This window comes from Pseudomonas sp. R43(2017) (genome assembly GCF_002112345.1).
GTDB classification, from domain to species: Bacteria; Pseudomonadota; Gammaproteobacteria; order Pseudomonadales; family Pseudomonadaceae; genus Aquipseudomonas; species Aquipseudomonas kribbensis.
Window position 1 is genome coordinate 229,009 of sequence record NZ_NEHJ01000001.1, and the last position, 227,397, is coordinate 456,405.

The window sequence follows — 227,397 nt, forward strand, 5'->3', positions numbered from 1 at the left end:
GCGCAGTTTCATCAGACCGTCTGCGTCGAGGCTGTCGATCAGCGTTACATCGACTTTTTCCTCAAGTCGCGCCATCAACGCCGGCGACAGTTTCTTGTACAACACAACCTGCTTTTTCATCGCAGTCATCTCTCTATCAATTCAGGAATGGGCCGGCAGCGGACGCGGTGCGACGCGCTTGGCCGTCACCCGGTCGCTGGCGCCGGGCTTGAGAAAAATCGTCAGCACCACCGAGAGCATCAGCGCGCCGCTCATCAACAGGTACGAAGCACCGGGCGAACCGGTGGAGCTGTTCAGGTAGCCGACCAGATACGAGCCGCCAAAGGAGCCGAGCGCGCCCATGCTGTTGATCAGCGCCATGGCGCCACCGGCAACGTTGGCCGGCAGGATCTCCGGGACGATGGCGAAGAACGGCCCATAAGGCGCGTACATGCAGGCGCCGGCGATCACCAGCAGCGTGTACGACCACCAGAAATGCTCCGCGCCCAAGGCGTAGGAGCCGTAGAACGCCACTGAAGCAATCAGCAGCGGCGGCCAGACGAAGCGTTTGCGTTTTTGCAGTTTGTCCGAGCCCCAGGACACCAGCAGCATGCCGATCACCGCCGCCAGATACGGCAGGGCCGACAGCCAGCCAGCCTCGATCATGTCCATCTGCGCGCCGGCCTTGAGGATCGACGGCAGCCACAGCACGAAGCCGTAGACGCCGATGCTCCAGCAGAAGAATTGCAGCGCCAGGATGATCACCTTCGGCGAACGGAAGGCTTCAGCGTAGTTTTTCACCGCTTTGATCCCGACCTGTTCGGCGGCGAGAGCGCTTTCCAGATCGTGCTTTTCCCGGTCGCTGAGCCACTTGGCCTGGGCCGGACGATCATCGGCGAGCTTCCACCAGATGAATGCCCAGAGCACCGCCGGCAACCCTTCGATGATGAACATCCAGCGCCAACTGAAATGCTGCACCAGATAGCCCGAAACCACCGACATCCACAGCATCGTTACCGGGTTGCCGAGGATCAGGAAGGTGTTGGCCCGGGAGCGTTCGGCACGGGTGAACCAGTGGCAGAGATAGACCAGCATCGCCGGCATCACCGCCGCTTCGACCACGCCGAGCATGAAGCGAATGACGATCAGCCAATAGGCGTTGGAGACCACACCGGTCAACGTGGCGAGCCCGCCCCAGAAAATCAGGCTGACGAAAATCAGCTTCTTCACGCTGTGCTTTTGCGCGTAGATCGCGCCGGGCACCTGGAAGAAAAAGTAACCGAGGAAGAACAGCGCGCCGAGCAGCGAGGACAGGCCCGGAGTGATCATCAGGTCGGCGGCCATTCCGGAGGCAGCAGCGAAGCCGTAATTGGCCCGGTCCAGGTACGCCAGGCTGTAGGTGATGAACACGATCGGCATGATGTACCACCAGCGGCGGGTGGCGAGGGTTGCGGTTTTCATGGTCTTGCTCCTGAGCTTGTTGTTTTTGTCGCAGCAGGGTTCAGATTTGTTAGTGACTATGCGGGCCCATTCGCGAGCAAGCCCGCTCCCACACTGGAATGCGTTCCAAATGTGGGAGCGGGCTTGCTCGCGAAGGCGGCCTCGAATTCAGCGGTGAGTTCGGATCGGGTCGGCAACCCTTCCATGTCGCCACGGCTCTGCACCGCCCGGCTGCCAATCCAGTTGGCACGTCTTACGGCTTCGGGAAAACTCAGGTGCTCCAGCAGGGCGCTGATCATCCCCACCGCAAATCCATCGCCGGCGCCGACCGTATCGACCACGGTTTCAACCGGCACCCCGGCGACAAACCCCTGATCCAGATGCGTGCGGTAATACGCACCCTGCGGCCCGAGTTTGATGGCCACGGCCTCGGCACCCTGATCGAGATAAAACGCAGCGATATCCGCCGGGTCTTCAAACCCGGTCAGCAACCGGCCTTCGCTCAAACCCGGCAGCACCCAGTGGGCGAGGGCGGCGAGGCGGTTGATCTCGGTGATCATCTCCCGTTCGCTGGCCCACAGGCTCGGGCGCAGGTTCGGGTCGAACGACACGCTGCGACCGGCGTTGCGCATGCGGGTCATCAGTTCATGGGACATTTCCCGTGCCGACGCGGACAGCGCCGGAGGAATGCCGGTAGCGTGCAAATGCCGGGCACCGAGCAGCGTCGGGGTGATCGACTGCGGCGACAGATGACTGGCCGCCGAGCCGCGACGGAAGTATTCGACCGTCGGGTCGCTGCCGTCATCGTTGCGGGATTTGAGCTGGAAACCGGTCGGGTGCGCGTTGTCGACTTCGACATGGCTGCAATCCAGACCTTCCCGATGCAGCGTTTCGACCACGAAACGACCCAGCGAATCGGCACCGACCCGGCTCAGCCACGCAACGTTGAAACCCAACCGGGACAAACCGATGGCCACATTGCTGTCCGCCCCGGCAATCCGCCTGTGGAACTGGTCGACGAATGCCAGATCTCCGCTCTGTTCAGCGACAAACATGGCCATGGTTTCGCCGAACGACAGAATATCGATCTCAGACATGAGCAGGCTCCAGGCAGGATTGGCCGAGGCGGGCGAGGGCGGCGACGTGTTCGGTGGTGAGTTGCACCAGGTCATCGCCCTGCAACGGGTATTCGGCGGCGCGCATGACACCTTTGGCCATGTGCCGCAGCAGTTGTTCCCACAGATGCAGGTCAGTGGCGGCAGGCGGTACGGCTACCAGTTTGCCGTCGGCACGACGGGCAACGGCTTTGCAATGCACGTAGCCGACGTGACGCCCCAACAACCGTGCGGCGCTGGTGGCGGACTGGTCTTGCCACTGCCAGTTGCCGATGTCGAAGGTCATCTTGATTGGCAGGTTGTGTTGTTCGACAGCGGCGAAGAAGCGCTGGAACGGTTCGATGCGACCGCCGTGCAGGGTCTGATCGTTCTCCACCAGCAGTTGCACCGGGCTTTGCGCAAGGATTTGCGCCAGCGTCTGCAGATCGTTGTTGTCGGTGAAGAAGCCCAGCGACACTTTCAGCCACTTCGAACCGAACGCTTCGGCGTTTTGCAGCGCGGTGATGAGTTCGGGATTGGGCCGCGACTGGCCGGCCAGCCACAGCTCGGTGGGCGAGGAATAGATGCTTTGCAGGCCTTGAGCTTGCGTGGCGGCGGCGAGTTGCTCTGGGACTTCGTTAGTCAGCAGCTCTTCGCGCCATTCGATGCGATCGGCGCCAGCAGCGGCCAGCACATCGATGAAAGAGCCTTGACCACGACGGCGCACAAGGTCGGCGCCGTAGCTGGACAGGCTGATGGAAACGGCAGGTTTATTCATTGTTATCTACCTCTGAAACCGGTTTCATTTTTGTTCAAAAAAATTTGGGTGGCCCCGTAGGGCCTTATTCCGCCTTACTGCGCGTCGAACCACGCTCGACCAGCACCGGTGCAAAATCCACGTTTCGCGCCGCTTCATCATTCCCACGTAAACGCTTGAGCAAGCATTCAAATGCCTGCGCCCCAATCTCGGCGGTTGGCTGGGCGAGGGCGGTGATCCCGCTGCCTACCAGCGGATACCAATCCAGATCATCCAGCGCGATCAACCCGACATCCTCGAACAACCGGCAGCCAATCTCACGCAACGCCAGGGTGCAGGCCAGTGCCGCCACGCCATTGGCGCAGAACAGGGCCTTCGGGCCGTTTTCAGGTGTGTTCAAAAAGGCTTGAAGATCGTTCGCAAGGCTTGGGCCGGTTTCCAGCACCGCGCCACGCATGTCTTTGCGCTGGCCAATCTGCTGCTGAAAACTGCTGACCCGCTCGATTCGCGAACTGGTGCCGTCATAGGGTTCCGTCACCAGCAGCACATCGCGATAGTCGCGTTGCTGAAGATGTTCCAGCGCCATCTCGATGGCTTGCGGGTTGTTCAACCCGACCATGTCGCTGTCCAGCCCATCGACCTTGCGATCCACCAGCACCAGCGGCATTTCCCGCTTCAGCTCATCCAGTTCATCCCGGTGATGGCCCAGGGTGTTCACGATCAACCCTTCGATGTTGTACGAGCGCAGGAGCGCCAGGTGCTGACGTTCCTGCTCGTCATCGCGGTCGGTGTTGCACACCACCAGGCTGTAGCCGTGGCGCCGGCAAGCGGTTTCCACCCCGTGCATCACGGCAATTGAATAAGGGTTGCGGATGTCGGCCACCAGCATGCCGATCAGGCGCGTGCGGCCGCGCTTCAGGCCTCGGGCCATTTGATTGGGACGGTAGCCCAGTTCGGCAATTGACTGCTCGATGCGCCGGGCAATGGCATCGGAGAGCAGGGCGCGGTCGTCGCCGATGAAGCGCGAGACGCTGGCCTTGGACACGCCCGCGTGTTCGGCGACGTCGAGCATGGTCACGCGGCTGCGCTGGGCGGCGGAGAAGTCGTTCACGGTCTGAAACCTTGTTATTGGATTTGTCAGGTCAGATCGCTGTATCAGGATCTGAAACCGGTTTCAGGAAACACCAGAAGAGAATCGATCGTCAAGTGAATGATCGGGAGAAATTCGTAAGTCGCCGACAAATGGCGTTTCGCAGGGAGCCGCTGACGTCAGCCGAACAACCCGGCGGCGATGTTGATCGAAAACCCGAGGATGGCGGTGTTGAACACAAACCCGATCAACGACTGCGCCAGCACAATCTTGCGTATCTCACGGGTCGCAACGCCCACATCCGCCGTCTGCACCGCCACGCCGATGGTGAACGAGAAGTACAAAAAGTCCCAGTAATTGGGTGTGGTCAGCCCCTCGGCAAATCGCAGCGCCGGCTCCTTGCCGTCCCAGGTATAAAACAGCCGGGCGTAGTGCACGCAGAAGATCACCCCGATCAGCAGCCACGAACCGATAACCGTAAGTGCGGTAAAACCGTAATGCAGGAGCTTGCGGGTGGTTTCCAGGTCCTTGCTGCCAGCCAGCTCGACGGTAATGGTCGCCAGGCTCGCCAGAGCGGCAATGCAGACAACGAACAGCACCAGCCCGGCATTTTCATCCTCGACTTCGGCAATGCGTTTGACGTCCGGCGCTTTGGCGCGGATGGTCAGCCAAAGCATCAGGATCAGGTACGTCCAGACCCCGGCGTTCCAGCCGATGAGGATTTTGCTGATGACAGATTCCGCCGGGGCCAGGAGGCCTGCGGAAAGGCCGAGCAACGCGGCAGCGGAGAGGCGAGGGTGGGTGCGGGCGAGGAAGCGCATGAGAACTCGATGGGCCAGGGTGGTTCAGACACCTTAGCCCAGCGATGGCAGCTGTGACCATAACGCTGGATGTTTGCATATCCCTGTGGGAGCGAGCTTGCTCGCGAATGCGTCTGGTCAGCCAACATCCACTTTGAATGTGTCGACGCTTTCGCGAGCAAGCTCGCTCCCACATTTGGGATCAGTGGGGTTTGGTGAATCGTTGTACGAGCTTGATCACGACAACGAAAAACACCGGCACGAAAATCACCGCCAATGTTGCAGTAATCATCCCGCCAATCACCCCGGTACCAATCGCCTGCTGACTCGCCGAACTCGCGCCCGTGGCAATCGCCAACGGCACCACACCCAGAATGAACGCCAGCGAGGTCATGACAATCGGCCGCAACCGCAGGCGCGCCGCTTGCAGCGTGGCGTCAATCAGATCGTGACCTTCGTCATACAGGCTCTTGGCAAACTCGATGATCAGGATCGCGTTCTTCGCCGATAGGCCGATGATGGTGATCAGGCCAACCTTGAAGAACACATCGTTGGGCATCCCGCGCAAAGTCACCGCCAGCACTGCGCCAAGCACACCGAGCGGCACCACCAGCAGCACGGAAGTCGGAATCGACCAGCTCTCGTACAACGCCGCCAGGCACAGGAACACGATCAGCAACGACAACCCGAGCAGGATCGGCGCCTGACTGCCGGACAAACGTTCCTGCAGCGACAGACCGGTCCATTCCTGACCCATGCCTTTCGGCCCTTGCGCTACCAGCCGTTCGATCTCCGCCATGGCTTCGCCGGTGCTGTGGCCGGGTTTCGGTTCGCCGGAAATCGAGATCGCCGGGTAGCCGTTGTAGCGGGTCAGCTGCGCGGGGCCCTGAGTCCATGTGGCTCGGACAAATGCCGACAGCGGCACCATTTTCCCGGCGTCGTTGCGTACGTGCATTTTCAGCAGGTCATCGACTTGACTGCGACGGTCGCCTTCGGCCTGCACCACCACCCGTTGCATGCGCCCCTGATTGGGGAAGTCGTTGACGTACGAAGAACCGATGGCGGTGGACAGCACGTTGCCGACGTCGGCGAAGGAAATGCCCAGCGCGTTGGCCTGTTTGCGGTCCACCTCCAGCTGCACTTGCGGGGCCTCGGCCAGTGCGCTTTCTCGCACGTTCATCAGGATCGGGCTTTTCTCGGCGGCTTCCAGCAGTTGGGTGCGCGCCTCCATCAGCGCTGCATGGCCGAGGCCGCCGCGATCCTGCAAGCGGAATTCGAAACCGCTGGAAGTACCGAGGCCGTCAACCGGTGGCGGCAATACCGAGAACGCCATCGCATCCTTGATCTCGCTCAGGGCGATGTTGGCGCGATCGGCAATGGAGCTGGCCGAGTCGTCGCTGCCGCGATGCGACCAGTCCTTGAGCGTGGTGAAGGCCAATGCGGCGTTCTGCCCGCTGCCGGAGAAGCTGAAGCCGAGAATTACCACGCTGTCACTGATGCCCGGTTCGCCGCTGTTGTGCGCCTCAAGCTGCTCGGCGACCTGCACGGTACGGTTTTTGGTCGCGCCCGGCGGCAGCTGAATGTCGGTGATGGTGTAACCCTGATCCTCGACCGGCAGGAACGAAGAGGGCAGGCGTGCGAAGCACAGACCCAGACCCACCAGCAGCACAACGTAAATCAGCAGGTAACGCCCAGTGCGTTTCAGCGCGTAGCCCACCCAGCCTTGATAGCGATCGGTCAGTTGCTCGAAGCGGCGGTTGAACCAGCCGAAGAACCCGGTCTTCTCGTGATGCTCGCCCTTGGCGATCGGCTTGAGCAGCGTTGCGCACAGTGCCGGGGTCAAGGTCAGGGCAAGGAACGCCGAGAACAGAATCGAAGTGGCCATCGACAGCGAGAACTGCCGGTAGATGACGCCCACCGAACCCTGCATGAACGCCATCGGAATGAACACCGCCACCAGCACCAGCGTGATGCCGATGATCGCCCCGGTAATCTGCCGCATCGCCTTGCGTGTCGCCTCTTTGGGCGACAGGCCTTCGGTGGCCATGATCCGTTCGACGTTCTCCACCACCACGATGGCGTCGTCCACCAGAATGCCGATGGCCAGCACCATGCCGAACATGGTCAGCACGTTGATCGAGAAGCCCAGCGCGAGCATGGTCGCGAAGGTGCCCATCAGCGCCACCGGCACCACCAGCGTCGGGATCAGTGTGTAGCGGATGTTCTGCAGGAACAGGAACATCACCGCGAACACCAGCAGCATCGCTTCGCCGAGGGTGTAGACCACTTTGGTGATCGAAACCTTCACGAATGGCGAAGTGTCGTAGGGAATCTTGTACTCCACACCGGTCGGGAAGTAACGCGACAGTTCATCCATCTTCGCCCGGATCAGCGTTGCGGTGCTGAGGGCGTTGGCGCCCGGCGACAGTTGCACGCCGACGGCGGTGGAAGGCTTGCCGTTCAGGCGCGTACCGAACTGGTATTCCTGGCTGCCGATCTCGACCCGCGCCACATCCTTGATGCGCACGGTGGAGCCGTCCGGATTGGCCTTAAGCACGATGTCGGCGAACTCTTCCGGCGTCGACAGTTGTCCCTTGACCAGAATCGTCGCGGTGATTTCCTGAGTGCCCGGGTTCGGCAGATCGCCGATGCTTCCCGCCGAGACCTGGGCGTTCTGCGCGACGATGGCGGCGTTGACGTCGGCCGGCGTCAGGTTGAAACCGATCAGCTTCTGCGGGTCGACCCAGATCCGCATCGCCCGCTCGGCGCCATACAACTGGGCCTTGCCGACGCCGTCGATACGCTTGATTTCGTTCATCACGTTGCGCGCCAGGTAGTCGCTGAGCGCTACGTCATCGAGCTTGCCGTCGCTGGAAGTCAGGGTGATCAGCAGCAGGAAACCGGCGGAGACTTTCTCCACCTGCAAACCTTGCTGATTGACCGCTTGCGGCAGGCGCGACTCGACCACTTTCAGGCGGTTTTGCACGTCAACCTGTGCCAGTTCCGGGTTGGTGCCCGGCTGGAACGTCGCCTTGATCGTGGCGCTGCCCAGGCTGCTCTGGGATTCGAAATACAGCAGGTGATCGGCGCCGTTGAGCTCTTCCTCGATCAGGCTGACCACGCTCTCGTCGACGGTCTGCGCCGAGGCGCCCGGGTACACGGCATAGATTTCGATCTGTGGCGGCGCGACGTCGGGGTATTGCGCCACCGGCAATTGCGGGATGGCCAGCGCACCGGCCAACAGGATGAACAACGCGACGACCCAGGCGAACACCGGGCGGTCGATAAAGAACTGCGGCATAGAAGAGCGTCCTGCTTACTGACCAGAGGTCTGGGCAAGTGGAAGAGGGGTGTCGTCGATCTGCACGGTTTCGCCGGGGCGGGCGTGCTGCAGGCCTTCGATGACCACGCGGTCGCCGGCCTTCAGGCCACCGGTGACGATCCAGCGGTCGTTCTGCACCGCGCCCAATTGCACCGGTTGCAGGGCAACGCGCATCTGATCGTCGACGGTCAGTACTTGCGCCACACCGGCGCTGTCGCGTTGCACCGCACGTTGCGGCACGGTCAGGCCATGCTGAATCACGCCTTGTTCCAGACGCACACGAACATAACTGCCGGGCAGCAGATCGAGATCCGGGTTGGGGAATTCGCTGCGCAGAACGATCTGCCCGGTGCCCGGATCGACCGTGATGTCGCTGAACAGCAACTTGCCCGGCAGCGGATAGAGGCTGCCGTCGTCCTGAATCAGCGTGGCCTTGACCTGGTCCTGGCCGACCTGCTGCAACTGGCCGGAGCGGAAAGCGCGGCGCAGTTCATTCAGTTCACGAGTCGACTGGGTGAGGTCGGCGTGGATCGGGTTCAGTTGCTGGATCAGCGCCATGGGCGTGGTTTCGTTCTGGCCGACCAGCGCACCTTCAGTGACCAGAGCACGACCGACACGACCGGAAATCGGCGCAGTGACGGTTGCGTAACCCAGATTCAGTTTCGCCCGTTCTACAGCGGCCTTGTTGGCGGCGACGTCGGCGGCGGTCTGCCGGGCGTTGGCGCGGGCGTTGTCGTAGTCCTGAGCGCTGATGGCTTTATCGTCGATCAACTGGGCATAGCGCTGTTCCTGCAGTTTTGCCTGGAATGCGTTGGCTTCGGCCTTGCGCAGGGCCGCTTCGGCGCTGTCCAGGTCGGCCTTGAACGGCGCCGGGTCAATGCGGAACAGCACGTCGCCCTTTTTCACGTCGCTGCCTTCGCGATAGGTGCGTTGCAGCACCACACCGGCGACCCGGGCGCGGACTTCGGCGATGCGTGGCGCGGCAATGCGTCCGCTCAGTTCGCTGCTGATCGACAGGGGGCGTGCCTCAAGGGTTTCGACCCGCACGGTGGCCGGCGGCGCCTGTTCCTCGGTGCTAGAGGGTTTACCACAGGCACCCAGCGTCAGCGCCAATGCGATCAGGCCGAGCCCGGCCAGCAGATTCTTCGACATGTACAACCCCCAATATTGATCTGCGCATCCTACGGACAGTCGCCGAGGGTAGCGGTGAAGCTTTGTAGGCGCTGTGTGAAATTGTGTAAGGGTTTTGCTCAGGGACGAGTGAGGGCGTATATCCTTTACGCCTTGAATTATTTCGTGACTGTTAAGCCGCTTTCGCGAGCAAGCTCGCTCCCACAGGTTTTGTGAACGACACAAATTCAATGTGGGAGCGAGCTTGCTCGCGAAGAGGTCCTGACAAACACCACTGCAATATCTGGATCATCAATGCCCAACATCCTCCTGGTCGAAGACGACACCGCCCTCGCCGAACTGATCTCCAGCTATCTCGAGCGCAACGGCTATTCCGTCAGCGTGATCGGCCGGGGCGACCATGTGCGAGAACGGGCGCGGCTCAATCCGCCGGACCTGGTGATTCTCGACCTGATGCTGCCGGGCCTCGACGGTTTGCAGGTCTGTCGATTGCTGCGGGCCGACTCGGCAACGCTGCCGATCCTGATGCTCACCGCCCGCGATGACAGCCATGATCAGGTGCTGGGCCTGGAAATGGGCGCCGACGATTACGTCACCAAACCCTGCGAGCCACGGGTCCTGCTGGCGCGGGTGCGCACATTGTTGCGTCGTAGCAGCCTCGGCGAGCCGATGACCGCCAACGACCGCATCCTGATGGGCAATCTGTGCATTGATTTGTCCGAACGCACCGTGACCTGGCGCGAGCAACCGGTGGAGCTGTCCAGCGGCGAGTACAACCTGTTGGTGGTACTGGCCCGTCACGCCGGTGAAGTGCTGAGTCGCGACCAGATCCTGCAACGCCTGCGCGGCATAGAGTTCAACGGCACGGACCGCTCGGTGGACGTGGCGATTTCCAAATTGCGGCGCAAGTTCGACGACCACGCGGGCGAAGCGCGCAAGATCAAGACCGTGTGGGGCAAGGGTTATCTGTTCAGCCGTTCCGAGTGGGAATGCTGAGTCGATGTTCAGAATCCTGTTTCGCCTTTATCTGGTGACGATCGTTTCCTACAGCGCGGCAATCTATCTGGTGCCGGATCTGGTGGTGATGGCGTTCAGGGATCGCTTCGTGACTTACAACCTCGACTATTCCCGGGGCCTGCAATCGCTGATCACCAAGCAGTTTCGCGCGGTGCCGCAGGATCAGTGGCCGGCGGTTGCCGCGTCGATGGACAAGGATTTCCAGCCGCTGCACATCGTCCTCGCCCGCATCGATAACGCTGACTTCACCCCGATCGAACAAGAGCGCCTGCGTCGCGGCGAAAACGTGGTGCGCATCGGTGACTGGGGCTGGCGGACGCTGGCGGTGACGCCACTGAACGACCAGGTGGCCGTGCAGATGGTGGTGCCGCCGGACCCGATGGACGTGAACCTGTTGTACTGGAGCATCAACGTTCTGATCGGTGCGAGTTTGCTGGCGTGCCTGCTGCTCTGGCTGCGGCCGCACTGGCGTGATCTTGAACGCCTGAAGGGCACTGCCGAGCGCTTCGGTAAAGGCCATTTGAGTGAGCGTACGCAAATTGGCTCGAGTTCGAACATTGGCAGTCTGGCCAATGTGTTCGACACCATGGCCGGCGACATTGAAAACCTGCTCAATCAGCAGCGTGATCTGCTCAACGCGGTGTCTCACGAACTGCGCACGCCACTGACCCGACTGGACTTCGGCCTGGCGCTGGCGCTGTCCGATGATTTGCCGCAAACCAGTCGTGAACGCCTGCAAGGACTGGTGGCGCACATTCGCGAACTGGATGAGCTGGTGCTGGAGTTGTTGTCCTACAGCCGCCTGCAAAATCCGGCGCGCTTGCCGGAGCAGGTCGAAGTGTCGCTGGACGAGTTCATCGACAGCATTCTGGGTAGCGTTGACGAAGAGCTGGAGTCCCCGGAAATCGTCATCGATGTGCTGCTGCACAATCAGCTGGAGCGCTTTTCCCTAGATCCACGCCTGACGGCTCGCGCGATTCAGAACCTGCTGCGTAACGCCATGCGTTACTGCGAAAAGCGCATTCAGATCGGTGTCCAGGTGTGTCCGAAGGGCTGTGAAATTTGGGTGGATGATGACGGGATCGGCATTCCGGAGGATGAGCGGGAGCGGATTTTCGAGCCGTTCTATCGACTGGATCGCAGCCGTGACCGGGCCACTGGCGGGTTTGGTCTGGGCCTGGCCATCAGCCGTCGGGCGCTGGAAGCGCAGGGCGGGACGTTGACGGTGGAAAGTTCGCCGTTGGGTGGGGCGCGGTTCAGGCTTTGGTTGCCGACCCCGGCGTGAAGCTGCTCGTTCCCCCGAACGTCGCGGGAACGAGCATCAGTCAGAGCAGTTCAGTGGATTGAATCAGCCCGACTCCGGCCACTTGCATCCGCTCGATCGCCGATGCCAGCGAGCCGTTCATGTCGATCGCCCGGCACGCATCCAGCACCACAAACGTATTGAACCCCGCCGCCCGTGCATCCAGCGCGGAGAACATCACGCAGAAATCCAGCGCCAGGCCGACCATGTACACCGTGTCGATGCCGCGTTCCTTCAAATAACCGGTCAGCCCGGTGGTGGTCGTCCGGTCCGCTTCAAGAAACGCCGAATAGCTGTCGATGTCCGGGTTGCAGCCCTTGCGGATGATCAATTGAGCGTGGGGCAGGTCGAGTCCCGAGTGAAACTCGGCGCCGCGTGAGCCCTGAATGCAGTGATCCGGCCAGAGCGTCTGTTCGCCGTACGGCAGTTGAATCACCTCGTAAGGCTGGCGGCCGGGATGGCTGGAGGCAAACGAAGCGTGGCCCGCCGGATGCCAGTCCTGGGCAATGACCACTTGCTTAAAGTGTTCGGCGAGTCGGTTGATCAGCGGGACGATCAGGTCGCCCTCGGGCACGGCCAGTTGGCCGCCGGGAATGAAATCGTTCTGTACGTCGATGACCAGCAGGGCTGTGCGTGGCGAAATCGGCATAAATCCATCCTTCTTGGAAAATCACCCGAGCAGCATAGTGACAAAGTTATTTAAACGTTCAGCCGGGTCTTAAACATTTTCGCCATCTCTTCCAGCTCGGCGGCCGGATTATGGCCGATCAACATCCAGGCATGCTCGCGTTCGGTCCAGTACACCACGTTCATCCCGTGCCGGCGTTCATGGGCCAGCGGCTGGCTGCCGCTGTTGGAGCGGGTAACGCACAGTGCCAGCGGGCCGTGGGCGGCGTCGAGCCAGGTCATCTGTGCAATCGGCACGCCGTCGTATTCAAGTAGCTGCGCACGTTTGAACTGCGCGCCGGGCAGTTTCAGTTTCGCCGGCGACAGGCTCAGGCCCAGCCGCGCGTCGACCGTGCGCAATTGCGCCAGTTGCGAGGCTTCGTCAGTGGTCAGATGTTCAAGGGTTTGCGGGACGTACAGCGCCATGTAATCGCCCACCAGCTCGCGCCAGCCATGCGATTGCTGCGCTTGCCAGCCGAGGAACAAGCGATCCGCCGCGACACCCGCGAGCACCATGCCCGCTGCCGCCGCGCCGATGAACCAGCGCCGGCTGAATCCGGGCCGTTGCGGGGAGGGCGCGGCATCCAGTCGGGCTTGCAGGCGATCGAGCGGTGCCTGTCGGGCCAGCTCATCGTAGGCGTCGCGATAGGGCAGATTGCTGCGGCTCAGCCACTGCACACGAAGATTGAGCAGCGGATCGTCGGCGATGAGGCTGTCGAGCTGGCTGCGTTGTTCGCGGTCCAATTCATCGTCCAGATACGCCACCAGTTGCTCGTCGGAAGGCGTACTCATTGCCGGTCTCCTGCGGGGGTATTCGGTACCGCATGCAGCGGTGGGTATTCGGCCAGTTTCAGGCGGGCGGTGGCCAGACGACTCATGACCGTGCCGATCGGCACTTGCAGGATCTCGGCGACTTCGCGATAGGACAGTCCTTCGACATAAGCCAGGTACACCGTTTCGCGCTGGGTCTCCGGCAGCGCATCGACGCGGCGGATCACCTGCGCCGCCATGACGTGGGTCTGCGCGGCGTATTCGCCGTCGAAGGTGAGCTGGCTGTCGGCGTCCACCATGCCCTGGCCCTGACGCACCCGGCGGGCGCGCACCTCATTGAGCCAGATCGAATGCAGGATGCTCAGCAACCAGCGGTCCATGCGCGTGCCAGCCACGTACTGGCCCGAACGTTCAAGCGCCCGTACGCAGGTGGCTTGCACCAGATCCTCGGCCACGTGCCGGTTGCGCGACAGCAGCAAACCGTAGCGCCACAAGCGCGCCAGGTGTTGTCCGAGTTCGGCTCTGAAGGCCTGATCGCTGAAAATGTTCGCCTCCGCGTGTCGTGTCAGGTTTTCGATGAATCGTTGATGGCTTCGGCCAGGTCCCGGTATTCCTCGCAGGTCGTGCCGCAAATCTTCTGGATATGCTGCAACTGTTCCTGCGCCAGATCGACGCGACCCTTGATGACATAAGCCTCGCCCAGGTATTCGCGGACTTGCGCGTACTGCGGATCAAGTTTCACCGATTGCAGGTAATAACCGATGCCTTCGTCGGTGCGCCCCAGCTTGCGCGTGGCGTAACCGCGATAGTTGAGGGCCTTGGCGGTGTTCGGCTGTTTCAGGGTGTCGAGCAAGGCCAGGGCTTCTTCATAGCGACCGTCCTTCGCAAGACGATAGGCGTAGTCGGTGCGGTCGGCGTCCGGTACCAGGCTGCTGGTCTGCGTCACGCATTTCTGCGTTTTGCTGTCGTACACTTGGCCTTTCGGGCAGTTGGGTTTCTGCACCGGCTCGTCTTCATCACCGTGGGCCAGGGCCAAAGTGCTGGACAACATTGCGGCCATCAGCAACGGGGCGGCGAACATAACGGAACGGATAGTCATGGGCAAGGCTCCATAGTGGGTCTGTTTCACGTTGAACACCGCAAGGTGAAGTTTTATTCATTGCTTTGTCAGGTGCCATTCAAGGAAAGCGCAAAGTCGCGGGCTATGCTCGTGTCGTCTGTCGTCAATCCGCCGTTCTACCCCGGGAGTTGCGCCATGAAAGATCAGGTTCACCACTCCGCTGCCGCCGGTTACAAGACCGCAGCGGAAACCTACGTCAAAGGCCGGCCGGACTATCCGCCGGCGGTCACCGACTGGCTGACGACAACCCTGGACCTGGATGGCCACAAGACGGTTATCGACCTCGGCGCCGGCACCGGCAAGTTCACCGGGCGATTGGTGGCGACCGGTGCCCAGGTGATTGCCGTGGAGCCGGTGGCGCAGATGCTGGCAAAACTGTCTGCCAACTGGCCCGACGTGTTGGCCGTGAGCGCCATGGCGACCGATTTGCCATTGCCTGATGAGTCGGTGGACGCGGTGGTCTGCGCCCAGGCCTTTCACTGGTTCGCCAGCACCGAAGCGCTGGACGAAATCGCCCGGGTGCTCAAGCCTGGCGGCAAGCTCGGGCTGATCTGGAATCTGCGCGATACCCGGGTCGGCTGGGTGCCCAAGCTCGATGCCATCGTCAACGCCCGCGAAGGCGACACGCCGCGTTACTACACCGGCGCCTGGCGCAAGGTGTTCCCGCATCCGGCGTTCGGGCCGTTGCAGGCCGAGCATTTTCATCATGGTCATACCGGCTCGCCGGAGGATGTGATTTTCAACCGGGTGCGCTCCACCAGTTTCATCGCGGCGCTGCCGGATGCAGAGCGTGCCCGGATCGATGAACAGCTGCGGGCGTTGATCGCATCCGATCCCGAACTGCGGGGCAGGGATGTGATGACCGTGCCCTACGAGACTGCTGCGTTCGTGGCGGTGAAGGGCGAATAGAGTCCTGCATTTGGCCGAACCGCCGTTCTGAGGCCTTGATATAGTTCAGGCCTCATTTTCAGACCGGTAAAGGATTTCTGTCATGACTCAATACACCGCCTTCAGCGTCGAACTGGCCGACAACATCGCCCATGTGCAGATCAACCGTCCGGAAAAGATCAACTCGATGAACGCCGCGTTCTGGAGCGAAATCGTCGAGGTGTTCCAGTGGATCGACGACACCGACGAAGTGCGGGTGGTGGTGCTCAGTGGTGCCGGCAAACACTTTTCCTCGGGCATCGACCTGATGATGCTGGCCGGCGTGGCGAATGAACTGGGCAAGGACGTCGGCCGTAATGCGCGCCTGCTGCGCAAGAAAATCCTGACTCTGCAAGCCTCGTTCAATGCCGTCGACAATTGCCGCAAGCCGGTGCTCGCCGCGATCCAGGGTTATTGCCTGGGCGGTGCCATCGACCTGATCGCGGCCTGCGACATGCGCTACGCCGCCGAAGACGCGCAATTCTCGATTAAAGAAATCGATATCGGCATGGCGGCTGACGTTGGCACTTTGCAACGGTTGCCACGGATCATCGGTGACGGCATGCTGCGTGAGCTGGCTTACACCGGTCGTACCTTTGGTGCCGAGGAGGCCCGCAGCATCGGGTTGGTCAATCGCGTCTACAGCGACAAGGACAGCCTGATCGAAGGCGTGATGGACATTGCCCGGGACATCGCCGGCAAGTCACCGATCGCGGTCACCGGCACCAAGGAAATGATCAGCTACATGCGCGACCACCGGATCGACGATGGTCTGGAGTACGTTGCCACCTGGAACGCCGCCATGTTGCAATCCACCGACTTGCGCGTGGCCATGGCCGCCCATATGAGCAAACAGAAACCCGAATTTCTGGATTGAGAAACCATGACACCTCGCTGGACCACCGCAGTACTGGACACCGATCAACCCGGCGGCTGGGCCGTCGCGCGCAGCCCCGAGGGCTTTCTGTTCGATGACAATGGCGCGCTGTTCCCCCGGGAATGGCTCAAGCGCCAGGACTTGTCGATCCTCGCCGAGCATGGCATCGGCCATCTCGATGGCGAGCCGGTCTACCTGCTGGAACTGCGCAGTACCAGCGAGGTGCCGGGTTGCAACTGGAAAGGCCTGCGGGCGTTCATGCTCGATGGCGATCACACGATCTACAAAGTGCTGGGTTACGCGGCGCAGATCGGGACGTGGGCCCGTGAACACCGGTTCTGCGGCAACTGCGGTCAGCCCATGACCCAAGTGCCACGGGAGCGGGCGATGTATTGCCAGCCGTGCGACCTGCGCAGTTATCCGCGCATTTCACCGAGCATGATCGTGCTGGTGACCCGGGGCGATGAAGTGCTGCTGGCGCGCTCACCGCGTTTCGTCACCGGGGTCTACAGCACGCTGGCCGGGTTTGCCGAGCCTGGGGAGTCGGCCGAGGATTGCCTGATTCGCGAAGTGCGCGAGGAAGTGCAGATCGAAGTGAAGAACATCCAGTACATGGGCAGCCAGTGCTGGCCGTTCCCGCATTCGATGATGCTCGGCTTCCATGCCGAATACGCCGGCGGCGAGATTGTCTGTCAGGAAGACGAGATCGAAGACGCCCAGTGGTTCAACGTGCACGATCTGCCGCCGTTGCCGGCGTCCAAATCGATTGCCCGTTACCTGATCGACGTCTACGTGGCGCGGCGCTTAGGCCACGCTGAACCAGTGTTGCCAGGCTAGACGCACGGTCAACCCCAGCACTACGGTGATGAACACCGGACGAATGAACTTGGCGCCACCGCTGATCGCGGTGCGCGCCCCGAAGAACGCGCCGACCATCACCGACAGGCCCATGCTCAGGCCGATGATCCAGTCCACCTGCCCGGAAAACACGAACACCGACAGCGCCGCAATGTTGCTGACGAAGTTCATGCTGCGCGCCACGCCGCTGGCCTTGACCAGATCGATCGGGTAGAGCAGCAGGCTGCTGACGGTCCAGAACGCGCCAGTGCCCGGGCCGGCCACGCCGTCGTAGAAGCCGAGGCTGAAGCCCTGGGTCGATTGCCACTTCTTCTTGATCGGTGCGTCGCTGTCCAACGGTGCTTTCGGCGTGCCGCCAAACAACAGGTACAGGCCACAGGCGAAGACGATCACCGGCAGCATCTTGTTCAGCCATTCGGCGGGCAGATAGTGGGCGACGATGGCGCCGGTCAACGCGCCGACCAGCGTGCCGATGATCGCGTGCATCCACTGCCGTGGGTGAAACAGCTTGCGCCGGTAGAAGGTGAAACTGGCGGTGGCCGAGCCGAAGGTCGAACTCAATTTGTTGGTGCCCAGCACCAGATGCGGCGGCAGACCGGCGGTGAGCAGCGCAGGTGTAGTCAACAGACCGCCACCGCCGGCGATGGCGTCGATGAATCCGGCAATGAAAGCGACAAGGGCCAGAACGGCCAGGGTAGTGAGGTCAACGCTGAGTTCGAAAGGCATGGAATCGGCTAATTTCGGCAGGGCAGGAACGGGCGGTCATCATAGCCTTAACACCCGTTCATCGCGACTGGGATACTCATCGATCCAATAATGCCTGAATGTCAGTGGCTACATAGTCGAGAACCAGACATTGTCGATGAAATACGGCCCTTTGTTTCCAAAGGGATCGTTGGGAATGGCGAAGTGAACACTTAACCACTCGTAACCAGGCTGGATAGTGCCTTTGAGCGTCAGCGTTCTTGTTTGCGAATCGACATAGCGCACTTCGGGCCATACTTCAAGTTCACCAGTGTTGCGATTGGTCGCCCAAAGGGTGTAGTAGATGTGCGCGTGAAACAAAGGGTTGGAGGTTTTGTCGAGGATTGGAGGGTGAATTCGTCGCTCCTTGGTGTCTTGCAATGGGGCGGCATTGGGAGCCTGGATCTGGAAACTGAAAGCGAACTCTCCCGGATGAATTTGAAAGGTCTCGGTTGCCAGACTCTGACCCTGGTTTCTACCACCGACCAAGCGTGCGGCATAGTTACCGTTGTGGAGTTCGACGGATATAGATGTGTCGTAACCTTGTGGAATCCATTTGCTGAAATCACCGGTACTGAAATCACCATTTGGAACCATGTTTTTCTGGGTCATATCAGTCGCTCACTGTCATGGGTAGAAGAGAGGTCGTTAATTCGGCCAAATCTGGCTGCATGGCAATGATTTGATAGATCCTCGGTGGACGCTACTGTCATTACTGACAGTCCATTAGTACCTTTTGCGATAAAAGCGACTGACTTCTGTTTCTGAGGAAAAGCATCAAGTGGAAGCATCCGTGCTTCCACCGGAAGTAGCGAGGTCCGCAGTTACAGACCCAGCTCGGACAACCCCGGATGATCATCCGGGCGCCGGCCCAGCGGCCAGTGGAACTTGCGTTCGCTTTCCTTGATCGGCATGTCGTTGATGCACGCGTAACGCTGGAACATCAGCCCGTGCTCGTCGAACTCCCAGTTCTCGTTGCCGTAGGAACGGAACCAGTTGCCCGAGTCGTCGTGCCATTCGTAGGCGTAGCGCACGGCGATGCGGGTATCGGAGTAGGCCCAGAGTTCCTTGATCAGGCGGTAATCCAGTTCCTTGGCCCATTTGCGGGTCAGGAAGGCCTTGGCTTCTTCGCGGTTGTTGGCGAATTCGGCGCGGTTGCGCCATTTGGTGTCCAGGGTGTAGGCCAGCGACACCCGCTGCGGGTCGCGGGAGTTCCAGCCATCCTCGGCCAGACGAACTTTTTCAATGGCCGATTCACGGTTGAAGGGTGGCAATGGCGGACGCACTTCGGCTGCAGTAGACATGTTTGTCTCCCGATCAAATTAACGATTTAACAACTTGTCGCTTATTGAGGCTTTACAGGTCCAATAACTTTCGCGCCATGCATTGCGCATTATCGGCGGCACTGTGATCACCCATCACAAGCGCTACGGTAATGGCGCCGTCAATCAGGATCAGTAACTGTCTGGCCAGCAGTTGCGGGTCCTCGGCACCATGTTCGGTACACAGCTCGCACACGTAGTCGAGCAGCTTCTGTTTGTGGTCTTTGGCGACCTGGCGCACCGGATCCTGCGGATCGCCGGTCTCGCCACTGGTATTGATGAAGGCGCAGCCCCGGAAGCCTTCCGAGGCGAACCAGCCCTTGAGCACGGTAAACAGGTTGAGCAGGCGGTCGGCCGGGGTTTCGGCCTGATCGACGGCGCTTCTGTACCAGTGCATCCAGCGTACGTCGCGGCGTTGCAGGGCGGCGACGGTCAGCTCCTCCTTGTTGGCGAAGTAGCGGTAGATACTCTTTCTGGAGACACCGGCGGTTTTCACCAGAAGATCCATACCGGTGGCTGCGATGCCACTTTTGTAGATCAACTTTTCGGTGACATCCAGAATGATGTCGCGGGTCGTGTCGTTGCTGGTGATTTCGTTCATGTGGCGAACAGTAGAACGATCGTTCTCCTTGGTCAAGCGCTGATTTTGAAATGGCTTTCGCGAGCAGGCTCGCTCCCACATTGGAAATGTGATTCACGTGGGGATCAGGCTGCTGGCGATGAAGTTATTACAGACACTCACAAGACCCGAAGGAGTTGATGGTGTAAGCTCTCGGGTTCTTCGGATTCGACCCATTGCGAGCCCTATGCCGTTGCTTTTCAAACGCTCTCTGCTGCCCAAGTTGCGCAGCTTTCCGCTGACCGCCGAGGCCGTGACCATTCTGTCCGGCGCCGCCGAGTTCCGTCGTTGCCTGCTGGAGAAAATCGCCCAGGCGACCCAGCGCATTTACCTCGTCGCGCTCTATCTGCAGAACGACGAAGCCGGTCAGGAAATCCTCGATGCCTTGCATGCCGCCAAGCTCAAGCGCCCGGAGCTTGAGATCGTTGTGGTCGTCGACTGGCTGCGCGCCCAGCGCGGCTTGATCGGTGCCGGCAAGCAGCCGGGCAATGCTGCCTGGTATCAGGAGATGACCCGTACCCACCAGAGCGTGGTGCCGGTCTACGGCGTGCCGGTGCAGACCCGCGAGCTGTTCGGTGTGCTGCACCTGAAGGGCTTCGTGATCGACGATTGCGTGGTCTACAGCGGCGCCAGCCTGAACAACGTCTATCTGCACAAGTTCGACAAGTATCGCTTCGACCGTTATCACGTGCTGCAGAGCCGTGAGCTGGCGGATTCGATGCACCACCTGGTCAAGCACGGCTTGATCGAATCGAAAGCGGTGCATCGCCTCGACCTGCCGCACCTGCCGACCACCCGCAGCCTGCGCAATGACATCGGCGATCTGCGCAGCCGTCTCAAATATGCGGCGTATGACACCAGTGCCGGCAGCACGGCACATACCGGCCTGTCAGTCAGCCCGTTGCTCGGCGTGGGCAAGAACAACCCGCTGAACCGGGTGATTCTGGAGCTGATCGCCAGCGCCCAGAAGCAACTGACCATCTGCACGCCGTACTTCAACCTGCCGCTGGGGGTGATCCGCGAGATCAACCGGGCGCTGGCCCGTGGCGTGAAGATCGACATCGTGGTCGGTGACAAGACGGCCAACGACTTCTACATTCCGCCGACCGAGCCGTTCAAGGTGATCGCCGCGCTGCCGTACCTCTACGAGATCAGCCTGCGCCGTTTCGCCAAGCGGCATCAGCGCAACATCGACAGTGGCCAGTTGAACCTGCATCTGTGGCGTGAGGGCGACAACAGCTATCACCTCAAGGGCATGTGGATCGACCAGCGCTATACGCTGCTGACCGGCAACAACCTCAACCCGCGGGCGTTCCGTCTCGATCTGGAAAACGCGCTGCTGATTGACGACCCGAAAGGCGAGTGGCTGGAGCCGCGTCGTCTTGAGCTGGAAAACATCTTCGAACACACCACGCGGATCGAACGTTTCCAGGATCTGGAAGCCTTGCCGGATTACCCGGCGGGGGTGGCCAAGTTCCTCAAGCGCGTGAGTCGGGTGCGGGTCGAGCGCTTGCTGTACCGGATTCTGTAGCGCACAGAATTTTCACCGTCGCTAAAAATGCCTTCGCGAGCAAGCCCGCTCCCACATTAGGTCTTTATTGAACACAAAATTGTGCTCAGCGACGATCCAGTGTGGGAGCGGGCTTGCTCGCGAAGGCGGTAGAACAGGCGCTACAAGTCTCAGTTCAGACCGAGCTTGCCACGCAAGGTCGACAGGTCTTCAGCCAGGGTATTGACCGGACCCACCAGCGCCTTGCGGTCGTTGTCCTTCACTTTGTCATAGGTCTCGAAACCGCCATCCTTGGTCTTGTACTTGGCCAGGATCTTGTCCACGGTGGCGAAGTTCTTGTCGACTTTGGCCACGAAGGCCTTGTCCTGCTTCTCGATCTGCGGGCGGAACAGGTCGACGATTTTCTTCGCGCCGTCGATGTTGCCCTGGAAGTCATAGAGGTCGGTGTGGCTGTAACGGTCTTCCTCACCGGAGATTTTGGTCGCGGCGACTTCCTCCAGCAGGGCGGCAGCACCACCGACGACTTTCTCGGGCGGGAAGGTCAGGCCGGCAACGCGGGTCTGCAGGTCCTGCACGTCTTTATCCAGTTTGTCGGCCAGATCGTTCAGGCCCTGGGTGCTCTTCTCCGAGAACAGCGAGTATTCGAGGCGGTGGAAACCGGTGAAGTCTTCAGCCTTCACGCCTTTCTCGTGGTCGTCGACGCGGGAGTCGATGGACGCATCGAGGTCACTGAACAGCTCGGCAATCGGTTCGATCGACTCGTAGTAGACGCGGGTCGGTGCATAGAGCTTCTGCGCGGTGGCCAGGTCGCCCTTTTTCACGGCGTCGGTGAATTGCTTGGTGTGGGTGCCCAACTGGTCCAGTTGCTCGGTGACGTAGATCTTGTAGTCCGAAACCGGCCCGACCAGATCCAGCGGTGCAGTCGCCGCGAACGCCGACAGCGGGGTGTTGAGTAGACCAAGGGTCAGCAATAACGCGATGGGCGTCTTTTTCATGGGGCGGCTCCTGTTGAATGCTATGCAGTTGTTTTTGGTTGGGTAGCGTTGAGCAGCGAGCGACCGATGAAGTCCTTGTCGCTCGTAACACCCGGCAGGGTGAAGAAGTAACCGCCGCCGACCGGCTTGAGGTATTCCTCTAGCGGCTCGCCATTGAGGCGGGTCTGAACGGTGATGAAGCCTTTTTCCAGGTCGGCCTGGTAGCAAATGAACAGCAGACCCATGTCGAGCTGGCCGTTCTTGTTCACGCCGTTGGAATAGTTGAACGGCCGACGCAGGATCAAGTTGGCCTGGCTCGCGGCGGTGCGCGGGTTGGCCAGGCGGATGTGCGCGTCGAGCTTGGTCAGCTTGCCTTCCGGGTCCTTGCTGTAGTCCGGGACTTCGGTCTCATGGCTGGCGCCCATCGGCGCGCCGGTGGTTTTCACCCGGCCGATGATGCTTTCCTGCTCCTGCAATGGCGTGCGGTCCCAGCGCTCGACGAAGTTGCGGATAATCCGCACCGCCTGATAACTGCCGTGGGCCGCCCAGGCCGGTTCATCACTGCCCGGTTGCACCCAGACGATGCGATCCATGGCTTTGCCGTCGTTGGAATCCGGGTTGGCCGAACCGTCGCGGAAACCCAGGAAGTTGCGCGCCGATTGCGCCGGCACACCGGGTTTGGCCGGGGCTTGCGGCGGCACACTGCCTTCCTGCTTCCAGCGCACCAGCAGCAGGTCCGGCAGGTTTTTCACGATGTCGCGCAGGGCGTGGATGTTGGTGTCGGCGGTGTTGGAGCAGAACTGCAGGCTCAGGTCGCCGTGGCAGCAATCGGCTTCCAGCGCATCGTTGGGGAAGCCGACCATGCGCACCAGACGTTTGGGCTTGGCGGCGGCGAGGCCGAAACGCTCGTCGAACAGTGACTCACCCACCGACACGGTGATGGTCAGATTGTCCGGGGTGACCACCGGGCCGAGGATGCCGGAATCCGGCGGCGGCAATTTCGGGTCGATCTGCGCCACCGGGCCGCCCTTCATCAGGAACGCGATGCGCTCGTTGAGGGTGCGGAACAGACGTTCGAGGTCTTCACGGTCGCTGGCCAGCACATCGAACGACACCAGCATGCCGGATGCCGGGCGCGGGGTGACGATGCCGGTCTGGTGCACGCCGTGAAAGTCATGATGATCCTGGGTCTTGTCGCTGCTTGGCGCTTCGGTGACTTGTGCAGGCGCAGCGGCCATGGCCGGGCAGCTCAGGGCGGTACCGGCCAGAGCGACGCCGGCGGCGCCCATGCCCATCAGTACGCGACGGCGTTGCAGGTTGAAGTGTTCGGAATCGTTCATCGGTATTCGTCTTCTACTTACAGGCCGGAGAGGCCAAGGGCGGGATCGATGCCGTCGAGAGCGTCGGCCAGGGTCTTGGCCTTGTCGGCGATCTGTTTGCGTTGTTCACCGCTGACGGTGTCGTAACTTGCATAGCCGTCCTTGACCTTGAAGCTGTTCAGGGTGTTGTCGAAGTCAGCCAGCGCGCTGTCGATTTTCGGCAGCAGGTCGGCGGCGGATTTCGTCAGCAGCGGTCTTAGCAGTTCGACGACTTTGTGCGCCGTCTCCAGATTGGCCGCGAAGCCGTTGAGATCGCCGTGGCTGTAGCGTTCTTCTTCGCCGCTGGCGGCGCGCACGTCGGCCAGGGTGTTGAGGTTGCGCACGAGGATCTCCACCAGTTGCTCTGGCGGCAGCGATTGGGCCAACAGCTGTTGTTTCAGCGTGTTGACGTCGCCCAACAGGCGCTCGGCAATGGGTGCCAGACCGTCGAGGTTGCGTTGCTGGAACAGCGCGTACTCGATGCGATGGAAGCCGACGAAGGCCGGATCCTGCTCGCGTTTCTCGAAGTAATCGGCGCGGGCGTTGATGCTGTTGTCCAGCTCGGCCAGGCGTTGTGCGGCCGGGGCCAGACGCTGATACGCCGCGCGGGCCGGCAGATACGCTGCTTGCGCCTGGGCCAGATCACCGCTGTTAATTGCCTGATTCAGCGCCGTGACGGCTCTGATCAGCGCGCTGCCCTGGGTGGCCAGATACACCCGGAACTCCGACAGCGGCCCGACGAAAGCGACCATCGACGGCTTGGCCTTGGCGGCGGCGTCCGAGGCAGCGGTCGGCGTCACATGCAGCACGCCGCGCGGATTGCTCAGCAGGCCGCAGGTGATGGCGTAGTCGCCGGGTTGCAGGTTGGCGTTGATCACCTGGCTCAGGCCCGGTGCGATGTTTTCGCGTTCTTCTATCACCAGCACGCCGTCGAGGATTTCCCATTCCACCGCCCGGTCGGAGCGGTTGACGATGCGGAAACTGGCGCGACCGGCCGGCACGCTCAGCTCGTTCGGTTCGCAACTGCCGGGGTGGATGTTGACCACCACTTCGTCATGGTTGTGCTGACGTTTGGCCGCAGCCATTTTCGAGGCGTAGTAGAACAGGCCGCCGGCGGCGATCATCACGACCACCGAACCGGCCACCGCCCAGCGCAAGGCGCGGGGAGGGGAGGCCTGGGGAGTATTAGGCTTTGACATGGAGGCCCTTATTGACTGGAAGCGGAATTCGAGGGGGCGGTTTTGGGCGCCGGGGCGGGAGCCGGATAGAAGAACATCACCAGCGCCACCACCAGATAGATCAGGTACGCGCCGAGGGTGCTGACGGTCGGCGCATCCTGATAACCGAACATGCCGGCCAGCACCGAGCCCAGCGGGCCGTCCATCGGCAACGTCGCGCTGAAGTCGAAGAGCACGGTTTGCAGGTGATTCCAGACGCCGGCTTCATGCAGTGCCTGCACCGAGTTGGAGAGGATGCCGGCAGCGACCACGAGGATGAACAGCCCGGTCCAGCGGAAGAACGCCGACAGGTTCAGGCGCATGCTGCCGCTGTAGATCAGGAAGCCGACGACGATGGCCAGAATCAGGCCGAGCAGGGCGCCGATCGGCGCGCCCGGGCCTTCGCTCTGCTGGAACACGGCGAGCAGGAAGAACACCGTTTCCAGACCTTCCCGGGCAACGGCGAAAAACACCATGGCGATCAGGGCGATGACCTGATGCTTCGATGCGGTCAGCGCATGGTCGAGGGAGGCTTGCAGCGAATGCTTGATCGAACGCGCCACTTTGCGCATCCAGAACACCATGGAACTGAGAATGCCCACGGCGACGAGGCCGACCACACCTTCGAACAGTTCCTGCTGTTTCTGCGGGAATTCGGCGCTGACCAGCTCCAGGCCACCGCCCACCAACAAGGCCAGCGCAGCGGCGAGAAACACGCCGATCCACACCGCCGGCATCCATTGGCCACGACCGGTTTGTTGCAGGTAGCTGGCGATAATGCCAACGATCAGTGCGGCTTCAATGCCTTCACGCAGCATGATCAGAAAGGGAACGAGCATTCGGCATCCACTGTGTAACGAAATGAGGTTACAAGTTGTAACATAATGAAAGTCATTCTCACATGTCACTCATTGACATTTACCTGAACGGTAGCTGAACAGGCTTGAAGATCAACCATTCTCAAATGCGTCACGGCCATTCCGGATGAAGCGAGCCGTGTCCGGGCTGCTGCGTTAAGATGCCAGCCACTCGAACAACAACAGGATTTGCCTCGATCCATGTCGGAAAAAGACACCATCGCCATTCAACTGGTGCGCGAAGCACTGCAGCAAAGTTGTGCCCCGGGCGTGGCCACGGAAGAAGTCTTGAACAAGGTCGGCATCGATCCGGCGCTGCTGGCCACCGATGACGCCCGCGTCCCGGCCAGCCAGTACGCGCGGTTATGGCGACTGCTGGCGCGGCGGGGTGATGACGAGTTCTTTGGTATGGACCCGCGCAAGCTGAAGTCCGGCAGCCTGGAATTTCTCTGCCGCAGCGCGATGGCCCAGCCGAACCTGGCTGCGGGGCTGAGCGCCGGTCTGAATTTCCTGTCGCTGATGCTTGAACGCATGCCGGCGCAACTGGTGCATCAGCAAAGTCTGGCGGAGATCGTGCTGCTGGAGGACGACCCCGAGCCGCGCCGCGCCTTCACCTATTTCACCTACTGGATGATCGTCCACGGCGTGGCGTGCTGGCTGGCGGGGCGGCGAATTCCGATCCTCGCCATCGAACTGCGCTGCCCGGCACCGGAGTTCTGTGATGACTACCGGGTGATGTTCTCGGAAAACCTGCGCTTCGACCGGCCGCGTACGCGGATGATTTTCGCCGCCGAGGTGCTGGATCTGCCGATCAAGCGCAGCGCCGAGGAGTTGAAACGCTTCCTCGCCCATGCCCCGGCCAACATTCTGGTGAAGTACCGCGATCCGGAAAGCCTCGCCAGCCGGATCAAGCAGGATCTGCGTCAGTTGCCCGCCGAACAGTGGCCGGAGACCGAAGCCCAGGCCCAGCAGTTGTGCATGTCGGCCTCGACCCTGCGCCGGCGTCTGGCGGAAGAAGGGCAGACCTATCAGGGGTTGAAGGACAGCGTGCGCAAGGAGCTGGCGATCGTCTGGCTGGCGGAGCCTTCGATCAGCTTTGTCGACATCGCCACGCGCCTGGGATTTGCCGATGCGAGTTCGTTCTACAAGGCGTTTCGCAAGTGGTCCGGGACCAATCCGGGGCATTACCGAAGCCTGATCCTCAACGAAGCGGTCTGATTCTCGAATCGACGCAAACCTTGGCCAAACCAGTCATCCACTTTGAAGGCTTTGGCCATTGCCGCAACCGGCGTGCGGCGCGAGTATTCCTCTGATGTTTACGGTTCCCCGACCTAATAAAAACACAGAGGGATTCTGGCAATGCGCGATTACTTGTCTGCCACCGAACAGTTCAATTATCAGCACACCGTGGACGCCGCACTCAGCGGCTCGCTCGAGGCGCTCAACGCCTGCGTCGAATGTTGTGACCGTCACGCCTTGCCGGGGCGCATCGCGCTGTTCTGGGAAGGTCGCGACGGCGCCAGTGCGACCTACACCTTCAGCGATCTGCAGGACAAAGCCGCGCGTTTCGCCAATTTCCTGCTCGCCCAGGGCGTGCAGAAGGGCGACAAGGTTGCCGGTCTGTTGCCGCGCAATATCGAATTGCTGATCACCGTGTTCGCCACCTGGCGCATCGGCGCGGTGTATCAACCGCTGTTCACCGCATTCGGCCCCAAAGCCCTCGAACATCGCCTGAACAGCTCCGGTGCCAAAGTCGTGGTAACCGACGCCGTCAACCGGCCGAAACTCAGCGAAGTCGCCGATTGCCCGACACTGGTTACCGTCGGCGGCCCGAAAGGCCAGGGCATCGTCCGTGGCGATTTCAGTTTCTGGGCCGAGCTGCCCAATTATTCCAGCGTCTGCGAACCGGTGATGCTGACCGGTGAAGACCCGTTCCTGCTGATGTTTACCTCGGGCACCACCGGTCCGTCGAAAGCACTGTCGGTGCCGCTCAAGGCAGTCGTGGCGTTCCAGAGCTACACCCGCGATGCCGTGGATCTGCGCCCGGAAGATGCGTTCTGGAACGTTGCCGATCCGGGCTGGGCCTATGGCATTTATTTCGGCGTGACCGGCCCGTTGTCGATGGGCCATCCGATCACGTTCTACGATGGCCCATTCACCCTCGAAAGCACCTGCCGGGTCATCAACAAATACGGGATCACCAACCTCACCGGGTCGCCCACGGCCTATCGCCTGCTGATTGCCGGCGGCGATGAATTCGCCAAATCGATCAAGGGCAAGCTGCGCATCGTCAGCAGTGCCGGCGAGCCGTTGAACCCGGAAGTCATTCGTTGGTTCGCCGACAACCTCGGCGTGGTCATTCACGACCACTATGGCCAGACCGAACTGGGCATGGTCCTGTGCAACCACCACGGCCTCGAACACCCGATCCACCTCGGTGCCGCCGGGTTTGCTTCGCCGGGCCATCGCATCGTGGTGCTCGACGACCAATACAACGAACTCGGCATTGGCCAGCCCGGGATTCTCGCCATCGACCGCACGCAGTCGCCGATGTGCTGGTTCGCCGGTTACGAAGGCGCACCGACCAAGGCCTTCGTCGGCGATTACTACCTGAGCGGCGACACCGTGGAATGGAACCCGGACGGCAGCATCAGCTTTGTCGGCCGCAGTGACGATGTCATCACCACTTCCGGCTACCGGGTCGGCCCGTTCGACGTGGAAAGCGCCCTGATCGAGCACCCGGCGGTGGTCGAAGCGGCGGTGGTCGGCAAGCCCGATCCGGAGCGCACCGAACTGGTCAAAGCCTTTGTCGTGCTCAACCCGCAATACCGCGCGGAACCTGCGCTGGCCGAAGAGTTGCGCCAACACGTGCGCAAGCGTCTGGCCGCGCATTCGTACCCCCGTGAAATCGAATTTGTCAGCGAGTTGCCGAAAACCCCGAGCGGCAAATTGCAGCGCTTTATCTTGCGCAACCAGGAAATCGCCAAGGCTCAAGAGGCCGCGGCGCACAACGTTTCAGCTTGAATCCAAGGAAACAATCATGCAGATCGAGAACAAGGTTTTTATCGTCACCGGCGGCGCGTCCGGGCTGGGTGCCGCCACTGCTGAATTGCTGGTGAGTGCCGGCGCCAAAGTGATGCTGGTGGACATGAACGCCGAAGCCGTTGCCGCTCAGGCCCAGCGCCTCGGCGCGCAAAGCGTGGTAGCCGACATCAGCAACGAAGCCGCCGCCGAAGCCGCTGTACAGGCGACCGTCAAAGCCTTTGGCAGCCTCAACGGGCTGGTGAACTGCGCAGGTATCGTTCGCGGCGAGAAGATCCTCGGCAAGAACGGCCCGCACGCCTTGTCCAGCTTCGCTCAGGTGATCAACGTCAACCTGATCGGCAGCTTCAACATGTTGCGCCTCGCAGCGGCAGCGATCGCCGAAAGCGAGGCCAATGCCGACGGCGAACGTGGCGTGATCATCAACACCGCCTCCGTGGCTGCGTTCGACGGCCAGATCGGTCAGGCCGCGTATTCCGCGTCCAAAGGCGCCATCGCCAGCCTGACCCTGCCTGCCGCCCGTGAACTGGCGCGCTTCGGCATCCGCGTGATGACCATCGCCCCGGGCATTTTCGAAACCCCGATGATGGCCGGCATGACCCCGGAAGTTCGCGATTCGCTGGCCGCCGGCGTGCCGTTCCCGCCGCGTCTGGGCAAGCCTGCCGAGTACGCTGCGCTGGTGCGGCATATCATTGAAAACAGCATGCTCAACGGCGAGGTGATCCGTCTCGACGGTGCCTTGCGCATGGCCGCCAAGTAAGGAGGATTTCCCATGACCATTTCCAACGATCCGATTGTCATCGTCAGCGCCGTCCGCACCCCGATGGGCGGTTTTCAGGGTGAACTGAAAAGCCTGACCGCGCCGCAACTGGGCGCTGCCGCGATCAAAGCAGCGGTTGAACGTGCCGGTGTTGCCCCCGATGCGGTCGATGAAGTGCTGTTCGGCTGCGTGCTGCCTGCCGGACTGGGCCAGGCGCCTGCGCGTCAGGCCGCACTGGGAGCCGGGCTGGATAAGTCCACCCGTTGCACCACCGTCAACAAGATGTGCGGCTCGGGTATGGAAACTACGATTCTGGCCCACGACATGCTGCTGGCCGGCAGCGCCGATGTGGTGATCGCCGGCGGCATGGAAAGCATGTCCAACGCGCCGTACCTGCTGGACCGCGCGCGCGCCGGTTATCGCATGGGCCACGGCCGGGTGCTGGATTCGATGTTCCTCGACGGCCTCGAAGATGCCTACGACAAGGGCCGTCTGATGGGCACCTTCGCCGAAGACTGTGCTGAAACCAACGACTTCAGCCGCGAGGCTCAGGACGCTTTCGCCATCGCCTCGACCACCCGCGCCCAGCAGGCGATCAAGGACGGCAGCTTCAAGGACGAAATCGTTCCGTTGACCGTGACCGTCGGCAAGGAACAAGTGGTGATCAGCAACGACGAGCAACCGCCAAAAGCCAAACTGGACAAGATCGCTTCGCTGAAACCGGCGTTCCGTGAGGGCGGCACCGTGACCGCTGCCAACTCCAGCTCGATCTCCGACGGTGCCGCCGCACTGGTGCTGATGCGTCAGTCGCAAGCGCATAAACAGGGGCTGAAACCGCTGGCGGTGATCCACGGTCACGCCGCGTTTGCCGACACCCCGGGCCTGTTCCCGGTGGCACCGATTGGCGCGATCAAGAAGCTGATGAAGAAAACCGGCTGGTCGCTGGACCAGGTCGATCTGTTTGAAGTCAACGAAGCCTTCGCCGTGGTCGGCATGGCGGCGATGACCCATCTGGAAATCCCCCACGACAAGCTGAACATCCACGGCGGCGCCTGCGCTCTGGGCCACCCGATCGGTGCCTCCGGCGCGCGGATTCTGGTCACCTTGCTCTCGGCCCTGCGCCAGAAAGGCCTGAGACGCGGCGTTGCGGCGATCTGCATCGGTGGCGGCGAAGCCACGGCGATGGCGGTCGAGTGCGTCTGAACCCGAGTTAAGGATTTGCCATGATTCCCAATGACGACCAACAACAAATCCGCGACATGGCCCGGCAGTTTGCCGAGGAACGGCTGAAACCGTTCGCCGCCGAATGGGATCGCGAGCACCGCTTCCCCAAAGAAGCCATCGGCGAAATGGCCGGGCTGGGCTTCTTCGGCATGCTGGTGCCGGAGCAGTGGGGCGGTTGCGACACCGGGTACCTGGCCTATGCCATGGCCCTGGAAGAAATCGCCGCCGGCGACGGCGCCTGCTCAACGATCATGAGCGTGCACAACTCGGTGGGTTGCGTGCCGATCCTCAAGTTCGGTAACGACGATCAGCGTGAACGCTTCCTCAAACCGCTAGCCAGCGGCGAGATGCTCGGTGCCTTCGCGTTGACCGAACCTCAGGCCGGTTCCGACGCCAGCAGCCTGAAAACCCGTGCACGCCTTGAAGGCGATCACTACGTGCTCAATGGCTGCAAACAGTTCATCACCTCCGGGCAGAACGCCGGGATCGTGATCGTGTTTGCGGTCACTGATCCGAGTGCTGGTAAACGCGGGATCACGGCGTTTATCGTGCCGACCGACTCGCCGGGCTACAAAGTCGCCCGGGTCGAAGACAAACTCGGCCAGCACGCCTCGGACACCTGCCAGATTCTGTTCGAAGACGTGAAAGTGCCGGTGGTCAACCGGTTGGGCGAGGAGGGCGAGGGCTACAAGATCGCCCTGGCCAACCTCGAAGGCGGCCGCGTCGGCATCGCTTCGCAATCGGTAGGCATGGCCCGCGCCGCGTTCGAAGCGGCCCGTGATTACGCCCGCGAGCGTGACACTTTCGGCAAGCCAATCATCGAGCATCAGGCCGTGGCGTTCCGCCTGGCGGACATGGCCACCCAGATCGCCGTAGCGCGGCAAATGGTGCATTACGCGGCCGCCCTGCGTGACAGCGGTCAGCCGGCACTGGTCGAGGCGTCGATGGCCAAGCTGTTCGCCTCGGAAATGGCTGAGAAGGTCTGTTCCATGGCCTTGCAAACCCTCGGCGGTTACGGTTACCTCAACGACTTCCCGCTGGAGCGCATCTACCGCGACGTGCGGGTCTGCCAGATCTACGAAGGCACCAGCGACATTCAGCGCATGGTCATTTCGCGCAATCTTTGAGAAGGAATCTGCACATGAGTTACGAAACGATTTTGCTGGAAACCCATGGTCGCGTCGGCGTCATCACCCTGAACCGCCCGCAGGCGCTGAATGCCCTCAACGCGCAACTGGTCAGCGAAGTGAACCGCGCCCTCGATGGCCTGGAAGCCGATGCGAACATCGGCTGCATCGTCATCACCGGCTCGAAGAAAGCCTTCGCTGCCGGCGCCGACATCAAGGAAATGGCCGAGCTGACCTACCCGCAGATCTACATGGACGACCTGTTCAGCGACAGCGACCGCGTGGCGAACCGCCGCAAGCCGATCATCGCGGCGGTCAACGGTTTTGCCCTTGGCGGTGGCTGTGAACTGGCGCTGATGTGCGACTTCATCCTGGCCGGCGACAACGCCAAATTCGGCCAGCCGGAAATCAACCTCGGCGTGCTGCCGGGCATGGGCGGCACCCAGCGCCTGACCCGCGCCGTGGGCAAGGCCAAGGCCATGGAAATGTGCCTGAGCGGGCGTTTGATCGACGCGGTGGAAGCCGAGCGTTGCGGTATCGTTGCGCGGATCGTGCCGAGCGATGAGTTGCTGGATGAAGCGCTGAAAGTCGCGGCGGTGATCGCCAGCAAGTCGTTGCCGATTGCGATGATGGTCAAGGAAAGCGTCAACCGCGCATTTGAAGTCAACCTGACTGAAGGCGTGCGCTTCGAGCGCCGGGTATTCCATGCGGCGTTTGCGACGCAGGATCAGAAAGAAGGGATGGCGGCGTTTGTGGCCAAACGGCCGCCGGAGTTCCAGGGCAAGTAATGGTGTTCGCCCTCACGCATTGCGTGGGGGCGATTCATCAGAGTTGGTAGTTCTTCAGCTCCCGAGCAATCACCATCCGCTGTATCTCGCTGGACCCCTCGTAAATCTGGGTAATCCGCGCATCCCGGTAATACTTCTCCACCGGGTAATCCTCCAGATACCCATACCCGCCATGAATCTGAATCGCTGACGAGCACACCTTCTCAGCCATTTCCGACGCAAACAGCTTGGCCTGCGAAGCCTCCGACAGACAGGGTTTGCCCGCCGTGCGCAACCGCGCTGCATGCAGGATCATCAAGCGCGCCGCGTTGATCTGCATCTGCATGTCTGCCAGCAGGTTGGCGATGCTCTGGTGCTCGACGATGGCCTTGCCGAACTGCACCCGGTCACGGGCGTAACCCAGCGCTGCTTCAAACGCTGCGCGGGCGATGCCCAGTGCTTGCGCGGCAATGCCGATGCGCCCGCCTTCAAGGTTGGAAAGGGCAATGGCAAGGCCTTTGCCGCGCTCACCCAACAGATTCGCTTCGGGAATACGGCAATCGTTCAACGTCACCGCGCAGGTGTCGGAGGCACGGATGCCCATCTTGTGTTCGGTGCGGTCGACGATGAAACCCGGCGTATCGGTCGGCACCAGAAACGCCGAGATACCGCGTTTGCCCAGATCGGGATCGGTGACCGCAAACACGATCGCCAGTTTCGCCCGCTTGCCGTTGCTGACGAACTGCTTGGCGCCGTTGATCACCCATTGTCCGTCGCGCAGTTCGGCGCGGGTGCGCAGGTTGTGTGCTTCGGAGCCGGCCTGGGGTTCGGTCAGGCAGAAGCAGCCGATCACCGCGCCGCTGGCCAGGTCCGCCAGCCAGGTCTGTTTCTGTTCTTCGCTGCCGTAATTGAGCACGGGGCCGCAGCCCACCGAGTTGTGAATACTCATGAAGGCGCCAGTGGCGCCGTCACCGGCGGAAATTTCTTCCACCGCCAGCGCATAGGCCACGTAGTCGACGTAAGTGCCGCCCCATTCTTCCGGCACCACCATGCCCAGCAGGCCGAGTTCGCCCATCTTCGCCACCAGACCGTCATCGATCCAGCCGGCCTTTTCCCAGGCCTGAGCGTGGGGGGCGATTTCGCCACGGGCAAAGTCCCGGGCCATGTCGCGGATCATTACCTGGTCTTCAGTTAATTCGAGATCGTGCATGGCTCAGCTCCCGCTCTCTTCGAAACCGTGGAAGAAACTCGCGACGTGCTCGGCGTGTAGCGCGGCAAGGGTCGGCGGGTTCCAGCGTGGTGATTTGTCTTTGTCGATCAGCAGGGCGCGCACGCCTTCGATCAGGTCGCCGCGTTCGAACCACTGGCGATCCAGATGCAGTTCGAGGGCGAAGCAGTGTTCCAGGCTCAGGTGCCGGCCACGACGCAGCATCTCCAGGGTCACGCCCATGGCCAGCGGCGAGCGGGTTTCCAGCAGGTCGGCGGTGGTGGTTGCCCATTCGTGGCTGTCGGCAATGGTCACGGCGCGCAGTTGCTCGACGATGCTCGGTACGTCTGGCAGTGCGAAGAAATGGTCGATGACAGGGCGCAAGGCCTCCAGCGGCGCATCCGGCAGGGTTTGCACGGCGTGGCGGGCCAGCAGGTTTTGCAGGTCTTTCAGCGGCGTGTCGTGCCACTCCAGATGATCGAGCTGTTCGTCGAGGGTGCCGAGTTTGCTGCTGTCCAGATACCAGTCGGCAAGGCCGCAATACAGCGCATCCGCCGCCCGAATCTGCACGCCGCTGACACCCAGATAAATGCCCAGCTCGCCGGGAATGCGCGGCAGGAAATAACTGCCACCGACATCCGGGAAATACCCGATGGCCACTTCCGGCATCGCCAGACGGCTCTTTTCGGTGACCACCCGCAGATCGGCGCCTTGCACCAGGCCCATGCCGCCACCGAGGACGAAGCCGTCCATCAGCGCCAGCACCGGTTTGCGGTAGTGGTGAATCGTCAGGTCGAGGGCGTATTCCTCGACGAAGAAATCTTCGTGCAGCGTGTCGCCGCTTTTATGACTGTCGTAAAGGGAACGAATGTCGCCACCGGCACAGAAGGCTTTCTCGCCGGCACCGCGCAGTACGACGGCGTGAATATTGGCATCAGCGGCCCAGGCGTCCAGGTGTTGCTGGAGCTGGCGCACCATGTCGAGGGTCAGGGCGTTGAGGCCTGCGGGGCGGTTGAGGGTCAGGTGACCGATGTGATTGCGAACCTCGGCCAGCACTTCGTTTTGCGTGGCATCCATGGACGAAGTCCGCGGGGATGAAGCCTGAGCAGTCATCACTAACTCCCTGCTTTTATTGTCTTTATTCGAGAAGCCCGCGCGCGGGCGTTAGCGGATCGTAACAGTGCAAATTTGCCGTGTACAACGGGGATATGTGCATGGGGTGTCTGCATTTTTGCAGGAGGCATCTGTAGGCGGGAGAAGGGCCCGGACAGCGGGTTCGGGCCTTGAATCATCAATCGATTCGCAGATGTTCTTGCAGGGATCGGGCACACAGCATTAATGCCTGACGGGCTTCATCGTGTTGCGCCGGATAGTTGATGAAGCCGTGTTGCATGTGTTCGTACTCGACGTGTTGCACTTCGACACCCGCCTGTTTTAGTCGCTGAACGTACTCGCGTCCTTCGTCCCGAAGGACATCCTGCCCCGACGTGATAATTAGTGCCGGTGGCAGACCTTTCAGGTTTTTCTGCCGCACTGGCGACACTCGCCAGTCATCGCGAGGAACATGCTGCGGCACATAATGGACGATGTACCACTCAAGCATTTGCGCGCTGAGTCCGCAGCCCTCGGCGAATGCCCGGTGGCTGGGTTTGTCGGTGATGCAATCGAGCAAGGGATACAGCAACAACTGGAACGCGATCGGGATGTTGCCTTCATCCCGGGCCCAATGGCAGATAACGGCGGCAAGTCCGCCGCCGGAACCGCCGCCCGCTACCGCCAGTTGTGAGGCGTCCAGGTCGATGGCTACGCCATGCTCGACCACCCATTGCGTGGCACAGCAACAGTCCTCGATAGCAACAGGGAATACCTGTTCCGGTGGTCGTGCATAGTCGACCGCCACAACGGCGCATCCGGCCCACTCGCACATCAGGCGACAGAACCCGTCGTGGGTATCAAGATCTCCGGTGACCCAGCCGCCTCCGTGGAAAAACATCAATACGGCGTGAGGCCCATCGCCTGGGGGAATGTAGATCCGCAATGGAAGGGGCCGACCGCGATTGTGGATAGACAGGTCGGTGACACGAACCACCATGGCATGGCGCAGCGCCATTCGGGTGTTTTCCACTTTGGCTGATTCTTGCGCAGAGAACGTTGTCATGATTCGATCTCGCAAGCCGTTGCCTCTGTGGTGAGTTCAACCACGTATTCCCGCGCTATCAACTCGGCGCCGCCGATGCACATGAGTGTGGGCGGATGCCCCTCGAAGAACTCTTTGTGAGCCTGGGCGATCTGTGGCCAGAACTTCATGCTGGTGGTGTAGATACGGATGCCGATGATGCTGCGACGGTCCACGCCCAATTGCCGAATCGATCTCTCGATGATGTTCAGGCAATGCAATGTCTGTTTGTAGGCGTCTCCTGGCTCGTAGGGTGAGCCATCGGTATTGAACGCCACCGTTCCGCCCATCAGGATTCGTTCGCCGACACGAATCGCCCGGCAGTAACCGGCCATGGATTCCCAGGGGGCTTCGGAAAAAACTCTTTGGATTTTCATTGTGCCGCTCCTTGACCCAGATCGATGGGCAGTGATTTCAAACCGCGAAACTGCAGGTTGTTGGTGCGCCAGATCGCTGGATTGTCAGCAATCAATTTGAGCTTCGGATAGCGATTGAACAGAGTGCTGAACACGATTTCAGCCTCAAGCCGGAATAGCGCAGTGCCCATGCAAAAATGGCCGCCGATACCGAAGGCCAGATGCTTGTTGTTAGAACGACGGATATCAAACCGGTCAGGTTCGGAAAATTTCGCGGGGTCACGATTGGCGGAGGCGCGCATGAGATACACCAGATCTCCTTTACGCATCGTGACGCCATGGAGCGTCACATCTTCCATGAGCACGCGGTGACTGAAGGAGCCGGCAGAGTCGTAGCGCAGCATTTCTTCGACAGCGGACTTGATCAGACCAGGGTCGTCCCTCAGTGCAGCGACCTGCTCCGGGTGATCAAGCAAGTGCAGCAATCCGATACTCAACTGGTCGGCACTGGTGGTGTAGCCGGCGACCAGGATAAAAACGATTTGCGCCAGAACAGCGTCGACACTTGAGTCGCTCTCGATGCTGGCCTCCAGCACGTGGCTGACAAGATCGTCTTCAGGGTGTTCACGTCGTTTTTCGATCAGGCTTGCGAAATAGGCATACATTTCCTCTACACCCTTGAGCGCCAGTTCGGGTCCGTAGTCCGGATCCAGACTCCCCACAAGGAAAATCAGAATGTCGTCGGTCCAGTTCCTGAGCTTCAGCGCATCCTCACGGGGAATGCCATACAGGTGGGCGAGGATCAGCGCCGGTACACGGTTGAACAGTTTCGCCATCAAATCGGTCTGTAGTTCAAGTTCGGCGATTTCCCTATCGGTGATCTCCTGAATGGTCTGGCGCAAGGATTCGATCACGCGAGGCGTAAAGGCTTTGCCGAGCAAGTGCCGGCTGGCCTTGTGTACGTCACCGTCTTGCGAATACATCCATTCGGAGGCGAGTTTGACGAAAGGTTTCAGTTGTTTGCGTCTGTCGGGCGGCAGTTGGGCGTCTACCAGTTGCTGCATTCGGTCCGATGAGTAGCGTATCGAGTCACCTTGGGCAGCGAGTACATCCTCGTATCGGGTCAGAAACCACGCTTTGAAATGTGCGCACCAGTAGACAGGGTAGTGCTCCCGCAAATAGGCATAAGCCGTATAGGGGTTGCGCACCGTATCGAGATGAGTGAAATCGAGCAGTGCATGTTCCTTCTTCTCGGTTGGATACAACAGTTCTGTCATTCGTTCGATGTAATCAACCTCAGCCAGGGGAGCCGTAACCAGCTCTTTCGCTGGTTTCAACCAATCGGCCAGTGATGTCAGTCGATCCGGGGTAGCGCAATTGGCGTCGACACGGTCGACAGGCAACCCTCCCTCACGTAATGACGATTCAAACACCCCAATCAGATCCTTGAGCAACGATGGCGACATTCGCTGATCGTGTCCGGCTTCATCCAGTACCAGATCCAGCGCTCGCGCATGGACGATTGCAACCGCCTGACGATGGGAAATCTCACCGGGATTGCGGCACTGCTCGACAATGTTTTTTTCGATTCGCTGTGCAATGTTGGACGTTGGGCGAGACGCAAACCGGGGTCGGGTCACCGCATTCATGGCCACCAGAATGGCCATTAAAGAGTTGTCACCGGCAAAGGTGACCGAGATCTCGCCGTCGACCGTGTGTGTGACGATCTGATTGTAATGATGGAAGCCTTGGGAACCGCATAACTCCCGGCACTTGCGCATCACGTCGAGCCCCATCCAGGTGCCCACGCTTTTGGCGACGGCCGCGAGCATGTGCAGCTCCTTGCGCTTGTCCAGTTGATCCCACTGCGCTTCGAACCGTCTCAGGACGGCCTGCTCCATAAGCTGGAGCGCCAATGCCTTTAGTTGTTCTTCGTACAATCGTTGCCGGACCAGCGGTTTGTTCATCAGGCTCTGGCCGGCCGCCGCGGTTTTTCTATGGATGACGAAACGGTGCGCCAGCCAACTGCACAACCCGGCGCTGCCGCGTGCGGCCGCCAACAGTAAAACCCGCTCCTGAATGAAGGTTTCCATGGCGGATGTCGCGCGCTGCTCACGCGGTACATCGCTGGTGAATGTTCCTTCAGCAGTGAAGCGTGAGTGGCGTTGCATCAGTGCATCCAGCGGCAGGCTCATCTGGCTGAAACGAATGCCGGCCACTTGATTGGCGTGGATCCCGCCTTTCGGGTCGCAGGCCATGACATTGACCGCAGCCAGTAAAGGGCCGTTTTCCTCGTCTCGGATGCGAACCCTGAACCAGTGCAACCCCTCATCTTTTTCACCCACAATCAGGCGTGCCAGGACCATGACCACCTGCGCGGCGTGCAAGGCGTTGCCGATCCAGAACTTGCAGGCCGACGGATCGGGGGTATTGAGGATCAGGCAGGCGTTTTGCGGGTCATGAGTCACGGTCGTCTGCAGATTGCTCACATCGCTGCCGCTGCGGATTTCGGTACATCCGAATGAGTACACGGCGCGCAGCTCTATGATTTCCTCACGAAAGCGCCTGACTTGTTGCGCATCGCCATGGGCCACGAGCGCGTTGCAGGCAATCAGATGATCCACAATCGAGGAGTACAGCGCGTAATCGAAAGCGGCCACGATGGCGAGGTTTTCATTGAGCTGTCGAAACTCTTTCCCACGGGGTTGTCCCAGCCACATGTCATTGGTTATGAGCCCGGATCGCATGATGTGCCGCAATCGCCGGATCGTCAGGTCCATGTAGTCGCGCAACGGCAATGTGTGACGCGCACGGGCGTCGAACAGCGGCGTGCCAAGCATTTGCAACAGTGAGTCGGTCATCGTGATTCCCTCGCAGATTCGAATGAAGTTCGAAACCACCAGAGACGGAGGACTGAATGACGTAGCGCACACCTACACGCCCGGATCGGGCGGCGAGCGTGCGCTAAGTATTGAGGGAGGACGATGCTGTCAAAGCACGAAGCCAGCCTTGCCACTCACGATCCGTGAGTTTTCTCCACAGTCAGACATCCGGGTGTCATCGCTACTGGGCATTACGGCGGGCCAGACTTCTTAGTGAAAGCAGACAGCTCTGTGCGGTACAAAGGTGAAATGTAGTCGCTGATGAACGCTTGGCAAGGGTGACCGATAACCTTCGGTCGGAGAGCCTTTTATGTCCGGCCGCTCAAGACTTCACCAATGCTCCGCCGCTTGGCATGCAATTCACTGGCGTGAATCAACTGTTCCAGATCCTCCGGGGTGACGTCGATAAACGCCTCCATATCGGCCAGCGCCAATTTCAGATCCTCGGCCGTGATGGCCTGAGAATCGACCGGCGCCACGGCCGGTGCAGGTTCGGCGGGGCGTTTCGGGTAGCGGATGCGGGTCAGGTTGTTGTAGGCCACAGCGGCCAGCAGCATGCACGCGGCGCTGAGCATCACCGGTTCCAGGGCTTTCCAGTCCATGGCGATGGTCGTCGGATCGGCCAGCACCGTGGTCAATGCCACCGCACCCGCCGGCGGGTGCAGGCAGCGCAGCCAGCACATCAGGATCAGCGCCATGCCCGCCGCGAGGCAAGCGCTGCCGAGGGTGCGGCCGAGCACATGGGCCACCAGCAACGCGATAACGCCCGCACACAGATAACCGCCGATGATCGACCATGGCTGGGCGAGGGCGCCGGAGGATACGGCGAACAGCAACACCGCCGACGCACCCAGCGGGCCGATCAGGTGGTAGGCCACTTCGATGCCGAACACCTGACTGCAGGCCCACACGCTGAACAGCGTGCCGAGTGCCATGCCGATGGCGGCACGGCTCCATTCGGTGGGGCGGGTGTTGATGGCGGCGGGCAACCAGCGAGCGAGCATGAAGAAGCGATCCTTTGAAGAAAACCGAAGGCAAAAAAAAGGACTTGTCCGTCAACCCGGAAAGTCCTTCGAAGCGTTCCAACTATTGGGGGAGGAACGCGCACAGTGTGCCAAGCAATCTCGATGCTGACAAATTCATATAAATGCATCTTCAGTGCATTATTTTTGAACTGTTTTAATTCGGCGGCCACTGACCACGCACAAGTATCCACCCAGCGCCGCCAGTGCACTCAACGCATAGAACATGCTCGGCGCCGGAGTGTGCATCAGCAGGAAACCACATATCACCGGGCTCAAGGCGCCGCCCAGAGCCGCCAGGTTCTGCGCGCCGTAGTAGCTGCCGCGCAGGGCTTCCGGGGCGAGGGTGTCGACGAACAGGAAGTCCGCCGGATAGATGATCATTTCGCCCAGAGTGAAGATGAACATGGCTACGCACCATCCGATGAGACTGTCAGCCATGCTGAAACCGATCAGCCCGCCGATGAATAACGCTGTGCCGCCGGCAATCCAGCGTCGCAGATGTTCACGCTTGAGCAGACGACCGATCTGGTATTGCAGGAGGATGACGGTAATCGCATTGCAGGCGAGCAAGGCGGCCATGGTGTCGAGCGTCTGCTGCTGGGTGTGGGTGACCAACAGATACTGCGACAGGTACAGCGTGAACCGCCCGTGAACCAGTGTGCTGAGCAGGCAGCCCAAAGTGAACAGGACCATCGTGCGGTCGTTCTTGAGGATTCTCAGCGTGTCCAGGAAACTCTGCGGCTGTTTGCCCGACGATTGCGGATCGGCTTCCCGCGAGACACCGAGCAGCAGAAACATGCTGCCGCAGGCAATCGCGCCAGCAACGATAAACGGCGCGGTGGGCTGGATGCCGGCGATCACCACGCCGATCATCGGGCCGATGGCATAGCCGATATTGGTCAGCGTGTAATTCAGCGAAAACGCTTTCACCCGTTGGCCGACGGGCAGGTTCTCACTGAGGATGGCCTTGGAGCCAATCAGAAATAGGGCCGAAGCGGTTTCGCTGATGATCAGCACCAGCGTCACCAGATACAGGTTCTGCGCGAACGTCAGCAGAATCAGGCCAACGCCGCTCGACAGCATGGTCAGGATCAGCAGCCGACGTTTGTCGAGGCGGTCGATGATGTAGCCGCCGTACAGTGACAGCAGCGTGGCGCTGAACACCGCGATGCCCAGCAACAGCCCGACGTCCTGTGGGTCGAGACCCAGTTTGTTGCTCAGGAACAGGGTCAACAGAGGGCTGATCAGGGCGCGGCTGATGACGATGGTCAACGAGGTGATCATCAGCCGGCGAATAAGGCGCGAGTAAGTGGCCACGAAAAGATCAATGTCCTTATTTCAGATTCGGATACGAGCGGCGTAGCCATCCTCACCGCGTGCCGGTTACCGGTCAAGCGTGCGCAAGGAGGTCGTGATATCAGGGAAGCGACAGGCGCATGGCGCAGCGACGTTCACCGGGAAGGCCGTGGGCAATTTCGTCGCGCAAGGCCTCGGCAAGGTGAGTTCGGATATTTTCGTCGTCCAGTACGACAAACCCCATTCGCTGATAAAACGGCGCATTCCACGGCAGGTCGCGAAAAGTAGTCAGCGTGACGGCATCCAGTTGCTGTCGACGCGCCTGTTCGATCGTGGCCAACAGCAACTTGCGACCGATGCCCTGGCCCTGAAAGTGTTGGCTGACGGACAGTTCCTCGACGTGCAACAGGTTGTCGATTTCAACGGCCCTTAAAAAACCGGCAAGTTGTCCGACAGTATTTTCTGCAACCCATACATGTCCCTGCTCGATGGCCTGCAAATGCTGCGCGGCGTCGGGTACATCGCTGTCGGCCAGCCAGGCCAGTGCAGGGTCGAGACGAAATAGTTCAGCGGCCGAACGTTCGATGGTGGGGAGGGTGGCCGCGTCTGCGGGCCGGGCGGGGCGAATGAGAAATGTCATGGGGGAACTGCCGATGGCTGCGATCCTGGGAAGCTCCGCAAGATCGCAGCCTTCAGCGAGGTCTACAAGGGTTTCAGGTACAACAGCACGTAATCGTTCTTGTCGAAGCGACCGCTCAGTACCGGTTGCAGGCTGGCCAGCGGCGTGCCTTGCAGTGACTGCATATCCTTGCTGTCCATGATCAGCCAGGCCGGCCCCTGGAGTGCTTCCAGTTGCTGAACGGTTTCGGTGAACTGCGGTTGCAGGTCCTGCTCGACGTTGACCATGAACTTGATCGCCTTCGCGTCCTTGCCCATGCCGTGCAGTACCAGCGGGGCAGGGTTCTGTTGAACCTGGGCGAACGCCGCCCGACTGAAAGAACGGGTGTCGTAGAGCGCGCGTTCCACCGGCTCGAACACGGCGGCATAGACCGTCCACAGCGCCAGCACCGCGCTCAGGGCCAGCACTTCGGCACGCCAGTGCGGCTTCCACAGTCGCGACAACGCCAGCAGTTGCAGCAGGCCCAGCACGATCAGCACCGGCATGACACCGGTCAACAGCTCCGGGAACTTGCGCCGCGCAACCAGCAGGGCAACGATCAGCAACAGCGGCGTCAGCAGCCACAGGGCCTGAATGATCCCGCGCAACCAGGCGAATACCCGACCGTGAGCCACCTGGAACGGATACGCGGCGATGATCGCGGCCATCGGCAACATCGGCAGCAGGTAACGCGCTTTCTTCGCCTGTGGAATCGACAGACCGACCATGACGATCAACCCGGCCGCCGCGCAATACTGCACCAGGCGCAAGGCCGGTCCGCGCTGATGCGGTTTGCTCAGCCACGCCGCCGCCAGCACCACAATGGCCAGCGGATAGGCCAGCGCGTAGTTGCCCAGCGAACTGGTGAAGTAGTACAGCGAGCCGCTGACACCTTCACTGCCATCCATGCGTCCCATGAACTGCATGCGGATCACGTCTTGCAGGAAAGCCTCGCCACCGCTGAGCTTCGCCAGCCACAACAACAGGCCGACACACACCGCGAGCAGGATCGACGCCAGCACACCGAACACGAACAGCCGTGTCCACTGACGGTTGAGCAGGTAATAGCTGCAGAGCATGCCGGTCGGCACCACTAGCCCGATCGGCCCGCGAATGCCGAAACCCAGCAACAGCAGGACGAAAATCAGCGGCCAGCGTCGGCTGGAGCCGAAATGGTCGTGCGCGTAACCCAGGTAGAACACCGACAGCGCGACGGCGGCCAGCATCAAGTCTTGCGATACCGCGCGGACTTCCGTGATGAAGGTGCTGGTAAGCATCAGCAGCGCAATGCTGATCAATGCCCAACGCTGCGAATGCACCGCCAGCAAGCGGTACATCAACATCACGACCACCCCGCCGGCAATGGCGCTGGGCAACCACGCGGTCAGGGTATTGATCGCGCCGAAAGGCAACGCCAACAGCCAGATGAACAGCGTCGATAACGCCGAATAATCGGCGTACGGCTGGCTGTAGGTGGTCGGGAATACCGTCGGCCCGTGTCGCAGCATCTCCTGGGCAAACAGTACAAAGCGTGAATCAAAGCCAATGGGTGCCTGTCCATAAACCCCGGCGATAAACAACAACAGTGCCAGCAGCCCTGCGATCAGGGACTGCCGGCGGATGGCAGGCAACAACGTAATCAAGCGACGTCCGCGGAGTTAGGCCATTGTTGCAGCGGGATCGGCAACTTGCGCGAGTCCCCACGGCCGATCGGGAAGTACTTGAAGCCATTGCGCGCCAGACGATCGGCGTCGTACAGGTTGCGGCCGTCGAAGATCACCGGATCCTTGAGGCGTTGCTGGATCAGATCGAAATCCGGCGCCTTGAACTGTTGCCATTCGGTGCAGATGATCAGCGCGTCGGAACCGGCAAGCACCGATTCAGGGGTGCCCATCAGCATCAGTTTTTCTTCGTTCGGGTACAGATGCTGGGTTTCCTGCATCGCTTCCGGGTCGAACGCGCGAACGCTGGCGCCGGCGGCGAACAGCGAATCAAGCAGCACGCGGCTTGGCGCATCGCGCATGTCATCGGTGTTCGGCTTGAACGCCAGGCCCCACAGGGCGAAGGTCTTGCCGCGCAGATCACCCTTGTAGAACGCGTTGATGCGGTCGAACAGCTTGTGCTTCTGGCGCTCGTTGATCGCCTCGACCGCTTGCAGCAGGTCGCTGGAGCAATGGGCCTGTTCGGCACTGTGGATCAGCGCGCGCATGTCTTTGGGGAAGCACGAGCCGCCGTAGCCGCAGCCCGGATAGATGAAGTGGTAACCGATGCGCGTGTCGGCGCCGATGCCCTGACGTACAGACTCGATGTCGGCGCCCAGGTGCTCGGCCAGTTCGGCGATCTGGTTGATGAAGCTGATCTTGGTCGCCAGCATGCAGTTGGCGGCGTATTTGGTCAGCTCGGCGCTGCGCAGGTCCATGAACATGATGCGGTCATGGTTGCGGTTGAACGGCGAGTACAGGTCGCGCATCACGTCGCGCACTTCATCGCCTTCGCAGCCGATGACGATGCGGTCCGGACGACGGCAGTCGGAGACCGCCGAACCTTCCTTGAGGAATTCCGGGTTGGAGACGATATCGAACTGCAGCGCGCGACCGGCCTTGTCCAGCGCGGCCTGGATATGGGCGCGCAGGGTGTCGCCGGTGCCGACCGGTACGGTGGATTTTTCCACCAGGATCAGCGGTTGCTCGCGATGACGGGCAACGGCATCACCCACCGACAGCACGTATTTCAGGTCGGCCGAGCCATCCTCGCTGGACGGTGTACCCACGGCAATGAAGGCGACGCGACCGTGAAGCACGGCGGTTTTCTCATCGGAAGTGAAGTGCAGACGACCGGAATCCAGGCCTTCACGGACCAGGCTCGACAGGCCCGGTTCGAAGATGCTGACGTGACCCTGGCTGAGCAGCTCGACCTTCTTCTGATCGATATCCATGCACACGACATCATGGCCGACCTCGGCCAGAACCGCGGCTTGCACCAGGCCGACGTAACCGCTTCCAAATACTGTGATTTTCATGGAGCACTCCTCAAATCGGGCGCTTGTGCCGGACGAGTGTTGATAGTGATGACACCGAGCATGACCAGTGCCACGCCCAGTGATTTGGTGAAACTGAAGGATTCGTTGAACAGCGGCAGACTGGCCGCCAACAGATACACCAGCGCATAGCTGATGCTCAGCAGCGAATAGGCCCGGCCCAGCGGCAGGTCGCGCAGGGCGGCGAGCCAGCAGAGCATCGACAGTGCGTAGGCAAAAATGGCCGTGACAACCACCGCCAGCGCCGACAGATCGACGCTGCCGCTGCTCAGGGCCGACAGCCATTGTTCCGGCTGCGGCAGGCGCGTCATGCTCCAGCGCATGCCCAGCTGGGCGCCGCTGACCAGAAAAACGCTGCCCAGGGCGAAGCCGATTCCGCGTCCCTGACTCATGACTGTTGCCCCAGCAGTGCCACGCCGCCGATCACCAGCGCCACGCCGATCCAGTGCTGGCGATCGATCGGTTCGCGGAACACGAAACGCGCGATCAGGGTGATCAGCACAAAGTTGAGGCTGAGCATCGGGTAAGCGATGCCCACTTCAAGGCGTTGCAACACCAGCAGCCAGACCAGCAGGCCCGAACCCAGTGCGAACAGCGCCAGCCACAGCCACGGCGAGCGCAGTTTGTCGGCCCAGGACGAATCGACCCCGCGCCAGCTCTCCACCGCGTACTTCTGTGCAACCTGACCCAGGCACGTCAGCAGACACGCCGTCAGCAACAGCAACCAACTCATGACGGATCCTTGGGCAGGACAATGATCACCAGGTTGCCTTGCTCGTAGCGGGTGCCGTCCTTGGGCAGCAGGTCGACTTCATGCAGCTCGTCGTCGCCCTTGACCCGCATGACCACGCCGACCGAGCCGGTGCGGCGGGCATCGCGTACCCACTGCTGGACCTCATCGGTGGTAATCCGCTGTTCGGCGCCTTCGGGATAGCTCAGGCCGTACTTCAGCTCGCCCACGGTGTTGTACAACGCCACCTTGGGTTGCTTCAGGCGCCAGGCCAGTGCCGAAGCGGCACCGAGATCGTTGCTCAGCAGGTGCGTGGTGCCGGACAGTTCGTCGAGGTGATGCAGGATGAACTGGTCCGGCGTCTTGTTGGCTACCACGGATTTCGGCAGCGCCGCCGGCAGCACGCCGATCAGCAGCAGACTGCCGAGCGCCGGAGCGGCCCAACACTGCAGCGGCAGAAACGCTTGCGCAAGGTTGGCGATGATCCAGCCGATCAGGGCAATGAACACCAGCACCATGCTGTGTAGCTCATGGTCGTACACCGGTTTTTTCAGTTGCAGGTAAACCAGTGCGATCAGCGTGACGACACCCAGCACCAGGTTCAGCAAACCGTTGATGCTCAAGGCCCGGCCCTGTTCCAGACGCAATCGGTCGGCCAGGGCATGACCCAGCAACAGCGCCAGCGGCAGCAGGCACGGCAGGATGTAGGTCGGCAGTTTGCCGTTGGCGGTACTGAAAAATGCCAGCGGCATCACCAGCCACAGCAGCAGGAAGGCAATGCCCGGTTGGGTACGGGTCTGCCAGGCTTGCTTGAACGCCGGCACCAGCATGCCGACCCAAGGCAGACTGAAGGCAACCAGCAATGGCAGGTAGAACCACCAAGGCGCGTCGTGCTGGGCATCGTCACCGGCAAAGCGGCGGATGTGTTCGTGCCAGAAGAAGAACCGCCAGTAATCCGGTTCCTGACTGTGCACGGCCAGCACCCACGGCAGGCTGACAATGATCGCCACGGCAACTGCCACCGGACCGTAGATCAGCAGCTCACGCCAGCGTTTCTGCCAGAGCATCCAGGGCAGGGCGATCAGCACCGGCAGCAGCCAGGCGAGAAAACCCTTGGTCATGAACCCCATGCCGCAGGCCAGCCCCAGGACCGCCCAGCTGATCACGCGTTGCCGGGTGCTGCGGCTGTCGACGGCAAACCACAGGGCCACGAGGCTCAGGTTGACCCAGAAGGTGAATTGCGGATCGAGGTTGGCATAACCTGCCTGACCGGCAACCACCGTGAAGCTCATGTAGAGGAGGGCGCAGATGAAGCTTTTGCTCGGCTCGTTCCACAGGCGACGGGCAACCAGGAAGCACAACAGCACGCTCAAACCGGTGCTGAGGGCCGAGGCGAAACGCACGCCGAACAGGTTTTGCCCGAACAGTTCCTGACCCAGCGCGATCATCCAGTAACCGGCAATCGGTTTCTCGAAATAACGCAGGCCCATGAAATGCGGGGACACCCAGTTGCCGCTCAGCAGCATGTCCTGGCTGATCTGGGCGTAACGGGTTTCATCGGGAATCCACAGGCCATGGGTGCCGAGTGGCAGCAGGTAGGCGAGCAGAAACAGTCCGATCAGCAGCGGCAGTGCCCAGCGTTTGCTCATGCCCCTTGCACTCCCAGCCAGCCTTCACGGCCTTCGAGGACGCCACGCTGCACACGGCCGACAGGCAATGTGTTGAGAAACTCGGGCAACAGATCGCCCAAAGGCTTGAACTCGATTTCTCGCTGGCGTGCATCGGCCAGCAAACGGCGAAAATCGTCGGCCATCAGAATCCCTTCTACTTCGGCATGAATGGTGTAGTTGTTGAGGTTGTCCGGGCGGAACCGGTCAAGAATGAAGGCGTTGAAGTCCTTCGCCGCCACGGTCGGGCCGACCACTTCGTCGAAGGTCGGCATGTCCACCGGAATCTGCGGCGCACCCACTGAACCATCGGCCAGCAGCGGTCGAAACAGCCGATTCCCGCGGCAATCGCTGTTATAGCGAAAACCGAAGGTTTCTTTGGCTTCGACCACGCGCTCGTCCGCGCGCCATCCGGCGGCGGCCGAGCACTGGATTTTCTCGCCGATGATGTCGCTCAGGGTGTCGACGCCGCGACGGATCTGCTCGATCAGTTGCGCGTCGCTCCAGGTGCCGGCATTGGCCTGCCAGCCGTGGTGATCCCAGGCGTGCAGGCCGACTTCATGGCCGGCGTCCCGGGCCTGACGCATCAGGTGCCCGAGATCGCGACCGATCGGTTTGCCCGGCCAGGCGGTCCCGGCCAGCAGAATGTCCCAGCCGTACAGGCCGGCGGCGTTGGAACGCAGCATTTTCCAGAGGAACTGCGGGCGGATCAGGCGCCACAGATGTCGGCCCATGTTGTCCGGGCCGACACTGAAGAAAAACGTTGCCTTGACCTGCGCTTCGTCGAGGATTTCCAGCAACCGGGGCACCCCTTCACGGGTGCCTCGGTAGGTGTCGACATCGATACGAAGACCTGCCTGCATTAACGCTTGTCCGCGATTTCGAGCATGGCTTCACGCAGGAAGAAGTCCAGGGTGTTGCCGATGGTCTCGCGCATTTCCACGGTCGGCTCCCAGTTCAGCAGGCGCTTGGCGTTGGCGATGCTTGGCTTGCGGTGTTCCACGTCCTGGTAACCGGCACCGTAGAACGCCTTGCTTTCCACGTCACGGAAACCGGCGAACGGAGGGAAGTTGCTACGCAGCGGGTGAGCTTCGAACTGACGCAGCAGTTCTTCGCCCAGCTGACGGATGCTGGCTTCGTTTTCCGGGTTGCCGATGTTGATGATCTGGCCGTTGCAGACATCGTTGTCGTTGTCGATGATGCGGGCCAGCGCCTCGACGCCGTCGGCGATGTCGGTGAAGCAGCGCTTCTGCTCGCCGCCGTCGAACAGACGGATCGGGGTGCCTTCCACCAGGTTCAGGATCAGCTGGGTGATGGCGCGGGAGCTGCCGATACGGGCCGAGTCCAGACGGTCCAGACGCGGGCCCATCCAGTTGAACGGACGGAACAGGGTGAAGTTCAGGCCCTTGGCGCCGTAAGCCCAGATCACGCGGTCCAGCAGTTGCTTGGAAACCGAGTAGATCCAGCGCTGCTTGTTGATCGGGCCGACGATCAGGTTGGAGCTGTCTTCGTCGAAGTTCTTGTCCTGGCACATGCCATAGACTTCGGAGGTCGACGGGAAGATCACGCGCTTGTTGTACTTGACGCAGTAGCGAACCAGTTTCAGGTTCTCTTCGAAGTCCAGTTCGAATACGCGCAGCGGGTTGCGGGTGTATTCGATCGGGGTGGCGATGGCCACCAGCGGCAGGACCACGTCGCACTTCTTGATGTGGTACTCGATCCACTCGGAGTGAATGCTGATGTCGCCTTCGACGAAGTGGAAGCGTGGGTGGTCGCGCAGACGGTCGATGGCGTCGGAACCGATGTCCAGGCCATAGATCTCGTAGCGGTCGTCACGCAGCAGACGCTCGGACAGGTGGTTACCGATGAAGCCGTTGACGCCCAGGATCAGCACGCGGGTGCGACGTGGCGCACGGCCGGATTCGGCGCCGCGCAGCAGCGAGCCGTCTACCAGACCCAGTTCGTTGGCCAGTTGCGGGCCGCTCAGGTACAGGCCGTTGTCGTTGCGCTGACCGGCGTTGATCACCAGCGAGTCTTCACCGCAGGCAATGCGCAGCGGATCGACGCTGATCACCCGGCCAGGGGCCTGGCCTTCGTTGCCCTTGACGACTTCGGCGCTCCACACGATCAGCTTGTGCTCGCCCACGGCGCAGAAAGCACCCGGATACGGACGGGTCACGGCGCGAACCAGGTTGAACAGTTGCTCGGCCGGTTTGGCCCAGACCAGTTTGCCGTCCGCCGGAGTACGACGGCCGAATACGGTGGCCTTGGATTCGTCTTGCGGAGTTTCGGTGATCTTGCCTTGCAGCATGTTCGGCAGGGTGTCGCGCAGCAGGTCGCTGGCGGCAGTGCGCAGTTTGGCGTGCAGGGTCAGACCGGTGTCGCTGCGCTCGATGGCAACGCGTTGCTGGGCAACGATGGCGCCGGCATCGGCGCGCTTGACCATGCGGTGCAGGGTGACGCCGGTTTCGGTTTCGCCGTTGACCAGCACCCAGTTGGCCGGAGCGCGGCCACGGTAGCGTGGCAGCAGCGAGCCGTGCAGGTTGAACGCGCCTTTTTTGGCCAGTGCCAGCAGCGGCTCGCTCAGCAGGTTGCGGTAGTAGAACGAGAAAATGTACTCAGGGTCGAGCTTGGCGATGCGCTCAATCCACAGTGGGTGGTTGGCGTCTTCCGGCGCGTGGACCGGGATGCCTTTGCTGGCGCACAGCTGTGCAACCGAGGCGTAGAAGGCGTTTTCTTTCGGATCGTCGGCGTGAGTGAACACTGCTGCAATGTCGTAGCCGCTGTTAAGCAGGGCTTCAATGCCGGCGCAGCCAATATCGTGGTAAGCGAAGACAACAGTTTTTGCACTCATGAGAGAACCTGATCGGAAGTGGAATTGGAAGTAAGGCCGTCAACGGTGACCGCAGGTGCCGGGGAGGCCGGCTGGCTGCGCAACACCTTTTCAATGAAGAAGCGCGGGCGGGCGCGCACGTCGCTGTACATGCGTCCCAGGTATTCACCCAGCAGACCCATGCCGATGAACTGGCCACCGGTGAACACGAACAGCACCGCAAACAGTACGAACGTGCCGTCACCGGCCCAGACTGCACCGAACGCCAGGCGCAGGACGATCAGCGCAACGGCGAACAGTGCGCCCAGACCTGCCATCGCGAAGCCGACGATGCTCAGCAGACGCAGCGGCGTGGTGGTCATGCAGGTGACCAGATCGAACATCAGGTTGATCAGGCGCATCGGGCTGTATTTCGAGTCGCCGTGCTCACGCTCGGCGTGGGCCACGACGATTTCGGTGGTGTGGCGGGCGAAGCTGTTGGCCAGGATCGGAATGAACGTGCTGCGTTCGCGGCAGGCGAGCATGGCGTCGATGATGGTGCGGCGGTAGGCGCGCAGCATGCAGCCGTAGTCGCTCATGGCCACGCCGGTGGAACGTTGTACGGCGAGGTTGATCAGCTTTGACGGGTAGCGGCGCAGGGCCGAATCCTGACGGTTGCCACGCACGGTGCCGACGACGTCGTAACCCTTTTCGGCTTCGGCCACCAGACGCGGAATTTCTTCCGGCGGGTTCTGCAGGTCAGCGTCGATGGTGATCACCACGTCGCCCTTGCACTGCTCGAAACCGGCCATGATCGCGGCGTGCTGGCCATAGTTGCGGTTGAGGATGACCGCTACGAACGGGCTGTTTTCGCGTCCGGCGGCTTCTTCCAGCATGTTGGCCGACTCGTCGCGGCTGCCGTCGTCGACCAGCACGATTTCGTAGTCATGTTTGAGTTGGGCGCAGGCCGCCTCTGTGCGCCGAAGCAGCTCAGGCAGACTGTCCTGTTCGTTGTAGACCGGGATGACGATCGACACGCATTTAATCGGGTAAGGTCTCACGAGCGTTTGTCCATAAGAGTGGCGATGGCGCCGACAACACGATCCAGATCCTGGTCGGTCATGTCGGGGAACAGCGGAATCGAGCACAGCCGCGCCGAGTTCCATTCGGTGTTGGGCAGGTACAGGTCAGGGTCACGCTGGCGGTACCAGGTGTGCAGGTGGGTGGCGATGAAATGGATGCCGGTACCGATGCCTTGCTCCTGCAAACCCTTCATGAAGGCTTCGCGATCCATACCGCAACGCTGGCTGTCGATGCGCAGGATGAACAGGTGCCAGGCGTGTTGCTGGGCGTATTGCTGCGGCACGGCCAGCGGCTGTACGGGCAGGCCTTCGAGCTTTTGCAGGTACTGACCGGCCAGCTCGGTGCGGCGGGCATTGATGTCGTCCAGACGCTCCAGCTGCACCAGGGCAATGGCGGCGTTGATGTCGGCCAGGTTGTACTTGAAGCCCGGCTCCATGACCTGGGCCTGCGGCTTGCGGCCACCGGTCAGACGGTCGTAGGCATCGACGCCCAGACCGTGGAACTTGAGCATGCGCACGCGGCTGGCCAGGGCTTCGTCGTCGGTGACGAACATCGCGCCTTCGGCGCAAGTCATGTTCTTGATCGCGTGAAACGAGAAGATCGCGGTGCCGTGGGAGCCGACGTGGCGGCCCTTGTAACGGGTGCCGGCGGCGTGGGCAGCGTCTTCGATGACGGCGATGCCGTGCTTGTCCGCCAGTGCGTACAGCGGATCCAGATCGAACGCGGCACCGGCGTAGTGCACCGGAATGATGGCTTTGGTGCGTGGCGTGATGGCAGCTTCGATGCGGGCGGCGTCGGTCATCAGGGTGTCGCGGTCGACATCGACGAACACCGGCGTGGCACCCAGCAGGGAAATCATGTTGGCGGTGGAGACCCAGGTCTGCGACGGCGTGATGACTTCATCGCCGGGACCGATGCCCAGGGCCAGCAGGGTGATGTGCATGCCGCCGGTGGCGGAGGAAAGAGCAACGGCGTGCTTGCAACCCACGTACTGCGCGAACTGTTCTTCAAGTGCCTGGTTTTTCGGCCCGGTGGTGATCCAGCCCGAGCGCAGAACCTGCTCGACGGCCGCAATTTCTTCATCGCCGATACTCGGGCGAGAGAAGGGGAGAAACGCCTGACTCATGGACACCTCATTGCGAAAAAAATGGACAGATCCATCTGTTCATCGGATCCAATCCCAGCGTAGACGCAAAAAACGGGTTTTGCATCAACGAGTTGCTTGGTAAGCATGACGTCGGGGGTTGGTTGACTTTTCAGGCGTTGCCCGGCAGGTTGGGCGGTACCGACTGAGGACCTATCTAGCTAAGGTTATTCCCGATTTTGTGAAAGGAATATGAAAAACCGGTCGGTGAATCGTTTATCTCAAATTCATACAGCCGCTGTTCAGATTTCCGCGGCTTTATCGGAAAAGTCCTACTACAAGACTCTTCCTTACTTCAAGTTCATTGCAGTTGTTAGTTGTTGTGCTGGACTGTTTTTTACCCAAGGCCTTTCGTTTGAGCAGCTTATCCATTACCTCTTCAGAATCTATCGCAAGTAACCCTTTGTCCTTGTATTTGGCGCGTTTGGCACCTTCCAGCCAACTCACCATGCGGTACGTTTTACAAGATGCCGCCGATCGCCTCGGCTTTGAAGACATGAATGTCGAGGACATTCCCTGGCACGCCCTGCAACCCGAGGATGTTGTCGCGTTAGTCGCGGCATTGCGCGCCGATAACTACGCCCCCAACACCTCTTCACTTTATGTAAACGCCATTCGCGGCGTCATGAACGAAGCCTGGCGCATGAGCCTGATCAGCCAGGATCACCTGTTGAAGATGCGCTCGGTCAAGGGGATTGCCGGTACACGGCTGTCTCAGGGGCGCAACCTGAAGCGCACGCTGATCCATGAATTGATGGAAGTCTGCGCGGCCGATCCGCGTCCGCAGGGGCTGCGTGATGCGGCGGTGATTGCATTGTTGTACGGCACCGGCATGCGTAAGTCCGAGTCAGTGGATCTGGATCTGAACCAGGTGGACTTCACTGAACGCAGCCTGTGCGTCACCGCCAAGGGCAACAAGCAACTGATCAAGTACGCACCGGCCTGGGCCTTCGCCAAGCTCAATGCCTGGCTGGAGTTTCGCCGCTCGGAGCTCAAGGAAGGCGAGAGCGACGATACGTTTCTGTTCAACCGCATCCGCCGTGGCAGCCACATCACCCGTGAGCGCATCACCAAACACGCGATCTATTACATCGCCCGCCAGCGCGGGACCCAGGTCGGGGTGAAGATCATGCCCCACGATTTCCGGCGTTCGTTCATCACCCGGGTGATCGAAGAGCATGACCTGTCGATCGCCCAGAAACTCGCGCACCACAGCAATATCCAGACGACCGCCAACTACGACGTGCGCGACGACAATGAACGGCGTCGCGCCGTGGATCGTTTCGATCTGTAGTCGAGTGTTACGACGCGTCGAAGACGTGGGCCGCCCCTAGAATCGACAGTTGTACCGCGCTGCCGGCTGGCGGCGCGTGCATCCCGGTGCTACGCACCAGCAGCGAACGACCGGGCTCTTCATTGGCTGCGGCACGCAACTCGACCGTCAGGGTGCAGGTGTTGCCGCCGAAATCGCGTTCGGTGACCACGGCGTTGCAGCCCTCTGAATCGGCGGGTAGGTCGGACAGCTGCAGCTGTTCCGGGCGCAACATGATCTGCGCGGGACCGGAGAAACCGTTGCTGTTCACCGCGATCCGCCCAAGATCGCAATGGGCCCAACCGGCCTCGATCTGCGCCGGCATGACCACCGCTTCGCCGAGAAAGCGTGCGGTCTGCTCATCGTCCGGATAACGGTAGAGGTCCATCGGGTGCCCTGACTGCACCAGTCGTCCGTCACGCATGACGGCCAACTGATCGGCAAACGACAAGGCTTCGCCCTGGTCGTGGGTGACCAGAATCGTTGTCACGCCGCTCTCTTCGAGCAGGCGCGCGACCATTTTGCGCATGGCACCGCGCAGGCCGGTGTCGAGGGCGGAAAAGGGTTCATCCAGCAGCATCAGGCGCGGTTGCTGGGCCAATGCCCGGGCAAGCGACACCCGTTGCTGCTGACCGCCGGACAATTCATGGGGCCAGCGCGCAGCCATGTTGGCGTTCAGGGCCACGCTATCCATCAATGCCTGGATGCGTTCGGTTCTGGCGCTGCCGGTTTCGCTCAGTCCGAAACCGATGTTGTCGGCCACTGTCATGTGCGGAAACAGCGCGCCATCCTGCGGAACATAGCCAATCTGGCGCTGGTAGGCGGGCACGGCGTGGGTGCTGTCGACCAGCGTCTGGCCGTTGAGCGTCAGGCTGCCGGCATCGGGAAACTCGAAGCCGGCGATCATCCGCAGCAGCGTGGTCTTGCCGGAGCCTGACGGACCGACGATCACGGTGCGACTGCCGGTCGGGACGGACAGGTTGATGGTGTCCAGCGCGGTTTGCGCGCCGAAGGATTTACTGAGGTTGATGATATCGAGAGCGTTCATCGGCCGGCACTGCGCCTGGATTGGTGATAGAGGATGGCCGTGAGCGGCAGCGAAAGCACCACCATCAGCAGCGCGTAAGGTGCTGCGGCGGCGTAGTCGATTTCGCTGGTCATGGCCCAGAAACCGGTGGCCAGGGTGCGCGTGCCGTTGGGCGCGAGCAACAGGGTTGCGGTCAATTCATTGGTGATTGCCAGGAACACCAGCGCTGCACCCGCCGCCGCACCGGGTGCGGCCAGGCGCAGGGTGATCAGCCACAAGGCGCGCAGCGGCGAGCGGCCGAGGCTTTGCGCGATGTTTTCCAGCTCTACCGGCGCCTGGGCGAAACCGGCACGCAGGCTGACCAGTGCCCGTGGCAGGAACATCAGCAGGTACGCCAGCAGCACGGTGATGGTGGTCTGATAGATCGGCCGGGCGAAGTGGATCGTCACGGTGACCAGTGCCAGCGCCACGACAATCCCCGGCAGGGAACTGGTGATGTAGTTGCAGCCTTCCAGCACGCGTTGCAGTTTGCCGGGCGCGCGGATCGACAGCCAGGCAATCGGGATCGCCGCCAGACTGGTCAACACCGCACCGGCGACGCCGAACGACAGGGTCTGGAGCAAGGCAGGCAACAACTCTTCGCCTTGCCAGACTTCAGCGCCGCCAGCAATCAGCCATCTGCCCAACGTCAGCATCGGAACGCCGAGGGCCAGCAGGCAGGTCAGGGTTTGCAGGCACAGGCCCAGAGCTGCGATGCCGGGTTTGAGACGCACGGTCCGCTGCTCCCGCGCGCTGCCGGAACCCACTCGGGCATAACGCGCGTGCCCCCGAGCGGCGGATTCCACGGTCAGCATCGCCAGACAGCACAGCGCCAGAACACTGGCGAGCATGTTGGCGGCCGGGCCGTTAAAGGTGGATTTGAACTGATCGAAAATGGCCGTGGTGAAGGTGTCGAAGCGAATCATCGCGTACAGGCCATATTCGGCCAGCAAATGCAGGCCGACCAACAGTGCACCACCACAGATCGCCAGGCGCAATTGCGGCAGCACCACCCGGAAGAACACGGCCCACGGTTTTAGCCCGAGGGATTCGGCCACGTCTTCAATTGCCGGGTCGAGACGACGCAATGTTGCCGCAATCGGCAAATAAAGGAACGGAAAGTAAGCGATCACAGACACCAGCACACCGGCTGGCAGTCCATTGATCGACGGAACCAGACTGACCCATGCATAGCTGTGCACGAACGCCGGCACCGCCAGCGGCGCAACCGCCAGCACTGACCACAATCGGCGACCAGGCAAATTGGTGCGCTCGGTCAGCCAGGCCAGAGTGATGCCCAGCACAATGCAGATCGGCAGGGTGATCAACACCAGCAGCACGGTGTTGATCAGCAATTCGGCCACCCGAGGGCGGAAGATCAAGGCTTCGATGGTCGCCCAGCCGGTGTACCACGACACGCCGACCACAAACCCGATCGGCAGTAACGACAGCAATGAAACACCGATCGCCAGTACGACCACCCAGGGGCTCCCGCGCCCGTTGAGGGCGCGGGTCCTGCGTGAAAGGTTGGCGGAGGGCGCCGCAGCGATCCCCGCCGGCAGAGTTTCAGGCATCAATTAAAGCAGTCCCGCCTGAGTCATCAGTTCGACGGCTTTCTTGCTGTCGAGCTTCGATGCGTCGACTTTCGGTGCGTCCAGATCCTTCAACGGCACCAGTTTCGGGTTGGAGGCCGAGTCCTTGCCCACGGCGTATTCAAAGGAATTGCCGGTGCGCAGCACTTCCTGGCCTTGCTTGCCGGTGATGTACTGGAGGAATTTCTGTGCTTCTTCCTGGTGTTTGCTGGACTTCAGCACGCCACCACCGGAGATGCTCACGAATGCGCCCGGATCCTGATGCTTGAAGTAGTGCAGGGCGGTGTTCTTGCTGTTTTCGCCGGTCTTGGACTGATCGACGAAAGCGTAATAGTGATAGATCACGCCGCTGTCCACCTGGCCGGCGTTCACCGCTTTGAGCACGGAGCTGTTGCCACGGTAGGCGGTGAAGTTGGCTTTCATGCCCTTGAGCCATTCCAGGGTGGCGGCTTCGCCTTTCTGTTCCAGCACGGCGGCGACGATGGCCTGGAAGTCGGCACCGGCTGGGGATGCAGCCCAGCGACCTTTCCATGCCGGGGTCGCCAGATCCATCAGGGATTTCGGCAGGTCTTTTTCCGGCAGCTTGGCCGGGTTGTAGACAAAGACTGTCGAGCGAGCGGCGATGCCGACCCACTGACCATGGGCCGGACGATAGGCCGAGCCCACTTGTTCAAGAGTGGCCGGAGCTACAGGGGCGAACAGCTTGGCATTGTCCACCAGCACCATGGCCGGGGAGTTTTCCGTCAGGAACACGTCCGCTGGAGAGGCCGCGCCTTCCTGTACGAGCTGGTTGCCCATTTCCGTGTCGTCGCCGTTGCGGATCGTGACCGGAATTCCGGTTTCCTCGGTGAAGCCGGCGACCCAGGCCTTGGTCAGGGTTTCATGCTGGGCGTTGTAGACCACGATGCCGACGGAATCGGCGGCAAACACCTGACCGGCTGCGAGCAGCGCGGTTGCCAGAGTAGCGTGCTTGAGAAAGGACGGAAGGGATGGACTCATGACGGAGCAGCTCCTGTTTTTTAGACGTTATGGGCAAGCATTCGCCGGAAAACTTCAATGCGAATGATTTGCATATGTTGGCTGGCTGGCAATGTAGAGAGGCAAATGAGAAAAAAACGTCAAACAAACCGTTAATACATGTCATTGCCATTCAGGTTAGCAGTCACTGGGCGGGGACGCCGGGCGAACCCGGCGTTGTCTTTCAGGAGCCTTGGGGCAGGTAGGCGACGCTTTGATCCTCGCGGCCATGGAACACTTGTTCGCCGCGCGTCGGGGTGGTCGTGATGACTTGATGGTCTTGGCCGAGCCTGGAGAGCGGCACGGGTTCGCCGGTGCGGTACTGGGCGACGAAGATCGTACGCTTCGGATCCCAGTGCTTGCCGCTGGTGCGTTCCAGCCATTCGAACATCGCGGCAGCATCGCCATCGCGAGGGAAGTCGCGGGTTTCCGGCACGTAGTAGAACGGCTCGCCGCCGGTCTGCAGGTACATCGGGACCTTGTTGTCCACCTCGACCATGACGAAGTGCCATTGGCTCAACGGCGCACGCTGGCTGGCTTGCAGGCGCACGGTCTCACCGAAACGGATCGCGCCGCCACCGCTGTTGGTCCAGGGGTAGAGCACGCCGAGAATCCCCAGCAGCAACACCGTGGTCACGGCAAAACCGATTTTCAGGCCGCGCCCGCCAAACGGGCTGACGGCGTTGCGCGCGGCCATGCGCCGGGTAATCCACCAGGCCCCGAGCAGTTGCGCGAACGGCACCAGTGGCAGCACGTAGTAACTGCGCCGGCTGCCGCTGGCGGTGAAGAACAGCATCAACAACCCGAGGCCCTGAATCAGCCAGCGGGTATCCGGTTCGATGTGTTTCCAGTTCTTCGCCGCGACCCACAGGGCAATGATCCAGCACGGCGCCCAGGGCAGGGTGTAGATCGGCAGGTACAGCAAATAGGTGTAGATCGGGCCGATGTTGTCGAACGGCTGGAAAAACCGCACGACGTTTTCCCGCAACACCAGCCCCAGGCCGCTTTCCCCGTAGTTCGGCGCGCCGTAGAGGTGCGACAGCAGGAACGGCGTCATGTAGAACGCCCCGGCAATCACCAGCGCCGCGAGCAGGCGCAGATTCAGATGACGTTTCCAGCGGCCCTCACTCAGCAGGTGCGGCAGCAATACCAGACCCGGCAGAATGAAACCGATCAGGCCTTTGAACAACGACGTCAGGGACAGCAGGACGCAGAACACCAGATAGCGCGAAAACCGCGTGTCGTCGGGCCCGCGCCAGTACCACCAGACCGCCGCCAGCACACCGCAGACCGTCAGGATGTCAGCGGTGGCGACCCGCGCCCAGAACACGAAATAGAAGGTGGTCGCCAGCATCCACCCGGCGATCAGCCCCGTGCCTTTGCGAAACAACTGCTCGCCCAGCAGATACACCAGCCAGACGCTGAGCCACGCGGACACCACCGAAGACAGGCGCAGCGACCAGTGATCGAGACTCCCGGTCAGCCAGGCGGTCGCGGTGATCAGCCAGTACGACAAAAGCGGCTTGTCGTAATAGGGATCACCCTTGAGGTACGGGTCGAAGTAATCGCCGCTTTGCATCATCTGCAACGCGATGTTCGCCCAGCGGGTTTCCGCGCCCCAGAGTTCGCGGCTACCCAGCCCGAGCAGCAACATCAGGGCGCTGGCGGCCAGCAGGAGCAGCATGGCGCCCCGGTCGTTATTGCGCAAGGTCATGGCTGGCGCTGCGGAAAGATGAAGATCTGCAGATTGCCGCGACGATAATGCTTGCCGTCTACCGGCAGCAATCCGACTTCCTGCTCTTCCTGCGTGCTGTTGACGCGCAAGACCACACCGACCGCGCCTTTCTTCCGCGCTTCGGTCATCCACTGGCCGACGCCGTCCATCGTGACTTTACGTGCTTCCATGGCCGGGTCTTCGAGGCCGTACTTCAGTTCACCGATGGTGTTGAACAGATCCACCTGCGGACGCTTCAGACGCCACGCCAGTGCCGAGGCCGCACCCAGGTCGTTGCTCAGCAGCGACGCGGTTTCACTCAGTTCCTGTTGATGTTCGGCAATGAACTGGTCGGGCATCTTGCTGTTGACGATCTGCCCCGGCATGGCCGCCGGCAACAACGCCACCAGCAGGCCGATACCCAGCGCCGGCATGGCCCACAGCGTCAGCGGACGCAGCACTTGCAAGGCATTGGCGATGATCCAGCCCACCAGCACGATATAGGCCAGCGACAGGCTGAACATCTCGGTATTTTCGTAGATTTCCTTGGTTGCCTGCAGATAAAGCAGTGCCACCAGCGCCGCACTGGCGATGACGGTATTGATCACGCCGTTCAGGCGCAGGACACGGCCACGGTTCTGATCCAGCCAGTTGACCACGGTCTGCCCCATCAGCAGGGCGATCGGCAGCAGGCACGGCATGATGTAGGTCGGTAGCTTGCCGCTGCTCAGGCTGAAAAAGGCCAGTGGCAACAGGAACCACAATGCAAGATAGGCGGTTTTCGGGTCACGCTTTTCGCGCCAGGTGCGCAGGAGCGTCGAAGGCAGCAGAACGGCCCACGGCAGGGTGGAGGCAAACAGCAGCGGCAGGTAGAACCACCAAGGACGGGCGTGCTGCGCAGCATCGCCGGCGGCAAAACGACGGATGTGTTCGTGCCAGAAGAAGAAGCGCCAGAAATCAGGTTCCCGGTAATGGACAGCCAAGACCCACGGCAGGCTGATCAGCACGCAAACCACCACGGCAACCAGCCCGTAACGCACCAGTTCGCCGAAGCGGCGTTGCCAGATCATGTAGGGCAGGGCGATCAGCACCGGCAGCAATAACGCCAGGAACCCTTTGGTCATCAGGCCCATGCCGCACGCGACACCGAGCAGCGCCCATCCGCCCAGACGGGCACGAGGGGTCTGGCTGTCGATGGCAAACCACACCGCGACCATGCTCAGGTTGACCCACAAGGTGAACTGCGGATCGAGGTTGGCGTAGCCGGCCTGGCCGGCAATCAGGCCGAAGCTCATATAAAGAAGGGCGCTGGCGACGCTGATGCGCGGGTTGTTCCACAGCCGGCGGGCCATGAGGTAGGTCAGCCAGACGCTGACGCCGGTACTCAAAGCCGAAGCGATACGTACGCCGAACAGGTTTTCACCGAAGATCGCCTGGCCGATCGCGATCATCCAGTAGCCGGCAATCGGTTTTTCGAAATAGCGGATCCCCATGAAATGCGGCGCGACCCAGTTGCCGCTGAGCAGCATTTCCTGGCTGATCTGGCCGTAGCGGGTTTCATCGGGGATCCACAGGCCGTGGGTCATCAGCGGCAACAGATAAAACACCACGAAAGCCAGAATCAGGCCGGGAATGGCCCAGCGCTCGAAAGTCGTGGTGGGGGAGAAATGACGGGCAGCGTGTCGCAGGGGGTTGTTTTCAGACGTCATGACAAAGCCTTGGTGCCAAACGAAGTTCTTGTGTCGATGGCCTGCCCGGCGCGTTCCTGAGCGGGCGGGTCATCGTGTTGAATGAATGCAGGTGTGCGATCGGGGGACGGGCGTTTCCTGTATCCAGAGAGCTGCCGAACCTCCAGGCCGGAGTTCTCGCACTATAGCCAAGCTTAAAAAAAACCGTTGTCCAGTAAATCGGGGGCAGATACATCTTTCATTACAAATTAATGAAGTCCGTTCCTGACTAGTTGAAAAAAGTTCAACCTTGTCGGTTCGCCCCAACTAAAGCATTAATGACTATTAAGTTGAGACCAGGCATCGGCATTCATGATGCCCAACACTTTAAGTTGGCCTTTGTCATCGATCCGTGCAAACAGGGTACTGCCGTATTCGGCGGCAACCGCGTGAGGAAAACCGGTCTGTTTTTCGAAGTCGCTGATGCATCCGCTGTGGGTGACCAGCACCAGATTGTGCTTGGCAACCTTATGCGCCACCACATCGTTGCGCAGAGAAGAACCGCAGGACTCGAGCCAGATCTGGGCCGTGGCGTCCTGACCAAACATGGCACGCGCGGTCTGCACGGTACGGGTCAACGGGCTGGTGAACACCTGCGCCTGCTGCATGCCCAGACCCACGAAGCCTTTGCCTACAAGCGCTGCAGAGTCGTTGCCGGCCTGGGTGATGCCGTCGGCCGGGCCCAGGCAGAGGTTGTCGGAACGGTCGCAGCGTTCGGCATGACGCACCAGTGCCACGACTTCGCCAGCCTGCCAGGCCTGGGTCCAGTCAGCCCGGGCGGCCTTGCCGGCGTTGCCCAGATCCACGGGCGAGCGGGTCACCCAGACGAAGCCGCTGACCAGTCCGATGGCGACCACTACACCGATGCCGGTCAACAGTTTTCCAAGTCGCAGCGTACGGCGTTGTTTATATGTCGCTGTTAATTGCATCTGTCGCTCCACGGCATGCCCCTTGACGTCGCAGGCGAGATTGGCCGGCGATTTAACCAACTTTTATAGTTGTGTACTTGAATAATGGCTGAACATTACGTTCATGCACGTCGGGGGGCGGTGAAGAACATGTGAAAATTTCGCGAGAGTCGATAAAACCCAACTAATCCGGTGTTTGATAACCAGACTCAAATACCCTTTTTTTACCGGCCAGTCTTAACAAATGTTTATGTTTGCGGTGAAGCTGCGCAGGTTCGGTCAATGTCGCTGTTTTTGACCGTGAAGTCTGAATTCAGCAGTGGAGTCATCGACCCGAATGGATCTCAAGCAAAGCCTGACGAAACGGATCGTCATCGTGTTCGCTTTGATGAGCGCTCTCGTCGCCGGGGTGTTTGCGCTGGGCATTGTCGCCGCTGTGCATGTCGTCGAGCACCGGCTGGCCACCAGCACTTTGAGCGGCGGCCTGCACCGCCTGCTGGCAATGGAAGACATCAATCGCTGGAGCCATCAGCCGGAAAAGAGCGAGTTGTTCTTCTTCGAAGGCGGACCGGGTCCGATGGCGCTCATTCCTTCGCTGGCAGCGCTGGCCCCCGGTTTTCAGGAAATCAGCTTCGATGGCGATGACTTCTTTGCCATGGTCGAAGTGGTCGGTGGACGCAAATATGTGTTGTTGCGCGATCAGGAAAGCCTCGAGCAGCGCGAGCGATTGTTGTTCATCGTGGTCACGGTCGGTTTTGTCCTGAGTGTTCTGCTGGCGCTCGTGCTTGGCCGGTTGCTGGCACGCCGGGTGATGGCGCCGGTGATTCGTCTGGCGCGTCAGGTGCGCCATCGCGATCAGTTGCTGGTGCTGGCACCTCCGCTGCACCCGGACTATGCGGCAGATGAAGTGGGGGAACTGGCGCTGTCGTTCGATCAGACCCTGGGGCGTCTGCGTGAAACCCTGAGCCGCGAAAAACTGTTCACCAGCGACGTCAGCCATGAGCTACGCACGCCGTTGATGGTGCTTTGTGGTTCTTGCGAGTTGTTGCTCGCCAATCCGTCGCTCGATGCCCGTTCAACCGCGCAGGTCAATCGCATCGCCCGGGCCAGCCACGAGATGCGCCAACTGGTCGATACTTTCCTGATGCTGGCTCGCGCCGAGGACGATACCGGCAGCGATATTTGCGTCACGCTCAAGGACGTCGCGGATGCCCAGAGTGAAATCTGGGGCCGACTGATTCGTGAAAAGGGCCTGGAGTTTTTCTACGAGGTGGAGCAGCCGTGCATGGAACGCTTCAACCTGACGTTCCTGCAATCGGTCATGGGCAACCTGTTACGCAATGCCTGGCACTACACCGATCACGGGTTCGTCCGGCTGACCCTGACGGGCAACGGTTTTGTGGTGGAAGACAGCGGCATCGGCATTCCGGAGGAACAGCGTCAGGCAGTGTTTCAGCCGTTCGTGCGCGGCGATGAGGGCCGTGGCGAAGGCCTTGGCCTGGGGTTGTCGCTGGTGCAGCGGATCTGCAAGCGTCAGCACTGGCGGGTGCAATTGAGCAGCGGCCAGTCCAGCGGCAGCCGCTTCAGCGTGGAATTGAAGCCGGCGGCTCAGGACGGCGGGCAGCTGCGCGCATTGCCGGCGGCCTGACGGATCAGTTCGGCGAGGCGTTTGACGTTGTTCTGCTGAGCGTTTACCAGATCGTCGATGCTCGGTCCGGACGGCGTCTGCAGAATCGAGCGGCAGGTGAGCAGCCCGCTATCGCCCGCATCGGCCGGACGCAGGCGCCATTTCACGTCCATCAATCCGTATTGCCCGGGAATCGAATCGAAACGCTGCACATCGATGCGTACCGACGTTTTGCGCGCAACTCCAGCGTTGCTCAACTGATCCACCAGCGCACTGCGCAGCTCGTCACTGAGGCTCGCACCCCACCATTGTGTTTCCAGAATCGCCAGGCCGCTATTGCCTTGGCGGATGACGATTTGCGGGCGGTCGACCTGTGGCGGCACGCTGATGCTTTCAATTGCGATGTCCTGTCCTGATCGGCCAGGCATCGGCTGTGCCGGGGTCAGGGTGTGGAAACTGATCGGGTCGCTGCGACAGGCACCCAGCAGCAGGCATGCGGCGAGCACGGTGAACTTCAGCGGTAAAGCCATGGCAAAGCTCCTGTGCTCAATTGCGCGGCGGTCCTTTGAGATCCAGCGGCGCAGCGTTGTCGGGGCGACCGCGAATCAGCGATTCCGGATGGCGTCCGAGGTAATCCGACAGTTCACGCAGCGAACGCGACATGCGCCCGAGTTCGTCGAGGGTCTGGGTGAGTTTTTCGCGTTGCGGCGAATCTTCGGCCAGCGTCGAATTGGCCGATTGCAGGGTCTTGCTGACGTCCGCCAGGGTGTTTTGCACACTGGGCAGCGTCTTGGCATTGAACTGGGTCAGGCTTTTACGCAGTTCGACGAGGTTGCCGTCGAGATTGCCGGCAATGCGTTCCACCGGCAGTTTGTTGAGCTTGTCGACCATCGCTTCGAGTTTTTCCTGCAACTGTTCGAGGCTGCCGGGAATGGTCGGAATGACGATTGGACGCGCCGTCGGGTCAAACGCCACTTTTTCGGCTTTCGGGAAAAAATCCAAAGCGATGTACAGCTGGCCTGTAAGCAGGTTGCCGCTGCGGGCCTGGGCGCGCAGTCCGTTATCGACGAAGGTGCCGATCAGGCGCACGGCGGCGGCTTCGTCTTCCGGGTTGTGGTTGAGCACCTTGAGCATTTTTTCGTGGGCCCGGCCGAGGCGCTGCGGGTAGATCACGATGCCGACGTTGACCGGGAAGCTGCGTTTCTTCTCGTCGTAATCCAGGTTGATGCTCACCACACGGCCGATTTCCATGCCGAGGAATTCGACTGGCGCATCGACCTTGAGGCCGCGCATGGCCTGATCGAAACGCAGGCTCAGGTACTGCGGTTTGCCGGCGGGCGGGGCGAGGGCGGTCTGCTGGTCGTCGAACAGGTCGAAGGTTTTTTCATCCGCTGCCGCCACATCGTTGGGGCTGTAATCCGGTGCACGGAAGGCAATGCCACCGACCAGCAAGGTCGAGAGCGATTCGGTCTTCACCGCAAAACCATTGGCGCCGACGTTCACGTCTATACCGCTGGCGTTCCAGAACCGGGTGTTCTCGGTGACGAAGGCATCGTTCGGCGCGTGGATGAACACTTCGATATTCACCCCTTTGCCATCGGGATCGAGTGCGTAGGCCACGACCTGACCGACCGGAATCTTGCGGTAATAGACCGGGGAGCCGATGTCCAGCGAGCCCAGATCCGAGGAATGCAGGTTGAAACGTCTGCCCGGTTCGCCATAGGTGATCGGCGGCGGGTTTTCCAGGCCATTGAAGTTTTTGGCGCGTGAATCTGACTGGCCGATGTCGGCCCCGATGTAGTCACCGGAAAGCAGGGTGTCGATGCCCGACACGCCGCCAGCACCGATACGGGGGCGTACCACCCAGAATTTCGAGTCTTCGCGGGTAAAGGTTTCGGCCTGTTTGGCCAGTTTGATCGTGGCGTTGACGCTCTTCTGGTCATCGGCCAGCTCGACGTCCGAGACCTGACCGACCACCACGTTGCGGTATTTGACTTCGGTCTTGTTGGCGGTCAGACCGCTGCCGGTCTTGAAGGTGACGACGATGGTCGGGCCTTCCTGCATCAGGTTGTGCACCACCAGCGAAATGCCCACCAGTACCGCGACGATCGGCACGATCCACACCAGCGAAATGCTGAAGCGCCGGGTCTTGACCGGTGCCTGGCCGGGTGCTCGCGGTTGATCGGCGGCTGACGACTCCATCCATGACCTCCAGAGTGTGTTGGGCACTGAGCGTCAGGAACGCAAAAGCACTTCATCAATATAGAAGTGCTTTGCGATAGAGCAAATCGCCGAGCCTCAGCCCAGCATTTCCCGCAGGCGATACCAGAACATGCCCAGTGCCAGCAGCGGCGAGCGCAACGCCGGGCCGCCGGGGAAGGTCATGTGCGGTACGCCGCTGAACACGTCCATGCCCTGGCTGTGGCCGGCATGAATCGCTTCACCCAACAGTTTGGCGCACCAGTGGGTGACGTTCAGGCCATGGCCGGAGTAACCCTGGGCGTAGAACACGTTCGGGTGCTGCTTGAGCTGCCCGACCTGCGGGAAGCGATTGGCAGTGATGCCGATCTTGCCGCCCCACTGAAACTCGATGCCCACGTCCGCCAGTTGCGGGAACACCTTGAGCATCTTCGGTCGCATGTAGGCGGCGATGTCCGCCGGATCCCGCCCGGAATAGTGGCAGGCACCGCCGAACAGCAAGCGCCGGTCCGCCGAGAGCCGGTAATAGTCGAGGCCGACTTTCTGATCGCAGAGCGCCAGGTTCTGCGGGATCAGTTCGGCGGCGCGTTCCTTGGACAAAGGCTCGGTGGCGATGATGTAGCTGCCTGCCGGCAGGACTTTACCGCTGAGCTGTTGCTCGAGTTCATCCAGATGCGCGTTGCAACCGAGCACCAGACTGCCGGCGCGCACCGTGCCCGAAGCGCAGCGCACTTGCACCGTGGCTCCGTGGACGATTTCCAGCACCGGGCTCTGCTCGAAGATCCGCACCCCGAGCGACGCCGCCAGTCGCGCTTCGCCCTGCACCAGATCGAGCGGGTGCAGATGGCCCGAACCCATGTCGATCAGGCCTCCTTTATAGACACCCGAATTGACGACTTGCCGACGCATGTCTTCAGGGCCGACCAGTCGCGTTGCATGGGCATAACCTGAGGCCGCGAGACTGTCCTGTTCGGCCTTGAACGCCTCGAACTGCGCCGGGGTGTTGGCCAGTTCGCAGAAGCCCCAGCGCAGGTCGCACTCGATGGCGTTGTCTTCGATGCGCCGGCGCACCAGTTCCACCGAGTCGACGCCGGCCTGTTGCAGGTAGCGCACGCCTTCGGCGCCGACATGACGGGCGAAGCCCTCGACTTCATGGCCGATGCCACGGATCAACTGGCCGCCGTTGCGCCCGCTGGCGCCCCAGCCAATGCGCCGGCCTTCAAGCAGCACCACCGAGAGGCCGCGCTGGGCCAGCTCGATGGCGGTGTTGACGCCAGTGAAGCCGCCGCCGATTACGCAGACGTCGGCGATCAGGTCGGCTTCAAGCGCAGGGTATTGCGTGCTCGCCCGGGCCGATGCAGCGTAGTAGGAGCGGGCGTGTTCCTGGGTGTACTGATTCATTTGTTCGACTTCACTTTGCTCCAGGAGCGGGTCATCAGACGCATGATCGACTGGGGCGGGGTGGTGGAAATGTAGAGTTTGTCGAGCACTTCCTGAGGCGGATACACCTCTGGATTGCTGACCAGTGCCACGTCCATGTATTGCTTGGCCGGCGGGTTCGGGTTGGCGTAGCCGACCGAGGCGCTGACCTTGGCGATCACTTGCGGATCAAGCAGGTAATTGATGAAGGCGTGGGCCTCTTTGGTGTTGCCGGCATCAGCGGGAATCGCCAGCAGGTCGAACCACAGGTTGGCGCCTTCTTTGGGAATCGCATAGGCGATGTTCACCCCGTTCTTCGCTTCCTTGGCGCGGTTGGCGGCCTGGAACACGTCACCGGAGTAACCGAAGGCCACGCAGATGTCGCCGTTGGCCAGGTCCGACACGTATTTCGACGAGTGGAAGTAGGTGATGTACGGGCGGATGCTCAGCAGTTTGGCTTCGGCTTTCTTGAAGTCTTCCGGGTTCTCGCTGCGCGGGTCCATGCCCATGTAGTTGAGGACGGCCGGGAACACTTCGTCGGCTGAGTCCATCATCGACACGCCGCACTGGGTGAGTTTCTTCAGGTTCTCCGGCTCGAATAGCACGGCCCAGGAATCGATGTGATCGACGCCCAGCACCTGCTTGACCTTGTCGACGTTGTAGCCGATGCCGTTGGTGCCCCACAGGTACGGCACCGAGTGTTCGTTGCCCGGGTCGTTCTTTTCAAGCAACGCCAGCAGTTTCGGGTCGAGGTTCTTCCAGTTCGGCAGTTGCGAGCGGTCCAGTTTGAGGAACGCACCGGCCTTCACCTGACGGGCCAGGAAGTGGTTGGAGGGAACCACCACGTCGTAACCGGTGCGACCGGCGAGCAGTTTGCCTTCGAGGGTTTCATTGGAGTCGAAGACGTCATAGATCACCTTGATGCCACTGCCGGCCTGAAAGTCGGCGAGGGTGGTCGGGCCGATGTAATCGGTCCAGTTGTAGACGCTGACCTGGGATTCGGCCTGGGCACCTGCACTGCAGGCCAGGGCCAGGGCGGCGGGAATCAGGGATTTCAACAGACGCATATCGACACCTCTTCGAATTATTGGATTTTCAGGTGATGGGTTGCTTCCTTGTGGGAGCGAGCTTGCTCGCGAAAGCGGTGTGTCAGTCGCCGTCTTCGTTAACTGAACTGGCCCATTCGCGAGCAAGCTCGCTCCCACAGGGGGTAGTGAAGGTCTCAGACGCTCAACAGCAGGAACTCACGCTCCCAGGAACTGATCACGCGCTTGAAGTTTTCATGCTCGGCACGCTTCACTGCCACGTAGCCGCGCACGAACTTGCTGCCCAGGTACTCGGCGACGGTGTCGCACTCTTCCATCTGGGTCAGGGCTTCTTCGATGGTGATCGGCAGACGCAGGTTGCGGCGCTCATAGGCGCGGCCTTCGACGGCAGCGCTTGGTTCGATGCCCTCGACCATGCCGATGTAGCCGCACAGCAGGCTCGCGGCAATCGCCAGATACGGGTTGGCATCAGCGCCCGGCAGACGGTTTTCCACGCGCATCGCTTCAGGCCCGGAAGTCGGAACCCGCAGACCCACGGTGCGGTTTTCTTCGCCCCATTCGACGTTGACCGGCGCCGAAGTGTCCGGCAGGAAGCGGCGGAACGAGTTCACGTTCGGTGCGAACATCGGCAGCACCTTCGGGATCAGCTTTTGCAGACCACCGATGTGATGGCGGAACAGGTCGCTCATGCTGCCGTCGGCATTGGCGAAAATTGGTTTGCCGGTGGCGATTTCCACCACACTCTGGTGCAGGTGCATGGCGCTGCCGGGTTCATCGCCAATCGGCTTGGCCATAAAGGTCGCAGTGACGTTGTGCTTGAGCGCGGCTTCACGCAGGGTGCGCTTGAACACGGTGATCTGGTCGGCCAGATCCAGCGCGTCGCCGTGGCGGAAGTTGATTTCCATCTGCGCCGGGCCGTCCTCGTGGATCAGCGTGTCGAGATCCAGACCTTGCAGTTCACACCAGTCGTAGACGTCTTCGAACAGTGGGTCGAATTCGTTGGCGGCATCGATGGAGAACGACTGACGACCGCTTTCGGCACGACCGGAACGGCCCAGCGGCGCCTTCAACGGCAAGTCCGGGTCTTCGCAGCGCTGAGTCAGATAGAACTCCATTTCCGGCGCCACGATCGGCTTCCAGCCCTTGTCGGTGTACAACTGCAGGACTTTCTTCAGCACGTTACGCGGCGACAGTTCGATCGGATTGCCGAACTTGTCGAAGGTGTCGTGGATCACGATGGCCGTCGGTTCGATGGCCCATGGCACCACGTACACCGCATCGCTCACCGGTTTGCAGACCATGTCGATGTCGGCCGGGTCGAGCAGGTCGTAGTAGATGTCGTCGTCGACAAAATCCCCGGTTACCGTTTGCAGCAGCACACTTTCCGGCAGGCGCATGCCTCGCTCATGCAGGAACTTGTTGGTCGGTGCAATTTTGCCGCGGGCGATGCCGGTCAGGTCGCTGACCACGCATTCCACTTCGGTAATCTTGTGATCTTTCAGCCATGTGAACAGCTGATCGAAAGGGGCATTCATAAAGACCTCGTCGTTGGTTTTATTGACGCGGGGGAAGTGCGATTTCATCTTTCGCAGGCTTCCCCTGTGGCGCGTTGACGACTATCTTGGGCGGGCCTTGCCGTTCCATCTATCCACTTTCAGCAGCACCAAAGCGCACCAAAAGAGTGCGCAAGGTCTCCCATGACAACGTGTAATCCGCTACAGGTTCAAGCTTTCAACACCGCCGATGTCGCCGAGCAGATCCGCGCGACACCGGGCTGGGTCCAGCACTACCAGCAGATGTCGCCGGGGCATTTCGCCGGGCGAATCCGCTATCTGGACCTGGAAGGCGTGGAGGTCTACGAAGAACAGATGAACACCCGGGTCGAGCAGAATTTCAGTGCGCCGTCGGGGTCTCTGGCGTTCTGTTTCGATCGCAGTGACAACGCGCTCTATCTGCTGAACGAAGAGAGCCGCAACATCTGGATCACCCCGGAGAACTACCAGGAAATCGCCGTGGTGTTCGGCCCGGAGTTCGTGCGCCGCAACGGTCTGGACGTGGCCCGTCTGGAAGGCCTGTTCATGGCGCCGCTCAACGGCGCGCAGAACGCGCTGTTCAGCCGCTGGTTAAGCTCGACACTCACGAAGTTGTCGCAATCCCTTGATCAGCCAAGCAAAGAAGCACTGACCCAGCAGTTGCTGGAGGACTGTCTGTTCATCCTCGACAACGCCCGGGTGTGTCTGGACAGTGGTGGTTTGCAGCGCCGCACCGAAGAGCGGCAAACCATGAAACGCGTGGGGGAGTGGGCAGCAGATTCGCCGGAAGAAACCCTCAACCTGCTGGAGTTGGCCCAGGTGGCCGGGGTGTCGTTGCGACAATTGCAGCAGACGTTCAAGGCCTATACCGGGATGTCACCGACCCAATGGTTGCGGTTGCGCCGGCTCAACAGTGCCCGCCGGGAACTGCTGAAGGGGGCCGCCTCGGGCACTACGGTGGCCGAAGTGGCGATGAACTGGTCGTTCTGGCATCTGGGGCGGTTTTCCAACAGCTATCGGGCGCTGTTCAATGAGTTACCGAGTGAAACCTTGAAGCGAACAAGTCGCTGAAGAGACAGTTATTGCTCTGAAACAAATTGAAACATTCGCGCATGCGAAGGGTCGATGGAATACACTCACTCAAGTATTTTCCATGAAGACCCCTCGACCCTCCCAGCGTCTGGAAACACTCAGCGAACTCAGAAATCTCAAGATGGCCCGGTCCGCCCATGCGTATGTCCGGGGTAGTACCGTTCAGTTCTACGAATGGCTGCACAGCCAGCCCGGCAGGCGTTTGCCACGGGGGCCGGCGGTGTGGATCTGTGGCGATTGCCACGCAGGGAATCTGGGCCCGACGGGCGATTCGAAGGGCCGGATCGATATCCATATTCGCGATCTCGATCAGACCGTGATCGGCAATCCGGCGCATGACCTCGTGCGGCTGGCATTGTCCCTGGCGACCGCCGCCAGAGGCTCGGATCTGCCAGGTGTGACCACCGCGCGAATGCTCGAAGGCATGATGCGCGGCTATGAAAGCGCTTTCGAAGGCAACATCGATGAAGACCCGCCACGTCCGCCTCAGGTCAAGGCCAGCATGCGCAGCGCCGTGCAGCGCACCTGGAAACACCTGGCTTATGAGCGTATCGAAAACACCAAGCCATCCATTCCCCTTGGGAAGCATTTCTGGTCACTTTCGCGAGCGGAACGCGCCGCGCTGAAAACACTGTGCGCGACTGATGATGTCCATACGCTGGTGACGTCGCTCAAGGGCAGGTCGAAGGACGACAAGGTCCAATTGCTCGACTCCGCCTACTGGGTCAAAGGTTGCAGTTCGTTGGGGTTGAAGCGCTATGCGCTGTTGCTGGGGGTGGGGGCTGGAGATGATCAGGAATACTGCCTGCTCGATATCAAACAAGCCGTTGCCGCTGCTGCGCCCCGAGCGCCCAAAGCCTCCATGCCACGGGACAATGGACGGCGGGTGGTAGAGGGCGCGCGGCACCTCTCACCGGGTCTGGGCAATCGAATGATTGCAACGCGAATGCTGGATGAGGGCTTTTTCATCCGCGAACTTCTGCCTCAAGACATGAAGCTGGAGTTGAATCAGTTGAGCCAGTCCGAAGCGTTGCTTGCCGCCGCTTATCTGGCCAACGTCGTCGGCCTTGCTCATGCGCGGCAAATGGACCTTGCGACGCGAGCGGCCTGGATCCGCGAACTGAAGAGTTGCCACACCAGGACGCTGGATGCGCCGTCGTGGCTTTGGTCAAGTGTCGTGCAGTTGGTGGGACATCATGAGCGCGGCTATCTGGAACACTGTCGTCTGTATGCGTTGCAGCATTGAGGAACTCTCAAACACCATCCCTGAGCAACTTGCCGAACGTTTCCAGCTCGCCTTTTTCAACGTCGGAAACCAGCACGAAACGCATATGGCCAGCCTGCCAGGAAACCACGTTGAAACCACGAATCGTCTGACTCTGCGTCGGTTCATCGGCGTCCGTAGTCGGCAGGATAAACACATTGATGATGTGTTTGGCCCGGCCGTAACTCAGGGCGGCGGTGGTCTGGTGTTGCAGGTAATCCAGCCGGCCGCCGAGCAACGGAAAGCCCTGCGCCGAGTAGTCGACTACGGGAGGCGAGAAGTCGAGTTTTCCGGTGAACCAGGGTTTTACCGTGTGGCGGTCAGAAGACACCACATCGTTCAAGTGAGTGCCCATCAACGAACGCACATGGCTGGAGACGGCTTCGTCCATCAACGGTTGTTCGCTGCCCGGCGTTGCCACGTAAAGCACCATCGCCAGGGCCAGGGCGGCTGCGGAAAACGCAGGGGCGAACCATTTTCTCCAGCGTTCGAACGGGCTCGGCGATGCGGGAGCAACAGCGTCCAACACGCTGGCGACCAGTGATTCCGGGGCCGCGTAATACGGCGCATGGCGTTTTACGCTGATCTTCAGCACCTTCGCCTCCGCATACCGATGCTTGCACGCGGCGCACAGGGCCAGATGCGCAGTCACGTTTGCAGCCATCGCCGGATCAAGTTCCTGATCCAGATAGCCATGCAGTTGCGTCTGGCAAGCCGTACAGTCGAGTTCATTCATCGTCGTGCCACTTCAGTAGTTCGAGCTTGAGCATCGCACGGGCCCGGGCCAGCCTCGACATGACGGTGCCGATGGGAATATCGACCACCAGGGCGATGTCCTTGTAGGGCAAGTCTTCGAGGTCCTTGAGCACAATGACCTCGCGAAAGGCCGGCGGCAAGGCACTCAGTGCCTGCTGGAGCAATGCTGCGTTTTCCGTGTGAATGGCCAACAGTTCCGGGCTCTGGCCGTTGCTCAGTGCGCCGTCGATATCACCCGTTTCGTCATCGATGGCGACCCAGTGGCGCCCGGCCGAGGCCTTGAGCCAGGTGTAGCTTTCGTTGCGCACGATGGTCAGGAACCAGGCTTTGGCGCTGCCATCGGCAAAACGCTGCAGAAACCTGAAGGCGCGCAAGGCGCTTTCCTGCACGACATCCCGTGCAGCGGCGTCGTTGCCCGTGATCCAGCGCGCGAGGTTGTAAGCCGCGTCCAGGTGCGGCGCAATCAGTTCCTCGAATCGATTCATAGTGGCTTCCGCACCGTCACACCCCTATAACTGTGATACGTCGCGTTTTATTCCCTGAAAAGAATTTGTTTTGTGGCGTGGAATAAACGCCCGGACCGCAAAGTTCTCTCTGGTGTCAGCTACATCACTGTAGTCCGCCAGCGAGGACCTACCGATGGACAATCAAACAAAACATCCACTGCGCACCGACGGCTTTCTGAGCAACCCGGACCGGCGAACACTGCTCAAATGCTCGGCGTGGGCCGGGGCCGGGGTCCTCTGGGCCCTGAGCGGCGGCATTCCCAGAGCTTTTGCGATGGATGAGGCGGGTAACGTCACAGATCCGAAAGCGTTGGCCAGCACTTTTCATTTCGTACAGATCAGCGACTCGCACATCGGCTTCAACAAGGAAGCCAATCCGGAGCCGTTGAAAACCCTTCAAGTGGCCATCGACAAGGTCATCGCGCTGCCGAAACGGCCGTCGCTGATCCTGCACACCGGCGACATCACGCACCTTTCCAAGGCCGAAGAATTCGACACCGCGGCGCAAGTGCTCAAAGGCTTGCCGTCCACGGTGCATTACATCCCCGGTGAACACGACACCCTCGACGAGGGCGGCGGCAAGCTCTATCTCGAGCGTTACGGCAAGGGCACCAAAGGCAACGGCTGGTACAGCTTCGATGACCACGGCGTGCATTTCATCGCGCTGGTCAATGTCTTCAACTTTCAGGCCGGACACGAAGCCAACCTCGGCGCCGATCAACTGGCGTGGCTGGCCGATGATCTGCGCGCGGTATCGACCAGTACGCCGATCGTGGTGTTCACCCACATTCCGCTGTGGACGATCTATCAGCCCTGGGGCTGGGGCACCGAGGATGGCGATCAGGCGATTGCGATGCTGCGTAAGTACGGCTCGGTGACGGTGTTGAACGGGCATATCCATCAGGTGATCCAGAAAGTCGAAGGCAACATCACCTTCCATACCGCCCGTGGCACGGCTTATCCGCAACCGGCGCCGGGCGCGGCTCCGTCGCCGGGGCCGATGACGGTGGCGGCCGATCAGTTGCGCAATTATCTGGGGATCACCGAAGTGCGGGCGACACAGGGCGATCATCCATTGGCGCTGATCGATTCGACACTGGTCTAGGGGGAGGGCAGCCCGATGAAAACGCGATTTTTGGCGGTGGTGTGTTTGATGTTGTCGATGCCGACGTGGGCGCAGGAGGTGAAGGTCGACATCAAGGAGTTCATGTTCGGCCCCAAGGACCTGACCGTGGCCGTCGGCACCAAGGTGACGTGGGTCAATGACGACCAGATCCCGCACACGGTGGCCGAAACCCACAAGGTGTTTCGCTCGGGGGCGCTGGACACCAATGACAGTTTCTCCTGGGTGTTCAATACGCCGGGCGAGTTCGAGTATTTCTGCGTGCTGCATCCGCAGATGATCGGCAAAATTGTGGTGACTCAGTAATCAGAGGGCGCGGCTTCAATGAGGCCGCGCCCTTTTTTCTGTTTTCAGAGTTGCACCCGACGCAACCTGCCACTCAATGCAACCACCTTGTTGTCCGGCGTGGGCAAGGGTCGCCCGGTTAACCCCATGCCTTCGCTCACCAGCACCGCATCCTGCACCAGACACAGGTTGGATGGGGTATCCAGGTCCCGGGCGAGTACGGTCACTTCGCCGGTTTGCAGATTGCAGCTCAACAGTCGCCCGCTGAACCGGGTGAATCCGCCATGTAAGGGTTCGCCATTCCAGTCAGGCGGCAACGGTTGTTGCAGACGGCTGCAAAGCTCCAGCACCAACACATTTCCTTGCGGACACAGTGCCAGCCCGGTGGGCAGTTGCAGGCCGCGAATCAGTACTTCGATCCGGCCGGTGTCGGGCCAGACCCGAATCACCTGGCCGGCCTGATCGTCAAAGTCGATGCCTTTGCGGGCCGGGTCGCCTTGCAGCTCCCCGGAGAACAGGCTGATCAGCACCGCGTCTGTCGTCGGTTCGTACACCAGTGTGACGGGGACGGCTTCCTGTCCCATGTCCAGATCGGGCAACTGCACCAGTACCTGTTCATCCTCGCCGCGGCTGAATTCCACCAGCTGGTTGGTATCGGGTTTGACCGCCAGCCAGCTGCGGCGGGTCGGGTGATAACACAGCGCATTCAGATTGCCCCGGCTGTGAAACACCGCCTCCGGCGGGGTGTATTGCAGGTCCAGCAGTTTCGAACCCGCGACATAATCAGTCTGGCTGACCAGACAGCGCCCGTCACCGCAGGCAATGTCCGACAACCCCATGATTTCATCGCGCAACATGCGGGCCTGCATGTTCATCGAGCGAAAACCCTGAGCCAGGGTTTCGCGAGCGAGCCAGGCGCCGGGATGCAGTGGGTCGGGTTGCAATCGGCTGATGCGGCCGCTGAAGGTCTGGTCCGGCAGGCCCGAACCAGCCTCGACCAGCAGCAGGCTGCCATCGGCCTGCAGGCAGACGCCACGCGGGTTCAGCAGGCCTTCGGCGATGAGGGTGCTCGGGCGCAGCGTCTCGCGAGGGCGCGCAGGAATATGAACAGTCATAGGTTTCTCTCCATGGGCTGAGGGGCGCGATTATTGCGGCGGCTGCCACGGCTCGCCCGTGAGATAGGCCCGCAGCAACGCCCGCTGACAGGGCGACATCGACCTCACCACAGGCATGAACAGCGTGGTGCCTTTGTAGGCATCCGAGGTTCGGGCGAGGATCGGGTTCTTCGCGCCCATGATCGCGTCCGGCTGGTTCAGCGGGATGTAGCGGGACATGGCCGGGAAGGCCAGGTAGTGAAAACGCAGGACGTTCGGGTACATCTGCTCCCAGGTGATGGTGGTGCCTCTGGGGATGCCGAAGTCGGTCTCGGCGTATTTGCGGAAGTTGGTGAAATAGGTGCCGCTGTCCTGACCGTTGACGGTGTAGGTCAGGGCGACGAAGCCTGCGAGGGGCGCTGCGGCGGGTTTTACGTTGACGGAGAACGTGACGGATAACTGACCGGGGCTCAGCGTCAGCGCAGGGGGAAAATAAAGGAAGTCGCAGTAACGCTGTTGCGTGTAATACGGCCCCGAGGGCGCGGCAGTGAGATCGATTTCGGTTGTGCTGGTCACCGCAGCCCCCAGATACCGGACCTGCAGCGTAATCGACAGGCCCTGCGGGTAGTCCTCGGTATAGACACTGCGCTGATCGGCATAGATCCGATAGACAGACTCCGTGGCCTGCAACGTAGTCCCGGCGACCGAGCCGGGGGCGCTGATGCCCAGCGGCGAAGATCTGACCGCCGACTGTTGGGCTGTATTGAGCGGCAGATCGACAATGCCGCCATACACGTAATAGTCGAACAGGGGACTGCTGGTCGGATCGAGTGTGCCCAGGGTGGTCTCGCCGGCTGCCACGGTGACAGTGCCGTAATTGCCGTTAGGTCCGATAGGGCTGGTGATGTCATCCCGGACGGCCCTGAACGTCTGTTTCGGAATGATATTGACCATGTCGACGCTCAGCATGGACGGGCTGCTCAGGTCTGCATAGCCGGTGCCGCCCGTGCCCTGATTGACGATCTGACGGCCCGCCTGACAGTCCAGCGGCTCATTGGCGAACGCCGGCGCCAATGTGCCGATGACCCGGCCGATGCTCGGGTTCGGGGTGTCTCTGCCGGCGGCATAATCGGCTTGCAACTGGGGCGTGGTCATCGTCGGGCACATTTCGAACATCACGAAACGCAGAACGATACCGGTGGCGCCCGGCGCCTGGATGATTGATCGCAAACCGGCGCTGTTCTGGTTCCAGCTGACAATACTGCTCAGGGGGAAGGTCAGCTGGAAGGTGCCACTGATACGGCAGGAACCGGGTGCATCCAGCTCCTTCGGCGTTGGCTGCAGCACCCGCTTGCCGAGATCCAGGCTGCTGCAGACTGCATTGTCGTGAATCAGCAACTGGATGTTGCTGCTGCCACCGATTTGCAGGCCACCGACAAATATCTGGGTGGTGGTGGTTGAGGTAGGGTCGAGGTCCACCATCATCGGTCCTGAAACCGGCTTCTGTCCGGTCACCGGGTCCACGGAACCCAGCAGATAGACCGGCTGGCCCACCAGATCCCCGGTGGTACTGACGCTGCCCGGGCTGCCCTGAGAACTGATCAGCGCATTCTGCATGTCGACGACATGTTGCCCGTAATGATTCCAGCCGCCGGCGGTGTAGTAGTCGCCCGTAGGCGCATTGATCATGCTGTTCAACTGATCGTCGGTATAAGACCGGGCCCCCGATGCCAGGGTCGAAGTGGTCAGGTCAAAGATCGGCCAGTTGTCATCGCCGTCATAAGGAATGGTCGGTGAATTGTTCGGCAGGCTGACATCCGTGCGGATGCCTCCCCAGAAATTCAGTCGCGGGCCGTTGAGGATGCTCATGATTTATTTCCCGTCCTTGATGGTTTTGCCGAGCGGCGAATTGGCGAATTTGAACAGGTAGGAGTAATCGGACTTGTAGGGGCTCTTGACCGGCGTCGCCATGGAATGGCAGTTCATGCAGCTGCTGTTGGGCTGGATGTAGCTTTCCATGGTCACGTTGGCCGAAAGTGCCGGCGTCGGCTGGCCCAGCGGGTTGCCTGGGTTGTCAGGCATCAGCGGGCGCTGGGTGGTGATGAGCTGGTAGTACTTCAACACGCTGTTTTGCAGGCCCGGATCGGCCTGGTAACTGGCGTTGATCTGGTTGGTGATGTCGGCGATCGGCGTGACCCGGTTCAGCGGATTCGGGGTCTGGAACGTGGTGCCGGATTTGGGCACGCAGACCTGATGCGGGCCCTGGGTCTGCCAGTCACACGGTGACTGGTTGAGGGACGCGGCGGGCGCTGCGGCGTTGAAGTAGGAATAGGCCGTGCCCGCCACAGGCTGATCGACCCATTGGCCGTTCACCAGTGCCTTGGGCGGAACGTTGTCGACCTGTTCGAACGTCGACCAGATCCACTGCGGATAACCGTTGGCCTTGGTGATGATGTGCAAGCCCACCAGCCCGAGAAACGCCTCGGTGACACCGTTCTTCTGGCCCTGCTCATCGAAGGTCGCCACCCGGGCGAGCAGGGTCAGGTAACGGCTGGCGTTGTCATGGGTGGTGAGGATGCGCCAGCTCGACTTGATCTCGATGACGCCCCACGGAAACGTGATGTTGTTGGCTTTGGAGACGACGTCGGCGTTATAGAAGTTGTTGCCCACGATGTAGTTGTACGAAGTCTCGTTGGCCGAAATATCGTAATAGGTCGGGTTTTTCGCCTGATCGATCAACCAGCCACCGACCGCCTGATCCACGGCGTTGACCTGAGCGCTGTTTTTCAAAGAGGCGATGTTGATGATGTTGAAGCTCTTGGCGATTTGCGGGGAATTCCACGGCCCGGGGTTGGCAGCGTTCGGCAGAAAGATTTCCCCCACGGTCTTGTAGGTCTGCCAGACGGTGTACCCCGCCGCACCGGGCTGTTTGGTGCAGTCGGGATTGCCGCGCTGCCCGCTCTTTGCCGGCCAACTCAGGGCGATGAACATCTGCCAGCTGTATTGATCGAACTGATCCTGACCGGCCGTGGCGGCCGGTGCGGTGCTCGGCGGCTGGCAGTTCAACTGGCTGGCTTGCATCGACGGCATGGCTTGTTCCCTGGCCAGTGCCGGCAGGCTGGCCAGACCCAGCAACATCACGGAAAAACAGAGTGTGGTTTTCATGGCGATCCTTCGTCGTTGATCACGGTTTACGCTGCATGAGCTTGTTCCACTGCGCCTTCTGGCCATTGCTTTGCGACTCTGGTGGCTCGAACAACTGGCAGGGCGGCGGGTTCGACGGGCACATGGCGGCGACCTGCGCCCAGGTCTGTTTCGGGTCCGGTTTGGCGATGCGGAAGTCGGTGTAGTTCTGGCTGACGATCGGTGCGTTGGCGACGCTGGTATCGCCGGAAAAGAAGAATGACTGCGGCGGCCGGTAGGGTGGTTGCCCCGACATCTTTTTGTAGAAGGCGTAGCCGAACAGGATCGGACCTTGTGGCGAATCCAGATCCAGGGCGTAGGCCTGCACGCTGCCATCGAGATTCTTGCTGCGCTCGGCGCTGTAGGGCAGGTGTTCGATGAAGTCCTGCCGTGGCGGATGATTCATCGGTGAGAACATGCAGCAGGCCGGCATGTCTTTCGGGCGATCCTGCGGATAGGTCAGGAAGTACGCCTTGTTGCCCAGGGACACGAACGAGCAGGTGTAGTTGTTGTTCTTGATCGGGAAGATCGGCAGACAGTATTTCTCGTAGTGCTCCATCATCGCGCCGAAACCGTCGCCGTCCGGCGGAATGTATGTCGTGTCGTAGTAGCTGGTTCCGCGAGAGACGGTGTAGTCCGCAGGCTTCAGGGTCGTTGGCGGGTTGCTGTAGGGCGGCGGGTTGTTTTCGTAGTTGTGCATCACCCGGTACATGGTCCAGTTGCTGATCCAGAACGCCGGGAAGAACGGGTCGGAAGGCTCACCCGGATTGCGTTTGGCGATGCAGTTGCCGTTCTGTTCATCGCACCCCAGCGTGTTGTGTACACCATTGGTGAAGTAAACGGCGCCGCTGTCCTGGGCGAATGCAGAGGGGCAGAACAACAGGATCAACAGCAACAGACGGTTCAAGAGGCTGACGTTCATGGGTCACTCCCTGGCAAGGCGCACTGCGGGCGCGAGGCCCGCAGTGGCTCATCTTTCCTGATGAATCAGAGGTCGTCGTAATCGCTCATCTTGAGTTGCATGGGCGGGAAGTTGCGCTTGACCAGTTTCTGCGCCCACAACTCCAGTACCGCGCGACGGCTTTGCGAAAGGTCGCGGGTGATGGGCATCGCGAGAGTGCTTTCTTCCTGGTACTCCTTGCTGATCAGCCGGATCAACTGATCGACAGCGCCTTCGACGCGCGTGCGGGAGTTGAGCGGCATGAACTTGTTCATGATCGGGTACAGGTAATAGAACGTCTTGAGAACCCTTGGGTAGATGAAGTCATCCCAGATCGCCTCTGGCGCATTCTTGTTCTTGTAGATCTCGTTCCAGTAGTTGACGAAGTCCTGTTGCAACGGCATGTCCAGAGGCAGGACGCGCAGCGGGGCGAGGAAGTCGATCTGGGCCTGGTTGAACGAGAAGCTGAAAGGAATGTCCGGGTCGCTGGTGCCTTCCTTGACGATGAAGCGCAGCGTAGGGAAACCCGGGGCCTTGGCACGGAAACTCACCTGGGCTTTGCCATCGGGGTCGGTGGTGATGGCGACGTAGGAGTAATCCACCGTCTGATCGTTATCCAGCGTTCCGCTGGTGTAGACGCCGGCGTCGAATTCCAGGCAAGGGGTCAGGGGCACCGTGATCGGTTTACTTGAGCCATTCATGAATGACTGATAACTGACCTCAACGCCCACCGGTTTGTCTTTGGTTTCCAGATTGACCAGTCGACGACCGCTGCCGGTGGCCAGGTAGTTCGCTACAGGCGCCGTGCCCTTGAACTGTGGCAGGTTGGCGGTGTTTTTGTTGCGGTCTGCGTTGTCGTAGAACAGCGTGAAGTCAGGGTTATTTACGAACGTCAGGTAGTAGTCGCTGGTGGTCACGTTGTAAGGGTTGCCGTATTCCACCACCCAGAGTGTGGTGTTGGCGGCCGGTTGACCATTTTTCTGCACCATGATGTTCAGCGTCTTGTGATCGTTCACGTCGACGAAGGTGCCGCTTTCTACCACCTCGGCGGTCCAGACTTGCTGAGTGGCGGCCTTCACTGGGCCTGATGAAGTCTGTTGCTGCAACTCCAGCGGGCCGGATTGCAAGGTGGTCGCCTGCGTGGCACTGAGGGGGATATCCAGCAGCCCCGAACGTTTGTCGAAAGCCGACTGTCGATACTGCTCGAAACCGATATCGACCACCGGCACGAAATTCCCGTTCTGCGATACCCCCAGCTTGAAGTCGCCGGCCTGGAACTTCTCGGCCGTCAGGACATCGGCGTTCTTGTCCAGCGGATAGAACGGAAACGTGTTGGCCAGATCCAGCGACAACGTGTTGTTGGTGATCTGCACCGAGGTCACGCCCAGATTGGTGCTGGTCGGCTTAGGCATGTCGGGGCGAGTGACCATGATCTTCTGGTCGGTGACCAGACGCGGGCCGGCGGGCGCCGTGGGGTATTCGTGATCGAACCACAGACCCAGGGTCGCGACGGTACGGTTGTAGGCGGGGTTGAAGAAAATATCGGAAACGTTGTCCAGCCCCTTTTGATACATCGCTGTCATGCGGGCCAGCGCCGATGGGTCATTGTTGCGGGTGTTGATGTACGGGAAGTCGTTGAACACACCGTTCCTGTCGTAACAGGTGAGGTACGTGGCGAACCTGAACATCAGGCCCTGAGCGTTTTGCGCCTCCATCTGTTGCTGAAGATTGCTCAGCAGGACGGAATCGCCGATGACCCATTCCAGATTGTCCCGGGGAAAGCAGGTCTGCCAGGTGGTGGTGACATACGCCAGGCCACCGAAGTCGCCGGCCCAATTGAATGTCAGGAAGCGGTCGAGCATCCGGTATTGACGGTTCAGGGTCAGGCCACAGGTGGCATCTCCCAGCTGCAGCTTGTCGAAGTACAGCGCCGTGAAAGTGTTTTGCCATGGGCTGATATCGACAAAGCGCGCGGCCGTCGGGCTCTGACTGCCAAAAGGATTGCCGAGCAGCTGGAAGTCCCTGCCGACCAGTGCGTCCTGAGCAATGTAGGTGTTGGCCTGCAACTCGCCGCCAATAATGGTCGAGCGGGTGCTCTGGTAACTCACCGTCCCGCAGGCGTTGTCGCCAAACAGGTCCCATTCGGCGGGTATGAACGGGAAGGTGTTCGGACCTCCGTTGGTCGGCACCTGCTGCACATAGGGCGGCAGATCATTCTGCTGCACCGGTGAAATGATCCAGGGCATCAGGGTGGTGGGAGCGTTCTCCTGGGTGATGTCGTAGTAGCGGGTGAACGGCCAGTTGATGTCCATCTTCACCGCGTCATACAGCGGCAGCACATCGTTGTTGTTGGCCGTCGGCGGGTTCCAGAACATATGGCCGTTGAGGTAGATCCGGGGGAAGTTCAATACGCTCATGTCGTGCTCCTTAGCGTTGCCACTGGGCGCGCTTCAGCGACCAGACAAAGTCCAGTTTTTTGTAGCCTTCGAAGTCGGAGGCCGGCAGCGGAGTGGTCGGGTAGACGATGCCGCCATCCTGTTTCATGGCGAAGTTGTAGTAGCCCTTGTCGTTCGAGTAGGCCGCTGTGCCGTGGCAGGCCAGACACGACGAGGTGTTCTGGAACGCCGACTCCAGCTGCGAGTTGGCCAGCACCTGAGTGACGGGCTGGAACTCGACCCCGATCAGTTCGTACTTCGACAGCGTCGGGTTGCTCGCCTGGAAGCTGACGTTCACCGGTTTGGCGGCCGGGGTCGGCCCGGTGGTGTTGGTCATCGGCGTCGGCGTGGGGGCGTTGGTCACCGTGTATTTGCTGTTGTTGACGTTTTCGAAGGTGGTCCAGACCCAGTTGGCGTCCAGCTTGTTGACCACATGCAGCCCGCTCAACGCCGCATAGCCGACCTGGTAAGTGCCGTCCTGTTCGTAATAAGCCTGGCCAATGTAGTAACCGTCGTTGGCCAGGGTTTGCCGGTAGGTGGTGTCCGAGCCGATCCACAGCCACGCGGCCTTCAACTCCCACGCCGTGGCCGGGAAGTCCAGGTTGCCCGGCAGCGCGGCCTGACCATTCATGTTGTAGACCTTGCGCTGCACGATGTAATCGAAGGTGTCCTGACCCATCAGCAGTTGAAAACGCACCGGGTTGCCTTTCTGAGAAGCAGGCACGGCGCCGCCCATGTGCAGCGCCAGACCGTCGACCTGTTGCGTGGCATTGAGGTTGTGGAAGGTCCGGTTCAGGTCCATTCCCAGCGTTCGGGCCTGTGTCAGCACCTCGGTCGGAGGCGGCACGGGACTGGCGTAGGCGCCGGGTGCAGCGCCATCGGGCAGGTAGACCTGATCCGAAGGCTTCATGGTTTCCCACACCCGGTTGCTGGCCTGGGTGGGGCTGAACTGGTTGAGACAGACAAACCAGTTCCAGGCCATGGTTTCGGGGCTTTGCTGGAACGCCGCCCGGGTCTGGGCAATGTCGGTTCCAAACTTGAGGAATTGATTGCAATCGAAACTGTTGGTGTCCTGTGCCTGAGCCAAACCGGCCAGTGCACTGAGAACGGTTAAAGAAATGGCTCGCCGCATGGAAGCTCCTTGGCATTGGCCGAGTGGTGGTAGAGGTGCCCCAGAAAATGCTGAAGGAGCAGTTGTTTCACTGCCGTGGCCGCCAGGGTTTGCGGCAGCGGCAGATCGCAATTGGTGATGAGCAGCGGGCCGGTTTCCTCGCGTTCGGGCAGGCGACCGTGACTGCCACGGACCAGTCCTGTGTCCAGTGGAATCAGGTCCATGTAGTAGCGAAAACCGAGTTTTTTCTGCAGCAGTCGCCGCGCGACTCGCAGTTTCGGGAAACGAATGGCCGGGTCGATGAACAGCTCCAGCGGGTCGTAACCCGGCTTGCGGTGGATGTCCACGGTGCGGGCAAAGTCGGGGGCCTTGCGATCGTCGAACCAGTAGTAGTAATCGAACCAGTAACCCGCTGCGGCCACGGCCACCAGTTCTCCGCTGCGCGGATGATCCAGCGCAAAGGCCCGTTGCTCGGCCTTGTCCAGCACCTGCTCGATGCCGGGTTGGCGCTGCAACAGCGCTTTGACACGAGGAATGTCCCGGGCGTTTTTCACGTAGACATGGGCGATCTGGTGATCGGCCACGGCAAAGGCTGCACTGGCGCCGGGGTCGAGCAGTTCCCAGGTCAGCGACTGGCGTACTTCCAGCAAACCTTCCGAGCGCAGCACGCGGTTGATGGACACCGATTGGCTGACCGCTTCGATCCCGTATTCCGACAGCAACATCACCGCCGCGCCTTGCGCCTCGGCGAACGCCAGCAGACGCCCGACCTCATGGTCGATAGCCCGCACCTCATCGGCAATCGACGGGTGATCGGGCCCAACCCGCTGCAGGCTGTAGTCGAGGTGCGGCAGGTAGATCAATTGCAGGTCGGGCCGATTGAGCTGGAATTCAGCGATGGCGCAATCGACGATCCAGCGGCTCGACGCAATGCCCGCCGCCGGACCCCAGAATCCCGGAAAGGGAAACTCGCCAATCTGACGTTCGATGGTTTCGTGCAACGAAGCGGGCGACGAATACAGGCCGAACAATTTGCGGCCATCGGCGGGGTAATGAGGACGCGGGGTGATGGCGGCGTCTACGTCGGCGTACATGTTGTACCACCAGAACAACTGGCTGCAGCGAAACCCCGGGATCTCGCGCTTGAGTGTCTCCCAGACCTTTTCCCCCTGGATCAACGCGTTGGGCTGCAGCCAGAAACGCACTTCGGCCTGATCGCGAAAGTACCAGCCGTTGCCGACGATGCCGTGCTCGGACGGCGGCCGTCCGGTGAGAATCGAAGCCTGCACCGACGAGGTGACGGCCGGGAACACCGGTTGCAGGCTGGCCATTCTGGCGGTTTTGAGCAGGGCATTGATGTTCGGGGTCGCGTCACCCAGTAGCGACGGCGTCAGCCCGACCACGTTGATCAGCAGCAGCGGTTGACGTGGTTGTTCAGAGGGCATCGGCGTACGTCTCCTGCGCTTGTGGCTGCAACAGTTGCCGTTGGCGCAACTGCTCCTCGACCCATTTCAATTCCGCCGCGATGCCCTGCAGTTGGGCGTGTTCGGTGGTCGGGCGCAACTGGGCGGGAAGGACGCCCCAGCTGTAGGTTTCCACCTCCAGCACAGGGCGAAACTCCCGATGGTCGGCGAGATAGTCGAAGGTCTGCGCCAGAGCGATCTGACTGCCGCTCAGCTCGGGCAACACCAGCTGTTCGCTGAACAGCGGGATATGGAAATGAATACGCAACTCGGAAAAGTGATCCGGGTGCTTCACGCAATCGTCGAGGGCGGCGGGCAGATCGGCCCAGGCCACCAAGCGGTCCTGCGCGTCCAGCGCCTTCACCTGATGCAGGTAGGTGGTTTCGCAAAAGTCGCTCAAGGTCTTGAGGACCCGTTCACGACGGCTGTCGTCCGCAGAGGGCAGGCGACAGACCAGAGCATTGGACAGCTGGATCTTGCCGATCGGCACCCGCGCCTGACGCAGCCTGACCAGCGAGCGATAACAGTCTTCGAACATCACGGCCTGGTGGCAGACGTCAAAACATAGCGCCAGATACTCATGGTGCGGATCGGTGGTTTGCCAGCGGCGGAAGAAGGCGATGGCCTGATCGGTGTTTTCCAGCACGCAGTCCGGTTCCATCTCCAGACAGAACACGATTTTCTTGCCGGTCTCCCGATGCAGCCTGGCCAATGACGTCGTGAGTTCGCGCAATTGAAACTCGGCACGCTGTTGCAGGGTCGGGCTCCAGGTGGCGGCGTATCCCAGCGGCACGGTGGAAATCACCCCTTGATGACAATCCGCCGGCAACGCCTGCGCGAGGATCTGCGCCAGTTCGAGGCTGTACGCCAGTCGCTTCGGCTCGGCCCAACTGGGCAGGTACACGGCGGCTTTCACCGCGCCCTCATGAAACTGTCCGTAAGGGAAACCGTTGAGCGAGGTCAGTCGCAATCCACTGCGTTGCAGCAGTTCGAGGAACTCCGCCCGCGCGGTTTTCTGCTGTAACCCGGTGGCGGCGAGGGCGCTGATCCAAAGCCCACTGTCCTGTTGTTTCAGCCCGCGTTGTGCGCGCACGCCCTGAAAGTGCTGTTCGATGGAGGCCTTCAGCCTGGCCAGGTCATGGGTCGGGTGCACGTTGCTGCAATACCCGACCTGCGCGGCAGCCCAACCCATGCCGGCACTCATTTGATCACCGGCTCCTGCCCGCGCAGGGCAGAGTTGTCCTGCCATTGCCGGCGCTGATCGATGGGCAGCGGCGTGCTGATCAGGGTTTTGTCCAGTTGACCGCTCTGGGCGAAAAAATCCACCGGGTTGTGGAACAGCACCTGTTCGACCTGAGCCTCGCTGAAGCCCGCCGCCAACATCGCCTGACCGGTTTTCGGCACCTTGAGCGGGTCGCTTATGCCCCAGTCGGCGGCGCTGTTGACCACCATTTTCTCGGTGCCGTACTCCTGGAGCAGGGCGACCATGCGCTGTTCCGACATTTTGGTGTTGGGATAGATCGAGTGACCGCGCCAGCAGTCGCTGTCCAGTACCAGCGGCAACGTCAGTTCGTTGAGGTGATCGATGATCACCAGATTTTCATTGATCCCCACCTCGCGAATCACCGCCAGCGTGCGCTTGGTGCCGCCGATCTTGTCGCGGTGCGGGGTGTGCACCAGCACCGGCAGGTTGAATTGTCTGGCCAGTTCCAGCTGTGCGGCGAGAAAACGATCTTCCTCGGGCGTAATGTCGTCGTAGCCGATTTCACCGACCGCCACCACGCCATCCTTCACCAGATAGCGCGGCAGAATCTCCAGCACTTCGTTGGCCACCGACAAGTCATTGGCCTCCTTGGGGTTGAGGCCGATGGTGCAGAAGTGATGGATGCCGAACATGCTGGCGCGAAAGCGCTCCCAGCCCAGCAGGGTGTCGAAGTAATCGATGAAGCTGCCGACACTGGTGCGGGCCTGACCCTGCCAGAAGGCCGGTTCGATCACCCCGGTGATGCCGGCGGCGGCCATGTTCTGGTAGTCGTCGGTGGTACGGCTGACCATGTGAATGTGCGGATCGAAATACTTGGGCATGGTGAATCCTCGTCAAGGGAAAGGAGACGTTGGGTATCAGTTCAGGTGGGCGCGCCATTCCGGTGGCAGGCGATGCTGTTGATCCAGCTCGACCAGTCGCTGACGCTGCGTCGGGCTGAGCCGGTCGAAGGCAATCGCCAGGGGCAAGCCGACGGACACCGCCCGGTCAGCCGCGAGTTGCTCTTCCAGCAGGTCGAGGGCCAGTTGATTGAGGGTGAGGCTGTGTCGCTGGCTCAGGCCGGTCAGGCGTCGCACATCGAGCCCCATGCCCAGTGCTTTCAGCACCAGTTGGTGGAAGGCCCGTTCCGGGTAATGACGCGACGGGTAGGGCGTATCGAGGGCGAGGGCGGCAAACACCTGGCTGTTGCTGGTGCGCCCGGCCTGCAACGCCAGCTCCACGCAGTGCCCATGGCTGTCGAGCCAGTCGAAGGCTTTGAGGACGGCGATCTTTTCCTGATCGTCACCCCATAGAAAAAGCTGGCGCAGCAAGGACAATTGTCCGCCCTCGGAGGACTGTTCAAGGACCTGTGCCAGCAATAACGCACGTGCCAGCTGGATCAGATTCCAGTGGCTGTCGGGCAGCGCCCGGTCACGCAAATGACGCTTGCACTGGCCGCTCAGGAGCGATGCGGTATTGGCGTCCGGCTGCCGGGCCAGTTGTTCCTGTGCCTGACGCCACCAGTGCAATTCGCTGTCATCGAGTTGCCGGCTCAGGGCCTGATGGTGTTCGGCAAGGCAATCGCGGCGCATGCCGAGGGCCGCCGTCGGCGGCGCGGTGACGTCCATGTTCATGTCGGTTTGATCCAGCGTTGAAAGTGTGGGAGCAGGAAAAACACCAGAACACACAGCAGGCTGCCCAATGGTTGATTGGCCACAGCCATCACCAACGCATCGAACAGTGGCAGCGCCGCGAGGCCGGCCCCGATAAAGGCGCGGACCTTGCGTTGCTGCGGGTTGGCAAGGTGCTGGCGGTAATGCCAGCCCAACCAGCCAAGCCAGAGCAGCAGTACCGGCCAGAACCACAGGCTGTCGGCGTAGATCGCCAACGCGAGCGGGCTCAGCATCAAGAGCAGAGGCAAGCGACTGAGAAACTGGTTGTTGTGCTCATTACGCGCCAGATAGGTCAGCCCGCTGATGTAGATACCCAGCAAAATCGCGCAGAGCCAGATCGGCTCCGGCGGCACCGCCAGACTGGCGGCCGCCGTGAGGTACAGCGCCGAGCGACAGGCGCCCATCAACCAGACGCTGTGGGCGTATTTTTTGTGCAGCACGTTGTAGCCAATGATGCAGCCCACCAGCAGGGTGACACTGGCCAGCAGCCAATGCGGCTGGTCGATCAACTGGCTCAGGCCCAGCACCGAGGCTGCCGCCAATGTCAGTAACAACACGGTGGCGAGGCGCACTTGCTGGCGGCTGACCAGCCCCAGCGTGATGGGCCGAGGATTGTGGTGTTGCTGGTCCCAGTCGGCATCCAGCAGATCGTTCAGCAACATGCCGGCCAGATACAGCAGCGACAGGGTGAACAGCAGCAGAATCCACACCAGCCACGAGGGCGGCGCCAGGGCACCGGCGCTGCTGGCCAGCAGCGCGGCGGCCAGGGTGTTGGTCCACACCGTGGGCAGGTTGGAAACCCGGCCCAGGGTCAGCCAGGTCTTGAGGCTTTGCGGGGTCTGGCTCATTTCGCGAAGCCCTCGCTCAAGTCGAGCACCGGGACGCTGCGGGCGGACAGTTTCTGCAGCGCCTGCTCCATCCGCGCATCGTCGATTTCATGCAGGTCCACCGACTGGCCGATACCGCTGAGCATCGGGATCGAGAGTTGTCCGCCCAAGTGCTGGCGGAACTCTTCCAGCCCGAGCAACACCGGTGAGCGACCTTGCGCATCTTTGAGGGTCAGTTCCGGCGGGCACAGGTTGAAACCGAGTCGGGTCAACAGACTCATCACCCGTTCACAGTCGACATCGCTCAACAGCCCGAGGGCATTGGCGTAGAGCCCGTCGAGGGCCATGCCCACCGCAACGGCTTCGCCATGGCGCAAGCGGTGGTGACTGAGGTTTTCCAGTTTGTGCGCGGCCCAGTGCCCGTAGTCCAGCGGCCGCCCATTGCCGCGTTCGAAAGGATCACCGGCGCCGGTGATGTGCGCCAGGTGCAGTTCGGCACAGCGGCGGATCGCGTAACGACTGGCCGGATGATCGAAGCGGGCGAGGGCGTCGGCCTGTTGCTCCATCCATTCGAAAAATGCCCGGTCTTTGATCAGCGCAACTTTCACCGCTTCGGCCAGCCCGGCGATCTGGTCACGGCGGGTCAGGCTGGTCAGCAACTGGAAGTCATTGATCACGGCGGTGGCGGGGTAGAAGGCACCGAGCAGGTTTTTCTGGCCGAAGGCATTGATGCCGTTTTTCACGCCAATGCCGGCATCGTTCTGCGCCAGTACGGTACTCGGCACGCGGATCAGGCGTATGCCGCGATGGAAGGTGGCGCAGGCGTAGCCCACGGAATCCAGTACCGCACCGCCACCAAGGGCCAGCACATAACAATGCCGGTCCAGGCCGTGTTTCAGCATGTCGGCGTAGAGTTGCTCCAACACCTGAGAATCCTTGCTCAGTTCACCGGCCGGCACCGCAATCGGCGGCGCCTGCAAATGCAGGTCCGCTGCATGGGCGGCAAAGTAGCCATCGATCTGATCCAGCAGGTGCGGCGCGCTTCTCAGCAGTTGCTCATCGGCGAACACCATCACCGTCACCCGGCCGTTTTGCCGGGCGGTAAGTTGTTGATGCAGGCAGGGGTTGGAAGCGTCGAAGAGGTGATCGGTGAACACCACCGGATAGTCGTAACTGACCTCGAAACGCCCGTGCAGTGCTTGCCCGGCGCCGTGTTTGCGCAAGGCCTTGAACAGGCTGTAGCCGGCGATGAACAGCCCCGGCAGCACCATGCTGGCGAGAATCGTCACCAGCAACGCGTTCTCCTCGACGAGGAATGTGCCGATGGCGCTGTAGGCCAGTGCCAACCCGGCGTTGGCTAGGGTGGTCACCAGCAGGAATGAGCGCAGCGGATAACGCTGCATGCCGGCGGCCACCACCGAGGTTTCAGCGAGCACGGGCACGCCGCGCAGGCAGATCAACGACAGCGTGCTCAGTCGATAGGCCATTTGCCCGGGCTTGCGCTGATGCAGGCCGAGACGACTGGACAGCATCCGGAAATAACCGGCACCCAATGCGTAACCCAATCCGGCACCCAGGCACAGGCCAATGAAGATCACCAGATAACCGCCGACGCTGCCCAACATGGCCACGGCCAGCAGCGCGACCACGCTGGAAGGTACGGGCAACACAACGTCCAGCGCCAACAAGGCGATCAGCAAAAGCGCCAGGTTGAGTTGCTGGGTGGGAGAACTCGGCAGGTACAAATCGAGATGATTGAGGAAGTCCTGGATCTGCTGTTCGAACAACAGGAAGCTGGCAATCACCAGTACTGCAAAGCAAAACAGTGACAGCCAGAAATGTCCGGCCGACGCATTTTTCGAGAGCGCACGATACCAACGGCTGTGCTTCATCAAGCATCCCTCTTGATTGTGATGACTGAGTTCCGTTCAGCAACTAAAGCAGCGTCTTGTTTGTTTCAGAAGAATGAACGCTCCCGCCGGGAGGGCTGTTTTTATTATTCGATTGATAGCGCTTGCGAAGATATTCATGAACCTAGACGGTTGTCGTGGTTTTGCAAGTCGATTGGATGATGGCGTTTTTCAGAGGGTATTTAGTGGGAGAGAGAGTGTCGCAAGGTGTCGGGACTTGTCTGTAGGTATTTTCAGCTTATTCAACAAGGTGAGCGCTTTTGTTGAAGTGATTTAATTACTGTTTAAAGCGCAAGATGAGAAACAATTTCAACTGAGTTTATTAGCAAGCTACTTAGATGGTGGCCAAGTGGCATTATTTTTTGTTATTTGAGTTATTGCGGCTGGCTATAAGTGTTCTTGATAGTTGAGTGAATTACTCGGTTAGTTGACCTTTGAACTTGCAAGTTAACCTTGAAAGAAATATCCGGATGAAAGCCGTTTCGTTCAAAACTTTCGACAACCTCCATTCGGACTAGGCAAGCCTGACGATTCTGCCGTGCACTGCCCGGACCAGACTCGCTGCTCAAAGGGGCACCAATTCACGGGTGCTCCGCCAGACGAGTAGAAGGCGCCGCGATGGAGTTTGCATTCAGCGACGAACAGGAAATGATCCGCGCATCGGCCGAAGGTTTTCTGGCGGATGTCTCGGATTCTGCCGCCGTGCGCGCGGCGATGGTCAGTGAACGGGGTTTCGACGAGGCGTTGTGGCAGCGCCTGTGCAGCGAAATGTACTGGCCGGCGATACATATTCCCGAAGCCTATGGCGGGCTGGGGCTCGGATTTGTCGAACTGGGAATCCTGCTGGAACAGATGGGCCGGCGATTGCTGTGTTCTCCCTTCTTCGCCACAGCCTGCATGGCCACACCGGCGCTGTTGCTGGCCGCTGACGATCAACAAAAGCAGCGCTGGCTGCCGTTGATTGCCGACGGCAGCGTCACCGCCGCGTTGGCATTCAGCAGCGCCAATGGCCGCGCCGCCGAAGACGTTCAGGCCACGGCGGTGAAGGAAGGCGATGGTTTTGTGCTCAATGGCACGCTCAATCATGTGCTCGACGGACATGGCGCTGAGCTGCTGATCATCGCTGCGCGACTGCCCGGATCCGTTGGCGAGGCAGGCATCAGTCTGTTCGCCGTGGATGCCGATCACCCCGGAATCGAGCGGCAGATGCTGCCGACGATGGACCAGACCCGTCGTCAGGCACGCATCCGGCTCAACGGCGTATACCTCGACGGGCAATGCCTGCTCGGCGAGTTCGGCGCAGGCTGGCCGCACCTGGAACGCGTGCTGCAACTGGCCTGCATCGCCCTGGCCTGCGAGCAGACCGGAGGCGCGCAACAGGTACTGGATCTGAGCGTCGCCTACATGCAGGAACGCCAGCAATTCGGCCGGCCGATCGCCAGTTTCCAGGCCCTCAAACACCGCGCCGCCGACATGATGCTGCAAGTGGAATGCGCCCGTTCAGCCAGTTATTACGCGGCCTGCGTTGCCCAGGAAGTGCTCGATCCCGAAGGCGATCCGCAGGTGGCCGCCGAGTTGCCGACAGCCTCCGCGCTGGCCAAGGCCCAGTGTTCTGAAACCTTCTTTCATTGCGCCTCGGAAGCCATCCAGTTGCACGGCGGGGTCGGCTTCACCTGGGAATACGACGTGCACCTGTATTTCAAACGCGCCCGCGCCAGCGAGAGTTTTCTCGGTCTGCCGGCCTGGCATCTGGAGCGTATCGCCGAGGCGATTCTGGGGGAGCAGCCATGAAAATCAGTTTCAGCGAACACGATGAACGCTTCCGTCAGGAAGTGGCTGACTGGTTGCGCATCAACCTCAGCGGTGAATTCGAAGCCCTGCGTTTTCGCGGCGGCCCGGGTGACGAGCACATGTTCCCCGAGGAGCGCAAAGCCTGGGAGCGCAAACTCGCGGAAGGCGGCTGGACCTGCGTGGGCTGGGCTCCGGAACACGGTGGCCGAGGACTGTCGATCAGTCAGCAAGTGATTTTTCACGAAGAATACGCCCGCGCCGGCGGTCCCGGACGCATGGGCCATATCGGCGAAGGCCTGGCCGGCCCGACCATCGCCGCTTTCGGCAGCGTCGAACAGCAACAAAGGTTTTTGCCGGGCATCGTCAACGGCACGGCATTCTGGTGCCAGGGTTATTCGGAACCGGGCGCAGGGTCAGACCTGGCCAACGTCAAGACCCGGGCCGTGCTCGATCAGGACAACGGCACTTGGGTCATCAACGGGCAGAAGGTCTGGACCTCGCTGGCCCATGAATCGGACTGGTGTTTTGTGCTGGCCCGCACCGAGCCCGGCAGTGTCGGCCATCGCGGTCTGTCGTTCCTGCTGGTGCCGATGGCGCAGGCCGACATCACCGTGCGACCCATCGAGCAACTGACCGGTACGTCGGAATTCAACGAAGTGTTCTTCGACGACGCCCGTACCGATGCCGCCAACATCGTCGGCCAGCCGGGTGAGGGCTGGAAGATCGCCATGGCGCTGCTTGGTTTCGAGCGCGGGGTGTCGACCCTCGGTCAGCAGATGCAGTTTCACAATGAACTGAACGAGATCATCGGCATCGCCCGGGCCAATGGTGCCGCGCGCGATCCGGCCCTGCGTCAGCGTCTGGCCCAGGCCTGGAGCGGTCTGCGGATCATGCGCTACAACTCGCTGCGCATGCTGTCGGGGGCCCAGGACGGTTCGCTGCGCAAGGAAGCGACCATCTACAAGCTGTTCTGGTCCACCTGGCACGCCAATCTCGGCAAGCTGGCGATGGATGTGCTTGGCGCCGATGCTGAACTGCTCGAGGCCGCGCCGTATCAACTCACGCGCCTGCAATCGCTTTACCTGTTCAGCCGCGCCGACACCCTCTACGGCGGCAGCAACGAGATCCAGCGCAACATCATCGCCGAGCGCGCTTTGGGCATGCCCAAAGAGCCACGCCTTCCTGTGTGATCAAGGAGTTTTCCATGTCTGTTCCTCACTATGTCGCCGGTCACGGCCTGTTGCGTGGCAAGTCGGTGCTGATCACGGCAGCCGCCGGCGCCGGTATCGGTTTTTCCGCCGCGCTGCGGGCTGCCGAAGAAGGCTGTCGTGCCTTGATGATCAGCGATATCCATGAAGGCCGGCTGGCCGAAGCGGTGCTGAAGATCCGCGAAGCCAGCGGTCTGCAACAGGTTTTCGGGCAAGTCTGCAACGTCGCCGACGAAGCCCAGGTGCAACAGCTGATTGCCTGCGCCGAGCGCGACCTCGAAGGCGTCGATGTGCTGATCAATAACGCTGGCCTTGGCGGCTCGGCGTTGCTGGTGGACATGACCGACGAGCAGTGGAGCCGAGTCCTCGATGTGACGCTGACCGGCACCATGCGCATGACCCGGGCCATGCTGCCGAAGATGATGGAGCGCCGCGCCGGGGTGATCGTCAATAACGCATCCGTGCTCGGCTGGCGGGCGCAAAAAGAGCAGGCGCACTACGCGGCGGCCAAGGCCGGGGTCATGGCATTGACCCGTTGTGCAGCCGTCGAAGCTGCCGATTACGGAATCCGCATCAACGCGGTGAGCCCGAGCATTGCGCTGCACGATTTCCTGCGCAAATCCGCGCCCCAGGCCGTGCTCGAGCAACTGGCGGCCAACGAAGCCTTCGGCCGCGCCGCCGAGGTCTGGGAAGTGGCCAATGTGATGATGTTCCTGGCCAGCGACTACAGCTCCTACATGACCGGCGAAGTGTTGTCGGTTTCCAGCCAGAGGGCGTGACATGCCGCGTATTTTCGACACGCCTTTCTCCCTGCGCGACGCGGTGGGTGAAGAGCTGGGCGTCAGCGACTGGCTGTTGCTGGCGCAAGACCGCATCAATCTGTTTGCCGAAGCCACTGGCGATCATCAGTGGATTCACGTCGATCCGCTCAAGGCCGCCAGTGGTCCCTTTGGCGGATGCATCGCCCACGGCTATCTGAGTCTGTCGCTGGTCAACCTGTTTCTGCCGCAGATCGTCGAGGTTCGCGGCATTGCCATGGGCGTCAACTATGGCTGCGAGCGCGTGCGTTTCCCCACGGTGGTGCCGGTCGGTTCCCGTGTGCGCGGCCGTGCGCAGTTGATGGCCGTCGACGAGGTCAAGGGCGGTGTCCAGGCGACGATCCGCGTCAGTGTCGAGATCGAAGGCGAAGAACGCCCTGGCTGCGTGGTCGACACCATCAGCCGCTACTACCCACAAGATCCAGCAGCACCTTCGAGGAGTCCCGCATGAAAGAAGCCGTCATTGTTTCGACCGCCCGTACCCCGATCGGCAAAGCCTTTCGCGGTGCCTTCAACGACACCGAAGCGCCGCTGCTCGGTGGCCACGTGGTGCGCGAAGCCGTGCGCCGGGCCGGCATCGAGCCCGGCGAAGTGGACGACGTGATCATCGGCGCGGCGGCACAGCAGGGTACGCAGTCCTACAACCTCGGTCGCCAGTGCGCGATTGCCGCAGGCTTGCCATTCTCCGTGTCGGGTATGGCCGTCGAACGCCAATGCTCGTCGGGGTTGATGAGCATCGCCATGGCTGCCAAAAGCATCATGTGCGACGAAATCGACATCGCCGTGGCCGGTGGCCTGGAGTCGATTTCGCTGGTGCAGAACAAGCACAAGAACCTCTATCGCAACCAGTCCGGGGTAGTGCTCGAGCGCGATCCGCACGCATACATTCCGATGATCGAAACCGCCGAGATCGTCGCCGCCCGCTACGGCATCAGCCGCGAGGAGCAGGACGAATACAGCTACCACAGCCAGGTGCGTACCGCCCTGGCCCAGAGTGCCGGGCTGTTCGACCGGGAACTGGCGCCGATGACCAGCCGCAAGGCGATCTTCGACAAGGCCACCGGCGAAACCCGCTTCGAAACCCTCAGCCTGCAACGCGACGAGTGCAACCGCGTCGACACCACCCGCGAGAATCTCGCGGCACTGGAGCCGGTCTGGGCCGGCGGCGAATGGACCGAGAAGGGCCGTTTCATCACTGCCGGCAATGCTTCGCAGCTGTCCGACGGCGCGTCGGCCTCGGTGTTGATGAGCGCCAAACTGGCCGAGAAACGCGGGCTGGAGCCTTTGGGGATTTATCGCGGGATGGCCGTCGCGGGCTGCAACTCCGACGAGATGGGCATCGGCCCGATCTACGCGATTCCGAAACTGCTCAAGCGCCAAGGCCTGACCATGGACCACATCGGCCTGTGGGAGCTGAACGAAGCGTTTGCCTGTCAGGTGCTGTATTGCCGTGACACGCTGGGCATTCCCCAGGAGCGACTGAACGTCAACGGCGGGGCGATTGCGCTGGGGCATCCGTTCGGCATGTCCGGTGCACGGATGGTCGGCCACGCCTTGATCGAAGGCCAGCGCCGTGGCTTGCGCTACGTCGTGGTGAGCATGTGCATCGGCGGCGGCATGGGCGCTGCGGCACTGTTCGAGGTGGTCTGAATGATCAGTGCGCAGCAGATTCAAACCACCATGGCCCGTTATGTGGAGTTGGTGGATGCGGGCGATATCGACGGGATTCTTGCGCTTTACAGCGAAGAGGCGACGGTTGAAGACCCGGTTGGCCAGCCGCCCATTCAGGGCCTCGCGGACATCGAGCGTTTCTACCGCCAGGGCCTGGGCGCGAGTCAGGTGTCGGCCACGTTGACCGGCCCGGTGCGTGCGACGTTGAACGGGTGTGGGGCGATGCCGTTTCGGGTCGATATGCAGTGGGCGGGGCAACCATGCTCGCTGCATGTGATCGACGTGATGGAGTTCGATGACGCCGGCAAGATCCGCTCGATGAAGGCCTATTGGAGCGAAGCCAACATCGGACCGCAGTCCTGATTCCGGTTGCAGGCTGCGCGATATCGCAGCCTGCAACCTGATTCATTGCGAGATACCGTTTTCGTAATAGACCTTGAGATTCTCGGCAATCTGCCGCACGACCTTGTTGAACGCCTTGCCCAGCAGTTTTTCCATCAGCCTGCCACCGCGCAGGCTGTAGTGCATCTGGGTGGTCATGCGGCTGAATTCACCTTCGCGCTGCAAGGCATAACTGAAACTGGCTTCGCGAAACGGGAAGGGCGCGCCGGCGCTGGCCTTGTGCAGCACCAGGACAAAGCCGACGCCGTCCTGCCATTGCACCACGCTTTCATCCAGCCATTGACCGCCCTTGCGAAACACCCGGCGACTGGCGCCAAGCCCTTCGATGGGCCCGGGGTGCAGCTGGCAACCGGTGAGCCCGGGCACATAATGGGGCGCCAGGCGCAGATCCCGCAGCTTGGCCCAGGCGGCGGGCGGAGACAGTTCGAGCAGAACGCTGTGGCAGGCAGTTGCCGGCATGCTGGATTTCCTTTTGATCAGGTTCAATGGGACTGGGCAGCGTCGAGAAACGCCGGGCGTTCGCCACCACCATGCACGGCGATGTCCGCGCCGCTGACATAACGTGCCAGAGGGGAGGCGAGGTACAGGCAGGTGTCGCCGATGTCTTCCGGTGCCGCCAGGCGTTGCAGCGGAATGGTTGCGGCAACACGGGCAACGCCGGCCTGATCGCCGTAATGCAGGGCGGCTTGTTCGGTGAGGATCAACCCGGCCGTAACCGCGTTGACCCGCACTTTCGGTGCCCATTCCACGGCCAGCGAGCGGGTCAGATTCAACAGTCCGGCCTTGGCCGCACCATAAGCTGCCGTGCCCGGGGACGGACGAACCGCGCTGACGCTACAGATATTGATGATTGCACCGCCGTCGGCCTGCGCCTGCATCACCCGATTGGCCTGCTGACAGAGATTCAGCGGGGCCAACAGGTTCAGGCGAATGATCGCTTCGCTGAAACGCGGCGAGGCGCTGGCGGCGTCGGCATTCGGCGAGCCGCCGGCATTGTTGACCAGCACGTCGAGCCGGCCAAAGCGCTCGACGATGGTGTCGATCAACTGCCCGGACTGCTCGACATCGCGCAGATCGCACGGCAGGAACACTGCCTCGCGTCCTGCGCCAAAAGGCAATGACTCCGGCGCCTCACGCCCGCAGATCACCACCTCGGCACCGCCGTCGAGAAACCGCTGAGTGATGCCCCGGCCAGCCCCTTTGCCGCCCCCGGTGACCAGCACCACTTTGCCGCGAAAATCCAGCGCATCCAGCATGCAAAAGCCTCGTTCAGTCAAAGATCAGTGCCCTCGATGCTAGGGGCGCGGGGCCCGGTGGCCAACGTCCGAAAAGACTAGGACGGCTAGTCCTGTCGGACGATGTTGGGGGGCTGACCAGCGGAAATAATCCGGCCACAACAATAGCCGGGAGCACACCTTATGAGCGCAATGGCGCAAGGGCACTTCGTTACGCTGCCGCAGGGGTTGCGGCTGCATTATCTGGATATCGGCGGGGAGGGCACCGGCAGCGCCGAGACGGTGGTGTTCATTCACGGCAGCGGGCCCGGTGCCAGCGGCCACAGCAATTTCAAGCAGAACTACCCGCTGTTCGTCACCGCCGGTTATCGCGTGATCGTGCCGGACCTGCCGGGTTATGGCGCGTCCGACAAACCGGACACCCTCTACACCCTGGACTTTTTCGTCACCGCCCTGAGCGGACTGCTCGATGCCCTGGATATCCAGCGCTGCATCCTGGTGGGTAATTCCCTGGGCGGCGCCATCGCCATCAAACTGGCCCTGGACCAGCCGCAGCGGGTCAGCCGACTGGTGCTGATGGCGCCGGGCGGGTTGATGGACAAGGAGCAGTATTACCTGCAGATGGAAGGCATCCAGAAAATGGGCGCCGCGTTTGCCCGAGGTGAGCTGCACGACGCCGACGGCATGCGCCGCTTGCTGACCCTGCAATTGTTCGACGAGTCGTTGATCAGCGCCGAGACCGTCAACGAACGGGTCGCGGTGGTACGCGAGCAACCGGTCTGCGTGCTGTCGACCATGCAAGTGCCGAACATGACCGAGCGCCTGAAGGAATTGCAGTGCCCGATCCTCGGGTTCTGGGGCATGGACGACAAGTTCTGCCCGGTGTCGGGTGCGCAAACGATGATGCAGCTCTGCCAGAACATCCGGTTTGTGCTGCTCAGCGAATGCGGGCATTGGGTGATGGTCGAGTACCGCGAGCTGTTCAATCGCGAGTGTCTGTTCTTCTTTCAGGAAGGCCAGCGATGAGCGCGCAATTGCGTCGCCAGTTCGGCGAAGAGTTGTATCAGGCGCTGCTTGCGGGCAACACCGTGGCCCCGCTGACCGAGCGCTGGCCGTCGATCAGCATCGAAGACGCCTACCACGTTTCCCTCTATTGCATCGAACGCCGGGTCGCGGCCGGTGACCAAATCGTCGGCAAGAAGATCGGCGTGACCTCGGCGGCGGTCCAGCGAATGCTCAACGTGCATCAGCCGGATTTTGGTTTCATCACCCGGCAGATGTCGTTCGGCAATGACGCGAACATCTCCCTGTCGGCCAACCGGCTGATCCAGCCCCGTGCCGAAGGCGAGATCGCGTTCCGGCTCAGGCACGACCTGATCGGCCCCGGTGTGACCGAGGCCGACGTGCTGGCGGCAACCGAGTACGTGACGCCGTGCTTCGAAATCGTCGACTCGCGGATCCACGACTGGCGCATCCGCATTCAGGACACCGTCGCCGACAACGCCTCTTGCGGTGTGTTCGTGCTGGGTGACGTACAAGCCGATCCGCGAGCGCTGGACCTGCCGAATCTGCACATGCGCGTATTCAAGAACGACGAACCGCTGAGCGAAGGACTGGGCTCGGCCGTGCAGGGCAACCCGTTGACGGCGGTCGCCTGGCTGGCCAACACCCTGGGTGCCTTCGGTATTCCGTTCAAGGCTGGAGAGCTGATTCTCTCAGGCTCCCTTGTACCGCTTGAGCCTGCCCGTGCGGGCGACCGTTTTTCTCTGACCATCGATGGCCTGGGCGCTGCCCGGGTGTCTTTCTGCGCCTGACCCGTGGGGTTTAACCGGATGAACAAGAAACTCAGAGCGGCCATTATCGGCCCGGGAAACATTGGCACTGACCTGCTGATGAAAATGTGTCGATCGGAATGGATCGAGCCGGTGTGGATGGTCGGCGTCGACCCCGAATCCGAGGGCCTCAAACGCGCCCGCGAACTGGGGGTGAAAACCACCGCCGAAGGTGTCGACGGATTGCTGCCCCATGTGCTCGACGATGACATTCGCATCGCTTTCGATGCGACCTCGGCCTACGTCCACGAGCAGAACAGCCGCAAGCTCAACGAGCTGGGGGTGATCATGATCGACCTGACGCCGGCGGCCATCGGCCCGTTCTGCGTGCCGCCGGTCAACCTCAAGGAACACGCGGCGTCGCTGGCGATGAACGTGAACATGGTCACCTGCGGTGGGCAGGCAACCATTCCGATGGTGGCGGCGGTGTCGCGGGTGCAATCGGTGAGTTACGGCGAGATTGTCGCCACGGTTTCGTCCGGCTCGGTCGGCCCGGGCACCCGGCAGAACATCGACGAGTTCACCCGCACCACAGCCGGCGCGGTGGAGAAGATCGGCGGCGCCCGTCGCGGCAAGGCGATCATCGTCATCAACCCGGCCGAGCCGCCGCTGATGATGCGCGACACCATCCATTGCCTGACGGACGACGAGCCGGATCAGCAGCGGATTCGCGCCTCGGTGCTGCAGATGGTCGAGGAAGTGCAGCGTTATGTGCCGGGTTACAAGCTGATCAACGGCCCGGTGTTCGATGGCCGCAAGGTCTCGATTTTCATCGAGGTGGAAGGCCTCGGGGATTTCCTGCCCAAGTCCGCCGGCAACCTCGACATCATGACCGCCGCCGGCCTGCGCACCGCCGAAATGTTCGCCGAAGAAGCCCACAAGGGCGCCCTGCAACTGCCCGCCCGTTAAGTGGAGAATGACCATGAATCTGCAAGGTAAACGCGTTCGTCTTCACGACATGAGCCTGCGCGACGGCATGCACGCCAAACAGCATCAGATCAGCCTGGACCAGATGATCGCCGTGGCCACCGGCCTCGATGCGGCCGGCGTGCCGCTGATCGAAATCACCCATGGCGACGGCCTCGGCGGTGCGTCGCTGAACTACGGGATGCCGGCCCACAGCGACGAGGAATACTTCTCGGCGGTGATTCCACGGCTGCGCCAGGCGAAGGTCTCGGCGTTGTTGTTGCCCGGTATCGGCACCCTTGATCACCTGCGCATGGCCCATGAGCACGGTGTGTCGACCATCCGCGTCGCCACCCACTGCACCGAGGCTGACGTTTCCGGCCAGCACATCGGCATGTCGGCAAAAATGGGCCTCGACACCGTCGGCTTCCTGATGATGGCCCACATGGTCAGCGCGGAAAAACTGCTGGAACAGGCGCGGTTGATGGAGAGTTATGGCGCCAATTGCATTTACTGCACCGATTCGGCGGGCTACATGCTTCCGGACGAGGTCAGTGAGAAAATCGGCGTACTGCGCGCCGGCCTGAACGCGTCGACCGAAGTAGGCTTTCACGGCCACCACAACCTGGGCATGTCGATTGCCAACTCCCTGGCCGCCATCGAAGCGGGCGCCGCGCGTATCGACGGCTCGGCGGCGGGGCTGGGCGCGGGCGCGGGTAACACGCCGCTGGAAGTGTTCGTTGCGGTGCTGGAGCGGATGGGTGTTGAAAGCGGCGTCAATCTGTACGGGATCATGGACGTGGCCGAAGACCTGATCGTGCCGATGATGGATCAGCCGATCCGTCTCGACCGCGATGCCCTGACGCTGGGATACGCCGGGGTCTACAGCTCGTTCCTGCTGTTTGCCAAACGGGCCGAGAAAAAGTACCTGGTGGCCGCCCGCGAACTGCTGGTGGAGTTGGGACGGCGCGGCACCGTTGGCGGTCAGGAAGACATGATCGAGGACCTGGCGCTGACCCTGTCCCGGGCGCGGGGCTTCCTGCCGACCTGATCCTCGACAGACAACAAAAAGCACCGGTGCTGCTTGCAGGCCGGTGCTTTTTTATTGGGAGCTGGTTTACGGGAGCAGATTGCGTACCAGAGGCGGGTAGCAGTTCACCGCCGTGCCCGAACAACCCAGAAGCGCGGCGCTCGGTCGATAGGCTTCGTTTCTGAACAACTGACACAGGCTGACGGAACTGCCGACGCAGACGATCAGCAGCAGGGCGCAGGTGGAATTTCGCATGGCGGGCCTCATACGGATTTTTATTGTTGTAGAGGCAAGGTAAGGCGGCGGGAGATCTTCGGCTTCGTCTGAATGGACTAGTTGTGAACAGAAGCCATCGCCCGGGCGGGCGATGGCGTGGGAGGCGTGTCAGCCGAGGGTCGCCACGCTGCGCAGGATCAGGCGCACGAGCATGGTCTGGCGAGTCACGCCGGTCTTGGAGAAGGTCGAACGCAGGTGGGCGCGCGCGGTGTTGCGGCTGATGCCCAGTTCTTCCGAGGCTTCATCGAGGGTCAACCCGTTGGCCAGCAACATGGCGAGCTGGGTTTCGGCCGGGGTGAAGTCGAACAGGGCGCGGACGATTTCCTGGGGCGCGGTGGACTGTTGCTCCGGGTCGCTGATGAAGATCACCACCGTCGGGCACTGTTTGCCTTCGCTCCACTCCGACAGCGGCACCGAACGCACGATGATGCCCAGATCGGCGCGCCCGGACGGCCGCTGTACGCGCAGCGCTTCAACCATCGACGGGTTGCTGCTTCTCTGCGAGAGCAGCGACTGCTTCACCAAGCGGCGAAACTCTTGCGTGTCGCGGTCCGTACCGACCTGCAGGCCATCGTTGACCAGTTTGATGCCGTCCTTTTCCTGGATCAGCCGGTCAGCGACCTGGTTGGTCTGCAGCACTTTGCCGGCTTCGTCGAGGATGATCGTGCCGACTGCCATCTGATTCACCGCACCGGCGTAGAGGTTGCGTTCGACCTCGATGCGGTTGAGCTGCATGTGAACCTTGATCGAGCGTTCGAGGTGCGGAATGAAATGCGCGAGCAGGGTTTTCTCTTCATCGCCGAAAGGCTTGTCGTCCCGGCCGCGGCTGATGCGGATCCGGCACTGGGCGCCGTCGCAGGTGTTGATGTCGGCGCCGAGGATATGGAACACGTCCACCGCTTCGAGGAAGTTCTTGTAGAACTCGGATTTCTGCCAGTCATCGCTGGAGACGAATTCGGCGAGGGTCACCACCTGACGGTTGGGCAGGCCGACGAAGGGGTCGAGGGTGAAGAAGTGCGTGTTGTACGAAGCGACCGCTTCGGTCGAGGTGCCGGTGGTGTTGACCATCAGTCCGTCCACGTGGGTGCTGGGCGGCCGCAGGATGAAGGTCACGTATTTGCTTTCAAGATGAACGTTGAGCTGGTTGAGAAAGGTCGCCCAGGGAATGGTTTCCAGCGGCCCCTGATACAGGTTGCCGATGAGATCGCTGAACGTGTCGAGGCTGAGGCTCTGCTGCATGGGGAACCCGTTCTTATTATTAGTGGTTTGCGGTGCCCGAGAATAAGCGCCTGTATCGACCACTTGCAACGCCCGGGCACGAGGCCTGACCGGCGGCGGCCGGTCAGGCGCAGGATCGCGAAAACCCTGTCATCAGGCGGGTTCGCGGGCCCGCACGATGAACTCTTTGTGCTCCTTCACCTCCGCCGAAAGCAGCGCGACGTCGGTGTAGAACTGCTCGTACCAGCGGCGCAATTGATAGACCGGGCCGTCGCCATCGCACAGCAGCGGGTTGTCGACGCGGGTCTTGCTGTGCCAGATCGACACGTCTTCGTAAAAGGCTGCCTGGGCCTGTTGCACATAGGCCTTGGCCATCGCCTGATTCTGTTCTTCGCTCAAGCCCTGGATTTTCTTCACCAGCACGCCGTAACGCAGGGTGAAGCTGTCGAGGTCGATCGGCACGTGGCAGTTGAGCAGGATCGAATGGATCGGCTGGCCGTTCATGGCACCGGTCATTTCGGTGATCTGGTAGGCCGGCCCGTAATAGGTGGCCACGGTGCTCAACGCGCTGTCGCCGGACAGCCGCTCGCTGCGGGCGCTCATGATCTGGGTTGCAAGGTGGCCTTCGAACACGTTGCTGAAGGCCTCGACCGGGGCGCCGTGCACCGTGCCGAAGTGCGCCATGTCGGCGACGTTGTCGATCAGTTCGCGGCAGTTGGTGTCGATCTGCAATTCGGCGACTTCCCACTCGGCCCATTCGTTGCTGAAGCAGGCGTCGATGCGCGGGATGCGTTGCTCGGGCAGCGGCGGGTTGCCTTCAGGGTCGTTCCACACGAACAGCAGATGGTTTTCTTCCATCAGCGGCCAGCTCTTGAGCTTGGCCCGAGGCGGAATGCGCTTGGCGTAAGGAATGTCATCGCACACGCCATCGGCGCCCCAGCGCCAGGCATGGAAAGGGCAGCGAATCGAATTGCCTTCGACGCAACCGGTGCTGAGGTCGGCGCCCATGTGCGGGCAATAACCGTCGAGGATGTGCAACTCGCCGTCCTCGCCCTGAAACGCCACCAGCCGGGTGCCGAACACGTCCAGGCGGTGGGCCTTGCCGTCGCGGTAGGGGGCGGCCAGGCCCAGGCAGTGCCAGCCACGTGCGTAGCGGTCTTCCAGCAGTTTGGCTTCGATACGGTGCAGGGTACTCATCTTGTTATTCTCCCAGGTTCACGGGTTTGAGCTTGCTGGAGATTCTGCCGCCCCTGTAGAAGCGGGCATCGTCTGAATGGACGATGGCCGGCCGAGCGGCGCCCGCTCTACTGACGCCATTGGACTTTTTGTCGGGAGCAGGCAATGAATCAGCAGTCAGGGCCGGTCGCGGTCATCACCGGTGCCGCCAGCGGCATCGGCCGGGGGCTGGCCGAACATGCGGCCAGGTTGGGCATGCGTTTGGTGTTGGCCGATCTCGATGGGTTGCGGCTGGAAGCACTTAGCGAAGAACTGCGAAGCGGCGGAACGCAGGTGGTTGCCTGCGTCACCAACGTCGGCGATCTGGAACAGGTGGAGCACTTGCGCGATGTTGCCCTCGACCGGTTTGGCGGGGTCGATCTGTTGTTCAACAACGCCGGCGTGATGCAGACCGGCTACAGCTGGGAAATCACTGCGCAGCAATGGCAACGGATGCTCGACGTCAATCTCTGCGGGGTCATCAACGGCATTCGCTGTTTTGTGCCGTTGTTCCTGCGTCAGGGGCGCGCGGCCCATGTGATCAACACCGCGTCGCTGGCCGGTCTGCTCAGCAGCCCGTTGATGGCGCCTTACAACGTGACCAAGCAGGCTGTGGTCGCACTGTCGGAAACCCTGCATTACGAACTGAGCATGCTCGGTGCACCCATCTCGGTTTCGGTGGTGTGCCCGGGGCCGGTGGCCAGTGAAATCATGGCTTCCAATCAAGTGGTCGACGGCGCCGGTTCGTCCTTCAGCCAAATGCTCGACAGCAGCATCCGCCAGGGCATGACGCCTGCGGAACTGGCAGAGCAGGTGTTCGCCGCCATCGCCGAAAAGCGCTTCTGGGTCTTTCCCCATAAAGGCTTCAAAGTGGCGCTGCAGCAACGGGTGCAGAGCATCCTCGAAGAGTCCAACCCACAATTCAACATGTCCGATGTAGAGGAAGATGCCCATGCCGCTCGATAAACAGATCGCGCTGATTCTCCAGCAATTCAGCGACCTGCCGGCACCCGATTACAGCCAGCTCGATGCGGCGCACTACCGGCAGTTCTGCGACAACATGCAGCCGGCGATTCCCGGCGTGCCAATGGCCGAGGTACGCAACTTGCGGGTCGAGGGGGCGATTGGCGAACTGGATGCGCGTCTGTATCGGCCGTCGGAAGAAAGCAATCTGCCGTTACTGGTGTATTTCCATGGCGGTGGTTTTGTCGTCGGCAACCTCGACACCCACGACAACCTGTGCCGCTCGCTGGCTCACCTGACCGACGCCTTGGTGGTGTCGGTGGCTTATCGCCTGGCGCCGGAGCACCCGTTCCCGGCAGCACCGCTGGACTGTTACCGGGCGACCTGCTGGCTGGTGGAGCACGCGGCGCAACTGGGCGTCGATGGCAGCCGGCTAGCGGTGGCGGGGGACAGCGCCGGGGGCAATCTGGCACTGGCAGTCAGTCAGTTGGCGGTGCAACGGCAGGGGCCGAAGATCCGCTATCAATGCCTGTTTTATCCGGTCACCGACGCCGGTTGCGACAGCCATTCCTATCGGGATTTTGCCGATGGTTTCTTCCTCACCGGCGCCATGATGCACTGGTTCTGGCAGCAGTATTTGCAGGAAGACGGGCAGGGCGAGGACCCGCTGGCCTCGCCATTGCGCGCCGGGAGCGTGGCGCATTTGCCGCCAACGACCCTGATCACCGCCGAATTCGATCCTCTGCGTGACGAAGGCGAGGCGTTCGCCGAGCGTCTGCGTCAAGCCGAAGTACCGGTGCGGGTGCAGCGCTGTGAAGGGATGATTCACGGCTTCATCAGCATGGCGCCGTTTGTCGAAGGCGCCGCCCAGGTGTTGTCCGAAGCTGCTGCCGACCTGCGCGAGGCGCTGCAATGAGTCTGGCGTTCGACAGCGTGCCGCAACTGCTCGAAGCCATCGCGGCGGGGCAGATGGTGGTCATCACCGATGACGAGAACAATGCCGAAGGTTCACTGCTGATGGCCGCCGAACGGGCCGGGGCCGAAGCAGTGACGTTCATGGCGGTGCAGGCGCGCGGTTTGATCTGCCTGGCACTGACCGAGCAGCGCTGCCGCGAGCTGGGGCTGGACCTGATGGTGCCCCATTCGCGGGCGCAGCATGGCGTGGGGTTTACCCGCTCGATCGAGGCCGCTACCGGCGTATCCACGGGGATCAGCGCCGCCGACCGGGCGCGCTCGATCCAGGTGGCGGTGGACCCGGCCAGCGGCCCGGCGGATCTGGTGCAACCGGGGCATATCTTTCCGGTGCAGGCCTTGCCCGGTGGCGTGATGCAGCGGGCCGGGCATGTCGAGGCGGCGTGTGACCTGACCCGCCTCGCAGGCCTGCAACCGGCGGCGACGCTGGTGGGGATTCTCGACGATGACGGTGAACTGGCCCGTGGCGAGCAGTTGCACGAATTCGCCCGCCGCCATGGCCTGCGCATCGGCAGCATTGCCGAGCTGATTCACTACCGCATCCTTCACGAAGGCACCATCGAGCGTGGAGAGGCTTATCCCTTGCTCACTCGCCACGGCGAATTCCAGGTGACGGCGTATCAGGACACTTATCAAGGCGCGCTGCATCTGGCGCTGGTCAAGGGCCGGATCGAAAGCACTCAACCGGTACTGGTGCGGGTGCAAAGCATCGAAACCCTGCGCGACGCCCTGGGCTGCGAAAGCGAGAGCGGGCCGCAGCAATGGACCCTTGAACGTTCGCTGGCGAGTATCGCGGCGGCCGGCAACGGCGTGCTGGTGTTGTTGGCGCAGAAGGAAACCGCTGACGGTGTGCTCGAGCAATTGCGTCAGCGCAGCGGCGGCAAATCCCGCCCGCCGCATTTTCCGCACCGTACATTGGGCATCGGCGCGCAGATCCTGCGGGATCAGAATGTGCGCAAGATGCGTTTGATGAGTTCGCCGGTGCCTTACAAAGCGGTGTCGGGGTTTGATCTCGAAGTCACCGAGTTCGTGCCGTTTCAACCCGTTGTCTGAAACTGTTCAACCCCTGCGGGTGATTGCCTGCAGGGGTTGTGTCGTTTCAAGGCTGGATGCTTTTGAGCATTTTCTTCGCCTGATCCTGCACCGCCGGTGGCGCGCTCATATTGCCGGCGATCACCGTAATCACTGCATGCCCTTGCCACAGCTGATACGCATCGGCCTGCTGCTGAATAGCCGTAGGTTTTGGCGGTGCGACCAGGTTGACGTGAACCGTACCGTCGGCGCCGCGCTGTGAGGTGAAGTTCACCCGGTCCCAATTGCCGATCGGCGCAAAACTCACGCCTTTGACTTGATTGGCAGGCAGCGCCGGGTAGTTGAGGTTCAGCCCGTTGGCGCCCGGCAGCCCGAGCACATTCAGTTTGCAACTGTGCTTGGCGCAGCTCTGATGGGCCTGCTCGATGACCTTCACTGCAAATTTCGCGGTGTCGTCCATGGCGCCCAGGGTCTTGCGGTAACCGGCCTGCTGGTCGCGCATGATCAGGTCCATGTCGATGGCCGTCGACACCGCCACCGCCGGAACGCCTTTGAACATGGCCCGGACAGCGGCGTTGAGAGTGCCGGACATCTGCGTCAGCGGGCCGACGTTCTCACCGAAGTTGATGCCGGACACCACCAGATCCGGCGGCGTGTCCTTGAGCAACACGTCCAGCCCGACGTTGACCGCATCCACCGGCGTGCCGATGGCCGAAGTCTTGCCGGCCGGCGGCGTGTAGCCCTCGGGCGGGCCGACGCAGAATCTGCCGGGCGCAAGCTCGGTCACCGCCAGGGCCTGACCAGGCACCACGACGCTGGCAGCGCTGATGCCGCTGCTGTCGTTCAACGGACCGACCAGCGTCACGTTGTGGCCGGCTGCGGTCAGTGCGCGATACATCGCGTCAATGCCGGGGGCGCGACAGCCGTCGTCGTTGGTCAGCAAAATGTTCAGGGCATTGGCCTGCATCGACAAACCGAGGCCGGCCACGGCAAGGGCCGCAGTGAGTAATCTGTTCATGGGCAGTTTCCATCAAGGTGCAAATTGAGAAAAAAACAACGCCCCGACCGAATGAATCGGTCGGGGCGTCGCGGGTTCAGCGGGTGCCGAGTTTGCGCAGGTTGCCAGGGGTGAATTCGTCTTCGGAGAAGGCGGTGGCATTGAGCTTGGCGGGTTTCTGATCGACCAGCAGACGGTCAACCAGATAGGAGCCGGCAATCAGGTCATGGTAGATGCCGAGGCGTGCGTGATAGCGCTGGATGTCGTAGGCGTAGACCGAGGTCTGCATGTTGGTGCGCCACAACTGGCCACGGGCGTCGTAGTTGTCGGCCATGGTTGCGGACCAGGTGTCTTCATCCAGATACAACACACGCTTGGCGTAGACGTGGCGGGCGCCTTCCTTGAGCGTGGCCTGCAACACCCAGACCCGGTGTTTCTCGTAGCGCATGTACTGCGGATCGACGTGGCCGGTGGTCGACAGGATCTGATCCGCCGTCACGCTCGGGTCGTCGATCTTGTAATTGTGGTACGGAATGTAGAGTTCCTTTTTGCCGACGATGGTCCAGTTGTAGCGGTCCGGCGCGCCGTTGAACAAACGGTCTTCGTCGTACACCCGGAAGCCGCCGGCGCCGGTCGGCGAGTCATAGCCGACTGTGGGCGCACGACGAACGCGGCGCTGGCCGGGGCTGTATTGCCAGGCCTGACGCGGCGAGGCGGTCGGGTTGATGAATTCGTGACCGACGACGATTTCGCCTTTCTTGCGCACCGGTTCCAGGGTGGTGATCAGGAAGTTGGTCAGGATGCCATTGGCGCTGTCCAGGTTCTTGTCCGGGCTGGACCAGATCGAGAAGATCTTGTAGTTGACCTCTTCCAGCACTTTTTCCTTGTTGGCGTACACCACCGCCTGGCCGTAGTTGGCCTCTTCGGTGTTGGCCCGGCCCTGCAGGGTGTGGTTGAACATCAACTCGCTGCCGTTCTTCGGAATCGGAAACGGCGAGGCGCCCCAGGCGTTCTTGGTGTCGTTGTTGTCGTTGTCGAGTTCGGCGGTCACCGCGTTTTTCTTGATCAGGTCTTCCAGCCGCTGATCGGCGCGGAAGTCGCGATGGCTCGGGTACACCGGGATCTTGAAGGTGTCCGGGTAGCGCTTGAGCAGCGCTTTTTCGCCGTCGGAGAGGTTCTCGGCGTACTTGTCCATGTTCTTCGAATCGATGATGAACAGCGGTTTCTCCGCCGCGTACGGGTCCGGGTATGGCGTTCCCGGCCCGGCAAACTTCAGGCCCGGCGGCAGACCGCGCCACTTGCCGCTCCAGGCCGGGATGCTGCCGTCGGCGTTGCCGGCCTTTTCGGCGCCCATCGGGGTCAGGTCCTGGCCCAGTCGCGCGGCCTCTTCGGGGCTGACCTTGGCGTAGGCCAGGCCACTGCCGAGCAGGCCTACGGTCAGCGCCGTGCTCAATAACGTTTGGGTGAATCGAGACATGCTGTGCTCCTCCGACAGGGGAATCAGAACCGGTATTTGAAGTTGAGGGCGACGTTGTCGCGGTCGGCCAACGGGCTGTTGTTGGCGTTGCCCAGATAGGCGTTGTAACGGGCTTCGACGGTGAAGTTGCCGAGGTAGCGCCACGAGCTGCCGATACTCGCGCGGTCGTCGCCTTCGCCCTGGTTGATCGAGCCGACAATCGAGCTGTCGCCGTGGGCGGCGGTGCTGTAGGTGATCGGCACGGACATGTCCCAGCCGCTGAACACGTCGTTGTAATCGAAGCTGACCTGCGCGGTGTAACCCCAGGCTTCGCGGTCGTAGACCAGGCTGTCGGTGCCCGGCAACGTGAAGCCCGGCGCCAGGGTCACGGGTTGCGACTTGTCGTTGCTGATGACGGTGTTGTAGACGACCTCGCCGGTCAGGGTGGTGTTGTCGGCAAAGGAGGTCGGGCCGAGCACGTAGATCATCGACGACTGCGCTTGCATGGTTTTGCCGCGTACGGCGCTGGAGAAGCCGTTGTTGACCATCACCGGCGCGCCGTCGCGGTAGCTGACTTCGCCGGCCCAGCTGACATCGCCGATTACCGTGGAGAAACTGGCGCCGAACAGGTCGATGTTGTCGAAGTACACCGCACGGTAGCGCCCCAGCTCGGACTGGAAGTCCAGCGACGGTGTCTTGTCGTGATAGCGCGAGTAGTAAATGCCGAACTCGGTGTTGTTCAGCGACTCGGCGGCGTAGGTGAAGGCCACACCGTACTGGCCCTGATTGCTCGGTTTGTCGTTGGCCAGACGCGTCACGAAACCGCTGGCGTCGTTGTAGCCGCCCTCGTCGATGTAGTCGGTGGTGGAGAAGTAGCTGCCAACCCCGAACAACTGGGTCTTTTCCCATTTGTACTGGTAGTAGGCCTGGATATCGAGGCTGTCGGTGAGGCTGAACTGGGTGAACAGTTGCCCGACCGGCAGGAGGATCTCCTTGACCTCGACCCCCGGCGTGGTCGACTTGGTCGCGTCAACCGGGCTCTGCGCCGCCGAGATGCCGGGGTAGAACAGGCTTTCACCCCAGCTCACCACCTGATTACCCAGTCGCGCATTGAGGTTGTGCCCGCCCAGATCCCAAGTGCCGTAGGCGTAGTAATCGAGCATGCGCAATTCGTTGCGGTGCTGGTCGATGGTGTCCTGGGAAAAACGGTCCGGCCGGCTGCAATGGCCGCCGGCAAAGCAGTTCGAGGTGCCGGTGTTGTTGTCGTTGTCCTGATCGTAGACGTTGTCGTAGAACCCCGTGGCCCGCACGAACACGCCGTAGTCGTCCTGCCATTTGATGTTGGCTTCGGTGAGGAAGCCGGCGCGGTTGTTGATCAGGCTGCCTTTGGCAAACGCATTGTCGCCGTCGTTGGCATCGGCGTTGGCCGTCAGTTTGTGATCGCGACCCTCGGTCCGCCAGGCGAGGCTGTAGGTCAGTGTGGTGTCCCAGTCGACGCTCAGATCTTCGCTCGGCTGGAAGGTCATCGCGCTGGCCTGGCTGCCCAGTCCACCGGCCAGCAACAGCACGGCCAGTTGTACGCGAGGGTGAAGCGATTGTGGGGCGATTATTGTTTTTATCATGTCGTCCTCATGCCCAGGTCAGACCTGCCCGACCTGCATTTCAGGGGGGAGTGGTGCCGTGGGCGACTATGCGGTCACCGATCTGACGCAACATCGTCCAAGCGGACTAAGCGATTTGCACGGGGCGATTTGCACAGGGGCAGGACGAACATTCCTTAGTCCCATCGGACGATGACCACCCGGCATACGCGCCCAACAATCCCGAGACCGACTGCGCCGGACGAAGATCCGGCCGGCGGTTTTTGCCTTGAAGGCGCTGAGCAAGGGTGATCGCATGAAAGCTGCCGAGATCAAATGGGATGAATGCTGCGATGTGCTGGTGGTGGGTTCCGGAGCAGGCGGGATGACCGCGGCGCTGCGCGCTCACGACCTGGGACTGAACGTGTTGCTGATCGAAAAGAGCAACGAGTACGGCGGCACCTCGGCGGTGTCCGGCGGCGGGATCTGGATTCCCGGCAACCACCGGATCGCGGCCCTGGGTGGTAGTGACAGCGCCGCCGAAGCGATTGCCTATATCCGCGCGGTGACCCACGGCGAGATCGACGACGGGCGCATCGAAGCCTACGTCGAGCACGGCAAGGCAATGGTCGAATACCTCGAACAGAAGACCCGTGTGCGCTTCGAGGCCCAGGCGAGCTACGCCGATTACTACCCGGAAGTCGAAGGCGGCAAACCGGGTTATCGCTCCATGGACCCGCAACCGTTCGACGCCGCCGAGCTGGGTGAAGAATTCCTGCGCATGCGTGCGCCATCCCCCGGCACATTGATGATGGGGCGCATGGCGATGACCATGAAAGAGGCGCAGGTGCTGCTGTGCCGTGGCCCCGGCTGGTTGCGCCTGACGCTGAAGGTCATGTGGCGTTACTGGCGCGACCGCGAGGGGCGGCGGCTGTCGAAGCGCGATCGCTACCTGACCCTGGGCAATGCCCTGATCGGTGCCTTGCGCTGTTCGTTACAGGATCGCGGCAAATCGCTGTGGCTGAACTGCGGGCTGGAAGAACTGCTGATTGTCGGCGACCGGGTCGGCGGTGTGCGGGTCTGTCGCGACGGTTTGCGCTTGAACGTCAAGGCGCGCTACGGCGTGATCATTGCCGCCGGTGGTTTCGAACGGAATCAGGCGATGCGCACGCAGTATCTGCCGCAACCGTCAAAGACCGACTGGAGCGCCACGCCGCCGCACAACACCGGTGACGGCATTCGTGCAGGGCAGGCCATCGGCGCCCGCACGGCGCTGATGGAACACAGCTGGTGGGCGCCGACCACCCATGTTCGCGGTGAGGAAAAACAACGGGCGATGTTCGTCGAGCGGACATTGCCCGGTTGCGTATTGGTCAACTCGGCGGGCGAGCGCTTCGTCAACGAGGCCGCGCCCTACACCGATATCGTCGAGGCGATGTACGCCAGCAACCGCGAAGGCGCCGAGAGCGTGCCGTGCTGGATGGTGTTCGACGCCGAGTTCCGCCGCAAATACCCTTGCGGCGCGTTGTTGCCGGGGTATGCCCAGCGCGACTGGCAACTGCCCGAACATCTGCGCGATTACTTTTTCAAGGCGCCGGATCTGCAGACCCTGGCGGAGAAAATCGGCGTCGATGCAGCCGGGCTGCTGCGCACGGTGCAGCGTTTCAACGGTATGGCGGTGCGCGGGTATGACGAAGACTTCCACAAGGGTGAGTCGCTGTTCGACCGCTATTACGGCGATCCCCATGTAACGCCCAATCCGTGCCTGGCGCCGTTGTTCAAGGGGCCGTTCTACGCCGTGCGCATCGATGCCGGCGACATCGGCACCAAGGGCGGCTTGCTCACCGACGTTCACGCCCGGGTCTTGCACGAGGATGGCCAGCCAATCAAAGGCTTGTACGCCATTGGCAACAGTGCTGCGTCGATGATGGGCCGTACCTATCCGGGGGCCGGTTCCACCATCGGCCCGGCGATGACCTTCGGTTACCTGGCAGCCAATCACATCAAACGCCAGAGCCAGAAGAGCGGGGCAGTGGTCAGTCAGTTCGGGAGCGTCAAATGAATCGGCAAGTGGCAGTGGTGACCGGCGCCAGTCGCGGCGTCGGTCAAGGTATCGCCCTGGCGCTGGGGGCGGCGGGCATGCGGGTTTACGTCACCGGGCGTGCGCCGGAAGCTGCAGGTGCGCATCTGTATGGACAGGCATTGCCCAGTTCGCTGCACGACACGGCTGCCGCGATTACAGCGGCGGGCGGAGAGGGCGTTGCGGTGGTCTGCGATCATGCCGACGATGGGCAGGTGACGGCGCTGTTTGCTCAGGTCGAACTTGAATGCGGGCGGCTGGATTTGCTGGTGAACAATGCCGCGTTCATCCATGACCAATTGATCGAACCGGGGCCGTTCTGGGAGAAACCGCTGGACCTGGTGCGCATCCTCGACGTCGGCCTGCGCTCGGCGTACATCGCCAGTTATCACGCCGCGCCGCTGTTGTTGAACAGCGCACAAGGGCTGATCTGCTTTACCTCGTCCTTTGGCGGCGGTTGCTACATGCACGGCCCGGCGTACGGTGCGCAGAAGGCCGGTTGCGACAAACTGGCGGCAGACATGGCCATTGATTTCGAGGGCCGTGGCGTGGCGGCGTTATCGCTGTGGCTCGGGCCGCAATTGACCGAGCGCACGCGGATTGCCGGCGAACAGCATGGCGAGCAGTACAAGGCTTTTCTGGCGCACGCCGAAACCCCGCAATTCAATGGCCGGGTGATTCATGCGTTGCTCAATGATCCGCAGTTGATGGCGCTCTCGGGGCAGACGCTGATCACTGCCGAAATCGCTGCCGGTTACGGCATCAGCGAAGACGGCGGCCGTCAGCCACCGTCCCATCGCGCCCTGCTGGGCGACCCGCGTCAGCAGCATCCGGCCCGGGTGATCTGAAGGTCATTCCCCCAGTGGGTTTCCACTGGGGGACAGCCGTCAGCTCAACGCCCACTCCCGCAACACATTCTTGGTCACTTTCCCCGCCGCGTTCAGCGGCATGCTCTCCAGCACCTGCACCCGGCGCGGCACCTTGTAGTTGGCCATCTGCTCACGGCACCAGGCGAGGAACCGGGCCTGCTCGATCTCGACACCCGGTGCCGGCAGCAGGAAGGCCATCGCTACTTCGCCCAGACGTTCATCCGGAATGCCGATCACCGCGACTTGCGCTACACCGGGATAGCTCAGCAGGCAATGTTCGATTTCCGCCGGGTAAACGTTGAAACCGCCGGTGATGAACATATCCTTGAGGCGGTCGGTGATGCGCAGATAACCCTGTTCGTCGAGCACGCCGATATCGCCGGTGTGCAACCAACCGTCGGCATCGAGCACTTCCTGACTGGCCTGCGGATCATTGAAATAACCTTGCATCAGGTTATAGCCGCGCACCTGGATTTCGCCGGGAACGTTCACCGGCTGGCTGCGACCGTTGACGCCGACGCAACGCACCTCCACCCCCGGCATGGCCCGGCCGCTGGTGGATGCGAGCAGTTCCAGCGAATCTCCCGGCCGGCAAATCGTTGCGAAACCGCAGGTTTCGGTCAGGCCATATGCAGTGACGATGGTGGCGAAACCCAGCTCATCGCGCATGCGGCGGATCATTTCCACCGGAATCGTCGCCGCCCCGGTGACTGCAATGCGCAGGGAAGTCAGGTCGTATGCATCGCGCTGCGGGTGGGCGAGCAAGGATTGATAGAGGGTCGGCGGGCCGGGCAGCACGGTAATTCGCTCGCGCTGCACGCATTCGAGCACGGCTTGCACGTCAAAGACCTGCTGCGGCACGATGGTGCAGCCGCGCATCAGCGCCGCCAGCCAGCCGGCCTTGTATCCGAAGGAATGGAAGAACGGATTGACGATCAGGTAGCGATCGCCCTCGCGCAAACCGACTACTTCACTCCAGTCCCGCACCACCCGCAGGGTTTGCCCGTGATTGCTCATCACGCCTTTGGGCTTGCCGGTGGTGCCCGAGGTGAACAGCAGGTCGGACAGGTCTTGCGGGCCGAGTGCCTGTTCGCGTGTTTGCAGGGTTTCGGGTGATACATCGCTGGCCTGGGCCAGGAACGCGTCCCAGCCATCGCTGCGCAAAGTGACGATCTGGCGCAGCGCCGGCAGGTCCTCGGCGGCGAGCATGCGCGGATAGTCGGCACCGAGGAATTCGCCAATGGCAAACAGCACGCAGGCGCCACTCTGGCGCAGTATGAAACCGGCCTCGCTGCCCTTCATGCGCGTATTGAGCGGCACCAGCGCGGCGCCGACGCTTTGCAGCGCAGCGGCGGCGACAATCCATTCCCAGATGTTCGGTGCCCAGATCGCCACGCGGTCGCCGGGTTGAACGTTCAACGCCAACAGCGACCGGGCAGCCTGGCTGCGCAGTTGATCGAGTTGCCGGTAGCTGATCGAGCGCCCGTCATCCTCGATGGCCGGGCGGTCGCCATAGTTACGGGCAGCGTTGGCGAACAGTTGGACGATGGTCAGTGCGTTTTCGACAGGCAGCATGGGGCCTCCTCGGCCAGAGGACAGGTGCGGAAGAAAGGGGTGTGCCGGGCAGGCGCCCGGCAAGGAAAATCAGGCGGCGGGCGGGGCGAAGCGGCGGCCGGCGGAGAAACCGCCGTCCACGGCGATCATCTGGCCGCTGACAAAGGACGCTTCGTCCGAGGCCAGGAACAGCGCGACGTTGGCCACTTCTTCCGGCTGCCCGGAGCGATTGAGCATGTGTTGCGAGGCGAAGAAGGCGTGAAAGGCTTCATGCTCGCGGACCATGCTGGTCATCGGGGTTTCGATCAGCCCGGGGCACAGACCGTTGACGCGAATATTGGCGTAACCGAAGTCGATCGCCATCGAGCGGGTCAACTGGTTGATGCCGCCCTTGGACACGTTGTACGCAACGTTGCCGTCGCAACCCTGCAAGCCAAAGATCGAGCCGATGTTGATGATCGAGCCGCTGCGCCGGGGTTCCATCGAGGCCAGCGCATACTTGCTGGTGAGCATGGTGCCGGTCAGGTTGATGTCCAGCACCCGCTGCCAGTTGGCGGTGCTGGTCTGGGTGACGCTGCCCTGGTCGGCGACGCCGGCCGCGTTGACCAGTACATCGATGTGGCCAAAATGGTTAACGACTTCCTGCATGACCTGTTGCACCTGTGCTTCATCGCGCACATCCAGGGTCATGAACAGGCCCGGAAAATCCGCCGGGGCGTTGCCGATGTCCAGGCCGACAACCTGCGCGCCTTCGGCGGCAAAGCGCCGCACGCAGGCCAGGCCGATCCCCGATGCGCCGCCGGTAACCACCGCGACCTTGTTTTGCAAACGAGCCATAACTGCACCTCTTTTATTGTTTTTGGGCCAATGGGCTGGCCGAGTCTAACTGCAGATCGCGTCCGGGAGATCGTCCGTTGAGACTATTGTCGACGGGCGCTCAATCCGGGAACTTCAAGCGCACCCGTGCACCAGTTGGGCGACTTTGGCAGGCCAGGGTCCAGCCTTCGGCCTGCTCTCTGGGGCTGAGCACGTCGTTTCGGGCCATATGGGTTTCGCCTTCCTCGACCACGCACATGCAGGCACCGCAAAAACCTTCTTCGCAGGAGGAAGGCACATCGAGGCCGGCGGCCTTGCAGCTTTGCAGCAAGGTGTCGCCGGGCTGGCAGGCAATTTCGTGTTGCTGACCATCGAGCACGATCACCAGCGATTCGCAGCGCGAGCCGAGGGAGGCTTGCCGGGCGGCGGCTTCTTCCGCCAGCAATTCGTCGGGATCGGGCGGCGAGACGAAGCGCTCGACATGGATGCGTTCAGCGGCCTCACCGAGTTCCAGCAAAGTCCGCTCAACGGTGTCCATGAACGGCCCCGGGCCGCAGATGAAGTAATCACCGCCGGTAGAACCCTTCAGCAAATGGCGCACCTGGGCGGCGGTCAGGAAGCCTTGCACCGAATCGAGCGCGTGCACTACTTGCAGTTGTTCCGGATGGGCCTGGGCCAGTTGGCGCAGCTCATCCTTGAAAATCACCGACGCTTCATCGCGATTGGCGTAGATCAATTTGATTGGCCGCCGGCTGCGTTGCAGCGTCGATTTGAGAATGGAAAATACCGGGGTGATGCCCGATCCACCGCCGAACAGAACCAAAGGTTTGTCGTCATCCGGCTGATGCTCATCGAGGCAGAAATACCCGGCCGGCGGTAGCACGTCCAGCCAGTCACCGACCTGCACTTCGTTCATCCGGTTCGACACCCGACCACCTTCGACCCGTTTCACCGTGACCTTGGGGCGCTCGTCGGTCAGCGGCGAACTGGCCATGGAATAGCAGCGGGTCAGCAGCTTGCCGGCACAAGGCACGCGAAACGTCAGGAACTGCCCCGGTTTGTAGGCAAAGCGCTCACGCAGGTCTGGCGGGATGTCCAGCACCAGCGAGCGGGCATCGGCGGTTTCATCAATCACCGCGCACACTTGCAATGAATAGCTGGTTGCCGTGGCCTGGGCCGGTGTCAGGTTCTGTTGTTGCGTGCCCATGTTCACCTCGGCCTCAGAGCCCGCTGATCAGTTGGGCGTTGTCGACGCGGATCTCGGCGCCGTTGACGAAACGCGACTCGTCGGTGGCAAGGAACAGCACCACATTGGCAATGTCGGCCGGCGCGCACATGCGGTTCATCGGGTCCTGATCGAGGTCTTGCTGGTTGATCGCCACGCCACCGGTGAGGGCCTGGGTCATCGGCGTGTTGACGCCGTCCGGGTGCACGCTGTTGCAGCGAATGCGGTAGCCCTGCTGCTTGCAGTGCAGGGCAATCGAGCGGGTCATCGCCGCCACCGCGCCCTTGGACGCCGAATAGGCGCAGAACATCGGCATCGCGCCCAGCGCCGCCACCGACGACATGTTGATGATCGAACCGCCGCCGGTTTCCTTCATCGCCTGAATCGCGTACTTGCAGCCGAGGAAGTAGCCGTCACCGTTGATTTTCTGCACCTTCTGCCACAGCTCCAGCGTGGTGTCTTCGATGCTGCCCAACGCCAGGATCGCGGCATTGTTGACCAGCACGTCGAGGCGGCCGAAGTGTTCCAGGGTGGTCTTGATCACGTTCTGCCAGTCGCTTTCGCTGGCGATGTCGTGACGGATGAACAGCGCGTTGCTGCCGATTTGCGCGGCCACTTCGCGGCCGGCGCTGTCGTTGAGATCGGTCAGCACCACCTTGGCGCCTTCGCGGGCCAGCAGCAGGGCGTCTTCGCGACCGATGCCGCTGGCGGCGCCGGTGATGATGCAGACTTTGCCTTCTACACGTTGCATTGTTGTTCTCCTGAGCGTGTGGTTTGAGCAGCAAGTTGTTCGGCCACGTGGGCGGCGGCGCGCCGGCCGGAATAAATGCAATCGGCCAGGGACAGGCCCGAGACATACAGATTTGAAGCGACCCCGACCGCGTTGCGCCCGGCGCTGTACAGGCCGGCAATCGGCTGGTCGGCGTGGTTCAGCACCTGACCGCTGGTTTCGCAGACTTTCAGCCCGCCGAGGGTGATGACGGGGCAGGGGAAGAGGCGGCTGGCGAAGGACAGGTCGAGGGCGTACCACGGGCCCTGATCCATGTCGGCGAGCATCGCTTGCGATTTGCCGAACGGATCGACGATGTCTCCGCGAGCGGCACGGCTGTAGGTGTTCACCGTGCGTTGCAGGTTGTCGGGCGGTAGTCCGCAACGCTTGGCCAGATCCACCAGACAGCGGCTGCGTCTGGCGTTGAACAGCAGATTGAGCAGCACCGGCAAGCGCTGGAAGGCCCAGACTTTGCCCGGGCCGACCTGGCGCAGCGCTTCGCGTACCAGCGCCCGGTCGAGAATCAGGATGGCGCGACCGTCCTGCTCTTCCACCATTGAATGGCCAAGGGTCGCGCCGTAGATTTCTTCGTTGGCGTAACGCTCGCCACGGGCATTGACGATCAGGCCCCGGGCCCAGGCCAGCGGCGGGTTGATGAAACGCCAGGCGCTGACTTTATCCATCCGCGCCACGCGGCCGCCGGCGCTCTGGCCCAGAGCGATGCCGCTGCCGTTGCACCCGGTAGTGCCCAGCGGCAGACCGGGCAGATAGCGCGGCGCATGCTGACGCACCCATTCACGGTTGAAGATGAAGCCGCCGCTGCTCAGCAGCACGGCGTGGTCGGCGCGAATCAACTGGCGCTCGGCACTGGCGATCTCAATGCGCCGCAAGCGAGCGCGTAACCGATCGGCCACTGCCGGCGCGTACATGTGAATCGCCGTCGCCCAGCGTGACAGCCGGGCATGTTGACGCGCAGCACGACTGTCGGTTGGCAGGTGCCAGGCTTCGACGCCGACCACGCGGTCATTGGCATCAATTACCAGACGCCGGACTTCGCACTGGCTGCGCAGGCGTACGCCGAGGCGCAAGGCGCTGGCTTTCAACGGGGCAAACAGACTAGCGCCCGAGAGTCCGGGGCCTTTGGTGCGATGGCCGCGTGGTGCCGCTTTGGCGATTGCGGCGTAGGCCGGGACGGCTTCGTTGCCGGAGTAGTAAAGGTAGAACTGGTCGCTCGGATAGGACGTCTTGTGCGGCGGCACGCTGGATTCGAATGCCACGCCCTGGCGTTCGAGCCAGGCCAGTTGCTCGCAACTGCCTTCGCAGAAGTCGCGCAGGGTCTGCGGGCTCACGGCCTCGCCGACTTCCTGACGCAGGTAGTTGAACATCGCGTCGCGGCTGTCGTCGTAGCCAGCCTGGCGCTGATACGGCGTGCCGCCCCCGGCATACACCACGCCACCGCTGATGGCCGTGGCACCGCCGCCGGCGAAGCGGTCCAGTGCCAACACCGACAGCCCGCGACTGGCAGCTTCAATCGCCGCGCAGGCGCCGGCACCGCCGAACCCGACCACCAGCAAATCGCAGCGATCATCCCAATCCAACTGCTCGGCGCTGTTCACGCGCAATGGCGACAACTGTTGTTGAGCGTCCATGGTCAGGCCTCAGCCAGCAGCAGCGAAAGCAGATGCCGGGTTGGCGGTGGTGGTGTAGCTGCCGTCGAGGTAGACCAGCGGGGTGATGGCGTCGCTGGTGTGTATTTGCAGGATGCGCCCGATGAACACGGTGTGGGTGCCATAGCTGAAATGGCCGTCCTGACGGCAGAGAATCGCTGACTGGGCGTCGCTCAGGTACGGAATGCCGCCGGGGCTGGTCAGCCAGTTGCCCTGGTCGAAACGCGCCTCGCCCTTGATCGAACCGCTGCAGCGATGGGCCAGACCTTGTTGCTCGACGCCGAGGATGTTCACGCAGAAGTCCGCGCCGGTGGCCAGCGCCGCGTGGGAAGAAGCGGTCTTGTTCACGCAGATCAGCAGCGATGGCGGCTCGGTGCTGAGGGAATCCACCGCCGTGGCGGCCATGGCGAAACGCTCGGAGCCGTTGCTGGTACTGATGATGGTGACTGACTTGGCCAGACGGCGCATGGCCTGGAGCATGTCGGCTTTCAGATTGTCGTCGTTCATCGCACTCGTCCTGTGGTTGTACTGGAGTGCGATGGATTTTTGCGCTGGCGTGCCTGTGCAGCATCGTCCGAGGGGACTAGGCCTTTGGGTGGCACACGTGCGTGCTTCGGATCATCGCCGACATGGTCCGTTTGAGGGATGTCCGGCGCTTTTCACATTGTTTGAATGCCGCACAGGAGGCAGGCACCGCAAGTGCGGCACGTGCCTCGCTGCACGCGCGCCCCGGCGTACGGGGTGAACAATGGAGAACAATAAAAATGCTCAACCAAGACCTGATTCGCCAGCGTCTGAGCCAGCGTGCCCGCGAGCTGGTACCGATTCTGCGTGAGCGCGCCCTCGACGCCGCGCAAGCCGGCCAGTTGCCGGAACAGACCCTGAAGGATTTTCAGGACGCGGGGTTCTTCCGCATCCTGCAGCCGGCACGCTGGGAAGGCTATGAACTGGAGCCCAAGGATTTTTTTGAAGTACAGATGACCCTCGCCGAGGGCTGCATGTCTTCGGCCTGGGTGCTCGGCGTCGTGGCGATTCATAACTGGCAGATGGCGCTGTTCGACGACCGTGCGGCGCAGGATGTCTGGGGCGATGACTCCAGCGTGCTGATCTCTTCTTCCTATATGCCGGTGGGCAAGGTCGAACGGGTGGAGGGCGGTTTCAGGCTCAGCGGGCGCTGGGGCTTTTCGTCCGGCAGCAAGCATTGCGAGTGGGCGTTTCTCGGGGCACTGGTTCCGGCGGAGGAGGCGGGTGGCGCGCCAGATTACCGGACGTTCCTGGTGCCGCGCAGTGACTACCAGATACTTGATAACTGGAACGTCATGGGTCTCGAAGCCACCGGTTCTCACGACATTCTGGTCGAGAACGCCTTCGTCCCCGAGTACCGCACCCATCGGGCATTCGACGGTTTCATGCAGAACAGCCCCGGGAATGCGGTGAACACCGCGCCGCTGTTTCGCCTGCCGTTCGGGCAGATTTTCGTGCGGGCGGTGTCGTCGGCAGCCATCGGTGCGCTGCAAGGCGCGGTGGATCAGTTTGTCGAGCACAACCGTGCACGGGTCGGGGTCAACGACGGACGCAAGATGGTCCAGGACCCGGCCGCGCAATCGGCGCTGGCCAACGCCATGGTCTGCGTCGACGAATGCAAGACCGTGCTCTATCGCAACTTCGCCTTGATGCTGGAGCGGGCGCAAAAAGCCGAGCCGCTGAGCATGCCCCAGCGAGTAAAGATGCGTTACGACTCGGCGCTGGTCGCCGACAAGTGCGCGAAAGCGGTGGGCGAGCTGATGTTCAACAGCGGCGCTTCGACGATCTTCCGCAGCCACCCGATCAACCGCGCCTTTCGCGACATTCACACCGGTCGCGCGCACGTTGCCAACAGCCCGGCGAAGTACGCCTGGAACCTCGGCGCCGTGAGCATGGGCCAGGACAGCAACGACTTTTTCCTCTGAGCCCATTGCGCTGAATCGGCTAGTCCGTTTGCAGGATTCCGGCGCCCGGGCTTTCCCTGAGCATGAGCGCCAAGGCGTCGCTCACCCGCGCCGGTTGCGCATCCAACAAGTACAAGGATCAACCATGAAATTTTCCCTGATTTACGAAGCCCAGACGGTGGATTCCAGCCGTGAAGGCGATCGCAAGATTTTCGAAGACACCGTTGAACAGGCCGTGCTGGCCGACAAACTCGGCTTCGATACGTTCTGGTGCGTGGAGCACACGGCGCTCAGCAACTACTCGCACATGTCCGCGCCGGAAACCATGCTGGCGTTTGTCGCCGGCAAGACCGAGCGCATCGGCATCGGCCACGGCGTGGTCTGCCTGCCGCCGGCGATGAACCACCCGGTCAAAGTCGCCGAGCGCATCGCCACCCTCGACCTGCTGTCCAAGGGCCGCGTGCACTTCGGCGTCGGCAAGGGCGGCACCCAGCAGGAGGCCGGCACCTTCGGCTACGACCTGACGACGTTGCAGCCGCAGATCGACGAGATGATGTACCTGATCCCGAAAATGTTCGTGTTCGACGAAATCGAGCATCAGGGCGATTTTGTGCAGATCCCGAAACGACCGATCCATCCCAAGCCTTATCAGGACCCGCATCCGCCGATGTACCTGGCCTGCACCAACACTGATTCGCTGAACAAGGCCGGCAGCCGTGGCATGGGCGCACTGGTGCTGGGTTTTGGCGGCCCGGAAGAAATCGCCAAGAAGGTCGAGGTCTATCACCAGGCCTGGGACAACCGTGATGTGAAACATCAGGTGGGCTTCCGCCCCAACCGCCACATCGCCGCGCTGTGCCCGGCAATCGTGCTGGAAAACAACGAAGAAGCGCGGCGCATCGGCATCCGTGGCCAGCGTTATTTCATGGAGTCGCTGGGTTACTGGTACGGCGGCGGCGAGCGTCCGGACCCGGAAAAATGGAAGGACGACACCTTTGTCGATGGCAACGGGCAGAGCGTGATCAAGTCACGGTTTGCCTCGGAAGAGGTCAGCGTCGATTTCTCCGATCCGACGATGGCGATGATGAACCCCAACCATGCTTACGGCACCGTTGAGGACTGCATCGGCTACGTGCAACGGCTGATCGACGCCGGCGCTGACGAAATCCTGTTCATCTGCCAGATGGGTACCGTGCCGCAGTGGGCGCAGCTGGAGACGTTGAAGAATATTGGGGAGAAGGTGATTCCGCATTTCCGTAAGGCCTGACACGGAGGTGCCCCTGTGGGAGCGAGCTTGCTCCGGGCGGCGTTCCGACGATGGCGTCGGGTCAGTCGGCACCTTCGGTACTGAAAATCCGCTATCGCGAGCAAGCTCGCTCCCACAGGGTTGGCGTGAACCCCATTCATCAGCGCGTAATCAAGGTCTGGAACGGAATCCAGTCCCCATTTCCAACGGGTCCCCAAGGCCCGTTTTTTTATGCCTGCGTTGCGCACATGCGCTAGTCCCATTGGACGATGTTTCCCCCCGGTGAACCCGTTTGAATAGGCCTCAATACAGTCTCCCGGCAATCGCCGTCGGGCGGCTCGGCCTGAGAACAACGAGGAGTGCATCCATGGATATCCGTGGTCTGGGTTACGTCACCCTGTTATCCAGTGATCTTGTGCAGTGGCGGCAGTACGCAAGTCAGGTGCTCGGCATGATGGTGGCCGGCAGCGATGACGATGAGCGTCTGTACCTGAAAATGGACGAGCGCCACCACCGGATTCTGGTGGAGAAAAGCACCGAGAACGGCTTAGGCGCCTGCGGTTGGGAAGTGTCGGGCAAAGCGGCGCTTGAACAGGCGGTCAGTGAGCTGGAACGCGCCGATGTGCAAGTCACCCGTGGCACCGAGGCGCAGGCCCGGGAGCGCAAAGTCCAGGAACTGGTGCACTTCAGCGATCCCGACGGCAACCGTCACGAACTGTTCTGGGGGCCGTTGCAGGACTTCGCGCGCTTCGTTTCACCGGTCGGCGTGAAGGGCTTCGTCACCAACGAACTGGGCATGGGCCATGTGGTGCTTCCGGCACCGAGCTTCGACCGTTGCCGGGATTTCTACGAACAGGTGCTCGGTTTCGGCCTCTCGGACCTGATGAAAGTCCGCTTCACACCGGACCAGGCCGAGCCGCAAAAACGCATTCACTTCCTGCATTGCAACAACGGTCGCCACCACTCGCTGGCGATTTTCGAGTGCCCGATGCCCCACGGTTGCGTGCACATGATGGTTGAGGTCAACGCGCTGGATGAAGTCGGCAGGGCCCTCGACCGGGTACAGGCCAACGGCGTGAAGATGTCCGCCACCCTCGGCCAGCACACCAACGACCAGATGATCTCGTTCTACATCAAGACCCCGTCCGGGTTTGACCTGGAATACGGCTGCGATGGCCTGGTGGTCGACTGGGACCGGCACACGCCGTTCGAAAGCACCGTGGTCAGCCACTGGGGCCATGACTTCAGTGTCGGTCGCCAATGAGGAATACGACGATGGACAAGCGAATGACCACGGCCGAGATGGTCGGCCAACTGCGTGACGGCATGACCATCGGCATCGGTGGCTGGGGCCCGCGGCGCAAACCCATGGCACTGGTGCGGGAAATTCTGCGTTCCAAGCTCAAGGACCTGACCGTGGTCGCCTATGGCGGCGCCGATGTCGGCATGCTCTGCGCGGCCGGCAAGGTCCGCAAACTGGTGTTTGCCTTCGTGTCGCTGGATTTCATTCCACTGGAACCGTACTTCCGCAAGGCGCGTCAGGACGCGGCGCTGCAAGTGATGGAAATTGACGAAGGCATGCTCTTGCTCGGTCTGCGTGCCGCTGCGATGAAGGTGCCGTTCATACCGACGGCCGTGGGGTTGGGCACCGATGTGCTGAAGCACAACCCGCAAATCAAGTTGATCGACTCGCCCTATGACGACAACAAGCAATGGGTCGCCATGCCGGCGCTCAAGCTCGATGCGGCGCTGATTCATGTTGACCGCGCCGATGCGCGCGGTGTGTGCCAGATCAGCGGCCCCGATCACTACATGGACGACTTGCTCGTCCGGGCCGCGACCCACAGCTACGTGACCTGCGACGATCTGGTCGACAGCGACTACTTCCATGCCGACCCGGCGCGGGCGCATCAAGTGTTCTGGGAACGCAACCTGACCACCGCCGTGGCCCACGTGCCGGGCGGTGCGCACCCGTCTTCCTGTGCGCCGCTGTACGGCTTCGATGTCGCGCATTTCAAGGCCTACAACGCGTCGGCCCAGGCCGGCGAGGGCTGGCAGGAGTACGTCCGCGACTATGTCGACTGCACCCACGAACAGTACCTGGACAAGGTCGGCGGCCTGAACGCCATCCGCCAGCTCCCACTGCCGGTCTACTAAGCGAGCCTAGACATGACGACTTCTGCAACGACTTACAGCCTCGCCGAGCTGATGATCTGCGCCGCTTCCGAGGCCTGGCGCGACGACGGCGAGGTGCTCGCCACCGGGATCGGGGTGATTCCGCGACTGGCCGCTTCATTGAGCATGCTCACCAGCAATCCGCAGCTGCTGATGACCGATTCCGAGGCGTACATGGTTGCCGAGCCGGTGCCACTCGGCGCACGCAACGGCTACGAACCAAAGCGCGACAGCTGGATGGGCTTCTCGCGGATTTTCGACAATGTCTGGAGCGGCAAGCGTCATGCGCTTGTGGGCCCGACGCAAATCGATCGCTTCGGTCAGGCCAACATTTCCTGCATCGGTGACTACGCCAAACCCAAGGCGCAAATGCTCGGCGTGCGGGGCTTTCCCGGTAACTCGATCAGCCATGCCAACTCGTTCTGCGTGCCCAGCCACAACCGTCGGGTGTTCGTCGAAGGCGAGGTCGATATGGTTGCCTCGGTGGGCTACAACCCGGCGCGCCTGGCCCGGGGCTGGTCGCTGGACGAGATCGATATCCGCCTGATCGTCACCGACCTGTGTGTGATGGACTTTCTCGGCCCGCAACGGCAGGTGCGGATTCGTTCGCTGCACCCCGGCGTGACCGTCGAGCAGGTGCAGGACAACACCGGGTTCGAGCTGCATGTGCCACAGGATTGCCCGACGACAGCGGCACCCACGGCTGAGCAGTTGCAACTGATCGGGCGTCTGGACCCGCACAACCTGCGCGCCAGTCAGCTCAAAGACAACCCGCCGGGCCAGCGCTGAGTCGCACCGTTTCGGAGAAAAGTGATGGCTGAACATAACGATAATAATGCCGCCGACGTGGTGCTCTACGAGGTACGCGGGGAGGTGGCACTCGTCACCATGAATCGCCCCGAGTATCACAATGCCCAGAACTCGCAGATGACCTACGCGCTGGACGCGGCGTTTCGCCGTGCCTGCGATGACGACGAGGTGAAAGTCATCGTGCTGCGCGGCGCCGGCAAGCACTTTTCCGCCGGGCATGACATCGGCACGCCGGGGCGGGATGTCGATAAGACGTTCGACCGTGCGAGCCTTTGGTACGACCACACCAACAAGCCCGGTGGTGAATTTCTTTACGCCCGGGAACAGGAGGTCTATCTGGGCATGTGCCGGCGCTGGCGCGACATGCCCAAGCCGACCATCGCCATGGTGCAGGGCGCGTGCATTGCTGGCGGGCTGATGCTGGCGTGGGTCTGCGACCTGATCGTGGCCAGTGAGGATGCGTACTTTGCCGATCCGGTGGTACGCATGGGCATTCCCGGGGTCGAGTACTTTGCCCATGTACATGAGCTCAATCCGCGCATTGCGAAGGAGTTTCTATTCCTCGGCGAACGCATGCCGGCGGCTCGCGCCTATCAGATGGGCATGCTCAATCGGGTGGTGGCTCGCGAATCCCTCGAACAGGAAACCCTCGAGATCGCCGGGCGCATCGCCCAGATGCCGCGCCTGGGCCTGCAATTGAGCAAGCAGGCGGTGAACAACGCCGAAGACCTGATGGGCAAGCGCGCGACCATGGACATGGTCTTCGGCCTGCACCATTTCGCCCATGCCCACAATGAACTGGTGTCCGGCGACCGGCTCGGCGGCTACGACGCCAAGGCCATGGCCAGTTCGCAACGCGCGACGGGTGGGGCGTGAACATGGCGATCTCGTTGAATACCCGGCTGACCGAGTTGCTCGGCTGCCGTTATCCGATCATCCAGACCGCGATGGGCTGGGTGGCTGACCCGAAACTGGTCGCCGCCACCAGCAATGCCGGCGCTTTCGGTTTTCTTGCCGGCGCCACCATCGAGCCGCAGCACATGGAGGCCGCGATTCTCGAAACCCGGCGCCTGACGGATCAGCCGTTCGGGGTCAACTTCCATATGTATCAGCCCAACGCCGACGACATCGTCGAGTTGGTGCTGCGCCACAAGGTGCGAGCGGTCAGTTACAGCCGGTCCCCCGGCAAACAGATGATCCAGCGCCTGAAGAATGCCGGTGTGGTGTGCATTCCCACGGTGGGCGCTCTGAAACACGCGCAGAAAGCCGTGGAAATGGGCGCCGATGCCGTCACCGTGCAGGGCGGCGAGGGCGGGGGGCATACCGGTTCGGTGCCGACGTCGTTGCTGCTCGATCAAGTGGTCAACGCGGTGTCGGTGCCGGTGGTGGCGGCCGGTGGCTTCAAGGACGGCAGGGGGCTGGTGTCGGCCCTGGCCTATGGCGCCGAAGGTATCGCCATGGGCACGCGGTTTCTGATGTGTGCCGAAAGCCCGGTGCCGGCGCAGACCCTGGCGCGCTACCTGGCGATCAAGGACCCGGCGGCGATCATCGTCAGCCGCGCCATCGACGGCATGCCGCAACGGATGATCCGTAACGAATTGCTCGACCGACTGGAAACCAGCGGTGTGTTCAAACGCTGGGTGCTGGCGGTGCGCAGCGGTCTGGCTTACCGCCGCCATAGCGGCATGAGTCTGACCCAGTTGCTTTCCAGCGCTCTGAAGATGCGCAGCAGCGGAGACCTGACTGCCGCGCAAAGCATCATGGCCGCCAACGCGCCGATGGTCATTCAGAAAGCCATGGTCGACGGGCTGCCCGCCGAAGGTGTGTTGCCTTCGGGGCAAGTCGCGGCCTCCATCGACAGCCTGCCGAGCTGTGCCCAATTGATCGAGCAGATCGTTCGAGACGCGGAGTTGCGTCTGGACGAACTCTGCCGTCGCGTGTCGTGAAAGGAAAAAACATGCATCCATTCAGCGTCAGTATCGATAACGGCATTGCCGAGCTGGTGTTCAACCAGCCGCCGGTCAACGCCTTCAATTGCCGGACCTGGGCCGATATCGCCCGTGAAATCGAAGGCCTGGGCACCGACAACCGGGTGCGGGTCATCGTGATCCGCGCCGAAGGTCGCGGCTTCTGCGCCGGGGTCGACATCAAGGAGCTGGCCGCCGACGGCAACCTGATCGTGGCGGTCAACAAGGGCAACTACGACAGCTTCAAGGCCATTCACCGCAACCCGAAACCGGTGATCGTGGCGGTGCACGGTTTTGTGCTTGGTGGTGGCATCGGGCTTTGCGGCGCTGCCGACATTGTCGTGGCCTCCGAGTGCGCCACTTTTGGCGTTCCGGAAGTTGACCGTGGCGCCATGGGCGGTGGCGCGCATTTGCAGCGGTTGTTTCCGGTGCAGAAGGTCCGGCACATGTACTTCACCGGCGAGCCGATCAACGCGACCGAAGCCTGGCGCCTCGGGGCGGTGGAGCGCGTGGTCAAGCGCGAAGACTTGCGTGAAGCCGCGTTGCAGATCGCTCGCTCCATCGCCGCCAAGAGCCCGGCCATGATCAGCCTCGCCAAAGAAGCACTGAACGGGATCGAGGACGGCAATCTGGAAGACAAATACCGCTGGGAGCAGGGCTTCACGCTTGAAGCCTATCGCTCACTGGATTCACAGGAAGCACGGGACTCGTTCATCGAGAAACGTGATGCCCGGTTCAACGGCTGAAGGTGCTCACATGGATCTGACTTATACCCCGGCCCAACAGGCCTTCCGTGCCGAAGCACGGGCGTGGCTGACGGCCAACGTGCCGCGCGAGCCGCTGCAATCATTCGACACCGAGCAAGGTTTTGCCCAGCACCGGGCCTGGGAAAACCGCCTCAACGACGAGCGCTGGGGCATGGTCACCTGGCCGGTCGAGCTGGGCGGGCGTGGTTGCGACTTGATCGAGTGGCTGATTTTCGAGGAGGAGTACTACCGCGCCGAAGCGCCTGCACGGGTCAACCAGAACGGCATCTTCCTGCTCGGCCCGACGCTGATGGAGTACGGCAGTGAAGCCCAGAAAGCGCGTTTTCTGCCGCGCATGGCCACCGGTGAGGATATCTGGGCCCAGGCCTGGTCCGAGCCGGGGGCGGGTTCCGATATGGCGGCGATCCGTTCGCGGGCCGAACGGGTGGGCGACCACTACGTCATCAACGGCCAGAAGACCTGGTCGACCCGCGCCGTGTGGGCCGACTGGGTGTTCGGCATCTTCCGCACCGACCCGAACTCTCAGCGTCATCATGGCCTGACGTTCATTCTTCTGCCGCTGGATACACCGGGGATTACGGTGCGCCCGATTCCGCAGCTCAACGGGTTGCCCGGGTTCGCCGAAATCTTCTTCGACGACGTCAAGGTCCCGGTAGAAAACGCGCTGGGCGGCGAGGGCATGGGCTGGCATGTGGCGATGTCCACCGCCGGTTTCGAGCGCGGTTTGCTGCTGCGTTCACCCGCACGTTTTCAGGAAACGGCGCGACGTCTGGTGCAGTTGTATCAGGCGAATCGCGAGCAGGCCGACCGCGACCCGGCCATTGGCGAGGCGGTGATGCGCGCCTGGCTGGACGCCGAGGCCTACACCCTCAACACCTACCGCACTGCCTCGCAACTGGTGCAGGGCGGCAAGATCGGGCCGGAATCCTCGACCAACAAAATCTTCTGGTCGGAGCTCGATCAGCGCATGCACGACACCGCCATGAGTATTCTCGGCCTGCGTGGCGAGCTGCTGCCCGAAGCCCCGGCAGCGGGCGATGTCGGCCACTGGCTGGAAGGTTTTCTGTTTGCCCAGGCCGGGCCGATCTACGCCGGCACCAACGAGATCCAGCGCAACATCATTGCCGAACGCATGCTCGGCATGCCGCGTGCTTGAGGAAGAGACCATGGACTTTAATTTCAGCCGCGACCAACTGCTGTTCCAGGACAACGTCAGGCATTTTCTGATCAACGAGGTGACGCCGGAGCGCATTCGCGAACTCTGGCAGACCGAGAGCGGGCGCAGCGATGAACTGTGGGCGCAATTGGTCGAGTTGGGGCTGACTGCACTCACCGTTCCCGAAGCGTTTGGCGGAATGGGTATGAACGAGCTGGACTTCGTTCTGCTCGCTCAGGAATGCGGCTATGCCGGGCTGCCCGAACCGCTGGTGGAGACGATGCTGGTGGGTGTGCCGTTGCTCGCCGGACTTGATGAGCGCCACGGGGCACTCAAGCAGGACTGGCTCGGGCGCATCGCAGAAGGCAGCGCTCGACTGGCGGTTGCCGAACCGGGTAATCCGCTGGTCAGCGATGCCCATGTCGCCGATCTGCTGTTGCTGGCCCATGGCGATGAGGTGCATGCGGTCGAACCGGGTGCGGTGCAGTTGACCCGCAATGTGTCGGTCGATCCGGCTCGGCAGTTGTTCCAGGTCTCCTGGACTCCGTCGCCGGCGACCTGCGTGGCCTCGGGCGAACAGGGGCGGCGACTGTGGGCGGAGGCCGTTGATCGTGGCGCGCTGGGCAGTGCCGCGCAGATGTTGGGTCTGGCCAAACGCATGGTCGATCTGGCGGTGGATTACACCTTCGAGCGCAAACAGTTCGGCAAGCCGGTGGGTTCCTTCCAGGCCGTGAAGCACTTGATGGCTAATGTCGCGGTGCAGATCGAGTTCGCCAAAGGGCCGTTGTATCGCGCGGCCTATGCCGTCGCCGAGCAGTTTCCGAACCGCTCAGTGCTGGTGTCCCACGCCAAACTCGCCACCTCGGAAGCCGCGATGCTGGCGGCGAAGAACACCATTCAGGCCCACGGCGCGATGGGCTACACGTGGGAAGTCGATCTGCATCTGTTCATGAAACGCGCCTGGGCGCTGGACAAGGTCTGGGGCGATCGCGGTGCTCACAAAGAACGCATCCGCACGGCGTTGTTCGGTGGCCAATGCGCGCTCGGCGCTGGAAGCACTTTCTAAACCGATACCAATGTGGGAGCGAGCTTGCTCGCGAAAGCGGTGGAACATTCAACATCAGTGGTTCATGTGCTGACGCCTTCGCGGGCAAGCCCGCTCCCACGGGTACTCGGCCTGACTTCAAGTTTTGCACTGAGGTAGATCATGCCTGAAGCTTATATTGTCGACGCCCTGCGTACGCCTACCGGGCGGCGCAAGGGTGGTTTGAGCCATATTCACGCGGCCGATCTGGGCGCCCATGTCTTGCGTGCGTTGGTCGAGCGCAATGGCATTCCCGATGAGGATTACGACGACGTGATCTTTGGCTGCGTCGATACGATCGGCCCGCTGGCCGGGGACATTGCGCGGACCAGTTGGCTGGCTGCCGGGTTGTCGCAATCCGTGCCCGGCACCACGATTGATCGCCAGTGCGGCTCGTCCCAGCAAGCGGTGCACTTTGCTGCGCAAGCGGTGATGAGTGGCACCCAGGATGTGGTCATCGCCGGCGGCGTGCAGACCATGACGCAGATTCCGATTTCGTCCGCCATGATCGCGGCCGAGTCTTTGGGCTTCAGTGATCCGTTCAGCGGATCCGAAGGCTGGGTGCGGCGCTACGGCGCGCAACCGCCGACCCAGTTTCGTTCGGCGCAGATGATTGCCGAGAAGTGGGGGTTGTCCCGCGAGCAACTGGAAGCGTATTCGCTGGAATCCCATCAACGGGCATTGCGCGCCATCGAGGAAGGACGGTTCCTGCGGGAAATCGTGCCACTGGCAGACGTGGTTCACGATGAAACGCCGCGTCAGACCAGCCTCGCGAAAATGGCCGAACTGGATTTCCTGTTTGGCTGCGACCGGGTGACGGCGGCGGTGTCCAGTCAGACCTGCGATGCGGCGAGCGCGATGCTGATCGTGTCCGAAGCGGCACTCAAGCGCTACGGACTGACACCGCGCGCGCGAATCCATCACCTCAGCGTGCGTGCCGAAGACCCGATCTGGATGCTGACGGCGCCGATTCCGGCCACCGCATACGCACTGAAACGAGCGGGCATGAAGCTGGAAGACATTGATCGGGTCGAGATCAACGAAGCCTTTGCCTCCGTCGCCATGGCGTGGCTGAAAGAGACCGGCTATCCCCACGAACAGACCAACGTCAACGGCGGCGCGATTGCCCTCGGCCATCCATTGGGCGCCACCGGTACGCGCTTGATGTGCAGCCTGCTGCATGAGCTGGAGCGCAGCGGTGGCCGTTTCGGTTTGCAGACCATGTGCGAAGGCGGCGGGCAGGCCAACGTGACCATCATCGAACGTTTGTGAATGAAGTTTTGAAGGGAGCAGCACCATGCAGATCTGTAAAAACCGCGTCGTGATCATTACCGGCGCCGGGGGAGGGCTGGGGAGGGCGTATGCGCTGGCCTTCGCCGCCGAGGGCGCGAAAGTGCTGGTCAACGACATCAATCGCGAGGCCGCACTGGCGGTGGTGGATGCCATTGAATCCCAGGGTGGCCGGGCGGTGGCCAACAGCAACGACATCACCCGCTATGACGATGCGGCGCTGATCGTGCGCCAGGCGATCGAGACCTTCGGCGGGCTGGACGTGGTGGTCAACAACGCCGGCATCTGCCGTGATCGGATGTTCACCAGCCTGAGCGAATCCGACTGGGATGCGGTGATGGCGGTGCACCTCAAGGGGCATTTCTGCATATCCAGCCACGCTGCGCGTTTCTGGCGTGAGCAGGTAAAGGCTGGCCAGACCGTGAGCGGGCGGATCATCAACACCAGCTCCGGAGCGGGTTTGCAGGGCTCAATCGGTCAGTCCAACTACGCCGCAGCCAAGGCCGGCATCGCTGCGCTGACACTGGTGCAAGCGGCGGAGCTTGGGCGCTATGGCATAACCGTCAACGCCCTGGCCCCGGCGGCGCGTACCGGCATGACCGAAGGGGTGTTTGCTGACGTCATGAAAAAACCGGAGGAGGGGTTCGATTATTTTGCCCCGGAGAACGTCGCGCCGTTGGTGGTGTGGCTGGGTTCGCAGGAGTCCGCAGAGGTGAATGGGCAGATGTTCGAAGTGGAGGGCGGCAAGTTGTCGATTGCCGATGGCTGGCGTCGCGGGCCGGAATTGGACAGGAAGGGCCGTTGGGCCGTGGGCGAAGTGGGTGATGCCGTGGCGCAGTTGATGGATCGGGCGGTGCCGGCTGCGAAGGTTTATGGCAGCTGAGATTCGGGTTCCTGGCATTCGTCTGCCGTAAAGGCAGGCGAGTGTGCTGTCGTTTTCCATGGGTGTTACTCGGCTACCGTTCTGCACCTTTTTCGGTCTCGCAATGAGCCAATAGGTAGCAATTCCCGATCTTCGTGCCGGTAGACCTGATGGTTTTGCACGGCGCAATTTCTCCTTAATTCATCTGAATCAAACGCTTGGCGCGGTGCAGCAGGTTTTGGCACGCATTCTGCTTTTATGTATCCGTGGATAATTGGATACAAAAAGACAAAAGGTGCCGCCATGCAATTCGCTCCCGCCTACGACCAGCGCCAACCGATGACAGCCGAGGAGGAGGCCTACAACTTTCTTCTTGAAGGCATCTGCGGCGGTCGTTACCGCAAAGGCGACCGACTGATCGCCGAAGACATCGCCGGTGAAATCGGCATGAGCCGGATGCCCGTGCGCGAAGCCTTTCGACGTCTCGATGCACAGGGGCTGGTGACGCTAAGACCCAATCGCGGTGCGATCGTCAGCGGTCTGGATGTCGAGGAAATGCACGAAGTCTTCGAGATGCGCAGCGCCCTGGAGGGACTGGCGATTCGAGTCGCCGTGCCGAAGATCGGTGAGCGTCAGTTGACGGCCCTCGAACGTCTGCTCGATGAAATGGATGACTACCGCGACGAGAGTGCGGCGTGGGTCAGCCGTCACCGCAAATTCCATGAATACCTGTGCAGCCTCAGCGGAAGACCTCGTTTGGTGAAACAGATCAGCGCGCTTTACTCGCTGATCGAAGCTCCCATGCGCCTTTGGCTACAACACGGTGAAAAGCCGTTGAGTGCACGCGAGGAACACGTGGTGATCCTCGATGCGATTCGCGCCGGCGATGCCGTCAAGGCCGAAGCGGTGGTGCGCGAACATATCGAAGGCACGGTCCCCGAGCTGATCAAGTTTCTGCAATCGGAACGATAACCACAGAGCGGGCAACGAACCCGCCGATGTTTTGACTTTGAGAACTGCCCCGTTACTAACCGAACTGGAGTGTCTGGTCATGCATACGTCTCGCTTGTTGTTGGCTGCAATTTCCCTGGGGCTCTGTACGCAGTGGGCGGTTGCCGCACCCACCGTGCCGGAGCGTTTGCTCAAGGTCGACAAACTCACTTATTGCTCGGGCATGGATTCGCCGCCTCTGGTTTCCTTCGATGAAGCGCAAAAGCCCAAAGGGCTGACCGTCGACCTGGGCCTGGAAGTCGCCAAGCGTCTGGGGGACAAGAAGGTCGAGTGGCGGGTGATTCCGTTCTCCGGATTGCTGCCGGCGTTGCTGGCCAAGCAGTGCGACATGATCGTCGACCAGTTGTTCGACAAGCCCGAGCGCCGCGAGGTGATCGACATCGTCAACTACATGTATTCCAGCCAGGCGGTGGTAGTGCCCAAGGGCAATCCGAAAGGGCTCAAGACCCTGCCCGATCTCAGCGGGCACAAGATTGCGGTGCTCAACGGGTCGACCATCAAGACCTTGCTCGACACCGAGAATGAAAGCCTGGCCAAGGCCGGCAAGCCACCGATGAAGCTGGTGGTCTACAACACCGACACCGATGCGTTCCAGGCCCTGCGCATCAGTCAGGTCGACGCTTACGGCACCACGGTGGAAACCGCCGGTTATTACGCCGCCATGGCCCCGGACCTGTTCGAGGAAGGCGTTCCGGCCTTCAGCCGGATTCTCACCGGCCTGGGCATTCGCAAGGACGACCCGCAACTGAGTGCCGCCGTGCAGCAGGTGATCACCGACATGCGCAGCGATGGCAGCTACAACCAGCTCCTGAGTAAATGGCACGTCTCCAGCGACACCCTTGATTGAGGTAGGCGTTGATGAATTTCAATTGGGATGTGTTCTGGCAGTACCTGCTGCAGCCCAGCGGGGTCTACCTCACCGGGCTCTGGCTGACGTGCCTGATCAGTGTGCTGGCCATGTTATTGGGTTGTGTTTTGGGATTGGCGGCGGCGTTGCTGCGTTTATCGAAGAACCCGTTGCTGCATCTGCCGGTGCGCTTTTATGTGTGGCTGATGCGTGGGACGCCGTTGCTGGTGCAGATCGTCTTTCTCTACACGGCGCTGGCGGCGGGTGGGATTTTCCGCTTCGAAGACATCGAGCTGTTTGGCCTGGTGGTCCCCGGCAATATCCAGGCCGCGATCATCGCGCTGGGCCTGAACGAAGGCGCGTACATGGCCGAGATCATTCGTGCCGGTATTGGCGCCGTCGACAAAGGGCAATACGAGGCCGGGCGTTCCCTGGGCATGACCTTCGCCAAACTGATGCGCCGGATTGTCTTGCCGCAGGCGTTTCGGGTCATCGTTCCGCCGCTGGGCAATGAGTTCAACGTGATGCTTAAAAACACCACGCTGGTCAGTGTGATCGGTGTGCAAGAGTTGCTGCTCAGCACGCAAATGGTCACTTCGGCGACTTTCCGGGTGTTCGAGTTGTACCTCGTGGTGGCGATCTATTTTCTGTTGCTCACGACGCTGTGGGGCTTCTTCCAGCGTTGGCTGGAGACACGTTTCGGCCAGTCGGACCGACCTTCGTCGCCGCCGCCCGCATCCAGCCGGATGTTCGGTCGCAGCACGCTTAAACTGCTGAGGGGACGCTGACCATGGCGCATCAAAGTGACGAACTGATCATCGAAGCGCTGAACATTCACAAGTCGTTCGGCAACCTCGAGATTCTCAAAGGGATTTCCCTGCAAGTCCGGCGCGGTGAAGTGGTGGTGCTGATCGGCGCCTCGGGCTCCGGCAAAACCACGTTTATCCGCTGCATCAATTTGCTGGAAGACATTCAGTCCGGGCAGATCCGCGTCAACGGCCAGTCCATGGGCTATCGCACCAAGGCCGATGGCAGTCTGGTGCGGGATTCGGAACGCAACATTGCCCGTCAGCGGCGGGACATCGGCATGGTGTTCCAGCGCTTCAATCTGTTCCCGCACATGACCGCGCTGGAAAACATCATCGAAGCACCGATTCAAGTGTTGGGTGTGCCGCGCAAAGCGGCGGAGGAACAGGCGCGGGCACTGCTCAAACGCGTCGGATTGGCCGAGAAGGCCAACCATTACCCGTCGATGCTTTCCGGTGGCCAACAGCAGCGGGTGGCGATTGCCCGGGCCCTGGCCATGAAGCCCCAGGCGATGCTGTTCGACGAACCCACCAGTGCGCTGGATCCGGAAACCGTCGGTGAGGTTCTGCAGGTGATGAAGGAACTGGCAGAGGAGGGCATGACGATGTTGGTGGTCACCCATGAAATGGGTTTTGCCCGAGAGGTCGCCGACCGTGTGGTGGTACTCGATCAAGGTGAACTGATCGAACAGGGCCCACCGGAACAGATTTTCAGTCACCCCACTCACCCCCGTACCCAAGCCTTTCTCAGCCGCGTGCTGTGAGACTCACAAGGATATTGACGATGCGTTTATCGAGCGTGTTTGCGGCCCTGTGCTGTGCTGCCGTGGTGCCGTGGTGCCCATGATCCAGGCTGCCGACCCGGTGGTGAAGGTCTACAACTGGTCCGACTACATTGGCCCCGACACCCTGAAGAACTTCGAAAAAGACAGCGCCATCAAGGTGCAGTACGACATCTTCGACACCAATGAAATGCTCGAGGCCAAGCTGCTTTCCGGGCACTCGGGGTATGACGTGGTGGTGCCTTCCAGCCAGTTTCTGTCGAAGCAGATCCGGGCCGGCGCCTATCAGCCGCTGCAGCGTGAACTGCTGGATAACTGGAAGCACCTTGATCCGCGTTTGATGCAGCGTCTGGAAGCGGCTGATCCGGGCAATCGTTATGCCGTGCCTTATATGTGGGGCACGGTGGGCATCGGCTACAACGAGGAGAAGGTTCGCGCGGTGCTGGGCAAGGACGTGCCGCTGGATTCTTGGGCCATGGTGTTCGATCCGCAGAACCTGTCCAGACTCAAAAGCTGTGGCGTGGCCTTTCTCGATGCGCCGGTGAAAATCATTCCTCAAGCCATGCTTTATCTCGGGCTGGACCCCAACAGCGTCAAGCCGGACGACTACAAGCAGGCGTCGAAACTGCTGATGACCTTGCGGCCGTCGGTGACTTACTTCAACTCATCGAAGTACACCGCGGACCTGGCCAATGGCGATATCTGTGTGGCGATCGGTTACTCCGGCGACGTGATGCAGGCCCAGACCCGGGCTCGCGAGGCCGGGAAAAACATCGATATCCGCTACGTTATTCCCAAGGAAGGCGTGAACCTGTGGTTCGACATGCTGGCGATCCCCAAGGATGCCCGCAACGTGGCCAACGCCCATGCGGTGATCAACTATCTGCTGCGGCCCGAGGTGATTGCGTCGGTCAGTGACTATGTCGGGTATGCGAACCCGAACAAGGACGCCACGCCCTTGATGGATCCCAAGGTCAGCGGCAACCCGGCGATCTATCCGGGCGATGAGGTGATCAGTCACACCTTTGTCTCTGCCGATCTGCCGGAAAACATCCAGCGCCTGATGACCCGCGAATGGAACCGGATCAAGTCCGGCCAATAAATCCTTGTTTTGAAGAGTCTTTGCCATGCTGAATTTTTCTGCTCACGAGTATCCGTATCCGTCGCAACGCCAAAGCGTGTTTGCCCGTCGCGGCATGGTGGCGGCGTCCCAGCCACTGGCTGCTCAGGCCGGTATTGAAATGATGCAAAAGGGTGGCAATGCGATCGACGCCGCCATCGCCACTGCGGCAGCGCTGACTGTGGTCGAGCCTACGGGTTGCGGTCTTGGCGGTGATGCTTTTGCCCTGGTCTGGTTCAAGGATCAGTTGCATGGACTCAATGCCAACGGTCATGCGCCGGCTGCGTTAAGCATTGAAGCAGTCAAGGCGGCTGGTCATGAACAAATGCCGCTGTATGGCTGGACGCCGGTGACGGTGCCCGGTTGTCCATCGGCGTGGGCCGAGCTTTCTCAACGCTTCGGGGTACTGCCGTTTGCTGACTTGCTGCAACCAGCGATCAGCCTGGCGCGGGATGGTTTTCCGCTATCGCCCGTGGTTGCCCATCAGTGGCAGGTCGCTCTGGACGAGTTCAGTCCCCATCGCGACGAAGTGCTGGACGCCTGGTTCGATACGTTCCTGATCGAGGGGCGGGCGCCGAGGGCAGGGGAGCTGTTTCGCAATCCGGCACAAGCGCGGACGCTTGAAGAACTGGCGCAGAGCCGCTGTGAGAGTTTGTATCGTGGCGCGTTGGCCCAACGGCTGGATGCTCATTCACGGGCGACTGGCGGGTATCTGCGAGCCACGGATCTGGAACATTACCGTGCGCAGTGGGTGGAACCGATCCACGTCAACTATCGTGGTGTGGATGTCTGGGAAATCCCGCCAAGCGGCCAGGGTCTGGTTGCGTTGATGGCGCTGAAGATTCTCGAAGGTTTCGACTTCGATCATCGCGACAGCCAACAGACCTGGCATCGTCAGCTGGAGGCCATGAAGCTGGCCTACAGCGATGGCTTGCACTACATCACCGATCCACTGCACATGCGCGTGGCGGTGGCCGATTTGTTGAGTGATGACTACAGCGCGCGGCGCCGTGGGCAGATTGGCGATAAATCTCAGCCACCGAAGCCTGGGGATCCACACGCCAGCGGCACGGTTTATCTGGCGACGGCCGATGGGCAAGGCAACATGGTTTCGTTCATCCAGAGCAATTACCACGGCTTTGGTTCGGGTGTGGTGCTGCCTGACAGCGGCATTGCGCTACAGAACAGAGGGCAGGAATTCAGCCTTGATCCGGAACATGCCAACTGCCTGGCGCCGGGCAAGAAGACGTTTCATACGATCATTCCGGGCTTCCTGACCAAGGATGGCCAAGCGCTAGGGCCGTTTGGTGTGATGGGCGGGTACATGCAGCCTCAGGGGCATGTGCAGATGGTCATGAACCTGGTGGATTTCGGATTGAATCCGCAGTCGGCGCTGGACGCTCCGCGTTGGCAATGGCTGGGAGGAATGAAGGTCGGGATCGAACAGGGAGCTTCGAGGGATCTGGCCAATGCCTTGATGCGCCGGGGGCATGAGGTGCAGATTGCCTGTGATCTGACGGATTACGGCCGAGGGCAGATCATTCTTCGTGATCCGGTCAGTGGCGTGTTGTGTGGCGGGACTGAGCCGAGGGCGGATTCGCATATTGCGGCTTGGTAAAGTCAAGAGTAGAAGTGCAGCGAATGTCTTCGAATGTGAGGCTATTATAGGTTAACTACACTAAATGACCGTTTAGTCGAGTTATTACAGGCTGTATTGAAAATCGTTGGAGCAGGTCATGAATCCACGCTCGATTACTGCGTCTAACCTGATCGCATCACTGGACCTTGAACCTCACGTCGAAGGCGGATTCTTTCGCAGAACCTACCAGGCCGACCACCGGGATATGCTCGAAACAACGGGCGGACCGCGTTATCTGATGACGTCGATTTACTACCTGTTGACCGAAGATTCACCGGTTGGCCAGTTTCATTTCAACCAGTCGGACATCCTGCATTATTTCCATCTGGGCGACGCCATCGAGTACAGCCTGATTCAGGCTGACGGTTCGTTGCAGACATTCGTGATGGGCAGCGACATTCTGGCAGGACAACATCTGCAACTGCACGTACCGGGCGGAATCTGGAAAGCCTCCAGACTGCTGAATGGCGAGAACGGATTCGGCTTGATCAGCGAAGCGGTTTCGCCAGGGTTTGATTTTGCGGACATGGAAATAGGGAATCGGCGGAAACTCACGGCGCAGTATCCACAGCATCGAGCGCTGATTGAAAAGCTGACGCGTGACGAGGATTGAGAGCCGTACATTTGAAATGGATCGTGTGATCACCTGGCATCAAGCGCATGGTGCCTTGGAGAGAGATGGTGGAGATTGAAATCGGGTGCGCAACCGGGCTGATCTCGCAACATCTAGTTACGTGTAATGTATATTATGTTAAATGATGTGTCAGAGCGGAACTTTACGTAACCTGCTTATGGCCTGTCACTCCGATTCGCCACTCAACTCAACCTGGATCTTTCGCACCACACTGTGCATCGCTGGCAGATAACGCCGAGCCGCTTCCTCCACCGACATCGCCTTGGTGTTGTACACCAGGTTCAGGCAGCCCATTAGCCGCGACTCATGGGTGATCGGAATGGCGATGGCCGCGATCTTGCGCTCCTGGCCCCAGTGGGAATTATTTTCTCCGTATCCCTTGCTTACCGTATGCCCAACCAATCGCTCAACAAACCGCCGGTCCGCTGCCAGCGCGGATTGCTCGTCTTCGCGGCTGATCATCAACTCAATCAGTTCTTCACATTCGGCCGGCGGGCAAAAGGCGAAGTATGTTTTCCGGAATTCACCAAGGCGACACATTTGACTCAAATTGAACGACCATGTTCAACTTGCGCTACGCCATACTCTTGCGCCTAGAGGCTCCCATAGTGAAGCTCAATCCCGCACAGCCAGCACGCCACGACGCTCCCACCGTACGCGCTCGCGCACTGACTCATCTGATTTTCGAACGGCCGGATCTGGAACGGACCGAGCGCTTTCTTCAGGACTTCGGGCTGCTGACGGTTCTGCGCAATGCGGATCTGCTGCTTTTACGTGGCACCGGACCGACGCCCTATTGCTATCGCGTACATCGCGGCAAGAAGCCACGTTTTATTGGTTTCGGTCTGAGTGTCGGTTCCCGTACCGACCTGGAGCGTCTGAGCTTGCTACCACAAGCCTCACCCATCATGCCGTGCGATCACCCCGGCGGTGGCGAACAAGTCACCTTGCGAGACCCGTCCGGTTTTCTCGTCGAGGCCCTTCATGGTCAGTCAGTGGTTGGCGCCCGGCCCCATCGCCCGGCCTTGCCGCTCAACCTCTGGGATAGCGTGGTGCGCATCAATGCAACCCAGCGTCCGCCGATTGCTCCACCGGAGATCATCCGCCTTGGCCATCTCGTGCTGGAAGTGGCGGACTTCCAGCGCACGTGTGCCTGGTACACACAACACTTCGGATTCATTCCCAGCGACGTGCAGTTGCTGCCTGACGGTTCGCCGGCGGTGGCCTTTCTGCGTCTGAATCTGGGCGACACGCCAGCCGACCATCACACGCTGGCCCTGGCCCAGGGATTCATGCCGGCCTACAGCCATAGCGCTTATGAGGTGGTCGACCTGGATGCCGTCGGAATGGGCCAGAAGGTTCTTCGGGACCGGGGTTGGCGCCATGCCTGGGGTATTGGCCGGCACATTCTTGGAAGCCAGATCTTCGATTACTGGCAGGACCCGTTCGGCGACAAGCACGAGCACTATTGTGATGGTGACCGGTTCACTGCCGACCAGCCCACAGGTCTGCACAGTGTCAGCGCAGCGGCGATGTCCCAGTGGGGCGAATCCATGCCCAGAAGTTTTACCAAACCGAAACTGACACCGGCGAATGTTCTTTCCTTGTTCCGCCATCTTCGCCGCAGTCCGGATCTGAGCGTGCGCAAGCTGATCACACTGGCCCGCCTGTTCGCCTGATTTTGCAGCGTCGCAAACCACACGAGGTTGGCGCTGGCCCCCTCCTCACCCCTCAGGAGTCGTTGTCATGGCTGTGCAGGTTGTCCGTTTCGAATATCACAACACCGTCCAATGGGGACGTATTCACAATCAGCGCATCACGCCCGTTTCTGGGCAATACGCGACAACCGGCGAGTTCATCCGGCAAGTCAGCATCGAGCAGTTGCGCGACCTGAAGAGCCCGACACTCGACCTCAATCAAGTACGACTGCTCTCCCCGGTCACCCGCAACCAGCAGTTTGTCTGTCAGGGTGCCAACTACCGTCAGCACATGATCGAGTCCGGGATGGATCCGGACGCCAAGTCGTACAATATGATGTTTACCAAGGCAGCCAGTTGCATTTGCCCGGCCGACAGCGACCTGATCAAGCCACGCCATGTCCGCTTTCTCGACTACGAGATTGAACTGGGCCTGGTCATGCGCAGCGACATCAACGGCCCGGTCCAGATTGACGACAGCAACCTGCACCAGTTCGTGGCCGGACTGGTCATCGTCAATGACTATTCGGCGAGGGACATCCAGATTCCGCAGATGCAGTTCTACAAAGGCAAAAGTTTCCGCACCTTCGGCCCGGTCGGGCCTTATTTGTGTCTGTTGGAAGCCAACCAGATGCACTACCTCAAGGCCTTGCAGCTGCGCCTGACCGTCAACGACCAACTGCGCCAAGACGACAATACCGCGAACATGGTTTACCCCCCTGCGCAGACCCTGACAGAACTGTCTGCCGTGCAAGATCTCGCGGCCGGAGACCTGATTGCCACAGGCACTCCGGCCGGCTGTGCGCTGGCCATTCCATCACCCGCCACCCAGCGCATTGCCGCCCTGCTGCCCGAGGCCCTCAAGTGGAAACTGTTTCTGAAGGCCCAGGCTAGCCGCGAGCGCTACCTCAAGCCGGGCGACAGGGTCGAGGCGAGAATCCGTAGCGCGGACGGCATTGTCGATCTGGGTGTCCAGCGCAATCTTGTCGTCGAGCAAGACTGATCAGAAGCTGTGATTCAACTGCAGCCCAAGGCCATTGACCGTGTTCTGGTAGGTGGCGCTGTAACCCGGACGCAGCCCACCCTGGGACGTGTCCTGTGAAACCTTCACCGAGTCTTCGTGGATGTAGCCGTACCCCAGATCCAGAGAGGTCTGATCGGTCATCTGCCAGTTCAGGCCAACCGTGAAAATCTTCCGGTCTCCCGTTGGCGCACGGGTGGACGTGTACTGATTGGGCATCGGCGTCGGCTCATAGGCGATCCCGCCACGAACCTTCCATTGCTTGTTCAGGCGATAGGCCATGCCGGTGGAGAACGACCAGGTATCACGCCACTTCAGGGTTTCGAGGATCGTATCGAAAGGGCCATAGGCCTGTGGCACACCGGAGTTCAGCACCCTCAATTCCTGCACGCGGCTCCAGCGGCTCCACAACGCGCCGGCAGAGATATCCAGTCGATCGTTGATGCGCCAGGTCGCCGAGGCATCGACCGTTTCCGGTGAAGTGAAATCCAGACTCGCGTCATATTTGCCGTTGAGCCCCGGCAACCCCAGCGCCGGAATCGGTGCCAGCAATCCATTGGCACCGGAGACCTTGGTGTTTCCGCTCAGCTTGTAATCGACTCTGGAGTGATAGGTGAGCCCCAGGGTCAGGTCGTCGAGCGGGTCGAACAGGATGCCCAGACTGAAGCCCATGGCCGTGTCATCGCCGGTGACTTTGACAGTCCCGTCGCCCTGCCCGCCCACCGCGCTGTTGGCGATCTTGCTTTCGAGCAGCCCGTCGATACGGTTGATCGTCGGCCCAAACCCCACGGACAGTCGATCATTGATCCGGTAACTGACCGTCGGCTGCAAAGTGACGACCTTCACCTGGGTCTGCGAACTGCGGTAGCGTCCCTGGAAGTTGCTTTCGTAGTCCGTGCTCCCGCCAAACGGGGCGTAAACCCCGAACCCAACGTGCCAGTCCTCGTTGAGTTGCAGCGTGTAGAAGCCCGATGGCACGACGATCGGATCAGGCACCATATCGCCGCGTGAAGTGCCCGACACCGTGGTATTGACGTTGCTGATGCGCGAACTGACATCAATGAAACTGAGACCGCCACTGACGTGTTCACCCGCCAGGCGGGACATGCCGGCGGGGTTGCCGTAAACGATCGAGGCGTCCTGCACATCAGAAGCCCGACCGGAATAAGCCTTGCCTCCCGAGCTGATGCTCTGTTCGTTGATTTGCAGGCCGTTGGCCAGGAGTTGAGTGGAGGTGAGGCAAAGCCCCAGCACACAAAGCTGATTTCTTATTGTCATGATCTGGCTCTTGTTATTTTTTTGGCGGGCGCGAACACCCAAGGCACGCGGATGGATCGTTGGATTCAATGAAGAGAAGCGTCGCCGGCCATCCATGGCGACGGGTTTGGTTCAGCGTTTGCGCATCCGCTCTGCCAGCGCACCGATCGGTCGGGTCATGCTGCGTCGCAAGCGTTGAGAGAAGGATTCGCCCTCATAGACCGGCGCCGGGGTAACCACTTCATTGGGCTGGCTGTACTGCGGAAAAAGACTGAGTGCATGGGCACGGTTGATGCCATGCATGATCGCCGGCGACCACATCTCCAGGCTTTCCAGCGTCCGGCACTGCAGCGCCGTGGCGGGAGCCGGGGCGAAGGGATAGTCACTGCCGAAAAGAATGTGTGACGGTTCCACCAGTTCCTTGAGCGCCGCCATGGAATAAGGTGATGGTGACAACGCCGTGTCGAAGTAAAAGCGACGGATGTAGGTCATGACCCCTTGCGGCGCGTGTTGCTGAAATTCCGGCAACATGTTGGCCAGCGAGACACGCCAGGCCACAAACGGCAGGAAGCCGCCGGAGTGGGACAGAATCCAGCGAATGCCGGGATAGCGCTCCATGGTCCCGCTGAGGATCAGATTGACCGCCGAGCGCGTGGTATCGCAGAGAAACTCAATGAGAAATCCCGGGGTCTGCAGACCGATGCTTTCGCTGGTCTGGTGCATGTTGGGATGGATGAATACCACGGCTTTTCGGCGGTCGAGTTCGGCCATCAGTTCGTCGAAGCGCGGATCACCCAGAAACACCCCGTCGGTGCTGCCCAGCAAAACAATGCCCTCGGCCTTGAGCACGTCCAGCGCATGAACGGCTTCACGGCAGGCGGCCTCGGTGAACGGCATTGGCAGCGCCGCGAAGTTGCCGAAGCGGCTCGGATAGCGCGTGCGCATCTGCGCGGCGAACTCGTTGCAGCGTCGCGCCAGCTCGCTGGCCTGTTGGACTCCGTCCCCGAAGTGGACGCCGGGCGCAGACAGCGAGGTAATTGCCCGTTCGATGCCGTTCGCATCCATCACCTCAATGGATTTTTCCGGGGTCCAGTCTGGCAGCGGCGCTCCTGCAACGGAGTGCAGCCCTCTGGCATTCATCGCATCGACGAATGCAGGTGGAATGATGTGATGGTGGACATCGATACGGCCTTGCTTGATTGACATGCTAACTCTCTTGTTTGGGCTTCGACCGAGTGCCTGCGGCCACTGGGTAAAGAACCGTGCTCGGTGGCCGTACAGCTCTTGAGATCAATATTGAACATTTGTGTTCAATTATGTCAATGATCGGCAAACGCTGATTTGCTTTATTTTGAACGCGCTTGTTCAATGTCCGGAATCTCTCCGTTGGAGCTCATTGCTTTGAAACTCAGTCCCGTGCAGAAGCGCATCCATGAAGCTGCGATCCGGCTGTTTGTCGAGAAACGTGTCGAAGAGGTCAATGTCAGCGAACTGGCACAGATCGCCGGGGTAGCGCGCGGCACGATCTACAACAACCTCAACTCGGTGGAGACGCTGTTCGAAGATGTCGCCAGCCAGCTCAGTGCCGAAATGAACGACAGGGCCGCGCGCAGTACAGATCCCCATGCGTCCCCTGCCGTCCGCCTGGCCACCGGTATCCGGCTGTATATCCGCCGCGCCCATGAAGAGCCGCACTGGGGAGCCTTCATCGTGCGCTACGGGGCCAGCAATGAGACGCTGCAACAGATGTGGAGCGGTCCGCCCATGCACGATGTGCTGAGCGGCCTGAGCAGTGAGCAATACAGCTTTCGACAGGAGCAACTGCCTTCGGTGATGGCGATGATCGGAGGTGGCGTACTGGGGGCCACGATGCTGGTACTTCAGGGTCACAAGACCTGGCGCGACGCGGGTTCCGATATGGCCGAATTCGTTCTCCGGGCGCTCGGCGTACCAGCCGATGAAGCGCGCGGCATCGCTACTCAGGATCTGCCCCTTCTCGCAGCCTGATGTCCTCCGCTGATTTTTCTTGAGCCAGATCCCTTTGGGAATCTGGCTTTTTTATTGCCCGCAAAAAGACAATTGGACACTGTTGTTCAATTCTAATCTTGAGTGTTAGAGTCTGTCGCAAGCACTGACCCACCGCCCGGGTCGAAGTGCCTTACGCCAGGAACTGACAATGAACAATAAAGAACCTCTTCCTGCCCTGACCTCGCGAACGGTACAAGTGGGTCGTCGGCAGATTTTCATCAGCGAAACGGGCGTCGGCCATCCCCTGCTGATGCTTCACGGTGGCGGAGCGGGAGCCTCGGGGCTCTCCAACTACTCGCGCAATATCGAATCCCTTGCCCGGCAGTTCCGCGTCATTGTGGTCGACATGCCCGGTTACGGCCGATCCACCAAAGGTGTGGATCGCAAGGACCCCTTCGGCGATCTGGCGGGGGCGATGCTCGGCCTGCTCGACACCCTGAACATCAGCAGCGCCCACGTGGTGGGCAACTCGTTGGGTGGCGCCTGTGCCTTGCGCATGGCGCTGGATGCACCCGGCCGGGTGTCGGCTCTGGTGCTGATGGGCCCCGGTGGCGTCAATACCACTCGCAGTCTGCCGACACCGGGTCTCAAGCTGCTGCTCGACTACTACAACGGTGAAGGCCCGACGCTGGCCAAGATTACGCGCTTTATCCGCGACTACCTGGTGTATGACGGCAGCCAGGTCAGTGACGAGATGATCCGCGAACGTTTCGAAGCGAGTATCGACCCGCAGGTCATTGCGGCCCCTCCCCTGCGTCGGCCAACGGGCATTCCCCGTTTCTCGCGCTGGGACTTCACCCGCGATTCACGCCTCAAGCATTGTCAGGTTCCGACCCTGGTGCTCTGGGGCGCGGAAGACAAGGTCAATCGTCCCAGCGGCGGCGAGACGCTGCGCAGTCGCATGCCGGATTGCAACCTCTACCTGTTCAGCCGGACCGGTCATTGGGTGCAGTGGGAACGCGCGGACGAATTCAACTCCGTGACCCTGGCGTTCCTCGCCAGTCGCACAAAGCGCTGAGTTGTCGTCATGAACAATCAAGCAACGATCAGTCGGACAACGCCGGACATCTTCGGCGCCAGCAGCATGGGCTATGCGTTGATCGAGTCCCGCCACCTGGCGCGTTGGCGTGAGCTGCTCCAGCACGGCATCGGCCTGCATCTGGCCAGCTCGGACGAACAAGCCCTGGCTTTTCGTATGGATCAGCACCAGCGGCGGATCATCGTCCAGCGCGGTCCGCAGGAAGATTTTCTTGCCGTCGGCTGGCAATTACGCGACCAGGCCACCCTCGATGAAGTGCTCAAACGCCTGCAACGCCTCGGTATCGAAGCGCAACCCAGCCAACCGGAAGAAGCCGCACAACGCGGCGTGAAAAGGTTCTGGCGGGTGCTCGGTCCCAAACGCATGGCCGTCGAGCTGTTCTGGGAACCGCTGCTGACCGACAAGCCACTGAACATGCTCAGTGCAGGTTTCATCACCGGTTCCGCCGGGATGGGCCACCTGGCGATCACCTCGCGCAAGCCACAGCAGATGCAGCGTTTCTGGCAGGAAATATTTGATGCAAGAGCCAGCGACCACATCGTCGAGCGGATTGCCGGAGTGACCCTGGACATTGATTTCTTCCGGGTCAACGAACGTCACCACTCGATTGCCATCGCCCGCTTGCGTGGCCTGCCGATGGATCCGATTCGTACCCGTGTGCAACACATGAACATGCTGACCACCTCGGTCAGCGAACTGACCAACGCCTATTTGCGTTGCCGGACCCTCGGTTTCGAAATGGCCCACGAAATCGGTGAGCACCCCAACGACCGTGAGCAATCGTTCTACGTGATGAGCCCCAGCGGTTTCGAGCTGGAACTAGGTTGCAACGCCAGGGTGGTCGATGAGGCTCTTTGGCGCACAACCTCCTATCAAGGCATCAGCCTTTGGGGGCATCGCCCGGAGAAAAGCGGTGCCTGGCACACGTTGACCACCAACCTGGGCAACTTCGCCCGCGGCACACGTTCGTTGCTCAAGCCCGAATATTCACCGCTGTAAGAGAGATATCGTCATGAATAACAAAAACGAGTCTGTAACGAGCGTCGACGTGATTATTTCCGGGCTTGGCCCGACGGGCGCCACGCTCGCGCATCTGCTCGGCAAGCGTGGTCTGTCGGTGCTGGTACTGGAACGCGAGCCCATGTTTTATGGCAACGCCCGGGCGGTCTATACGGACGACGAATGCATGCGCGTCATGCAGGCGGCCGGTGTTGCCGCCGAGCTTTCAGCCAACATGCAAGTCGATACACCCGCTCAATGGGTGCTGGCCAATGGCAAGATCCTCGGCCAGTACTGGCGCCTCGATCGCCCCTATGGCTGGCCGATCATCAACTTCCTTTACCAGCCCTGGCTGGAAACCACGCTGAGCGATCTGCTCGAGCGTTATCCCAATGTGCGGGTTGCCCGTGGTCGTGAACTTACGCAGTTCACACAGGATGAACAGGGCGTGACCGTGACCCATCAGGCCACCAGCACCTTCCGCTTCAGTGATGCGACGGATGCGCGTCAGGCCTGCGAAGTCGATCCCGACCCGCAAACCATTCGCGGGCGCTATCTGGTGGGGGCTGACGGCGGCCGCAGTACGGTCCGTGAGGCCTTGGGCATCGGCATGAGTGGCAAGAACTTTCCCGAACCCTGGCTGGTGGTCGACCTGGAGATGAAGGAAGGCGAGGATGCCTTGCGGCATCTGCCCTACTTCAGCTTTATCTGCGACCCGGATTGTCCGACGGTCTGCTGTCCTCAGCCCGGTCGTTTCCATCGCTTCGAATTCATGCTGATGCCCGGCCAGACGCGCGAACAGATGGAAGACTCGACCGTGGTGCGCAACCTGATCAGCCGTTACGTCGATCCGGACAAGTTCGAGGTCAAACGCAAGCTGGTCTACACCTTTAACGCACTGGTGGCGAAGGATTGGCGCAAGGGTCGGGTTTTGATTGCCGGCGATGCTGCCCACATGACGCCGCAGTTCATGGGCCAGGGCATGAGTTCCGGCGTGCGTGACGCCTACAATCTGGCCTGGAAAATCGACGCCGTGATCAAGGGGCAAGCCGGTGAGCGGCTGCTCGACACCTATGGCAGCGAACGCTTCCACCATGCCAAGGCGATGATTGATATTTCGGTGCAGATGAAAGACTTCGTCTCGATGTCCAGCCCGGTTTCCAGCCTGATGCGCAACCTGCTGGTCAAGACCGTCCTGGCGATGCCATTTCTCGGCCGCTATGTTCGCGAAGGCCGTTTCAAACCGGCCCCGACCTATGCTCCTGACAGTTATCTGGGCATGCCGCGCCGCCACCGGCGCTCGCCTGAAGGCCGGATGATTCCGCAACCCGAAGTCCGCACCTTCAAGGGCCAGCGCGTATTGCTCGATGACCTGTTGGGCAACGGTTTTGCCTTGATAGGACTTGAGGTCGATCCACGTGCCCACCTGAGTCAGGCCTCCCGGAAACTGCTGGATATCCAGCACACGCGTTTCGCCACCCTCTTCCCGTTCGGCACCCGTCCACAGGGCGCCGACACCGACCGTTCCAATACCAGTGAATTGCTCGAACTGGAGGACGTGCAGGGCGAGATGGTCGCCTGGTTCAAACGCTCGGGGTTCTCCAGCGGAGCCGTCGCCGTGGTGCGCCCGGACAAATTCACCTTCGCCATGGTCGAGGCTGCGGATCTGGATCGGGCCATCAACGAACTCAAGTTCCAGCTGCAATGGAGCCCCGGTGCTGAAGTCGTCGCAGACGAGCCACGACAGCTGAGGAAAATCGCATGAGCCAGTTCCCGTTGAAAATTCTGCAAGACGCCGCCGCGGCCCTGGCCAGAGCACGGGAGCAACGCGAACCCTGTGCACGGATCTCGTCCACTTTCGGTATCGATTCGTTGACCGGCGCCTATGCCGTGCAGGAGATCAACACCCAACGGGCCCTGGCCCAGGGGCGGCGTCTGGTCGGCCGTAAAGTCGGACTGACCTCGGCTGCCGTGCAACAGCAACTGGGCGTCGATCAACCGGATTTCGGCATGCTGTTCGCCGATATGGAAATCGCCGATGGCGGTGAAATCCAGATCAGTCAGTTGATCCAGCCCAAGGCCGAAGGCGAGATTGCGTTCGTTCTGGGCCGCGATCTTGCGTATGAAGATACGACCCTCGCGGAACTGTTGCGGGCGGTGGAGTACGTGGTGCCTGCGCTGGAAATCGTCGACTCGGCCATCGAGAACTGGAACATATCGCTGGTGGACACGGTGGCGGACAACGCCTCATCCGGGCTGTATGTGTTGGGTAAACAGCCGACTCCACTCGCCTCGCTGGACCTTAGGCTGGAAGGCATGCTGCTGGAAAAAAATGCCGCCACGGCGTCGATCGGTGTCGGTGCCGCATGCCTCGGCAATCCGGTGGACGCCTGCCTGTGGCTGGCTCGCACCATGGCCCGGATGGGCCGTCCCTTGCAGGCCGGCGACGTGCTGCTCTCCGGCGCCCTGGGGCCGATGACACCTGTCGTGGCCGGGGACAGCCTGCGCTTGCACCTGACCCGACTTGGCCAGATCCGTTGCCGCTTCATCTGACCTGCCCGTCCTTCTGCGCCAGGCTGTCGTGGCCTGGCCCTTCTGAGAGATTGCTCCCATGAGTCAAACCAAACTCAAGGTCGCCATCATCGGCTCCGGCAACATCGGCACCGACCTGATGATCAAGATTCTGCGCAACGCCAGACACCTGGAAATGGCGGTGATGGTCGGAATCGACCCTGTATCCGACGGTCTCGCCCGCGCCGAACGCATGGGCGTTGCGACCACCCACGAGGGGGTTGAAGGCCTGACCCGCATGGACGCGTTCAAGGACATCGATTTCGTCTTCGATGCCACCTCGGCTAGCGCCCATATCGAGAACGAAAAACGCCTGCGCTCGATCAAGCCGGGGATCCGCCTGATCGACCTCACTCCGGCGGCTATCGGCCCTTACTGCATTCCAGTGGTCAACCTGGAGGAAAATCTGGATCGACTCAACGTCAACATGGTCACCTGTGGTGGTCAGGCGACCATTCCAGTGGTCGCCGCCGTATCCCGTGTTGCCCGGGTTCACTACGCCGAAATCGTCGCTTCGATCGCCAGCAAATCGGCCGGTCCCGGCACCCGCGCCAACATCGACGAGTTTACGGAAACTACTTCCAGAGCCATCGAAATGGTGGGTGGAGCTTCCAGAGGCAAGGCGATCATCATCATGAACCCCGCCGAACCGCCACTGATGATGCGTGACACGGTGTTCGTGCTGTCCGAAACCGCCGATCAGGCGCAGATAGAGGCTTCCGTCGAGGAGATGGTGGCGGCAGTCCAGGCCTATGTGCCGGGCTACCGTTTGAAACAGAAGGTTCAGTTTGACGTCATTGCCGAATCGGCACCCTTGAACATTCCGGGGCTGGGACACTTCAGCGGCCTCAAGACCTCGGTATTCCTTGAGGTCGAAGGCGCCGCCCATTACCTGCCAGCCTACGCCGGCAATCTCGATATCATGACCTCCGCTGCCTTGGCCACCGCCGAGCGCATGGCGCAGTCGATGCTCAACGCCTGAGGGGCCCGACATGACATTCAATCCCGGCAAGAAAATCTACATCTCCGACGTGACCCTGCGCGACGGTAGCCATGCCATCCGCCATCAGTATTCGCTGCAAAATGTGCAGGACATTGCGCGCGCACTGGACAAGGCCCGGGTCGATTCGATCGAAATCGCCCACGGCGACGGCCTGCAGGGTTCGAGTTTCAACTATGGCTTTGCCGCCCATACCGATCTGGAATGGATCGAAGCAGCGGCCGATGTCCTCGAACACGCCAAAATCACCACCCTGCTGCTGCCGGGGATCGGCACGGTGCACGACCTCAAGGCCGCTTATGACGCCGGTGCACGGGTGGTGCGCATCGCCACGCACTGTACGGAAGCCGACGTTTCGAAACAGCACATTGAATATGCCCGTGAACTGGGCATGGACACCGTCGGTTTCCTGATGATGAGCCACATGATCGCCCCCGAGCACCTGGCGGCCCAGGCCCGGCTGATGGAAAGCTATGGCGCGACCTGCGTGTACATGGCCGACTCCGGTGGCGCGATGAACATGCAGGATGTTCGCGAGCGCTTCCGGGCATTCAAAGCCGTTCTGAAGCCGGAAACCGAAACCGGCATGCACGCCCACCACAACCTGTCGCTGGGCGTCGCCAACTCTATAACCGCCGTCGAGGAAGGCTGCGACCGCATTGACGCCAGTCTCGCTGGCATGGGGGCCGGCGCCGGCAATGCGCCGCTGGAAGTGTTCATCGCCGCCGCCGAACGGCTCGGCTGGAACCACGGCACGGATCTCTACATGCTGCTCGACGCCGCCGACGACATCGTTCGCCCGCTGCAGGATCGGCCGGTGCGGGTTGATCGTGAAACCCTGGCACTGGGTTATGCGGGCGTCTATTCAAGCTTCCTGCGGCATGCCGAAATTGCCGCCGCCAGGTACGGCCTCAAGACCCTGGACATATTGGTCGAACTGGGCAGGCGTCGCATGGTTGGCGGTCAGGAAGACATGATCGTCGACGTCGCGCTGGACCTGCTCAAGCGTTGAACCGCGCAAGATTGCCGGCCTGCCGCTCACGCAGCGGTGGGCCGGTCCTGGAGCTGTATCTGGTGGAGCTTCGGTAGCAACGCCCCTCGGCCGATCGCCATTGGCGCCTTAAAGGTTGCAGCTGTATTGATATTCGAAGGGAAAAAAGACCGTGTCGACCACCAAGGAAAACGGCGCGTCGATCAGTAAAAAGGGAATCAGTTTTCCTTTTGAAGTACCGACCAGCCACCAGTCAAACCGCACGCCAATATAGGGGCATCGGTGCTTGTCATAATCCATACGCATAGCGGTTGCCATACACCCGCTCAGACTGGCAATCAGCACCAGTAAAACAATCCTTCGAAACACGTAACGTCCTTATTACTTCTTTGCGCAGAGCTGCATAGACGCTGTTGTGTAAAGTTAGTCACCCCCTGGATGCCCACAGTGCAAGCGCTGTAACGCGGATTTATAAGGCTTCCGTTCTTCCTGTTTTCACAACAGCGTGAAAAACTGCGCGTTCTTTGTCACTCATTTTTTGCCTGCATTGATGGAACTGCCGATGGACATCATGGATACCCAGCAAGAAAACGCCCTCGAAAAGTCACTCAGACTAGCGGCGGATGAACCCGCCCACCGACCTGATTTTTTCAAGACACTGCTGAATTCGGATATCTACATCCTCGGCACCGCCGGCACTGGCGAGGGGCAAGTCAACCTTGAGGCAGGCAGCAACATCAGCATTGCGCACTGGCAAAAGCCCGACGGTTCTGCAGTCATCCCGTTTTTTTCTTCGTTGCAAACGCTACAAAGATCCATAAACAGTGAAGAGACCTACCTGGAGATCCCGGCCAGATCACTGTTTGAAATCACGCTGGGCACGCCTCTTTTCCTCAATCCAAAGTCTCCCTACGGAAAGGAGTTTTTCCCTGAGGAAGTGCGCTACCTGCTCTCCGATGAGATCGGCCAAAGACCGGTGCAGCGAACGGTCGAAAAGGACACTCAAGTACTGCTCGGACAACCGTCGCAATACCCCTCGAAGATGGTCAATTCGCTGACTCAATTACTTGCCAGGCATCGCAATGTGAAGCGTGCGTTTCTGGCATTGATGCACGACGCTTCGGCTGACCCAAAGCCTCATCTGATCATCGGGATCGAAGCGGACGGCGACTTTGAACAGGTCATGCGCGAAGCCGGCAGCGTTGCCGGGGACTCGGCTCCGGATGGCGAGCCCGTTGACCTGTACCGCGTTCATGACGGAGATTCAGGCCTTAGCGATTATTTCCTCAAGCAAACCACGCCTTTCTATGTACGGAAGTCGTCAGGCTGGCTGGGTAAATTGTTTGGTTTTGGCAAAGCATGACAGTACAAAACTCCTGACTGACCGCAGGTTTGAAACGTGCAGAGCTCAAACGATTTTCAACGCGAGTGCATATCGTGGTAAACCTCCCACGCCAAAACCCAATTGCCAAGGAAGCCCAATTGCAAGATTCCAAATATCTGGAAGACCTCCGCTCCCGCTTCAACGCCGGAGAGGATCTGAACTATGTCTTTTTCTGGGGACACCAGCGCAGCAAGCACGGCGTCACTGCTTCGTGCTTCAGTCAGTGGTTTGAAGCCGAATTCGTTGTCGACGGGCAACGCTATGCGACTGCCGAACATTTCATGATGGCCGAGAAGGCCGCCTTGTTCGGCGATCAGGACATTCGTGCTCAAGTGCTCCAGGCGCCCACACCCAACGCAGCCAAAGCGCTTGGCCGTAAGGTACGCGGCTTCAACGAACACGATTGGCTGGAACATCGATACGAGATTGTCGTCCGGGCCAACCGGGCCAAGTTCTCGCAGAACCCGGAACTGCATGCATTCCTCAAGGAAACCGGCTCCAGCATCATCGTTGAGGCGAGCCCGGTCGACAGCATCTGGGGCATCGGCCTCGCCCAGGATCACCAAAACGCGAGCAATCCCGACCTGTGGCAAGGCCTGAATCTGCTGGGATTCGCGCTGATGCAGATCCGCGACGAAGAATGAGTCGCCCAGGTCGCGGCGATTTGACACCGCGACCGGCGCACAGAAGTGAATCGGAAACCTTACGCAGCCGCCCTCTCGTGCTCGCTTTCATGGACGTAAATCCACGAAATACCCGATGGGGAGTTCTCATCAAGACGCATGAGCGCCGAGTCGACTTTCTTCTTGGTGATTCCGTCCTTGACCAGGTCGAATACCGTCAGGAAGAAGCCACCGGGTAGCGGCGTGATCGAGAGATTGGTGATATGCGATTCGGGGCTCCCGGCACGCTTGCCATGCAGGCCCCAGAGTCGCTCCCAGTAGTCGGCCCGTTCCATGATCTGGCCATCCGTGAGCACCACACGAAAATCGTCCGCCAGCGCATCGTACAAAGGTTTTATGGCGCCTTCCGATTGCGAAGACATGCCGCGTGACCACGGGAAAAACAGGTTGTACCAGCGATACACCTCGGCTTCGACGAGCGCCGTTTTGTCTGAGGTTTCGAGTACTCGATTGCTTGCCATCTGCGTTCTCCTTAACAAGTGAGAAGGCGCGGGATCTCCGTTACGCATCGAGCGAACGATGCTCCGCGCCTTTCAAGATCCATCCTGAAAGCTGCGTCTCCGGGCTCAGCTAAAGTGATCGTTTCCCAAGGGCTGCTGTCACTTCGCTGACCCGGATAAAAAATAGTCTTTACCCTGTTGGATAGTATTGAGAACTGACCAATGGTCAAAGATGGCCGAGCGATCGCTGTCCTCCTATCCGGGGCCAGCGGCGAAGATGGCATACTCCCCAGAACCTGATCATTTCGGAGACCCTTATGCTTCGCGTGTTTGAACGCAGGCTCGATCCTTTCCCGCCCGACGAGGCGCCGCCACCGCCCGTTGGCCTGATGCGTTTTCTGTGGGCCTGCACCCGGGGTGCCCGTGGCTACGTGCTTGCGCTGGCGCTGCTCAGTGCCAGCGTTTCGATCTACGAAGCCTGGCTGTTTTCGTTTCTCGGGCAAGTGGTGGACCTGCTCTCGACCTGGCAGGCCGGCGGTGCCGCGAACGGTCAGGAAAGCCGGGTGCTGTGGGGCATCGCCATCGTCCTGCTCACCAGCATTGGTCTGGTGGCGTTGCGCACGATGGTCCAGCACCAGATTCTGGCGATCAACCTGCCGCTGCGCCTGCGCTGGGATTTCCATCGCCTGATGCTGCGGCAAAGCCTTTCGTTCTTTTCCGACGAGTTCTCCGGTCGCGTCACGACCAAAGTGATGCAGACCGCGCTGGCCGTACGCGAAGTCCTGTTCACGATCATCGAAATCGCCCCCGGTATCGGCGTTTATTTCATCGCGATCATCGCCCTGGCCGGCGGTTTTGCCCTGAAACTCATGCTGCCGTTCATTGCCTGGGTCGCCCTGTTCGGGCTGGCGATGCTGTATTTCGTACCACGCCTTGGACAGGTCGGGCAGGAACAGGCCCATGCGCGCTCGTCGATGACGGGGCGTATTTCCGACGCCTACACCAACATCACCACCGTCAAACTGTTCTCGCACTCCAACCGTGAAGCGCATTTTGCGCGTGCCGCGATGGAGGACTTCAAACTCACCGGTTTTCGCCAGATGCGTCTGGTCAGTCAGTTCGAGATCGTCAATCAGGCCCTGGTGGTCGGGCTGATCCTCGGTGCCGGCGGTTATGCCCTGTGGCTCTGGCATCAGGGTCAGGTCGGTGCGGGTGCGGTGGCTGCGATCACCGCCATGGCATTGCGGATCAACGGCATGTCCCACTGGATCATGTGGCAGATGACCTCGCTGTTCGAAAACATCGGCACCGTGCAGGACGGCATGGCCACCCTCACCCGCGGCCCCAAGGTGCAAGACGCGCCCGACGCCGGCGTGCTGGTGCCTTCCGGCGGCGCCGTGACCTTCGACAACGTGCACTTCAACTACAACGGCGAACGTCAGGTGCTCGACGGCTTGAGCCTGCACATCCGCGCCGGTGAAAAAATCGGCCTGGTGGGCCGCTCCGGGGCCGGCAAATCGACGCTGATCAATCTGCTGTTGCGCTTCTATGACGTCGACAGCGGTACGATTCGCATCGACGGGCAGAACATCGCACAAGTGACGCAGGACAGTCTGCGCAGCGCCATCGGCATGGTGACTCAGGACACGTCGCTGTTGCACCGCTCGATCCGCGACAACATTGCCTACGGACGCCCGGACGCTACCGACGCACAGGTTCACCGTGCTGCGGTCAACGCCCAGGCCGACGGTTTCATCAGCCAGCTAAGCGATCGCCAGGGTCACACCGGTTACGACACCCTCGTGGGCGAACGCGGCATCAAGCTGTCCGGCGGCCAGCGCCAACGCATCGCCATTGCCCGGGTGATGCTCAAGAACGCGCCGATCCTGTTGCTCGACGAGGCCACCAGTGCACTGGATTCCGAAGTCGAAGTCGCCATCCAGGAAAGTCTGGATGAAATGATGCAAGGCAAGACCGTCATCGCCATTGCGCATCGGTTGTCGACGATTGCAGCCATGGACCGGCTGATTGTCATGGACGAGGGCCGCATCATCGAACAAGGCACCCACGCCGAACTGCTGGAGCGAAACGGCACCTACGCGCGGCTCTGGCAGCATCAGAGCGGCGGTTTTCTCGGTGAAGATCAAGGGCTGGATGAGGCGATGGACCGGGCATGAACCGTTCCTGCCGAACACTGAAATTTTGAGGTTTTGAATGGTATTTGCAAAAACCTGGCGAGCGCTTGCCGTCCTGACGGTCTGCCTGTCCGGCGCCCAATATGCCGAGGCCGACGCGCCGCTGCTGTACACCCTGAACGCCGCCAAGGCATTGCCCGGTGACGGTCACAGTTGGGGCTTCGCCGCCCTGCAACCACAGAGCGCGCAACTGTTCGTGGCCCGTCGTGAAAACGGCCTGTCGGTGTTCGACGTCGACCAGCAGAAACTGCTGAAGACCCTCGACAACTCCGCCGGCGCCAACGCTGTTGCCTTCGTACCGGAACGCAACCGCGCGTATGTCGCCAACATGGATGGAACGTTGGGGATCGTGGCGCTGGATCGGCTGCAAGTCCTGCAGCGGCTAAAGCTCGATTCAGGCAACCTCAACAACCTGGTTTACGACGCCAGCCGCGACCGGCTGATCGTCACCAGCGGCCGGCGCGGCGATCATTCGACGCTGTATCTGATCGACGCCAAGACCGATCGCCTGACCGATGCGGTGGACATTCCAGCGCAAAAACTCGACGGCCCGGTGATCCTTGAAAACGGTCAATTCATCGTCCCCATGCGCGACGAGGATAAAGTCGCCGTGCTTTCAGGAGCGAAGCTTGAACAGCGGCAATTCTGGACATTCAAGGGTTGCAGTAAACCCAGCGCACTGGCCGTGGACGAATCGCGTCAACGCCTGTTCGTGGCTTGCCGTGGCGCTGATCCGACTCTGGTGGTCGCCGACCTGAAAACCGGCAAGGCCTTGAGCACCCTGCCCATCGGCCGCGCCGTAAATGCTCTGGCTTACGATCGGGTGAAAGACCAGTTGCTGGTGCCCAGCGGCGCGGACGCCAGCCTTGCGATTGTCCAGCGCGACACTCAGGGGCAATACCAGTTGCGCGGCAGCGTCGGGACCCGGCCATGGGCTCACAACATGGTGCTGGACGCCCAACGCGGTCAGGCCTACCTGTTCACCGCCGACTTCACCCAGCCGGCGCCGAGCCGGGAGCAACCCAAACCCGACCCGGCGTTTCACCCCGACACCTTCACCGTCCTGACCTACAAGGCGCAGTAAGCGTCAGGAAGCCTCAATGACCTCGGCGGCGTGTGCCTTGCGCCGCCGACGCTCGAACCACAGGTAAACCACCGGCGTGGTGTAGAGCGTCAGGATCTGCGAAACCGCCAGACCACCGACAATCGCAATGCCCAGCGGCTGACGCAATTCCGAACCGGCACCGTGCCCGAATGCAAGCGGCACAGCCCCGAGTAATGCGGCCAGCGAAGTCATCAGAATCGGACGCAAACGCAACAGGCACCCTTCCCTCACCGCCTCACGCGGCGACAAGCCACGCTGCTGCGCCTGCAAAGTGAAGTCGACAATCATGATCGCGTTCTTCTTGACGATGCCGATCAGCAGAATGATCCCGATCATCCCCAGCACCGACAGATCCTGCCCGCACAACATCAAGGCCAGCAGCGCGCCGAAACCGGCGGACGGCAAGGTCGAGATGATCGTCAGCGGGTGGATCGCGTTTTCATACAACACCCCGAGCACGATGTAGACGGTCAGGATTGCCGCCAGAATCAGCCAGGGTTGCGACTTCAGCGAGTCCTGAAATGCCTGGGCCGTACCCTGAAAACTGCCCGCCACGGTGTCAGGCATGGCGACCGCCAGCGACGCCTGATTGATCGCGCTGACCGCCTCGCTCAAGGCATGCCCCGGCGCGAGGTCGAACGACAGGGTAATGGCCGGGAACACGCCCTGATGGTTGATGATGATCGGCACCTGCTCGGTCTTCAGGCTGGCCAACAGGTTCAGCGGCACCAAGGCCCCGGAGCTTGCGCGAACAAACAGATGTTCAAGGGTCGCGGTGGACGTTTGCCAGCTCGGATCGAGTTCGAGAATCACATGGTTCTGATCCAGTTGCGTGAACATGGTCGCAATCTGCCGCTGACCGAACGCGTCGTACAGCACGTCATCGATAGCTTGTACGGTTACGCCAAGACGCGCAGCGGTCGGACGGTCGATCACCAGCGTCGATTGCGGGATGGCCTGCTGCTGGTCGGAAGTCACGTGCTGCAATTGCGGCAAAGTCTTGAGTTTGGCCAGCAGCACCCCGCTCCAGTGATCCAGCTCGACGCTGTCCGGGTCCTGCAGGGTGTACTGATACTGGGTCTTGCTGGCCCGGCCGCCGATCTGGATGTCCTGGTTGGCCTGCATGAACACCTTGACCCCGGACAACCCGTCCAGCGCCGGTTGCAGGCGCTGGATGACCTGCGCGGCGCTGGCCGTGCGCTCGCTGAACGGCTTGAGGTTGATCATCACCTTGCCCTGGCTGACCGTCGGGTTCGGACCGATCCAGAAATACACCCGCGCCACCGCCGGATCCTGACCAATGATCTCCGCCGCACGGTTGACCTGCGCACGCATGGCCGTCGGCGAAATGTCCGCCGCCGCTTCCGCCACACCTTGAATCAGACCGTTGTCCTGCTGCGGGAAAAAGCCTTTGGGGATGCCGACATACAACACCGCCGTGGCCGCCAGCGTGGCGATGGCCACCGCCATGGTGATGCGCTGATGATCGAGCACCCAGTCCAGGCTGCGCCGATAGCCGTTGTGCAAGCGGTCGAACACCCGCTCGCAGGCCTGGGCAAAGCACCCCTCCTCCTGATCGGCATGGGGTTTGAGCAGCCAGGCGCAGAGCATCGGGGTGATGGTCAGCGAGACAATGCCGGACATGATGATCGCCACACTGACGGTCACCGCAAACTCGCGCATCAAGCGCCCGACGATGCCGGACATCAACAGAATCGGCAGGAACACCGCAATCAGCGACACAGTCATCGAGATGATGGTGAAGCCGACTTCGCGCAAGCCATCGACCGCCGATTGCAGGCGCGATTTGCCCATCTCCAAGTGTCGGACGATGTTTTCCATCACCACGATGGCGTCGTCCACCACGAACCCGACGGCAATCGCCAGGCCCATGATCGACAGGTTGTCGAGGCTGTAGCCGAGCAGATACATGACGCCGAACGTGGCCACCAGCGACAGCGGAATGGTCAGGCTGGGAATCAGCGTGGCGGTGGCCTTGCGCAGGAACACGAAGATCACCACGACCACCAGCGCAATCGACAGCAGCAAGGTGAACTGCATGTCATTGACCGACGCTTCGATGGTCTGGGTACGGTCGCCCACCACTTGCACCTGCACGTCGCGAGGCAAGGACGCGGTCAGCTCGGGCAACTTGGCCTTGATCGTGGCGATGGTCGACAGCAGGTTGAAACCCGGTTGCTTGTGGATGTCGACGATGACCGTCGGCTCGCCACCCAGTTGCGCGGCTTGCTGGGTGTCCTCGGCTCCGGCGATGACCCGGCCCAGATCGCCGAGTTTGATCGGCATGCCGTTTTTATAGGCGACGACCTGATCGCGATAATGCTGCGGATCGAGCAACTGGTCGGTGGCGCCAAGGGTGATCGAGCGGCTCTGGCCATCGAGCGTGCCTTTGGGCTGATCGAGGGTGCTGACGCCAATCACGCTGCGTACGTCTTCCAGTGTCAGACCGCGAGCGGCCAGCGCATCGGGATCAATCTGCACGCGCACCGCCGGTTTCTGCTCGCCATGGAAATCCACCAGCCCGACGCCGGGCATTTGCGACAGACGCTGGGCGATGTAGTTGTCGGCGTAGCGATCCAGCTCCGGCAGCGTGCGGGTCGGCGACGTCACCGCCAGCGACAGCACGGTACCTTCGGCCGGGTTGACCTTGTTGAAGGTCGGCGCGCTGGACATGGTCTTGGGCAGGTTCGGGGTGGCGGTGTTGATCGCCGTCTGTACGTCCTGCGCGGCACCGTCGATGTCCCGCGACAGGTCGAACTGCAGCACCACCTGGGTCTTGCCGGCGGCGCTGGATGAAGTCATCGAAGTGACTTGCGGCACGGCGGCGAAGGCCCGCTCCAGCGGCGTCGCCACCGATGACGCCATGGTTTCGGCGCTCGCTCCGGAAAGTTTGGCGGTGACCTGAATGGTCGGGAAATCCACCGTCGGCAGCGGCGCCACCGGCAACTGGAAGTACGCGAAAGCCCCGAGCAGCATGACGCCGAGCGCCAGCAGGCTCAGCCCCACACGCCGTTGAATCAGTCCGGCCAGCGCATTCATCGGGCGGCCTCCGCCAGATCGGCGCTGGTGTCAGTTTTTACCGGCACAACTTTCAGCCCCGGCGCCACCCGCGACTGGCCCTGCACCACGACGGTTTCGCCGGCATTCAGGCCCTGACGAATCCACTGTTTGCCGTCCACCACATTGGCGGCGTCCACCAGACGCGGCTGTACCCGCTGATCGGCATCGACCACATAGACGAAATTACCCTGACGCCCCAGTTGCACCGCATCGGCGGGTACCACGGCCACGTCGCGATGGGTCTGCACCAGCAGGCGCGCACTCACCAGTTCACCCGGCCACAGTTTCGCGTCGGCGTTGTCGAACTGCGCCTTGAGCTGGATCTGCCCGCTGGTCGCCGTCACCTGGCTGTCGATGAAGCTCAGATGACCTTTGGCGATTTCCTGTTGGCCATCGCGGGTCATGGCGACCACTTGCAAGGCACCTTTGGCGTTCTCTTCGAGGATCTCCGCCAGTTCGTCCTGGGAGACAGCGAACGCGACGGAGATCGGATTCATCTGGGTAATCGTCACCAGCCCCGTCGCCTCGGCACCGTGGGCAATCGCGCCGACATCCAGCAGACGCTGGCCGGTGCGGCCGGTCAGCGGCGCCTTGACCTGAGTGAACTCCAGTTGCAGCCGCGCCGCATCCAGCGCCGCCTGATCGGCCTGCACCGTCGCCTGTTGCGCCGCGAGTTGGGCGCGGTAAGTGTCGACGTCCTGGGTCGGCCCGGCTTTCGCGGCTGCGAGTTTGCTGGCCCGGTCGAGATTGACCCTGAGGTTCGCCAGTTGCGCCTGATCCTTGGCCAGCAACGCCTGCGCCTGGGCGACCTGGGCCTGATAGACCCGTGGATCAATCACCGCCAACAGGCTGCCGGCGGTGACGGTCTGCCCCTCGTTGAACAGGACTTTCTGCAACTCGCCGTCCACCCTCACCCGCACATTGACGCTGTTGAGCGCCTGCACGTTGCCGATGGCACTGATCCACACCGGCAGATCCTGACGGATGACCTTGCTCATCTGTACCGGGATCGCGCCGGCATCAGTTTTTACCGGCGCAGCGTGGGCCTGTTTGATCCATTGAAAACCGCCGACGGCCACCGCCAGCGAAAGTGCCGCGACGCCCAGGAAAACGGTGCGACGACGTGGGTGCAGGACAGTCATGGATGAGTCACCTGAACAGAAGAATTGAGTGCCAGAGCGTCAGCGGAAAAGTCCCCGCCCAGGGCCCGGAACAGGCCGACCGCCGCTTGAAGGTGTTGCAGACGAACCTGCAACAGCGTGTCTTCGGCCTGATATTGCGTGCGTTCGACGATCAGCAGCGTCTGGAAGTCGGTGGAGCCGAGGCGGTAGCGGACTTGCGCCAGACGCGCTGCTTCCCGCGCCGAATCCACCGCCGAGGCGTTCAACGCGTAGCTCTTGTCGAGTTCCCGGGCGGCGCTGATCTGGGTTTCGACGTCTTGCAGGGCTTCGACGATGGACTCGCGATAACTGGCGGTCAGTTCCTGTACGTGGGCCTGATCGAAATGCAACTGGCCCTTGAGTTGGCCCCCGGCAAACACCGGTTGCCCGAGGGTGCCGATGACACTCCAGATCTGCCCGCCAGCGAGGGTGTCGATGCCGCCCAGCAGGTCCAGCGACAGGTTGGGCAGGAACGCCGCACGGGCCACGCCGACATCGAAGTTGGCAGACTTCAGCCGCGCTTCGGCAGCCTGAATGTCCGGCCGCTGACGCAGCAGGCCGATGGGCAGACCGGTCGCCGGTTGCGGCACCTGCACGGCGCCGAGGCTGTCGCCCTGCAAATGGAAACCCTCGGGTGGCGCACCGACCAGCACCGCCAGTTGATACAGCGCCTGATCCCGCTGCTGACGCAGAGGTGGCATCGCCGCTTCGAAGGTCTGCATGGCGTTGCGCTGCTGGGCGACTTCGAGATTGGAAACGGCGCCCTGACTGGCCTGGATTTCCACCAGATCGAGCACCTGGCGGGCATCGTCGGCGATGGACTGAGCCAGACGCAGACGCTCTTCCAGCGACAGCACCTGAAAGTAACTGTCGGCAATGCTCGCGCTCAGGCTCATGCGCAGGGTCTGGGCATCGAACGCGGTGGCGTTGGCCAGCGCATCGGCGGAATCGGCGGCGGCGCGCTGCTTGCCCCAGAAATCCACTTCATAGGTGGCTTCGGCAAACACGCTGCGTTTTTGCGTGGTGCCGTAGTTGTTCTGGCGCTGATAGTTGCCGCCCAGGTTCAGCGCCGGATATTGCCCGGCGCCGGTGACCTGCGCGGAGGCCCGCGCCTCGTCGATACGGCTGATCGCGGCTTTGAGGGTGAAGTTGGAGGCCAGCCCACGGTCGATCAACTGATCCAGCTCGGCGCTGTGAAACTCGCGCCACCATTGACCGCCCGCAGCGAATTGACCGCCAGAAGCCGCGTTCCACTGTTGGGCCAGCGGCAACTCGGGCTGCCGATACTCGGGCACCATCGAACAGCCGCCGAGGGTCAGTACGCCCAGCAGGACCAGCGTCGCTGATGATTGAAATGCAACGCGCCGTCTGCGCGCCTTGGTCTTTGGAACCGACATGAGCAAGCTGTCTCCCCGCTTGAGCCTTTGTGGAGCGATCCACGAATGCGGCGAAGATAGCGAGGGGTGCCTGCCAGAGCGTTCCCCGGCAGATAAACTTTTGTTTAGCCTTGCTCGGGCGTCGTCTGGAAGCTGTAGCCGGCGCCGGGGATGGTTCGGATCAGCGAGTAGTCAAAACCGTCATCGAGTTTGCGCCGCAAACGGTGGATGTGTTTGTCGATGACGTTGTTGTTGGGGTCGAAGTCGTAGTCCCAGGCACTGTCGAGCAGCATGTCGCGGGTGACGATCTGGCCGCTGTGGCGCATGAGTTTTTCCAGCAACAAGGCTTCGCGGTGCTGCAAGGCAATCACCTTGCCCCGGCGTACGGCCGTGCGTGTCGCACAATCCAGCTGCAACTCGCCAACCACCAGTTGCCGCGCCGGCCCCGCGACCTGATCGCGCCCGCGCAGCAAGGCTTCGAGCCGCGCCAGCACTTCGGCGAAGGCATAAGGCTTGGCCAGGTAATCATCACAACCGGCCTGCAAGCCTTCGACCTTCTGTTCGGTCGAGGCCTGGGCACTGAGCATCAGGATCGGCACCCGCACCTCCCGGGCGCGCAAGGCCTTGATCAGGCCGATGCCGTCGAGACCGGGCAGACGCCGGTCGACGATCAGCACGTCGTGAATGCCTTCCAGCGCCATGTCCAGACCGCTGTTGCCATCGCCGGCGACATCGACCACATGCCCGCTTTCGCTCAAACCGCGCAGCAGGTAAGCGGCGGTCTGGGCGTCATCTTCAACCACGAGAATGCGCAAGGCACCTACTCCATCAAGCCAACCTGAACTTTTATTTATCCGGCGGGAACGTGGCGCAACCGCAGGCTTTGCCACACTATGCCATCTCTGCCTGATGATGTGAGTGGTTCAAAAGCCATGACCCATGTTCTGGTCGTCGAGGACGACTTGCCCACCCGCCGCGAAATCGAAGCGGCGCTGACTGACCACGGTTTCACCGTGAGCAGTGTCGACAATGGCCGTGAAGGCTTGCTCAAAGCCCTCGGCGAGCCGTTCGACCTGATCGTGCTCGACCGCATGCTGCCCGGCGGCCTCGATGGTCTGGGCGTGCTCACCGCGTTGCGCGCCGCCAGCGTGAATACGCCGGTGCTGATCCTCAGCGCCCTGAGTGCGCTGGACGAACGGGTACGCGGCTTGCGCGCCGGTGGCGACGACTACCTGACCAAACCCTTCGAATTCATCGAGCTGACCGCCCGCCTGGACGCCCTGAACCGACGCCGGGCCGAACCGGTGGCCGTGACTCAGGAAACCCGTCTGAAGGTCGGTAACCTGGAGGTCGATCTGTTGAGCCGCACCGTGCGCCGTGGCGAGCGCACCATCGATCTGGTGCCCCGGGAATACGCGCTACTCGAACATCTGGTGCGCCACGCCGATCAGGTGGTGACCCGCACCATGCTCTTCGAAGCGGTATGGAATTACAGCTATGACGAACGCACCAACGTGATCGAAGTGCACATGAGCCGCCTGCGCCGCAAAGTCGATGGTGACGGCGAGCCGCCGATGATCCATACCATTCGTGGAGCCGGGTATGTCCTCCGTTCACCTGAGTGAAATCCCGCGCACCATCAGCTTTCGCACAGCGTTGCTGTTTCTCGGGCTGTTCGGCTGCTCGTTTCTGGCGTTGTTCGGTTACGTCTACTGGCAAACGGCGTTCTACCTGAAGACCGAGGCGGACACCGCCCTGTATCGACAAGTGGAAAACCGCAGCGCCCAGCCGCCGGAACTGCAATTGCAGGAGATCCGCAAACACGCCCTGCAGGACGTCGAAGCACGCCTGCCCCACAGCCTGTTCGACGCCGACGGCAAATTCATTGCCGGCGTGATCAAAGAACTGCCGCCCTTCTCCGCCTACGACAAACCGCAGGAATTCCGCTGGCTCAAGTCCAACGGACACCATCGGCCGGTGCGCTTCATCGTGCATAAACTGGCGGACGGCAAAACCTTGCTGGTCGCCCAGGACGTCCACGACATCCGCGAGTTCGACGAACTGCTGATCAACGCGCTGATCTCCGGTGGCCTGCTGCTATTGCTGGTCGGGCTGCTCGGCGCCGTGGTGCTGGGTTATTCGGCGCACCGGCGGCTGGACAAGGTCAGTCGCTCGATCAAAGGCATCATCGAAGGTGATTTGAAAGGACGTTTGCCGGTCAAGGGCAACAACGATGACATCGACCGACTGGCCTCGGTGGTCAACGGCATGCTCGATGAGCTGGAGCGTTTGATGAGCGAAGTCAAAGGCGTGTGCGATGACATCGCCCACGACCTGCGCACTCCGCTGACGCGCCTGATCGCCGGTCTGGAGCGCACCCAGCGCAGAGGTCTGGATGAAGAGCAATACGCCGCCAGCATCGATGCGGCGTTGACCGAGGCCAAAGCCCTGCTGCTGACCTTCAAGGCCCTGCTGCGGATTTCCGAAATCGAAAACAGCGCCCGGCGCAGCCACTTCGCGCCGCTGGACCTGAACCTGATCAGCGCCGATGCCGCCGAACTGTACGAACCGCTGGCCGAAGAACGCGGCATCAGCCTGACCATCGAAAACAGTCAGGCCCCCGCGATCATGGCCGGTGACGCACAACTGCTGTTCGACGCCCTGTGCAACCTGCTCGACAACGCCATCAAGTTCTCGCCCGACCACAGTCAGGTGCGCCTGAGCGTGATTGCCGATCATGACAACGTCGGAATCCGCGTCACCGACAATGGCCCCGGCATTCCCCCGGCCGAACGCGAAGCGGTGTTGCGTCGGTTGTACCGCGCGGAATCCAGCCGCCATACGCCGGGCAACGGCTTGGGCTTGAGCATGGTGTCGGCGGTTGCGCGCCTGCATGACATGCGGGTGACGGTAAACGATGCGGCGCCAGGCTGCCGGATTGATTTGCTGGGCAAGGCAACGCCGGCCAGCCATTGAAAACCGACAGGCCTCAACCCACCGACCGCAACCACTCCAGCAAATCCATTTCCAGACTGCCCGGTTTGGGAGGCGTGGGCGACAGCAGGCAATAATGCGAGCCGTCTTCAACGAAGCCTGCCGGTGCGGCCAACACCCCGCTTTCGATATCGTCGCGGACCAGATGCCACGGACCAATGGCCACTCCAAGGCCCGCGACAGCCGCCTGAATGCTGAAGTAAAAATGCTCGAAAGCCTGCATCTGTGCCGCAGGAACCGGCTGGCCCGCTGCGGTGGCCCATTCCTGCCAGGCCGTGGGTCGGCTGCTCGTTTGCAGCCGAGGCGTCGTGGCGCGCAGGCATTTCCCGCTTTCATCGAACCACTGACCAACTTTATCCGGCCGACAGACTGGCCCGACCTTCTCGGCAAACAAGCGCTCGGCGTGGTAACCGAGAGGCCGGGGGAAATCGTCACGGCGAATGGCCAGGTCGATTCCCTGTTCAAATGAAAACGGCCCGCCGCCGGCCACCAGATGAATGTCCGGGCCGTGATGTTGTTTCTGGAAATCACTCCAGCGCGGAATCAACCAGCGCATCAACAGCGTGGGCTCGCACGACAGGACCAGCCGCCGCGTACGGCGCGCCTCAGTGCGGATCTCGCGGACGGCCTGGTTCATCACTCCCAATCCTTCGCTCACCGCTTTCAGCAGTCGCCTGCCCGGGTCCGTCAGGAAAACTCTTCGTTGGCGCCGCTCGAACAGGTCAACGCCCAGATCCTCTTCAAGCAGGCGCACGGCCCGGCTGATGGCGCCGGGTGTCAGATGCAGCTCGTCAGCCGCACGGGCGAAGTTCTCGAACCGGCCGGCGGATTCGAAGCAACGCAGCGCCAGCAGAGACGGCATACGCCCCTCGGAAAACGGTGAGTCAGACTCACCATCTGCTTCAGAAATCATCGTTAGTTCCAGCGTTCGTTTTCGTTAAAGATGGATTTCTATCACCAACCCACCCAAGGTTCCACCATGAGCGAATGGATAGTCGTAATCACCATCACACTGCTGGCATGCATCAGCCCCGGACCGGACTTCGCCCTGGTCTCGCGTAACGGTTTGCTGCTCTCTCGACGCGCAGGCGTACTTACGGCGATGGGCATTGGCCTGGGCGTGCTGGTGCATGTCGGCTACACCCTGCTCGGGCTCGGATTAGTGCTGCAACAATCGCCCTGGTTGTTCAATGCACTGAAACTGGCGGGGGCTGCGTATCTGGTTTATCTGGGCATCAAGATGCTTCGCTCCAGACCTGAGGTTCAGCAGCCGGATGCTGCGTCACCTGTCCTGTCGGATCTGGCCGCGTTGCGTTCAGGTTTTCTCACCAATGCGTTGAACCCCAAAACCTCGATTTTCATCGTCAGCCTTTTCATGGGTGTCGTCCGGCCGGACACCGGCCTGCCGGTACAAATGGCCTACGGGCTGTTCATTGCCGGAGCGCATGTGTTGTGGTTCAGCCTGGTTGCGCTGTGTTTCTCGGCCGGGCGGGTGCGGGAGAAACTGCTGGCGGCACGGCAGTGGATTGACCGGGCGTTCGGCGGCCTGCTCGTGGGCTTCGGGGTTCTGCTGACGCTGTCTCAGCGATCAGGCTGAACGCATTGCTACACAGCGATACATAACCCCCGTTTCATGACACATCCCCGGTACATGCCGATGCAAAAGTGTGGGCCATCGGAGCCTTCCTTCCGACTCAACCACTCACACAGGCAGACCTTCTCATGATCAATCAAATCGACACCGTGCTGTACACCGGCAAGACCCGCACCACCGGCGGACGCGATGGCGCCTCACGCAGTTCCGACGGCAATCTGGACGTCAAGCTGTCGCCACCGGGTTCCAACGGCAGTGGCACCAACCCGGAACAACTGCTGGCGGCCGGCTGGTCGGCCTGTTTCATCGGCGCCATGGGCAAAGCGGCGGCTGCGCTGAAGATCAGGCTGCCGGCGGATGTGGCGGTGGAAACCGAAATCGATCTGGGCAAGACCGGCGACGCGTTTTTCCTCCAGGCACGCTTGAATGTCAGCCTGCCGGGGCTGGAACCTTCGGTCGCCCAGTCGCTGGTGGAAGCCGCGCACCAGACCTGCCCTTACTCCAAGGCCACGCGCGGCAACATCGACGTGACCCTGCGCCTGATCTGAATCCCGATCCTTCCTATACGCCCGAGGCAGTGCCTCGGGCGTTTTGTTTTGCCGGAACAGACGCGTTCGGCTGTCCATGCTGACGGGTGGTCACCAGCCCGATAAAGGAAATCGCCAGCGCCAGGCCAATGGTCGACGTCACTTCCAGACGATGCTCCGGCGTCACCATCATCACCGCGAGCGCGGCGCAGATGAACACCATCACCAGATACGTCAGCCACGGAAACAGCCACATGCGAAAGGTCAGCTCGACATTTTGCCGAAGCAGCATCCGGCGCATGCGCAGCTGGGAAACCGCGATCACCAGGTACACCAGCAACGCGATGGCACCGGAACTGGCGAGCAGGAATTGAAACAGGCCGGCAGGCATGAAGTAGCTGAGCAACGTCACCCCGGCGCCGATGACGCTGCTGGCAATCACCGCCGCCCTCGGCACACCTGCGCCGGAAGTCACTTTCAATGCGTGCGGTGCATCGCCGCGAAGCCCCAGGGAAAACAGCATCCGCGAAGCGATATAGATCGACGAGTTCATGCAACTGGCCACGGCGATCAGCACCACTACATCGACCATGAATTTGGCGTGGGGAACGTTCATCAGTTCCAGTGCGCGCTGATAGGAACCGACGGACGCCAGCAGCGGGTCGTTCCAGGGCACCACGGAAATCACCACGAAAATCGACAGCAGGTAAAACACGCCGATACGCCAGATCACCGAACGGGTGGCCTTGGCGATGTTCTGTGCCGGATTGTCCGATTCGGCGGCGGCGATGGTCACCGCCTCGGTGCCGATGAAACTGAACATGATGGTGATGAAGGCGCCGACCACCGCCGACAGACCATTGGGGGCGAACCCGCCGTGTTCTTCCATCAACCGGCTGAGGCCGCTGGCTTCACGCTCGGGAATCCAGCCCATCAGCACGGCAAAACCCACGCCGATGAAACCGATGATCGCCACGACCTTGGCCATGGCGAACCAGAATTCGAACTCGCCGTATTTGGAGACACTGAACAGGTTGGTAATCACCAGCAGGATGATCGACACCAGCGCGAACAGCCAGGCATCGATCTGGGGAAACCATTGATTCAAGACATGCCCGGCGGCCAGCGCTTCGATGGGGATGACCAGCACCCAGAACCACCAGTAGAGCCAGCCGATGGTGAAGCCGGCCCAACGGCCGATGGCCTGATCGGCGTAGGTGGAGAACGATCCGGTGTCCGGTCGGGCCACCGCCATTTCCCCCAGCATGCGCATGACCAGCACCACCAACAGGCCGGAAAACAGATACGCCAGCAACACCGCCGGCCCCGCCGCCGCGATGGCGTGCCCGGAACCGACAAACAACCCCGCGCCGATGATTCCTGCGATTGACAACATGGTCACGTGGCGAGGCTTGAACCCCTGCGCCAGTTGACCGCTCGATTCCTTCGAATTCAGGCTGTTCATTGTTTTTGTTGTTCTCTGATGGACGCCTCACCTTACGTGGCTGAAGTTGAACGCAAATAGCTCGAGTGCGGCATGCCGATGCCTGATTTCGACATGCCCGGGTGACGGTCAGCGAGAGCCGACAAGCGTTTTGCGCATGAAAACCCGGGCAAATCCGTCCTCGGTGGCGCGATGGGTTTCCACAAAACCGAGCTTTTCATAGATGGCGACGTTCTCGGTCATCCGCTCGTGGGTGTACAGCCGCACCGCCTCGCAACCGAGACTCAACGCATGCTTTTCACAGAAGGTCATCAGCACTTTGCCGAGGCCCTTGCCCTTGTGCCGGGGCGACACGGCGACGTTGATCAGCAGCAACTCCTTGCCTTCCTGGCTCATCACCAGCACACCGAGGATTTCATCGTTTTCGGTCAGCACGAATGTGTCGGTTTCGCGCAGCACTTGTTCGTAGTCGTCGAGCATCGGCGCGGGTTTGCGGCCGATGCGCGGGATGTAGGGGCTGTAGGCCTCATCGACCAGTGCGGCGATGGGCGCGGCGTCTTCGGGTCGGGCGCGGCGGAGGGTCTGCAAGGGGAACCTCTTCAGTGATGGTGATTGAGGCGCTCAGCATGCGATGGATGACGATCCCGGAGCAAATCCACCGCCCCGCCGTAGCACAATTGAAGCGCCCGAGGATGAACATACGTTCACCAAAAACCTCGCCGGATGCGTCTAGTCTGCGGATTCCAACATAGTGACTACAGGAGTAACCCACCATGTTCTCGCACGAAAGCATCCCGCTGATCATCCTTTTCATCATCCTGCTGCTTGGCGTGCTGACGGCTGTTTTGCATACGGTGCATGCGTTTTTCAGCTGGCTCAAGCGGCGCAAGCAAAGGGCATCTGCCGGGGTTGTGAAAGAGGTGGATGCGCGCTGAAGTTGCTTCAGTTCGAATCGGGCGGCATCAGTCTGCGTTGAATCCGCCGACAACAAAAAAGGCCTGCCACATTGGCAGGCCTTTTCAGTATCCCGGGGAGTTATTGCTTGAGGATCAGCAACGGCTCACCCTTCTTGACGATGTAAGTCGCCAGCTCCGAGCCCTTGTCGTTGCCGATGTTCTTCGCGATGTGCGCCACGCCTTCCGGGATGAACAGCGAATCGCCGGCCTTCAGCGTCACCGGTGCCCGGCCTTCGAGCTGGTATTCGAAGGTGCCGCTGATGACGTAGGCGACTTCAACGCCCGGGTGTGCGTGCCGCGGCGAGGTGATGCCCGGTTCGAAATCGACCCGGGCCTGGATCACTTCGCGATCCGCAGCGCCCAGGTCCTGATGCACCAGATCGGTACGGCTCAGGCCTTGTTGCCAGCTCTTCGCCGGGGCAGCAGATTGAGTGTCGGCGGCGTTTGCCAGGCCGGTCATTGAAACCAGTACGGCGGCTGCGGTCATCAGGAGTGTGCGGCGCATGGTGTTGCCCTCTTGGAAGTAGTGAAGTGACGCCACTACTTTGAGGATGGCATGTACCGGGAATGTGTCCCGATATCGGCGCTTGTTAGCTCACTGTGTATAAGGGCGGGATTGATACACGCTCATACAACTCGCACCACCTGCGACAGCCACTGCCTAAAGGCGACGATCTTTTTCGAACCGGCGTTATCATGGGGCGTGACGAAGTAGAAACCCGAGTCGGACTTGAGCCGCAAATCAAACGGCGCCACCAGCCTCCCCGCGCGTAAATCGTCCTCGACGTAGGTCGATCGCCCGATACACACGCCCTGCCCGTCAATCGCCGACTGCACCGCCATCATGGCCAGGTCGAAGGTCAGGCGCGGGCCTTTGGCCGGGAGCGGCGGTTGACCTGCGGCGTTCAGCCAGGCGCTCCAGTCATCGGCAGTCTGCCCGCTGACGTGCAGCAAAGTGTGCCGGGCCAGATCAGCCGGCGCTTTGATCGGATCCGGCCCGGCGAGCAGGCGCGGGCTGCACACCGGGAATATCTCGTCGGCCATCAGCCAGTCGGCGCGCAGTCCCGGCCAGTTTCCGTTGCCGTAGCGGATCGCCGCATCGATGCCGCCCTTGCGAAAGTCCACCAACTCCGTGGACGCACTGATGCGCACATCGATCTCGGGAAACGCCTCACGAAAGGACGGCAGACGCGGCAACAGCCATTTGGATGCAACCGAAACCAAAGTGCTGATCGTCAGGACGCTTTGATTGTTCGCCTCCAGCAAACGCTCGGTCGAATGGCGCAGCTCCATAAACGCCGATCGAATACCGGGAAAATAAGCGTTGCCCTCATCGGTCAGCGCCAGTCCGTCCTTCAAACGCATGAACAGGCGTACGCCGAGTTCATCTTCGAGGCGGCGGATCTGATGGCTGATCGCGGTTTGCGTGACGTTCAGCTCTTCGGCGGCGCGGGTAAAACTCAGGTGTCGGGCCGCACATTCGAAGGCGCGCAATCCATTGAGCGACGGTAGTCGGGTTTGCATGGGGCTTCTTGAGTCCATGAGATTTTGTCATACGCTAGCACCGCAGATGTCCTTTGCGAAGCGCCGCCACAATGCCGGATTCTGGGCCTTCATTTGAAGGAGAACCCATGAAACTGTACTTCGCCCCCATGACCTGTTCGCTGGCCCCGCACATCGTCCTGCGTGAACTGGGCTTGCCGTTTGAGCTGATCCGGGTCAACAACCAGACCAAGCGCACCGCCGACGGCAGCGACTTTCGCGAGATCAATCCAAAAGGCTATGTGGCCGCACTGATGCTCGATAACGGCGATGTGCTGACCGAAGGGCCGGCAATTCTGCAATACCTCGCCGACCTTGCTCCCGACCAGAGACTGGCCCCGGCCAATGGCACCTGGGAGCGCTCGCGGTTGCAGGAGCACCTGAACTTCATCAGTTCGGAAATCCACGGCGGCAGCGCGCCACTGTTCAGCAGCGAAATCCCGGAATCCACTAAAACGATCTTCAAACACAAACTCTTCAAACGTCTGGATTACCTGAACCGCGTCCTTGCGACCCAACCCTTTCTGATGCAGGCGTTCGGTGTGGCGGATGCCTATTTGTTCACGGTTCTGAAGTGGTTGCCGACATTCAGCATCGCCATCGAAGACTGGCCAGCGCTGGCGAACTACATGACGCGTATCGCCGAGCGGCCCGGCGTGATGGCTGCGATAGCGGAAGAGGAAGCCACGCAACCGGTCTGAAGCGCCCGGTTGCGTGGTCGGTGTCAGGCCTTGGCGGCCTCGTCGATCAGCGCCGCCACTTCCGCAGCGCGGGAGGCCAGCGACGCGTGGCTGGCGTCGAGGGTGATGACTTTCTTCGCATTGAGCCGGGCCGACATGCGTTTCTGGTTGTCCGGGTGAATCATGTGGTCCTGACTGGAAATCTGATACCAGGACGGCTTGTGCTTCCACGCCGGATCACTGATGACATCGCCGAAAGTGCTGGCCAGCGGCGCTTTCTGGGTGACGGCCATCACCAGCGCCTCATCCGCCGACAGGTCCTGGCAGAAGCTTTCATGGAACTTGTCGGCCTTGAGCCAGAGGAACCCGTCGCTGTCCGGGGCGAGATTCGGCGCGGCGGCGGGCAGATGTTCCTGAGTGATGCCGCCGGGACTTTCGCCCTGATCCGGGGCGAAAGCGGCGATGTACACCAGCCCCGTTACATTCGGTTGATTGCCGGCCTGGGTGATCACCGCCCCGCCGTAGGAATGCCCGACCAGCAACACTGGCCCGCTCACTTGAGCGACCATTTTGCGCGTGCGCTCGGCGTCGTCGGCCAGTGACGTCAGCGGCATCTCCACCGCCTGAATCTTGCTGTAACCCTTGCGCGACAGTTCGACAATGACCTTGCCCCAATGCGCGGCCCCGCCCCAGAACCCGTGTACCAGCACAATCGTCGGTTTTTCACTCATGGTCCTGCTCCTGCTCGTAATGAATTCGGCGCCAAGGAGTATGGAACGCTTCCACAAACCCGGCGGGCCGGCAGACCAAAGGTGCATTTCGGGATGTGACAGTTGTCGGATGCCCCAACGCGCCTATATTGAAGAAGGTTCAAGCCCTCCTCCCCTCGAGCGCCCCATGGCCACGACTTATCACCTGATCATCTGCGAGCACTGCGACTGCGTGTACGAAAAAGCCACGCTCGCCCGCTACCAGAAATCACTCTGCGCCCGCTGTGGCGGCGTGCTCCAGCGCCACAACAATCTGAGCGTGGAACAGCGTCTGGCCCTGAGTTTCACCGCCGCGATGCTGTGGCTGTTCGCCAATTTCTACCCGGTGATGAGCATCAGCATGAAAGGCCTGAAAAACAGCGCGACCCTGTGGGATTCGGTGCTGGCCCTGAGTCAGGGGCCGATCACCTTCATGGCCATGGTCGCGGCGATCTCGATCATCATCGCCCCGGCCTTTCAACTGGTTTTGCTCATCTGGGTATTGAGCTTCGCCCTCGCCTCGCGCCGCTCGCCGGCCTTCAAGCTGTGCATGCGCTGGCTGGAAGCGCTGCGGCCGTGGAGCATGCTCGAAGTGTGCCTGCTCGGGGCGATGGTGGCGGTGTTCAAACTGGCGGGCATGCTCGATGTGATCCCCGGCATCGGCCTGTTTGCGCTGGCCGTGCTCAGCCTGTTGCTGATCCGCGTTGCCGGACGCGACATACGTGATTTGTGGGACATCCTGTGAAACGACCACCGACCGCCAGCGAACTCAACCTTTGCCTGTGCCACAGCTGCGGGCTGGCCTGCGACATGACCGACGAACCGCACCAATGCCCGCGCTGCGACGCGCCGCTGCACCGGCGCAAGACCAACTCCCTGGCCCGGACCTGGGCCTACATGTTCGCCGCCCTGGCGTTTTACGTGCCGGCGAATCTGCTGCCGGTGATGAACACCACCCTGCTCGGCAACGGCGCCGACAGCACCATCATGAGTGGCGTGCTGGAGTTCTGGGAACACGGCGCGTGGGACATTGCGCTGATCATCTTCATCGCCAGTATTGCGGTGCCGGGGATCAAATTCATTGCGCTGACGCTGCTGCTGGTCACCGTGCAACGGGACAGCCACTGGGCGCGCCGGGAACGTTCGAAGCTGTACCGGTTCGTCGAGTTGATCGGCTACTGGTCGATGCTCGACGTGCTAGTGGTCGCACTGGTGGCGGCGCTGGTGAAATTTCAGGCGCTGGGGGATATCGAACCGCGACCGGGGATTCTGTTCTTCGGGCTGGTGGTGGTGTTCACCATGCTCTCGGCCATGAGCTTCGACCCGCGCCTGATCTGGGACAAGGCGCCGGCCGAGGAAACCGATGAAACAGACGAGCCCCGACACTCGAATGAACAAGTGCCGGGGCATTGAGTGTCTCCAATCAGATCTGCGCGGTGCCGCCGTCGACGAACAGTTCGATGCCGTTGACGAAGCTGCTGTCATCCGAAGCCAGGAACAGCGCAGCCTTGGCGATCTCGCTCGGTTCACCCAGACGCCCGATCGGCACCACCGACGCCAGTTGATCAAACAGCCCCTGAGCGTGTTCCGCCGGCACCAGCCCTGCCAGACCTGGCGTACGCACCGGGCCGGGGCTGATGGCGTTGACGCGGATGCGCCGAGGTTTCAAGTCCAGCAACCACGACCGGGCGAAGTTGCGCACGGCGGCTTTACTCGCGCTGTAGACGCTGAAGTTTTCCGTGCCTTGCACCGAAGTGGTCGAGGAAGTCAGCAAGATTGAAGCGCCATCGCGCAGCAGCGGCAGCGCCTTTTGCACAGTGAACAGCGTGCCCTTCACGTTGGCGTCGAAAATCCGGTCGAAGTGCTCTTCGGTGATCGCCCCCAGCGGCAGCATGTCGCCGCCACCGGCATTGGCGAACAGGATGTCGAGGTGCCCGGCCTTCTCGGCGATTTCGCGGTAGATGCGATCCAGATCGTCCAGCTTCGCCACATCGCCCTGAATGCCGATGGCACGAGGACCGATGGCGGTGACCGCTTTGTCCAGTTCGGCCTGACGACGGCCGGTGATGAATACCGTGGCGCCCTGGGCGACGAATTCCTGCGCCGAGGCCAGGCCGATGCCGGTGGTGCCGCCAGTGATCAGTGCGATTTTGCCTTCAAGTCTGTTGCTCATGATGTGTCTCCAATAACCGTTTCAAGGAAGGTGACGGGTCGTAGGTGAGCCGTTGGAAGCGACTTTAGGCCGGTGGATTGAATTGAAAAATCCGCAAAATCGGTTTTGTTTGTGCACAGATATGCACAATACTCAGCCCTGTCTTCGATCCTTGAGTGCAGCCCGATGAATCAGTTACTGGCGATCCGCGTGTTCGCCCGCGTCGTGGAAAGCGGTTCGTTCACCAAAGCCGCCGACTCGTTGAACCAGCCGAAAACCACGGTCAGCAAACTGATCGGGCAACTGGAAAGCCACCTCGGCGTGCGCCTGCTGCAACGCACCACCCGGCGCCTGACCGTTACAGCCGACGGCGCTTCCTATTACCAGCTGACCCAACAACTGCTGCATCAACTGGACGACATCGATCAGGGTTTCAGCCAGGCCCAGGGCTTGCCGCGCGGCAGGATTCGCGTGGACATCGGCGGCTCGACCGCGACCATGCTGGTGATTCCCGAATTGCCGAAGTTCTTCGAGCGTTATCCGGACATTCAGGTCGATCTGGGCGTCAGCGACCGCCCGGTGGACTTGATCAGCGAGCGCGTCGACTGCGTGATTCGCGGCGGCCCGCTGACCGAACAGGCTCTGGCTGTGCGCCGCCTCGGAGAAGTGTCCTGGACCACCTGCGCCACGCCCGACTATTTGCAGCGCCACGGCACGCCGATGCACCCACTGGAGCTGGCCCGGCATCAAATGATCGCCTATCGCTCGGCCTCCACCGGGCGCATCCTGCCGTCGAACTTCCAGCGCAACGGCGAACGCCATCAAATCGAAGGCAAAGGTCTGGTCAGCGTCAACGAAAGCAACGCGCATCTGGCGGCCGGATTGGCGGGGCTGGGGATCATTCACACATTCAGCTACACAGTCAGGGCGGCCATCGAACGCGGCGAACTGGTGCCGATCCTCACCGACTGGCGCCCGCCGGCGTACCCGTTCCACCTGCTGTATCCGCCGAACCGGCACCTGAGCAACCGCGTGCGGGTGTTCATCGACTGGCTGGTGGAGCGCTTCGCGCAGGTGGACTGAGCTTCGCTGTCGCGCCGATTCGTCTAACCTGACGTTGCAGCCGCCGACGTTTTTCCGCAGGCTACGCACCGATCCTGACGCCCATGAAACGGAGATTCCCATGCTCAAACGCACCCTGGCACTGACTGCAGGTCTGGCCCTGTCCTTTTCCACCCTGCTGGCCCAGGCCGCAGACGTGTTGAAAGTCAGCGCGATTCCCGACGAGGCCCCGACCGAACTGCTGCGCAAGTTCGAACCGCTGGGGGCTTATCTGGAGCAGCAATTGGGCATGAAAGTGCAATTCGTTCCCGTGGCCGACTACCCGGCCGTGGTTGAAGCCCTGGCCACCGACCGCCTCGACATGGCCTGGCTGGGCGGTTTCACCTTCGTCCAGGCACGGCTGAAAACCGACGCCACCACGCCGGTGATCCCGCTGGTGCAGCGCGAGCAGGACGCACAGTTCACCAGCAAATTCATCACCGCCGACCCGAACGTAAAAAGCCTCACCGACCTCAAGGGCAAGACCTTCGCCTTCGGTTCGGTATCGTCGACCTCCGGCAGCCTGATGCCGCGCTACTTCATGCTCAAGGACGGCATCAAACCCGAGACCTATTTCAGCCGCGTCGGCTACTCCGGTGCCCACGACGCCACCGTCGCCTGGGTGCAGGCCGGCAAGGTCGATGCCGGTGTGCTGAACGCCAGCGTCTGGCAGAAACTGGTGGACGCCGGCAAGGTCGACACCAACAAGGTCAAGGTCTTCGCCACTACTCCGGCCTACTTCGATTACAACTGGACCGTGCGCGGCACCCTCGACCCGGCGCTGGCAGCGAAGATCAAAAAAGCCTTCCTCGCCCTCGACCCGGCCAACCCCGAGCAGAAGAAAATCCTCGACCTGCAGGCCGCCAGCCGCTTCATCGAAACCAGCCCCGACAACTACAAAGGCATCGAGGAAGCCGCCCGCGCCGCCGAACTGCTGAAATGACCCTGAGCCTCAAGCAAGTCTTTCTGCACCACGCCAACGGCGTCGAAGCCCTGCGTGGTGTGGATTTGCAGATCAACAGCGGCGAGCAGGTGGCGATCATCGGCCCGTCCGGCGCCGGTAAATCCAGCCTGCTCAACCTGTTGGCCACCGCCATTCGGCCGAGCAGCGGCGACATCGACGTGCTGGGCCAGCGGGCCTGGCACTTGTCCGCCCGTCAGCGCCAACACCTGCGCGCAAAAATCGGCCTGGTGCATCAGGCACCGCCCCTGCCGCCCCGGCAACGGGTGGTGACGGCGGTGCTGGCCGGCAAACTCGGGCAATGGAGCCTGGGCAAAAGCCTCATCAACCTGCTGCACCCACTGGACATCCCCGGCGCCCGCGCGGCATTGGCGCGGCTGGATCTGGCGGACAAACTCTTCAGCCAGTGCCAGCAACTCTCTGGCGGGCAGTTACAGCGGGTGGGCATCGCTCGCGTGCTGTATCAGGCGCCGGACGTAATGCTGGCGGACGAACCGGTATCGGCCATGGACCCGGTCCTCGCCGGGCACACCCTGACGGTCCTGTCTCGTCATGCCCAAGAGCACCACGTCACGCTGGTGGCGAGCCTGCACGCGGTGGAACTGGCGCTCGCCCACTTCCCGCGCATCATCGGCTTGCGCGAGGGGCAAATCCTGTTCGATTGCCCGTCCGATCAAGTCAGCCACGACATGCTCGACAGCCTGTACGCCAACGAACAACTGCAATCCCCGGCGCCGGCCCTGACGCCGCTGATTGTGCAGATTCCACGATGCTGAGCACCGACACCCGCGACCCCGCTGCACTGCCACGCCTGTTGCTGACACTGCTGGCGATTGCCCTGCTGTGGCCGGGCATTCAGCTCAGCGAACTCGACCTCGGCGTGTTGCTGCACGCCGACAGCCAGAGCGAAATGGGCCGCTTCGTCTCGACCTTCTGGCCGCCGGCCCATGACCGGGACTTTCTGCAACTGCTGCTCAAGGCCACCCTGCAAACCCTGGCCATCGCCACCGCCGGCATGGCGTTGGCACTGATATTGGCGGTGCCGGCCAGCCTGCTCGCCAGCCGCGCCTTGTCACTGTCCGCCGCATCCCACGGTGGCCGCCCGAGCCTGCTGGGCCGGTTGCTGCGCTGGCCGGTGCGCGGGTTGCTGATCTTCCTGCGCAGCGTGCCGGAAATCGTCTGGGCGCTGCTGTTCGTGCGCGCCGTCGGCCTCGGCCCGGCAGCGGGCGTGCTGGCGATCGCCATCACCTACAGCGGCATGCTCGGCAAGGTCTACGCGGAAATCTTCGAATCCACCGACCAGCGCCCGGCCCACGCCTTGCTCCAGGCCGGCAGCGGACGCCTGGCCAGTTTCGCCTACGGCGTGCTGCCCAACGTCGCGGCGGAACTGCTCTCCTACACCGTGTACCGCTGGGAATGCGCGATCCGCGCCTCGGTGGTCATGGGCTTCGTCGGCGCCGGCGGCCTCGGCCAACAGATCGACCTGTCGATCCGCATGTTCGCCGGCGGCGAAGTCGCCAGCATGCTCCTGACCTTCCTCCTGCTGGTGCTCGGGGCCGACCAACTCAGCCGCCTGCTGCGCTGGAGGCTGACATGAAGCGCCTGATCAACACGGCGCTGATCCTCGCCATCGTCTTCGCCGTCATCGCCTCGTTCGCCTACCTGGGCCTCGACCTCGAAGAACTCGGCAGCGCCACCAGCCTTAAACAAATGGGCTCGTACGTTGGCCGCTTCCTGAGCCCCGACTTCAGCGCCGGTTACCTCAACGCCATCCTCCACGGCGCCATGGAAACCCTCGCCATGTCCGCCCTCGGCACCCTCCTCGCCGCCGTCCTGGGACTGCTATTGGCACTCCCCGCCGCCGGGCGTTTTGGCTGGCCATTACAAAGCGCCGCCCGCCTGCTGCTCAACGGCCTGCGCGCCATTCCTGAATTGGTGTGGGCTGCGTTGATGGTGTTTGCAGCTGGCCTCGGTCCTAACGCCGGCACCTTGGCTCTGGCCCTGCACACCACCGGTGTACTGGGGCGGCTGTTTGCTGAGGCATTGGAAAATACGCCGCCAGAACCGGCGGAAGCGATTCGGCTGCAAGGGGGAAATCCGGTTGTAGCGTTCTGTTACGGGACCCTGCCGAACCTGGCGCCGCAGTTGCTGGCGTATTGTTTGTATCGGTGGGAGAACAACATCCGGATGGCCAGCGTGCTGGGGTTTGTCGGCGCTGGCGGGCTGGGGCAGATGTTGTATGTAAGCTTGAGTCTGTTTCAGGAGGCGCAGGCGGGGACGGTGATTTTGGCGATGTTGGGGTTGGTGCTTGGGGTGGATTCGTTGAGTGCTTGGAGTCGGGGGCGGTGGGTTAAGGCGTAGGTTGATTAACCTTTGAAACGGGCTAAAAGCAGGTACTCGGAAGGTCCGCTTTCGGCCATAAGCGGACGTTCGGCAAGCACATCTGGCAGTATGTTTTTCTGACAAACCTGTCCGAATCCATGGCAAAACTGATTGGCGAGTACTTTTACCCTATGAACAGAGGTCTGAGTGATGACAACCTTGATTACGTACTTGCGGTCATTGAAAAGGCCCCAAACACGGAATTAAGTGTGATGTGTGAACACCTGCAGATCGACAGTCGCGACCTTTTGAACCAATTGGCAATCTCAGTAGCAAGACTGTTTATCACGGGCACCCGCGATTTTCATTACTGCGATGAGGTGATGAATATTGTCATCAGCGATATCGTCGACTTGTCCATGCACACGGAAATGCCCCAGCCGGCATTTTCTATCTACCAGGCATTTGATGCAGGCGAGTATTGGCACAGCGACGATGACCGGGATGTATTTCCTTGGGAGAAGTGGACGCGGCCTGAGCTGAAGAGAATTTTGCGTGATGTCGACGACGGCGCAAACGGGCTTTCGAGGTAGGTTCGATTCGAGCCCGAAAGACCGCTTATGGCCGAAAGCAGTCCCCTACCAGGATCCGCGATTGATCAAAAAGTGATAGTGGGCGTGGAGTTCGTGATAGATTCTGCCGCCCAAGAGAGCTTTTGACAGGACGTCACCATGGCCAAGCCGGCTGCGCGTAAGAGCGACCCATCTAACTGCCCTTTACCAGGGCATGGCACCAACTCCATCGCCACAGGTTCTTCTGATGTTTTTTTTGACGGCTTACCCGCTGCGCGTCAGGGGGATACATGCACCTGTGGCAGTGCGCTGTCCTCTGGTCTCTCTTCAACCGTTTTCATAAACGGCAAGAATGCTGCGACCATCGATACCGCCGGTACCCATGGCAGCATTGTAATCGGCGGATCGTCGACAGTGATCATTGGTGATACTCACTCACCTTGTGAGTTTATCCCGCCTGAGCCTATAGCTGGGCATGCTAGGTGGATCGCCTTCAGAATTCCTGCTGACGAGAGCTATAAAGGCTTATCGTGTACTGCGCATTTCGAGGACGGTTCTTCGCTTCCTGGTGTGTTTGATGAAGACAACGCGGTCAAATTTTCTAACCCATCAGGCAAGACGTGCGTGATGCTCAAGTTTGAAGAGCAAGCAATCACAGAGTCCTCCTCTCTGACCGAGAGTCTTTTGAATACAATTTTAGGATAAGGATCATCCTATGACAGAGCCGTACATTGTCACGGGTAGCTATGTTGTTCAGCGTGAGCATGCCTTGCGAGATTCACCCCTCGATAGAGCGTTAGAGCTAATGGAGGGCGCTGCACTGAGATTTTCTTTGGATGCCATCTCTGACGAAAAAATCAGGGCTAGCTATCTGAGGAACATTAAACGCATGTCTCAGCAAACGATGGAGGACGTGAAAGCAGGAAAGATAACAGCGCAAGAAGGTGTAGCGTTCAGCCATGAAATGCGAAACAAAATTTTGGTGGAGCATCGCAAGTGGACCTCTGCGCAGGGCCTGGCAGTAGTACAAAGGAAGAAAAAAGACGGTAGGACACTGAAATGGCTTATGGATCGTTATTCCAACGATCTCTTCAAGAAAAGTTATGAAAGCCTTTCAGCTGCAGAGCAAAAGAAGGTTCATTACACCATTTTGGAAGCCGCTGGCCGGGATGATGCCAAGTTCACGAAAGGCACTAAAAAAATGCTGATCATGGGCAAGCTTGGCGTTCTTGTAACCGCTGCGCTGGCAACTTATCAAATCCTGAATGCCGAAAACAAACCCAAAGAAACGGCCCGACAAGGCATCATTGTCGGAGGAGGCGCGTTAGGCGGCGTACTGGCTGGGATGGGCGTCAGTGCATTATGTGGCCCAGGAGCACCGATTTGCGCAATTGCCGTCGTCTTGGTTGGATCCGTAGCCGGTGGCGTCGCGGGCGGCGTGGTAGCGGGCTCGCTTGATGAGGAACTAGAGGAGTTTTCGCATTGGGACATTTTCTGACCGAGCCACAACTGACAGAGGTCAGATCCGCACTGTCTGAGCCATTCAACTATTTTCCGACCGATTACGACTATGTCGCGCGCCAAGTCAAAGGCATAGATCCTGACGTGCTGTGCGAAATATTTTTTTCGGAGGTAGCGCCAGTGTGCTTCTCCAACATTGCAGCAGCCTTGCCCTCTGTCTGGACAGGATTTGACCCCGACTGGCTCAGAGTTACGATCGAGGAAAGGCTGGCGGCGCGTGAGCATAATTGGCTACGCAGGCAGATTGATAAGGTGCTGGTTCAATGGTTGAAGTACAACTACGACTATATGTGGAAGGAAATTGCTTGCAGACTTTGATCCGGAACGAAAATAGACTTTTGACTCGCTGATTTTTTCAAAGCCATCGATCTAGCTGGCTTCACTTTATGCTTATAACAGATCCCATTTATCAATTATTACCAATCACAGGCCGCCAAAAGTGACTGAGCATTCACTACACTCCTCATATCGTGAGTAAAAATGGGACAGGTAAAAATGGGGACAGATTTATTTTTAGTCCCCATTTTTAATTCACTCTGGAAACATTTTGAAATCCTTGTAGTAGGAATTCACGGTTGAAAGTCCGACCTTGTAGAACTCGAGCGTTACGGCTGCTCTACCAAGCTCTACCCAGAGTAGTTGTGCCTTTTGGATATCATTGAGCAGAGCCCAGCCAGCAAGGGTCTGCCTTGTTGAAACGATGACCGGAGGACGAGAGGTCTGATTCAGTATCCTGCCCATCCGAAGGACATCCATTTGCGTGGTTTTGTTTTGCGTAAAGCGGATGTAGCAATGTGCTGGCAGGTTTGTTCTATTTTGCGCTCCGGCAGCAAGGGCTGCCCGAGCATACAGAACAGCCAAGTCACTTTTGTCCGAGTGGAATACGGATTCTATTAACTCGCCGCCACACCGGACAAGGTTATCCACGTCACTGCTACTGAGGGACTCTACATAAAGCTCGCCAGCCATGCTTGCCTCCTTGTCTACTGGAAAATAAATCTGTCCCATTTTTTCTATCCTTTAAAGAAAAAAGAAAAACGGGGTCCGTTTATACGTCCTTGATTTACTCCAAAAACCTAGGCGCCCCCTCTGTCCCATTTTTGTACGAAGGTCCCTGAAAAAATCATAAGATGAGGAATCGCCCTATCTGCGGCTATGACTTTCTAACCGAAAAATATCGGAACGCTTAAAGTTCAACGAATCTCGATTTCTTCCACGCCCGCATCGGTTAACAGTTGATACAGCTCGGAAACACGATTACGGCTTCCTCTGCCCGCGCAGAAAAGGAAGATTGCTCGCTGCTTAGCTCTCGAAAGCGCAACGAAGAATGTTGCTATGCCCTCCGGGTTTCGTGGCGTATGACTCCACCATGATTGATCGTCGAGCCCAATGAAAAATACGGTGTCGAACTCGAGTCCCTTGCTCTTATGTACCGTCATCATTGAAATGTCGTACGTACCTATGAACCGATCTATACAGCTCGACCAGGTCGCAGTCTCAGAGGCTGCCTGTTGGAGGTGTAGTGAAAACGCTTCCACCATAATATAGAGTAGGTCGTTGCTGGTGTATGCGGCGTAGGTGGTCGACATTGACGTAACATCTAAAAAAGCAAAAATACGATCCGCAATTTCCGATGCCAATTCGACCGTAGGCATACGAGGACGGATATCTTGTCCGAGCGAATCCAGGAAGGCCTGTATATCCTGATCAACTCGGTACCGTCGTACCTCGTCGTCTTCGTCGACTCCACGAATAGCATAAACAGCTGAGGACAAAGTCGACCATGCCACCGGATTGCGTTGACCGCTGGCCAGCCTTAGCGCTGCCAGAGCTATGGCTACAGCCTCATCCACCATTAAATCTTGGACATTGGTTCGGCCTATAGTCTTGCTCTCGTTACGGATACTCAATCCTGCAGCAGTAAATATCGGCTGCAGTTCCTCCTCAAACTGATCAGGGCGCTGACGCACTAGGAGCACATAGTCGCTAGGTTGCTTCTGACGTGCTGCCATGTCCGCGGCTATCCATTGCGCCAGCCTCTGCCCCTCTACAGCCGTCGAGCGAGATCTCCATACCTGAACTACATCCCTATCCAACTGGCCCTCAGTCTGTGACTGGATCTGTGGGGATTGCGGATCCAGAGCCTGCGCCACGAAATGCTGAACGCGCACTAGCTCTGGTGAAGATCTGAAGTTGAAAAGCAGATTAACCCGCTGAGCCGCAAAATCTACCTCAAATTGCTCAAAGGCATCATTACGCGCACCAGCCCAGCCCATGATCCGCTGCTTGTGATCCCCTACAGCCGTGATGACAGTTCCCGCTTGACCAAAAGTGGACAGTAGAAAATCGTATTGAGCGAACGATGTATCTTGGAACTCGTCCACAAATACGTAGGGATAGGTCATACGTAGGGCGCGCGCAATCTTGGGATTCGCTCGAATGATCAGCTCAGCCAGCCGGTTCAATGTAACGAACGAAAGCGTGGACACATTAGCGCCGAATAGCTGTTGTCGCAGCCATTGATGGATCGCTAACTGTTCGGCTGTAGTGGGTTGCTGGAGCGCATCCTCTTCTAAGCGACTGCCACCTATCGTCTCTGACTCAAATCGCTCAACAGATAACTGTGCGATCCTCGCTTGCCACTCCGGTCGCGCCATGAATTGAATACGATTCAACTCGTCCTGCACTATTCGTCTGTTGGGGAAAGTAATCTCATAAGGGCGCGTGGGGCGCCAGTGCTCTGGAATCGCTGCCTGGAAGCGATCAACGAGACTTTTGGTGAAAGCGTCAAATGTGAGGGAGCTGAACCGCGCAGCCAATTCGGGAGGGCAGCGCTTGCGAACACGAGCCGCGAGATTGGCGGCCGCATCAGTTTTGAACGAGATGGCGAGAATCTGCTGTGGTGCTTTGCACAACCCCGTCTCTAAAAGGTAAGCCGCACGCTGTGCCAAAAATTCAGACTTTCCGGCACCCGGACCTGCGACCACAGACGTCGACTCCATGCGACGCAGGGCTGTCCACGCATTGGGTTCTAGGTTAGGTATGCCTCGTGGCTGCCATTCTTCAGGTGTAATGGGTCTCCAGCTCATTGCTGCTCAGCCTGCTCTAAAGTATCGCGAATTTTTGTCAACAGACGCCGTAGAGGCTCTGGCACCGCTGTCAGTAGATCTTCGGGGGGTATTTGGCTCAAGACCCTTACATGGGTGCTGGGCTTACCACGCCCCAAGAAAAGATATCGATACCACCTAAGGTCATCTTCTTCCGCAACTGCATAGAAGGCTGGAGAACCTTCTGCGCCAAGAACCGCGTCCCGAGGCTCCCCTGCTTGGGCTGGCCCACGCATTCCCTGCTCGAGAACCCGATAAGCTCTCGGATAGGCCTTGAGCATGGTGTAATCCAAGTCGAGCGGGTCGGAGAAAAACACTTGAAATTGCTCAAGCCAACCGGTCCATTGGCGCAAAAACACAAGATCAACAGCAGGATGGTTCGATATCTCAGCTAGGTTTTCAGCCGAACCACCCGCACGCAAAGTATTTGCGAAGAGCTGCTGCGGAGTGACACCGATACTAAGTAGTTGCTCACATGTAGTTTTAATACGTCCGAAGCCTCCACCGCTGCGTCCCCAATCCAGATCCAGCAATGTCGCATACGGCACTTGCAGACTAGCGAGTAATCTCCATAGATGATTGACATGACGACCACCGAGCGGAACCACAGCAACGAATGACCTATCGATGGGAAAGTTCATCGCTTTAGCGAGCAGGGGCAGCACCACTTCCTCGGTGGCACCTTCACCGAGTATCACGTAGCGCGCGAAGTACAGTTCAGGATAGGCCCGGACGGCTTCCCGAACGAACTTAGAAGCCTCTTCGTCTCCTATCGGCAGACTTATTTGGCGTACTTCGGTGGAACGGAACTCCAGATTTAATCGGAAGTGCCGCACGCTAGATGGCTCTACCCGTGCAAGGATGCTGGGCGAGTGGCTGGAGACTATCGCTTGAGCGTTTGCCCCTGCGGCGACCTCTTCGACCTGATTGATGATGCGAGATAGGTAGAACGGAGCCAGATTGTTTTCCGGCTCTTCAAGCGCAACGATGGTCAGCGCAGGTAAAGCGATACCAGCGCCTGCGAAGCCTGCTGGAGCATCACCACCTGAAAGTCTCGCCTCAATATCCAGCGTTGCCGAGACCATAGCCATATGGAACAAAGAGCGCTGACCGTCGCTCAGATCCTCTAACGCACGGTCTTGTCCATCTTCGGCGGGGAGAAACACAACTTCTACGCGCCTGATGAACTCTTGCCAACGTGTGTCGACGGGGCGGAAAGATGGTGTGGTGTGAGTACCTGCTGAATGGAGCTGCCGCCACCGCAGGGTAACTGCAGAGCTGATACTATTTACAGCTGCCTCGGCAGAAAACGCTTGATTCACGGCAGTGCCAGCGTCGGTCAATGAATCCTTAACCTGCTCAGACCAATTGATTGCGCGCCAAAGCCGACCGCGTATGAAAGCAGTGACTTGGGACGCGCCGTCTCGCGTTGCCGGTATGTAGATAAGCTGGACTCGCGAGCGATCGGAGCCACGAAGCTGGTGGAGGTCGCTTTCTTCGAAATCCCCGAAAGTCTGCACTGCGCAGTAGGACTCTTCGATCGCACCGTCCAAGGTGCCGTCGTCCGTCCATGTGGCGTGTAGCCTTAAACGCACCTTGAGATTTCCATTCTCCTCGGCCGCCATGTTCTTGAAAAACGCTGGTACAGCAGGATTTTCCGCGTCGGCATCCAGTTCTGGAAATGCAAGGATTGCCTCGAGCACCAAGGTACGAGCCGCAGGCCGCTCTGTCTCATTAAAGGGAATGTGAAAGTCTTGCTTACGTAATCGTCGTTGCTCAGCCGTGACACCAAACAGCCGCTGCAAGGCCTGCATCACCGCGGTCTTGCCAGTGCCGTTATCGCCTACAAATGCTACAAGACTTGGTCCTAAAGCAACGGGGGTTTGCTGAGGACCGAAACAGCGAAAATTCGCCAATCCAAGACGTTCAATGTGCATGCGATCTTCCTGACAGCAGTTTCATGAGAACCGCCTCAGTCTGCGATTAGAGAGAGGCGCTGTGCTTGGCGCAGCAAACAGCGTAGCACTCAACAGTGGTCCCGAAGCGATCACCCGGATTTTCGTAGACAAATTTTCAATCACTGCTTTTGGCCGATAGTGGGCGCTCGCAACGTGCAACGTGGTTTTGAATATCACCTTAATAGGTGAGCTGACTCACGTTCCTAATGTCAATTATCAGCGGTTTACACAGCCACGTTTAAAGTCACCACTCGTAACTTCCCCAAGGCTACAACGCCTTGCGTCATTGCCTACGACTACGCCAGAATCCGCCGGCTTGTGCGTCTACGACGCGGGTCTTATCGTTTCCCGGTCACTGAAAAACAGTGATGGGGTTTGGTAGCCCCGGATATCGTAGGTTGCATAAGCATCATGATGTGCAGTGTCTGAAAGACTCCGCGTTATGGTGGTCATGCACAGGGCGTCTTCGGGCGCGCCGGTTTCCTATGTCCCGGTCTACCAACCTGAGCATGGCCGCCACCCTTCGTTTGGTAGCGAACGTGACGGCTCCCATTGATGACGTAGGAGTTCCACCATGATCAAACCAACACCCAACCCACCCGAAACCGACCCAACCTCCCCTTACGAATTTCCCGATTCGAAGAAATTCCACGACGCCGCCGAGCGTGCTCTGGATCACTACCTCTCCCCGTCTTCCCGGGTGATGTCGTGCTGCGTCGATCCCGAGCCGATGTTCCGGGCCAATCCCAAGTACAACACTGAATCCCTATTGGCCAACGCCAGCGAATCCCTGGGTTCGGCCACCGAGATGTTGAATAACTTTGCGTCCACGCTCGAACCCTCGCATCGCAAAACGGCGTTGGGGATTGCGCAGGTGGTGATGGTCGCCGGGTTGGCGGTGAATCAGGCGCTGGATCACGTCGAAGTGGCGTAAGCGGTGGGTGGCTGTAGAAGCAGTCGATGGCTGCTTCTACAGCCGTTCACGAAAACCAGTACGGCAAAAACTTCGGCGCAGGCTCGATCAACAGGTGATCGGATTGAAGAAAAACATATCCGGAATCAAAAACGCCCCGAGCCTGAACGACAGGACGAAGCAATCTCCGTCCTGACTCGCCCCTCAGCGTTACACCTGATCAACGTTGCGCGCAGCGACGGCAACGGTGGTCGGTGAGTCGGAAAGTTTGATGAAGCGGCGAGTGGCGCCATCCAGCGCATCGATGCAGCCTGCCTCGATGTCGTAGACCCAGCCGTGCAGGTTCAAACGCCCCTGCTCGAGCGCCAGTGCCACCGATGGGTGAGTGCGCAGGTTCGCCAGTTGTGCGATCACGTTTTCACGCACGAGGCCGTCGAGCTTGTCACGCGGCGTATCGAATTCATGCGCGGCGTTGATCGCTTTCGCGGCGTCCGAGTGGCGGAGCCAGTTGGCAACGGCCGGAAGATGATCCAGGCATGTGCAGCGTGAAATCGCGCCCATCGCCCCGCAGTCCGAGTGGCCGCAGATCACGATGTCCTTTACGCCGAGCACGGCAACCGCGTATTCGACGGTGGCCGAGACACCACCCGGTTCAGGCCCGTAAGACGGCACGATGTTGCCGGCGTTGCGGATGACGAACAGCTCGCCCGGTTCGCGCTGTGTGAGGAGTTCAGGTACTACACGACTGTCCGAGCAGGTGACGAACAATGCCTTGGGGTTCTGTTCTGTCGCGAGCTGCTTGAAAAGCTCGACACGTTGCGGATAGACCTCGCGCTGGAAACGCAGAAAGCCATCAATGATGTCACGCATGGAATCCTCCAAATCAAAATGCCGGATACCGACACGAGCACTCGACATGCCCTCGCGCCGCAATGGTGGTCATTATTGCAGACCTCGCGCGCATTGGATGTACTCAATCAACGGTGGACGATGCCTGGCCGGGGTTCCGGGGGAATTTCAACTGGTCGGGTACGGGCTTTTTCCTGCACAATCCCACGCATTGAAATTCGCTCCGAGACCCACTGATGTCCCTGACTCCCCAAGACGAACGACTCATCAAGGCACTGGCCCTGGCCATCGTTGATCGTCCACGCGCGACGCTCAAGGAACTGGCTGAAGCCGCCGGCGTCAGCAAGGCGACGCTGCACCGTTTCTGCGGCACCCGTGACAATCTGGTGCAGATCATGGAAAGCCACGGTGAGACCGTTTTGAACCAGATCACCACCACGACCGACCTGTTGAATGGCGATCCGGTGCAAGCCCTGCGCTGCTTGGTGAATGAGCATCTGGCACATCGTGAAATGCTGGTTTTCCTGCTCTTTCAGTATCGCCCCGACACGTTCACCGACACCGATGAAGGCAAGCGCTGGCAGTTTTACCTCGATGCCCTCGATGCCTTTTTTCTGCGCGGCCAGCAATTGGGCGCGTTCCGTATTGATATCACGGCGGCGGTCTTCACCGAGCTGTTCCTGACCATGATCTTCGCCATGGTCGATGCCGAGCGCCGTGGGCGTGCCGCCAGCGCCAACTCGGCCAACGTCGTGGAACAGATGTTCCTGCATGGCGCTGCCAATCCCGCCCGTCCTCAATAACGTTCCGCCAGGCAAAAAAAGCCCCGCGACCTCTCGGTTCACGGGGCTGAATGGCTGGACGTGCCAACCCAAAGGAGCTGTTGTCAGGACTTGTCCGGCGACCAGCCTCCGCCCAGCGAACGGAACAGATCGACCAGGGCAATCTGCCGCTGGGTGCTGACCTCGATAAACGCCGTTTCGTTGACGAAACTGGTGCGCTGGGCGTCGAGGTAGCGCAGGTGACTGTCGATACCACCTTCATAGCGAGCCTTGGCCAGTTTCAGCGTTTCGCTGCTGGTGTTGGCCAATGCGCGTCGGGCTGCTTCTTCCCGGCGCAAGGTGTCGGTGGCGGCCAATGCATCGGCGACCTCGCGAAACGCCGTCTGAATCGTGCCCTCATACGCTGCCACCGCCGAGTCCTTGCGCACTTCCGCCAGGCTCAGGCCGGCACTGTTACGCCCGGCGTCGAACAACGGCAGCGACAGGTTCGGCACAAAACTCCAGGACCGCGAGCCTCCGTCGAACAAACCGGACATCTGCGCGCTGGACGTGCCGAAGCTGCCGGTCAGGCTGATGCGCGGAAAGAACGCCGCCCGAGCAGCGCCGATGTCGGCATTACGCGCCTGCAATCGATGCTCGGCGGCGAGGATGTCCGGTCGGCGCTCGATCAAGGTCGAGGTGGTGTCAGGCGCAATGTCCTGAACCAGCATCGGCTCCGTCGACAGCCTCTCGGGAATCGCCTTCGCCGCATCCTTGGTGCCGAGCAACAACACCAGCGCGTTGAAGGCCTGCTGTTTCTGCCGCAGATTGCTTTCCTGTTCGGCGCGGGATTGCTCGACCAGCCCCAATGCTTCCTGATAGTCCAGGGCTGTGGCCGTACCGTTCGAGCGGCGCTGGCTGATCAGCGCGAACGAGTACTCGCGGCTGATCAGGGTTTGTTGAGTCAGCTCCAGGCGACGCTGGGCACCATCGTGAAGCAGATAAGCCTGACTGACTTCGGCGATCAGGGCGATCTGCGCGGCACGGGCTGCCTCTTCGGTCGCCAGATACTCCTGTAACGCAGAGTCAGTGAGGCTCTTCACCCGGCCAAACAGATCCAGCTCGTATTCCGGCAGCGACACGCCGACCTGATAACTGCTGGCAACTCCGGCCTGGCCATTGCTGGCCAGATCCGCCGGCAAGTGCTGACGATTGCCGGATGCGCCGGCATTCAAGCCCGGCACCCGGTCGGCCCGCTGAATGCGGTACTGCGCCCGGGCCTGTTCGATGTCCAGAAGCGTCTGTCGCAGTGAGCGGTTGTTGTCCAGGGCGATCACCACCAAACGGCGCAGCTCGGGATCGACAATAAACGCCTGCCATGCCAGTTGATTGATCGGACTGCCCTGCTTCATCGTCTCTACCGCCCAATGCTCCGCAACCGGCGCAACTGGACGTTCATAAGTCGGTGCCAGCGAGCAACCGCCCAGCAGCAGGGCGATCACCAGCGTAGAAAATGCTGAAATACGCATGGAATCACTCCTGAGCCAAAGCGGGTTGTTCGACAGGCGCGGGTTTACGGCGCAACCGCGACAGCACCCAGACAAAACAGATCGGTACGAACAGCACACCCAGCAACGTCGCGCTGAGCATCCCGCCGATCACACCGGTACCGATTGCACGCTGACTTGCCGCCCCTGCCCCGGTGGCCAATGCCAGCGGCACCACACCGAGAATGAAGGCCATGGAAGTCATGACGATCGGCCGGAAACGCAGGCGTGCGGCCTCAATGGCGGCGTCACGCAGGCTGTAGCCCTTCTCCCACAGTTCTTTGGCGAACTCGACGATGAGGATCGCGTTCTTCGCCGCCAGACCGATGATGGTGATCAAACCGACCTTGAAGTACACGTCGTTGGGCATGCCGGCGACCATCACCGCCAGTACCGCACCGATGGCACCAATTGGCACGATCAGCATCACCGTCAATGGAATCGCCCAGCTCTCGTAGAGCGCCACCAGCAACAGGAACACCACCAGAATCGCCAGCGCGAACAATTGCGTCGCCTGACCGCTGGAGACCTTTTCCTGATACGACAGCCCCGTCCACTCGTAGCTGAAACCTGCCGGCAATTGCGCGGCGATTCGCTCCATTTCCGCCATGGCCTCACCGGTGCTGTAACCCGGCCCCGCGTCACCGACAATGCGGATCGACGGATAACCGTTGTAGCGCACCAGTTGCACCGGGCCTTCTTCCCAATGCGTGGTAACGAAAGCGCTCAGAGGCACCAGATTGCCGGCGCTGTTGTGCACGTACAGTTTGAGCACGCTTTCCGGGGTCATCCGGTCGCCCTGCTCGGCCTGTACCACCACACGTTGCTGACGACCGGAGTTGGTGAAGTCGTTGATCACTTCGGAACCGAACGCGGCGGACAACGCACTGCTGATGGACTCGAAACTCACGCCCAGGGTGCGGGCCTTGTCACGGTCGATCACCACCCGCAATTGCGGCGATTCAGCCAGGCCTTCCATCATGGCGTAGAGGATTTTCGGGTTGCCGTTGGCCTGACCGAGCACCTGGTCACGGGCGGCGAGCAAGGCTTCGCGACCGAGGCCGCCACGATCCTGCAGGCGCAGCGCAAAACCACCAGAGTTGCCCAAACCGTCAATCGGTGGCGGCGGCACCGCCATCACGGCACCGTCGTTGGTCACGGCAAATTGTTCGTTCAGCGCCATGACCTCGGCCATCGCCGATTGATCTTCGCCGCGCAGCGACCAGTCCTTGAACACCGGGAATGCCAGCGCCGCGTTGTCACCCATCCCGGAGAAGCTGAAACCCGAGACCAGGAACATCGACTGCACCGCATCACGGGACGCGAGATAGCGCTCAAGCTGTTCGCCGGTCGCTTCGGTACGGGTACGGGTTGCGCCCGGTGGCAACTGGACGTCAACGATCATGTAGCCCTGGTCTTCCACGGGCACAAAGGATTCCGGCAAACGCAGGTAGAAGTAGCCGAGCATCGCGATAATGCCCACATACACCAGCATCATCCGCCCGGCACGCGCCACCAGTCCGTTGTTGAGGATCGAGTAACGCTCGGTGAGCCGCGCAAAACCACGGTTGAAGGCGCCGAAGAAGCCGCGTTTTTCATGGTGCCCTTGAGGAATCGGCTTGAGCAGCGTGGCGCACAGGGCCGGCGTGAACGTCAGCGCGAGGAAGCCCGAGAACAGGATCGATACCGCTAGCGACACCGAGAACTGCTGATAGATCACACCCACCGAACCGGACATGAACGCCAACGGCATGAACACTGCCGACAGCACCAAGGTGATACCAACGATCGCACCGGACACCTGCCCCATGGCTTTGATCGTGGCATCGACCGGTGACAGCCCTTCTTCGGCCATGATCCGTTCGACGTTCTCCACCACCACGATGGCGTCGTCCACCAGAATGCCGATGGCGAGCACCATGCCGAACATGGTCATCATGTTCACCGAGAAGCCCAGCAGGTACATCATCACCAGCGTGCCGAGGAGACACACCGGCACCACAATCGACGGAATCAGCGTGTAACGGATGTTCTGCAGGAACAGGAACATCACCAGGAATACCAGCACCATCGCCTCGATCAGGGTGTGAATCACCTTCTCGATGGCGACGTCGACGAAACGCGAAGTGTCGTAGGGAACAGAGTATTCAACGTCTTCCGGGAAGTACGCCGACAGTTCGGCCAGGCGTTCCTTGACGGCGGTTGCGGTCTGGATCGCGTTGGCACCGGGGGACAACTGGATCGCGGCGGCCACGGCCGGTTTACCGTTCAGGCGTGAGTTGAAGTTGTAGCTTTCCTGACCGATTTCCACGCGGGCCACGTCGCCCAGTTTGACCGTCGAGCCGTCCTCGTTGGCCCGCAGGACGATGCGGGCAAATTCTTGCGGATTATCCAGCGTGCCTTTCACCGCCAGGGTCGCGGTCAGTTCCTGCTGGCTGCTGCTCGGCGTGCTGCCGAAGCTGCCGGCCGGCACCTGCACGTTCTGCCCGCGAATCGCGGTGCTCACGTCGTCGATGGACAGCCCGTAACCCACCAGTTTTTGCGGGTCGAGCCAGATGCGCATCGCGGCTTCGGATGAGAAGAATTGCAGCTTGCCGACGCCCGGCACCCGGCGCAGTTCGTTGTTGATGTTGCGCGCGGCGTAGTCGCCCAGCGCGGTCGTGTCGGTGTGTTGGGTGCCTTCCTTATAGTTGAGCGCATAGATCAGCAGGAAACCGGCGCTGGCCTGCTCCACCTCCAGGCCTTGGGTCAGCACGGCTTGCGGCATGCGCGACTCAGCCTTTTTCAGGCGGTTTTGCACGTCGACCTGAGCGAGCTGCGGATCTGTGCCCGGCTGGAACGTCACCGCAATTTCGGCGATGCCGTTGGAGTTGTTGGTCGACTCGAAATACAGCAGGTTCTTGGCACCGTTGAGCGACTCTTCGATCACGCTGGTGACCGAGTCCACCAGCACTTTTGCCGAGGCACCGGGATAGGTCGCCGTGACCTTGATCTGCGGCGGCGCTACGTCGGGATACTGCGCCACCGGCAGCATCGGAATGACCAGCAGGCCGGCCAGAGAGATGAACAACGCCACCACCCAGGCGAAGTTCGGGCGTTTGATGAAAAACTTGGACATCGGGAAATCCTCGCGGCGACGGCGCCCTTATTGTTTCGACTCGGACGACTGAGCCACGGCCTGAGACTGACCCGGCACGACCTTGGCCCCCGGTTGCAGTCCGGCAAGACCACCGACGATCACTTGATCGCCCGCCTTCAGGCCTTCACTGATCTGCCAGCGCGAACCCTGCATGGCGCCGGTGACCACACTGCGCGCTTCGACCCGCTCGTCTGCGCCGACCACCATCACCTGAGCAGTGCCATCGCTGCCCCGTTGCACCGAGCGTTGCGGCACGAGAATGGCCTGGCTGTCGGTACCCTGTGGCGTACGCACGCGGACGTACATGCCCGGCAACAGCACGCCGTCGTTATTGGCGAACTTGCCGCGCAACGACACCTGCCCGGTGCCACGATCCACCGCGACATCGGTGAACATCAGCGCCCCCTGACGCTCGTAGTTGGTGCCATCGACGCGAATCGACAGCGCCTTGTTGTCGTCGGCGGAGAGTTTTCCGTCCTTGAGCGATTCGCGCAGGCGCAGCGCGTCGGCAGCCGATTGGGTGAAGTCGACGTAGACCGGATCCAGTTGCTGAATCCGCGCCATCAACGTCGCGTCTCCCTGCCCGACCAAGGCGCCTTCGGTGACCAGCGCACGGCCGACGCGGCCGGAAATCGGTGCCGTCACCGAGGCATAACCGAGGTTCAGCCGGGCACTTTGCAGATCGGCCTGGGCCGAACGGGTGGCCGCCTGTGCGCTGCGCAGGTCGGCCATGGCGCTGTCGAAATCCTGCTGGCTGACCGCTTCGATCTTCACCAACGGTTCATAGCGTTTCACTCGGGCCTGAGCCTCAAGCGCAACGGACTGAGCGCGAGCCAGTTCACCTTCGGCCCGCGACAACGCAGCCTTGAGCGGTGCCGGATCAATCTGGAACAACAGATCCCCGGCTTTCACATCCGCGCCTTCTTCAAAACGCTTCTGCATCACGATGCCCGGCACCCGAGCGCGCACTTCCGCAACGCGCATCGGTTCCACCCTGCCCGGCAGTTCCGACGTCAGCGCCAAAGGCTCGGTCTTCACCGCCACCACTTCTACCGGGCGCGCCACTTCCGCCACCGCCGCTTGTTCACTTGCCGGCCCACACCCGGCCAACGCAATGGCGACTGCCAGCGAACCCGCCATTCCTACCGCACGCAAATTGCCCATAACTCACCCAAGGCTTGATCGAATTTGGCGCGAATGCTACGTTTCAAATCCTAATGAGTCAATAATGTCTCATGTGAGTATTTTGTGAATCTTATATGAACACCGCTCAAGGCCTCTGATGAACTCGATTTCCCATGATGAACAGCTGCTCAAGTCGCTGACCCTGGCCGTGGCCAACCGGCCGAGGGCGACGATGAAGGAACTGGCGCAACAGGCAGGCGTGAGCAAGGCCACCCTGCACCGCTACTGCGGAACACGGGAAAACCTGACGGCCAAACTGGAGGAGCACGCCGAGGGCACGCTGAAGCTGATCATCGACAACGCCGGCCTGCAGCATCTGGAACCGCTGGAGGCGCTGCGCCGATTGATCCGGGAACACCTCGCCCACCGCGAGCTGCTGGCCTTTCTGATGGCGCAATACCGCCCTGACTTTCTCGACCTGGAACAGGGTGGCAGGCGCTGGCTGTTTTATCTGGAGGCGCTGGACGGGTTCTTTTTGAGGGGCCAGCAGGCAGGACTGTTTCGCATCGATATCACTGCGGCGATCTTTACCGAGCTGTTCATATCACTGGTCTACGGGCTGGTGGATGCCGAACTGCGCGGGCGGGCGGCCCATGCGGATTCGGCGCGGACGCTTGAACAAATGTTTTTGAATGGGGTGCTGGCTGGTCGGCGTCTTTCTTGATCAGCCAAACAATTTACGGATCTCGGAAACCACCTGCATCGTTGCGTCTTCGATCGTGCCTTCATTACGGCACAAAACCCAGCCGTGATCGGCAGCCGCTTGCTCGAACATCTCCGTACACGCGACATGCTCCGAGTGCTTCTGGATCACCGTACCGCCCAGCCCTCTGGACCTTGCCTTGGCCCTGGCCCATGAAATATCCGGCGCCGTGACGACGCCGACATGCAGGTCAGGCACCTGCACGTTTCGCTCGATATTCAACCGGAGAATCTCTGCAAACGGGACGGTATGGCGAAACGCGGCGTCCGACGGATACCAGCGATCGATCAGGATAATGCTGCCCGGCGGTTGTTCAGTCAGCACGTGCCGGGAGATCCAGCTCCGGCTATCAGCAAAGCGCTGACACACAGACCACTCCAGATCCCGGGAGTGATTTCTGGCGAGTTCGTTGACGAGGGCCATGGTGGCACCCCGGTGCGGATCGCTTTTTCTCTCGCAAAGCCGGATGACTTTCTTGTTGTCGGTCCTCAGTACTGCCGTCACCGCTTCCAGTAATGTGGTTTTGCCGGTTCCTTTTGGCCCATCCAGAGAAACAAACAGCGGACGATTCATTTTTCACACAACGGTTGAGGCATTGATGACCACTCTATCCTCATTTCTGCATTTCACTCAGCTCATCCCTGCCCTTTGCCTAAACTTGCTTCCCGATGATGTTCGCCAGACCTTTTGACTGCCAGGGAATCACAGAAGGAGTCACCCCATGTCAAAGCTATACCCCAGTATCGATCCTGAGGGGTTGGTCGAGTACTCCGTGGTCTACACCGACCGCTCGCTCAACCACATGTCGCAGTCATTTCAGGCGGTGATGAAGAATATCTCCAGGACCCTGAAACAGGTCTACAACGCTGAGGGCGTTGCGGTGGTTCCGGGCAGCGGCACTTTCGGCATGGAAGCGGTGGCGCGACAGTTCGCCACCGGCCAGCAATGTCTGGTGATACGCAATGGCTGGTTCAGTTATCGCTGGAGCCAGATCCTTGAGACGGGCAACATCCCGGCGGCCACTACGGTGCTGAAAGCCCGACCGGTCGAAACCGGTCGCCAGGCGGCTTATGCCCCGCCGCCTCTGGACGAAGTCCTGGCAGCCATTCACACGCACAAGCCGCAGATTGTCTTCGCCCCCCATGTTGAAACCTCATCGGGGATTATCCTGCCCGACGAGTACTTGCGGGCCGTCGGCGACGCCGTGCATGCGGTGGGTGGCCTGTTCGTGCTGGACTGCATCGCTTCCGGCACGCTTTGGGTTGATATGCACAAATGTGCCGTCGACCTGCTGATCAGCGCACCGCAGAAAGGCTGGAGCGCCTCGCCTTGCTGTGCCCTGGTGATGTTCAGTGCCTTGGCCCTCGAGCGCATCGAGCACACGCAAAGCACCAGCTTCGCCTGCGACTTGAAGAAATGGCTGCAGATCATGCAGGCCTACGAACAGGGCGGACATGCCTACCACGCGACCATGCCCAGTGATTCCCTCGCGCGGTTCAACGACGTAATGAACGAGACCCAAGCCTACGGTTTCGAAAAGGTCCGCGGTGAACAGCAGGCTCTGGGCGACCGGGTGCGCGCATTGTTGACCGGCAAGGGCTTCAAAAGCGTGGCCGCCGTCGGCTTTCAGGCCCCGGGCGTCGTGGTGAGCTACACCGATGATGCCGATATCAAAAACGGCAAGAAGTTTGCCAGCCACGGTCTGCAGATCGCCGCCGGGGTGCCGCTGCAATGCGATGAACCGGCCGACTTCCAGACCTTCCGTATTGGTCTGTTCGGACTGGAAAAGCTGCACAACATCGAACGTACGGTCAGCACCCTTGAGCAGGCACTGGATGAGGTGATGGCTCACTAAGTCCACTTCACGCCCGTAGCCAATAGCGTTCCCGCCGATCCTGTTCGGCGGGAACCACCAAGCCGTGAACAACCTGTCATAAATTCCATATCTGCTGGCAAATAAAAGACTTTCCCACCGTTTCTATAGTCCCTGAGGACCCGCGAGGACAAGGCCAGCGTCGATTCGTCGCACCATTGGGCGCAAAAACCCCTTTCATTCTGAATTAGTGATTTAACTAGGTAGTTACCTAACGATATACTGCCCGCCTCATTTCAACGGGACATTCAACGTGAAGCAGAGTCAACGCCTCTCGGGCATATCAACATTCATTCTGGTCGGGCTCGGGGTGATCATCGCCCTGCTCGGCCTGGCACTGGTGGCTGGCGGTGTGAAATTGGTCAGCCTGGGAGGCTCCTGGTACTTCCTGGTGGGTGGTCTGGTCATGGCCCTGTCCGGTTTGCTGATCGCTCGCCGCAAGCCTGCCGGCGCCTGGCTGTTCGCGGCGTTTCTGGTCGGGACTGCGATCTGGGCAGTGAGCGACGCAGGCCTGGTGTTCTGGCCGGTGTTCTCGCGTCTGTTCATGTTCAGCGCCGTAGGTCTGGCGGTTGCGCTGGTCTACCCGATGCTGAAACGCGCCAATGGCGGCGTTGCAGGTCGCGGTGCTTACGGCGTTGCCGCAGTTCTGGCAGTTGGCCTGGCCGTGGCTGCCGGCAACATGTTCGTGGCGCACCCGACCGTCGCCCCTACCGGCACCGGCCCGGGCCTGACCCCGGTCGAGCCGGAAAAGGCGCAGAAAGACTGGGCACACTACGGTAATACCGAAGGTGGCAGCCGCTTCGCTGCGCTGGACCAGATCAACCGCAGCAACGTCGACAAGTTGAAAGTCGCGTGGACCTACCACACCGGCGACATCGCCGAGAGTGACGGCAATGGCGCCGAAGACCAGCTGACCCCGCTGCAGATCGGCAACAAGGTGTTCATCTGCACCCCGCACAACAACCTGATTGCGCTGGATGCCGACACCGGTAAGGAGCTCTGGAAAAACGCGATCAACGCCAAGTCCAAAGTCTGGCAGCGTTGCCGTGGTATGGCCTACTTCGACGCCAGCGCAGCCGTCGCCAAACCGGCCAGCTCGCCAGTCACCGAAACCCCGGCCGCTCCGGCCGCCAACTGCACCCGCCGTCTGCTGACCAACACCATCGACGCCCGCCTGATCGCGGTCGATGCCGACACCGGCGAGTTCTGCCAGGGTTTCGGCAACAACGGCCAGGTTGATCTGAAGGCCGGTCTGGGTGATGTCCCGGACAGCTACTATCAACTGTCGTCCGCGCCACTGATGGCCGGTACCACCGTGGTCGTTGGCGGTCGCGTGGCGGATAACGTGCAGACCGACATGCCGGGCGGCGTGATCCGTGGTTTCGACGTGATGACCGGTGCGATGCGCTGGGCATTCGACCCGGGCAACCCGCAGGATAAAAAGGCCCCGGCCGATGGCAAGACCTATGTTCGCAGCACGCCGAACAGCTGGGCGCCGATGTCTTATGATCCGGCAACCAACACCGTCTTCCTGCCGATGGGCAGTTCGTCCACCGACATCTACGGTGTTGAACGCAACAAACTCGACCACACCTACGGCGCTTCGATCCTGGCGCTGGACGCCAACAGCGGCGAAGAAAAGTGGGTCTACCAGACCGTGCACAACGACCTCTGGGACTTCGACCTGCCGATGCAGCCAAGCCTGATCGACTTCACCAAGGACGGCAAAACCGTGCCTGCGCTGGTGATCGGCACCAAGGCCGGGCAGATCTACGTGCTGGATCGCGCCACCGGCAAACCGCTGACCGAAGTCAAAGAAGTACCGGTCAAGGCGTCGAACATCCCGAACGAACCGTACTCGCCAACCCAGCCGAAATCCGTGGGCATGCCGCAGATCGGTGCCCAGCACCTGACCGAATCGGACATGTGGGGCGCCACCCCATACGACCAGTTGCTGTGCCGGATCGATTTCAAGTCGATGCGTTACGAAGGCCTGTACACCGCGCCGGGCACCGACAAGTCCCTGAGCTTCCCGGGTTCGCTGGGCGGCATGAACTGGGGCAGCATCTCCACTGACCCGGTGCACGGTTTCATCTTCGTCAACGACATGCGTTTGGGTCTGTGGATTCAGATGATTCCGTCGCAAAACAAAGGTGAAGCAACCTCCGGTGGCGAAGCGCTGAACACCGGCATGGGCGCCGTTCCGCTGAAAGGCACGCCGTACGCGGTCAACAAGAACCGCTTCCTGTCGGTGGCCGGCATTCCGTGCCAGGCACCGCCGTTCGGCACCCTGACCGCGATCGACATGAAGACCCAGAAAGTCGCCTGGCAGGTTCCGGTCGGCACCGTTGAAGACACCGGCCCGCTGGGCATCCGCATGCACCTGCCGATCAAGATCGGTCTGCCGACCCTCGGCGGCACCCTGTCGACCCAGGGTGGCCTGATCTTCATTGCCGGCACCCAGGACTTCTACCTGCGCGCCTACAACAGCGGCAACGGTGAAGAAATCTGGAAAGCCCGTCTGCCGGTTGGCAGCCAGGGCGGCCCGATGACTTACGTTTCGCCGAAAACCGGCAAGCAGTACGTGGTCATCACCGCCGGTGGCGCCCGTCAGTCGACCGATCGTGGCGACTACGTAATGGCGTACGCCCTGCCGTAAACCGCTGCGCCCTCCTTCATTTCACTGCGCGCGGCACCTTCGGGTGTCGCGCCGTTTCATGTTCCTGGCTCTGGATTTCAGCAATGTCATTCGTTGTTCGTTTTACCCACACTGGCGTACTGCTCGCTCTCGCCTGCAGCACCGCCCTGCCCGCTTTCGCTGACACCGATTCGAACGTGTTCACCCGCAACACCCTGACCGGCGACTGGGGCGGCCTGCGCCACCAGCTCGACGAAGATGGCGTCAAGTTCACCGGCGACTACACCGGCGAAACCGCCTACAACGCCGACGGTGGCCTGCATCGCTCCGCCCGTTACTCACAAAACATCAAGCTCGGCGCGCAATTTGATCTGAGCAAAATCTATGGCATCGACAACGCCGGCAAGGTCCAGCTGACCATCAACGACCGTCGCGGCAACAGCGCCTCGGAAGATCTGGTCGGCAACCGTCTGCCGATCCAGGAAAACTACGGCGGCCTCTACACCCGCCTGACCGAATTGAGTTACGAGCGCACCCTGTTCACGCCGGCACTGAACGTCAAACTCGGCTACATGGCCATGGGCAATGACCTCGGCGGCCTCGACAGCGGCATTCTCTGCAACTTCATGAACGCCGGTTTCTGCGGCCATCCGCTGAACATGTCCGGCGGCAGCGGCTGGACCAACTACCCCAACGCGCACCTGGGCGTGCGGGTGAAATACGACCTGTCGCCGGAATGGCAACTTCGCGTGGCGGCGTTCAACGTCGATCCTGAAAGCAACGGCAACTCCAGCCGCGCCTGGCACCTGGGACCGAAACACACCACCGGCACCGTGGTGCCTGTCGAACTGGTCTACAAACATGCGGGCACCCTGCCTGGCGAATACAAGCTCGGTTATTACTACGACAGCTCCGACGTGAAACGCATCGGCAGCGACAAGGAAGTGTCCGGTCGCGGCGGCCATTACCTGCTGATCGATCAGGCCGTGTGGAGTTCGCCAACCTCCGAGGGCCGCAGCCTGCACGCCTTCGGCCAATACTCGGCGGCCAGCGAAGCGGCTTCGCCGTTCAGCAAGTGGTATGGCGCCGGCGTGGTCCTGTACAAACCGTTCGAAGGCCGCCCGCGTGACACCGTCGCCCTGGGTTACGGCCGCGCCGTGCAGAACCCGCGCAGCCGCGACGTGCAGCAAGACGCCGCACTGGCCAACGGCACGCCGCTCTCCAATATCGACGGCGCCGAACAACTGATCGAGCTCGGTTACGGTTATCAAGCCACCCCATGGCTGACACTGCGCCCGAACCTGCAGTACATCATCGAGCCGGGCGCGTTCTCCGGGCAGGACATCGATAATGCACTGGTGGTCGGTCTGCAGGTGAAAGCGGCGCTCTGACGGCGCGGCTTTCAGCGCGCGGTCACCTTGCGCGCAGCGACACAGGTCTGACTCAGATCGCTGGCCCAACCGTCGAGCACGCCTTTGACGTTCTCGGCGGTCATCACCTGTTTGTCGTTTTCCAATGGCACGCCCGTGCCCTTGCGCACGACTTTCGCCACCACCTCGCCGGTCGATCCGTCCTCGATCGACACTTCCGTGGCGATCTCACTGTCCTGATCACGAATACCGGCAGCGGTGCTCACACCGGCCGCAACCAGCGTGATCGGCAGCCATTCGTAGTACCGCAGACCCTGAGTGCTGGTGGCGACTTGCGTAATGGCAGGTCGCACAACCAGCGTGTTCGGGCCGGGCGCGGATGCCAGCGGCAGCGTTTTGCCCAGTTCCTGCCGAAGGGCTGCATCGTAGTAACGGGTCACACCTGACAAAGTGCTCTGCGGGATTCGCCCCGTGGGCTGAACCTGCGGATAGAACTGGCTCGGCGCCAGATACACCCGGGTGTAACGGCCGGTCGCCAACGCCGGGCTGACCCAGCTCAGAACCGTCTGCCCCGACGGCGTCTGCTGCTCCTTCAACATGCTGTAGTCGTTGAGAAACCCGGAATACATGTCCGGTTCGACTTTTTTGCTGCTGCAGGCCGACAGGCTCAATGTGGCGGCCAACAACAGCACCAGTGAATGAGTGCTTCTCATCAATGCGCTTCCCCAGCGGTCTGAATCTGGCCGAAGGGGGTGTTTTCAGAACACTCGATGCGCAACTGGCCGTGGGTCATGATCCAGTGGATGAATTCGGTCGTGGGGATGGAGTGGATGTATTCCACCCAATGACTGTCGGCCGGGCTGAAACGCTCGAAGTAGCGGCGCATGACCAGTTGGCTCTGGTCCGGAACGATTCCCAGGCAGGTTTCCTGGAAGAAGATCGGCGCGTTGAACACGCTGCTAGTGGTGCGCTGGGTCAGGATCAACGGGCGCACGGCACCATGACCCTGAGTCGAATAAGCGCTTTTCATATCCTTCATATGAACCCCCTTGGATGGAATGCCGGCAGAGTGCCCGAGGTTTTTTGCCCGAGGATGTCCGGCTGATGTCCGTCCGGAAGGGATGTTGCAGGATTGAAATAAATGACCCCGCGATCGAAATGGTTTTAGATGCCCTCTTTTGATTCATGGATCCTGCAAACGTGAGCAGACTGCTGATCGTCGACGACGACGTGGAAATTCTGTCCCTGCTGAAGAAGTTCTTCGTTCAGCACGCCTACGAAGTCGAAGTGGTAACGGACGGCCAGGCCATGTGGGCGGCCATTGACCGGGCGCGGCCGGACACGATCATTCTCGACCTGATGCTGCCGGGTGAAGGCGGTTTGAGCCTGTGCCAGAAAATCCGCGCGCAGATGGGGATCCCGATCATCATGCTGACGGCCATGGCTGAATTGAGTGACCGGATTGTCGGTCTGGAACTGGGGGCCGACGATTACCTGACCAAACCTTTCGCGCCCCAGGAATTGCTGGCCCGGGTGCGTGCACTGCAACGCCGCGCCGGCGAACTCGGCCAGCGCACCAGCGAGCCCGCACGCCCGGTCATGACCTTCGCCGGTTGGCACCTGGACATTACCTGTCGTGAGCTGCGCTCACCCGAGGGCGTGATGATCCCGATGTCCGGCGGTGAATTCGATCTGCTGCTGGTCTTTCTCGAACATCCGCAACGGATCCTGACCCGCGAGCAACTGATCGACCTGACCCACGGCCAGGGTCACGACGCCTTTGATCGCAGCATCGACGTGCAGGTCAGCCGCTTGCGGCGCAAGATCGAACCGGACAGCAAACGCCCCGACCTGATCCGCACCGTGCGCAATGGCGGCTATATGTTCACCGCCAAGGTCAGCCGCTCATGATCAGCCGAATCCTGCCGCGCGATACGCTCAGTCGCCGCATCGCCCTGACGATTGTCGCGGCCATGCTCGCCTCGCTGGCTTTCAATGCCTTGTTCGTGCAGGTGGCGGGCATCTGGGCCCGCCCGCCCATCGAACGCACCGGCCTTTTGGAACGAATTGCGGCGACCACGCGAGTGATCGAGGCGGCGCCCGCGCCATTGCGCCCGCAGCTGGCGAGCGCCGCCAGCACCCCGACGCTTGAAGTGGTGTGGAATGCACAGCGCGCCTCATTCAATTTCCCCGGGGACGGCGCAGCGGTCGAGACCTCAAAAATCCCGGCACTGGAACAATTGCTGGGCAGCCACCGGGAAATCGAAGTGTTCAACCCCGATGACTGGCCGCCAGGCAGTGCTCAGGCTCACTATGTCGCGCTCATCCCCTTGACCGATGGCAGCTGGCTGTCCTTCACGCCGCCGGAGCGTAGCTGGGGCCTGACCCTGAACGCCCGGATCGCGGTGATTGCCTCTCTGGGCCTGATCGCCACCTTGCTGGTTGCCTGGATCGCCACCCGCCAGCTGGCCAATCCGCTGCAACGCTTTGCCGGAGCAGCCAGGCGTTTTGGCGTCGACCTGAACGCACCGCCCATCGAGATCGAAGGGCCCCACGAAATCCGCCAGGCCATCATCGCCTTCAACGCGATGCAGGCGCAGATCCAGCATTTCATCGGTGAGCGCACGCATATGCTCGCCTCCATCTCCCATGATTTGCGCGCGCCATTGACCCGGATGCGCCTGCGCAGCGAATTCATGGAGGACCTGGATCATCAGCAGAAACTGATTCGCGACATCGAAGAAATGCAATCGATGATCAACGCCGCCCTGGCGTTTTTCCGCGAAGGCACACAGCTTGAACAACCCACGGCGTTCGATCTGTCGGAACTGCTGCAAACCATCCTCGACGACTACCGCGACCAACACATCCTCATCGACTTCAACGGCCCGGCCCACCTGGTCTACGACGGTCGACCGCTGAGTCTGAAGCGGGTAATCGTCAACCTGCTGGAAAACGCCGTGAAATACGCCGAACGCCCGCGCATCGCACTCAGCCGCAACGCGCGCTCGATCTGCATCGAAGTCTGCGACGAAGGCCCGGGCATTCCCGAAGACGCGCTGCAACGGGTGTTCGACCCGTTCTTCCGCCTCGAAACCTCGCGCAACCGCGAAACCGGCGGCGTCGGCCTCGGCCTCTCGGCGGCCCGGGCGATCGTTCGCGAACAGGGTGGCGAACTGACCTTGAGCAATCGCAAGGGCTCGGGACTGGTGGCGAGGATCGATTTGCCGGTGGTCGATTGACTCAGCACATCCGCTCAATCATTCAGAGGTAGCCCGCACGACAATCCGGCGACATTCCACCATCGCCGGTCACTGAAACATGAAAGGTTTCTCGCCCTCGGGTATCACGCTGGCCTTACTGCTGGGCGGCGCCGCCAACACAGCATTGGCCAGCGGTTTTCTGGATGACGCCAAGGGCGAAGTGCTCAGCCGCAATTTCTTCCTGAGCAACGACTACCGCTCGCCCTCGCCCAGCGGCAAGAGCTACAAACAGGAATGGGCTCAAGGGTTTATCGGTACTTTCGCATCCGGTTTCACCGACGGGACGATCGGTTTTGGCCTCGATGCGCATGCCTTTTACGGGCTGAAACTGGACGGCGGCCGGGGACACTCTGGCACCGGTCTGTTGCCGGTGGACAGTGACGGTCGTAGCGAGAGCGATTACTCCAGCGCCGGCGGCGCCCTGAAATTGAAGGCCTCGCGCACCACCCTCGCCTTCGGCGAAATGACCGTCGAGACGCCGGTATTCGACACCTCGGACAAGCGCCTGCAACCGGGATACGCCACCGGTTTTCTGCTCAACAGCCGGGAAATCGACAACGTCAATCTGGTGGCCGGCCATTTCACCGCGTTCAAAAATCAGGACAGCTCATCCGGCCAAGGCGACTTCCAGGGCTACGGCGCCAATACCAAAGCCGGCGGAATCAGCTTCATCGGCGCAGACCTGTTCAGCGACAGCCCGGTCGGCGGCGCGCTGTACGCTTCCGACCTCAGCGAAACCTGGCACCAGTACTACGCCAACCTGCATTTCAAACAGTCCGGCGTGCTGCTCGACGCCAACGTCTATCACACCCGCGACACCGGTCAGGCAATGGCCGGTGAAATCGACAACACCGCGTTCAGCCTCTCGGGCAAATACGCCTTCGGCCCGCACGCGGTGATGCTCGGCTGGCAACGCATCAACGGTGACACACCGTTCGATTTCGTCGGCGGCGACTCAATCTATCTGGCCAACTCGATCAAATACGCCGACTTCAACGGTGCCCACGAGCGCTCGTGGCAAGCCCGCTACGACCTCGATCTCGGCGCGTTCGGCATTCCCGGGCTCAACTTCATGACCCGCTACGTCTCCGGCAGCCACATCGACGGCACCCACGCGCCCAAGGGCGGCGCCTACAACCCGTTCGACCCGGACAGCGGCCAGTACCAGCCACAGCAAGGCGACGGCGGCAAGCACTGGGAGCGCGATATCGATCTGCGCTACATCGTCCAGTCCGGCGCGGCCAAGGACCTTTCCGTGCAGCTGTCCCACGTCTCGCACCGGGCCAACAGTGCTCAGGCGGGGGATGACATTGACCGGATCTACGTGGTGATTCAGTACCCGTTGGGGTTCTGAATGCAGAAAAGTGGCGGAAGGCAGCCGGAGTCGAACCTGCCCGGGAACGGATGCCGTCCCCAACCGGGTTTGAAGCCCGGCCGCGCCACCGGGCGCGATTGCCTTCCTTGAACTCAGTCGGCGCCGGGGTTGGCCAGCGCATTGTCGAAGCGGATCTGCCGACCCTCGCCGAGACGCCGGGTCAGGCCGAGGCGGTCAAAGTATTCGAGGATCTGGATACTGCGTTTGCGTCCCAAGCCTAGCGCATCGCGGAACGCCGTGACTTGAATCGGCGGATTTTCTTCACCCAGACGCAACAACACAGCCGCCATCTGCCGCAAGGTGATGTCGGTAAAGAACAAGTCCCGCACCACCTGATGCACCACACCGAGCCGCGCCAGTTTGCGTAACAACAGCCGGACAGTGGCGTCCTCCTGATTCACGGCTTTGGCCACGTCGCGCACCCACGGCGGATCGAAACCGGCCTGTTCGAACAGTGGCTGCAACGCCTGCCACAGGGTTTCATCGTCGGCATTCAGGCGCACCTGATGGTCCGGCAGGTGAAGCCACGGGCCGCTGGCAGTGAGCGAACCGGCGCTGCGCAGTTCTTCCAGCAGGCTGATGAAGGTCGAATGCTCGATGTTCAGGCCGCTGAAGCGCCGCAGTCGATCACGGTCCGGGCCCATCTGGTCGGGCTCCAGTTCATGGAAACGCGCCAGTTGCTCCAGCAAGGTGAACTTGAGAATGCCCCAGCGCTGGGCGTTGAACAGGACCTGGCCCTGACGGGTTTCGATCAGACGGACGTTGTCCGGTAGCGACCAGCCTTCACGCGGACGGTTGAACTGACGCTCCAGACGCTGGGAATCAATGCCGCTTTCGCTGTACTCCAGCAGCGTTGGCAGCGCTTGCTCGAGGCTGGAGCTGATCGCCAGCGCCCGCAATTGCGCCAGACGCCCGGGGCTGCGCCGTTGCCGGGCCGGGGCGAACGGGTCGAGCAATTGACCGCCGCCGAGCGTGCGCTGGGCACTCGGGTCGCGCAGGATCAGTCGATCGCCCTTCACGCCGTGTACCGGGACATTGGTCAGCAGTTGCGCGAGCATGCGCTCGCCCGGAAGCAGTCGTGGCCCTTCGAGCAGCGCCACACGGGCGATCACGTCTTGCGTGCCGAGGTGCAGATGCACGGGCTGAAAGTGTTCGAAGGTGCGCGTCTCATCGGGCAGCAGCTGGAAGTCGATGTCCAGGCGTTGAGTCGGTGCGAACAGTGTTTCGGCGAGCAGCCACTGCCCGCGATGGATGTGCCCGAGTTCCAGGCGATCAGCGCTGATGTTCAGGGCTACACGCTGGCCGGCAAACGCCAGTTCTGCGGGTTGATTCTGCGCGTGCAGCCCCCTCACCCGCACCGTTTTGCCCGACGGCCCGAGGATCAGCCTGTCGCCCACCGCGACCATTCCCGACAGCGCCGTGCCCGTCACCACAATCCCGGCACCGGCCACACTAAACGCCCGATCGATGGCCAGACGAAATCCGCCCTCGCGACCCCGTTTCAACACTTCACTTTGCGCCTGCAGCAACGCTTGCCGCAGGGGCTCGACGCCTTCACCCGTCACGCTTGAAACCGCGAGCATCGGCGCGCCTGCAAACGGACCGGGCGCCAACAGATGTTCGATTTGCCGGCGAACCTCCACCACCCTGCCCGCCTCGACACGATCACACTTGGTGATCGCCACCAGCGCTCGGGGAATGCCCAGCAATTCGACAATCGCCAGATGCTCGCGGGTCTGCGGCATCACGCCGTCATCCGCCGCCACAACGAGCAGCACCAGATCGATGCCCTGGGCGCCGGCCAACATGTTGTGAGTGAATTTTTCGTGGCCCGGCACGTCGATGAACCCGGTCAACCCCGCTCCGGGCGCCAGTTCGGCATAGAGATAACCGAGGTCGATGGTCATGCCCCGCTCACGCTCCTGCGGGCGGCGGTCGCCGGATTGTCCGGTCAGGACCTGAAGCAGCGAGGTCTTGCCGTGGTCGATGTGCCCGGCGGTGCCGACAATCATGTCTGCAACGGCCCGAGTTGCGCGAGCCACGCCGGTTCGTCGTCGAGTTGCCGCAGATCCAGCCACAGCGCGTCGTCGTCGAGGCGTCCGAGCACCGGGATCGGCAATTCGCGCAATACGCTTTGCAGATTCAGCAGCGAGCGTCCGCGCAGGCGTTTCGACACTTGAGGGCGAGCGCACAATGCCGCGCTCGGCAGCCGCGCCACCGGTTGGCTGCCGCTGCCGATCATGCCCAGCGTCGCCACGGCAGTGACGGTCCAGCCTTCACCGAGAACATTGGCCAACAAGGGTTGCAGACGTTGGGCCTGAGCCAGAATTTCGTCTTGCGGGCGGGTCAGCAGGCGCAAGGTTGGTAACCGCTCGGCCAGCCGATCCGGATCGCGATAGAGCCCCAGCACCGCTTCCAGCGCTGCCAGCGTCATCTTGTCGACCCGCAAGGCGCGTTTCAGCGGGTTTTTCTTGATCTTCGCGATCAGATCCTTGCGCCCGACAATCACCCCGGCCTGCGGCCCGCCGAGCAGTTTGTCGCCGCTGAAGGTGACGATATCCGCGCCATCAAGCAGTGCCTGACGCACCGTCGGCTCCGCCGGCAACCCCCAACGGGTTAGGTCCAGCAGGCTGCCGCTGCCGAGGTCTTCCAGCAGCGGCAAGTCATGCCGATGGGCCAGCTCCGCCAGTTCGGCTGTCGGTACTCGGGCGGTAAAACCCTCGATGCTGTAATTGCTCGCATGCACCCGCATGATCAAGCCGCTGCGCGGGCTGACCGCCGCTTCGTAATCCCGGGCATGGGTGCGATTGGTGGTGCCGACCTCATGCAGACGCACGCCGGCCCGGGCCATGATGTCGGGAATGCGGAACGCGCCGCCGATTTCGATCAGTTCGCCCCGGGAAATGATGCCTTCCTTGCGCGCACCGAGACTGTTGAGGGTCAGCAGCACGGCGGCGGCATTGTTGTTGACCACGGTGACGGCTTCGGCGCCGGTCAGCTCGCGGATCAGGCCTTCGATCAAGTCATCGCGGTCCCCGCGCTTGCCGCTGGCCAGGTCGAACTCCAGATTCAAGGGATAACGCGCTGCCAGTTGCACGGCGTCGATGGCTTCTTCCGGCAACAGCGCACGGCCCAGATTGGTGTGCAGCACGGTTCCGGTCAGGTTGAACACCCGTCGCACCTGACTGCGCTGTTGCAGCGCCAGACGTTCGGCAATCCTGCCGGCCAGGGCTTCAGGGCTGATCTCGACGGCGGACAGCTGCCCCGCCACGACCGAGTCGCGCAAGTCGTCGAGCAACTGACGCAACATCGCCAGCAGCGCCTCGCGCCCGTGACGTTCGGACACGGGCTGGAAGGCGTTGTGACGCAACAGGCTGTCGATGGAAGGCAAACGCTGGGCAACACTGGCAGGCATCAGACGCTCCAGATAAAAAGCCGTTGCGCCAGAGTGTAGACGCTCTGCTTATTCGTCTCCGGGTGCCAGCAACAGATTCGGTGCCAGCCGCTGATAGCCGTCCTGGGCCAGGCGCATGTCCAGCAGCAGACTGCTCAAGTCCGCCGACAAGGCTTCGGCCTCGGCATCGTTTTCCAGATACAGCAGCTTCAGATAGCTGTTGCATCCCGGGCAGACCTCGGCCCGCAGCGGCGCCTGATTGGCGGCGTGCCGATCGTCTTCCAGGCTCAGGTATTCAAGACCTTTGCTCTGCTCGCAATACACGCATTTGACCCGCACCACATGCCATTCGCAGGCGCACAGCGAACACACCAGATAACGCAAGCCGTTGTGTTTGCCGCGATGGCGGATCACTCCGGCCATGGCCGGCGAACCACAGGCCGGGCACTGGCCGAGGCTGTTGCCGGGTGCCAGTTGCAGATGTGGTGCGCTGAGCAGCCAGTGGCTCCAGGCCGTTTGCAGTGCCGCGCCAAGAAACGGCACCAATGCCGCCGGTACCAGCGAATACTGGCCGCTGACCAGCGCCACCGCCCAGGCCCGCAACTGGCCGGAACCGGCAACCCGCAACGACGTGACCGCATCGGAGACGGCGGGTTGTTCCGGTGCACCGTAGCGCTGCAGCAAGGCATCGAGATACGCCTGCCAGCCGTCCTCGCGGATCAGGGTGTCGGCGGCGAACGGCGGCATGCCGTGTTGCCGGCAGACCTCAAGCCGTTGCTCATCAATCGGGGCGTTTGAAGGCGGATCGTCGAGGACTTGCTGCTGCACGCGGCACAGTCCGGCGATCAGCCGCAGGTAGTCGGCCAGCGGATGACCACTCGCCAAATGTTCCAGACGTTCGGCGCGCAGCGTGAACAGGTTGTGCGGCGGCAAGTGCAGAAACGGCGGCGCACTGGCCGCCGCTTCGATTTCCCCGGGTTCAAGAATGGTTGGCAAGTGTCAGCCCTTTTTGGTGACCGATCGCTCCGGCGGATCCTGGGATTCCACTTCGCGATACCAGAGTGCGTGATGTTTTTTCGCCCAGGCGCGGCTGACCCAACCATGCAGCATCGCGTCCACCGAGCCCTTGATCCAGATGCCGGCATAGATGTGCACGATGATGCTGAGGATCAGCACAAACCCGGCCAGTGCATGCAGCAACATCGCCCAGCGAATCGTGGTGATGCCGAAGTAATGACTGAAGTACGCGCGCCAGATCACCAGCCCCGTGAACAACAGCCCGAGCATGCACAGCAGTAAAGTCCAGAACAGCATCTTCTGCCCGGCGTTGTACTTGCCCACCGGCGGCACCGTTTCCTCGTCGTTGACCAGCACCCGGTCGATGCGCCGCAGCCACTTCCAGTCGTTGTCGATGAAGAAGTTCGAACGCCAGAAACGGAACACCAGGCCGAGGAAGAACACGAACATCAGCACACCCATGAACGGGTGCAGGATCCGCGTCCACGGCCCGCCACCGAACAGATTGGTCAGCCAGAACATCGATGGATGAAACAGCGCCAGTCCCGAGAGCCCCGCCATAAAGAACAGAATCGCCACCAGCCAGTGGTTGGTGCGCTGGTTGGCGGTGTAGCGCAGGATCGTCTTGTTACTCATGGCCGGTCCTCCCCGCGTGGATCGAAGGTGTGCACCGCCGGGTCGATCACGTGGACCGAGGTGTCGGGCGGTTCCGGGTGATCATCCTCTTCGGTGCGGTTCGGGCCGATCCGCACGTAATGGAAGAACCCGGCCAGCACCGCCGCGCCCATGGCCAGCAGGCCAAGCGGTTTGCTGATGCCTTTCCACAGGCCCACCAGCGGACTGATGGCCGGATTTTCCGGCAGGCCGGCGTAGATCTTCGGCGTGTCGGCATGATGCAGCACATACATGACGTGGGTGCCGCCGACGCCTTCAGGATCGTAGAGACCGGCGTTGTCGAAGCCACGGCTCTTCAAGTCAACGATGCGTTCGGCAGCATGGGTTTTCATGTCTTCCTTGCTACCGAAGACAATCGCCCCGGTCGGGCAGGTTTTCACGCAGGCCGGCTCCAGCCCTACTGCCACCCGATCCGAACACAAGGTGCATTTGTAGGCCTTGTGGTCTTTCTGCGAGATGCGCGGAATGTTGAACGGGCAACCGGTGATGCAATAACCACAACCGATGCAATGGTCCTGATCGAAGTCGACGATGCCGTTGGCGTGCTTGATGATCGCCCCCGGGCTCGGGCACGCCGCCAGACAACCAGGTTCGGCGCAGTGCATGCAGCCGTCCTTGCGGATCAGCCATTCGAGGTTGCCGGCGTCGGTTTCGTGCTCGGTGAAGCGCATCAGCGTCCACGACTCCGCGCTCAGATCCTGCGGGTTGTCGTAGGTGCCATGGTTGTGGCCGACCTCGTCGCGCAGCTCGTTCCATTCCGAGCACGCGACCTGGCAGGCCTTGCAGCCGATGCATTTGGTGGTGTCGATCAGCTTGGCGACTTCCTCCTGATTGCGCACCGAGGGGGCCGGGGTCGTGGTGGCCGAGCGGGCAATGATGTCTTGGCTGGCCATCTATATCTTCTCCACGTTGACCAGGAATGACTTGGATTCCGGGGTCTGTGTATTGCCATCGCCGAGGAACGGCACCAGGGTGTTGGTCAGGTAACCGTGACGCGTCAGGCCGGTGAAACCCCAGTGCAGCGGGATGCCGATCTGATGCACGACCTGGCCGTTGACCTGCAACGGCCGGATCCTTTTGGTCACCACCGCCACCGCTTCGATGAACCCGCGCTTGCAGCTGACCCGCACCCGGTCACCGGCAGCGATGCCTTTCTCTTTCGCAAGCACTTCGCCGATTTCCACGAACTGCTCCGGTTGGGCAATCGCGTTCAGCCGGCAATGCTTGCTCCAGAAGTGGAAATGCTCGGTCAGTCGATAGCTGGTGGCGGCGTACGGGTAATCCTTGGCCACGCCGAGGCTGTCCCACACCGAATCGAAGATCCGCGCCGCCGGGTTACTGGTGGCTTTCTTGTTTTCGGGGTGCAGAGGGTTGATGCCAATCGGCGTTTCGAACGGCTCGTAGTGCTCGGGGAACGGCCCTTCGTTCATCTTGTCGACGGCGAAGAACCGCGCCACACCTTCGGGGTTCATGATGAACGGGTTCATACCGGCTTCCGGCGGCACGTCGGCCTTGTAGTCCGGTACGTCGGTGCCGCCCCAGGCCTTACCGTTCCACCACACCAGGCGTTTTTTCGGGTCCCAGGGTTTGCCCTGCATGTCCGCCGAAGCGCGGTTGTACAGAATCCGCCGGTTGGCCGGCCAGGCCCACGCCCAGCCCTGATGCTGATGCATGCCGTACGGATCGGCGTTGTCGCGCCGGGCCATTTGATTACCGGCCTCGGTCCAGCTGCCGCAGAAGATCCAGCAGCCAGAAGCGGTGCTGCCGTCATCCTTGAGCTGGGCGAAAGCGGCCAGTTGCGAATTACCCTTGATCGCCGCGCCCGTGGCGTCGGTGAAGTCAGTGGTGGCGTAGCCATTGACCTCCTTGGCGATTTCTTCCGGCGACGGCTCTTCGGGAACCTTGTACGGCCAGGAGAGTTTGAGGATCGGATCGGGATAGGCCCCACCCTCGGTCTGATAACGCTGACGCAGGCGCATGAACAGCTCGGTCATGATCCGTACGTCGGTGCGTGACTCGCCCGGGCCGTCGGCGCCTTTCCAGTGCCATTGCAGCCAGCGACTGCTGTTGACCAGCGAGCCGTCCTCTTCGGCAAAGCAGGTGGTGGGCAGGCGAATGACTTCGGTCTGGATGTCGGCGCTTTTCACATCGTTGTACGGCCCGACGTTTTCCCAGAACTGCGAGGTTTCGGTGGCCAGCGGGTCCATTACCACCAGCCATTTCAGTTTGGCGAGAGCAGCCATCACTCGGTTCTTGTCCGGCAGCGCGGCAATCGGGTTGAAACCCTGGCACATGTAGCCGTTGACCTTGCCCTGCCCCATCAGGTCGAACACCTTGAGGATGTCGTAGTTAGGGATGTCGAGTTTCGGCAGGTAGTCATAGGCCCACTGGTTTTCGGCGGTCGCGTTGGCGCCATACCAGGCTTTCATCAGGCTGACGTGGAACTTGCTGTAGTTCTGCCAGTAGGACAGTTGCCCCGGCCGTAGCGGCAATTGCGTGCGTTTCTTGATGTAGCCGTTGTAGTCCTGTTCGGCATCCATCGGCAGGGTCAGGTAACCCGGCAACGAGTTCGACAGCAACCCGAGGTCAGTCAGGCCCTGAATGTTCGAGTGCCCACGCAAGGCGTTGACCCCGCCGCCGGGCATGCCGACGTTACCCAGCAACAATTGCACCATCGCTGCGCTGCGGATGATTTGCGAGCCGATCGAATGCTGGGTCCAGCCCAGCGCGTAGAGAATGGTCATGGTCTTGCCCGGTTGCGAGCAAGTGGCGATTTCCTCCCAGATTTTCTTCATCGCATCGACCGGCATACCGCAGATCTGGCTCGCCAGGTCGATGTTGTAGCGGCTGTAATGCTGCTTCATCAGCTGATAGACGCAGCGCGGGTCCTGCAGGGTCGGGTCGACCTTGGCAAAGCCGTCCTCGCCCAGTTCGTAACCCCAGCTGGATTTGTCGGTATAAGTGCGTTTGGCCGCGTCATAACCGGTGAACAGCCCGTCCTCGAAGCCGAAGCCGGCTTTGACGATGAACGACACGTCGGTGTAGTTGCGCACGTACTCGTGCTGGATCTTGTCCTCGGTCAGCAGGTAGTTGATCAACCCGCCCATGAACGCGATGTCGCTGCCGGTACGGATCGGCGCGTAGTAATCGGCCACGGAGGCGGTGCGGGTGAATCTCGGGTCGACCACAATCAGCCGCGCCGCGTTGTGCGCCTTGGCTTCGGTTACCCATTTGAAGCCGCATGGATGCGCTTCAGCGGAGTTGCCGCCCATCACCAGGATCAGATTCGCGTTGGCGATATCGGTCCAGGTGTTGGTCATGGCTCCACGGCCGTACGTCGGGGCAAGACTTGCCACCGTCGGGCCGTGTCAGACACGCGCCTGGTTATCGAACCCCAGCATGCCGAGACTGCGCACCACCTTATGGGTGATGTAACCCGCTTCGTTGGACGCCGCCGACGCCGCGAGGAATCCGGTGGTCAGCCAGCGGTTCACCGTCTGCCCCTGGGCGTTCTTCTCGACGAAATTGGCGTCGCGGTCGGCCTTCATCAGGTCGGCGACGCGGTCGAGGGCTTCGTCCCAGGTGATCCGGGTCCATTCGCTGCTGCCGGGCTTGCGCACCTGCGGGTACTGCAGGCGGCCCGGGCTGTGAATGAAGTCCAGCAGGCCAGCGCCTTTCGGGCATAGGGTGCCGCGGTTGACCGGGTGGTCGGCGTCGCCCTCGATATGGATGATGTTTTGCGCAACGTTCTTCGCGGCATCGCCCTGGCTGTACATGATCAATCCGCAACCGACCGAGCAATACGGGCAGGTGTTGCGGGTTTCATGGGTGTGGGCGAGCTTGAAGTGGCGCACCTGCTCGGCGAAGGCCAGCGTCGGGGCCATGCCCAACGCGCCCAGGCTAGAGCCTGCAAGGCCGATACCGGCGACCTTGAAGAACTGACGACGGCTGAGATCCATCGTGCACTCCTGATCAGGTGGAACCCGGTACTTGAGCCGGGTTTTTTCTGGACAATCACGGTGGCGGCAAGCGAGTGCCGACTTTTTCACTGTAGACAACGGCGCCGTGGTCTGTGTGAAAACCGACCGTCGGCCATTCGTCGGTCACAAGTTCGCGCCCGCAGGGGATGGAGGTTTATCATCGCCGGCACGACCCATCTCCGCCCTCAGAGACCGCGCATGACTTTCGATTTTGATCAGGTATTCGACCGCCACGACACCGGCAGCACCAAGTGGAGCCGCTATGCGGCCGATGTGTTGCCGATGTGGGTCGCTGACATGGATTTCGCGGCACCGCCGGTGGTCATCGAGGCGCTGCAACAGCGTCTGCTGCACCCGTTGGTTGGCTACAGCGTCGCCCAGGACAATTTGCGCGAAGCCATCGTCGCCGACCTCTGGAACAAGTTCGCCTGGCGGGTCAAGCCGCAGGAGCTGATCTTCCTGCCGGGCGTCGAATCGGGCTTCAACATGGCACTCAAGGCGCTGGTGCAACCGCAACAGAATGTCGTGGTGCAAACCCCGAACTACCCGCCGCTGCGCCATGCACCGGGCCATTGGGGCCTGAACAAGGTCGAGCTGGAATTCAACGCCCAGGCCGACGGCACCTACGCCACGCCGCTGGACGCCTTGCGTGAATCCCTGAGCGGTGGCGGCGCCCTGCTGCTGAGCAACCCGCACAACCCGATCGGCAAGGTCTTCGACCGTGAAGAACTGCAAGCGGTGGCCGACATCTGCATGGCGCAGGACGCCTGGATCATCTCCGACGAAATCCACGCCGAGCTGTGCTACGACGGTCGCGTGCACATTCCGACCGCGTCCCTGAGCCCGGAAATCGCCCAACGCACCATCACCCTGATGTCGGCGAGCAAGGCCTACAACATTGCCGGCCTCAAGACCTCGTTCATGATCATTCAGGACACCGCCCTGCGCGAGCGCGTCAACCACGCCCGCTGCGGCATGGTCGACAGCGTCAATCCGCTGGGCATGGAAGCCACCCGCGTGGCCTACAGTGAGGCCGGGCCGTGGCTGAAGGAGCTCAAACAATACCTGCAAGCCAACCGTGACTGGCTGGTGGACGCGGTTCGCAGCCGCCTGCCGGGGGTGACGATCAACGTGCCGCAGGGCACTTATCTGGCGTGGCTCGATTGCTCGGCCCTGGGCCTGGACAATCCTCAGCAGTTCTTCCTCGAACAGGCTCGCGTCGGCCTCAGCCCGGGCATCGATTTCGGTGACCTTAGCCAGCAGTTCGTGCGCCTGAACTTCGGTTGCCCGCGTTCGCTGCTGGAAGAAGGCATTGCGCGGATGGAGCGTGCGCTGGTCCAGCGCCAGGCCTGAGTCATCGCGTCAATCACGGCGGGCGCCGTGCAAGCCAGCGCCCGCCGCCTCTTCCCCGAGAAAAACTGAACCGTCGCCGCGAGCACCTCTCCATACTTCATGGCCCTGTCGGGTCGCGATGGTCAGGGCGGGCCGCGAACCATGACATTCATAATCTGGGTAACGGTGCTGGGCGCCGTCCTGCTGATGCTGGCGTTGACCTCGTCGTACCTGCGCTGGATGCCGGTCACGACGTCGGCCGTGTGCCTGTTGCTCGGCATCGGTATCGGCCCGAGCGGCCTCGATCTGCTGAAACTGCCGCTGGAACATGCCGCCTCGTGGATGGAGCATCTGACTGAAGTCGCGGTGCTGTTTTCGCTGTTCGTCTGCGGTTTGAAGTTGCGGCTGCCATTGCGCGACAAGCGCTGGCGGATAGCCTTCGGTCTGGCAGGCCCGGTGATGGTGCTGACGATCATCGGCGTCAGCCTGCTGCTGCACTACGTTCTGAAACTGTCGTGGGGGCCGTCGTTGCTGATTGCTGCGATCCTGGCCCCAACCGACCCGGTGCTGGCGGCGCTGGTGCAGGTCAACGATGCGCGGGATGTCGACAGCGTGCGCTTTGGGCTGTCCGGCGAGGCCGGCCTGAACGACGGCGTGGCCTTCCCCTTCGTGATTCTCGGGCTGTTGTTGCTGCAAGGCGAAGGTCTGGCCGCCGAATGGAGCCACTGGGTATTGCGCGATCTGCTCTGGGCGGTCCCTGTCGGTCTGCTCACCGGCTACTGGATGGGCCGCGGCCTTGGCCGGGCCACGCTCGCGTTACAGACGCGCAATGAAGACAGCACTGTCAGCCCGAACGACTATCTGGCACTGGCGTTGATTGCCCTCGCTTTTGTGGTGGCCGAGTCCGTGGGCGGCTACGGCTTTCTGTCGGTGTTTGCCGCCGGACTGGGCCTGCGTCAGGAGGAAGTGAAATCCACCGGCGCCCATCAGCCGCCGGCTGAGCATCTGGTGCAACCGGTGGTCGGTCACCAGAACGTCGAACCGCAACACGCCGTGCATGGCGACACAGAAGGACTGGAAGGCAGTCAGGTGGCCGCCGGGATCATGATGGGCGACATGCTCGCTTTCGGTGGTCTGGTGGAACGGGCCATGGAAGTGTTTCTGGTGACCCTGCTCGGCGTGGTGCTGGTCACCCATTGGGACTGGCGGGCGCTGTGGGTCGGCGCGGTGCTGTTCTGTGTCATCCGCCCGGTCTGTGTGGCGTTGATGCCATGGGGATCACTGCTGGTGTGGCGTCAGCGAATGTTGATCGGCTGGTTTGGCATTCGAGGCATCGGCAGCCTGTTCTATCTGTTCTACGCCTTGAATCACGGCCTGGGCGAGACACTGGCCGCGCAGTGTACCGACCTCACCCTTTCAGTCGTGGCCCTGAGCATTTTGCTGCACGGCATCAGCACCCAGCCGCTCCTTGCCCGTTATGAACAGCACAAACCAGCTGATGCCTGACCTCACTTCATCGACTTGGCGATGATCTCCACCAGTTGCATCTGATTGAACGGTTTCGACAGCCGTGGCAGTTGCGCCGCAAACCCTTCGAGGCGCTCGGCGTAACCGGTGGCCAGGATGATCGGCAGATCCGGCTTGAGCACGCGCACGGCATGGGCCAGTTGCGCGCCGTTCATTTTCGGCATGGCCATATCGGTGATCATCAGATCGATCACTTCCCCTTGGTCAAACAACTCCAGTGCCTGCGCGCCGGAGGCCGCACCGATGACCCGATGCCCCAGATCCTCCAGCAACAGGCTGGTGCTGGTGCGCACCAGACTGTCGTCGTCCACTACCAGCACGCTGAGTCGCGGCACCGACGCCATGGACGGCCTCGGGCTCAGGGGCTTGGCCGCCATCCCGTCGACGGCGACCGGCAGCCAGAGCTCGGCGCATGTTCCCTGCCCCTTCACGCTTTTAAGAATGAAACGGCCGCCCAACTGCTCGATGAATCCATGCACCATCGATAACCCCAGCCCGGTGCCCTTGCCCAGGCCTTTGGTGGTGAAGAACGGATCGGTCGCCGAGGCCAACGTCGCGTCGTCCATGCCTTCACCGGTATCGGTCACGCTCAGGCAGACATAACGCCCTGCCGACAGAGTTGACTGGCTCTGCTGCAGAACCACTCGTGGCTCGGCGCCAATCACCACGCTACCACCCTCGGGCATCGCATCGCGGGCGTTGGTGGCCAGGTTGAGGACCGCCAGCTCGAGCTGGTTGGTGTCGGCGAGCACCGCTTCAAGATCGTCGGGAAACTGCGTTTCGATGCGAATCCCCGGCCCCAGTGAGCTGCGCAACAGACCGGTGATGCCTTGCACCAGTTTCGGGATGTCCACCGGTTCGGTCTTGAGTTCCTGGCGCCGAGCGAAGGCCAGCATGCGCTGGGTCAGTGACACGCCACGCAGCGCACCCTGGGTGGCGTTTTCCAGTAGACGGCTGACCTTCGGGTCGTCGCCGACGCGTTTACGCACGATCTCGAGATTACCGAGGATCACTGTCAGCAGATTGTTGAAATCATGGGCGATACCGCCACTGAGCTGACCGATGGCCTGCATCTTCTGCGCCTGGAACAGCGCTTCGCGGGTTTGCTCCAGTGCCAGTTGCGCCTGGTGGGCTTCGGTCACGTCACGGGTGATCTTGGCAAAACCGAGCAACGTGCCGGTTTCGCCGCGAATCGCATCGACCACCACATGGGCCAGAAACCGCGTGCCGTCCTTGCGCAGACGCCAGCTCTTGTTCTCGAAGCGGCCTTCGCGCACGGCGGTTTCCAGCGCCCGTTGCGGCTCCCCGATTTCACGGTCCTCCGGGGTGTAGAACATCGAGAAATGCTTGCCGATCACTTCGTCCGGCGCGTAGCCCTTGATCCGTTGCGCACCGGGGTTCCAGTTGGTCACGCGGCCTTCCGGGCTGAGCATGTAGATCGCGTAGTCGGTCACGCCCTGCACCAGCAGGCGGAACTGCTGTTCGCTTTGCTTGAGGGTTTCTTCGGCCATCTTGCGATCGGTGAGGTCGCGGGTGATTTTTGCGAAACCGAGCAATTGCCCGTCCGGGCTGAGAATCGGGTCGATCACCACGTGGCACCAGAAATGCGTGCCGTCCTTGCGCACCCGCCAGCCTTCGCCTTCGAACCGGCCTTCGCGGATGGCTGTATCCAGTGCCCGTTGCGGCATGCCGACGGCGCGGTCTTCATCGGTGTAGAACCGCGAAAAGTGTTCGCCGAGAATCTCGGCTTCCTCATAACCCTTGAAGCGTTTGGCCCCGGAGTTCCAGCTGGTGATGATGCCGCCGGGGTCGATCATGTAGATCGCGTAATCGACCACGGCATCGATCAACAGGCGAAAGCGCATTTCTTCGATCGCAGCGGACTTCTTGTTCTCGCTCATCAGGCTTGGCTCAAAGCAGATTTTCAATAACAGGAGTATGCGTCAAACCGGCGGATTGAAAAGCTGCATCTGCATGATCGAGTTGCCACCAGCGCGGCAACAGCTGCTGGATGCGGCTCTCGGCAAAGCGATCGTCGATCAGCATGACCACGCCGCGATCCTGCTGGGTGCGGATCACCCGCCCGGCGGCCTGCACCACCTTCTGCATGCCGGGAAACAGGTAGGTGTAGTCGTAACCGGCGCCGAAGATCGCTGCCATGCGCCGTTTCATCTGTTCGTTGACCGGGTTGAGCTGTGCCAGACCCAGCGTGGCAACGAAGGCGCCGATCAACCGGGCTCCGGGTAAATCGATGCCTTCGCCGAATGCGCCGCCGAGTACGGCGAACCCGACGCCCTGGCTGTGCGCCGTGAACTGATCGAGAAACGCCTGCCGCTGCCCTTCGGCCATGCCCCGTGATTGCTGCCAGATTGGGATGTGCGGATGCCGTTCGGCGAGTAATTGCGCGACCTGTTGCAGGTAATCGAAGCTGCTGAAGAACGCGAGATAGTTGCCCGGACGCTCGGCGAACTGGCGAGCGATCAGTTCGACAATCGGCTCCAGTGACGCCTGACGATGGGTGAACCGGGTGGAAATCTGGCTGACGATCCGCACCTGCAACTGTTCGGCGCTGAACGGCGATTCAACGTCGATCCACACCGTGTCGGCCGGAGTGCCGAGCAGGTCGGCGTAATAATGGCGCGGGCTCAGGGTCGCGGAAAACAGCACGCAGCTTCGGGCCGCTTTCAGGCGCGGGCCGAGCAGCGCGGCGGGCACCACGTTGCGCAGGCACAGTTGCGACAGCGGACGTTTGCGCTCGAGGTCGCGCTTGCTGATGTCGAACAGATAGTTCTCGTCGAACAACTCCGCAACCCGGCCGAATTGCAGCATCTCGAACCAGGCATTCTGCAAGCCGCTGTCGAGCCCTTGCGGGTGATCATTGAGGTAATCGCCAATGCTCGCGCTGCACGACGTGATCGCCTGCAGCAGTTTTTCCGGCGCCTTGTCGTAGGCCTGATACGGCGGCAGTTGCGCGTTGTGCAAGGCATTCCATTCACGGTTGACCCGTTGCAGGGGCTTCTTCAACGCCTCGGGTGCGGTTTTGCGCACGCTGTTGAAAATCCCCTGATCGAGGGTGGCGCTGTACATCTGCCGCCCGCGCTCGACCAGGTTATGCGCCTCGTCCACCAGCACCGCGACTTTCCATTGATTGAGCTGGGCCAGGCCGAACAGCAGCGCGGTGAAGTCGAAGTAATAGTTGTAGTCCGCCACCACCACATCGGCCCAGCGCGCCATTTCCTGGCTCAGGTAATACGGACACACCGAGTGTTGCGCGGCGACTTCACGGATTGCCGCCTGATCCTGCAACCTCAATTGACTGGCCGCTTCACGGGCCGCCGGCAAGCGGTCATAGAAGCCTTGAGCCAACGGGCAGGATTCGCCGTGACAGGCCTTGTCGGGATGCTCGCAAGCCTTGTCCCGGGCGACCATTTCCAGCACTCGCAGCGGCAGGGTTGCGTGGTGATCGAATAGCACTTGCGCCGAATCCAGCGCCAGTTTGCGTCCCGGTGTCTTGGCGGTGAGGAAATACACCTTGTCCAGCTGCTGCGGCGCCAGGGCCTTGAGCATCGGGAACAGCGTGCCGAGAGTCTTGCCGATGCCGGTGGGGGCCTGGGCCATCAGACAGCGGCCGGTGCTGACAGCCTTGAACACCGACTCGGCAAGATGACGCTGGCCGGGGCGGAAACTGTCATGGGGAAAGCCCAGTTGCTGCGCCGCCTGATTGCGCGCTTCACGGTGGGCCATTTCCTGCTCGGCCCATGCCAGGAACAAGCCGCACTGTTGTTCGAAGAATTCGCGTAATGCTTCAGCGCTGAAGGCTTCGACCAGACAGGTTTCCTTTTCGCTGACGATATCGAAGTAAACCAGCGCCAGATTGATCTGTTCCAGTTGCAACCGGCAGCACATCAGCCAGCCGTAGATCTTCGCCTGCGCCCAATGCAGCGCGCGGTGATTGGCCGGCTGTTTGCTCAGGTCGCCACGGTAGGTTTTGACTTCCTCCAGGCAGTTCTGCGTCGGGTCGTAGCCGTCTGCCCGGCCCTTGACCTTCAAGGCGCGGAACTCGCCTTCCAGCGCCACTTCGCTTTGATAGGCGTCATTGCGCCGCGAGGCGACGGTGCGGTGACCGGCGATGCCCTCCAGTGCGGTGGGCGACGGTGTAAAGCGCAAGTCGAGATCGCCGCTCTTGGCGGTGAACTCGCACAACGCTCGCACCGCAATGCTGTAGCTCAAGCGCCCTGCACCGCCCATTGCACGTAACACACCGCCACCGGCATCTGGTGCGTGTGGCAGAACTCCAGCCAGCGCAATTGATTGTCCTGCAAGCGGTCGCCGGGCCCTTTGACTTCAATCATTCGATAAGTCTTGTGCTGCGGCCAGAACTGGATCAGGTCGGGCATGCCGGCGCGGTTGGCCTTGATGTCCAGCAACAGGCGATTGAACCAGTGCTTGAGGTGTTCCGCCGGCAGGCAGGTCAGCGCCTGTTCCAGCAGTTCTTCATTCAGCGCGCCCCAGAACACGAACGGCGATTGAATGCCCCACTTGGCGGCAAACCGGTTGCGGATGGTGTCGGCATAACGGCCGTCGTCCAGTTCCGCCAGGCAGACTTCGAACAACGCGGCCCGCCGCCCCTGGAAATCCTCGTGAAGCAAATCCGCCGGCCCGCGCTGGAACGGGTTGAAAAACGCCCCCGGCAACGGCGCGAAAATCGCCGGCCAGCACAGCAGGCCGAACAACGAGTTGATCAGGCTGTTCTCGACGTAATGCACCGGGCCGGTGTCCTCATGCAGGTGCGCCTGCACGTGATACTCCACCGACAGCGCCGGATCGAGCCGAGGCAGGTGCAGATCCAGACGCTCCACAGGTCTTGGCGCCACGCGCTTGAGCGGTGGCCCGCCAAGTTTGCGCCGCAGCCGTGGCAGTGCCCGTTGCAGGCCCTGGTGTTCGGCGGCGCTTTCCGGCGCCTGTTCGGCCAGTGTGCCCAGCTCCAGCGCGAGCGCGTATTCGCCGCAGCGTTCCAGCACCCGAATCATCCGCAACCGCGCGCCGGGGTAGGCGCAACCGCGATAAAGGCTCAGGGCCAGGGCAAATTCGGCGATGCGCTCGCAATGCTGGCCGATCTGGAACAGCAATTTGCCGAGCCGACGCTGCAACCACGGGTTGTCGAACTGCAAAGCGCTCAGCTCTTCGGCAATCGGCTCCAGCGCCTCACCCGCCTCGAAACGCTGCTGGCAATCGTGCAGAAACAGGCAGGCATTGACGTCGGCACGGCTGCGCAGGCCTCGGGAGTCGGCGCTGAGCTCGACTTTTTCGTAGGTGTAGATCCCGAGGTCGGCGAGGACGAACTCCGACCAGTCCTGATACAGATTGCCGAAGAACATCAGGCGAAACCGGTCGCACAGGTCCATCAGCGTCAGGCTGAACAATCGGTCTGCAATCGCCGGGCACCAGTCATGCCAGCAGCGTGATTCGGCAAACTGCTCATGCAGGATCGGCAACCAGTCGACCTTGCGACCCTTTGGATCATCGATGGCCGGGCCGAAGGTTTGCACGACTTCAGCCTTCAGCAGCAGCTCGAACAGCTCCGGCATCGATAGCAGCGCCTGCTCATCGAGCCAGCCATGATCGAGCAACGGCTGCGCGGCCAGAGCGATATCGCCAATTTCCGGATAGTTGAGTTTGCCCGCCCGAAAATGCACGCCCTTGCGCATCACCATCCGCACCAGCAAACCCTGGGAGCCGCGCGGCAGTGACTTGAAGTCACGAATGAAGGCATGCTCCATGTCGCTCATCACGTCGGCATAACGAAGCTCAAGCCAGTCAAGCACTTGCCGGAAGTTGTTGAGGTAATAGAACGGGTCGTCGAGGGGGCTGGAAGTCACGGTGATAACGGGCCATGGCAAGCGAATACTGGTTATGCGTACAGATACCAGTTCTGCCCCGACGGGCGCAAACGGAAAAGGATCAGTGGCATCCGCGATTGAGGTTTTTTCGCCAGTCCATCGAACTTTTACCGGGGATTTGGCACCAACCGCGTTAGAGGACCGACACCGGTCGAAATGAATGAGGAAATACCGGGTATGAATTTCAAAACGTTGTTTATGCCGATGACCGTCGTTGCGCTGATGGCGCTGGCCGGCTGCTCCACCCCGACCGTGGTGACCCTGCAGAATGGCACGCAGTATCTGACCAAGGACATGCCGAAAACCAAGTCCGAGGACGGCTTCTATGAGTTCCGGGATATTTCCGGCGCGAAAATCCGCGTCAAGGCCGACGAAGTCGCCACGGTGCGTAAGGAAGACTGACGATTACCCCAACAAAAAAGGCTGCAATCCTGTAAGAGTGCAGCCTTTTTTGTCTTCCTCAGCGGGGTAACGCCATGCCCGGCAGCGAGCCGTCGCAGTTCAACGCGCGCTCACCGCGCCGGACCATTTCTTCCTGCAGGCGCTGGCAACGTTGACGCTCCTGTTGCGCCATGCGGTCGATGCTCAGGTTGCCGGTCATTTCGGGCTCATTGTTTTCGCCGATGCGAACGGTCACGAACGGTTGTTCGGGCTGGATATGAAAGCGGCTTTTCTCTTCGACCGGCTCGCTGTTTTCGGTGGGTGCCGGTTTCGGCAATTCATCGGAGCTGACACCGTAGCGGCTCAGAATCGAGCTGTGAGGCAAATCGGCCCAGACATTGGCCGACAGCAGCGCCAACCCGACAATACCGATATACCCCTTGAAACCTTTCACGTTTGAATCTCCTGTACTCAATGGCGGCTTGCCCATACATGACGAGTGCGCATGCGATGGCTTTAGTCCGCATTTCCTGTTGGTGCAGGGCTTTGAGTCAGGTAGTGGCCAATGAGTCACTTTTGACATGGAGAGGGATAGAGTTCCCTCTCCACCGTCACCCTCAGGCGATCACGATGCCATCGGCGTTCAGACTGCTCAGCGAAACACCGACCAGCGTCACCGAATCAGCGCCAAACTTCAGCACCGTATCCTGCCCCACGGACGTGGCATGGGCGCGGAAGTCATCGCCGGGCAACACGCCCTGCACGCCGAGGAACACCAGTTTGTCGTTGCCGTTGAAGCCCACCACCCGGTCCTGGCCGAACGCGCCGCTGAACAGGAACGTATCCGCACCG

Annotated in this window: 207 protein-coding genes and 1 tRNA gene (2 of these 208 cut by a window edge); 94 read left to right on the top strand and 114 right to left on the bottom strand. The window is 61.1% G+C overall.

The features are described 5' to 3' along the window. From CAG02_RS00965 to CAG02_RS01000, 8 genes are all read right to left on the bottom strand, one after another. A protein-coding gene (locus tag CAG02_RS00965) for a D-glycerate dehydrogenase (protein WP_085710183.1) crosses the window boundary here: on the bottom strand, positions 1 to 120 show its start. The gene continues 858 nt to the left of window position 1, outside the view; 120 of the gene's 978 nt are visible here — the first part of the coding sequence; its start codon is at positions 118 to 120; its stop codon lies off the left edge, out of view. A 21-nt stretch (positions 121 to 141) separates the two neighbouring features. Next, positions 142 to 1,440: an MFS transporter gene (locus tag CAG02_RS00970; RefSeq protein WP_085710007.1), complete on the bottom strand. Its 1,299-nt coding sequence runs from the start codon at positions 1,438 to 1,440 to the stop codon at positions 142 to 144. Between the two features lie 56 nt (positions 1,441 to 1,496). Beyond that, a complete protein-coding gene (locus CAG02_RS00975) occupies positions 1,497 to 2,516 on the bottom strand; it encodes a sugar kinase (RefSeq protein ID WP_085710006.1) in 1,020 nt (339 codons plus the stop codon). Beyond that, complete coding sequence (locus CAG02_RS00980) at positions 2,509 to 3,291, bottom strand: sugar phosphate isomerase/epimerase (RefSeq protein WP_085710005.1); 783 nt, start codon at positions 3,289 to 3,291, stop codon at positions 2,509 to 2,511. Before CAG02_RS00980 ends, CAG02_RS00975 begins: the two co-directional genes overlap by 8 nt. A 64-nt stretch (positions 3,292 to 3,355) precedes the next feature. Beyond that, positions 3,356 to 4,381 (bottom strand): LacI family DNA-binding transcriptional regulator, encoded by a 1,026-nt coding sequence (locus tag CAG02_RS00985; protein ID WP_085710004.1) that lies wholly within the window; start codon positions 4,379 to 4,381, stop codon positions 3,356 to 3,358. A 158-nt stretch (positions 4,382 to 4,539) separates the two neighbouring features. After that, on the bottom strand, positions 4,540 to 5,181 hold the full coding sequence (locus CAG02_RS00990; RefSeq protein ID WP_085710003.1) for a DUF1345 domain-containing protein: 642 nt from the start codon (positions 5,179 to 5,181) through the stop codon (positions 4,540 to 4,542). A 181-nt stretch (positions 5,182 to 5,362) separates the two neighbouring features. Beyond that, positions 5,363 to 8,461: an efflux RND transporter permease subunit gene (locus CAG02_RS00995; protein WP_085710002.1), complete on the bottom strand. Its 3,099-nt coding sequence runs from the start codon at positions 8,459 to 8,461 to the stop codon at positions 5,363 to 5,365. Between the two features lie 15 nt (positions 8,462 to 8,476). Further along, the gene (locus CAG02_RS01000) at positions 8,477 to 9,634 is read right to left on the bottom strand and encodes an efflux RND transporter periplasmic adaptor subunit (RefSeq protein WP_085710001.1); all 1,158 of its coding nucleotides are present in this window, start codon (positions 9,632 to 9,634) and stop codon (positions 8,477 to 8,479) included. Positions 9,635 to 9,907: 273 nt separating this feature from the next. Here CAG02_RS01000 and CAG02_RS01005 point away from each other — a divergent pair, with 273 nt between their 5' ends. After that, entirely contained in the window at positions 9,908 to 10,609 is a 702-nt protein-coding gene (locus CAG02_RS01005) for a response regulator transcription factor (RefSeq protein WP_007960391.1), read from the top strand. Between the two features lie 4 nt (positions 10,610 to 10,613). Further along, entirely contained in the window at positions 10,614 to 11,915 is a 1,302-nt protein-coding gene (locus CAG02_RS01010) for an ATP-binding protein (RefSeq protein ID WP_085710000.1), read from the top strand. A 40-nt stretch (positions 11,916 to 11,955) separates the two neighbouring features. On the opposite strand, the gene pncA is transcribed toward CAG02_RS01010, so the two are convergent. The 4 genes from pncA to CAG02_RS01030 all read right to left on the bottom strand — a co-directional run bounded on the left by pncA (position 11,956) and on the right by CAG02_RS01030 (position 14,469). Beyond that, the gene (gene pncA, locus CAG02_RS01015) at positions 11,956 to 12,582 is read right to left on the bottom strand and encodes a bifunctional nicotinamidase/pyrazinamidase (protein ID WP_085709999.1); all 627 of its coding nucleotides are present in this window, start codon (positions 12,580 to 12,582) and stop codon (positions 11,956 to 11,958) included. Between the two features lie 50 nt (positions 12,583 to 12,632). Beyond that, positions 12,633 to 13,391 (bottom strand): anti-sigma factor, encoded by a 759-nt coding sequence (locus tag CAG02_RS01020; protein ID WP_085709998.1) that lies wholly within the window; start codon positions 13,389 to 13,391, stop codon positions 12,633 to 12,635. Beyond that, positions 13,388 to 13,873 (bottom strand): sigma-70 family RNA polymerase sigma factor, encoded by a 486-nt coding sequence (locus tag CAG02_RS01025; protein WP_139831857.1) that lies wholly within the window; start codon positions 13,871 to 13,873, stop codon positions 13,388 to 13,390. Before CAG02_RS01025 ends, CAG02_RS01020 begins: the two co-directional genes overlap by 4 nt. Positions 13,874 to 13,935: 62 nt before the next feature. Continuing rightward, entirely contained in the window at positions 13,936 to 14,469 is a 534-nt protein-coding gene (locus tag CAG02_RS01030; RefSeq protein ID WP_085709997.1) for a tetratricopeptide repeat protein, read from the bottom strand. 156 nt (positions 14,470 to 14,625) lie between these two features. Here CAG02_RS01030 and CAG02_RS01035 point away from each other — a divergent pair, with 156 nt between their 5' ends. From CAG02_RS01035 to nudC, 3 genes are all read left to right on the top strand, one after another. Beyond that, entirely contained in the window at positions 14,626 to 15,399 is a 774-nt protein-coding gene (locus tag CAG02_RS01035; RefSeq protein ID WP_085709996.1) for a class I SAM-dependent methyltransferase, read from the top strand. A gap of 82 nt (positions 15,400 to 15,481) precedes the next feature. Next, entirely contained in the window at positions 15,482 to 16,294 is an 813-nt protein-coding gene (locus CAG02_RS01040; protein WP_085709995.1) for a crotonase/enoyl-CoA hydratase family protein, read from the top strand. Positions 16,295 to 16,300: 6 nt separating this feature from the next. Continuing rightward, on the top strand, positions 16,301 to 17,131 hold the full coding sequence (gene nudC, locus CAG02_RS01045) for an NAD(+) diphosphatase (protein WP_085709994.1): 831 nt from the start codon (positions 16,301 to 16,303) through the stop codon (positions 17,129 to 17,131). On the opposite strand, the gene CAG02_RS01050 is transcribed toward nudC, so the two are convergent. The 4 genes from CAG02_RS01050 to CAG02_RS01065 form a co-directional block, all read right to left on the bottom strand. After that, positions 17,099 to 17,878, bottom strand: coding sequence for a TSUP family transporter (locus CAG02_RS01050; protein WP_085709993.1), 780 nt, complete (start codon positions 17,876 to 17,878; stop codon positions 17,099 to 17,101). The genes nudC and CAG02_RS01050 overlap by 33 nt on opposite strands. 108 nt (positions 17,879 to 17,986) lie before the next feature. After that, positions 17,987 to 18,508, bottom strand: coding sequence for a hypothetical protein (locus tag CAG02_RS01055; RefSeq protein WP_085709992.1), 522 nt, complete (start codon positions 18,506 to 18,508; stop codon positions 17,987 to 17,989). A 212-nt stretch (positions 18,509 to 18,720) separates the two neighbouring features. Further along, complete coding sequence (locus tag CAG02_RS01060) at positions 18,721 to 19,200, bottom strand: nuclear transport factor 2 family protein (RefSeq protein ID WP_085709991.1); 480 nt, start codon at positions 19,198 to 19,200, stop codon at positions 18,721 to 18,723. Between the two features lie 52 nt (positions 19,201 to 19,252). Beyond that, positions 19,253 to 19,819: a TetR/AcrR family transcriptional regulator gene (locus CAG02_RS01065; protein ID WP_085709990.1), complete on the bottom strand. Its 567-nt coding sequence runs from the start codon at positions 19,817 to 19,819 to the stop codon at positions 19,253 to 19,255. A 205-nt stretch (positions 19,820 to 20,024) separates the two neighbouring features. Here CAG02_RS01065 and pssA point away from each other — a divergent pair, with 205 nt between their 5' ends. Beyond that, complete coding sequence (pssA, locus tag CAG02_RS01070) at positions 20,025 to 21,368, top strand: CDP-diacylglycerol--serine O-phosphatidyltransferase (RefSeq protein WP_085709989.1); 1,344 nt, start codon at positions 20,025 to 20,027, stop codon at positions 21,366 to 21,368. 149 nt (positions 21,369 to 21,517) lie between these two features. On the opposite strand, the gene efeO (CAG02_RS01075) is transcribed toward pssA, so the two are convergent. Genes efeO (CAG02_RS01075) through efeU form a run of 4 tightly spaced genes read right to left on the bottom strand, consistent with a single transcriptional unit; the run spans position 21,518 to position 25,735 of the window. After that, positions 21,518 to 22,342, bottom strand: a complete 825-nt coding sequence (gene efeO / locus CAG02_RS01075) for an iron uptake system protein EfeO (protein WP_085709988.1) — start codon at positions 22,340 to 22,342, stop codon at positions 21,518 to 21,520. A gap of 20 nt (positions 22,343 to 22,362) precedes the next feature. Next, positions 22,363 to 23,661 carry an iron uptake transporter deferrochelatase/peroxidase subunit gene (gene efeB, locus CAG02_RS01080; protein WP_085709987.1) on the bottom strand — a complete coding sequence of 433 codons (1,299 nt, stop codon included), beginning with the start codon at positions 23,659 to 23,661 and terminating at the stop codon, positions 22,363 to 22,365. A 17-nt stretch (positions 23,662 to 23,678) separates the two neighbouring features. Beyond that, the gene (gene efeO / locus CAG02_RS01085; RefSeq protein ID WP_085709986.1) at positions 23,679 to 24,878 is read right to left on the bottom strand and encodes an iron uptake system protein EfeO; all 1,200 of its coding nucleotides are present in this window, start codon (positions 24,876 to 24,878) and stop codon (positions 23,679 to 23,681) included. Between the two features lie 8 nt (positions 24,879 to 24,886). Continuing rightward, positions 24,887 to 25,735: an iron uptake transporter permease EfeU gene (gene efeU, locus CAG02_RS01090; protein WP_085709985.1), complete on the bottom strand. Its 849-nt coding sequence runs from the start codon at positions 25,733 to 25,735 to the stop codon at positions 24,887 to 24,889. Positions 25,736 to 25,954: 219 nt separating this feature from the next. Here efeU and CAG02_RS01095 point away from each other — a divergent pair, with 219 nt between their 5' ends. From CAG02_RS01095 to CAG02_RS01120, 6 genes are all read left to right on the top strand, one after another. Next, complete coding sequence (locus tag CAG02_RS01095; protein ID WP_085709984.1) at positions 25,955 to 26,971, top strand: AraC family transcriptional regulator; 1,017 nt, start codon at positions 25,955 to 25,957, stop codon at positions 26,969 to 26,971. A gap of 141 nt (positions 26,972 to 27,112) precedes the next feature. Next, on the top strand, positions 27,113 to 28,777 hold the full coding sequence (locus CAG02_RS01100; protein WP_085709983.1) for an AMP-binding protein: 1,665 nt from the start codon (positions 27,113 to 27,115) through the stop codon (positions 28,775 to 28,777). A 16-nt stretch (positions 28,778 to 28,793) separates the two neighbouring features. Next, the gene (locus CAG02_RS01105; protein WP_007918867.1) at positions 28,794 to 29,555 is read left to right on the top strand and encodes an SDR family NAD(P)-dependent oxidoreductase; all 762 of its coding nucleotides are present in this window, start codon (positions 28,794 to 28,796) and stop codon (positions 29,553 to 29,555) included. A gap of 12 nt (positions 29,556 to 29,567) precedes the next feature. After that, complete coding sequence (locus CAG02_RS01110) at positions 29,568 to 30,758, top strand: acetyl-CoA C-acyltransferase (RefSeq protein WP_085709982.1); 1,191 nt, start codon at positions 29,568 to 29,570, stop codon at positions 30,756 to 30,758. 20 nt (positions 30,759 to 30,778) lie between these two features. Further along, complete coding sequence (locus tag CAG02_RS01115; protein ID WP_085709981.1) at positions 30,779 to 31,906, top strand: acyl-CoA dehydrogenase; 1,128 nt, start codon at positions 30,779 to 30,781, stop codon at positions 31,904 to 31,906. A 14-nt stretch (positions 31,907 to 31,920) separates the two neighbouring features. Then, positions 31,921 to 32,694: an enoyl-CoA hydratase gene (locus tag CAG02_RS01120; RefSeq protein WP_085709980.1), complete on the top strand. Its 774-nt coding sequence runs from the start codon at positions 31,921 to 31,923 to the stop codon at positions 32,692 to 32,694. 37 nt (positions 32,695 to 32,731) lie between these two features. On the opposite strand, the gene CAG02_RS01125 is transcribed toward CAG02_RS01120, so the two are convergent. From CAG02_RS01125 to arnB, 17 genes are all read right to left on the bottom strand, one after another. Then, the gene (locus CAG02_RS01125; RefSeq protein WP_085709979.1) at positions 32,732 to 33,883 is read right to left on the bottom strand and encodes an acyl-CoA dehydrogenase family protein; all 1,152 of its coding nucleotides are present in this window, start codon (positions 33,881 to 33,883) and stop codon (positions 32,732 to 32,734) included. Positions 33,884 to 33,886: 3 nt separating this feature from the next. Then, positions 33,887 to 34,993 carry an enoyl-CoA hydratase/isomerase family protein gene (locus CAG02_RS01130; RefSeq protein WP_085709978.1) on the bottom strand — a complete coding sequence of 369 codons (1,107 nt, stop codon included), beginning with the start codon at positions 34,991 to 34,993 and terminating at the stop codon, positions 33,887 to 33,889. Between the two features lie 178 nt (positions 34,994 to 35,171). Continuing rightward, on the bottom strand, positions 35,172 to 36,038 hold the full coding sequence (locus tag CAG02_RS01135; RefSeq protein WP_085709977.1) for an alpha/beta hydrolase: 867 nt from the start codon (positions 36,036 to 36,038) through the stop codon (positions 35,172 to 35,174). Then, the gene (locus CAG02_RS01140; RefSeq protein WP_085709976.1) at positions 36,035 to 36,433 is read right to left on the bottom strand and encodes a Rid family hydrolase; all 399 of its coding nucleotides are present in this window, start codon (positions 36,431 to 36,433) and stop codon (positions 36,035 to 36,037) included. The genes CAG02_RS01135 and CAG02_RS01140 overlap by 4 nt, the downstream gene beginning before the upstream one ends. After that, positions 36,430 to 39,273 carry a cytochrome P450 gene (locus tag CAG02_RS29940; RefSeq protein ID WP_256576859.1) on the bottom strand — a complete coding sequence of 948 codons (2,844 nt, stop codon included), beginning with the start codon at positions 39,271 to 39,273 and terminating at the stop codon, positions 36,430 to 36,432. Before CAG02_RS29940 ends, CAG02_RS01140 begins: the two co-directional genes overlap by 4 nt. A 329-nt stretch (positions 39,274 to 39,602) precedes the next feature. Beyond that, entirely contained in the window at positions 39,603 to 40,298 is a 696-nt protein-coding gene (locus CAG02_RS01150) for an HPP family protein (protein WP_085709975.1), read from the bottom strand. 159 nt (positions 40,299 to 40,457) lie between these two features. Then, complete coding sequence (locus tag CAG02_RS01155; RefSeq protein WP_085709974.1) at positions 40,458 to 41,636, bottom strand: MFS transporter; 1,179 nt, start codon at positions 41,634 to 41,636, stop codon at positions 40,458 to 40,460. Between the two features lie 100 nt (positions 41,637 to 41,736). Next, positions 41,737 to 42,255 (bottom strand): GNAT family N-acetyltransferase, encoded by a 519-nt coding sequence (locus CAG02_RS01160; RefSeq protein ID WP_085709973.1) that lies wholly within the window; start codon positions 42,253 to 42,255, stop codon positions 41,737 to 41,739. Positions 42,256 to 42,317: 62 nt separating this feature from the next. Beyond that, positions 42,318 to 43,916 (bottom strand): glycosyltransferase family 39 protein, encoded by a 1,599-nt coding sequence (locus CAG02_RS01165; protein WP_085709972.1) that lies wholly within the window; start codon positions 43,914 to 43,916, stop codon positions 42,318 to 42,320. After that, complete coding sequence (locus CAG02_RS01170) at positions 43,913 to 45,292, bottom strand: UDP-glucose/GDP-mannose dehydrogenase family protein (RefSeq protein WP_085709971.1); 1,380 nt, start codon at positions 45,290 to 45,292, stop codon at positions 43,913 to 43,915. Before CAG02_RS01170 ends, CAG02_RS01165 begins: the two co-directional genes overlap by 4 nt. After that, positions 45,289 to 45,702 (bottom strand): 4-amino-4-deoxy-L-arabinose-phosphoundecaprenol flippase subunit ArnF, encoded by a 414-nt coding sequence (gene arnF, locus CAG02_RS01175; RefSeq protein WP_085709970.1) that lies wholly within the window; start codon positions 45,700 to 45,702, stop codon positions 45,289 to 45,291. The genes CAG02_RS01170 and arnF overlap by 4 nt, the downstream gene beginning before the upstream one ends. Then, complete coding sequence (arnE, locus tag CAG02_RS01180; protein ID WP_065257283.1) at positions 45,699 to 46,043, bottom strand: 4-amino-4-deoxy-L-arabinose-phosphoundecaprenol flippase subunit ArnE; 345 nt, start codon at positions 46,041 to 46,043, stop codon at positions 45,699 to 45,701. Before arnE ends, arnF begins: the two co-directional genes overlap by 4 nt. Beyond that, on the bottom strand, positions 46,040 to 47,689 hold the full coding sequence (gene arnT, locus CAG02_RS01185; protein ID WP_085709969.1) for a lipid IV(A) 4-amino-4-deoxy-L-arabinosyltransferase: 1,650 nt from the start codon (positions 47,687 to 47,689) through the stop codon (positions 46,040 to 46,042). Before arnT (CAG02_RS01185) ends, arnE begins: the two co-directional genes overlap by 4 nt. After that, entirely contained in the window at positions 47,686 to 48,570 is an 885-nt protein-coding gene (gene arnD / locus CAG02_RS01190; protein ID WP_085709968.1) for a 4-deoxy-4-formamido-L-arabinose-phosphoundecaprenol deformylase, read from the bottom strand. The genes arnT (CAG02_RS01185) and arnD overlap by 4 nt, the downstream gene beginning before the upstream one ends. Next, positions 48,570 to 50,561 (bottom strand): bifunctional UDP-4-amino-4-deoxy-L-arabinose formyltransferase/UDP-glucuronic acid oxidase ArnA, encoded by a 1,992-nt coding sequence (gene arnA, locus CAG02_RS01195; RefSeq protein ID WP_085709967.1) that lies wholly within the window; start codon positions 50,559 to 50,561, stop codon positions 48,570 to 48,572. The genes arnD and arnA overlap by 1 nt, the downstream gene beginning before the upstream one ends. Then, positions 50,558 to 51,580, bottom strand: coding sequence for an undecaprenyl-phosphate 4-deoxy-4-formamido-L-arabinose transferase (gene arnC, locus CAG02_RS01200; protein WP_085709966.1), 1,023 nt, complete (start codon positions 51,578 to 51,580; stop codon positions 50,558 to 50,560). Before arnC ends, arnA begins: the two co-directional genes overlap by 4 nt. Beyond that, positions 51,577 to 52,728, bottom strand: a complete 1,152-nt coding sequence (gene arnB / locus CAG02_RS01205; RefSeq protein WP_085709965.1) for a UDP-4-amino-4-deoxy-L-arabinose aminotransferase — start codon at positions 52,726 to 52,728, stop codon at positions 51,577 to 51,579. The genes arnC and arnB overlap by 4 nt, the downstream gene beginning before the upstream one ends. 373 nt (positions 52,729 to 53,101) lie before the next feature. On the opposite strand from arnB, the gene xerC reads away from it, so the two are divergent. Next, positions 53,102 to 54,040 (top strand): tyrosine-type recombinase/integrase, encoded by a 939-nt coding sequence (gene xerC / locus CAG02_RS01210; RefSeq protein WP_346428903.1) that lies wholly within the window; start codon positions 53,102 to 53,104, stop codon positions 54,038 to 54,040. Positions 54,041 to 54,047: 7 nt separating this feature from the next. Here xerC and CAG02_RS01215 read toward each other — a convergent pair whose 3' ends face one another. The 6 genes from CAG02_RS01215 to CAG02_RS01240 form a co-directional block, all read right to left on the bottom strand. Continuing rightward, positions 54,048 to 55,106: an ABC transporter ATP-binding protein gene (locus CAG02_RS01215; RefSeq protein ID WP_085709963.1), complete on the bottom strand. Its 1,059-nt coding sequence runs from the start codon at positions 55,104 to 55,106 to the stop codon at positions 54,048 to 54,050. Next, positions 55,103 to 56,698 carry an iron ABC transporter permease gene (locus CAG02_RS01220; RefSeq protein ID WP_085710181.1) on the bottom strand — a complete coding sequence of 532 codons (1,596 nt, stop codon included), beginning with the start codon at positions 56,696 to 56,698 and terminating at the stop codon, positions 55,103 to 55,105. The genes CAG02_RS01215 and CAG02_RS01220 overlap by 4 nt, the downstream gene beginning before the upstream one ends. A 3-nt stretch (positions 56,699 to 56,701) precedes the next feature. After that, complete coding sequence (locus CAG02_RS01225; RefSeq protein WP_085709962.1) at positions 56,702 to 57,715, bottom strand: iron ABC transporter substrate-binding protein; 1,014 nt, start codon at positions 57,713 to 57,715, stop codon at positions 56,702 to 56,704. A 202-nt stretch (positions 57,716 to 57,917) separates the two neighbouring features. Then, positions 57,918 to 59,447 carry a glycosyltransferase family 39 protein gene (locus tag CAG02_RS01230; protein ID WP_085709961.1) on the bottom strand — a complete coding sequence of 510 codons (1,530 nt, stop codon included), beginning with the start codon at positions 59,445 to 59,447 and terminating at the stop codon, positions 57,918 to 57,920. Next, complete coding sequence (arnT, locus tag CAG02_RS01235) at positions 59,444 to 61,156, bottom strand: lipid IV(A) 4-amino-4-deoxy-L-arabinosyltransferase (protein ID WP_085709960.1); 1,713 nt, start codon at positions 61,154 to 61,156, stop codon at positions 59,444 to 59,446. The genes CAG02_RS01230 and arnT (CAG02_RS01235) overlap by 4 nt, the downstream gene beginning before the upstream one ends. A gap of 293 nt (positions 61,157 to 61,449) precedes the next feature. Then, entirely contained in the window at positions 61,450 to 62,103 is a 654-nt protein-coding gene (locus CAG02_RS01240; RefSeq protein WP_085709959.1) for a histidine phosphatase family protein, read from the bottom strand. Between the two features lie 316 nt (positions 62,104 to 62,419). Here CAG02_RS01240 and CAG02_RS01245 point away from each other — a divergent pair, with 316 nt between their 5' ends. Further along, positions 62,420 to 63,730 (top strand): HAMP domain-containing sensor histidine kinase, encoded by a 1,311-nt coding sequence (locus CAG02_RS01245; protein ID WP_085709958.1) that lies wholly within the window; start codon positions 62,420 to 62,422, stop codon positions 63,728 to 63,730. Here the strand turns inward: CAG02_RS01245 and CAG02_RS01250 are convergent. From CAG02_RS01250 to CAG02_RS01270, 5 genes are all read right to left on the bottom strand, one after another. Beyond that, entirely contained in the window at positions 63,691 to 64,239 is a 549-nt protein-coding gene (locus CAG02_RS01250; protein WP_085709957.1) for a membrane integrity-associated transporter subunit PqiC, read from the bottom strand. The genes CAG02_RS01245 and CAG02_RS01250 overlap by 40 nt on opposite strands. Positions 64,240 to 64,255: 16 nt before the next feature. After that, entirely contained in the window at positions 64,256 to 65,911 is a 1,656-nt protein-coding gene (locus CAG02_RS01255) for an intermembrane transport protein PqiB (protein WP_085709956.1), read from the bottom strand. Between the two features lie 96 nt (positions 65,912 to 66,007). Continuing rightward, positions 66,008 to 67,309, bottom strand: coding sequence for an FAD-binding oxidoreductase (locus tag CAG02_RS01260; protein WP_085709955.1), 1,302 nt, complete (start codon positions 67,307 to 67,309; stop codon positions 66,008 to 66,010). Beyond that, on the bottom strand, positions 67,306 to 68,394 hold the full coding sequence (locus tag CAG02_RS01265; RefSeq protein WP_085709954.1) for a polyamine ABC transporter substrate-binding protein: 1,089 nt from the start codon (positions 68,392 to 68,394) through the stop codon (positions 67,306 to 67,308). Before CAG02_RS01265 ends, CAG02_RS01260 begins: the two co-directional genes overlap by 4 nt. Positions 68,395 to 68,549: 155 nt before the next feature. Further along, complete coding sequence (locus CAG02_RS01270; protein WP_065257395.1) at positions 68,550 to 69,908, bottom strand: glutamine synthetase family protein; 1,359 nt, start codon at positions 69,906 to 69,908, stop codon at positions 68,550 to 68,552. Positions 69,909 to 70,070: 162 nt separating this feature from the next. On the opposite strand from CAG02_RS01270, the gene CAG02_RS01275 reads away from it, so the two are divergent. Both CAG02_RS01275 and CAG02_RS01280 read left to right on the top strand, forming a co-directional pair. Continuing rightward, positions 70,071 to 70,976 carry a helix-turn-helix domain-containing protein gene (locus CAG02_RS01275; RefSeq protein WP_085709953.1) on the top strand — a complete coding sequence of 302 codons (906 nt, stop codon included), beginning with the start codon at positions 70,071 to 70,073 and terminating at the stop codon, positions 70,974 to 70,976. An 82-nt stretch (positions 70,977 to 71,058) separates the two neighbouring features. Beyond that, positions 71,059 to 72,243, top strand: coding sequence for a DUF2252 family protein (locus CAG02_RS01280; RefSeq protein ID WP_085709952.1), 1,185 nt, complete (start codon positions 71,059 to 71,061; stop codon positions 72,241 to 72,243). A 7-nt stretch (positions 72,244 to 72,250) separates the two neighbouring features. Here CAG02_RS01280 and CAG02_RS01285 read toward each other — a convergent pair whose 3' ends face one another. Together CAG02_RS01285 and CAG02_RS01290 are read right to left on the bottom strand one after the other, a co-directional pair. After that, entirely contained in the window at positions 72,251 to 72,997 is a 747-nt protein-coding gene (locus CAG02_RS01285) for an anti-sigma factor (RefSeq protein ID WP_085709951.1), read from the bottom strand. Further along, on the bottom strand, positions 72,990 to 73,502 hold the full coding sequence (locus CAG02_RS01290; protein ID WP_085709950.1) for a sigma-70 family RNA polymerase sigma factor: 513 nt from the start codon (positions 73,500 to 73,502) through the stop codon (positions 72,990 to 72,992). The genes CAG02_RS01285 and CAG02_RS01290 overlap by 8 nt, the downstream gene beginning before the upstream one ends. 154 nt (positions 73,503 to 73,656) lie before the next feature. Here CAG02_RS01290 and CAG02_RS01295 point away from each other — a divergent pair, with 154 nt between their 5' ends. Continuing rightward, positions 73,657 to 74,628 carry a metallophosphoesterase gene (locus CAG02_RS01295; protein ID WP_085709949.1) on the top strand — a complete coding sequence of 324 codons (972 nt, stop codon included), beginning with the start codon at positions 73,657 to 73,659 and terminating at the stop codon, positions 74,626 to 74,628. 15 nt (positions 74,629 to 74,643) lie between these two features. After that, positions 74,644 to 74,952 (top strand): plastocyanin/azurin family copper-binding protein, encoded by a 309-nt coding sequence (locus CAG02_RS01300; RefSeq protein ID WP_085709948.1) that lies wholly within the window; start codon positions 74,644 to 74,646, stop codon positions 74,950 to 74,952. A 44-nt stretch (positions 74,953 to 74,996) separates the two neighbouring features. On the opposite strand, the gene CAG02_RS01305 is transcribed toward CAG02_RS01300, so the two are convergent. The 12 genes from CAG02_RS01305 to CAG02_RS01360 all read right to left on the bottom strand — a co-directional run bounded on the left by CAG02_RS01305 (position 74,997) and on the right by CAG02_RS01360 (position 90,792). Continuing rightward, the gene (locus tag CAG02_RS01305) at positions 74,997 to 76,046 is read right to left on the bottom strand and encodes a hypothetical protein (RefSeq protein ID WP_085709947.1); all 1,050 of its coding nucleotides are present in this window, start codon (positions 76,044 to 76,046) and stop codon (positions 74,997 to 74,999) included. Between the two features lie 30 nt (positions 76,047 to 76,076). Further along, positions 76,077 to 77,894, bottom strand: coding sequence for a hypothetical protein (locus tag CAG02_RS01310; protein WP_085709946.1), 1,818 nt, complete (start codon positions 77,892 to 77,894; stop codon positions 76,077 to 76,079). Between the two features lie 3 nt (positions 77,895 to 77,897). Beyond that, entirely contained in the window at positions 77,898 to 79,190 is a 1,293-nt protein-coding gene (locus tag CAG02_RS01315; protein WP_085709945.1) for a hypothetical protein, read from the bottom strand. 19 nt (positions 79,191 to 79,209) lie between these two features. Then, the gene (locus CAG02_RS01320; protein ID WP_085709944.1) at positions 79,210 to 80,130 is read right to left on the bottom strand and encodes a hypothetical protein; all 921 of its coding nucleotides are present in this window, start codon (positions 80,128 to 80,130) and stop codon (positions 79,210 to 79,212) included. Between the two features lie 65 nt (positions 80,131 to 80,195). Further along, positions 80,196 to 82,565, bottom strand: coding sequence for a hypothetical protein (locus CAG02_RS01325; protein ID WP_085709943.1), 2,370 nt, complete (start codon positions 82,563 to 82,565; stop codon positions 80,196 to 80,198). 10 nt (positions 82,566 to 82,575) lie between these two features. Next, positions 82,576 to 83,715, bottom strand: coding sequence for a hypothetical protein (locus tag CAG02_RS01330; RefSeq protein ID WP_085709942.1), 1,140 nt, complete (start codon positions 83,713 to 83,715; stop codon positions 82,576 to 82,578). Further along, positions 83,694 to 85,139 (bottom strand): alkaline phosphatase family protein, encoded by a 1,446-nt coding sequence (locus CAG02_RS01335; RefSeq protein ID WP_085709941.1) that lies wholly within the window; start codon positions 85,137 to 85,139, stop codon positions 83,694 to 83,696. The genes CAG02_RS01330 and CAG02_RS01335 overlap by 22 nt, the downstream gene beginning before the upstream one ends. Then, positions 85,129 to 86,361, bottom strand: a complete 1,233-nt coding sequence (gene eboE, locus CAG02_RS01340) for a metabolite traffic protein EboE (protein ID WP_085709940.1) — start codon at positions 86,359 to 86,361, stop codon at positions 85,129 to 85,131. Before eboE ends, CAG02_RS01335 begins: the two co-directional genes overlap by 11 nt. Next, on the bottom strand, positions 86,358 to 87,242 hold the full coding sequence (locus CAG02_RS01345; RefSeq protein ID WP_085709939.1) for a TatD family hydrolase: 885 nt from the start codon (positions 87,240 to 87,242) through the stop codon (positions 86,358 to 86,360). The genes eboE and CAG02_RS01345 overlap by 4 nt, the downstream gene beginning before the upstream one ends. Positions 87,243 to 87,278: 36 nt before the next feature. After that, the gene (locus tag CAG02_RS01350; protein WP_085709938.1) at positions 87,279 to 88,034 is read right to left on the bottom strand and encodes an EboA domain-containing protein; all 756 of its coding nucleotides are present in this window, start codon (positions 88,032 to 88,034) and stop codon (positions 87,279 to 87,281) included. Next, complete coding sequence (locus CAG02_RS01355) at positions 88,031 to 88,921, bottom strand: UbiA family prenyltransferase (RefSeq protein WP_085709937.1); 891 nt, start codon at positions 88,919 to 88,921, stop codon at positions 88,031 to 88,033. The genes CAG02_RS01350 and CAG02_RS01355 overlap by 4 nt, the downstream gene beginning before the upstream one ends. Further along, positions 88,918 to 90,792, bottom strand: a complete 1,875-nt coding sequence (locus tag CAG02_RS01360; protein ID WP_085709936.1) for a 3-dehydroquinate synthase — start codon at positions 90,790 to 90,792, stop codon at positions 88,918 to 88,920. Before CAG02_RS01360 ends, CAG02_RS01355 begins: the two co-directional genes overlap by 4 nt. A 636-nt stretch (positions 90,793 to 91,428) precedes the next feature. Between CAG02_RS01360 and CAG02_RS01365 the strand changes: the two genes are divergently transcribed. Genes CAG02_RS01365 through CAG02_RS01390 form a run of 6 tightly spaced genes read left to right on the top strand, consistent with a single transcriptional unit; the run spans position 91,429 to position 96,661 of the window. Next, on the top strand, positions 91,429 to 92,601 hold the full coding sequence (locus CAG02_RS01365; RefSeq protein ID WP_085709935.1) for an acyl-CoA dehydrogenase family protein: 1,173 nt from the start codon (positions 91,429 to 91,431) through the stop codon (positions 92,599 to 92,601). Further along, positions 92,598 to 93,791 carry an acyl-CoA dehydrogenase family protein gene (locus tag CAG02_RS01370; RefSeq protein ID WP_085709934.1) on the top strand — a complete coding sequence of 398 codons (1,194 nt, stop codon included), beginning with the start codon at positions 92,598 to 92,600 and terminating at the stop codon, positions 93,789 to 93,791. The genes CAG02_RS01365 and CAG02_RS01370 overlap by 4 nt, the downstream gene beginning before the upstream one ends. A gap of 14 nt (positions 93,792 to 93,805) precedes the next feature. Continuing rightward, complete coding sequence (locus CAG02_RS01375) at positions 93,806 to 94,588, top strand: SDR family oxidoreductase (protein WP_085709933.1); 783 nt, start codon at positions 93,806 to 93,808, stop codon at positions 94,586 to 94,588. A 1-nt stretch (position 94,589) separates the two neighbouring features. Then, positions 94,590 to 95,078: a MaoC family dehydratase gene (locus tag CAG02_RS01380; RefSeq protein ID WP_085709932.1), complete on the top strand. Its 489-nt coding sequence runs from the start codon at positions 94,590 to 94,592 to the stop codon at positions 95,076 to 95,078. Then, positions 95,075 to 96,277: an acetyl-CoA C-acyltransferase gene (locus CAG02_RS01385; protein WP_085709931.1), complete on the top strand. Its 1,203-nt coding sequence runs from the start codon at positions 95,075 to 95,077 to the stop codon at positions 96,275 to 96,277. The genes CAG02_RS01380 and CAG02_RS01385 overlap by 4 nt, the downstream gene beginning before the upstream one ends. Continuing rightward, a complete protein-coding gene (locus tag CAG02_RS01390) occupies positions 96,278 to 96,661 on the top strand; it encodes a steroid Delta-isomerase (RefSeq protein ID WP_085709930.1) in 384 nt (127 codons plus the stop codon). Between the two features lie 42 nt (positions 96,662 to 96,703). On the opposite strand, the gene CAG02_RS01395 is transcribed toward CAG02_RS01390, so the two are convergent. After that, the gene (locus tag CAG02_RS01395; RefSeq protein WP_085709929.1) at positions 96,704 to 97,159 is read right to left on the bottom strand and encodes an SRPBCC family protein; all 456 of its coding nucleotides are present in this window, start codon (positions 97,157 to 97,159) and stop codon (positions 96,704 to 96,706) included. Positions 97,160 to 97,182: 23 nt separating this feature from the next. Further along, positions 97,183 to 97,956: an SDR family oxidoreductase gene (locus CAG02_RS01400; protein ID WP_085709928.1), complete on the bottom strand. Its 774-nt coding sequence runs from the start codon at positions 97,954 to 97,956 to the stop codon at positions 97,183 to 97,185. 162 nt (positions 97,957 to 98,118) lie between these two features. On the opposite strand from CAG02_RS01400, the gene CAG02_RS01405 reads away from it, so the two are divergent. The 4 genes from CAG02_RS01405 to dmpG (CAG02_RS01420) are packed head-to-tail and all read left to right on the top strand — an operon-like array spanning position 98,119 to position 101,724. Beyond that, positions 98,119 to 98,961 (top strand): alpha/beta fold hydrolase, encoded by an 843-nt coding sequence (locus CAG02_RS01405; RefSeq protein WP_085709927.1) that lies wholly within the window; start codon positions 98,119 to 98,121, stop codon positions 98,959 to 98,961. Continuing rightward, positions 98,958 to 99,749, top strand: a complete 792-nt coding sequence (locus tag CAG02_RS01410) for a fumarylacetoacetate hydrolase family protein (RefSeq protein ID WP_085709926.1) — start codon at positions 98,958 to 98,960, stop codon at positions 99,747 to 99,749. Before CAG02_RS01405 ends, CAG02_RS01410 begins: the two co-directional genes overlap by 4 nt. 18 nt (positions 99,750 to 99,767) lie before the next feature. After that, entirely contained in the window at positions 99,768 to 100,676 is a 909-nt protein-coding gene (locus CAG02_RS01415; RefSeq protein ID WP_085709925.1) for an acetaldehyde dehydrogenase (acetylating), read from the top strand. Positions 100,677 to 100,689: 13 nt separating this feature from the next. Next, complete coding sequence (gene dmpG / locus CAG02_RS01420; RefSeq protein WP_085709924.1) at positions 100,690 to 101,724, top strand: 4-hydroxy-2-oxovalerate aldolase; 1,035 nt, start codon at positions 100,690 to 100,692, stop codon at positions 101,722 to 101,724. 66 nt (positions 101,725 to 101,790) lie between these two features. Here dmpG (CAG02_RS01420) and CAG02_RS29745 read toward each other — a convergent pair whose 3' ends face one another. The 3 genes from CAG02_RS29745 to CAG02_RS01430 all read right to left on the bottom strand — a co-directional run bounded on the left by CAG02_RS29745 (position 101,791) and on the right by CAG02_RS01430 (position 104,394). Continuing rightward, positions 101,791 to 101,958 (bottom strand): hypothetical protein, encoded by a 168-nt coding sequence (locus CAG02_RS29745; protein ID WP_167748764.1) that lies wholly within the window; start codon positions 101,956 to 101,958, stop codon positions 101,791 to 101,793. Between the two features lie 129 nt (positions 101,959 to 102,087). After that, the gene (locus tag CAG02_RS01425) at positions 102,088 to 103,218 is read right to left on the bottom strand and encodes a helix-turn-helix transcriptional regulator (protein ID WP_085709923.1); all 1,131 of its coding nucleotides are present in this window, start codon (positions 103,216 to 103,218) and stop codon (positions 102,088 to 102,090) included. 132 nt (positions 103,219 to 103,350) lie between these two features. Further along, the gene (locus CAG02_RS01430; RefSeq protein WP_085709922.1) at positions 103,351 to 104,394 is read right to left on the bottom strand and encodes a Rieske 2Fe-2S domain-containing protein; all 1,044 of its coding nucleotides are present in this window, start codon (positions 104,392 to 104,394) and stop codon (positions 103,351 to 103,353) included. Positions 104,395 to 104,538: 144 nt separating this feature from the next. On the opposite strand from CAG02_RS01430, the gene CAG02_RS01435 reads away from it, so the two are divergent. The 3 genes from CAG02_RS01435 to ribB are packed head-to-tail and all read left to right on the top strand — an operon-like array spanning position 104,539 to position 107,400. Continuing rightward, entirely contained in the window at positions 104,539 to 105,378 is an 840-nt protein-coding gene (locus CAG02_RS01435; RefSeq protein ID WP_085709921.1) for an SDR family NAD(P)-dependent oxidoreductase, read from the top strand. Continuing rightward, complete coding sequence (locus CAG02_RS01440; protein ID WP_085709920.1) at positions 105,365 to 106,291, top strand: alpha/beta hydrolase; 927 nt, start codon at positions 105,365 to 105,367, stop codon at positions 106,289 to 106,291. The genes CAG02_RS01435 and CAG02_RS01440 overlap by 14 nt, the downstream gene beginning before the upstream one ends. Next, a complete protein-coding gene (gene ribB / locus CAG02_RS01445) occupies positions 106,288 to 107,400 on the top strand; it encodes a 3,4-dihydroxy-2-butanone-4-phosphate synthase (protein ID WP_085709919.1) in 1,113 nt (370 codons plus the stop codon). Before CAG02_RS01440 ends, ribB begins: the two co-directional genes overlap by 4 nt. 46 nt (positions 107,401 to 107,446) lie before the next feature. On the opposite strand, the gene surE is transcribed toward ribB, so the two are convergent. From surE to CAG02_RS01460, 3 genes are all read right to left on the bottom strand, one after another. Next, entirely contained in the window at positions 107,447 to 108,397 is a 951-nt protein-coding gene (surE, locus tag CAG02_RS01450; RefSeq protein ID WP_085709918.1) for a 5'/3'-nucleotidase SurE, read from the bottom strand. A 76-nt stretch (positions 108,398 to 108,473) separates the two neighbouring features. After that, on the bottom strand, positions 108,474 to 109,853 hold the full coding sequence (locus tag CAG02_RS01455) for a DUF1329 domain-containing protein (RefSeq protein ID WP_085709917.1): 1,380 nt from the start codon (positions 109,851 to 109,853) through the stop codon (positions 108,474 to 108,476). Positions 109,854 to 109,876: 23 nt separating this feature from the next. Then, positions 109,877 to 111,454 carry a DUF1302 domain-containing protein gene (locus tag CAG02_RS01460; protein ID WP_085709916.1) on the bottom strand — a complete coding sequence of 526 codons (1,578 nt, stop codon included), beginning with the start codon at positions 111,452 to 111,454 and terminating at the stop codon, positions 109,877 to 109,879. Between the two features lie 274 nt (positions 111,455 to 111,728). Between CAG02_RS01460 and CAG02_RS01465 the strand changes: the two genes are divergently transcribed. Further along, positions 111,729 to 113,474, top strand: coding sequence for an FAD-dependent oxidoreductase (locus CAG02_RS01465; protein WP_085710180.1), 1,746 nt, complete (start codon positions 111,729 to 111,731; stop codon positions 113,472 to 113,474). Further along, on the top strand, positions 113,471 to 114,340 hold the full coding sequence (locus CAG02_RS01470) for an SDR family NAD(P)-dependent oxidoreductase (RefSeq protein WP_085709915.1): 870 nt from the start codon (positions 113,471 to 113,473) through the stop codon (positions 114,338 to 114,340). The genes CAG02_RS01465 and CAG02_RS01470 overlap by 4 nt, the downstream gene beginning before the upstream one ends. A 39-nt stretch (positions 114,341 to 114,379) precedes the next feature. On the opposite strand, the gene CAG02_RS01475 is transcribed toward CAG02_RS01470, so the two are convergent. The 6 genes from CAG02_RS01475 to CAG02_RS01500 all read right to left on the bottom strand — a co-directional run bounded on the left by CAG02_RS01475 (position 114,380) and on the right by CAG02_RS01500 (position 120,899). Then, on the bottom strand, positions 114,380 to 115,936 hold the full coding sequence (locus CAG02_RS01475; protein ID WP_085709914.1) for a FadD3 family acyl-CoA ligase: 1,557 nt from the start codon (positions 115,934 to 115,936) through the stop codon (positions 114,380 to 114,382). Positions 115,937 to 116,005: 69 nt separating this feature from the next. Beyond that, on the bottom strand, positions 116,006 to 116,752 hold the full coding sequence (locus CAG02_RS01480) for an SDR family NAD(P)-dependent oxidoreductase (RefSeq protein ID WP_085709913.1): 747 nt from the start codon (positions 116,750 to 116,752) through the stop codon (positions 116,006 to 116,008). A 100-nt stretch (positions 116,753 to 116,852) separates the two neighbouring features. Continuing rightward, complete coding sequence (locus tag CAG02_RS01485) at positions 116,853 to 117,938, bottom strand: ferredoxin--NADP reductase (protein WP_085709912.1); 1,086 nt, start codon at positions 117,936 to 117,938, stop codon at positions 116,853 to 116,855. 13 nt (positions 117,939 to 117,951) lie between these two features. After that, a complete protein-coding gene (locus tag CAG02_RS01490; RefSeq protein WP_085709911.1) occupies positions 117,952 to 118,707 on the bottom strand; it encodes a glucose 1-dehydrogenase in 756 nt (251 codons plus the stop codon). Continuing rightward, entirely contained in the window at positions 118,695 to 120,374 is a 1,680-nt protein-coding gene (locus tag CAG02_RS01495; RefSeq protein ID WP_085709910.1) for an FAD-binding protein, read from the bottom strand. The genes CAG02_RS01490 and CAG02_RS01495 overlap by 13 nt, the downstream gene beginning before the upstream one ends. A gap of 9 nt (positions 120,375 to 120,383) precedes the next feature. Further along, positions 120,384 to 120,899 carry a flavin reductase family protein gene (locus CAG02_RS01500; RefSeq protein ID WP_085709909.1) on the bottom strand — a complete coding sequence of 172 codons (516 nt, stop codon included), beginning with the start codon at positions 120,897 to 120,899 and terminating at the stop codon, positions 120,384 to 120,386. A 257-nt stretch (positions 120,900 to 121,156) separates the two neighbouring features. On the opposite strand from CAG02_RS01500, the gene CAG02_RS01505 reads away from it, so the two are divergent. The 19 genes from CAG02_RS01505 (at position 121,157) to CAG02_RS01595 (ending at position 140,495) form a co-directional block, all read left to right on the top strand. After that, the gene (locus tag CAG02_RS01505; protein WP_085709908.1) at positions 121,157 to 122,341 is read left to right on the top strand and encodes a flavin-dependent monooxygenase; all 1,185 of its coding nucleotides are present in this window, start codon (positions 121,157 to 121,159) and stop codon (positions 122,339 to 122,341) included. A gap of 124 nt (positions 122,342 to 122,465) precedes the next feature. Next, complete coding sequence (locus tag CAG02_RS01510) at positions 122,466 to 123,587, top strand: LLM class flavin-dependent oxidoreductase (RefSeq protein ID WP_085709907.1); 1,122 nt, start codon at positions 122,466 to 122,468, stop codon at positions 123,585 to 123,587. Positions 123,588 to 123,933: 346 nt separating this feature from the next. Then, on the top strand, positions 123,934 to 124,830 hold the full coding sequence (locus CAG02_RS01515) for a VOC family protein (protein WP_085709906.1): 897 nt from the start codon (positions 123,934 to 123,936) through the stop codon (positions 124,828 to 124,830). A gap of 11 nt (positions 124,831 to 124,841) precedes the next feature. Further along, positions 124,842 to 125,723 carry a CoA transferase subunit A gene (locus tag CAG02_RS01520; protein ID WP_085709905.1) on the top strand — a complete coding sequence of 294 codons (882 nt, stop codon included), beginning with the start codon at positions 124,842 to 124,844 and terminating at the stop codon, positions 125,721 to 125,723. 12 nt (positions 125,724 to 125,735) lie between these two features. Next, positions 125,736 to 126,530: a CoA-transferase subunit beta gene (locus tag CAG02_RS01525; protein WP_085709904.1), complete on the top strand. Its 795-nt coding sequence runs from the start codon at positions 125,736 to 125,738 to the stop codon at positions 126,528 to 126,530. Between the two features lie 24 nt (positions 126,531 to 126,554). Continuing rightward, on the top strand, positions 126,555 to 127,427 hold the full coding sequence (locus CAG02_RS01530; protein ID WP_085709903.1) for an enoyl-CoA hydratase: 873 nt from the start codon (positions 126,555 to 126,557) through the stop codon (positions 127,425 to 127,427). Between the two features lie 2 nt (positions 127,428 to 127,429). Next, positions 127,430 to 128,497 carry a nitronate monooxygenase family protein gene (locus CAG02_RS01535; RefSeq protein WP_085709902.1) on the top strand — a complete coding sequence of 356 codons (1,068 nt, stop codon included), beginning with the start codon at positions 127,430 to 127,432 and terminating at the stop codon, positions 128,495 to 128,497. A gap of 11 nt (positions 128,498 to 128,508) precedes the next feature. Then, a complete protein-coding gene (locus tag CAG02_RS01540) occupies positions 128,509 to 129,264 on the top strand; it encodes an enoyl-CoA hydratase family protein (RefSeq protein WP_085709901.1) in 756 nt (251 codons plus the stop codon). A 10-nt stretch (positions 129,265 to 129,274) separates the two neighbouring features. Then, the gene (locus tag CAG02_RS01545; protein ID WP_085709900.1) at positions 129,275 to 130,441 is read left to right on the top strand and encodes an acyl-CoA dehydrogenase family protein; all 1,167 of its coding nucleotides are present in this window, start codon (positions 129,275 to 129,277) and stop codon (positions 130,439 to 130,441) included. Between the two features lie 10 nt (positions 130,442 to 130,451). Next, entirely contained in the window at positions 130,452 to 131,507 is a 1,056-nt protein-coding gene (locus CAG02_RS01550; RefSeq protein WP_085709899.1) for an acyl-CoA dehydrogenase family protein, read from the top strand. A 141-nt stretch (positions 131,508 to 131,648) separates the two neighbouring features. Next, entirely contained in the window at positions 131,649 to 132,797 is a 1,149-nt protein-coding gene (locus tag CAG02_RS01555) for an acetyl-CoA C-acetyltransferase (RefSeq protein ID WP_085709898.1), read from the top strand. Between the two features lie 25 nt (positions 132,798 to 132,822). Next, positions 132,823 to 133,698, top strand: coding sequence for an SDR family oxidoreductase (locus CAG02_RS01560; protein ID WP_085709897.1), 876 nt, complete (start codon positions 132,823 to 132,825; stop codon positions 133,696 to 133,698). A gap of 282 nt (positions 133,699 to 133,980) precedes the next feature. Then, on the top strand, positions 133,981 to 134,649 hold the full coding sequence (locus CAG02_RS01565) for a GntR family transcriptional regulator (RefSeq protein ID WP_085709896.1): 669 nt from the start codon (positions 133,981 to 133,983) through the stop codon (positions 134,647 to 134,649). Positions 134,650 to 134,728: 79 nt separating this feature from the next. Then, positions 134,729 to 135,535, top strand: coding sequence for an ABC transporter substrate-binding protein (locus tag CAG02_RS01570; RefSeq protein ID WP_085709895.1), 807 nt, complete (start codon positions 134,729 to 134,731; stop codon positions 135,533 to 135,535). A gap of 11 nt (positions 135,536 to 135,546) precedes the next feature. Next, positions 135,547 to 136,323, top strand: coding sequence for an amino acid ABC transporter permease (locus CAG02_RS01575; protein ID WP_085709894.1), 777 nt, complete (start codon positions 135,547 to 135,549; stop codon positions 136,321 to 136,323). 2 nt (positions 136,324 to 136,325) lie between these two features. Continuing rightward, positions 136,326 to 137,105: an amino acid ABC transporter ATP-binding protein gene (locus CAG02_RS01580; RefSeq protein ID WP_085709893.1), complete on the top strand. Its 780-nt coding sequence runs from the start codon at positions 136,326 to 136,328 to the stop codon at positions 137,103 to 137,105. 79 nt (positions 137,106 to 137,184) lie between these two features. Next, a complete protein-coding gene (locus tag CAG02_RS01585; protein WP_085710179.1) occupies positions 137,185 to 138,225 on the top strand; it encodes a polyamine ABC transporter substrate-binding protein in 1,041 nt (346 codons plus the stop codon). Between the two features lie 25 nt (positions 138,226 to 138,250). Beyond that, positions 138,251 to 139,861, top strand: a complete 1,611-nt coding sequence (locus CAG02_RS01590; protein WP_085709892.1) for a gamma-glutamyltransferase family protein — start codon at positions 138,251 to 138,253, stop codon at positions 139,859 to 139,861. 118 nt (positions 139,862 to 139,979) lie between these two features. Continuing rightward, complete coding sequence (locus tag CAG02_RS01595) at positions 139,980 to 140,495, top strand: cupin domain-containing protein (RefSeq protein ID WP_085709891.1); 516 nt, start codon at positions 139,980 to 139,982, stop codon at positions 140,493 to 140,495. A 186-nt stretch (positions 140,496 to 140,681) separates the two neighbouring features. On the opposite strand, the gene CAG02_RS01600 is transcribed toward CAG02_RS01595, so the two are convergent. Next, entirely contained in the window at positions 140,682 to 140,978 is a 297-nt protein-coding gene (locus CAG02_RS01600) for a hypothetical protein (RefSeq protein WP_256576856.1), read from the bottom strand. A gap of 146 nt (positions 140,979 to 141,124) precedes the next feature. Between CAG02_RS01600 and CAG02_RS01605 the strand changes: the two genes are divergently transcribed. Beyond that, entirely contained in the window at positions 141,125 to 142,195 is a 1,071-nt protein-coding gene (locus CAG02_RS01605) for a VOC family protein (protein ID WP_085709890.1), read from the top strand. A 67-nt stretch (positions 142,196 to 142,262) separates the two neighbouring features. After that, the gene (locus tag CAG02_RS01610; protein WP_085709889.1) at positions 142,263 to 143,216 is read left to right on the top strand and encodes a fumarylacetoacetate hydrolase family protein; all 954 of its coding nucleotides are present in this window, start codon (positions 142,263 to 142,265) and stop codon (positions 143,214 to 143,216) included. On the opposite strand, the gene CAG02_RS01615 is transcribed toward CAG02_RS01610, so the two are convergent. Together CAG02_RS01615 and CAG02_RS01620 are read right to left on the bottom strand one after the other, a co-directional pair. Continuing rightward, the gene (locus tag CAG02_RS01615) at positions 143,217 to 144,512 is read right to left on the bottom strand and encodes an OmpP1/FadL family transporter (RefSeq protein WP_085709888.1); all 1,296 of its coding nucleotides are present in this window, start codon (positions 144,510 to 144,512) and stop codon (positions 143,217 to 143,219) included. It abuts the gene before it with no gap. A 111-nt stretch (positions 144,513 to 144,623) separates the two neighbouring features. Next, complete coding sequence (locus CAG02_RS01620) at positions 144,624 to 145,697, bottom strand: amidohydrolase family protein (protein ID WP_085709887.1); 1,074 nt, start codon at positions 145,695 to 145,697, stop codon at positions 144,624 to 144,626. 195 nt (positions 145,698 to 145,892) lie between these two features. On the opposite strand from CAG02_RS01620, the gene CAG02_RS01625 reads away from it, so the two are divergent. The 7 genes from CAG02_RS01625 to dmpG (CAG02_RS01655) all read left to right on the top strand — a co-directional run bounded on the left by CAG02_RS01625 (position 145,893) and on the right by dmpG (CAG02_RS01655) (position 153,140). Then, a complete protein-coding gene (locus CAG02_RS01625) occupies positions 145,893 to 146,498 on the top strand; it encodes a TetR/AcrR family transcriptional regulator (RefSeq protein WP_085710178.1) in 606 nt (201 codons plus the stop codon). Between the two features lie 169 nt (positions 146,499 to 146,667). Next, positions 146,668 to 147,537: an alpha/beta fold hydrolase gene (locus CAG02_RS01630; RefSeq protein ID WP_085709886.1), complete on the top strand. Its 870-nt coding sequence runs from the start codon at positions 146,668 to 146,670 to the stop codon at positions 147,535 to 147,537. 9 nt (positions 147,538 to 147,546) lie between these two features. Continuing rightward, positions 147,547 to 148,557: a VOC family protein gene (locus tag CAG02_RS01635; RefSeq protein ID WP_085709885.1), complete on the top strand. Its 1,011-nt coding sequence runs from the start codon at positions 147,547 to 147,549 to the stop codon at positions 148,555 to 148,557. A gap of 13 nt (positions 148,558 to 148,570) precedes the next feature. After that, on the top strand, positions 148,571 to 150,322 hold the full coding sequence (locus CAG02_RS01640; protein WP_085709884.1) for a bifunctional 3-(3-hydroxy-phenyl)propionate/3-hydroxycinnamic acid hydroxylase: 1,752 nt from the start codon (positions 148,571 to 148,573) through the stop codon (positions 150,320 to 150,322). Next, positions 150,319 to 151,110, top strand: a complete 792-nt coding sequence (locus CAG02_RS01645; RefSeq protein WP_085709883.1) for a 2-keto-4-pentenoate hydratase — start codon at positions 150,319 to 150,321, stop codon at positions 151,108 to 151,110. The genes CAG02_RS01640 and CAG02_RS01645 overlap by 4 nt, the downstream gene beginning before the upstream one ends. Before the next feature lie 58 nt (positions 151,111 to 151,168). Then, on the top strand, positions 151,169 to 152,110 hold the full coding sequence (locus tag CAG02_RS01650) for an acetaldehyde dehydrogenase (acetylating) (protein WP_085709882.1): 942 nt from the start codon (positions 151,169 to 151,171) through the stop codon (positions 152,108 to 152,110). 10 nt (positions 152,111 to 152,120) lie between these two features. Further along, positions 152,121 to 153,140 carry a 4-hydroxy-2-oxovalerate aldolase gene (gene dmpG, locus CAG02_RS01655; protein WP_085709881.1) on the top strand — a complete coding sequence of 340 codons (1,020 nt, stop codon included), beginning with the start codon at positions 152,121 to 152,123 and terminating at the stop codon, positions 153,138 to 153,140. 108 nt (positions 153,141 to 153,248) lie between these two features. On the opposite strand, the gene CAG02_RS01660 is transcribed toward dmpG (CAG02_RS01655), so the two are convergent. Beyond that, positions 153,249 to 153,488, bottom strand: coding sequence for a YceK/YidQ family lipoprotein (locus CAG02_RS01660; protein WP_085709880.1), 240 nt, complete (start codon positions 153,486 to 153,488; stop codon positions 153,249 to 153,251). A 193-nt stretch (positions 153,489 to 153,681) separates the two neighbouring features. Here CAG02_RS01660 and sseB point away from each other — a divergent pair, with 193 nt between their 5' ends. Both sseB and CAG02_RS01670 read left to right on the top strand, forming a co-directional pair. Then, a complete protein-coding gene (sseB, locus tag CAG02_RS01665; protein WP_085709879.1) occupies positions 153,682 to 154,482 on the top strand; it encodes an enhanced serine sensitivity protein SseB in 801 nt (266 codons plus the stop codon). A 119-nt stretch (positions 154,483 to 154,601) separates the two neighbouring features. Further along, positions 154,602 to 155,147: an NADAR family protein gene (locus CAG02_RS01670; protein ID WP_085709878.1), complete on the top strand. Its 546-nt coding sequence runs from the start codon at positions 154,602 to 154,604 to the stop codon at positions 155,145 to 155,147. A 59-nt stretch (positions 155,148 to 155,206) separates the two neighbouring features. Here CAG02_RS01670 and CAG02_RS01675 read toward each other — a convergent pair whose 3' ends face one another. Further along, positions 155,207 to 155,647 (bottom strand): hypothetical protein, encoded by a 441-nt coding sequence (locus CAG02_RS01675; protein WP_085709877.1) that lies wholly within the window; start codon positions 155,645 to 155,647, stop codon positions 155,207 to 155,209. Positions 155,648 to 155,943: 296 nt separating this feature from the next. Between CAG02_RS01675 and CAG02_RS01680 the strand changes: the two genes are divergently transcribed. After that, positions 155,944 to 157,803 carry an ABC transporter ATP-binding protein gene (locus CAG02_RS01680; protein WP_085709876.1) on the top strand — a complete coding sequence of 620 codons (1,860 nt, stop codon included), beginning with the start codon at positions 155,944 to 155,946 and terminating at the stop codon, positions 157,801 to 157,803. Positions 157,804 to 157,840: 37 nt separating this feature from the next. Then, on the top strand, positions 157,841 to 158,905 hold the full coding sequence (locus CAG02_RS01685) for a YncE family protein (protein ID WP_085709875.1): 1,065 nt from the start codon (positions 157,841 to 157,843) through the stop codon (positions 158,903 to 158,905). 3 nt (positions 158,906 to 158,908) lie between these two features. Here the strand turns inward: CAG02_RS01685 and CAG02_RS01690 are convergent, their stop codons facing one another. From CAG02_RS01690 to CAG02_RS01705, 4 genes are all read right to left on the bottom strand, one after another. Then, positions 158,909 to 161,986 carry an efflux RND transporter permease subunit gene (locus CAG02_RS01690; protein ID WP_085709874.1) on the bottom strand — a complete coding sequence of 1,026 codons (3,078 nt, stop codon included), beginning with the start codon at positions 161,984 to 161,986 and terminating at the stop codon, positions 158,909 to 158,911. Beyond that, complete coding sequence (locus tag CAG02_RS01695; protein ID WP_085709873.1) at positions 161,983 to 163,149, bottom strand: efflux RND transporter periplasmic adaptor subunit; 1,167 nt, start codon at positions 163,147 to 163,149, stop codon at positions 161,983 to 161,985. Before CAG02_RS01695 ends, CAG02_RS01690 begins: the two co-directional genes overlap by 4 nt. Next, positions 163,146 to 164,564 carry an efflux transporter outer membrane subunit gene (locus tag CAG02_RS01700; protein ID WP_085709872.1) on the bottom strand — a complete coding sequence of 473 codons (1,419 nt, stop codon included), beginning with the start codon at positions 164,562 to 164,564 and terminating at the stop codon, positions 163,146 to 163,148. The genes CAG02_RS01695 and CAG02_RS01700 overlap by 4 nt, the downstream gene beginning before the upstream one ends. A 104-nt stretch (positions 164,565 to 164,668) precedes the next feature. Further along, complete coding sequence (locus tag CAG02_RS01705; RefSeq protein ID WP_085709871.1) at positions 164,669 to 165,358, bottom strand: response regulator transcription factor; 690 nt, start codon at positions 165,356 to 165,358, stop codon at positions 164,669 to 164,671. A 117-nt stretch (positions 165,359 to 165,475) separates the two neighbouring features. Between CAG02_RS01705 and CAG02_RS01710 the strand changes: the two genes are divergently transcribed. Both CAG02_RS01710 and CAG02_RS01715 read left to right on the top strand, forming a co-directional pair. Then, the gene (locus tag CAG02_RS01710; protein WP_085709870.1) at positions 165,476 to 166,168 is read left to right on the top strand and encodes a response regulator transcription factor; all 693 of its coding nucleotides are present in this window, start codon (positions 165,476 to 165,478) and stop codon (positions 166,166 to 166,168) included. Further along, a complete protein-coding gene (locus CAG02_RS01715) occupies positions 166,146 to 167,519 on the top strand; it encodes a sensor histidine kinase KdpD (RefSeq protein WP_085709869.1) in 1,374 nt (457 codons plus the stop codon). Before CAG02_RS01710 ends, CAG02_RS01715 begins: the two co-directional genes overlap by 23 nt. 13 nt (positions 167,520 to 167,532) lie before the next feature. Here CAG02_RS01715 and CAG02_RS01720 read toward each other — a convergent pair whose 3' ends face one another. Then, positions 167,533 to 168,450, bottom strand: coding sequence for a LysR family transcriptional regulator (locus CAG02_RS01720; RefSeq protein WP_085709868.1), 918 nt, complete (start codon positions 168,448 to 168,450; stop codon positions 167,533 to 167,535). A 66-nt stretch (positions 168,451 to 168,516) separates the two neighbouring features. Here CAG02_RS01720 and CAG02_RS01725 point away from each other — a divergent pair, with 66 nt between their 5' ends. Further along, positions 168,517 to 169,134 (top strand): LysE family translocator, encoded by a 618-nt coding sequence (locus CAG02_RS01725; protein ID WP_085710177.1) that lies wholly within the window; start codon positions 168,517 to 168,519, stop codon positions 169,132 to 169,134. A gap of 125 nt (positions 169,135 to 169,259) precedes the next feature. Beyond that, complete coding sequence (locus CAG02_RS01730) at positions 169,260 to 169,679, top strand: organic hydroperoxide resistance protein (RefSeq protein WP_085709867.1); 420 nt, start codon at positions 169,260 to 169,262, stop codon at positions 169,677 to 169,679. A gap of 13 nt (positions 169,680 to 169,692) precedes the next feature. Here CAG02_RS01730 and CAG02_RS01735 read toward each other — a convergent pair whose 3' ends face one another. Both CAG02_RS01735 and CAG02_RS01740 read right to left on the bottom strand, forming a co-directional pair. Next, complete coding sequence (locus CAG02_RS01735) at positions 169,693 to 171,123, bottom strand: amino acid permease (protein WP_085709866.1); 1,431 nt, start codon at positions 171,121 to 171,123, stop codon at positions 169,693 to 169,695. A gap of 108 nt (positions 171,124 to 171,231) precedes the next feature. Continuing rightward, positions 171,232 to 171,690 carry a GNAT family N-acetyltransferase gene (locus tag CAG02_RS01740; protein ID WP_085709865.1) on the bottom strand — a complete coding sequence of 153 codons (459 nt, stop codon included), beginning with the start codon at positions 171,688 to 171,690 and terminating at the stop codon, positions 171,232 to 171,234. A 185-nt stretch (positions 171,691 to 171,875) separates the two neighbouring features. On the opposite strand from CAG02_RS01740, the gene CAG02_RS29750 reads away from it, so the two are divergent. Beyond that, a complete protein-coding gene (locus tag CAG02_RS29750) occupies positions 171,876 to 172,037 on the top strand; it encodes a hypothetical protein (protein WP_170931554.1) in 162 nt (53 codons plus the stop codon). Between the two features lie 100 nt (positions 172,038 to 172,137). On the opposite strand, the gene CAG02_RS01745 is transcribed toward CAG02_RS29750, so the two are convergent. Together CAG02_RS01745 and CAG02_RS01750 are read right to left on the bottom strand one after the other, a co-directional pair. Next, positions 172,138 to 172,563 (bottom strand): cupin domain-containing protein, encoded by a 426-nt coding sequence (locus CAG02_RS01745; RefSeq protein WP_085709864.1) that lies wholly within the window; start codon positions 172,561 to 172,563, stop codon positions 172,138 to 172,140. Between the two features lie 122 nt (positions 172,564 to 172,685). Next, a complete protein-coding gene (locus tag CAG02_RS01750; RefSeq protein WP_085709863.1) occupies positions 172,686 to 173,582 on the bottom strand; it encodes a transcriptional regulator GcvA in 897 nt (298 codons plus the stop codon). 107 nt (positions 173,583 to 173,689) lie between these two features. Between CAG02_RS01750 and gstA the strand changes: the two genes are divergently transcribed. Then, positions 173,690 to 174,301, top strand: a complete 612-nt coding sequence (gene gstA / locus CAG02_RS01755) for a glutathione transferase GstA (protein ID WP_085709862.1) — start codon at positions 173,690 to 173,692, stop codon at positions 174,299 to 174,301. A 23-nt stretch (positions 174,302 to 174,324) separates the two neighbouring features. Here the strand turns inward: gstA and CAG02_RS01760 are convergent, their stop codons facing one another. Then, the gene (locus tag CAG02_RS01760) at positions 174,325 to 175,011 is read right to left on the bottom strand and encodes an alpha/beta hydrolase (RefSeq protein WP_085709861.1); all 687 of its coding nucleotides are present in this window, start codon (positions 175,009 to 175,011) and stop codon (positions 174,325 to 174,327) included. A gap of 166 nt (positions 175,012 to 175,177) precedes the next feature. Between CAG02_RS01760 and CAG02_RS01765 the strand changes: the two genes are divergently transcribed. Both CAG02_RS01765 and CAG02_RS01770 read left to right on the top strand, forming a co-directional pair. Beyond that, positions 175,178 to 175,774, top strand: a complete 597-nt coding sequence (locus tag CAG02_RS01765; protein ID WP_085709860.1) for a paraquat-inducible protein A — start codon at positions 175,178 to 175,180, stop codon at positions 175,772 to 175,774. Beyond that, a complete protein-coding gene (locus CAG02_RS01770) occupies positions 175,771 to 176,442 on the top strand; it encodes a paraquat-inducible protein A (protein WP_085709859.1) in 672 nt (223 codons plus the stop codon). The genes CAG02_RS01765 and CAG02_RS01770 overlap by 4 nt, the downstream gene beginning before the upstream one ends. Before the next feature lie 10 nt (positions 176,443 to 176,452). On the opposite strand, the gene CAG02_RS01775 is transcribed toward CAG02_RS01770, so the two are convergent. Further along, positions 176,453 to 177,202 (bottom strand): SDR family NAD(P)-dependent oxidoreductase, encoded by a 750-nt coding sequence (locus CAG02_RS01775; RefSeq protein ID WP_085709858.1) that lies wholly within the window; start codon positions 177,200 to 177,202, stop codon positions 176,453 to 176,455. 165 nt (positions 177,203 to 177,367) lie between these two features. Here CAG02_RS01775 and CAG02_RS01780 point away from each other — a divergent pair, with 165 nt between their 5' ends. From CAG02_RS01780 to CAG02_RS01820, 9 genes are all read left to right on the top strand, one after another. Continuing rightward, the gene (locus CAG02_RS01780) at positions 177,368 to 178,264 is read left to right on the top strand and encodes a LysR family transcriptional regulator (protein ID WP_085709857.1); all 897 of its coding nucleotides are present in this window, start codon (positions 177,368 to 177,370) and stop codon (positions 178,262 to 178,264) included. Between the two features lie 100 nt (positions 178,265 to 178,364). Continuing rightward, a complete protein-coding gene (locus tag CAG02_RS01785) occupies positions 178,365 to 179,225 on the top strand; it encodes a putative selenate ABC transporter substrate-binding protein (protein WP_085709856.1) in 861 nt (286 codons plus the stop codon). After that, complete coding sequence (locus tag CAG02_RS01790) at positions 179,222 to 180,019, top strand: phosphonate ABC transporter ATP-binding protein (protein ID WP_085709855.1); 798 nt, start codon at positions 179,222 to 179,224, stop codon at positions 180,017 to 180,019. The genes CAG02_RS01785 and CAG02_RS01790 overlap by 4 nt, the downstream gene beginning before the upstream one ends. After that, a complete protein-coding gene (locus tag CAG02_RS01795) occupies positions 180,013 to 180,840 on the top strand; it encodes an ABC transporter permease (RefSeq protein ID WP_085709854.1) in 828 nt (275 codons plus the stop codon). The genes CAG02_RS01790 and CAG02_RS01795 overlap by 7 nt, the downstream gene beginning before the upstream one ends. After that, on the top strand, positions 180,837 to 181,604 hold the full coding sequence (gene phnE / locus CAG02_RS01800) for a phosphonate ABC transporter, permease protein PhnE (protein WP_085709853.1): 768 nt from the start codon (positions 180,837 to 180,839) through the stop codon (positions 181,602 to 181,604). The genes CAG02_RS01795 and phnE overlap by 4 nt, the downstream gene beginning before the upstream one ends. A gap of 119 nt (positions 181,605 to 181,723) precedes the next feature. Further along, the gene (locus CAG02_RS01805) at positions 181,724 to 182,158 is read left to right on the top strand and encodes a hypothetical protein (RefSeq protein ID WP_248739680.1); all 435 of its coding nucleotides are present in this window, start codon (positions 181,724 to 181,726) and stop codon (positions 182,156 to 182,158) included. Positions 182,159 to 182,296: 138 nt separating this feature from the next. After that, positions 182,297 to 182,842, top strand: a complete 546-nt coding sequence (locus CAG02_RS01810) for a PAAR domain-containing protein (RefSeq protein WP_085709852.1) — start codon at positions 182,297 to 182,299, stop codon at positions 182,840 to 182,842. 10 nt (positions 182,843 to 182,852) lie between these two features. Next, positions 182,853 to 183,635, top strand: coding sequence for a hypothetical protein (locus tag CAG02_RS01815; RefSeq protein WP_085709851.1), 783 nt, complete (start codon positions 182,853 to 182,855; stop codon positions 183,633 to 183,635). Then, positions 183,620 to 183,976, top strand: a complete 357-nt coding sequence (locus CAG02_RS01820) for a hypothetical protein (protein ID WP_085709850.1) — start codon at positions 183,620 to 183,622, stop codon at positions 183,974 to 183,976. Before CAG02_RS01815 ends, CAG02_RS01820 begins: the two co-directional genes overlap by 16 nt. Positions 183,977 to 184,189: 213 nt before the next feature. On the opposite strand, the gene CAG02_RS01825 is transcribed toward CAG02_RS01820, so the two are convergent. From CAG02_RS01825 to CAG02_RS01835, 3 genes are all read right to left on the bottom strand, one after another. After that, positions 184,190 to 184,666 (bottom strand): hypothetical protein, encoded by a 477-nt coding sequence (locus CAG02_RS01825; RefSeq protein ID WP_085709849.1) that lies wholly within the window; start codon positions 184,664 to 184,666, stop codon positions 184,190 to 184,192. Positions 184,667 to 184,851: 185 nt separating this feature from the next. Further along, a complete protein-coding gene (locus tag CAG02_RS01830; RefSeq protein WP_085709848.1) occupies positions 184,852 to 186,747 on the bottom strand; it encodes a UvrD-helicase domain-containing protein in 1,896 nt (631 codons plus the stop codon). After that, a complete protein-coding gene (locus CAG02_RS01835) occupies positions 186,744 to 188,702 on the bottom strand; it encodes an ATP-dependent endonuclease (protein ID WP_085709847.1) in 1,959 nt (652 codons plus the stop codon). The genes CAG02_RS01830 and CAG02_RS01835 overlap by 4 nt, the downstream gene beginning before the upstream one ends. A gap of 595 nt (positions 188,703 to 189,297) precedes the next feature. Between CAG02_RS01835 and CAG02_RS01840 the strand changes: the two genes are divergently transcribed. Continuing rightward, on the top strand, positions 189,298 to 189,657 hold the full coding sequence (locus CAG02_RS01840; RefSeq protein ID WP_085709846.1) for a DUF6124 family protein: 360 nt from the start codon (positions 189,298 to 189,300) through the stop codon (positions 189,655 to 189,657). A gap of 189 nt (positions 189,658 to 189,846) precedes the next feature. Here CAG02_RS01840 and CAG02_RS01845 read toward each other — a convergent pair whose 3' ends face one another. Continuing rightward, on the bottom strand, positions 189,847 to 190,506 hold the full coding sequence (locus tag CAG02_RS01845) for a carbonic anhydrase (RefSeq protein ID WP_085709845.1): 660 nt from the start codon (positions 190,504 to 190,506) through the stop codon (positions 189,847 to 189,849). Positions 190,507 to 190,721: 215 nt separating this feature from the next. Here CAG02_RS01845 and CAG02_RS01850 point away from each other — a divergent pair, with 215 nt between their 5' ends. Beyond that, positions 190,722 to 191,288, top strand: a complete 567-nt coding sequence (locus tag CAG02_RS01850; RefSeq protein ID WP_085709844.1) for a TetR/AcrR family transcriptional regulator — start codon at positions 190,722 to 190,724, stop codon at positions 191,286 to 191,288. Positions 191,289 to 191,371: 83 nt separating this feature from the next. On the opposite strand, the gene CAG02_RS01855 is transcribed toward CAG02_RS01850, so the two are convergent. The 3 genes from CAG02_RS01855 to CAG02_RS01865 are packed head-to-tail and all read right to left on the bottom strand — an operon-like array spanning position 191,372 to position 197,096. Continuing rightward, entirely contained in the window at positions 191,372 to 192,775 is a 1,404-nt protein-coding gene (locus CAG02_RS01855; protein ID WP_085709843.1) for an efflux transporter outer membrane subunit, read from the bottom strand. Positions 192,776 to 192,779: 4 nt separating this feature from the next. After that, positions 192,780 to 195,911: an efflux RND transporter permease subunit gene (locus tag CAG02_RS01860; RefSeq protein ID WP_085709842.1), complete on the bottom strand. Its 3,132-nt coding sequence runs from the start codon at positions 195,909 to 195,911 to the stop codon at positions 192,780 to 192,782. Between the two features lie 27 nt (positions 195,912 to 195,938). Next, on the bottom strand, positions 195,939 to 197,096 hold the full coding sequence (locus CAG02_RS01865) for a MexC family multidrug efflux RND transporter periplasmic adaptor subunit (protein WP_085709841.1): 1,158 nt from the start codon (positions 197,094 to 197,096) through the stop codon (positions 195,939 to 195,941). Positions 197,097 to 197,214: 118 nt separating this feature from the next. Here CAG02_RS01865 and CAG02_RS01870 point away from each other — a divergent pair, with 118 nt between their 5' ends. Next, positions 197,215 to 197,781 carry a TetR/AcrR family transcriptional regulator gene (locus CAG02_RS01870; protein ID WP_085709840.1) on the top strand — a complete coding sequence of 189 codons (567 nt, stop codon included), beginning with the start codon at positions 197,215 to 197,217 and terminating at the stop codon, positions 197,779 to 197,781. Here the strand turns inward: CAG02_RS01870 and CAG02_RS01875 are convergent, their stop codons facing one another. Further along, positions 197,782 to 198,393: a dTMP kinase gene (locus CAG02_RS01875; RefSeq protein ID WP_085709839.1), complete on the bottom strand. Its 612-nt coding sequence runs from the start codon at positions 198,391 to 198,393 to the stop codon at positions 197,782 to 197,784. It lies immediately after the preceding gene. 148 nt (positions 198,394 to 198,541) lie between these two features. On the opposite strand from CAG02_RS01875, the gene CAG02_RS01880 reads away from it, so the two are divergent. The 3 genes from CAG02_RS01880 (at position 198,542) to CAG02_RS01890 (ending at position 203,722) form a co-directional block, all read left to right on the top strand. Further along, positions 198,542 to 199,675: an aminotransferase class V-fold PLP-dependent enzyme gene (locus tag CAG02_RS01880; RefSeq protein WP_085709838.1), complete on the top strand. Its 1,134-nt coding sequence runs from the start codon at positions 198,542 to 198,544 to the stop codon at positions 199,673 to 199,675. Between the two features lie 271 nt (positions 199,676 to 199,946). After that, positions 199,947 to 202,352 carry a glucose/quinate/shikimate family membrane-bound PQQ-dependent dehydrogenase gene (locus CAG02_RS01885; protein ID WP_085709837.1) on the top strand — a complete coding sequence of 802 codons (2,406 nt, stop codon included), beginning with the start codon at positions 199,947 to 199,949 and terminating at the stop codon, positions 202,350 to 202,352. 83 nt (positions 202,353 to 202,435) lie between these two features. Further along, entirely contained in the window at positions 202,436 to 203,722 is a 1,287-nt protein-coding gene (locus CAG02_RS01890) for a carbohydrate porin (protein WP_085709836.1), read from the top strand. Between the two features lie 11 nt (positions 203,723 to 203,733). Here the strand turns inward: CAG02_RS01890 and CAG02_RS01895 are convergent, their stop codons facing one another. Further along, positions 203,734 to 204,414 carry a DUF3313 domain-containing protein gene (locus tag CAG02_RS01895; RefSeq protein WP_085709835.1) on the bottom strand — a complete coding sequence of 227 codons (681 nt, stop codon included), beginning with the start codon at positions 204,412 to 204,414 and terminating at the stop codon, positions 203,734 to 203,736. Then, positions 204,414 to 204,740 (bottom strand): hypothetical protein, encoded by a 327-nt coding sequence (locus CAG02_RS01900; RefSeq protein WP_085709834.1) that lies wholly within the window; start codon positions 204,738 to 204,740, stop codon positions 204,414 to 204,416. The genes CAG02_RS01895 and CAG02_RS01900 overlap by 1 nt, the downstream gene beginning before the upstream one ends. A 146-nt stretch (positions 204,741 to 204,886) precedes the next feature. Here CAG02_RS01900 and CAG02_RS01905 point away from each other — a divergent pair, with 146 nt between their 5' ends. The 3 genes from CAG02_RS01905 to CAG02_RS01915 all read left to right on the top strand — a co-directional run bounded on the left by CAG02_RS01905 (position 204,887) and on the right by CAG02_RS01915 (position 208,318). Then, positions 204,887 to 205,612 (top strand): response regulator, encoded by a 726-nt coding sequence (locus CAG02_RS01905; RefSeq protein WP_085709833.1) that lies wholly within the window; start codon positions 204,887 to 204,889, stop codon positions 205,610 to 205,612. Next, positions 205,609 to 206,943, top strand: a complete 1,335-nt coding sequence (locus tag CAG02_RS01910; protein WP_085709832.1) for an ATP-binding protein — start codon at positions 205,609 to 205,611, stop codon at positions 206,941 to 206,943. The genes CAG02_RS01905 and CAG02_RS01910 overlap by 4 nt, the downstream gene beginning before the upstream one ends. Positions 206,944 to 207,022: 79 nt before the next feature. After that, positions 207,023 to 208,318: an OprD family porin gene (locus CAG02_RS01915; protein ID WP_085709831.1), complete on the top strand. Its 1,296-nt coding sequence runs from the start codon at positions 207,023 to 207,025 to the stop codon at positions 208,316 to 208,318. Positions 208,319 to 208,329: 11 nt separating this feature from the next. Here CAG02_RS01915 and CAG02_RS01920 read toward each other — a convergent pair. The 7 genes from CAG02_RS01920 to fdnG form a co-directional block, all read right to left on the bottom strand. Then, positions 208,330 to 208,425: transfer RNA gene (locus tag CAG02_RS01920), tRNA-Sec, on the bottom strand. Between the two features lie 6 nt (positions 208,426 to 208,431). Next, positions 208,432 to 210,351: a selenocysteine-specific translation elongation factor gene (selB, locus tag CAG02_RS01925; protein WP_085709830.1), complete on the bottom strand. Its 1,920-nt coding sequence runs from the start codon at positions 210,349 to 210,351 to the stop codon at positions 208,432 to 208,434. After that, complete coding sequence (gene selA, locus CAG02_RS01930; protein ID WP_085709829.1) at positions 210,348 to 211,754, bottom strand: L-seryl-tRNA(Sec) selenium transferase; 1,407 nt, start codon at positions 211,752 to 211,754, stop codon at positions 210,348 to 210,350. Before selA ends, selB begins: the two co-directional genes overlap by 4 nt. A 48-nt stretch (positions 211,755 to 211,802) precedes the next feature. Further along, the gene (fdhE, locus tag CAG02_RS01935; protein ID WP_085709828.1) at positions 211,803 to 212,729 is read right to left on the bottom strand and encodes a formate dehydrogenase accessory protein FdhE; all 927 of its coding nucleotides are present in this window, start codon (positions 212,727 to 212,729) and stop codon (positions 211,803 to 211,805) included. Between the two features lie 3 nt (positions 212,730 to 212,732). After that, a complete protein-coding gene (locus tag CAG02_RS01940; RefSeq protein WP_085709827.1) occupies positions 212,733 to 213,386 on the bottom strand; it encodes a formate dehydrogenase subunit gamma in 654 nt (217 codons plus the stop codon). After that, complete coding sequence (gene fdxH / locus CAG02_RS01945; RefSeq protein ID WP_085709826.1) at positions 213,383 to 214,318, bottom strand: formate dehydrogenase subunit beta; 936 nt, start codon at positions 214,316 to 214,318, stop codon at positions 213,383 to 213,385. Before fdxH ends, CAG02_RS01940 begins: the two co-directional genes overlap by 4 nt. Then, a complete protein-coding gene (gene fdnG, locus CAG02_RS01950; RefSeq protein WP_139831849.1) occupies positions 214,319 to 217,384 on the bottom strand; it encodes a formate dehydrogenase-N subunit alpha in 3,066 nt (1,021 codons plus the stop codon). 219 nt (positions 217,385 to 217,603) lie between these two features. Between fdnG and CAG02_RS01960 the strand changes: the two genes are divergently transcribed. Next, a complete protein-coding gene (locus tag CAG02_RS01960; protein WP_085709824.1) occupies positions 217,604 to 218,758 on the top strand; it encodes a MalY/PatB family protein in 1,155 nt (384 codons plus the stop codon). A 141-nt stretch (positions 218,759 to 218,899) separates the two neighbouring features. Continuing rightward, complete coding sequence (locus CAG02_RS01965; protein WP_085710175.1) at positions 218,900 to 220,243, top strand: sodium:proton antiporter; 1,344 nt, start codon at positions 218,900 to 218,902, stop codon at positions 220,241 to 220,243. Between the two features lie 2 nt (positions 220,244 to 220,245). On the opposite strand, the gene CAG02_RS01970 is transcribed toward CAG02_RS01965, so the two are convergent. The 3 genes from CAG02_RS01970 to CAG02_RS01980 are packed head-to-tail and all read right to left on the bottom strand — an operon-like array spanning position 220,246 to position 226,143. Next, complete coding sequence (locus CAG02_RS01970) at positions 220,246 to 222,165, bottom strand: PAS domain-containing sensor histidine kinase (protein WP_085709823.1); 1,920 nt, start codon at positions 222,163 to 222,165, stop codon at positions 220,246 to 220,248. Positions 222,166 to 222,175: 10 nt separating this feature from the next. Then, positions 222,176 to 224,494 (bottom strand): ATP-dependent DNA helicase, encoded by a 2,319-nt coding sequence (locus tag CAG02_RS01975; RefSeq protein WP_085710174.1) that lies wholly within the window; start codon positions 224,492 to 224,494, stop codon positions 222,176 to 222,178. Further along, positions 224,491 to 226,143, bottom strand: coding sequence for a VRR-NUC domain-containing protein (locus tag CAG02_RS01980; RefSeq protein ID WP_085709822.1), 1,653 nt, complete (start codon positions 226,141 to 226,143; stop codon positions 224,491 to 224,493). Before CAG02_RS01980 ends, CAG02_RS01975 begins: the two co-directional genes overlap by 4 nt. A gap of 198 nt (positions 226,144 to 226,341) precedes the next feature. Here CAG02_RS01980 and CAG02_RS01985 point away from each other — a divergent pair, with 198 nt between their 5' ends. After that, positions 226,342 to 226,566, top strand: a complete 225-nt coding sequence (locus CAG02_RS01985; RefSeq protein ID WP_085709821.1) for a YgdI/YgdR family lipoprotein — start codon at positions 226,342 to 226,344, stop codon at positions 226,564 to 226,566. A 58-nt stretch (positions 226,567 to 226,624) separates the two neighbouring features. Here the strand turns inward: CAG02_RS01985 and CAG02_RS01990 are convergent, their stop codons facing one another. After that, positions 226,625 to 226,999 (bottom strand): hypothetical protein, encoded by a 375-nt coding sequence (locus CAG02_RS01990; protein ID WP_085709820.1) that lies wholly within the window; start codon positions 226,997 to 226,999, stop codon positions 226,625 to 226,627. A gap of 163 nt (positions 227,000 to 227,162) precedes the next feature. Beyond that, positions 227,163 to 227,397: the 3' end of a polyurethanase gene (locus CAG02_RS01995; RefSeq protein WP_085709819.1), read on the bottom strand. It continues 1,619 nt past the right edge of the window; only the last 235 of its 1,854 coding nucleotides appear in the window; its start codon lies off the right edge, out of view; it ends in the stop codon at positions 227,163 to 227,165.

What these genes read in the sequence shown, in the direction of transcription:
- arnT (WP_085709960.1), bottom strand. Translation starts at nt 61,156, where the DNA reads ATGACGTCTGAAAACAACCCCCTGCGACACGCTGCCCGTCATTTCTCC.
- CAG02_RS01360 (WP_085709936.1), bottom strand. Translation starts at nt 90,792, where the DNA reads ATGAAGCACAGCCGTTGGTATCGTGCGCTCTCGAAAAATGCGTCGGCC.
- CAG02_RS01805 (WP_248739680.1), top strand. Translation starts at nt 181,724, where the DNA reads ATGGCAAAACTGATTGGCGAGTACTTTTACCCTATGAACAGAGGTCTG.
- CAG02_RS01330 (WP_085709942.1), bottom strand. Translation starts at nt 83,715, where the DNA reads ATGCGGCGAGCCATTTCTTTAACCGTTCTCAGTGCACTGGCCGGTTTG.
- CAG02_RS01825 (WP_085709849.1), bottom strand. Translation starts at nt 184,666, where the DNA reads ATGGGACAGATTTATTTTCCAGTAGACAAGGAGGCAAGCATGGCTGGC.
- arnE (WP_065257283.1), bottom strand. Translation starts at nt 46,043, where the DNA reads ATGAGTTGGTTGCTGTTGCTGACGGCGTGTCTGCTGACGTGCCTGGGT.
- CAG02_RS01720 (WP_085709868.1), bottom strand. Translation starts at nt 168,450, where the DNA reads ATGATTTCTGAAGCAGATGGTGAGTCTGACTCACCGTTTTCCGAGGGG.
- CAG02_RS01250 (WP_085709957.1), bottom strand. Translation starts at nt 64,239, where the DNA reads ATGGCTTTACCGCTGAAGTTCACCGTGCTCGCCGCATGCCTGCTGCTG.
- CAG02_RS01795 (WP_085709854.1), top strand. Translation starts at nt 180,013, where the DNA reads ATGCTGAGCACCGACACCCGCGACCCCGCTGCACTGCCACGCCTGTTG.
- CAG02_RS01560 (WP_085709897.1), top strand. Translation starts at nt 132,823, where the DNA reads ATGCAGATCTGTAAAAACCGCGTCGTGATCATTACCGGCGCCGGGGGA.
- CAG02_RS01700 (WP_085709872.1), bottom strand. Translation starts at nt 164,564, where the DNA reads ATGTCGGTTCCAAAGACCAAGGCGCGCAGACGGCGCGTTGCATTTCAA.
- CAG02_RS01245 (WP_085709958.1), top strand. Translation starts at nt 62,420, where the DNA reads ATGGATCTCAAGCAAAGCCTGACGAAACGGATCGTCATCGTGTTCGCT.
- CAG02_RS01585 (WP_085710179.1), top strand. Translation starts at nt 137,185, where the DNA reads ATGATCCAGGCTGCCGACCCGGTGGTGAAGGTCTACAACTGGTCCGAC.
- CAG02_RS01060 (WP_085709991.1), bottom strand. Translation starts at nt 19,200, where the DNA reads ATGTCTACTGCAGCCGAAGTGCGTCCGCCATTGCCACCCTTCAACCGT.
- CAG02_RS01375 (WP_085709933.1), top strand. Translation starts at nt 93,806, where the DNA reads ATGTCTGTTCCTCACTATGTCGCCGGTCACGGCCTGTTGCGTGGCAAG.
- CAG02_RS01215 (WP_085709963.1), bottom strand. Translation starts at nt 55,106, where the DNA reads ATGAACGCTCTCGATATCATCAACCTCAGTAAATCCTTCGGCGCGCAA.
- CAG02_RS01005 (WP_007960391.1), top strand. Translation starts at nt 9,908, where the DNA reads ATGCCCAACATCCTCCTGGTCGAAGACGACACCGCCCTCGCCGAACTG.
- CAG02_RS01865 (WP_085709841.1), bottom strand. Translation starts at nt 197,096, where the DNA reads ATGGGCAATTTGCGTGCGGTAGGAATGGCGGGTTCGCTGGCAGTCGCC.
- CAG02_RS01880 (WP_085709838.1), top strand. Translation starts at nt 198,542, where the DNA reads ATGTCAAAGCTATACCCCAGTATCGATCCTGAGGGGTTGGTCGAGTAC.
- CAG02_RS01570 (WP_085709895.1), top strand. Translation starts at nt 134,729, where the DNA reads ATGCATACGTCTCGCTTGTTGTTGGCTGCAATTTCCCTGGGGCTCTGT.
- CAG02_RS01220 (WP_085710181.1), bottom strand. Translation starts at nt 56,698, where the DNA reads ATGCCTGAAACTCTGCCGGCGGGGATCGCTGCGGCGCCCTCCGCCAAC.
- CAG02_RS01875 (WP_085709839.1), bottom strand. Translation starts at nt 198,393, where the DNA reads ATGAATCGTCCGCTGTTTGTTTCTCTGGATGGGCCAAAAGGAACCGGC.
- CAG02_RS01900 (WP_085709834.1), bottom strand. Translation starts at nt 204,740, where the DNA reads ATGAAGGATATGAAAAGCGCTTATTCGACTCAGGGTCATGGTGCCGTG.
- CAG02_RS01735 (WP_085709866.1), bottom strand. Translation starts at nt 171,123, where the DNA reads ATGAACAGCCTGAATTCGAAGGAATCGAGCGGTCAACTGGCGCAGGGG.
- CAG02_RS01150 (WP_085709975.1), bottom strand. Translation starts at nt 40,298, where the DNA reads ATGCTCGCTCGCTGGTTGCCCGCCGCCATCAACACCCGCCCCACCGAA.
- CAG02_RS01640 (WP_085709884.1), top strand. Translation starts at nt 148,571, where the DNA reads ATGAATAACAAAAACGAGTCTGTAACGAGCGTCGACGTGATTATTTCC.
- CAG02_RS01715 (WP_085709869.1), top strand. Translation starts at nt 166,146, where the DNA reads ATGTCCTCCGTTCACCTGAGTGAAATCCCGCGCACCATCAGCTTTCGC.
- CAG02_RS01050 (WP_085709993.1), bottom strand. Translation starts at nt 17,878, where the DNA reads ATGCCTTTCGAACTCAGCGTTGACCTCACTACCCTGGCCGTTCTGGCC.
- CAG02_RS01055 (WP_085709992.1), bottom strand. Translation starts at nt 18,508, where the DNA reads ATGACCCAGAAAAACATGGTTCCAAATGGTGATTTCAGTACCGGTGAT.
- efeO (WP_085709988.1), bottom strand. Translation starts at nt 22,342, where the DNA reads ATGAAAAAGACGCCCATCGCGTTATTGCTGACCCTTGGTCTACTCAAC.
- CAG02_RS01940 (WP_085709827.1), bottom strand. Translation starts at nt 213,386, where the DNA reads ATGAGTAACAAGACGATCCTGCGCTACACCGCCAACCAGCGCACCAAC.
- CAG02_RS01095 (WP_085709984.1), top strand. Translation starts at nt 25,955, where the DNA reads ATGTCGGAAAAAGACACCATCGCCATTCAACTGGTGCGCGAAGCACTG.
- CAG02_RS01790 (WP_085709855.1), top strand. Translation starts at nt 179,222, where the DNA reads ATGACCCTGAGCCTCAAGCAAGTCTTTCTGCACCACGCCAACGGCGTC.
- CAG02_RS01410 (WP_085709926.1), top strand. Translation starts at nt 98,958, where the DNA reads ATGAGCGCGCAATTGCGTCGCCAGTTCGGCGAAGAGTTGTATCAGGCG.
- CAG02_RS01505 (WP_085709908.1), top strand. Translation starts at nt 121,157, where the DNA reads ATGCTCAACCAAGACCTGATTCGCCAGCGTCTGAGCCAGCGTGCCCGC.
- CAG02_RS01780 (WP_085709857.1), top strand. Translation starts at nt 177,368, where the DNA reads ATGAATCAGTTACTGGCGATCCGCGTGTTCGCCCGCGTCGTGGAAAGC.
- efeO (WP_085709986.1), bottom strand. Translation starts at nt 24,878, where the DNA reads ATGTCAAAGCCTAATACTCCCCAGGCCTCCCCTCCCCGCGCCTTGCGC.
- CAG02_RS01010 (WP_085710000.1), top strand. Translation starts at nt 10,614, where the DNA reads ATGTTCAGAATCCTGTTTCGCCTTTATCTGGTGACGATCGTTTCCTAC.
- dmpG (WP_085709924.1), top strand. Translation starts at nt 100,690, where the DNA reads ATGAATCTGCAAGGTAAACGCGTTCGTCTTCACGACATGAGCCTGCGC.
- CAG02_RS01650 (WP_085709882.1), top strand. Translation starts at nt 151,169, where the DNA reads ATGAGTCAAACCAAACTCAAGGTCGCCATCATCGGCTCCGGCAACATC.
- CAG02_RS01065 (WP_085709990.1), bottom strand. Translation starts at nt 19,819, where the DNA reads ATGAACGAAATCACCAGCAACGACACGACCCGCGACATCATTCTGGAT.
- CAG02_RS01460 (WP_085709916.1), bottom strand. Translation starts at nt 111,454, where the DNA reads ATGATAAAAACAATAATCGCCCCACAATCGCTTCACCCTCGCGTACAA.
- efeU (WP_085709985.1), bottom strand. Translation starts at nt 25,735, where the DNA reads ATGCTCGTTCCCTTTCTGATCATGCTGCGTGAAGGCATTGAAGCCGCA.
- CAG02_RS01120 (WP_085709980.1), top strand. Translation starts at nt 31,921, where the DNA reads ATGAGTTACGAAACGATTTTGCTGGAAACCCATGGTCGCGTCGGCGTC.
- pncA (WP_085709999.1), bottom strand. Translation starts at nt 12,582, where the DNA reads ATGCCGATTTCGCCACGCACAGCCCTGCTGGTCATCGACGTACAGAAC.
- CAG02_RS01435 (WP_085709921.1), top strand. Translation starts at nt 104,539, where the DNA reads ATGAATCAGCAGTCAGGGCCGGTCGCGGTCATCACCGGTGCCGCCAGC.
- CAG02_RS01615 (WP_085709888.1), bottom strand. Translation starts at nt 144,512, where the DNA reads ATGACAATAAGAAATCAGCTTTGTGTGCTGGGGCTTTGCCTCACCTCC.
- arnT (WP_085709969.1), bottom strand. Translation starts at nt 47,689, where the DNA reads ATGAGCAAACGCTGGGCACTGCCGCTGCTGATCGGACTGTTTCTGCTC.
- CAG02_RS29940 (WP_256576859.1), bottom strand. Translation starts at nt 39,273, where the DNA reads ATGACCGACTCACTGTTGCAAATGCTTGGCACGCCGCTGTTCGACGCC.
- CAG02_RS01295 (WP_085709949.1), top strand. Translation starts at nt 73,657, where the DNA reads ATGGACAATCAAACAAAACATCCACTGCGCACCGACGGCTTTCTGAGC.
- CAG02_RS00980 (WP_085710005.1), bottom strand. Translation starts at nt 3,291, where the DNA reads ATGAATAAACCTGCCGTTTCCATCAGCCTGTCCAGCTACGGCGCCGAC.
- CAG02_RS01590 (WP_085709892.1), top strand. Translation starts at nt 138,251, where the DNA reads ATGCTGAATTTTTCTGCTCACGAGTATCCGTATCCGTCGCAACGCCAA.
- CAG02_RS01500 (WP_085709909.1), bottom strand. Translation starts at nt 120,899, where the DNA reads ATGAACGACGACAATCTGAAAGCCGACATGCTCCAGGCCATGCGCCGT.
- CAG02_RS01840 (WP_085709846.1), top strand. Translation starts at nt 189,298, where the DNA reads ATGATCAAACCAACACCCAACCCACCCGAAACCGACCCAACCTCCCCT.
- CAG02_RS01745 (WP_085709864.1), bottom strand. Translation starts at nt 172,563, where the DNA reads ATGCGCCGCACACTCCTGATGACCGCAGCCGCCGTACTGGTTTCAATG.
- arnD (WP_085709968.1), bottom strand. Translation starts at nt 48,570, where the DNA reads ATGCAGGCAGGTCTTCGTATCGATGTCGACACCTACCGAGGCACCCGT.
- CAG02_RS01260 (WP_085709955.1), bottom strand. Translation starts at nt 67,309, where the DNA reads ATGAATCAGTACACCCAGGAACACGCCCGCTCCTACTACGCTGCATCG.
- CAG02_RS01345 (WP_085709939.1), bottom strand. Translation starts at nt 87,242, where the DNA reads ATGCCCAAGTATTTCGATCCGCACATTCACATGGTCAGCCGTACCACC.
- CAG02_RS01555 (WP_085709898.1), top strand. Translation starts at nt 131,649, where the DNA reads ATGCCTGAAGCTTATATTGTCGACGCCCTGCGTACGCCTACCGGGCGG.
- CAG02_RS01465 (WP_085710180.1), top strand. Translation starts at nt 111,729, where the DNA reads ATGAAAGCTGCCGAGATCAAATGGGATGAATGCTGCGATGTGCTGGTG.
- CAG02_RS01675 (WP_085709877.1), bottom strand. Translation starts at nt 155,647, where the DNA reads ATGGCAAGCAATCGAGTACTCGAAACCTCAGACAAAACGGCGCTCGTC.
- surE (WP_085709918.1), bottom strand. Translation starts at nt 108,397, where the DNA reads ATGAACAGATTACTCACTGCGGCCCTTGCCGTGGCCGGCCTCGGTTTG.
- CAG02_RS01405 (WP_085709927.1), top strand. Translation starts at nt 98,119, where the DNA reads ATGAGCGCAATGGCGCAAGGGCACTTCGTTACGCTGCCGCAGGGGTTG.
- CAG02_RS01100 (WP_085709983.1), top strand. Translation starts at nt 27,113, where the DNA reads ATGCGCGATTACTTGTCTGCCACCGAACAGTTCAATTATCAGCACACC.
- CAG02_RS01530 (WP_085709903.1), top strand. Translation starts at nt 126,555, where the DNA reads ATGGCTGAACATAACGATAATAATGCCGCCGACGTGGTGCTCTACGAG.
- CAG02_RS01775 (WP_085709858.1), bottom strand. Translation starts at nt 177,202, where the DNA reads ATGAGCAACAGACTTGAAGGCAAAATCGCACTGATCACTGGCGGCACC.
- CAG02_RS01160 (WP_085709973.1), bottom strand. Translation starts at nt 42,255, where the DNA reads ATGACATTTCTCATTCGCCCCGCCCGGCCCGCAGACGCGGCCACCCTC.
- nudC (WP_085709994.1), top strand. Translation starts at nt 16,301, where the DNA reads ATGACACCTCGCTGGACCACCGCAGTACTGGACACCGATCAACCCGGC.
- CAG02_RS01265 (WP_085709954.1), bottom strand. Translation starts at nt 68,394, where the DNA reads ATGCGTCTGTTGAAATCCCTGATTCCCGCCGCCCTGGCCCTGGCCTGC.
- sseB (WP_085709879.1), top strand. Translation starts at nt 153,682, where the DNA reads ATGGACATCATGGATACCCAGCAAGAAAACGCCCTCGAAAAGTCACTC.
- CAG02_RS01115 (WP_085709981.1), top strand. Translation starts at nt 30,779, where the DNA reads ATGATTCCCAATGACGACCAACAACAAATCCGCGACATGGCCCGGCAG.
- CAG02_RS01595 (WP_085709891.1), top strand. Translation starts at nt 139,980, where the DNA reads ATGAATCCACGCTCGATTACTGCGTCTAACCTGATCGCATCACTGGAC.
- CAG02_RS29750 (WP_170931554.1), top strand. Translation starts at nt 171,876, where the DNA reads ATGTTCTCGCACGAAAGCATCCCGCTGATCATCCTTTTCATCATCCTG.
- CAG02_RS01315 (WP_085709945.1), bottom strand. Translation starts at nt 79,190, where the DNA reads ATGAAAACCACACTCTGTTTTTCCGTGATGTTGCTGGGTCTGGCCAGC.
- CAG02_RS01400 (WP_085709928.1), bottom strand. Translation starts at nt 97,956, where the DNA reads ATGCTGGATGCGCTGGATTTTCGCGGCAAAGTGGTGCTGGTCACCGGG.
- CAG02_RS01905 (WP_085709833.1), top strand. Translation starts at nt 204,887, where the DNA reads ATGGATCCTGCAAACGTGAGCAGACTGCTGATCGTCGACGACGACGTG.
- CAG02_RS01515 (WP_085709906.1), top strand. Translation starts at nt 123,934, where the DNA reads ATGGATATCCGTGGTCTGGGTTACGTCACCCTGTTATCCAGTGATCTT.
- CAG02_RS01395 (WP_085709929.1), bottom strand. Translation starts at nt 97,159, where the DNA reads ATGCCGGCAACTGCCTGCCACAGCGTTCTGCTCGAACTGTCTCCGCCC.
- CAG02_RS01545 (WP_085709900.1), top strand. Translation starts at nt 129,275, where the DNA reads ATGGATCTGACTTATACCCCGGCCCAACAGGCCTTCCGTGCCGAAGCA.
- CAG02_RS01890 (WP_085709836.1), top strand. Translation starts at nt 202,436, where the DNA reads ATGTCATTCGTTGTTCGTTTTACCCACACTGGCGTACTGCTCGCTCTC.
- CAG02_RS01850 (WP_085709844.1), top strand. Translation starts at nt 190,722, where the DNA reads ATGTCCCTGACTCCCCAAGACGAACGACTCATCAAGGCACTGGCCCTG.
- CAG02_RS01105 (WP_007918867.1), top strand. Translation starts at nt 28,794, where the DNA reads ATGCAGATCGAGAACAAGGTTTTTATCGTCACCGGCGGCGCGTCCGGG.
- CAG02_RS01620 (WP_085709887.1), bottom strand. Translation starts at nt 145,697, where the DNA reads ATGTCAATCAAGCAAGGCCGTATCGATGTCCACCATCACATCATTCCA.
- CAG02_RS01600 (WP_256576856.1), bottom strand. Translation starts at nt 140,978, where the DNA reads ATGATCAGCCGCGAAGACGAGCAATCCGCGCTGGCAGCGGACCGGCGG.
- CAG02_RS01970 (WP_085709823.1), bottom strand. Translation starts at nt 222,165, where the DNA reads ATGAGCGAGAACAAGAAGTCCGCTGCGATCGAAGAAATGCGCTTTCGC.
- CAG02_RS01540 (WP_085709901.1), top strand. Translation starts at nt 128,509, where the DNA reads ATGCATCCATTCAGCGTCAGTATCGATAACGGCATTGCCGAGCTGGTG.
- CAG02_RS01415 (WP_085709925.1), top strand. Translation starts at nt 99,768, where the DNA reads ATGAACAAGAAACTCAGAGCGGCCATTATCGGCCCGGGAAACATTGGC.
- CAG02_RS01690 (WP_085709874.1), bottom strand. Translation starts at nt 161,986, where the DNA reads ATGAATGCGCTGGCCGGACTGATTCAACGGCGTGTGGGGCTGAGCCTG.
- CAG02_RS01335 (WP_085709941.1), bottom strand. Translation starts at nt 85,139, where the DNA reads ATGCCCTCTGAACAACCACGTCAACCGCTGCTGCTGATCAACGTGGTC.
- CAG02_RS01240 (WP_085709959.1), bottom strand. Translation starts at nt 62,103, where the DNA reads ATGCAATTAACAGCGACATATAAACAACGCCGTACGCTGCGACTTGGA.
- CAG02_RS01750 (WP_085709863.1), bottom strand. Translation starts at nt 173,582, where the DNA reads ATGCAAACCCGACTACCGTCGCTCAATGGATTGCGCGCCTTCGAATGT.
- CAG02_RS01350 (WP_085709938.1), bottom strand. Translation starts at nt 88,034, where the DNA reads ATGAACATGGACGTCACCGCGCCGCCGACGGCGGCCCTCGGCATGCGC.
- CAG02_RS01510 (WP_085709907.1), top strand. Translation starts at nt 122,466, where the DNA reads ATGAAATTTTCCCTGATTTACGAAGCCCAGACGGTGGATTCCAGCCGT.
- CAG02_RS01300 (WP_085709948.1), top strand. Translation starts at nt 74,644, where the DNA reads ATGAAAACGCGATTTTTGGCGGTGGTGTGTTTGATGTTGTCGATGCCG.
- arnA (WP_085709967.1), bottom strand. Translation starts at nt 50,561, where the DNA reads ATGAGTGCAAAAACTGTTGTCTTCGCTTACCACGATATTGGCTGCGCC.
- selA (WP_085709829.1), bottom strand. Translation starts at nt 211,754, where the DNA reads ATGCCTGCCAGTGTTGCCCAGCGTTTGCCTTCCATCGACAGCCTGTTG.
- CAG02_RS01370 (WP_085709934.1), top strand. Translation starts at nt 92,598, where the DNA reads ATGAAAATCAGTTTCAGCGAACACGATGAACGCTTCCGTCAGGAAGTG.
- CAG02_RS01960 (WP_085709824.1), top strand. Translation starts at nt 217,604, where the DNA reads ATGACTTTCGATTTTGATCAGGTATTCGACCGCCACGACACCGGCAGC.
- CAG02_RS01965 (WP_085710175.1), top strand. Translation starts at nt 218,900, where the DNA reads ATGACATTCATAATCTGGGTAACGGTGCTGGGCGCCGTCCTGCTGATG.
- CAG02_RS01390 (WP_085709930.1), top strand. Translation starts at nt 96,278, where the DNA reads ATGATCAGTGCGCAGCAGATTCAAACCACCATGGCCCGTTATGTGGAG.
- CAG02_RS01225 (WP_085709962.1), bottom strand. Translation starts at nt 57,715, where the DNA reads ATGAGTCCATCCCTTCCGTCCTTTCTCAAGCACGCTACTCTGGCAACC.
- CAG02_RS01630 (WP_085709886.1), top strand. Translation starts at nt 146,668, where the DNA reads ATGAACAATAAAGAACCTCTTCCTGCCCTGACCTCGCGAACGGTACAA.
- CAG02_RS01290 (WP_085709950.1), bottom strand. Translation starts at nt 73,502, where the DNA reads ATGAATCGATTCGAGGAACTGATTGCGCCGCACCTGGACGCGGCTTAC.
- CAG02_RS01275 (WP_085709953.1), top strand. Translation starts at nt 70,071, where the DNA reads ATGACAACGTGTAATCCGCTACAGGTTCAAGCTTTCAACACCGCCGAT.
- efeB (WP_085709987.1), bottom strand. Translation starts at nt 23,661, where the DNA reads ATGAACGATTCCGAACACTTCAACCTGCAACGCCGTCGCGTACTGATG.
- CAG02_RS01310 (WP_085709946.1), bottom strand. Translation starts at nt 77,894, where the DNA reads ATGAGCATCCTCAACGGCCCGCGACTGAATTTCTGGGGAGGCATCCGC.
- CAG02_RS01030 (WP_085709997.1), bottom strand. Translation starts at nt 14,469, where the DNA reads ATGACTATCCGTTCCGTTATGTTCGCCGCCCCGTTGCTGATGGCCGCA.
- CAG02_RS01535 (WP_085709902.1), top strand. Translation starts at nt 127,430, where the DNA reads ATGGCGATCTCGTTGAATACCCGGCTGACCGAGTTGCTCGGCTGCCGT.
- CAG02_RS01280 (WP_085709952.1), top strand. Translation starts at nt 71,059, where the DNA reads ATGAAGACCCCTCGACCCTCCCAGCGTCTGGAAACACTCAGCGAACTC.
- CAG02_RS01130 (WP_085709978.1), bottom strand. Translation starts at nt 34,993, where the DNA reads ATGACTGCTCAGGCTTCATCCCCGCGGACTTCGTCCATGGATGCCACG.
- ribB (WP_085709919.1), top strand. Translation starts at nt 106,288, where the DNA reads ATGAGTCTGGCGTTCGACAGCGTGCCGCAACTGCTCGAAGCCATCGCG.
- CAG02_RS01380 (WP_085709932.1), top strand. Translation starts at nt 94,590, where the DNA reads ATGCCGCGTATTTTCGACACGCCTTTCTCCCTGCGCGACGCGGTGGGT.
- CAG02_RS01870 (WP_085709840.1), top strand. Translation starts at nt 197,215, where the DNA reads ATGAACTCGATTTCCCATGATGAACAGCTGCTCAAGTCGCTGACCCTG.
- CAG02_RS01480 (WP_085709913.1), bottom strand. Translation starts at nt 116,752, where the DNA reads ATGGCTCGTTTGCAAAACAAGGTCGCGGTGGTTACCGGCGGCGCATCG.
- CAG02_RS01730 (WP_085709867.1), top strand. Translation starts at nt 169,260, where the DNA reads ATGATCAATCAAATCGACACCGTGCTGTACACCGGCAAGACCCGCACC.
- CAG02_RS01455 (WP_085709917.1), bottom strand. Translation starts at nt 109,853, where the DNA reads ATGTCTCGATTCACCCAAACGTTATTGAGCACGGCGCTGACCGTAGGC.
- CAG02_RS01915 (WP_085709831.1), top strand. Translation starts at nt 207,023, where the DNA reads ATGAAAGGTTTCTCGCCCTCGGGTATCACGCTGGCCTTACTGCTGGGC.
- CAG02_RS01985 (WP_085709821.1), top strand. Translation starts at nt 226,342, where the DNA reads ATGAATTTCAAAACGTTGTTTATGCCGATGACCGTCGTTGCGCTGATG.
- fdxH (WP_085709826.1), bottom strand. Translation starts at nt 214,318, where the DNA reads ATGGCCAGCCAAGACATCATTGCCCGCTCGGCCACCACGACCCCGGCC.
- CAG02_RS01910 (WP_085709832.1), top strand. Translation starts at nt 205,609, where the DNA reads ATGATCAGCCGAATCCTGCCGCGCGATACGCTCAGTCGCCGCATCGCC.
- CAG02_RS01355 (WP_085709937.1), bottom strand. Translation starts at nt 88,921, where the DNA reads ATGAGCCAGACCCCGCAAAGCCTCAAGACCTGGCTGACCCTGGGCCGG.
- CAG02_RS01490 (WP_085709911.1), bottom strand. Translation starts at nt 118,707, where the DNA reads ATGCAACGTGTAGAAGGCAAAGTCTGCATCATCACCGGCGCCGCCAGC.
- CAG02_RS29745 (WP_167748764.1), bottom strand. Translation starts at nt 101,958, where the DNA reads ATGCGAAATTCCACCTGCGCCCTGCTGCTGATCGTCTGCGTCGGCAGT.
- CAG02_RS00975 (WP_085710006.1), bottom strand. Translation starts at nt 2,516, where the DNA reads ATGTCTGAGATCGATATTCTGTCGTTCGGCGAAACCATGGCCATGTTT.
- eboE (WP_085709940.1), bottom strand. Translation starts at nt 86,361, where the DNA reads ATGAGTGCCGGCATGGGTTGGGCTGCCGCGCAGGTCGGGTATTGCAGC.
- CAG02_RS01485 (WP_085709912.1), bottom strand. Translation starts at nt 117,938, where the DNA reads ATGGGCACGCAACAACAGAACCTGACACCGGCCCAGGCCACGGCAACC.
- CAG02_RS01495 (WP_085709910.1), bottom strand. Translation starts at nt 120,374, where the DNA reads ATGGACGCTCAACAACAGTTGTCGCCATTGCGCGTGAACAGCGCCGAG.
- pssA (WP_085709989.1), top strand. Translation starts at nt 20,025, where the DNA reads ATGCCGTTGCTTTTCAAACGCTCTCTGCTGCCCAAGTTGCGCAGCTTT.
- CAG02_RS01475 (WP_085709914.1), bottom strand. Translation starts at nt 115,936, where the DNA reads ATGCTGCCTGTCGAAAACGCACTGACCATCGTCCAACTGTTCGCCAAC.
- CAG02_RS01830 (WP_085709848.1), bottom strand. Translation starts at nt 186,747, where the DNA reads ATGAGCTGGAGACCCATTACACCTGAAGAATGGCAGCCACGAGGCATA.
- CAG02_RS01695 (WP_085709873.1), bottom strand. Translation starts at nt 163,149, where the DNA reads ATGACTGTCCTGCACCCACGTCGTCGCACCGTTTTCCTGGGCGTCGCG.
- CAG02_RS01125 (WP_085709979.1), bottom strand. Translation starts at nt 33,883, where the DNA reads ATGCACGATCTCGAATTAACTGAAGACCAGGTAATGATCCGCGACATG.
- CAG02_RS00995 (WP_085710002.1), bottom strand. Translation starts at nt 8,461, where the DNA reads ATGCCGCAGTTCTTTATCGACCGCCCGGTGTTCGCCTGGGTCGTCGCG.
- CAG02_RS00990 (WP_085710003.1), bottom strand. Translation starts at nt 5,181, where the DNA reads ATGCGCTTCCTCGCCCGCACCCACCCTCGCCTCTCCGCTGCCGCGTTG.
- phnE (WP_085709853.1), top strand. Translation starts at nt 180,837, where the DNA reads ATGAAGCGCCTGATCAACACGGCGCTGATCCTCGCCATCGTCTTCGCC.
- dmpG (WP_085709881.1), top strand. Translation starts at nt 152,121, where the DNA reads ATGACATTCAATCCCGGCAAGAAAATCTACATCTCCGACGTGACCCTG.
- arnF (WP_085709970.1), bottom strand. Translation starts at nt 45,702, where the DNA reads ATGAGTCAGGGACGCGGAATCGGCTTCGCCCTGGGCAGCGTTTTTCTG.
- CAG02_RS01365 (WP_085709935.1), top strand. Translation starts at nt 91,429, where the DNA reads ATGGAGTTTGCATTCAGCGACGAACAGGAAATGATCCGCGCATCGGCC.
- CAG02_RS01385 (WP_085709931.1), top strand. Translation starts at nt 95,075, where the DNA reads ATGAAAGAAGCCGTCATTGTTTCGACCGCCCGTACCCCGATCGGCAAA.
- CAG02_RS01860 (WP_085709842.1), bottom strand. Translation starts at nt 195,911, where the DNA reads ATGTCCAAGTTTTTCATCAAACGCCCGAACTTCGCCTGGGTGGTGGCG.
- CAG02_RS01140 (WP_085709976.1), bottom strand. Translation starts at nt 36,433, where the DNA reads ATGAAAATCCAAAGAGTTTTTTCCGAAGCCCCCTGGGAATCCATGGCC.
- selB (WP_085709830.1), bottom strand. Translation starts at nt 210,351, where the DNA reads ATGATTGTCGGCACCGCCGGGCACATCGACCACGGCAAGACCTCGCTG.
- CAG02_RS01835 (WP_085709847.1), bottom strand. Translation starts at nt 188,702, where the DNA reads ATGCACATTGAACGTCTTGGATTGGCGAATTTTCGCTGTTTCGGTCCT.
- CAG02_RS01680 (WP_085709876.1), top strand. Translation starts at nt 155,944, where the DNA reads ATGCTTCGCGTGTTTGAACGCAGGCTCGATCCTTTCCCGCCCGACGAG.
- CAG02_RS01040 (WP_085709995.1), top strand. Translation starts at nt 15,482, where the DNA reads ATGACTCAATACACCGCCTTCAGCGTCGAACTGGCCGACAACATCGCC.
- CAG02_RS01305 (WP_085709947.1), bottom strand. Translation starts at nt 76,046, where the DNA reads ATGACTGTTCATATTCCTGCGCGCCCTCGCGAGACGCTGCGCCCGAGC.
- CAG02_RS01725 (WP_085710177.1), top strand. Translation starts at nt 168,517, where the DNA reads ATGAGCGAATGGATAGTCGTAATCACCATCACACTGCTGGCATGCATC.
- CAG02_RS01645 (WP_085709883.1), top strand. Translation starts at nt 150,319, where the DNA reads ATGAGCCAGTTCCCGTTGAAAATTCTGCAAGACGCCGCCGCGGCCCTG.
- CAG02_RS01020 (WP_085709998.1), bottom strand. Translation starts at nt 13,391, where the DNA reads ATGAGTACGCCTTCCGACGAGCAACTGGTGGCGTATCTGGACGATGAA.
- CAG02_RS01710 (WP_085709870.1), top strand. Translation starts at nt 165,476, where the DNA reads ATGACCCATGTTCTGGTCGTCGAGGACGACTTGCCCACCCGCCGCGAA.
- CAG02_RS01320 (WP_085709944.1), bottom strand. Translation starts at nt 80,130, where the DNA reads ATGAACGTCAGCCTCTTGAACCGTCTGTTGCTGTTGATCCTGTTGTTC.
- CAG02_RS01895 (WP_085709835.1), bottom strand. Translation starts at nt 204,414, where the DNA reads ATGAGAAGCACTCATTCACTGGTGCTGTTGTTGGCCGCCACATTGAGC.
- CAG02_RS01815 (WP_085709851.1), top strand. Translation starts at nt 182,853, where the DNA reads ATGACAGAGCCGTACATTGTCACGGGTAGCTATGTTGTTCAGCGTGAG.
- CAG02_RS01440 (WP_085709920.1), top strand. Translation starts at nt 105,365, where the DNA reads ATGCCGCTCGATAAACAGATCGCGCTGATTCTCCAGCAATTCAGCGAC.
- CAG02_RS01520 (WP_085709905.1), top strand. Translation starts at nt 124,842, where the DNA reads ATGGACAAGCGAATGACCACGGCCGAGATGGTCGGCCAACTGCGTGAC.
- CAG02_RS01765 (WP_085709860.1), top strand. Translation starts at nt 175,178, where the DNA reads ATGGCCACGACTTATCACCTGATCATCTGCGAGCACTGCGACTGCGTG.
- CAG02_RS01635 (WP_085709885.1), top strand. Translation starts at nt 147,547, where the DNA reads ATGAACAATCAAGCAACGATCAGTCGGACAACGCCGGACATCTTCGGC.
- CAG02_RS01575 (WP_085709894.1), top strand. Translation starts at nt 135,547, where the DNA reads ATGAATTTCAATTGGGATGTGTTCTGGCAGTACCTGCTGCAGCCCAGC.
- arnB (WP_085709965.1), bottom strand. Translation starts at nt 52,728, where the DNA reads ATGAGTCAGGCGTTTCTCCCCTTCTCTCGCCCGAGTATCGGCGATGAA.
- CAG02_RS01855 (WP_085709843.1), bottom strand. Translation starts at nt 192,775, where the DNA reads ATGCGTATTTCAGCATTTTCTACGCTGGTGATCGCCCTGCTGCTGGGC.
- CAG02_RS01110 (WP_085709982.1), top strand. Translation starts at nt 29,568, where the DNA reads ATGACCATTTCCAACGATCCGATTGTCATCGTCAGCGCCGTCCGCACC.
- CAG02_RS01170 (WP_085709971.1), bottom strand. Translation starts at nt 45,292, where the DNA reads ATGAAAATCACAGTATTTGGAAGCGGTTACGTCGGCCTGGTGCAAGCC.
- CAG02_RS01135 (WP_085709977.1), bottom strand. Translation starts at nt 36,038, where the DNA reads ATGACAACGTTCTCTGCGCAAGAATCAGCCAAAGTGGAAAACACCCGA.
- CAG02_RS01470 (WP_085709915.1), top strand. Translation starts at nt 113,471, where the DNA reads ATGAATCGGCAAGTGGCAGTGGTGACCGGCGCCAGTCGCGGCGTCGGT.
- CAG02_RS01230 (WP_085709961.1), bottom strand. Translation starts at nt 59,447, where the DNA reads ATGACCTTGCGCAATAACGACCGGGGCGCCATGCTGCTCCTGCTGGCC.
- CAG02_RS01610 (WP_085709889.1), top strand. Translation starts at nt 142,263, where the DNA reads ATGGCTGTGCAGGTTGTCCGTTTCGAATATCACAACACCGTCCAATGG.
- CAG02_RS01760 (WP_085709861.1), bottom strand. Translation starts at nt 175,011, where the DNA reads ATGAGTGAAAAACCGACGATTGTGCTGGTACACGGGTTCTGGGGCGGG.
- gstA (WP_085709862.1), top strand. Translation starts at nt 173,690, where the DNA reads ATGAAACTGTACTTCGCCCCCATGACCTGTTCGCTGGCCCCGCACATC.
- CAG02_RS01430 (WP_085709922.1), bottom strand. Translation starts at nt 104,394, where the DNA reads ATGAGTACCCTGCACCGTATCGAAGCCAAACTGCTGGAAGACCGCTAC.
- CAG02_RS01425 (WP_085709923.1), bottom strand. Translation starts at nt 103,218, where the DNA reads ATGCAGCAGAGCCTCAGCCTCGACACGTTCAGCGATCTCATCGGCAAC.
- CAG02_RS01685 (WP_085709875.1), top strand. Translation starts at nt 157,841, where the DNA reads ATGGTATTTGCAAAAACCTGGCGAGCGCTTGCCGTCCTGACGGTCTGC.
- CAG02_RS01565 (WP_085709896.1), top strand. Translation starts at nt 133,981, where the DNA reads ATGCAATTCGCTCCCGCCTACGACCAGCGCCAACCGATGACAGCCGAG.
- CAG02_RS01325 (WP_085709943.1), bottom strand. Translation starts at nt 82,565, where the DNA reads ATGAGCGTATTGAACTTCCCCCGGATCTACCTCAACGGCCATATGTTC.
- CAG02_RS01255 (WP_085709956.1), bottom strand. Translation starts at nt 65,911, where the DNA reads ATGGAGTCGTCAGCCGCCGATCAACCGCGAGCACCCGGCCAGGCACCG.
- CAG02_RS00970 (WP_085710007.1), bottom strand. Translation starts at nt 1,440, where the DNA reads ATGAAAACCGCAACCCTCGCCACCCGCCGCTGGTGGTACATCATGCCG.
- CAG02_RS01035 (WP_085709996.1), top strand. Translation starts at nt 14,626, where the DNA reads ATGAAAGATCAGGTTCACCACTCCGCTGCCGCCGGTTACAAGACCGCA.
- CAG02_RS01785 (WP_085709856.1), top strand. Translation starts at nt 178,365, where the DNA reads ATGCTCAAACGCACCCTGGCACTGACTGCAGGTCTGGCCCTGTCCTTT.
- CAG02_RS01285 (WP_085709951.1), bottom strand. Translation starts at nt 72,997, where the DNA reads ATGAATGAACTCGACTGTACGGCTTGCCAGACGCAACTGCATGGCTAT.
- CAG02_RS01845 (WP_085709845.1), bottom strand. Translation starts at nt 190,506, where the DNA reads ATGCGTGACATCATTGATGGCTTTCTGCGTTTCCAGCGCGAGGTCTAT.
- CAG02_RS01000 (WP_085710001.1), bottom strand. Translation starts at nt 9,634, where the DNA reads ATGTCGAAGAATCTGCTGGCCGGGCTCGGCCTGATCGCATTGGCGCTG.
- CAG02_RS01810 (WP_085709852.1), top strand. Translation starts at nt 182,297, where the DNA reads ATGGCCAAGCCGGCTGCGCGTAAGAGCGACCCATCTAACTGCCCTTTA.
- CAG02_RS01550 (WP_085709899.1), top strand. Translation starts at nt 130,452, where the DNA reads ATGGACTTTAATTTCAGCCGCGACCAACTGCTGTTCCAGGACAACGTC.
- CAG02_RS01525 (WP_085709904.1), top strand. Translation starts at nt 125,736, where the DNA reads ATGACGACTTCTGCAACGACTTACAGCCTCGCCGAGCTGATGATCTGC.
- CAG02_RS01270 (WP_065257395.1), bottom strand. Translation starts at nt 69,908, where the DNA reads ATGAATGCCCCTTTCGATCAGCTGTTCACATGGCTGAAAGATCACAAG.
- CAG02_RS01580 (WP_085709893.1), top strand. Translation starts at nt 136,326, where the DNA reads ATGGCGCATCAAAGTGACGAACTGATCATCGAAGCGCTGAACATTCAC.